The 189,280-nt window shown below is 55.0% G+C and carries 176 protein-coding genes, 3 tRNA genes, 1 other RNA gene, 2 pseudogenes and 1 other annotated feature; of the genes and pseudogenes, 72 read left to right on the top strand and 110 right to left on the bottom strand.

From position 1 onward, the window contains the following. Nucleotides 1-219 precede the first annotated feature (219 nt). On the top strand, nt 220-810 hold the full coding sequence (gene ribA / locus OOJ60_RS17360) for a GTP cyclohydrolase II (protein ID WP_060571293.1): 591 nt from the start codon (nt 220-222) through the stop codon (nt 808-810). Nucleotides 811-895: 85 nt separating this feature from the next. On the opposite strand, the gene acnA is transcribed toward ribA, so the two are convergent. From acnA to topA, 5 genes are all read right to left on the bottom strand, one after another. Then, nucleotides 896-3,571, bottom strand: coding sequence for an aconitate hydratase AcnA (gene acnA / locus OOJ60_RS17355; protein ID WP_205612085.1), 2,676 nt, complete (start codon nt 3,569-3,571; stop codon nt 896-898). Between the two features lie 225 nt (nt 3,572-3,796). Continuing rightward, nucleotides 3,797-3,892 carry a small membrane protein YmiC gene (gene ymiC, locus OOJ60_RS17350; RefSeq protein ID WP_131729056.1) on the bottom strand — a complete coding sequence of 32 codons (96 nt, stop codon included), beginning with the start codon at nt 3,890-3,892 and terminating at the stop codon, nt 3,797-3,799. A 306-nt stretch (nt 3,893-4,198) separates the two neighbouring features. Next, complete coding sequence (locus OOJ60_RS17345) at nt 4,199-4,339, bottom strand: YmiA family putative membrane protein (protein ID WP_217997760.1); 141 nt, start codon at nt 4,337-4,339, stop codon at nt 4,199-4,201. 324 nt (nt 4,340-4,663) lie between these two features. Beyond that, the gene (cysB, locus tag OOJ60_RS17340; protein WP_042283442.1) at nt 4,664-5,638 is read right to left on the bottom strand and encodes an HTH-type transcriptional regulator CysB; all 975 of its coding nucleotides are present in this window, start codon (nt 5,636-5,638) and stop codon (nt 4,664-4,666) included. Nucleotides 5,639-5,938: 300 nt separating this feature from the next. Beyond that, nucleotides 5,939-8,536 (bottom strand): type I DNA topoisomerase, encoded by a 2,598-nt coding sequence (topA, locus tag OOJ60_RS17335; RefSeq protein WP_181823096.1) that lies wholly within the window; start codon nt 8,534-8,536, stop codon nt 5,939-5,941. Nucleotides 8,537-8,931: 395 nt separating this feature from the next. On the opposite strand from topA, the gene OOJ60_RS17330 reads away from it, so the two are divergent. Continuing rightward, complete coding sequence (locus OOJ60_RS17330) at nt 8,932-9,183, top strand: YciN family protein (protein WP_042283446.1); 252 nt, start codon at nt 8,932-8,934, stop codon at nt 9,181-9,183. A gap of 76 nt (nt 9,184-9,259) precedes the next feature. On the opposite strand, the gene sohB is transcribed toward OOJ60_RS17330, so the two are convergent. After that, nucleotides 9,260-10,306, bottom strand: a complete 1,047-nt coding sequence (gene sohB, locus OOJ60_RS17325) for a protease SohB (protein ID WP_060571296.1) — start codon at nt 10,304-10,306, stop codon at nt 9,260-9,262. A 214-nt stretch (nt 10,307-10,520) separates the two neighbouring features. Here sohB and OOJ60_RS17320 point away from each other — a divergent pair, with 214 nt between their 5' ends. Beyond that, nucleotides 10,521-11,282, top strand: coding sequence for a YciK family oxidoreductase (locus tag OOJ60_RS17320; RefSeq protein WP_060571297.1), 762 nt, complete (start codon nt 10,521-10,523; stop codon nt 11,280-11,282). Further along, nucleotides 11,279-11,869: a cob(I)yrinic acid a,c-diamide adenosyltransferase gene (gene cobO / locus OOJ60_RS17315; RefSeq protein WP_060571298.1), complete on the top strand. Its 591-nt coding sequence runs from the start codon at nt 11,279-11,281 to the stop codon at nt 11,867-11,869. The genes OOJ60_RS17320 and cobO overlap by 4 nt, the downstream gene beginning before the upstream one ends. A gap of 51 nt (nt 11,870-11,920) precedes the next feature. On the opposite strand, the gene rluB is transcribed toward cobO, so the two are convergent. From rluB to rnm, 3 genes are all read right to left on the bottom strand, one after another. After that, nucleotides 11,921-12,796: a 23S rRNA pseudouridine(2605) synthase RluB gene (gene rluB / locus OOJ60_RS17310; protein ID WP_042283455.1), complete on the bottom strand. Its 876-nt coding sequence runs from the start codon at nt 12,794-12,796 to the stop codon at nt 11,921-11,923. A 100-nt stretch (nt 12,797-12,896) separates the two neighbouring features. After that, the gene (locus OOJ60_RS17305) at nt 12,897-13,517 is read right to left on the bottom strand and encodes an L-threonylcarbamoyladenylate synthase (protein ID WP_042283457.1); all 621 of its coding nucleotides are present in this window, start codon (nt 13,515-13,517) and stop codon (nt 12,897-12,899) included. After that, nucleotides 13,514-14,395, bottom strand: coding sequence for an RNase RNM (gene rnm, locus OOJ60_RS17300; protein ID WP_042283459.1), 882 nt, complete (start codon nt 14,393-14,395; stop codon nt 13,514-13,516). Before rnm ends, OOJ60_RS17305 begins: the two co-directional genes overlap by 4 nt. A 138-nt stretch (nt 14,396-14,533) precedes the next feature. Between rnm and trpL the strand changes: the two genes are divergently transcribed. The 10 genes from trpL to OOJ60_RS17255 all read left to right on the top strand — a co-directional run bounded on the left by trpL (nt 14,534) and on the right by OOJ60_RS17255 (nt 24,002). After that, nucleotides 14,534-14,578 carry a trp operon leader peptide gene (gene trpL, locus OOJ60_RS24870; protein WP_120714939.1) on the top strand — a complete coding sequence of 15 codons (45 nt, stop codon included), beginning with the start codon at nt 14,534-14,536 and terminating at the stop codon, nt 14,576-14,578. Then, nucleotides 14,555-14,649: a sequence feature (Trp leader region), on the top strand. Its footprint overlaps the gene before it by 24 nt. Before the next feature lie 23 nt (nt 14,650-14,672). Further along, nucleotides 14,673-16,235, top strand: coding sequence for an anthranilate synthase component I (gene trpE / locus OOJ60_RS17295; protein ID WP_205612087.1), 1,563 nt, complete (start codon nt 14,673-14,675; stop codon nt 16,233-16,235). Continuing rightward, on the top strand, nt 16,235-17,830 hold the full coding sequence (gene trpD, locus OOJ60_RS17290) for a bifunctional anthranilate synthase glutamate amidotransferase component TrpG/anthranilate phosphoribosyltransferase TrpD (protein WP_060571302.1): 1,596 nt from the start codon (nt 16,235-16,237) through the stop codon (nt 17,828-17,830). The genes trpE and trpD overlap by 1 nt, the downstream gene beginning before the upstream one ends. A gap of 3 nt (nt 17,831-17,833) precedes the next feature. Beyond that, nucleotides 17,834-19,192 (top strand): bifunctional indole-3-glycerol-phosphate synthase TrpC/phosphoribosylanthranilate isomerase TrpF, encoded by a 1,359-nt coding sequence (trpCF, locus tag OOJ60_RS17285; protein WP_060571453.1) that lies wholly within the window; start codon nt 17,834-17,836, stop codon nt 19,190-19,192. Nucleotides 19,193-19,202: 10 nt separating this feature from the next. Further along, on the top strand, nt 19,203-20,396 hold the full coding sequence (trpB, locus tag OOJ60_RS17280) for a tryptophan synthase subunit beta (RefSeq protein ID WP_199957676.1): 1,194 nt from the start codon (nt 19,203-19,205) through the stop codon (nt 20,394-20,396). Next, a complete protein-coding gene (gene trpA, locus OOJ60_RS17275; protein WP_205612088.1) occupies nt 20,396-21,202 on the top strand; it encodes a tryptophan synthase subunit alpha in 807 nt (268 codons plus the stop codon). Before trpB ends, trpA begins: the two co-directional genes overlap by 1 nt. Nucleotides 21,203-21,770: 568 nt before the next feature. Beyond that, nucleotides 21,771-21,953 (top strand): general stress protein, encoded by a 183-nt coding sequence (locus OOJ60_RS17270; RefSeq protein ID WP_205612089.1) that lies wholly within the window; start codon nt 21,771-21,773, stop codon nt 21,951-21,953. A gap of 83 nt (nt 21,954-22,036) precedes the next feature. Beyond that, entirely contained in the window at nt 22,037-22,537 is a 501-nt protein-coding gene (locus OOJ60_RS17265) for a YciE/YciF ferroxidase family protein (RefSeq protein ID WP_042283474.1), read from the top strand. A 60-nt stretch (nt 22,538-22,597) separates the two neighbouring features. Next, nucleotides 22,598-23,104 (top strand): ferritin-like domain-containing protein, encoded by a 507-nt coding sequence (locus OOJ60_RS17260; protein WP_205612090.1) that lies wholly within the window; start codon nt 22,598-22,600, stop codon nt 23,102-23,104. Between the two features lie 19 nt (nt 23,105-23,123). After that, the gene (locus tag OOJ60_RS17255; protein WP_042283479.1) at nt 23,124-24,002 is read left to right on the top strand and encodes a manganese catalase family protein; all 879 of its coding nucleotides are present in this window, start codon (nt 23,124-23,126) and stop codon (nt 24,000-24,002) included. A 72-nt stretch (nt 24,003-24,074) separates the two neighbouring features. Here the strand turns inward: OOJ60_RS17255 and ompW are convergent, their stop codons facing one another. Continuing rightward, nucleotides 24,075-24,713 carry an outer membrane protein OmpW gene (gene ompW, locus OOJ60_RS17250; protein ID WP_181823091.1) on the bottom strand — a complete coding sequence of 213 codons (639 nt, stop codon included), beginning with the start codon at nt 24,711-24,713 and terminating at the stop codon, nt 24,075-24,077. A 234-nt stretch (nt 24,714-24,947) separates the two neighbouring features. Between ompW and OOJ60_RS17245 the strand changes: the two are divergent. The 5 genes and pseudogenes from OOJ60_RS17245 to yciA all read left to right on the top strand — a co-directional run. Then, nucleotides 24,948-25,025 (top strand): annotated as a pseudogene (locus tag OOJ60_RS17245) (YkgJ family cysteine cluster protein); the annotation flags it as partial. A gap of 28 nt (nt 25,026-25,053) precedes the next feature. Further along, on the top strand, nt 25,054-25,797 hold the full coding sequence (locus OOJ60_RS17240; protein WP_042283485.1) for a YciC family protein: 744 nt from the start codon (nt 25,054-25,056) through the stop codon (nt 25,795-25,797). Nucleotides 25,798-25,852: 55 nt separating this feature from the next. Continuing rightward, nucleotides 25,853-26,392, top strand: a complete 540-nt coding sequence (locus tag OOJ60_RS17235; RefSeq protein WP_042283489.1) for a septation protein A — start codon at nt 25,853-25,855, stop codon at nt 26,390-26,392. Between the two features lie 200 nt (nt 26,393-26,592). After that, nucleotides 26,593-28,779, top strand: a complete 2,187-nt coding sequence (locus tag OOJ60_RS17230; RefSeq protein ID WP_205612091.1) for a TonB-dependent siderophore receptor — start codon at nt 26,593-26,595, stop codon at nt 28,777-28,779. Between the two features lie 100 nt (nt 28,780-28,879). After that, nucleotides 28,880-29,281, top strand: coding sequence for an acyl-CoA thioester hydrolase YciA (yciA, locus tag OOJ60_RS17225; protein WP_042283498.1), 402 nt, complete (start codon nt 28,880-28,882; stop codon nt 29,279-29,281). Between the two features lie 70 nt (nt 29,282-29,351). Here yciA and tonB read toward each other — a convergent pair whose 3' ends face one another. Then, nucleotides 29,352-30,080 carry a TonB system transport protein TonB gene (gene tonB, locus OOJ60_RS17220; protein ID WP_205612156.1) on the bottom strand — a complete coding sequence of 243 codons (729 nt, stop codon included), beginning with the start codon at nt 30,078-30,080 and terminating at the stop codon, nt 29,352-29,354. Between the two features lie 251 nt (nt 30,081-30,331). Between tonB and OOJ60_RS17215 the strand changes: the two genes are divergently transcribed. Further along, entirely contained in the window at nt 30,332-30,628 is a 297-nt protein-coding gene (locus tag OOJ60_RS17215; RefSeq protein WP_042283503.1) for a YciI family protein, read from the top strand. 40 nt (nt 30,629-30,668) lie between these two features. On the opposite strand, the gene OOJ60_RS17210 is transcribed toward OOJ60_RS17215, so the two are convergent. After that, on the bottom strand, nt 30,669-30,842 hold the full coding sequence (locus OOJ60_RS17210; RefSeq protein WP_131729057.1) for a YciY family protein: 174 nt from the start codon (nt 30,840-30,842) through the stop codon (nt 30,669-30,671). 141 nt (nt 30,843-30,983) lie between these two features. On the opposite strand from OOJ60_RS17210, the gene cls reads away from it, so the two are divergent. Next, the gene (gene cls, locus OOJ60_RS17205) at nt 30,984-32,444 is read left to right on the top strand and encodes a cardiolipin synthase (protein WP_042283506.1); all 1,461 of its coding nucleotides are present in this window, start codon (nt 30,984-30,986) and stop codon (nt 32,442-32,444) included. A gap of 34 nt (nt 32,445-32,478) precedes the next feature. Continuing rightward, a complete protein-coding gene (locus OOJ60_RS17200) occupies nt 32,479-32,808 on the top strand; it encodes an HI1450 family dsDNA-mimic protein (RefSeq protein ID WP_042283511.1) in 330 nt (109 codons plus the stop codon). A 45-nt stretch (nt 32,809-32,853) separates the two neighbouring features. Here the strand turns inward: OOJ60_RS17200 and OOJ60_RS17195 are convergent, their stop codons facing one another. From OOJ60_RS17195 to OOJ60_RS17165, 7 genes are all read right to left on the bottom strand, one after another. Next, complete coding sequence (locus tag OOJ60_RS17195) at nt 32,854-33,690, bottom strand: ion transporter (protein WP_205612092.1); 837 nt, start codon at nt 33,688-33,690, stop codon at nt 32,854-32,856. A 49-nt stretch (nt 33,691-33,739) separates the two neighbouring features. After that, entirely contained in the window at nt 33,740-34,744 is a 1,005-nt protein-coding gene (gene oppF, locus OOJ60_RS17190; protein ID WP_042283516.1) for a murein tripeptide/oligopeptide ABC transporter ATP-binding protein OppF, read from the bottom strand. Beyond that, nucleotides 34,741-35,754 carry an ABC transporter ATP-binding protein gene (locus OOJ60_RS17185; protein ID WP_060571307.1) on the bottom strand — a complete coding sequence of 338 codons (1,014 nt, stop codon included), beginning with the start codon at nt 35,752-35,754 and terminating at the stop codon, nt 34,741-34,743. The genes oppF and OOJ60_RS17185 overlap by 4 nt, the downstream gene beginning before the upstream one ends. A gap of 11 nt (nt 35,755-35,765) precedes the next feature. After that, complete coding sequence (gene oppC / locus OOJ60_RS17180; protein ID WP_060571308.1) at nt 35,766-36,674, bottom strand: oligopeptide ABC transporter permease OppC; 909 nt, start codon at nt 36,672-36,674, stop codon at nt 35,766-35,768. A gap of 14 nt (nt 36,675-36,688) precedes the next feature. Continuing rightward, a complete protein-coding gene (gene oppB / locus OOJ60_RS17175; RefSeq protein WP_042283529.1) occupies nt 36,689-37,609 on the bottom strand; it encodes an oligopeptide ABC transporter permease OppB in 921 nt (306 codons plus the stop codon). 119 nt (nt 37,610-37,728) lie between these two features. Then, nucleotides 37,729-39,357, bottom strand: coding sequence for an oligopeptide ABC transporter substrate-binding protein OppA (oppA, locus tag OOJ60_RS17170; protein WP_200033375.1), 1,629 nt, complete (start codon nt 39,355-39,357; stop codon nt 37,729-37,731). A gap of 750 nt (nt 39,358-40,107) precedes the next feature. Further along, complete coding sequence (locus tag OOJ60_RS17165) at nt 40,108-40,755, bottom strand: YchE family NAAT transporter (protein ID WP_042283539.1); 648 nt, start codon at nt 40,753-40,755, stop codon at nt 40,108-40,110. A gap of 476 nt (nt 40,756-41,231) precedes the next feature. Between OOJ60_RS17165 and adhE the strand changes: the two genes are divergently transcribed. Then, nucleotides 41,232-43,907 (top strand): bifunctional acetaldehyde-CoA/alcohol dehydrogenase, encoded by a 2,676-nt coding sequence (adhE, locus tag OOJ60_RS17160; protein ID WP_042283542.1) that lies wholly within the window; start codon nt 41,232-41,234, stop codon nt 43,905-43,907. A 129-nt stretch (nt 43,908-44,036) separates the two neighbouring features. On the opposite strand, the gene tdk is transcribed toward adhE, so the two are convergent. After that, nucleotides 44,037-44,654: a thymidine kinase gene (gene tdk / locus OOJ60_RS17155; protein ID WP_205612093.1), complete on the bottom strand. Its 618-nt coding sequence runs from the start codon at nt 44,652-44,654 to the stop codon at nt 44,037-44,039. Nucleotides 44,655-45,252: 598 nt separating this feature from the next. Here tdk and hns point away from each other — a divergent pair. Continuing rightward, entirely contained in the window at nt 45,253-45,666 is a 414-nt protein-coding gene (gene hns, locus OOJ60_RS17150; protein WP_012906011.1) for a histone-like nucleoid-structuring protein H-NS, read from the top strand. 136 nt (nt 45,667-45,802) lie between these two features. Here hns and galU read toward each other — a convergent pair whose 3' ends face one another. From galU to rssA, 3 genes are all read right to left on the bottom strand, one after another. After that, complete coding sequence (gene galU / locus OOJ60_RS17145) at nt 45,803-46,711, bottom strand: UTP--glucose-1-phosphate uridylyltransferase GalU (RefSeq protein ID WP_042283556.1); 909 nt, start codon at nt 46,709-46,711, stop codon at nt 45,803-45,805. A gap of 201 nt (nt 46,712-46,912) precedes the next feature. Continuing rightward, on the bottom strand, nt 46,913-47,926 hold the full coding sequence (rssB, locus tag OOJ60_RS17140) for a two-component system response regulator RssB (RefSeq protein ID WP_042283560.1): 1,014 nt from the start codon (nt 47,924-47,926) through the stop codon (nt 46,913-46,915). 92 nt (nt 47,927-48,018) lie between these two features. Then, nucleotides 48,019-48,927, bottom strand: coding sequence for a patatin-like phospholipase RssA (rssA, locus tag OOJ60_RS17135; protein WP_042283565.1), 909 nt, complete (start codon nt 48,925-48,927; stop codon nt 48,019-48,021). A gap of 111 nt (nt 48,928-49,038) precedes the next feature. On the opposite strand from rssA, the gene OOJ60_RS17130 reads away from it, so the two are divergent. From OOJ60_RS17130 to OOJ60_RS17110, 5 genes are all read left to right on the top strand, one after another. Continuing rightward, nucleotides 49,039-49,497, top strand: coding sequence for a YchJ family protein (locus OOJ60_RS17130; protein WP_060571310.1), 459 nt, complete (start codon nt 49,039-49,041; stop codon nt 49,495-49,497). Between the two features lie 51 nt (nt 49,498-49,548). Then, nucleotides 49,549-50,391, top strand: coding sequence for a formyltetrahydrofolate deformylase (gene purU, locus OOJ60_RS17125; RefSeq protein WP_042283572.1), 843 nt, complete (start codon nt 49,549-49,551; stop codon nt 50,389-50,391). A 157-nt stretch (nt 50,392-50,548) separates the two neighbouring features. Beyond that, nucleotides 50,549-50,633 (top strand) — tRNA-Tyr (locus tag OOJ60_RS17120). 35 nt (nt 50,634-50,668) lie between these two features. Then, a tRNA-Tyr gene (locus OOJ60_RS17115) sits at nt 50,669-50,753 on the top strand. Between the two features lie 45 nt (nt 50,754-50,798). Then, a non-coding RNA gene (locus OOJ60_RS17110) (RtT sRNA) lies at nt 50,799-50,923 on the top strand. A 48-nt stretch (nt 50,924-50,971) separates the two neighbouring features. Here OOJ60_RS17110 and narI read toward each other — a convergent pair. From narI to OOJ60_RS17085, 5 genes are all read right to left on the bottom strand, one after another. Next, complete coding sequence (gene narI, locus OOJ60_RS17105; protein WP_042283575.1) at nt 50,972-51,649, bottom strand: respiratory nitrate reductase subunit gamma; 678 nt, start codon at nt 51,647-51,649, stop codon at nt 50,972-50,974. After that, entirely contained in the window at nt 51,649-52,359 is a 711-nt protein-coding gene (narJ, locus tag OOJ60_RS17100; RefSeq protein WP_042283577.1) for a nitrate reductase molybdenum cofactor assembly chaperone, read from the bottom strand. Before narJ ends, narI begins: the two co-directional genes overlap by 1 nt. Next, the gene (gene narH / locus OOJ60_RS17095) at nt 52,356-53,891 is read right to left on the bottom strand and encodes a nitrate reductase subunit beta (RefSeq protein ID WP_042283579.1); all 1,536 of its coding nucleotides are present in this window, start codon (nt 53,889-53,891) and stop codon (nt 52,356-52,358) included. The genes narJ and narH overlap by 4 nt, the downstream gene beginning before the upstream one ends. Further along, nucleotides 53,888-57,631 carry a nitrate reductase subunit alpha gene (locus OOJ60_RS17090; protein WP_042283581.1) on the bottom strand — a complete coding sequence of 1,248 codons (3,744 nt, stop codon included), beginning with the start codon at nt 57,629-57,631 and terminating at the stop codon, nt 53,888-53,890. Before OOJ60_RS17090 ends, narH begins: the two co-directional genes overlap by 4 nt. A 391-nt stretch (nt 57,632-58,022) precedes the next feature. Next, nucleotides 58,023-59,414, bottom strand: a complete 1,392-nt coding sequence (locus tag OOJ60_RS17085; protein WP_042283584.1) for a NarK family nitrate/nitrite MFS transporter — start codon at nt 59,412-59,414, stop codon at nt 58,023-58,025. A gap of 352 nt (nt 59,415-59,766) precedes the next feature. Here OOJ60_RS17085 and narX point away from each other — a divergent pair, with 352 nt between their 5' ends. Beyond that, nucleotides 59,767-61,563: a nitrate/nitrite two-component system sensor histidine kinase NarX gene (gene narX / locus OOJ60_RS17080; RefSeq protein ID WP_205612094.1), complete on the top strand. Its 1,797-nt coding sequence runs from the start codon at nt 59,767-59,769 to the stop codon at nt 61,561-61,563. After that, nucleotides 61,556-62,206, top strand: a complete 651-nt coding sequence (gene narL, locus OOJ60_RS17075) for a two-component system response regulator NarL (RefSeq protein ID WP_012906023.1) — start codon at nt 61,556-61,558, stop codon at nt 62,204-62,206. The genes narX and narL overlap by 8 nt, the downstream gene beginning before the upstream one ends. On the opposite strand, the gene OOJ60_RS17070 is transcribed toward narL, so the two are convergent. The 7 genes from OOJ60_RS17070 to nasR form a co-directional block, all read right to left on the bottom strand. After that, a complete protein-coding gene (locus tag OOJ60_RS17070) occupies nt 62,207-63,613 on the bottom strand; it encodes a YchO/YchP family invasin (protein WP_199957888.1) in 1,407 nt (468 codons plus the stop codon). It abuts the gene before it with no gap. A 101-nt stretch (nt 63,614-63,714) separates the two neighbouring features. Further along, a complete protein-coding gene (locus tag OOJ60_RS17065; protein ID WP_205612095.1) occupies nt 63,715-66,297 on the bottom strand; it encodes a nitrate reductase in 2,583 nt (860 codons plus the stop codon). Continuing rightward, nucleotides 66,294-70,286, bottom strand: a complete 3,993-nt coding sequence (nirB, locus tag OOJ60_RS17060; RefSeq protein WP_205612096.1) for a nitrite reductase large subunit NirB — start codon at nt 70,284-70,286, stop codon at nt 66,294-66,296. Before nirB ends, OOJ60_RS17065 begins: the two co-directional genes overlap by 4 nt. A gap of 10 nt (nt 70,287-70,296) precedes the next feature. Further along, nucleotides 70,297-71,085 carry an ABC transporter ATP-binding protein gene (locus tag OOJ60_RS17055; protein WP_042283593.1) on the bottom strand — a complete coding sequence of 263 codons (789 nt, stop codon included), beginning with the start codon at nt 71,083-71,085 and terminating at the stop codon, nt 70,297-70,299. 9 nt (nt 71,086-71,094) lie between these two features. After that, nucleotides 71,095-71,970, bottom strand: coding sequence for a nitrate ABC transporter permease (ntrB, locus tag OOJ60_RS17050; RefSeq protein ID WP_060571315.1), 876 nt, complete (start codon nt 71,968-71,970; stop codon nt 71,095-71,097). Nucleotide 71,971: 1 nt separating this feature from the next. Continuing rightward, entirely contained in the window at nt 71,972-73,234 is a 1,263-nt protein-coding gene (locus tag OOJ60_RS17045; RefSeq protein WP_205612097.1) for a CmpA/NrtA family ABC transporter substrate-binding protein, read from the bottom strand. 230 nt (nt 73,235-73,464) lie between these two features. Continuing rightward, nucleotides 73,465-74,649: a nitrate regulatory protein NasR gene (nasR, locus tag OOJ60_RS17040; RefSeq protein WP_407057098.1), complete on the bottom strand. Its 1,185-nt coding sequence runs from the start codon at nt 74,647-74,649 to the stop codon at nt 73,465-73,467. Between the two features lie 76 nt (nt 74,650-74,725). On the opposite strand from nasR, the gene OOJ60_RS17035 reads away from it, so the two are divergent. Continuing rightward, nucleotides 74,726-75,079, top strand: a complete 354-nt coding sequence (locus tag OOJ60_RS17035) for a DsrE/DsrF/TusD sulfur relay family protein (protein WP_060571317.1) — start codon at nt 74,726-74,728, stop codon at nt 75,077-75,079. Nucleotides 75,080-75,339: 260 nt separating this feature from the next. Beyond that, on the top strand, nt 75,340-75,585 hold the full coding sequence (locus OOJ60_RS17030) for a DUF1883 domain-containing protein (RefSeq protein ID WP_205612099.1): 246 nt from the start codon (nt 75,340-75,342) through the stop codon (nt 75,583-75,585). 50 nt (nt 75,586-75,635) lie between these two features. Here OOJ60_RS17030 and OOJ60_RS17025 read toward each other — a convergent pair whose 3' ends face one another. After that, the gene (locus OOJ60_RS17025) at nt 75,636-76,331 is read right to left on the bottom strand and encodes a gamma-glutamylcyclotransferase (RefSeq protein ID WP_042283609.1); all 696 of its coding nucleotides are present in this window, start codon (nt 76,329-76,331) and stop codon (nt 75,636-75,638) included. A gap of 195 nt (nt 76,332-76,526) precedes the next feature. Then, entirely contained in the window at nt 76,527-76,757 is a 231-nt protein-coding gene (gene chaB / locus OOJ60_RS17020; protein WP_060571318.1) for a putative cation transport regulator ChaB, read from the bottom strand. 276 nt (nt 76,758-77,033) lie between these two features. Between chaB and chaA the strand changes: the two genes are divergently transcribed. Beyond that, the gene (gene chaA, locus OOJ60_RS17015; RefSeq protein ID WP_042283615.1) at nt 77,034-78,134 is read left to right on the top strand and encodes a sodium-potassium/proton antiporter ChaA; all 1,101 of its coding nucleotides are present in this window, start codon (nt 77,034-77,036) and stop codon (nt 78,132-78,134) included. A gap of 191 nt (nt 78,135-78,325) precedes the next feature. Next, nucleotides 78,326-80,242 carry a tyrosine-protein phosphatase gene (locus tag OOJ60_RS17010; RefSeq protein WP_205612100.1) on the top strand — a complete coding sequence of 639 codons (1,917 nt, stop codon included), beginning with the start codon at nt 78,326-78,328 and terminating at the stop codon, nt 80,240-80,242. 78 nt (nt 80,243-80,320) lie between these two features. On the opposite strand, the gene kdsA is transcribed toward OOJ60_RS17010, so the two are convergent. Genes kdsA through hemA form a run of 6 tightly spaced genes read right to left on the bottom strand, consistent with a single transcriptional unit; the run spans nt 80,321 to nt 85,625 of the window. After that, nucleotides 80,321-81,175, bottom strand: a complete 855-nt coding sequence (gene kdsA / locus OOJ60_RS17005; protein ID WP_060571320.1) for a 3-deoxy-8-phosphooctulonate synthase — start codon at nt 81,173-81,175, stop codon at nt 80,321-80,323. 36 nt (nt 81,176-81,211) lie between these two features. Then, nucleotides 81,212-82,021, bottom strand: coding sequence for an invasion regulator SirB1 (gene sirB1 / locus OOJ60_RS17000; RefSeq protein WP_042283626.1), 810 nt, complete (start codon nt 82,019-82,021; stop codon nt 81,212-81,214). A gap of 3 nt (nt 82,022-82,024) precedes the next feature. Continuing rightward, nucleotides 82,025-82,417: an invasion regulator SirB2 gene (gene sirB2, locus OOJ60_RS16995; protein WP_042283628.1), complete on the bottom strand. Its 393-nt coding sequence runs from the start codon at nt 82,415-82,417 to the stop codon at nt 82,025-82,027. Then, nucleotides 82,414-83,247, bottom strand: coding sequence for a peptide chain release factor N(5)-glutamine methyltransferase (gene prmC, locus OOJ60_RS16990; RefSeq protein WP_205612101.1), 834 nt, complete (start codon nt 83,245-83,247; stop codon nt 82,414-82,416). Before prmC ends, sirB2 begins: the two co-directional genes overlap by 4 nt. Further along, nucleotides 83,247-84,329, bottom strand: a complete 1,083-nt coding sequence (gene prfA, locus OOJ60_RS16985) for a peptide chain release factor 1 (RefSeq protein ID WP_042283633.1) — start codon at nt 84,327-84,329, stop codon at nt 83,247-83,249. The genes prmC and prfA overlap by 1 nt, the downstream gene beginning before the upstream one ends. Before the next feature lie 39 nt (nt 84,330-84,368). Then, on the bottom strand, nt 84,369-85,625 hold the full coding sequence (gene hemA, locus OOJ60_RS16980) for a glutamyl-tRNA reductase (protein WP_042283635.1): 1,257 nt from the start codon (nt 85,623-85,625) through the stop codon (nt 84,369-84,371). A gap of 201 nt (nt 85,626-85,826) precedes the next feature. On the opposite strand from hemA, the gene lolB reads away from it, so the two are divergent. From lolB to dauA, 4 genes are all read left to right on the top strand, one after another. Continuing rightward, nucleotides 85,827-86,450 carry a lipoprotein insertase outer membrane protein LolB gene (gene lolB / locus OOJ60_RS16975; RefSeq protein WP_199957882.1) on the top strand — a complete coding sequence of 208 codons (624 nt, stop codon included), beginning with the start codon at nt 85,827-85,829 and terminating at the stop codon, nt 86,448-86,450. Beyond that, nucleotides 86,447-87,298, top strand: coding sequence for a 4-(cytidine 5'-diphospho)-2-C-methyl-D-erythritol kinase (gene ispE, locus OOJ60_RS16970; RefSeq protein ID WP_042283642.1), 852 nt, complete (start codon nt 86,447-86,449; stop codon nt 87,296-87,298). Before lolB ends, ispE begins: the two co-directional genes overlap by 4 nt. A gap of 266 nt (nt 87,299-87,564) precedes the next feature. Beyond that, a complete protein-coding gene (gene prs, locus OOJ60_RS16965) occupies nt 87,565-88,512 on the top strand; it encodes a ribose-phosphate diphosphokinase (protein ID WP_001518537.1) in 948 nt (315 codons plus the stop codon). A 211-nt stretch (nt 88,513-88,723) separates the two neighbouring features. After that, entirely contained in the window at nt 88,724-90,406 is a 1,683-nt protein-coding gene (gene dauA, locus OOJ60_RS16960) for a C4-dicarboxylic acid transporter DauA (protein WP_181823067.1), read from the top strand. A 99-nt stretch (nt 90,407-90,505) separates the two neighbouring features. Here dauA and ychH read toward each other — a convergent pair whose 3' ends face one another. Further along, the gene (gene ychH / locus OOJ60_RS16955; protein WP_012906045.1) at nt 90,506-90,784 is read right to left on the bottom strand and encodes a stress-induced protein YchH; all 279 of its coding nucleotides are present in this window, start codon (nt 90,782-90,784) and stop codon (nt 90,506-90,508) included. A gap of 274 nt (nt 90,785-91,058) precedes the next feature. On the opposite strand from ychH, the gene pth reads away from it, so the two are divergent. Both pth and ychF read left to right on the top strand, forming a co-directional pair. After that, complete coding sequence (gene pth / locus OOJ60_RS16950; protein ID WP_042283649.1) at nt 91,059-91,643, top strand: aminoacyl-tRNA hydrolase; 585 nt, start codon at nt 91,059-91,061, stop codon at nt 91,641-91,643. Between the two features lie 116 nt (nt 91,644-91,759). Next, nucleotides 91,760-92,851, top strand: coding sequence for a redox-regulated ATPase YchF (gene ychF, locus OOJ60_RS16945; protein ID WP_042283652.1), 1,092 nt, complete (start codon nt 91,760-91,762; stop codon nt 92,849-92,851). 272 nt (nt 92,852-93,123) lie between these two features. Here the strand turns inward: ychF and OOJ60_RS16940 are convergent, their stop codons facing one another. The 3 genes from OOJ60_RS16940 to OOJ60_RS16930 form a co-directional block, all read right to left on the bottom strand. After that, nucleotides 93,124-93,681 carry a nucleotidyltransferase family protein gene (locus tag OOJ60_RS16940; RefSeq protein WP_072014935.1) on the bottom strand — a complete coding sequence of 186 codons (558 nt, stop codon included), beginning with the start codon at nt 93,679-93,681 and terminating at the stop codon, nt 93,124-93,126. A 138-nt stretch (nt 93,682-93,819) separates the two neighbouring features. Further along, nucleotides 93,820-94,161 (bottom strand): DHCW motif cupin fold protein, encoded by a 342-nt coding sequence (locus tag OOJ60_RS16935; RefSeq protein WP_205612102.1) that lies wholly within the window; start codon nt 94,159-94,161, stop codon nt 93,820-93,822. A gap of 60 nt (nt 94,162-94,221) precedes the next feature. Then, nucleotides 94,222-94,377, bottom strand: coding sequence for a hypothetical protein (locus OOJ60_RS16930; protein WP_407057095.1), 156 nt, complete (start codon nt 94,375-94,377; stop codon nt 94,222-94,224). A 181-nt stretch (nt 94,378-94,558) separates the two neighbouring features. Here OOJ60_RS16930 and OOJ60_RS16925 point away from each other — a divergent pair, with 181 nt between their 5' ends. Then, a complete protein-coding gene (locus OOJ60_RS16925) occupies nt 94,559-95,350 on the top strand; it encodes a PhzF family phenazine biosynthesis protein (RefSeq protein WP_205612103.1) in 792 nt (263 codons plus the stop codon). Between the two features lie 43 nt (nt 95,351-95,393). Here the strand turns inward: OOJ60_RS16925 and cobB are convergent, their stop codons facing one another. From cobB to lolC, 5 genes are read right to left on the bottom strand one after another with little or no spacing between them, the layout of a single operon-like run. Beyond that, a complete protein-coding gene (gene cobB / locus OOJ60_RS16920; RefSeq protein ID WP_205612104.1) occupies nt 95,394-96,215 on the bottom strand; it encodes a Sir2 family NAD+-dependent deacetylase in 822 nt (273 codons plus the stop codon). 15 nt (nt 96,216-96,230) lie between these two features. Next, nucleotides 96,231-97,142 carry an N-acetylglucosamine kinase gene (nagK, locus tag OOJ60_RS16915; RefSeq protein WP_042283665.1) on the bottom strand — a complete coding sequence of 304 codons (912 nt, stop codon included), beginning with the start codon at nt 97,140-97,142 and terminating at the stop codon, nt 96,231-96,233. 29 nt (nt 97,143-97,171) lie between these two features. Beyond that, complete coding sequence (lolE, locus tag OOJ60_RS16910; RefSeq protein ID WP_199957820.1) at nt 97,172-98,416, bottom strand: lipoprotein-releasing ABC transporter permease subunit LolE; 1,245 nt, start codon at nt 98,414-98,416, stop codon at nt 97,172-97,174. Then, nucleotides 98,416-99,117, bottom strand: coding sequence for a lipoprotein-releasing ABC transporter ATP-binding protein LolD (gene lolD / locus OOJ60_RS16905; protein WP_205612105.1), 702 nt, complete (start codon nt 99,115-99,117; stop codon nt 98,416-98,418). The genes lolE and lolD overlap by 1 nt, the downstream gene beginning before the upstream one ends. Then, nucleotides 99,110-100,309 (bottom strand): lipoprotein-releasing ABC transporter permease subunit LolC, encoded by a 1,200-nt coding sequence (gene lolC / locus OOJ60_RS16900; RefSeq protein ID WP_042283671.1) that lies wholly within the window; start codon nt 100,307-100,309, stop codon nt 99,110-99,112. Before lolC ends, lolD begins: the two co-directional genes overlap by 8 nt. Before the next feature lie 298 nt (nt 100,310-100,607). On the opposite strand from lolC, the gene mfd reads away from it, so the two are divergent. Next, nucleotides 100,608-104,054 (top strand): transcription-repair coupling factor, encoded by a 3,447-nt coding sequence (gene mfd / locus OOJ60_RS16895; RefSeq protein WP_205612106.1) that lies wholly within the window; start codon nt 100,608-100,610, stop codon nt 104,052-104,054. 159 nt (nt 104,055-104,213) lie between these two features. Further along, nucleotides 104,214-105,179, top strand: coding sequence for a L,D-transpeptidase LdtC (gene ldtC / locus OOJ60_RS16890; protein ID WP_072197186.1), 966 nt, complete (start codon nt 104,214-104,216; stop codon nt 105,177-105,179). 92 nt (nt 105,180-105,271) lie between these two features. On the opposite strand, the gene bhsA is transcribed toward ldtC, so the two are convergent. Beyond that, entirely contained in the window at nt 105,272-105,529 is a 258-nt protein-coding gene (bhsA, locus tag OOJ60_RS16885) for a multiple stress resistance protein BhsA (RefSeq protein WP_042283675.1), read from the bottom strand. Nucleotides 105,530-105,770: 241 nt separating this feature from the next. Between bhsA and comR the strand changes: the two genes are divergently transcribed. Together comR and OOJ60_RS16875 are read left to right on the top strand one after the other, a co-directional pair. Next, nucleotides 105,771-106,406: a TetR family copper-responsive transcriptional repressor ComR gene (gene comR / locus OOJ60_RS16880; RefSeq protein ID WP_060571336.1), complete on the top strand. Its 636-nt coding sequence runs from the start codon at nt 105,771-105,773 to the stop codon at nt 106,404-106,406. 231 nt (nt 106,407-106,637) lie between these two features. Further along, nucleotides 106,638-108,827 (top strand): TonB-dependent siderophore receptor, encoded by a 2,190-nt coding sequence (locus OOJ60_RS16875; RefSeq protein ID WP_205612107.1) that lies wholly within the window; start codon nt 106,638-106,640, stop codon nt 108,825-108,827. Between the two features lie 57 nt (nt 108,828-108,884). Here OOJ60_RS16875 and OOJ60_RS16870 read toward each other — a convergent pair whose 3' ends face one another. From OOJ60_RS16870 to hinT, 8 genes are all read right to left on the bottom strand, one after another. After that, a complete protein-coding gene (locus OOJ60_RS16870; protein WP_060571338.1) occupies nt 108,885-109,424 on the bottom strand; it encodes a glycine zipper 2TM domain-containing protein in 540 nt (179 codons plus the stop codon). Nucleotides 109,425-109,625: 201 nt separating this feature from the next. Next, nucleotides 109,626-110,930 carry an NADH-quinone dehydrogenase gene (gene ndh, locus OOJ60_RS16865; protein WP_205612108.1) on the bottom strand — a complete coding sequence of 435 codons (1,305 nt, stop codon included), beginning with the start codon at nt 110,928-110,930 and terminating at the stop codon, nt 109,626-109,628. A gap of 247 nt (nt 110,931-111,177) precedes the next feature. Next, entirely contained in the window at nt 111,178-111,720 is a 543-nt protein-coding gene (gene ycfP / locus OOJ60_RS16860) for an alpha/beta hydrolase YcfP (RefSeq protein WP_042283688.1), read from the bottom strand. A 21-nt stretch (nt 111,721-111,741) separates the two neighbouring features. Further along, the gene (nagZ, locus tag OOJ60_RS16855) at nt 111,742-112,767 is read right to left on the bottom strand and encodes a beta-N-acetylhexosaminidase (protein WP_042283690.1); all 1,026 of its coding nucleotides are present in this window, start codon (nt 112,765-112,767) and stop codon (nt 111,742-111,744) included. A 10-nt stretch (nt 112,768-112,777) separates the two neighbouring features. After that, nucleotides 112,778-113,602, bottom strand: coding sequence for a thiamine kinase (thiK, locus tag OOJ60_RS16850; protein WP_205612109.1), 825 nt, complete (start codon nt 113,600-113,602; stop codon nt 112,778-112,780). Then, nucleotides 113,583-114,227 (bottom strand): penicillin-binding protein activator LpoB, encoded by a 645-nt coding sequence (gene lpoB, locus OOJ60_RS16845; protein ID WP_181823057.1) that lies wholly within the window; start codon nt 114,225-114,227, stop codon nt 113,583-113,585. The genes thiK and lpoB overlap by 20 nt, the downstream gene beginning before the upstream one ends. 10 nt (nt 114,228-114,237) lie before the next feature. Further along, the gene (locus tag OOJ60_RS16840) at nt 114,238-114,612 is read right to left on the bottom strand and encodes a YcfL family protein (protein ID WP_042283698.1); all 375 of its coding nucleotides are present in this window, start codon (nt 114,610-114,612) and stop codon (nt 114,238-114,240) included. A 2-nt stretch (nt 114,613-114,614) separates the two neighbouring features. Then, nucleotides 114,615-114,974, bottom strand: a complete 360-nt coding sequence (hinT, locus tag OOJ60_RS16835; RefSeq protein WP_042283701.1) for a purine nucleoside phosphoramidase — start codon at nt 114,972-114,974, stop codon at nt 114,615-114,617. 348 nt (nt 114,975-115,322) lie between these two features. Here hinT and fhuE point away from each other — a divergent pair, with 348 nt between their 5' ends. Continuing rightward, nucleotides 115,323-117,518: a ferric-rhodotorulic acid/ferric-coprogen receptor FhuE gene (gene fhuE, locus OOJ60_RS16830; protein WP_205612110.1), complete on the top strand. Its 2,196-nt coding sequence runs from the start codon at nt 115,323-115,325 to the stop codon at nt 117,516-117,518. A 98-nt stretch (nt 117,519-117,616) separates the two neighbouring features. Here fhuE and ptsG read toward each other — a convergent pair whose 3' ends face one another. The 14 genes from ptsG to yceD all read right to left on the bottom strand — a co-directional run bounded on the left by ptsG (nt 117,617) and on the right by yceD (nt 130,093). Next, the gene (gene ptsG, locus OOJ60_RS16825) at nt 117,617-119,050 is read right to left on the bottom strand and encodes a PTS glucose transporter subunit IIBC (protein ID WP_042283707.1); all 1,434 of its coding nucleotides are present in this window, start codon (nt 119,048-119,050) and stop codon (nt 117,617-117,619) included. 293 nt (nt 119,051-119,343) lie between these two features. Beyond that, nucleotides 119,344-120,141 (bottom strand): metal-dependent hydrolase, encoded by a 798-nt coding sequence (locus OOJ60_RS16820; RefSeq protein WP_060571342.1) that lies wholly within the window; start codon nt 120,139-120,141, stop codon nt 119,344-119,346. 10 nt (nt 120,142-120,151) lie between these two features. Beyond that, nucleotides 120,152-121,156, bottom strand: coding sequence for a DNA polymerase III subunit delta' (holB, locus tag OOJ60_RS16815; RefSeq protein ID WP_199957813.1), 1,005 nt, complete (start codon nt 121,154-121,156; stop codon nt 120,152-120,154). Beyond that, entirely contained in the window at nt 121,153-121,794 is a 642-nt protein-coding gene (gene tmk, locus OOJ60_RS16810; protein ID WP_042283713.1) for a dTMP kinase, read from the bottom strand. The genes holB and tmk overlap by 4 nt, the downstream gene beginning before the upstream one ends. After that, nucleotides 121,784-122,806, bottom strand: a complete 1,023-nt coding sequence (gene yceG / locus OOJ60_RS16805; RefSeq protein WP_205612111.1) for a cell division protein YceG — start codon at nt 122,804-122,806, stop codon at nt 121,784-121,786. The genes tmk and yceG overlap by 11 nt, the downstream gene beginning before the upstream one ends. Before the next feature lie 2 nt (nt 122,807-122,808). After that, nucleotides 122,809-123,618 carry an aminodeoxychorismate lyase gene (gene pabC / locus OOJ60_RS16800; protein ID WP_200033411.1) on the bottom strand — a complete coding sequence of 270 codons (810 nt, stop codon included), beginning with the start codon at nt 123,616-123,618 and terminating at the stop codon, nt 122,809-122,811. Nucleotides 123,619-123,734: 116 nt separating this feature from the next. After that, nucleotides 123,735-124,976, bottom strand: coding sequence for a beta-ketoacyl-ACP synthase II (gene fabF, locus OOJ60_RS16795; protein WP_042283721.1), 1,242 nt, complete (start codon nt 124,974-124,976; stop codon nt 123,735-123,737). A gap of 85 nt (nt 124,977-125,061) precedes the next feature. Beyond that, nucleotides 125,062-125,298: an acyl carrier protein gene (acpP, locus tag OOJ60_RS16790; protein WP_000103754.1), complete on the bottom strand. Its 237-nt coding sequence runs from the start codon at nt 125,296-125,298 to the stop codon at nt 125,062-125,064. A gap of 200 nt (nt 125,299-125,498) precedes the next feature. Further along, nucleotides 125,499-126,233 carry a 3-oxoacyl-ACP reductase FabG gene (gene fabG, locus OOJ60_RS16785; RefSeq protein ID WP_042283724.1) on the bottom strand — a complete coding sequence of 245 codons (735 nt, stop codon included), beginning with the start codon at nt 126,231-126,233 and terminating at the stop codon, nt 125,499-125,501. Nucleotides 126,234-126,245: 12 nt separating this feature from the next. Further along, complete coding sequence (gene fabD, locus OOJ60_RS16780; protein ID WP_042283726.1) at nt 126,246-127,175, bottom strand: ACP S-malonyltransferase; 930 nt, start codon at nt 127,173-127,175, stop codon at nt 126,246-126,248. 15 nt (nt 127,176-127,190) lie between these two features. After that, entirely contained in the window at nt 127,191-128,144 is a 954-nt protein-coding gene (fabH, locus tag OOJ60_RS16775) for a beta-ketoacyl-ACP synthase III (RefSeq protein WP_042283728.1), read from the bottom strand. A 77-nt stretch (nt 128,145-128,221) separates the two neighbouring features. Continuing rightward, complete coding sequence (plsX, locus tag OOJ60_RS16770; RefSeq protein ID WP_072014948.1) at nt 128,222-129,298, bottom strand: phosphate acyltransferase PlsX; 1,077 nt, start codon at nt 129,296-129,298, stop codon at nt 128,222-128,224. An 83-nt stretch (nt 129,299-129,381) separates the two neighbouring features. Beyond that, entirely contained in the window at nt 129,382-129,555 is a 174-nt protein-coding gene (rpmF, locus tag OOJ60_RS16765) for a 50S ribosomal protein L32 (RefSeq protein WP_000290727.1), read from the bottom strand. A gap of 16 nt (nt 129,556-129,571) precedes the next feature. Then, entirely contained in the window at nt 129,572-130,093 is a 522-nt protein-coding gene (gene yceD, locus OOJ60_RS16760; protein WP_042283732.1) for a 23S rRNA accumulation protein YceD, read from the bottom strand. A gap of 197 nt (nt 130,094-130,290) precedes the next feature. On the opposite strand from yceD, the gene OOJ60_RS16755 reads away from it, so the two are divergent. Further along, a complete protein-coding gene (locus OOJ60_RS16755) occupies nt 130,291-130,875 on the top strand; it encodes a Maf family protein (RefSeq protein WP_205612112.1) in 585 nt (194 codons plus the stop codon). 97 nt (nt 130,876-130,972) lie between these two features. On the opposite strand, the gene rluC is transcribed toward OOJ60_RS16755, so the two are convergent. Next, nucleotides 130,973-131,920 (bottom strand): 23S rRNA pseudouridine(955/2504/2580) synthase RluC, encoded by a 948-nt coding sequence (rluC, locus tag OOJ60_RS16750; RefSeq protein ID WP_205612113.1) that lies wholly within the window; start codon nt 131,918-131,920, stop codon nt 130,973-130,975. A gap of 572 nt (nt 131,921-132,492) precedes the next feature. On the opposite strand from rluC, the gene rne reads away from it, so the two are divergent. Further along, the gene (rne, locus tag OOJ60_RS16745; protein WP_205612114.1) at nt 132,493-135,741 is read left to right on the top strand and encodes a ribonuclease E; all 3,249 of its coding nucleotides are present in this window, start codon (nt 132,493-132,495) and stop codon (nt 135,739-135,741) included. A 42-nt stretch (nt 135,742-135,783) separates the two neighbouring features. On the opposite strand, the gene OOJ60_RS16740 is transcribed toward rne, so the two are convergent. After that, nucleotides 135,784-136,719, bottom strand: coding sequence for a LysR family transcriptional regulator (locus OOJ60_RS16740; protein WP_205612115.1), 936 nt, complete (start codon nt 136,717-136,719; stop codon nt 135,784-135,786). Between the two features lie 110 nt (nt 136,720-136,829). On the opposite strand from OOJ60_RS16740, the gene OOJ60_RS16735 reads away from it, so the two are divergent. Then, nucleotides 136,830-138,023 carry an MFS transporter gene (locus OOJ60_RS16735; RefSeq protein WP_205612116.1) on the top strand — a complete coding sequence of 398 codons (1,194 nt, stop codon included), beginning with the start codon at nt 136,830-136,832 and terminating at the stop codon, nt 138,021-138,023. Nucleotides 138,024-138,100: 77 nt separating this feature from the next. On the opposite strand, the gene flgL is transcribed toward OOJ60_RS16735, so the two are convergent. From flgL to flgB, 11 genes are all read right to left on the bottom strand, one after another. Further along, a complete protein-coding gene (flgL, locus tag OOJ60_RS16730) occupies nt 138,101-139,054 on the bottom strand; it encodes a flagellar hook-associated protein FlgL (RefSeq protein WP_042283746.1) in 954 nt (317 codons plus the stop codon). A 14-nt stretch (nt 139,055-139,068) separates the two neighbouring features. Beyond that, nucleotides 139,069-140,709, bottom strand: coding sequence for a flagellar hook-associated protein FlgK (gene flgK, locus OOJ60_RS16725; protein ID WP_042283749.1), 1,641 nt, complete (start codon nt 140,707-140,709; stop codon nt 139,069-139,071). 65 nt (nt 140,710-140,774) lie between these two features. Continuing rightward, the gene (flgJ, locus tag OOJ60_RS16720; protein ID WP_181823048.1) at nt 140,775-141,725 is read right to left on the bottom strand and encodes a flagellar assembly peptidoglycan hydrolase FlgJ; all 951 of its coding nucleotides are present in this window, start codon (nt 141,723-141,725) and stop codon (nt 140,775-140,777) included. Beyond that, nucleotides 141,725-142,822, bottom strand: coding sequence for a flagellar basal body P-ring protein FlgI (locus OOJ60_RS16715; RefSeq protein ID WP_042283752.1), 1,098 nt, complete (start codon nt 142,820-142,822; stop codon nt 141,725-141,727). The genes flgJ and OOJ60_RS16715 overlap by 1 nt, the downstream gene beginning before the upstream one ends. A 12-nt stretch (nt 142,823-142,834) precedes the next feature. Continuing rightward, nucleotides 142,835-143,533 (bottom strand): flagellar basal body L-ring protein FlgH, encoded by a 699-nt coding sequence (flgH, locus tag OOJ60_RS16710; RefSeq protein ID WP_042283754.1) that lies wholly within the window; start codon nt 143,531-143,533, stop codon nt 142,835-142,837. A gap of 57 nt (nt 143,534-143,590) precedes the next feature. Then, entirely contained in the window at nt 143,591-144,373 is a 783-nt protein-coding gene (flgG, locus tag OOJ60_RS16705; protein WP_042283756.1) for a flagellar basal-body rod protein FlgG, read from the bottom strand. 13 nt (nt 144,374-144,386) lie between these two features. Next, on the bottom strand, nt 144,387-145,142 hold the full coding sequence (locus tag OOJ60_RS16700) for a flagellar basal body rod protein FlgF (protein ID WP_042283758.1): 756 nt from the start codon (nt 145,140-145,142) through the stop codon (nt 144,387-144,389). Between the two features lie 20 nt (nt 145,143-145,162). Then, a complete protein-coding gene (flgE, locus tag OOJ60_RS16695; protein WP_205612117.1) occupies nt 145,163-146,437 on the bottom strand; it encodes a flagellar hook protein FlgE in 1,275 nt (424 codons plus the stop codon). A gap of 25 nt (nt 146,438-146,462) precedes the next feature. Beyond that, on the bottom strand, nt 146,463-147,161 hold the full coding sequence (gene flgD / locus OOJ60_RS16690; protein WP_060571351.1) for a flagellar hook assembly protein FlgD: 699 nt from the start codon (nt 147,159-147,161) through the stop codon (nt 146,463-146,465). An 11-nt stretch (nt 147,162-147,172) separates the two neighbouring features. Next, the gene (gene flgC, locus OOJ60_RS16685) at nt 147,173-147,577 is read right to left on the bottom strand and encodes a flagellar basal body rod protein FlgC (RefSeq protein WP_042283764.1); all 405 of its coding nucleotides are present in this window, start codon (nt 147,575-147,577) and stop codon (nt 147,173-147,175) included. Between the two features lie 3 nt (nt 147,578-147,580). After that, the gene (gene flgB / locus OOJ60_RS16680) at nt 147,581-147,997 is read right to left on the bottom strand and encodes a flagellar basal body rod protein FlgB (protein WP_042283766.1); all 417 of its coding nucleotides are present in this window, start codon (nt 147,995-147,997) and stop codon (nt 147,581-147,583) included. Nucleotides 147,998-148,153: 156 nt separating this feature from the next. On the opposite strand from flgB, the gene flgA reads away from it, so the two are divergent. The 3 genes from flgA (at nt 148,154) to flgN (ending at nt 149,626) form a co-directional block, all read left to right on the top strand. Then, nucleotides 148,154-148,813, top strand: coding sequence for a flagellar basal body P-ring formation chaperone FlgA (gene flgA / locus OOJ60_RS16675; protein ID WP_205612118.1), 660 nt, complete (start codon nt 148,154-148,156; stop codon nt 148,811-148,813). A 92-nt stretch (nt 148,814-148,905) separates the two neighbouring features. Beyond that, a complete protein-coding gene (flgM, locus tag OOJ60_RS16670; protein WP_042283772.1) occupies nt 148,906-149,199 on the top strand; it encodes a flagellar biosynthesis anti-sigma factor FlgM in 294 nt (97 codons plus the stop codon). Nucleotides 149,200-149,203: 4 nt separating this feature from the next. Further along, nucleotides 149,204-149,626, top strand: a complete 423-nt coding sequence (gene flgN, locus OOJ60_RS16665; protein ID WP_042283774.1) for a flagella biosynthesis chaperone FlgN — start codon at nt 149,204-149,206, stop codon at nt 149,624-149,626. A 94-nt stretch (nt 149,627-149,720) separates the two neighbouring features. Here flgN and murJ read toward each other — a convergent pair whose 3' ends face one another. The 4 genes from murJ to rimJ form a co-directional block, all read right to left on the bottom strand. Further along, nucleotides 149,721-151,256, bottom strand: coding sequence for a murein biosynthesis integral membrane protein MurJ (murJ, locus tag OOJ60_RS16660; protein ID WP_205612119.1), 1,536 nt, complete (start codon nt 151,254-151,256; stop codon nt 149,721-149,723). Nucleotides 151,257-151,365: 109 nt separating this feature from the next. Next, complete coding sequence (locus OOJ60_RS16655) at nt 151,366-152,289, bottom strand: Gfo/Idh/MocA family protein (RefSeq protein WP_205612120.1); 924 nt, start codon at nt 152,287-152,289, stop codon at nt 151,366-151,368. A 1-nt stretch (nt 152,290) separates the two neighbouring features. Beyond that, nucleotides 152,291-152,941 carry a YceH family protein gene (locus OOJ60_RS16650; protein ID WP_181823042.1) on the bottom strand — a complete coding sequence of 217 codons (651 nt, stop codon included), beginning with the start codon at nt 152,939-152,941 and terminating at the stop codon, nt 152,291-152,293. A 10-nt stretch (nt 152,942-152,951) separates the two neighbouring features. After that, nucleotides 152,952-153,536, bottom strand: a complete 585-nt coding sequence (rimJ, locus tag OOJ60_RS16645; protein ID WP_042283783.1) for a ribosomal protein S5-alanine N-acetyltransferase — start codon at nt 153,534-153,536, stop codon at nt 152,952-152,954. Between the two features lie 260 nt (nt 153,537-153,796). Here rimJ and mdtH point away from each other — a divergent pair, with 260 nt between their 5' ends. The 10 genes from mdtH to OOJ60_RS16595 all read left to right on the top strand — a co-directional run bounded on the left by mdtH (nt 153,797) and on the right by OOJ60_RS16595 (nt 161,251). Continuing rightward, the gene (gene mdtH / locus OOJ60_RS16640) at nt 153,797-155,005 is read left to right on the top strand and encodes a multidrug efflux MFS transporter MdtH (protein WP_042283786.1); all 1,209 of its coding nucleotides are present in this window, start codon (nt 153,797-153,799) and stop codon (nt 155,003-155,005) included. Between the two features lie 63 nt (nt 155,006-155,068). Then, on the top strand, nt 155,069-155,716 hold the full coding sequence (gene grxB, locus OOJ60_RS16635; protein WP_205612121.1) for a glutaredoxin 2: 648 nt from the start codon (nt 155,069-155,071) through the stop codon (nt 155,714-155,716). Between the two features lie 129 nt (nt 155,717-155,845). Continuing rightward, nucleotides 155,846-156,406: a lipoprotein gene (locus OOJ60_RS16630; RefSeq protein WP_042283790.1), complete on the top strand. Its 561-nt coding sequence runs from the start codon at nt 155,846-155,848 to the stop codon at nt 156,404-156,406. Nucleotides 156,407-156,508: 102 nt separating this feature from the next. Beyond that, on the top strand, nt 156,509-157,555 hold the full coding sequence (pyrC, locus tag OOJ60_RS16625; RefSeq protein WP_205612122.1) for a dihydroorotase: 1,047 nt from the start codon (nt 156,509-156,511) through the stop codon (nt 157,553-157,555). Nucleotides 157,556-157,630: 75 nt separating this feature from the next. Next, a complete protein-coding gene (gene dinI, locus OOJ60_RS16620) occupies nt 157,631-157,876 on the top strand; it encodes a DNA damage-inducible protein I (protein WP_042283794.1) in 246 nt (81 codons plus the stop codon). A 300-nt stretch (nt 157,877-158,176) separates the two neighbouring features. Beyond that, on the top strand, nt 158,177-158,431 hold the full coding sequence (gene bssS / locus OOJ60_RS16615; protein WP_042284725.1) for a biofilm formation regulator BssS: 255 nt from the start codon (nt 158,177-158,179) through the stop codon (nt 158,429-158,431). 130 nt (nt 158,432-158,561) lie between these two features. Beyond that, a complete protein-coding gene (solA, locus tag OOJ60_RS16610; protein ID WP_205612123.1) occupies nt 158,562-159,683 on the top strand; it encodes an N-methyl-L-tryptophan oxidase in 1,122 nt (373 codons plus the stop codon). A gap of 49 nt (nt 159,684-159,732) precedes the next feature. Beyond that, entirely contained in the window at nt 159,733-159,846 is a 114-nt protein-coding gene (locus OOJ60_RS16605; RefSeq protein ID WP_042284727.1) for a YceO family protein, read from the top strand. Nucleotides 159,847-160,106: 260 nt separating this feature from the next. Continuing rightward, nucleotides 160,107-160,679, top strand: a complete 573-nt coding sequence (locus OOJ60_RS16600) for a cytochrome b (protein ID WP_060571358.1) — start codon at nt 160,107-160,109, stop codon at nt 160,677-160,679. Beyond that, on the top strand, nt 160,676-161,251 hold the full coding sequence (locus OOJ60_RS16595) for a YceI family protein (protein WP_042283797.1): 576 nt from the start codon (nt 160,676-160,678) through the stop codon (nt 161,249-161,251). Before OOJ60_RS16600 ends, OOJ60_RS16595 begins: the two co-directional genes overlap by 4 nt. Nucleotides 161,252-161,348: 97 nt before the next feature. On the opposite strand, the gene trhO is transcribed toward OOJ60_RS16595, so the two are convergent. Next, nucleotides 161,349-162,401 carry an oxygen-dependent tRNA uridine(34) hydroxylase TrhO gene (gene trhO, locus OOJ60_RS16590; protein ID WP_060571360.1) on the bottom strand — a complete coding sequence of 351 codons (1,053 nt, stop codon included), beginning with the start codon at nt 162,399-162,401 and terminating at the stop codon, nt 161,349-161,351. A 225-nt stretch (nt 162,402-162,626) separates the two neighbouring features. Between trhO and OOJ60_RS16585 the strand changes: the two genes are divergently transcribed. The 3 genes from OOJ60_RS16585 to OOJ60_RS16575 all read left to right on the top strand — a co-directional run bounded on the left by OOJ60_RS16585 (nt 162,627) and on the right by OOJ60_RS16575 (nt 165,383). Beyond that, complete coding sequence (locus OOJ60_RS16585) at nt 162,627-163,547, top strand: Kdo(2)-lipid IV(A) acyltransferase (RefSeq protein ID WP_205612124.1); 921 nt, start codon at nt 162,627-162,629, stop codon at nt 163,545-163,547. A 158-nt stretch (nt 163,548-163,705) separates the two neighbouring features. Beyond that, a complete protein-coding gene (gene mdtG, locus OOJ60_RS16580) occupies nt 163,706-164,926 on the top strand; it encodes a multidrug efflux MFS transporter MdtG (RefSeq protein ID WP_042284729.1) in 1,221 nt (406 codons plus the stop codon). Nucleotides 164,927-165,008: 82 nt separating this feature from the next. After that, the gene (locus tag OOJ60_RS16575) at nt 165,009-165,383 is read left to right on the top strand and encodes a MysB family protein (RefSeq protein ID WP_205612157.1); all 375 of its coding nucleotides are present in this window, start codon (nt 165,009-165,011) and stop codon (nt 165,381-165,383) included. On the opposite strand, the gene OOJ60_RS16570 is transcribed toward OOJ60_RS16575, so the two are convergent. From OOJ60_RS16570 to mdoG, 3 genes are all read right to left on the bottom strand, one after another. After that, entirely contained in the window at nt 165,384-165,611 is a 228-nt protein-coding gene (locus tag OOJ60_RS16570; RefSeq protein ID WP_060571361.1) for a YceK/YidQ family lipoprotein, read from the bottom strand. It lies immediately after the preceding gene. Nucleotides 165,612-165,717: 106 nt separating this feature from the next. Continuing rightward, nucleotides 165,718-168,246: a glucans biosynthesis glucosyltransferase MdoH gene (gene mdoH, locus OOJ60_RS16565; protein WP_042283804.1), complete on the bottom strand. Its 2,529-nt coding sequence runs from the start codon at nt 168,244-168,246 to the stop codon at nt 165,718-165,720. Next, nucleotides 168,239-169,774 (bottom strand): glucans biosynthesis protein MdoG, encoded by a 1,536-nt coding sequence (mdoG, locus tag OOJ60_RS16560; protein ID WP_205612125.1) that lies wholly within the window; start codon nt 169,772-169,774, stop codon nt 168,239-168,241. The genes mdoH and mdoG overlap by 8 nt, the downstream gene beginning before the upstream one ends. A 278-nt stretch (nt 169,775-170,052) precedes the next feature. Between mdoG and mdoC the strand changes: the two genes are divergently transcribed. Further along, nucleotides 170,053-171,213 carry a glucans biosynthesis protein MdoC gene (mdoC, locus tag OOJ60_RS16555; RefSeq protein WP_205612126.1) on the top strand — a complete coding sequence of 387 codons (1,161 nt, stop codon included), beginning with the start codon at nt 170,053-170,055 and terminating at the stop codon, nt 171,211-171,213. A gap of 11 nt (nt 171,214-171,224) precedes the next feature. Here mdoC and OOJ60_RS16550 read toward each other — a convergent pair whose 3' ends face one another. The 6 genes from OOJ60_RS16550 to csgB form a co-directional block, all read right to left on the bottom strand. Beyond that, nucleotides 171,225-172,706 (bottom strand): phospholipase D family protein, encoded by a 1,482-nt coding sequence (locus tag OOJ60_RS16550; protein ID WP_082636899.1) that lies wholly within the window; start codon nt 172,704-172,706, stop codon nt 171,225-171,227. Continuing rightward, entirely contained in the window at nt 172,648-173,181 is a 534-nt protein-coding gene (ymdB, locus tag OOJ60_RS16545; protein WP_205612127.1) for an O-acetyl-ADP-ribose deacetylase, read from the bottom strand. Before ymdB ends, OOJ60_RS16550 begins: the two co-directional genes overlap by 59 nt. An 89-nt stretch (nt 173,182-173,270) precedes the next feature. Continuing rightward, nucleotides 173,271-173,615, bottom strand: coding sequence for a type 1 fimbrial protein (locus OOJ60_RS16540; protein WP_205612128.1), 345 nt, complete (start codon nt 173,613-173,615; stop codon nt 173,271-173,273). 131 nt (nt 173,616-173,746) lie between these two features. Beyond that, entirely contained in the window at nt 173,747-174,079 is a 333-nt protein-coding gene (csgC, locus tag OOJ60_RS16535) for a curli assembly chaperone CsgC (RefSeq protein WP_205612129.1), read from the bottom strand. A 58-nt stretch (nt 174,080-174,137) separates the two neighbouring features. Then, entirely contained in the window at nt 174,138-174,596 is a 459-nt protein-coding gene (csgA, locus tag OOJ60_RS16530; protein ID WP_042283817.1) for a curli major subunit CsgA, read from the bottom strand. A 40-nt stretch (nt 174,597-174,636) separates the two neighbouring features. Beyond that, the gene (gene csgB / locus OOJ60_RS16525) at nt 174,637-175,092 is read right to left on the bottom strand and encodes a curli minor subunit CsgB (protein ID WP_205612130.1); all 456 of its coding nucleotides are present in this window, start codon (nt 175,090-175,092) and stop codon (nt 174,637-174,639) included. 762 nt (nt 175,093-175,854) lie between these two features. Between csgB and csgD the strand changes: the two genes are divergently transcribed. Genes csgD through csgG form a run of 4 tightly spaced genes read left to right on the top strand, consistent with a single transcriptional unit; the run spans nt 175,855 to nt 178,199 of the window. Continuing rightward, nucleotides 175,855-176,505, top strand: a complete 651-nt coding sequence (csgD, locus tag OOJ60_RS16520) for a biofilm master transcriptional regulator CsgD (RefSeq protein WP_042283821.1) — start codon at nt 175,855-175,857, stop codon at nt 176,503-176,505. 3 nt (nt 176,506-176,508) lie between these two features. After that, nucleotides 176,509-176,898, top strand: coding sequence for a curli production assembly/transport protein CsgE (gene csgE, locus OOJ60_RS16515; protein ID WP_199957792.1), 390 nt, complete (start codon nt 176,509-176,511; stop codon nt 176,896-176,898). Between the two features lie 25 nt (nt 176,899-176,923). Beyond that, nucleotides 176,924-177,340 carry a curli production assembly/transport protein CsgF gene (csgF, locus tag OOJ60_RS16510; RefSeq protein ID WP_205612131.1) on the top strand — a complete coding sequence of 139 codons (417 nt, stop codon included), beginning with the start codon at nt 176,924-176,926 and terminating at the stop codon, nt 177,338-177,340. A gap of 25 nt (nt 177,341-177,365) precedes the next feature. Beyond that, nucleotides 177,366-178,199 (top strand): curli production assembly/transport protein CsgG, encoded by an 834-nt coding sequence (gene csgG, locus OOJ60_RS16505; protein WP_042283829.1) that lies wholly within the window; start codon nt 177,366-177,368, stop codon nt 178,197-178,199. 46 nt (nt 178,200-178,245) lie between these two features. Here the strand turns inward: csgG and OOJ60_RS16500 are convergent, their stop codons facing one another. The 4 genes from OOJ60_RS16500 to ghrA form a co-directional block, all read right to left on the bottom strand. Continuing rightward, on the bottom strand, nt 178,246-178,728 hold the full coding sequence (locus OOJ60_RS16500; protein ID WP_205612132.1) for a DUF1097 domain-containing protein: 483 nt from the start codon (nt 178,726-178,728) through the stop codon (nt 178,246-178,248). A 100-nt stretch (nt 178,729-178,828) separates the two neighbouring features. Beyond that, the gene (locus OOJ60_RS16495; protein ID WP_205612133.1) at nt 178,829-179,383 is read right to left on the bottom strand and encodes a TorD/DmsD family molecular chaperone; all 555 of its coding nucleotides are present in this window, start codon (nt 179,381-179,383) and stop codon (nt 178,829-178,831) included. 23 nt (nt 179,384-179,406) lie between these two features. After that, a complete protein-coding gene (locus OOJ60_RS16490; RefSeq protein ID WP_181823029.1) occupies nt 179,407-180,144 on the bottom strand; it encodes a phosphatase in 738 nt (245 codons plus the stop codon). 86 nt (nt 180,145-180,230) lie between these two features. After that, nucleotides 180,231-181,169 (bottom strand): glyoxylate/hydroxypyruvate reductase GhrA, encoded by a 939-nt coding sequence (gene ghrA, locus OOJ60_RS16485; protein WP_205612134.1) that lies wholly within the window; start codon nt 181,167-181,169, stop codon nt 180,231-180,233. 233 nt (nt 181,170-181,402) lie between these two features. On the opposite strand from ghrA, the gene OOJ60_RS16480 reads away from it, so the two are divergent. Next, nucleotides 181,403-181,490, top strand: a tRNA-Ser gene (locus tag OOJ60_RS16480). A gap of 630 nt (nt 181,491-182,120) precedes the next feature. Here OOJ60_RS16480 and OOJ60_RS16475 read toward each other — a convergent pair. The 4 genes and pseudogenes from OOJ60_RS16475 to OOJ60_RS16460 all read right to left on the bottom strand — a co-directional run. After that, nucleotides 182,121-182,461: pseudogene (locus OOJ60_RS16475) on the bottom strand (DUF6531 domain-containing protein); the annotation flags it as partial. Between the two features lie 231 nt (nt 182,462-182,692). Further along, nucleotides 182,693-183,703: a tetratricopeptide repeat protein gene (locus tag OOJ60_RS16470; RefSeq protein WP_205612135.1), complete on the bottom strand. Its 1,011-nt coding sequence runs from the start codon at nt 183,701-183,703 to the stop codon at nt 182,693-182,695. Beyond that, the gene (locus OOJ60_RS16465) at nt 183,687-188,114 is read right to left on the bottom strand and encodes an RHS repeat-associated core domain-containing protein (RefSeq protein WP_205612136.1); all 4,428 of its coding nucleotides are present in this window, start codon (nt 188,112-188,114) and stop codon (nt 183,687-183,689) included. The genes OOJ60_RS16470 and OOJ60_RS16465 overlap by 17 nt, the downstream gene beginning before the upstream one ends. A gap of 171 nt (nt 188,115-188,285) precedes the next feature. Continuing rightward, nucleotides 188,286-189,280 (bottom strand): type VI secretion system Vgr family protein (locus tag OOJ60_RS16460; RefSeq protein WP_205612137.1); only part of this gene is annotated, 995 nt, incomplete at its 5' end.

The following is a 189,280-nucleotide window of genomic DNA, read 5'->3' as shown; positions in this document are numbered from 1 at the left end:
AAATGGCGAAGAAACGGTCTAAATAGGCTGATTCAAGGCATTTACGGGAGAAAAAATCGGCTCAAACATGAAGAAATGAAATGACTGAGTCAGCCGAGAAGAATTTCCCCGCTTATTCGCACCTTCCTTAGGTGAACGCCGTCGCCTTATGGCAAAATAAACGCATAAGCCAACAGGCAACGGCACGCCATTACGTGCCAGCATTATCTGGAGAAACACATGCAGCTTAAACGAGTGGCAGAAGCCAAACTGCCAACCCCATGGGGCGATTTCCTGATGGTGGGTTTTGAAGAACTGGCAACCGGACACGATCACGTAGCGTTAGTATATGGTGATATTTCAGGCCAGACGCCGGTTCTGGCGCGTGTCCATTCAGAATGCCTGACAGGCGATGCTCTGTTCAGTCTGCGCTGCGACTGTGGTTTCCAGCTGGAAGCGGCGTTGGCGCATATTGCGGAAGAAGGCCGTGGGATCCTCCTTTATCACCGTCAGGAAGGACGTAATATTGGTTTGCTGAATAAAATTCGCGCCTATGCGCTGCAGGATCAGGGCTATGACACCGTAGAAGCCAACCACCAGTTGGGCTTTGCCGCCGACGAACGTGATTTCACCCTTTGTGCGGATATGTTCAAGCTGCTTGGCGTCGATGAGGTTCGTCTGCTCACCAATAACCCGAAGAAAGTGGAAATCCTCACCGAAGCGGGAATCAATATTGTGGAACGCGTACCGCTGATCGTGGGGCGTAACCCGAATAATGCCCATTATCTGGACACCAAAGCTGCCAAGATGGGACATTTGCTGGATAAATAACCCGATGCGTTGTCACTGCCTTGCGGGTAGCCGCTGGTGATGCACATTGAAAAAGCCTGCACGTCACATGCAGGCTTTTGATTTTTTACATCAGCATGTTACGAATAACATAATGCAAGATGCCGTCGTTCTGGTAGTAGGTTAACTCGGTGGCGGTATCGATACGGCAGCGACACGGTATGACTTCTTGTTTACCGTCCGGACGCGTGAGCGACACTGGCACCGTAGCGCCCGGTTTCAGGTTCTGCAGATCAGAGATGTCGATCGCCTCTTCCCCAGTCAGTCCCAGGGTCTTACGCGTGACGCCCTGCGGGAATTCCAGCGGCAGAATCCCCATCCCGATCAGGTTAGAACGGTGAATTCGCTCGAAGGACTCAGCGATCACCACGCGGATCCCCAGCAAACGCGGCCCCTTCGCCGCCCAGTCACGGCTGGATCCGGAACCATACTCTTTACCTGCAATCACCGCCAACGGCGTGTTCTCTTTTTGATACAGCATCGCCGCATCATAGATAGACATCACATTCGTTCCAGGCAGATGCCGCGTCATTCCGCCTTCCACCCCGGGCACCATTTCATTGCGGATACGAATATTGGCAAACGTGCCGCGCATCATCACTTCATGGTTTCCGCGTCGCGATCCGTAGGAGTTGAAGTCTTTCCGCTCAACCCCATGGCTTTGCAGATAACGACCTGCCGGGCTGTCCGCTTTAATGCTTCCCGCCGGGGAAATATGGTCAGTGGTCACGGAATCGCCGAGCATGGCCAGAATCCGTGCGCCGTGAATGTCGGTGACCGGCGCCGGTTCCGCCAGCATCTCGTCAAAGAAGGGCGAGAGCCGGATATAGGTAGAGTCATCCTGCCAGCCGTAGGTGTCAGAGCGTTCGACAGGGATCCCCTTCCACTCTTCCGTTCCTTCAAACACTTCCGCATACTCTTTACGGAACATTTCCGAGGACACCAGCTCCACCGCACGAGCGATTTCCTGCGCCGACGGCCAGATATCTTTCAGATACACCGGATCGCCTTTGCGATCGTGACCCAGCGGATCGGTAGCAAGATTGATATTCATATTGCCCGCCAATGCGTAAGCCACCACCAGCGGCGGCGAGGCCAGCCAGTTGGTCTTCACCAGCGGATGGATACGCCCTTCAAAGTTACGGTTGCCGGAAAGCACAGCGCCTACGGTTAAATCGCCTTGCTTGATGGCCGTTTCGATAGGCTCCGGCAGCGGCCCCGAGTTACCGATGCAGGTCGTACAGCCGTACCCCACCAGATTAAAACCCAGCTCGTCCAGATACGGCGTCAGTTTCGCCTTCGCCAGATAATCCGACACCACTTTCGACCCGGGCGCCAGCGACGCTTTTACCCACGGCTGGCGTTTCAACCCCAGCGTAACCGCTTTTTTCGCCAACAGGCCGGCGGCCATCAGCACGCTCGGGTTGGAGGTGTTAGTACAGGAAGTGATCGCTGAAATGACCACCGCGCCGTCCGGTAACTGATATTGCTGACCGTTCAGCACATATTCGACTGGCTTGCGGTCTTTTTGCGCGGTGTTCAGTTCCAGCTCGCTGCTGGCGGCAAACGCTTTTGGAACATCGCCGAGAGCGACACGATCCTGAGGCCGTTTCGGCCCGGCAAGGCTGGCTTCCACGTCGTTCATATCCAGCGACAGCGTGCTAGTGAATACCGGCTCGTCGCCAGGATTACGCCACATGCCCTGCGCCCTGGCGTATTTCTCTACCAGCTCAACCTGATCTTCCGTCCGACCGCTCAGACGCATGTAGTCAAGCGTGACGGCATCAATCGGGAAGAAGCCGCAGGTGGCGCCATATTCTGGAGACATGTTGGCGATGGTGGCGCGGTCCGCCAGCGGCAGGGAATCCAGACCGTCGCCGTAGAATTCGACAAATTTACCGACCACGCCGTGTTTACGCAGCATCTGCGTGACGGTTAACACCAGGTCGGTCGCCGTGATCCCTTCACGCAGTTTGCCGGTGAGCTTAAAGCCCACGACATCCGGGATCAGCATCGACACAGGCTGTCCGAGCATCGCGGCTTCGGCTTCGATACCCCCGACGCCCCAACCGAGCACGCCGAGACCGTTGATCATGGTGGTGTGGGAATCCGTACCGACCAGCGTATCCGGATAAGCGACCCATTCACCGTTTTGCAGCTCGCTCCAGACCGCTTTGCCGAGATACTCCAGGTTCACCTGATGGCAGATCCCCGTTCCCGGCGGCACCACGCTGAAGCGGCTAAACGCCTGTTGCCCCCACTTGAGGAACATATAGCGTTCATGGTTACGCTCCATTTCAAGGCGCACGTTTTCTTCAAATGCGTCATCGTCGCCGAAATGGTCAACGGTGACGGAGTGGTCAATCACCAGATCGACAGGCGACAGCGGATTCACTTTCGCGGTATCGCCGCCAAGGCGTTTAACCGCTTCGCGCATTGCCGCGAGATCCACGACGGCGGGCACGCCGGTGAAATCCTGCATCAGCACGCGAGCCGGACGATAAGCAATTTCGCGGTCAGCATGGGCATTTTTCAGCCAACCTGCCAGCGCCTGGATATCTTCTTCGGTAACAGAATCACCATCCTGCCAGCGCAGCAGGTTTTCCAGCAAAACTTTGAGCGACTTGGGCAGACGGGTGATATCGCCCAGTGATTTTGCAGCCAGCGGCAGACTGTAATAATGGTAGGTTTTGTCTTTGGCCTGCAACGTGTCCTTACTGGCTTCTCGTAGGGTTGACGACATAGCTCCTCCTTTATGACGGGGTTGCGATGCCCTGAATCTCCTCAGGGTGAATATTAAAGATAACACAAACAAGCTGTAACGTTTTGATAACAACCCAAATGGATAAAAGAGGAGAAACCTTGCAGAGAGGCGACGTTGCAGAAAACAAAAACCTCGCCGCAGCGAGGTTTATGGCCATGATCGAACAGGGATGCCAGATAGCGTTTAGCGTCTCTGGCGTTATCGTTAACGGGCAACGATCCAGATCAGTTCAGCCCAGAAGAGCAGCGATACAGAAAATGCGCCCATCCAGGACCAGTATTTCATGTTTGAAGTAAGCATAGGCTACACCAACTTTTATCTGACACGTTATGTTGAGTCATTCTCAACGTCTTATTGCTGTGGTGTAAAAGAAAAGGCATTGCGCCTGTTAATAGCGTGCTTAAAATTGCGCGCTAATTAAGAATGGTGTCGATTATTGTTTTCGTTTATCGTCTTCAGCAAAGGAATCAATAAATGCCTGCTGCTGTTGCGTGAGTTTCCAGTTTTCAGGGCTTGTCTTCACACGCACGCTTTTGCTTTTCCGGGTATTGTCACAAGGCTGACATGTCGGTAGCGATGTGTGTTGCTGTCCGCGAACCCTCATCTTTACCCCCAGGCGTTCCAGATCAGCAGGCCGACGACCAGCCAGAACAGCGCTGAGCCCAGAAAAACCGCAAGCCACGCTTTGCGTTTCAGTTCAGGGTCCCGACGTGGTTCCTGGTTTTCAGACGGCATTGCTAACCTCATACAATCGACATCACTTATCATTCTGGCACCAAACAATCGGTACAATTAATCATCAGATGAGACAAATCCTAATCAAACTTTAGTCAAAAATCCAGTGAATTTACGAATCGTTTGCCGTGAATAAATCAATCTTTTGATCAAAAATAAATAATTGAAATACGAAGTTTGCGGGGCGGGTAATAAGACACTACTTTATGAGGCATTAACCCTGGCAATACCAGGGTTAATAATTCCCGAAATTAAGAATAAAAGAAAAATGTGATTTAATTAAAACTTTCGCTGTTTCTTGCTGATAAAAAATCCCGAAACCAATATCCCGTTTGATTACTTCTCCGGCAGCTTTATATCTTTAAACATGGCTTCAATCTCTTCATTCGAACGTAATGCCACCGCGGTATCAACGACGTCACGCGTCAGGTGTGGCGCAAAGCGTTGAATGAAATCATACATGTAGCTGCGCAGGAAGGTGCTGCGACGGAAACCGATCTTTGTCGTGCTGTGGCTAAAGACATCATGCGCGTCGACGCGCACGAGATCCGGGTCGGAAACCGGATCTACCGCCATGCTGGCAATCACCCCAACGCCCAGCCCCAGACGAACGTAGGTTTTAATGACGTCGGCATCGGTGGCAGTAAAGACGATCCGTGGCGTCAGCCCCGCCCGGTTAAATGCGGTATCCAGCTCGGAGCGTCCGGTAAAGCCGAAGGTATAGGTGACAAGCGGATACTGCGCCAGCTCTTCAATCGAGACCGAAGCTTTATTCGCCAGCGGGTGTTCAGGCGTCACCACAATCGAACGGTTCCAGTGATAGCAAGGCAGCATCACCAGATCGTCATACAGATGGAGGGCTTCGGTAGCGATGGCGAAATCGGCATTACCTTTAGAGACGGCTTCCGCAATCTGAGTCGGCGATCCCTGATGCATATGCAGCGATACGCGTGGATAACGCTCGATAAACCCTTTTATCACCCCGGGTAGCGCGTAGCGTGCCTGGGTATGGGTGGTGGCGATATAGAGCGAGCCTTTATCCGGCCAGGTATGTTCACCGGCAACCGACTTGATGGCGTCAACCTTCGAGAGCACTTCACGTGCGATGCGGATAATTTCCTGCCCCGCTGGCGTCACTTGGGTCAGATGCTTGCCGCTACGGGCAAAAATCTGGATGCCCAGCTCGTCTTCCAGCATCCGCACCTGCTTACTGATACCCGGTTGTGAAGTATAAAGTCCTTCCGCAGTTGAAGAGACGTTCAGGTTGTGATTAACCACCTCAACAATGTAGCGAAGCTGCTGTAATTTCATGTTAAACCATCCAGATTAGCGCCATCAGGTCATCGTCTTTACGCAGCGACACGCACTGCTAATACGATTTAATAATAAAAAAGCCGTTAACTATAACCACTATATCATTTATAGCATTGGTGTATAGACAGGAAGAAAAATTAATAAGAAAGGAATAAAAAAACAGGGTCGCAAACACGACCCTGTTATAGATGGCTGTCCCGGAGGTTTATCCGTTGCGCAGCTGCGTAACAAACCTGTGGAACGTGACCCGCTTGCAAGCCCGGTAAACAGCAGCGCTACCGGGCAATTAACAGGGAATTACTTCTTCCCTTCAACCCATTTACCGTCAACGAAGAACGCAGACCAGCCGGTCGCCTTCCCGTCTTTTTCCGCCGCAACATACTGCTGCCTGGTTTTGCGGCTAAAGCGTACCAGCGTTTTGTTGCCTTCCGGATCCTGCTGCGGCGCGTCGGCCAGATAGCGCAGTTTTTCCGGCAGGCGATCGCGGAAACGGTACAACTCTTCCACCAGCGGCGCGCGCGTTTCGCGGGATTTCGGGAACGTATTGGCAGCAAGGAAAACCCCGGCCGCGCCGTCACGCAACACAAAATACGCATCCGACTTTTCACACGGTAGTTCAGGCAGCGGAACCGGATCTTCTTTCGGCGGCGCCACTTCACCATTACGCAGAATTTTACGCGTATTCTTACACTCATCGTTGGTGCAGGCCATGTACTTACCAAAACGCCCCATCTTCAGGTGCATTTCGGAACCACATTTCTCACACTCGACGATCGGGCCGTCATAGCCTTTGATGCGGAACTCGCCCTCTTCAATCTCATAGCCGTCGCAGGTCGGGTTGTTACCGCAGACGTGCAGCTTACGCTTCGGATCGATCAGGTAGCTGTCCATCGCCGTGCCGCACTTCTTACAGCGACGTTTGGCGCGTAACGCATTCGTTTCCGCGTCGTCGCCTTCCAGCACGTTCAGCACTTCGTTTTCCGGCACCAGGTTAATGGTCGTTTTGCAGCGCTCTTTCGGTGACAGCGCGTAACCGGAGCAGCCGAGGAACACGCCAGTACTGGCCGTACGGATCCCCATTTTGCGGCCACAGGTCGGGCAGTCGATGCTGGTCAACACCATCTGGTTCGGACGCATACCCCCTTCTTCCGGATCTTTCTCCGCTTTGTCTAACTGCTGAGTAAAATCACTGAAGAAGTGGTCCAGCACCGCTTTCCATTCCGCTTCATGGTTAGCCACCTGATCCAGGCTGTCTTCCATTTGCGCGGTAAAGTCGTAGTTCATCAGTTCGCGGAAGTTTTCTTCCAGACGATCGGTAACGATTTCACCCATTTTTTCCGCGTAGAAACGGCGGTTTTCAACGCGCACATAGCCGCGATCCTGAATGGTTGAAATGATTGACGCATACGTAGAAGGACGACCAATACCGCGTTTTTCCAGCTCTTTAACCAACGAGGCTTCGCTAAAGCGGGCCGGTGGCTTAGTAAAATGCTGTGCCGGAACCAGTTCAACCAGAGACAATTCGTCACCTTTGTTCACCGCTGGCAACGTACGGTCTTCATCACCTTTACGCAGCGCCGGCATCACTTTTGTCCAGCCGTCGAAGCGCAGGATACGTCCACGCGCTTTCAGGCGGAAGTCACCGGCGCCGACGGTCAGCGTGGTGGAATCATACTGGGCTGGCGTCATTTGACAGGCGACAAACTGACGCCAGATCAGCTGATACAGCTTCTGCGCGTCAGATTCCATATCCTTCAGCGTGTCGGCCAGAACCGACACATCGGAAGGACGAATCGCTTCATGCGCTTCCTGTGAGTTTTCTTTACTGGCGTACTGATTCGGTTTCTCAGGCAGATATTTGTTGCCAAAGTTGTCGCTGATATAACCGCGAACCATGTTCACCGCGTCCTGGCTCAGGTTGGTAGAGTCAGTACGCATGTAGGTGATGTAGCCTGCTTCATACAGGCGCTGGGCCATCATCATGGTTTTCTTCACCCCAAAGCCCAGACGGGTACTTGCCGCCTGTTGCAGGGTGGAGGTGATAAACGGCGCGCCGGGTTTACTGCTGGTCGGTTTGTCTTCACGTTCGAGAACGGTATAACGCGCTTTTTCCAGCAGGCTAACCGCGGCATGCGTCTGCTCACGGTTAACCGGGCGGAATGGTTTGTCGCTCTGGTGAGTCACCTGTAACGGTAGCGCATCGCCGGATGGCGTGTTGGTGTTGGCGTCGATCTCCCAGAACTCTTCCGGAACAAACGCTTTGATTTCGCGTTCACGCTCGACAACCAGACGCACTGCGACAGACTGTACGCGACCGGCAGAAAGACCGCGGGCGATCTTTTTCCACAACAGCGGGGACACCATATACCCCACCACGCGGTCCATAAAGCGACGCGCCTGCTGGGCATTAACACGATCGATGTTCAGTTCGCCGGGCTTCTCAAACGCCTGACGAATCGCATTTTTGGTAATTTCGTTAAACACCACGCGACTGTAGCGCGCGTCGTCGCCACCGATAACTTCCCGCAGGTGCCAGGCAATGGCTTCCCCTTCGCGGTCAAGGTCGGTTGCGAGATAGATGTGGTCGGCTTTTTCAGCCAGTTGTTTTAATTCAGAGACGACCTTCTCTTTACCAGGCAGCACTTCGTAATGCGCGTCCCAGTTGTGCCACGGGTCAACGCCCATGCGATTGACGAGCGCGCCACGTTCATCCTTTTTAGGCTTCTTAGCCGTTTTGGTGGAGGTAGAGTCGGCGCTCTTTTTAGCTGCTGAGCCACTGGTCGGCAAATCACGGATATGACCCACGCTGGACTTAACCACGTAGTCACTACCCAGATACTTGTTGATCGTTTTGGCTTTTGCCGGGGACTCAACGATGACAAGAGCTTTACCCATATTCACCTTTACCTAATTTGATTCTTCCAGGAATGCGTCGCACGTTGATTCACCTTCCACTGGCGAAGAGACACGGATATGGTCCCTGCGTCTGCGGATATCAACCCCTTGTACTGACTCTGTGCACTAAATAGTCAGGTGACTGAGTTAACAGGTTTTTTCGCACATAAGCGCTATAGCACGACGGAATTTCGGTCGAATGTCAAGCAAATCTGTTGCCAGATTGACGAAAGCGTCACACTGTACCTGATAAAATTCGTTACGCAACTTTATTAGCATGCAAAACCAAAACTCGCCAGTCAGCGAAGGTTGACAAGACCCTGGACTTTATCAGCGAATATTTGCCCATAAGCGGCGCCCGGCGTAGACTAATGTTCTTGTTTAAGGAGTAAAAAATGCATAAAGAGACGCAACCGATCGATCGCGAAACGCTGCTGAAAGAAGCCAATAAAATCATTCGTGAGCATGAGGACACGCTGGCGGGGATTGAAGCCACCGGCGTAACGCAGCGAAATGGCGTGTTAGTCTTCAGCGGGGAGTATTTTTTAGACGAACAAGGCTTACCGACGCCGAAAAGCACCGCCGTGTTTAATATGTTTAAACATCTGGCCCATGTGCTTTCTGAGAAATATCACCTGATTGATTAACCCTGGCGCAGTGCGGCCGGTTGGCGCTGCGCATATCGCCATTCAGGGCGAAACAGCGCCAGCCGGTACGGGATGTTTACATCAGGGGTTTTTGTCCGCGCTGCCACCAGCGCATCAGTAAGCGGTCAGCGCTTTCCGCCGCGCTGCCGGTGAAACGGTCCATTAGCTTTTTGCGTTGCAGATAGCGCACGTTCAGCACGTCGCGTCCTTCCATCAGGTTCAGGATCACGTCATCGCTGGTATTGATTTCATCAATAAGCCCCTTCTCCAGCGCCTGCTCACCGTACCAGTGCTCACCGGTGGCCACCTGTTCAATGTCCAGAGTCGGACGCATACGATGGACAAACGCCTTAAACAACTGGTGTGTTTCGTTTAAGTCTTCACGGAATTTCTGTCGCCCTTCTTCGGTGTTTTCTCCTAACAGCGTCAGGGTGCGCTTATACTGCCCCGCGGTGTGCAGTTCAATATCAATGTCTTTGCTTTTCAGAAAACGGTTAAAGTTAGGGATCTGCGCGACCACCCCAATAGATCCTATGATGGCAAACGGCGCAGAGACGATCCTGTCCGCCACGCAGGCCATCATATAGCCGCCGCTTGCTGCCACTTTGTCGACCGCGATCGTCAACGGGATGTTTTTATCGCGCAAACGCTGTAATTGCGACGCGGCCAGGCCGTAGCCGTGCACCACGCCGCCAGGGCTTTCCAGGCGCAAAACCACCTGATCCTGCGGTTTTACCACTGCCAGCACCGCCGTCACCTCTTCACGCAAGGCGTTAACTTCGTGAGCATCCATACTGCCTTTGAAATCAAGCACCCAAACGCGCGGCTTGTCGGTGTCCCGCGTTTCGCCTTGTTTTGCTCTCGCCTTTGCCGCTTTCGCTTCCTGCTTGCGCTTTTTCTTTTGCGCTTTATGCCACAGCTTTTGCTGATGACCGTCGAGCAGCGCCATCGCCAGGTCATCCTTCATCTCCTGATACTGCTCGCTGAGATTGGTCACCCGCAATTCGCCACGCTGACGTTTGCGCTGGGCAACGTTCACAATAATGGCGGCAATAGCGGCGACAGCAACAACAATGGTGATGATTTTGGCAAGAAATAGCCCATATTCAGACAACAATTCCACACGACCCACCTTGGTTAAATAACTTTGCTTCGGCTCAGTGTACAACAGGCGTCATGCGTCGTCTCGTTGGATGTCGCGAGGGAAAAAAGTATGACAAAGTGTTCATTTTAAGGCGTTATCGCCCCAGGCTGATTGAATTATGGCGGAGATTCAGGCATAAACCCGAAAAGTCAACGAGAAGCAGAGCGGCCACGCATGTCGCCGAGGAGTAGCCATGCATTATCAACCCAAACACGATCTTCTTCAGGGCCGCATTATTCTGGTCACCGGGGCCAGCGATGGCATTGGCCGTGAAGCCGCCCTGACCTACGCCCGTTTCGGCGCAAGCGTTATCCTGCTTGGCCGCAATGAGGAGAAATTACGCCACGTCGCAGGCCTGATTGCCACTGAAACGGGCAGCCAGCCGCAGTGGTTCACGCTCGATCTGTTAACCTGTACCGCCGCAGACTGTCACCAGCTTGCACAGCGCATTGCCGGACAGTATCCGCGACTGGATGGTGTGCTGCATAACGCGGGATTGTTGGGAGACATCTGTCCCATGAGCGAACAGGACCCACAGGTCTGGCAGCAGGTTATGCAGGTCAATGTCAACGCGACGTTTATGCTCACCCAGGCGTTGCTTCCTTTATTACTCAAGTCGGATTCCGGATCGCTGGTTTTCACCTCGTCCAGCGTGGGCCGCCAGGGACGAGCGAACTGGGGGGCCTATGCCACGTCCAAATTCGCCACCGAAGGGATGATGCAGGTGCTGGCTGATGAATATCAAAACCGTTCCCTGCGCGTTAACTGCATCAATCCTGGCGGTACCCGCACCGGCATGCGCGCCAGCGCTTTCCCGACGGAAGATCCGCAAAAACTCAAAACTCCCGCCGACATTATGCCGCTGTATTTATGGCTGATGGGCGACGACAGCCGTCGTAAAACCGGCATGACCTTCGACGCCCAACCGGGCCGTAAACCAGGAATCGCGCAATGAGTGAAGAACGCTATCAGCAGCGCCAGCAGCGGGTAAAAGACAAAGTTGACGCCCGCGTTGCCCAGGCGCAGGAAGAGCGCGGCATTATTATCGTGTTTACCGGTAATGGTAAGGGGAAAACCACCGCCGCGTTCGGTACGGCAACCCGCGCCGTCGGGCATGGTAAAAAGGTGGGCGTTGTACAGTTTATCAAAGGCACCTGGCCGAATGGCGAACGTAACCTGCTTGAACCTCATGGCGTCGAGTTTCAGGTGATGGCGACCGGGTTTACCTGGGAAACGCAAAACCGCGAATCAGATACCGCCGCCTGTCTGGCGGTATGGGAACACGGTAAGCGGATGCTGGCGGACCCTACGCTGGATATGGTGGTTCTCGACGAACTGACCTATATGGTGGCCTATGATTATCTACCACTGGATGAGGTGATTACGGCGCTGAATGACCGACCCCATCAGCAGACGGTGATCATTACCGGGCGCGGCTGTCACCGGGATATTCTCGAACTGGCCGATACCGTCAGCGAACTCCGTCCGGTGAAGCATGCCTTCGAAGCGGGCGTCAAAGCTCAGATGGGTATTGATTACTAGGTAAAGGAACCGGAAGGCGACGTAGACGCCCTCCGGCATAGCAACAGGCAATCAGCCGTTATTGTTCCGTCCACCTGAACGACGACCGCCGCTCATTTGGCTATGACGCTTCACCGCACGACGAATCTGATTGGCCTTCATGCGACGACGGTCTTTTTCTACCGCCACTTTTGAAGTGGTTTCCGGCGGCAGTTCTACCAGCTCACGCAGATAGTTTGTTTGCGCCAGATCCAGCTCGGTCCAGCCGCCACGCGGCAGACCTTTTGGCAGCGGAATATCGCCGTAGCGTACGCGGATAAGACGGCTTACCTGCACACCCACCGCTTCCCACAGGCGGCGCACTTCACGGTTGCGTCCTTCAGTCAGGGTGACGTTATACCACTGGTTAATGCCTTCGCCCCCGCTGAACTTGATGGTTTTGAACGCTGCCGGACCGTCTTCCAACTGAACGCCACGACTGAGATCGCGAATTTTCGCGTCATCGATCTGGCCAAAGACGCGGACCGCATATTCACGCTCGACTTCACGGCTCGGGTGCATCAAACGGTTCGCCAGTTCACCGTCGGTCGTAAACAGCAGCAAACCGCAGGTGTTCACGTCCAGTCGTCCTACCGCAATCCAGCGCGCGCCGCGCAGCTTGGGTAAACGGTCGAACACGGTCGGACGCCCTTCCGGATCGTTGCGGGTACAGAGTTCGCCTTCCGGCTTGTAGTAAGCCAGCACACGGCAGATTTGTTCCGCGGACTCTTTTACCGAAATCAGGTGCCCATCGATACGGATCTTCAAACCCGGGGTGACGTCAACGCGATCGCCAAGCGTCGCGATCTTGCCGTCAACACTCACGCGGCCTGCTTCGATAATGGATTCGATTTCACGGCGAGAGCCGTGGCCGGCGCGCGCCAGCACTTTTTGTAACTTTTCGCTCATAGAGCTTCCTTCAGGTGTCGCCTTCACAGGCGTCGAACAGGAGAATTAACGGCGCCGTTAAGCGCCATTTAAAGGCCGCGTAGTATACAGAGTTGCGACCTTATAAGAAAGGTTTAACGTCTCCAACCCCTTCACGCAACACCACGGGCGCATCGTCGGTTAAATCAATCACCGTGGTCGGCTGCTGTCCCAGATAACCGCCGTGAATAATCAGGTCCACCTGTTTTTCGAGGCGGTCTTTGATCTCTTCCGGATCGGACTCGGTAAATTCGCTGCCAGGCAGCATCAACGAGGTAGAGAGCATCGGCTCGCCGAGCGCCTCCAGCAGCTCAAGTGCGATGGGGTTCGACGGCACGCGCAAACCGATGGTTTTGCGTTTTTCCTGCAGCAGGCGCCGCGGCACCTCTTTCGTTCCTTTCAGAATAAAGGTGTAGTTCCCCGGCGTGTTGTTCTTGATCAGGCGAAACGCCACGTTATCGACAAACGAATAGGTCGACAATTCCGACAGGTCGCGACACATCAGGGTAAAGTTATGGCCGTCCGGCAGTTGGCGAATTCGGCAAATGCGTTCCATCGCCCCTTTGTCTTCAATTTTACAACCAAGCGCGTAGCCGGAATCGGTAGGATAAACAATCACCCCGCCTTTGCGGACAATTTCAACGGCCTGATTAATCAGGCGCTGCTGCGGGTTATCAGGATGAATATAAAAAAACTGACTCATACTTCCCTCACTGTGGTGTTCTGTGGCTGTTCCCACAACTGCCAGACGCCTTCCACGCCAGCCGGCAGCCAGAGCTTACGTCCCAGCTCTATCCACGGGCACGGCTGATGAAAATCAGACCCTTGCGATGCCCATAGCTGATGCTGACGGGCAAGGGTGGCCAGTTGCGTTCGCTCGTTGGGAGACTGTTGACACTGCGCAACCTCCATCGCGTCGCCGCGATGGTCAGCAAAATGCGCCACCAGTCTTTTCAGCCACTTGGCGCTAAGGTTATACCGCCCCGGATGAGCCAGCACCGCCTTACCGCCGGAATGATGAATGACATCAATAGCTTGTTCTATTGTACACCACTGCGGCGGAACGTATCCGGTTTTCCCTCGCGCAAGATACTTTTTGAAGACATCGGCCATGGTCGTCGCTTTGCCGCACTCCACGAGGAAGCGGGCAAAATGCCCCCGAGTCACCGCGCCACCGTCAGCAAGGCGCAGCGCCCCTTCCCATGCGCCGGGAATGTGGGCTTTCTCCAGACGCTCGGCAATGCGCTTTGCCCGCTGCTGACGGCGTTCGGTTTGTTCCGCCAGAAACGCGCACATCGCCGGGTGGGCGATGTCAATATTCAGGCCAACAATATGGATCTCATGATTCTCCCACAGCGTGGAGATCTCAACGCCGGGGATCAGGGTCAGCGGCAGGGCTGATCGTGAAATTTCTTCGCTTGCCGCCGGGATCGCGGCTGTGGTGTCATGGTCGGTAATCGCCAGCGTGCCAACGCGCATCTCGACAGCCCGGTGGACTAATTCTTCCGGCGTCAATCGTCCGTCGGACGCCGTGGTATGGCTGTGCAGATCGTAAATCACTGCGTAATTCGTGTCGCTCAAGGCGAACTCCCGTCTTCATATAAATGGACTTGCCTGCGCATCATAACGGTTTCAGCAAATTAATTGAAATCAGGTATTGACAATATGCCATCGAACTAGTTAACTAGTACGAAAGTTCACTTTGAAAAGGGTATCACAATGCAAGCATGCTTCATTCTTCACGGTTGGTGGCGCACTTCCTGACTTCGGGCAGTGTACTTGTGCATACTAACCGCACCCAGATACCCGGCCCGCCTGCAAGCGGGCTTTTTTTTGAGCAAAATTAATGAGAACAACAATGCAGACATCAAAACCTACACTTGAGCTGATTACCTGCGACGCCGCGTACCGCGAGAACCCCACGGCGTTGTTTCATCAGGTTTGCGGCAACCGGTCAGCGACGCTGCTGCTGGAATCCGCCGATATTGACAGCAAAAACGATTTAAAAAGCCTGCTACTGGTTGACAGCGCGCTACGCATCACCGCAATGGGTGACACTGTCACGTTACAGGCATTATCCGCGAACGGCGCTGCGTTGCTGAACCTGATAGATACCGCCCTGCCCGCAGGCGTGGAGAATGCCCCGCTGCCGGATGGCCGCCTGCTTCGCTTCCCTTCCGTCAGCCCCTTACTCGATGAAGACGCCAGGCTGTGCTCACTGTCGGTCTTTGACGCGTTTCGCATTCTGCAGACGCTGGTGACCGTTCCGGCAGAAGAACGCGAAGCCATGTTCTTCGGCGGCCTCTTTGCTTACGATCTGGTCGCGGGGTTTGAAGATTTACCGCAGCTTGAGGCAAATAACCGCTGCCCGGACTACTGCTTCTATCTGGCGGAAACACTGATGGTGATCGACCATCAGAAAAAGAGCACCCGCATTCAGGCCAGCCTGTTCACCAGCGATGACAACGAACGGCAGCGGCTTAACGCGCGTCTGGCGCATCTGAGCCAGCAGCTCAACGAACCCGCGCCGCCGTTACCTGTGGTCTCCGTGGCGCAAATGCGCTGCGAGTGTAATCAGAGCGATGAAGAATTTGGCGCCGTGGTGCGCACGATGCAAAAAGCCATTCGCGCTGGCGAAATTTTCCAGGTCGTGCCCTCCCGTCGTTTTTCGCTGCCCTGCCCGTCGCCGCTGGCAGCCTACTACGTGCTGAAGAAAAGCAACCCCAGCCCGTATATGTTCTTTATGCAGGACAATGATTTCACCCTGTTTGGCGCCTCACCTGAAAGCTCACTGAAATATGACGCTACCAGTCGTCAGATTGAAATTTACCCGATTGCCGGTACACGTCCGCGTGGCCGTCGCGCTGACGGTTCGCTGGACCGCGACCTCGACAGCCGTATTGAGCTTGAAATGCGCACCGATCATAAAGAGCTTTCCGAACACCTGATGCTGGTGGATCTGGCGCGTAATGACCTCGCTCGCATTTGTACGCCGGGCAGCCGCTATGTTGCCGACCTGACTAAAGTCGATCGCTATTCATACGTGATGCACCTGGTTTCCCGCGTCGTCGGCGAGCTACGCCGCGATCTCGACGTGCTGCATGCGTATCGCGCCTGTATGAACATGGGTACCCTGAGCGGCGCGCCGAAGGTACGGGCCATGCAGCTGATTGCCGACGCCGAGGGACAGAGACGCGGCAGCTACGGCGGCGCCGTAGGCTATTTTACCGCTCACGGCGATCTGGATACCTGCATCGTGATTCGTTCGGCCCTGGTTGAAGACGGGATCGCCACCGTGCAGGCGGGTGCCGGCATCGTGCTGGATTCGGTTCCGCAGTCTGAAGCCGATGAAACCCGTAATAAAGCGCGCGCGGTTCTGCGTGCCATCGCGACCGCGCATCACGCACAGGAGACGTTCTGATGGCTGATATTCTGCTGCTCGATAACATTGATTCATTTACCTATAACCTGGCAGATCAGCTGCGTACCAACGGCCATAACGTAGTGATTTACCGTAACCATATCCCGGCTCAGACCCTGATTGACCGCCTCGCCACCATGAAAAATCCGGTGCTGATGCTCTCTCCGGGGCCGGGCGCGCCGAGCGAAGCGGGCTGCATGCCAGAACTGCTGACGCGTCTGCGCGGTAAACTGCCGATCATTGGCATCTGCCTTGGGCATCAGGCGATTGTGGAAGCCTACGGCGGCTATGTCGGTCAGGCCGGTGAGATTCTTCACGGTAAAGCGTCGAGCATTGAGCACGACGGGCAGGCAATGTTTGCCGGTCTGAGCAACCCGCTGCCAGTGGCGCGCTACCATTCGCTGGTGGGCAGTAATGTCCCGGCGGGGCTGACCATTAACGCGCATTTTAACGGCATGGTGATGGCGGTCCGTCACGATGCTGACCGGGTCTGCGGTTTTCAGTTCCACCCGGAGTCGATCCTCACCACCCAGGGCGCGTTGCTGCTCGAACAAACGTTGGCCTGGGCGCAACAGAAGTTGGAGCCAACCAATACGCTGCAGCCTGTTCTGGAAAAACTGTATCAGGCGCAAACCCTGAGCCAGCAGGAAAGCCATCAGCTTTTCTCTGCGGTCGTCCGCGGTGAACTGAAACCAGAACAGCTGGCGGCGGCGCTGGTCAGTATGAAAATTCGCGGCGAACATCCGCTGGAGATTGCCGGCGCGGCCACAGCCCTGCTGGAAAACGCCGCCCCGTTCCCGCGCCCGAACTATCCGTTCGCGGATATCGTGGGGACCGGCGGCGACGGTAGCAACAGCATTAATATTTCTACGGCCAGCGCGTTTGTCGCGGCGGCATGTGGCCTGAAAGTCGCTAAACACGGCAACCGCAGCGTATCCAGTAAATCCGGGTCGTCGGATCTGCTGGCCGCTTTCGGCATCAACCTCGACATGAATGCCGACAAATCGCGTCAGGCGCTGGACGAGCTCGGCGTCTGCTTTCTGTTCGCGCCGAAATACCACACCGGTTTCCGCCATGCAATGCCGGTACGCCAGCAGTTGAAAACCCGTACGCTGTTTAACGTGCTCGGCCCGCTGATTAACCCGGCGCATCCGCCCCTGGCGCTGATCGGCGTCTACAGCGCGGAACTGGTGCTGCCGATCGCCGAAACGCTGCGCGTGTTGGGTTATCAGCGCGCGGCGGTGGTGCACAGCGGCGGCATGGACGAAGTGTCCCTGCATGCGCCGACGATTGTGGCGGAACTCCATGACGGCGAAATCAAAAGTTATCAGCTCACCGCGGAAGACTTCGGCCTGACGCCGTACCATCAGGAACAGCTGGCGGGGGGAACGCCGGAAGAAAACCGTGACATTCTGACACGCTTGCTACAAGGTAAAGGCGAAGCCGCGCACGAGGCTGCTGTCGCCGCAAATGTCGCGATGCTGATGCGACTGCATGGTGAAGAAGATCTGAAAGCTAATGCGCAAACTGTACTGAACGTTCTGCGCAGTGGTTCCGCTTATGACCGAGTCACCGCACTGGCGGCAAGAGGGTAAATGATGCAAACCGTTTTAGCGAAAATCGTCGCAGACAAGGCGATTTGGGTAGAAGCCCGCAAACAACAACAGCCGCTGGAGACATTCCAACAGGATGTCCAGCCGAGCACGCGTCATTTCTACGACGCGTTACAGGGGGCGCGCACAGCCTTTATTCTGGAATGTAAAAAGGCCTCTCCGTCGAAGGGCGTGATCCGCGACGATTTTGATCCGGCGCGCATTGCCGATGTGTACAAGCACTATGCGTCGGCGATTTCCGTCCTCACTGACGAGAAATATTTCCAGGGCAGCTTCGATTTCCTGCCGCTCGTCAGCCAGGTCGCGCCGCAGCCGATTCTGTGCAAAGACTTTATCATCGATCCGTACCAGATCTACCTTGCGCGCCACTATCAGGCCGACGCCTGCCTGCTGATGCTGTCGGTACTCGATGATGAACAGTATCGCCAGCTTGCCGCCGTCGCCCACAGCCTGAAAATGGGGGTGCTGACGGAAGTGAGCAACGAAGAAGAACTGGAGCGCGCTATTGCGCTCGGGGCGAAAGTGGTCGGCATTAATAACCGCGATCTGCGCGATCTGTCGATTGATTTAAACCGTACTCGCCAGCTTGCGCCGAAACTGGGTCACGGCGTGACGGTCATCAGCGAATCAGGTATCAACACCTACGGTCAGGTCCGCGAGCTCAGCCACTTTGCTAACGGTTTTCTGATTGGCTCTGCGTTAATGGCATATGACGATCTCAACGCCGCTGTGCGTCGCGTCCTGCTGGGGGAAAATAAAGTCTGCGGGCTGACGCGCCCGGAAGATGCGAAAACGGCTTATGAGTCGGGCGCGATCTACGGCGGGCTGATTTTCGTTCCTACCTCTCCCCGCTTCGTCACCGACGAACAGGCACAGCAGGTGAAAGCCGCCGCGCCGTTGCAGTATGTGGGCGTGTTCCGCAACGCTGAAATCGCCGACGTTTGCGACAAAGCGAGTCGACTGATGCTGGCTGCCGTCCAGTTGCATGGCGGCGAAGACCAGGCTTACGTTGATGCGCTACGCGCCGCGCTGCCTGCACAGGTGCAGATCTGGAAGGCGCTGAGCGTTGGCGAAACGCTCCCGGCGCGGGATTATCGGTCTGTCGACAAATACGTGCTGGATAACGGCCAGGGCGGCAGCGGCCAGCGTTTCGACTGGTCGCTATTGCAGGGACAGGCGCTGGATAACGTTCTGTTAGCAGGTGGGCTTGGCGCAGATAACTGCGTCGAGGCCGCGAAAGCCGGCTGCGCCGGTCTCGATTTCAATTCAGGTGTAGAGTCACAGCCGGGCATCAAAGATGCACGCCTTCTGGCATCGGTATTTTCGACACTGCGCGCATATTAAGGAAAAGGACATGACAACATTACTTAATCCCTATTTTGGTGAATTTGGCGGCATGTACGTGCCGCAGATACTGATGCCCGCGCTGCGCCAACTGGAAGAGGCGTTCGTCAGCGCGCAGAAAGACCCGGCGTTTCAGGCCCAGTTTACCGACCTGCTGAAAAACTATGCGGGTCGTCCCACCGCGCTGACGAAGTGCCAGAACATTACGGCGGGCACCCGCACCACGCTGTATCTGAAGCGCGAGGATTTGCTGCACGGCGGCGCGCATAAAACCAACCAGGTATTAGGCCAGGCGCTACTGGCAAAGCGAATGGGCAAAACCGAGATCATCGCGGAAACCGGCGCCGGACAGCATGGCGTTGCGTCGGCGCTGGCCAGCGCGTTGCTCGGCCTGAAATGCCGTATCTACATGGGCGCGAAGGACGTTGAGCGCCAGTCGCCCAACGTGTTTCGTATGCGTCTGATGGGTGCTGAGGTCATTCCCGTTCACAGCGGTTCCGCGACGCTGAAAGATGCCTGTAATGAGGCGCTGCGCGACTGGTCTGGCAGCTACGAATCCGCCCACTATATGCTCGGCACTGCGGCAGGCCCGCATCCTTTCCCGACCATTGTACGCGAATTCCAGCGCATGATCGGTGAAGAAACCAAAGCGCAAATCCTTGAAAAAGAAGGTCGTTTGCCGGACGCCGTTATAGCCTGCGTTGGTGGCGGATCCAACGCTATCGGGATGTTTGCTGACTTTATTAATGAAACCAGCGTCGGGTTGATTGGCGTTGAACCAGGCGGTCACGGGATAGAAACAGGCGAACATGGCGCCCCGCTTAAGCATGGCCGCGTCGGGATTTACTTCGGTATGAAAGCGCCAATGATGCAGACTGAAGAGGGTCAAATCGAAGAGTCTTACTCAATTTCCGCGGGTCTGGATTTCCCGTCGGTGGGGCCGCAGCACGCTTATCTGAACAGCACCGGGCGTGCCGATTATGTGTCGATTACCGACGACGAAGCGCTGGATGCGTTCAAAACGCTGTGCCGTCATGAAGGGATTATCCCGGCGCTGGAATCCTCCCACGCATTGGCCCATGCGCTGAAAATGATGCGTGAGAACCCGGAGAAAGAGCAACTGTTGGTGGTAAACCTCTCCGGACGCGGCGACAAAGACATCTTTACGGTACACGATATTCTGAAAGCGCGAGGGGAAATCTGATGGAACGCTACGAAACGCTGTTTGCACAACTGAACGATCGCAAGGAAGGCGCCTTTGTCCCCTTCGTGACTCTCGGCGACCCCGGCGTGGAACAGTCGCTCAGCATTATCGATACCCTGATAGAGGCTGGCGCTGACGCGCTGGAGCTGGGGATCCCTTTCTCCGATCCGTTAGCCGATGGCCCGACTATTCAGAGCGCAACCCTGCGCGCTTTTGCCGCAGGCGTTACGCCAGGCCAGTGTTTTGAGATGCTGGCGGCCATTCGCGCTAAGCATCCAACGATCCCGATTGGTCTGCTGATGTACGCGAATCTGGTATTCAGTAAGGGCATTGATGAATTTTATGCGCAGTGTGAAAAGGTCGGCGTGGATTCGGTACTGGTTGCCGATGTGCCGGTAGAAGAATCCGCCCCCTTCCGTCAGGCTGCGCTACGCCACAATGTCGCGCCAATTTTCATCTGCCCGCCCAATGCGGACGATGACCTGCTGCGCCAGATTGCCTCCTACGGTCGCGCCTACACTTACCTGGTGTCTCGCGCAGGGGTGACCGGGGCCGAGAACCGGGCGGCGCTGCCATTGCACCATCTGGTAGAAAAGCTGAAGGAATATCACGCTGCGCCTTCCCTGCAAGGTTTCGGTATCTCGGCGCCGGAACAAGTATCCGCCGCCATTGACGCCGGTGCGGCAGGTGCGATTTCGGGTTCAGCGATTGTAAAAATCATCGAGAAAAATATCGACACTCCTGAGCAGATGCTCTGCGAACTAAAAACCTTCGTCAGCGATATGAAAGCGGCCACCCGCCGTTAACACATCACAGGCCGCCAGATTCATGCTGGCGGCCTGCTCCGTTGCGTGACGTCAACGCACTCAAGCCATGAACAGGTTTCCATAACTTTTCCTTCAGTCTGCTGTAATAGCATGATTTTTTGGTTGTTTACGCCTCCCGTCTGCTGCCTGCAGCCGCGTTTATACGACCTGCACCCTCAAAAAATCTGCATCATTAGAAAATTTTCCTTCATGGATTTTGAACACCCACGGTTTGCCAGGATTAATCCTAAAGCCCTGAGCCCAGACAACGCTTAAACGTCAGTTAGCCGCAGTTAACGTAAGTTTATGTCAGCATTACGTTTATCATTAACATAACCACACATTATGGTAACGTACGTTATTAGTTGAAAGGTTAACGATATGTCGCTAAGCCACTCATTTTTAACGGGCTACTATTAAATAATTAATATCGCAGCAAAATTATTTTCACCGCAACCTGAACAGCCGCTTAAATTTGACTATCTGCTGATAGCGACTAATTTTAGAAGAGTGACGACAACGGTCACAAATTAACATTTATATATATTAACGAAACAGGAGAAATAACATGACCGAACATCGTGGTGGTTCAGGAAATTTCGCCGAAGATCGTGAAAAAGCATCAGAAGCAGGCCGCAAAGGCGGTCAGCATAGCGGCGGGAATTTTAAAAACGACCCGCAACGTGCTTCTGAAGCAGGTAAAAAAGGTGGCCAGAATAGCCACGGCGGAAATAAATCCGACAAATCATGATTTAATTGTTTCCACAACAACATGATTTCTCGAAGCATGCTGCGAGTCTTCGGGCTCGCAGTATTAATCTTAGGAGAATACCAATGAATATGAAGACTGTTGAAGACGTTTTTATCCATCTACTTTCAGACACCTACAGCGCAGAAAAACAATTGACTCGTGCTCTGTCGAAATTATCCAGAGCCGCCTCTAACGAAAAATTAATCCAGGCGTTTCAGGCTCACCTTGAAGAAACGCAGGGTCAGATTGAGCGTATCGATCAGGTCGTTGAATCTGAAGCCGGTATTAAAGTGAAGCGCATGAAGTGCGTGGCGATGGAAGGCCTGATTGAAGAAGCGAATGAGGTCATTGAAAGCACTGAGAAAAACGAAGTGCGTGACGCCGCCCTGATTGCTGCTGCGCAAAAAGTTGAACACTACGAAATTGCAAGCTACGGCACTCTGGTAACGCTTGCCGAACAACTGGGCTATACCAAAGCCGTCAAACTGCTTAAAGAAACGCTGGAAGAAGAAAAAGCCACTGATTTAAAACTTACCGATTTAGCAATTGGTAATGTGAATAAAAAAGCCGGAAATAAATCCTGATAAATTTATTTCCTGTTTTTAACCCACACTGCTTTTAATTATTTTCTGAGGACATAACCAATGAATGCGATTGAACATTATCATGACTGGCTTCGTGACGCCCATGCTATGGAAAAACAAGCCGAATCGATGCTCGAATCAATGGCGAGCCGCATCGATAATTACCCTGACTTGCGTGCAAGAATTGAACAACATATTAGCGAAACCAAGCATCAAATTACGGTTCTTGAAGGTATTCTCGACCGCAATAATATTTCCCGCTCGGTTATCAAAGATTCAATGAGTAAAATGGCCGCGCTTGGTCAGTCTATCGGCGGTATGTTCCCTTCCGACGAGATCGTGAAAGGGTCAATTAGCGGCTACGTTTTTGAGCAATTCGAAATTGCCTGCTATACCTCCCTGCTCGCAGCTGCGCAAAAAGCAGGCGATACCGCGTCTGTTCCTGCCATTGAATCCATCCTTAATGAGGAAAAACAAATGGCTGACTGGCTGATTAAACATATTCCTGACACAACAGAACAATTCCTGCTGCGCTCTGAAGCAGACGGCGTAGAAGCGAAAAAATAAATTATTATCAGGAGGCAGAATGTTTCGACACGTTAAACAACTTCAATATACGGTGCGAGTCAGTGAGCCTAATCCTGGTTTAGCAAATCTTTTGCTGGAGCAATTTGGCGGCCCTCAGGGCGAACTGGCTGCTGCATGTCGTTACTTTACCCAGGGGCTGGGTGATGATGATGCAGGACGCAAAGAGATGCTGATGGACATAGCGACCGAGGAACTGAGCCATCTGGAAATCATCGGTTCGCTGGTAGGCATGCTGAATAAAGGCGCAAAGGGCGCGCTGGCTGAAGGTACGGAAAACGAAGCCGAGCTGTATCGTTCCCTTACCGCTAACGGCAACGATAGCCACATTACTTCCCTGCTCTATGGCGGCGGCCCTGCCCTGACCAACTCCGCAGGCGTGCCGTGGACAGCGGCTTATATCGACACAATCGGCGAAGTGACCGCCGATCTGCGATCCAACATCGCCGCTGAAGCACGGGCAAAAATTATTTACGAGCGGCTGATTAACGTTACAGACGATCCCGGCGTTAAAGACGCGCTGGCGTTTCTGATGACCCGTGAAGCTGCGCACCAGTTGTCGTTTGAAAAGGCGCTGTACTCAATTCGCAATAACTTCCCGCCGGGTAAATTGCCGCCTGTGGAGCAGTACACCAACGTGTACTACAACATGTCTCAGGGCGACGATCCGCGCGGTAGCTGGAACAGTGACGAGAACTTTGAATATGTTGCCGAACCGATGCCAGCCGTTGACGGCGGTGACGGTCTGGCTACCGTCAAACTGACGAAACAGCAGCAAACGCTGTTAAAAGCGATGGCGGAAAGAACCAAGTCCGATCCGTCGGCTGACCCGCTCACCGGTGCAGAACTCGGTCAAGGCGAGCCGCAGGAAAAGCAGTAATAGCGTGAAGAAATAATTCCGTGTGTGTCATGTCCTTATTGACCCCGTAAATACGGGGTCTTTTTTATGGCATCAGAAACGATAACCGGCGGAGAACATAAATACCCACGGGTCGAGACGAATGTCATCATGCTGTTTGACACCGGCGAGCTTATAGTCTGCGGTAGTATCGATGTCCATATACCAGACGGACATGTTAATTAGCCAGTCACGGTTGATGAGATAATCCATCCCAACCTGCCCCGCCGCGCCCCAGGAATCTTTCAGGCTAAGATCGGAAACCCCGGTATTTTTCCCATTTTCATTGACGTCATTATCAAAGAAGGTTGTGTAGTTTACGCCTACCCCGACATAAGGACGCAGCTTGCTGCTGGAATCGCCAAAATACCATTGCGCCATCAGTGTTGGCGGTAGGTGGTGCACGGTCGCGATATCGCCGGTTGCTTTGGTTCCGACTTTATGGCGGAACGGCGTCGCGCCAAGCAGTTCAATACCAATGTTGTCGGTCGCCATATAGGTAAAGGTCAGGCCGAGTTGGGTATCGTTACTGACATTAAAACCGCCCAGATGGCCTAATGTACCGTCTGCGCCTTCTGTCGGGCGAACCGTCGCCGAGCCTGCCCGAATAAAAAACTCGCCAGCTTCATGCGCATAGACGCCGCCAGAGAGAAGTGTACTTACTGCCAACGCCGCCACTGTTAACTTTTTCATATCCGCTCCATCGTTATGGTTATAACTGCGTGACGAATATACCTACATTGGAGTAATAAGTGATCTAACCTGGATCACATTACGTCGTGTAATTTAACATTTATTGATCCAGATTAATTTAGAAGTAGCATTCAAAATCCTGGTTATTGTCATTCAGATCAAATTTGAAATATTTTCATAAAGTGAATATCTTTTGAGCAATCGTCAAAGCCAGCGCCTGTTTATTGCTTCCTGCTTTACAAAGATATGCTTTTCCATACAACCGTTGATGCTGCCACTGCGCCTTTATCCAGGGTACAATTGCCCGCTTAATAACACCTGCAAAACTCAAGGAGAGTGCATGTCTATCACGGCGAAGTCCGTATACCGTGACACCGGGAATTTTTTCCGTAATCAATTTTTAACCATCCTGCTGATCTCGCTGCTGTGCGCGTTTATCACGGTGGTATTAGGGCATGCCTTCTCACCCAGCGATGCGCAAATCGCGCAGTTGAGTGAAGGGGATCATCTGGCCGGGAGCGCTGGCTTGTTCGAGCTGGTGCAAAATATGACGCCAGAGCAGCAGCAGATCCTCCTGCGTGCGTCGGCGGCGTCCACGTTCTCCGGCCTTATCGGTAATGCCGTCCTCGCCGGTGGCGTGTTGTTAATGATCCAGCTCATTTCCGCAGGCCACCGCGTGAGCGCGCTGCGTGCTATTGGCGCCAGCGCGCCGGTGCTGCCAAAACTGTTCATTCTTATTTTGCTGACCACGCTGCTGGTGCAACTGGGGATTATGCTGATTGTGGTGCCCGGCATTCTGCTGGCCATCGTATTGGCTCTGGCCCCGGTGATGCTGGTGCAGGATAAGATGGGCATATTTGAGGCCATGCGTAACAGCATGCGTCTGGCGTGGGCGAACATGCGACTGGTGGCTCCGGCCGTCATCGGTTGGCTGTTGGCAAAAACGCTGCTGTTGCTGTTCGCATCGAGCTTTGCCGCCTTTGACCCGAACGTTGGCGCGGTGATCGCAAATACGTTGAGCAATTTGATCTCTGCCGTATTGCTCATCTACCTGTTCCGTTTGTATATGTTGATTCGCCAATAACCCCTTACGCGTCGCAGGCCTTTTCGCCCGACGCTTTTGATTACGGAAATGAACAATGAAGCAGTTTCTCGATTTTTTACCGCTGGTGGTCTTCTTTGTTTTTTACAAAGTCTATGACATCTATGCCGCCACCTCCGCGCTGATTGTGGCAACGGCCATCGTGCTTATCTACAGTTGGGTTCGCTACCGCAAGGTAGAGAAAATGGCGCTGATTACTTTTGTTCTGGTCGCCGTGTTTGGTGGGCTGACGATCTTCTTCCATAACGATGAGTTTATTAAGTGGAAAGTCACGGTCATTTATGGCCTGTTTGCCAGCGCGTTGCTTATCAGCCAGTGGGTAATGAAAAAACCGCTGATTCAGCGCATGTTGGGTAAAGAACTGACGCTGCCGCAAGCAGTGTGGTCGAAGCTCAACCTCGCGTGGGCGGTGTTCTTTATTCTGTGCGGCCTCGCGAATATTTATATCGCGTTCTGGCTACCGCAAAATATCTGGGTGAACTTTAAAGTGTTTGGCCTGACCGCGCTGACGCTGATTTTTACCCTGCTCAGCGGCGTCTATATTTATCGACATATGCCGCAGGAAGACAAATCCTGAACCGCTTTTGATGCCAGGCCTGAAAGCCTGGCTTTTTTTCTCCCCTCCCGGTATCACCTGTTCTGCACTTTTCCTTTGTTATCGATCCATAAATTGGGTGAATCATGAAGATATTGTGGAGATTGCCTTCCCGATATTGTAATGAGAATGCTTATCATTGATATTCCGTATCGCATTTTTAACAATAGGGATGTCCGTTGATGATTTCGATAATAAAAAGCTCTCCGCGCCCTCTGGCGCTCTTGATTGCCGCAGCATTGAGTGGAAATGCGTTCGCTGCAGACGACGCGATGAATGACGGTGAAACCATGGTCGTTCAGGCCACCGCCGAAGAAGCCCTTAAGCAGCAGCCAGGGGTGTCTGTCATTACCGCCAAAGACATTGAAAAACACCCTCCCGTTAACGATCTCTCCGATATTATTCGCACTATGCCGGGGGTTAACCTGACGGGTAACAGCGCCAGCGGTAGCCGGGGCAATAACCGTCAGATAGACATTCGCGGTATGGGTCCGGAAAACACCCTTATTTTGATTGACGGCGTACCGGTAACGTCCAGAAACTCGGTACGCTATAGCTGGCGCGGCGAGCGGGACACCCGGGGTGATACCAACTGGGTGCCTGCGGAAATGGTTGAGCGCATTGAGGTTCTGCGCGGCCCGGCGGCGGCACGCTACGGCTCTGGCGCCGCTGGCGGCGTGGTGAATATCATCACCAAACAGCCAACAAACGACTGGCACGGCTCGCTTTCTCTCTATACCAACCAGCCCGAAAACAATAAAGAAGGCGCGACCAAGCGCGCAAACTTCAACCTGAGTGGGCCGCTCATTGACGATGTACTGACGATGCGCCTGTACGGAAACATTAACAAAACCGACGCCGACGCCGCGGACATCAATACCCAACAAAACGGCTCCTATGCCGCCGGACGTGAAGGGGTACGCAACAAAGATATTAATGCCCTGCTCTCCTGGAAACTGACGCCGCAGCAGATTGTCGATTTTGACTACAGCTACAGCCGCCAGGGGAATATTTACGCAGGCGACACCCAGTACAGTAACAGCAACGTCAGCCCTAATGGTCTGGTCAACACGCTATACGGTGAAGAAACTAACCGGATGTACCGTCAGTCATGGGGCTTAACCCATAACGGGATCTGGGACTGGGGACAGTCAAAATTCGGCGTCTATTATGAAAAAACCAATAATACGCGGATGCAGGAAGGCTCGACCGGGAAAGTGGAGGGAATGATCAATAATACCGATTACTCCACCAGCCGCCTGGAGTCGTATCGTTCTTCTGGCGAACTGAACATTCCGGTCTTCTGGCTGGTCGATCAAACCCTGACCCTTGGGGCCGAATGGAGCCGCGATGAACTAAACGATCCGGCATCGATGCAGGCGACCAGCGCATCCGGCGTGCAGATTGGCAATGTCTCCGGCGACGCTTCTGACCGTAGCACGAAAAACAGCGCCACCCTGACCGGTATTTATCTTGAAGATAACATCCAGGCGCGCCCAGGAACGGACATCATCCCGGGGATCCGCTTTGACTATCACAACGACTTCGGCAGTAACTGGAGCCCCAGCCTGAACATGTCCCAGGAGCTTGGCGACATGTTTAAGCTAAAAGCCGGGATTGCGCGGGTCTTCAAAGCGCCAAACCTGTATCAGTCCAGCGAAGGCTATCTGCTGTCCACACGCGGCAACGGCTGCCCGAATAATATCGCCACGGGCAGTTGCTACCTGCTGGGCAACCCGGACCTGGATCCGGAAATCAGTATCAATAAAGAGATCGGTCTTGAATTTAACTATGACGGCTGGGATGCGGGCATAACCTGGTTCCGTAACGACTACAAAAATAAGATTGTTTCGGGAACGGACATCATCGGCTACGCCTCTAACGGCAACAACATTCTGCAGTGGGAAAACGGCGGCAAAGCAATAGTCGAAGGTCTGGAAGGTAACGTGGTGATCCCGCTGCTGCCGGACACCCTGAGCTGGCGCACCAATGCGACCTACATGATCAAATCGGAAAATAAGGACACCGGTAACCCACTGTCGGTTATTCCTAAGTACACGATCAATACCATGCTGGACTGGCAGGTTAACGATAAATTCTCGACAAACCTCCAGTGGACGCAGTATGGCCGTCAGAAACCGCGTGAGTACGCCGAAACGCGTAACGAGACCGGCGCAATGTCGGATAAACAAATCGGCGCCTACGCGATTGTCGGCATTGGCGCGAATTATCAGATGACAAAGAATCTGCGACTTAATGCGGGCATCAGTAACCTGTTCGATAAGCAGATTTATCGTGAAAACGACGGCGCGTCGACCTACAACGAACCAGGCCGGGCATATTACGCTGGCGTCACCATGTCATTTTAATCTCTCCAACGCCCGCCTCGCGGGCGTTTCCCCTCTGTTATCCATGCGAAAATCATAGTAGCATCGCGGCTGGAATTTTTTCTCTCTACTCGGTTTTACCATGACAACAACAACTAACGTCCCTCAGGGCGAACTGGTTTTACGCACACTGGCCATGCCCGCTGACACAAACGCCAATGGCGATATTTTTGGCGGCTGGCTGATGTCACAAATGGATATTGGCGGCGCGATTCAGGCGAAAGAGATTGCTCATGGCCGCGTGGTAACCGTCCGCGTGGAAGGAATGAGCTTTCTGCGCCCGGTAGCCGTGGGCGATGTCGTGTGCTGTTACGCGCGCTGCGTGAAGCGCGGAACCACCTCGGTGAGTATTAATATTGAAGTCTGGGTGAAGAAAGTGGCGTCAGAGCCCATTGGCCAGCGCTACAAAGCAACCGAAGCGCTGTTTATCTATGTTGCGGTTGATCCGGACGGAAAGCCGCGCCCGCTGCCGGTGCAGGACTGATATCGGAAACCTGCCTCAACAGTGCCGGAGGACGGTGTACTGTCCTCCGGCTGCGGATTTATACGATTCATTACTCGATCTGTGTGGTGCCGTTCAGACGGAAGACAATATTGACCACCAGCCCAGAACCGGGTTTACCCGCTTCGTAGCGCCATCTGCGCATCGCATTCTTCACTTCACGCTCGAACATATTGGCAGGTTGGGCAGAAAGAATTTGCACATTGTCCACCCGGCCGTCTGCAGTCACATCAAATTTCACCTTCACCCGCCCTTCAATACGTAACGCCTGCGCGCGCGCCGGATACTGCGGCTGATTACGGCGCAGGGCGCGCGGTCCTGACGGCACGGCGACAGCAGGTTTGCTGGTTGCCGCCGCGCTACGGGTCGTCGGACGCGCAGACGCGTTAGTGTCAAACGGTGATGCCGGACGCGGCTCCGCGGGCTTAACGTCCCGTTTCGGCTGCTCCTCGACCTTTTTCACCGGCTTCGGTTTGGGTTTCGGCTTTGGCTTGGGTTTCGGTTTTTCGATCACCACCGGCGCTTCTTTTGGCGGTTCGGGGGTAATTTCAGGTTCCGGCTCGGGTTCAGGCTCAACGACCGGTTGCGGCGGCGGCTGAACCGCCTGAGGCGGTTCCAGGTCTGCCGGAGAGACCATCGTTACGGAGATAGGCTGCGCAGGCGCGGGCAGTTCAATAACCTGATGTACCGAGGTATATAAGAGTCCCGCAACCAGCGCGCCATGAATGGCAACAGAGAGCAGCGTCGGCCAGGGGAAGCGACGAGGTAAATCAAGGGTCATTGAAGTCATAATCGTTTCAGTTGAAAAACCAGACCTCAATTTTAAATGCAAATAGCAATCATATTCAATAAGGCATCACGGTCGGCGGCATTTAAAAACCAAATTCTGGCGAAAAAAATCCTTGCTAACGCTGTGGCCTTAACAAAGCTGACATCTTTGCGTTGCAGTCAGGTGACCTTTCCAATAACGTATTTACACACTCGATCTGCCTGTTTGCGTCCCATGACGTTTCTGATTAAGGAGCCTTATACGTGCTTTATGTTATCTATGCTCAGGATCACGCCGATTCGCTGGAAAAACGCCTTTCCGTCCGCCCTGCTCATCTGGCGCGTCTGCAGTTGCTTCGCGATGAAGGTCGTTTGTTGACCGCAGGTCCAATGCCCGCGGTCGACAGCAACGATCCGGGTGCGGCGGGTTTTACCGGCTCAACGGTCATTGCAGAATTTGATTCACTGGAAGACGCGCAAAAGTGGGCGGAAGCCGATCCGTATGTGGCCGCCGGGGTGTATGCCCAGGTGTCGGTTAAGCCCTATAAGAAAACGTTTTAAACCGCAGTTCTTTGGGCACCGCAGGCGGTGCCCGTGTTGCTCAGACGCTGTGGATCGCAAACAGCAGCGCGTTACGCTGATGGTTGAGGATACACTTTCTGATTGAGTGGATCCGCATATTGCGACGTGACTGCCCTTCAAGCCAACGCGCTTTTCGGCGACTGGCCTGACGCAGCATACGCCAGCGTCCCACTTCCGTTCTACTCCGCTTCATGTGCCTTACTCTTACAGTGCAAGAGTCTGCATTATACGCCTCGTCGCCAGGCAGGCTAGCGCTTTTCCCGCGTTTTTATTTGCCAGATTAATCCTGACGCGTAAACTCTTAACAATGCGCTTTCAAAAGGATTTTTAAACTATGACAACCTTCTACACGGTGGTGAGTTGGCTGGTCATTCTGGGCTACTGGGTGCTCATTGCCGGTGTAACATTACGTATATTAATGAAACGACGCGCGGTGCCTTCCGCCATGGCCTGGCTGCTGATCATTTATATACTGCCGCTGGTCGGGATCATCGCTTATCTTTCCGTTGGAGAACTTCACTTAGGCAAACGTCGTGCTGAACGCGCGCGGGCAATGTGGCCTTCCACGGCCAAATGGTTAAACGATCTCAAATCCTGCAAACACATTTTCGCCGAAGAAAACAGCAGCGTGGCGTCCTCGCTGTTTAAACTTTGCGAACGTCGCCAGGGCATTGCCGGCGTCAAGGGCAACCAGCTCCAGTTGCTGACCGACACCGACGATGTGATGCAGGCGCTGATCCGGGACATCCAGCTGGCGCGGCATAACATCGAGATGGTGTTTTATATCTGGCAGCCGGGCGGCATGGCCGATCAGGTTGCGGAGTCGCTGATGGCGGCCGCGCGCCGCGGCATTCACTGCCGTCTGATGCTCGACTCCGCTGGCAGCGTGGCGTTCTTCCGCAGCCCATGGGCGGCGATGATGCGTAACGCCGGGATAGAAGTGGTTGAAGCGCTCAAGGTGAACCTGCTTCGTGTCTTCCTGCGGCGCATGGACCTGCGTCAGCACCGTAAAATGGTGATGATTGACAACTACATTGCCTATACCGGCAGCATGAATATGGTGGATCCGCGCTACTTCAAACAAGACGCCGGCGTCGGCCAGTGGGTAGACTTAATGGCGCGCATGGAAGGTCCGGTTGCGACTGCGATGGGCATCGTCTACTCCTGCGACTGGGAGATCGAAACCGGCAAGCGCATTTTGCCCCCGCCGCCGGACGTCAATATTATGCCTTTCGAGCAGGCCAGCGGTCACACGATCCACACCATTGCATCCGGCCCCGGCTTCCCGGAGGATTTGATTCATCAGGCGCTGCTGACCGCCGCGTATTCCGCGCGTGAATATTTGATCATGACGACGCCCTACTTCGTGCCCAGCGACGATTTGCTGCACGCCATCTGTACCGCCGCCCAGCGCGGCGTGGACGTCAGCATAATTCTTCCCCGCAAGAACGATTCCCTGCTGGTTGGCTGGGCCAGCCGTGCGTTCTTTAGCGAACTGCTGGCGGCAGGCGTCAAAATCTATCAGTTCGAAGGCGGCCTGTTACATACCAAAAGCGTCCTGGTGGACGGTGAGCTGAGTCTTGTCGGTACGGTCAATCTGGATATGCGCAGCCTGTGGCTGAATTTCGAAATCACGCTGGTGATCGATGATGCCGGATTCGGCGGCGATCTCGCCGCGGTGCAGGACGACTATATCTCCCGCTCGCGGTTGCTGGATGCCCGTTTGTGGGTAAAACGCCCACTCTGGCAGCGGATTGCCGAGCGACTGTTTTACTTCTTCAGTCCATTGCTGTAAAACGTGCCCAATAGTGGGTAAACAGGTAGTCATTATGGATATGGATCTGAACAATCGCCTGACTGAAGATGAAACGCTTGAGCAGGCTTACGATATTTTTCTCGAACTGGCGGCCGATAACCTCGACCCGGCAGACATTATTCTGTTCAATTTACAGTTCGAAGAACGCGGTGGAGCGGAATTGTTTGATCCGTCTGAAGACTGGCAGGAACACGTCGATTACGACCTGAATCCTGATTTCTTTGCCGAGGTAGTGATTGGGCTTGCCGACAGTGAAGACGGCGAGATTAACGATATTTTTGCCCGCGTTCTCCTGTGTCGCGAAAAAGACCATAAGCTCTGCCATATTCTCTGGCGCGAATAACCCTCCGTCATGCCGGAAAGTCGCCCGCTTTCCGGCGTTCTTCCCTTACCCCGGTAATTTACTGCCACAGTGGTTGCAATACCGCGCGCTGTTTTCGTGCTTGCTTTGCTGGCAGTGCGGACACTTGCGCGGCTGATTATCCTTTTGAAACGCGGTACCCATATGGGTAGTAATTAAGCCGGTTGGGATAGCAATCACCGAATAGCCAATCAGGATCAACAGCGAGGCAACAATCCGCCCAAGCGGCGTATGTGGCGTGATATCGCCATATCCGACGGTGGTGACCGTCACTATCGCCCAGTAGACAGAAGCGTTCAGCGTAGTAAAACCGTATTTCGGCCCCTCGATGAGATACATCAGCGTGCCGAAAATAATCATGACGATGGCGATAAAAGAATAAAACAGAATCAACTGATGCCGCGCGCTGACAATTGCCTGCCAGAATACGCGCAAAGAAGGCATAAAGCGCAGCAGCTTTAAGATACGCAATACGCGGATCGCCCGCATGGCGCGCCAGGCAAAGACATAATTCAGGCTGATCTCCGGCCATAGCCACATAACGTAGAGCGGCAGTATGGTGGCTAAATCAATTATTCCCCAAAAACTGAACACATATTTTGCCGGGTTCGGCCAACTGATCAGACGCAGCAAATATTCGACGGTGAAAATGAGCGTGACGAACAGTTCCAGCCAGACAAAAAGATGCCATTCGTCATAGGTCAGGTGATACTGGGTTCCCAGTCCCGATTCGACAAAAATAATGACCACGCTGATCAGCGCAAACAGCGCGCACAGACCTTCAAAGCGCCGCCCCGAGCGGGTATTCAGATCAAATAAGGTGTGGTAAAGACGACGCCGAATCGACGATAAAGAAAGTGACACGGTAACCTCACAATAAAAAACAGGGCTGACGTGATATCAGCCCTGGCAATTATAACGGGTCTACTTTCAGGCAGGAAACAGCATGTCGGAAACTGCCTTCCAGCACCGGGCGTGTTTTTGCGCACTCCGGCCCGGCGATCGGGCAACGGGTGCGAAATACACAGCCGGAAGGCGGGTTAATTGGCGAAGGCAATTCCCCTTCCAGCAGTTGGATGGTCTTGTTTTTTTCCCGATCGGGATCGGGGATTGGCACGGCAGACATCAACGCTTTAGTATAGGGGTGCAGCGGGTTGTGATACACCTCATCGTAGGTCCCCAGCTCTACCGCATGCCCCAGATACATCACCAGTACGCGGTCGGAGATATGCTTCACCACCGCCAGGTCATGGGCGATAAATATCAGCGACAACCCCATTTCACGCTGCAATTGTTGCAGCAGATTCACCACCTGCGCCTGAATGGAGACGTCGAGTGCCGAAACCGGCTCGTCGCAGATAATGAGCTTCGGCTCCAGGATCAGCGCACGCGCAATACCGATACGCTGGCACTGACCGCCGGAAAACTCGTGCGGGTAACGGTTGATGAGATTTGGCAACAACCCCACTTTCATCATCATCGCCTTGACCCGTTCGCGTACGTCCTGCCGCGGTAGCGCCGGATGATAGGTGCGCAGCGGTTCAGCGATAATTTCTCCGATGGTCATGCGTGGGTTCAGCGACGCCAGTGGATCCTGAAAAATCATCTGGATATCGCTGCGCACGTTGCGCCACTCTTCCGCTTTCATACCCAGCAGATCTTTTCCCAGCCAGGCCACTTTTCCGTCGGTCGCTTTCACGAGACCAATAATCGCCCTTGCGAAGGTCGATTTTCCACAGCCTGACTCCCCCACGACGCCCAGCGTTTCGCCTTCGTACAGCCGCAGCGTCACGCCATCCACCGCCTTCAGCGTTTTTGACGGCTGCCAGAACCACTGCTTGCCGTCTTTAATCGCGAAATGAACCTTCAGATCGGCAATTTCGAGGAGGACTTTACGTTTTTCATCTACAGCATTCATACCAGTTCCTCCACCGGTTTAAAGCAGGCGCGCAGGCGACCCGGGCTGAACTCGTCGAGCGGCGGCGCGCTGCTGCATATCTCCATCGCGTAGGGACAGCGCGGCTGAAACGGGCAGCCTTTCGGCAAACGCAACAGGTTTGGCGGGTTGCCGGGAATCGTTAACATCTCTTCGCCTTCGCCATCCAGACGCGGCACCGCGTTAAGCAAGCCGATGGAATAGGGGTGAACGGGACGGTAAAAGACGTCGCGCGCTGCGCCGTACTCCATAGTGCGCCCCGCATACATCACCAGCACTTTGTCGCAAATACCCGCCACAACGCCAAGATCGTGGGTAATCATAATGATTGCCGTATTGAACTCCCGCTTCAGATCATTGAGCAGGGTCATGATTTGCGCCTGCACGGTCACGTCCAGCGCGGTGGTCGGTTCATCGGCAATCAGCAGTTTTGGTCGACACAGCAACGCCATCGCGATCATGACGCGCTGGCGCATGCCGCCGGAAAACTCATGGGGAAACATTCTCATGCGCTTGCGGGCTTCCGGCATTTTGACGGCATCCAGCATTCGCACCGACTCTTCAAATGCCTCAGCTTTGCGCATTCCTTTATGCAGCATCAGCACTTCCATTAGCTGCTCCCCAACGCGCATATAAGGGTTCAGCGAGGTCATTGGGTCCTGGAAGATCATCGAAATTTGCTCGGCGCGCAGTCTGTTCAGTTCCCGTTCGGGTAGATTAAGGATCTCACTGCCATTGAACTTTGCCGATCCGCCAATCCGGCCATTGGGGGCCAGCAGTCCCATCAGCGCAAACGCGGTCTGCGATTTGCCTGAGCCGGACTCGCCGACAATTCCTAAGGTTTCCCCGGCACGCAGGGTAAAGTTCAGATCGTTTACGGCAGTGACGTCACCGTCCGGCGTACTGAAGGTCACGCGGAGATCCTGTACGTCCAGCAGTGCGTTAGCCCGTTGCTCCGCGAGCGGCGCGGTTGCTGTTTCAATTACGCTCATGGCTGCGCTCCTTAACGGTCTTTCGGGTCGAGGGCATCACGCAAGCCATCGCCAATAAAGTTAAAACAAAACAACGTCACCACCAGGAATCCTGCCGGAAACAGCAGCAACCACGGCGAAACTTCCATTGAGTTCGCGCCGTCGCTTAATAACGCGCCCCAACTGCTCAGCGGCTCCTGGGTTCCCAATCCCAGGAAACTGAGGAAAGATTCAAACAGGATCATGCTTGGCACCAGCAACGACGCGTAGACCACCACCACCCCAAGCACGTTGGGCACAATGTGGCGGATAACGATATTCGTCGTGGAAACGCCGCCCACCTGAGCGGCCTCGATAAACTCTTTACGCTTCAGGCTCAGCGTCTGACCGCGCACGATACGCGCCATGTCCAGCCAGGAGACCATGCCGATAGCCACAAAAATCAGCAGGATATTTTGTCCAAAGAAGGTGACCAGCAGGATCACGAAGAACATAAACGGGAAGGAGTTGAGGATTTCCAGCAGGCGCATCATCACCGAATCCACTTTGCCGCCGAGATAGCCGGAAAGCGAGCCGTATAGCGTCCCCACAATCACCGCCACCAGCGCAGCGGCGATCCCCACCATCAGAGAAATACGTCCGCCAATCGCCACGCGCACTAGCAGGTCGCGACCGGACGAGTCAGTGCCGAAATAGTGTCCGGACTCAACGTCCGGCGCGCTCGACATCATTCCCCAGTCGGTATCAAAATAGGTGAACGATGACAGCATTGGCGCCAGCGTGACGAACAAGGCAATAATGACCAGAACAACCAGACTGGCAACCGCCGCACGGTTATGCATAAAGCGTCGGCGGGCATCCTGCCACAGGCTGCGCCCTTCGACCTCCAGCTTTTCACTGAAATTCTCCAGCGCCTCGCTGTTTTTCTTACTTAACATCATCGCGAGCTCCAGTCTCAGTAACGGATTTTCGGGTCGATCACGGCATACAGCACATCGACAATCGCATTGAATACGATGGTTAACGTCCCTACCAGAATCGTCAGGCTTAGCACCAGCGAATAGTCACGGTTCAGCGCGCCATTCACAAAAAGCTGGCCGATGCCAGGCAGGCCATAGATAGTTTCAATGACCATTGAGCCGGTGATGATGCCGACAAAGGCCGGTCCCATGTATGAAAGCACCGGTAACAGCGCCGGTTTCAGCGCATGGCGAAAAATGATGCGTCGCATCGGCAGCCCTTTCGCCCGTGCGGTGCGAATGAAGTTGGAGTGTAAAACTTCAATCATCGAACCGCGGGTAATACGGGCGATGCTGGCGATATAGGCCAGCGATAAGGCGACCATTGGCAGGATCATAAATTTCAGCGCCCCGCCATTCCAGCCGCCGCCCGGCAGCCAGTGCAGCGTGATGGCAAATATCATCACCAGAAGCGGCGCGACCACAAAGCTCGGGATGACGACGCCGGTCATTGCCACCCCCATCACCATGTAATCCCAGCGCGTATTTTGCTTAAGCGCCGCGATAACGCCCGCGCTAACGCCGAGGATCACCGCTAACAGGAAAGCCGCCGCGCCCAGTTTCGCCGAAACCGGGAAACTCGACGCCACCAGATCGTTAACGGTGTAATCTTTGTATTTAAATGAAGGACCAAAATCCCCATGCGCCAGTTGTTTCAGATAGCTGAAATATTGGGTCATGATGGGGTCGTTGAGATGATATTTCGCTTCGATATTCGCCAGCACCTCTGCCGGCAATGCGCGCTCGCCGGTGAAAGGACTCCCCGGCGCCAGACGCATCATAAAGAACGAAATGGTAATAAGAATAAATAGCGTCGGAATCGCTTCCAGACAGCGGCGTAAGATAAATTTCAACATTGCCCGTACCTTCTGGCGTGTGCCTTTATACCTCGCCATGCTGAACGTGTGCAGCGAGGTAGTAATAGTCGACGATAAAAGACACAGTGGGGCACGCTATTCTGCCCCACCCTTTGCCATTAATGCTTGATAATATACAAGTCTTTAACGTGAATATTATCCATCGGGTCTTTACCGGTGTAACCCCCTACCCACGGTTTAACCAGGCGAGCGTTGACATAATAGAACACCGGCACTATTGCAGAGTCTTTGTCCAACTGCTGCTCGGCTTGAGCATAGAGTTCAGCACGCTGCGCGTCATCTTGTGCATTCAGCGTATCGGCAATGATCTTGTCAAAGGCCGGGCTCTTATAATGCGTGGTGTTGTTCGAACTGTCAGACAGCACCATATTCAGGAAAGAGGTCGGCTCGTTGTAATCCGCACACCAGGCGGCGCGGGAAACGTCATAATTCCCCTGATGACGCGTATCCAGGAAGGTTTTCCACTCCTGGTTTTCCAGTTTCACGTTGACGCCTAAATTTTTCTTCCAGATAGACGCGGCGGCAATGGCCAGTTTCTTATGGAGATCGGAGGTGTTGTACAGCAAGTTAAAGGTCAGCGGTTTATCGGCGGTATAACCGGCTTCAGCCAGCAGTTTTTTCGCTTCTTCGTTACGTTTTTCCTGCGTCCAGCCAAACCATTCCGGCTCCACCAGTTTCGCCCCGTCGGTATACGGCGGCGTAAAGCTGTAGGCTGGCAAGTCCCCCTGGTTTTTCACTTTGTTGACGATGATATCGCGATCCAGCGCCAGCTTGAGCGCGGTACGCACGCGCACATCCGTAAACGGTGCTTTCTGGTTATTGATTTCGTAATAGTAGGTGCACAAATACGGGTCAACGTGTACTTCGTTCGGGATCTCTTTCTTCAGCTTCTGAAACAGTTCAATCGGCATGTTGTTGTAGGTCATGTCGATTTCACCGCTACGGTAGCGGTTAACATCAGTAACTTCTGAGGAGATCGGCAGGTAGGTGACCTGATTAATAACGGTTTTGGCGTTATCCCAGTATTGGGGGTTACGCTCAAGGACGATACGCTCGTTAACCACCCAGTCCTTCAGTTTGTAAGCGCCGTTACTGACTATATTCGCTGGCTGCGTCCACTTATCACCGAATTTTTCAACCACCGCCTTCGGTACCGGAGAAACGGACGAGTGCACCAGCAGCTTATAGAAATATGGCACCGGCTCGCTCAGCGTCACTTCAAAAGTATGATCGTCGAGGGCTTTAACGCCCAGATCGGTCACCGGTTTTTTACCGGCGACGATATCGTCAATATTCACGATATGTCCGTACTGCAGATAACTGGCATAAGGCGAAGCGGTGTTGGGATCGGCCAGACGCTGCCAGCTATAAACGAAATCCTGAGCGGTCACTGGGGAGCCGTCGGACCATTTTGCATCTTTACGCAGATGGAACGTCCAGACTTTAAAGTCTTTATTGTCCCACTTTTCCGCCACGCCGGGAGAGGGTTTGCCCTCTACGTCGCTTATTATCAACCCTTCGAACAGGTCGCGGCTGATGTTGGATTCCGGTACCCCTTCGATTTTATGCGGATCGAGAGACTGAACTTCCGAGCCATTATTGCGCACCAGCGTTTGCTTTTCCGCCAGCTGCACGCCTGCGGGGACGACCGCAGCCATTGCCGCATTACCGGCGAGGAGCGCAGAGAGAACCCCTGCGGCCACTAAACTTTTTTTCGTGTTGGTCATTGTGTTTGTACTCCCTCATTATAATTACTGGTTTTATTACCAGCCTGTTAATCCCGCTAAGGATCCCTGATCAGCCCCGGAGACTTTCTGCTGTCAGGTGCTTTACTGCCTGCTATCACCGACTTTATTTATTCTGGCGATTCGAACGACCGCCTTACGTCGATTCTTTTTGCGCGCTTCCCCTGTCAGAAACGCGCGCCGTATTCGGGCAAAAAGCGTGTTGATATTAATTCTCATCAACGCACATTCTGCTGAGAAATAGAGTGTCGGAAAGTAACAAATGCGTTTCTCGTCCGCCAATACAATTTACAGATTTGTTAAGCAATTCTCTTTTGTAGAAAAAAAACCGCCCCAACAGAACGTATCAAAACCGCGAATTAACGCATAACTTACTGTTAAATAACATGTAATCTATAATTAACTGATTTTGACATCCTGCGCTTTCACCCATGAACTCAAATGCACAAAAAATTAACAATTGTTTATTATTTAGCACATTCATCTGAGAGGTCATTGAAATAACTAATAACATTTCAATAATCCTTCATCAAGTCCCGGATTGTGATGTGAAAAAATTTACACCTTGTGCACCAGCCTTTTGTAGAGAATCTCTGCTAAATCAATGCAATAAATAAATGGTATCTATACCGCAGACGAACGACTGCAGTACAAGCGCAACGGAAAGTGAAAATAATGACGGGAGAAAAACGGAGCCATTAATGCTCCGCCTATTCTTTCATTTGAAAGGTATTAACTTAACAGACCGGGGAATATCGCCTTAATACCGGTAACGATAAATTCGATGCCCAACGCCATGAGCAGCAGACCCATAATACGCGTAATCACGTTAATTCCGGTTTGCCCGAGGACGCGCACCAGCCACGGCGCCATGCGAAACAATCCCCAGCAGCAAAGCGCGAAGAGCGCAATGGCAATAAAGAAGCCAAACAAATACATCAGGCTATGGTAGCGGGTTCCCCAGACGATAGTGGAACTGATTGCCCCCGGCCCCGCCATCAAGGGCAGCGCCAGCGGCACTACGCCCACGCTTTCCCGAATCGCCGTTTCTGATTTTTCCTGTTTGTTCTGTTTGTCTTCCCCCAGCTTACCGCTGATCATCGACATGGCGATGGTCACGACCAGAATGCCGCCAGCAATACGGAATGAGTCGATAGAAATGCCAAAGACCTGGAGAATGCCATCGCCAAGGAACAAAGAGGTCCACAAAATGATGGCAACGGACAGGTTCGCCGTCAGGTTGGTCTTATTACGTGCCGCCGCCGTCTGGTAGCTGGTCATGCTGATAAAAACGGGGATAATCCCGACTGGGTTCACTAACGCAAATAACCCTATGAAAAATTTAAAATAAACAGGAAAATCAAACAGCGTTTGAGTCACGGTTAGCTCCGCAGCGTTAGCCGTATAAAGTTAATCAAAGAGTAAAGGGTAAAAACCGTGCTGAAGATACGCCTTTTCACAGCACTTTTCACCTGCTTCACGCAAAATTGCTCCCTTTCCTGAGTGTTATTAATATGTATTAATTATGCTAACTTAAAGACCATTCACCTATACAATTAATCAACACTTAACGTTTAGCGCTAAAATGCCCTGCTGAAAGGTGTCAGCTTTGCGAAATTTTGATCTGGATCACGTAATCGCTACTCAGAAGTGAGTAACCTTGCTTACGCCACCTGGAAGTAACGCGTTAGAGTTAGATGACGCTGACGTATAAGCTCTTTTAGTAAATCAGAGCGAACTGGACGTTAAGTAACCATTTGATTTTTCGGTTGTTATACAAACTTATGCCCTCTGTCTATACTCACGTATCGCGCAGATGATTTACTAAAAAAGTTTAACATTATCAGGAGAGCATTATGGCTGTTACTAATGTCGCTGAACTTAACGCACTCGTCGAGCGCGTCAAAAAAGCCCAGCGTGAATATGCCAGTTTCACTCAAGAACAGGTCGACAAAATCTTCCGCGCCGCCGCTCTGGCAGCCGCAGATGCCCGTATCCCCCTCGCCAAAATGGCCGTAGCCGAATCCGGCATGGGTATCGTTGAAGATAAAGTGATCAAAAACCACTTTGCTTCCGAATACATCTACAATGCCTATAAAGATGAAAAGACCTGCGGTGTGCTGTCTGAAGACGACACTTTCGGGACGATTACCATCGCTGAACCGATCGGTATCATCTGCGGTATCGTACCGACCACTAACCCAACCTCCACAGCTATCTTCAAATCGCTGATCAGCCTGAAGACCCGTAACGCCATCATCTTCTCTCCGCACCCGCGTGCCAAAGACGCCACCAACAAAGCGGCGGATATCGTTCTTCAGGCGGCCATCGCTGCCGGTGCGCCAAAAGATCTGATCGGCTGGATCGACCAGCCTTCGGTTGAGCTGTCCAACGCCCTGATGCACCACCCGGACATCAACCTGATCCTCGCGACCGGCGGTCCGGGTATGGTGAAAGCGGCCTACAGCTCCGGTAAACCGGCCATCGGCGTGGGCGCGGGTAACACGCCTGTTGTTATCGACGAAACCGCCGACATCAAACGTGCCGTTGCGTCCGTGCTGATGTCCAAAACCTTTGATAACGGCGTTATCTGTGCGTCTGAGCAGTCTGTCGTTGTTGTTGATTCTGTTTATGATGCGGTTCGCGAACGCTTCGCCAGCCACGGCGGCTACCTGCTGCAGGGCAAAGAGCTGAAAGCCGTTCAGGACGTTATCCTGAAAAATGGCGCGCTGAACGCCGCTATCGTGGGTCAGCCAGCGTATAAAATCGCTGAACTGGCAGGCTTCTCCGTACCGGCAACCACCAAAATCCTGATTGGCGAAGTCAAAGTGGTTGACGAAAGCGAGCCGTTCGCACACGAAAAACTGTCCCCGACCCTGGCAATGTACCGCGCGAAAGATTTCGAAGATGCGGTGGACAAAGCCGAGAAGCTGGTGGCAATGGGCGGTATCGGTCATACCTCCTGCCTGTACACCGACCAGGACAACCAGCCGGAACGCGTCGCTTACTTCGGTCAGATGATGAAAACCGCCCGTATCCTGATCAACACCCCGGCTTCTCAGGGCGGTATCGGCGACCTGTACAACTTTAAACTCGCACCGTCCCTGACGCTGGGTTGTGGTTCATGGGGTGGTAACTCCATCTCTGAAAACGTTGGTCCAAAACACCTGATCAACAAGAAAACCGTTGCTAAGCGAGCTGAAAACATGTTGTGGCACAAACTTCCGAAATCTATCTACTTCCGCCGTGGCTCCCTGCCGATCGCGCTGGATGAAGTGATTACCGATGGCCACAAACGTGCGCTCATCGTGACCGACCGCTTCCTGTTCAACAACGGCTATGCAGACCAGATCACTTCTGTGCTGAAAGCGGCTGGCGTTGAAACCGAAGTGTTCTTTGAAGTGGAAGCTGACCCAACCCTGAGCGTTGTACGTAAAGGCGCTGAACTGGCCAACTCCTTCAAACCAGACGTGATCATCGCGCTGGGCGGCGGCTCCCCGATGGATGCGGCGAAAATCATGTGGGTGATGTACGAACATCCGGAAACCCACTTCGAAGAACTGGCGCTGCGCTTTATGGATATCCGTAAACGTATCTATAAGTTCCCGAAAATGGGTGTGAAAGCGAAAATGATCGCTGTCACCACCACGTCCGGTACCGGTTCAGAAGTGACGCCGTTTGCGGTGGTAACCGACGACGCGACCGGTCAGAAATATCCGCTGGCAGACTACGCGCTGACGCCGGATATGGCGATTGTCGACGCTAACCTGGTGATGGATATGCCGAAGTCACTGTGTGCGTTCGGTGGTCTGGATGCGGTGACTCACGCCCTGGAAGCCTACGTTTCCGTGCTGGCGTCTGAGTTCTCTGACGGTCAGGCGCTGCAGGCGCTGAAACTGCTGAAAGAAAACCTGCCGGCGTCTTACAACGAAGGTTCGAAAAACCCGGTTGCCCGTGAACGCGTACACAGCGCCGCGACCATTGCCGGTATCGCGTTTGCTAACGCCTTCCTCGGCGTGTGCCACTCCATGGCGCACAAACTGGGCTCCCAGTTCCACATTCCACACGGTCTGGCGAACGCCCTGTTGATCAGCAACGTTATCCGTTATAACGCCAACGACAACCCGACCAAGCAGACGGCATTCAGCCAGTACGACCGTCCGCAGGCGCGTCGTCGTTATGCTGAAATCGCTGACCATCTGGGTCTGAGCGCACCGGGCGACCGTACAGCGGCGAAGATCGAGAAACTGTTGGCCTGGCTGGAAAGCCTAAAAGCTGAACTGGGTATTCCGAAGTCTATCCGCGAAGCCGGCGTTCAGGAAGCAGACTTCCTGGCTCACGTTGACAAGCTGTCTGAAGATGCCTTCGACGACCAGTGCACCGGCGCTAACCCGCGTTACCCGCTGATCTCCGAGCTGAAACAGATCCTGCTGGATACCTACTACGGTCGTGAGTTCAGCGAAGGCGTAACCGCAAAAGCTGAAGCCGTTGTGGCTCCAAAAGCTGACAAAAAAGCGAAGAAATCCGCCTAATTGCGGTTCTGCGAAAGCATACTAAAAGCGGCCTCTGATGAGGCCGCTTTTTTATGGCTGCTCCACTACTGCACACGCTATGCTCACAAGAATGCCGTCAGGGCTCCTCAGTCACCCTCTGCGGGTAGCTTAACGGTGGCAGTGACGTTCCTGTATCGCCGTCAGAGAGCCTTCTTCCAGCGCCTCTTTATAATGTTTACGGCAAACGGAGACATAGCGCTCATTGCCGCCAATCACCACCTGCTCCCCTTCATTATACGGTCTGCCTGCCTGGTCAAGGCGTAATACCCTACTCGCCTTACGACCACAGAAGCAGATCGTTTTTAATTCAACCAGCTTATCTGACCATGCAAGCAGATACTGACTGCCCGTAAACAGTTCACCGCGAAAATCGGTGCGCAAGCCGTAACACAGCACCGGAATGTCGAGTTGGTCAACAACTTCCGATAATTCATAAACCTGCTGGCGAGTTAAAAACTGACATTCATCAACCAGCACACAGTGTATCGGCTCGCGCGCATTATCAGCGGCAATCTCTGCATACAAAGATGACTGTTGATTAAACAATTTGGCAGGAGATGACAACCCTATACGCGAACTGACTTTTCCTGCGCCAAAACGGTCGTCTATTTCCGCGGTATATACGACGGTGCGCATCCCACGTTCCTGATAATTGTAGGAAGATTGCAGTAAGGCAGTCGACTTACCTGCATTCATTGCTGAATAGTAGAAATATAGCTGCGCCATCGGCCACAGACCCTCACCAGAGTGAATAAAGACGGGGCCGAGTGTACCATAATTTCCCGTTGTTCAGCGTCGGATAGCACGTTAACGGGTGGCGGAATGCACACTTCCGCCTTCCGCTCGTTCACGTTGCGACGGCGACCGTAAGGAAAATACGAATTAACAATTGAACAAACATCAGGCGACAAATCCCATTGTTGCGATATTGCAGACGCGATATACATCAATAGCGCTTATCAACGCCAGCTAAATGGAAACCCTGTACTTATTGTTACTGTTCTACATAACTCTTGCAAAGTAATAGCGTATAGCCCCGTGGGAAACTAATACAAAAGGTTGAAATCACTGAAATGCGTAACTATTTCGCCACATAAAATGTGAGCTGAATCCGTCCGCCGTCGGGTAAAAAAGGAGTAACCGCTCTGCCAATAAGCTCTTTTTTGTGCGTTCCTTCAAGAAAATTTTAAGTTCGGATATTAATTGGGGGCAAAAAATAAAGCGCAATTTTGAATTCCTTACATTCCTGGCTATTGCACATCTGAATTTAACGCTCTATTATTAGCTCAACAAACCACCCCAATATAAGTTTGAGATTACTAAAATGAGCGAAGCACTTAAAATTCTGAACAACATCCGTACTCTTCGTGCGCAGGCAAGAGAATGCACCCTGGAAACGCTGGAAGAAATGCTGGAAAAATTAGAAGTTGTTGTTAACGAGCGTCGTGAAGAAGAAAGCGCGGCAGCGGCTGAAGTTGAAGAACGCACTCGTAAACTGCAGCAATACCGCGAAATGCTGATTGCTGATGGCATTGACCCGAATGAACTGCTGAATAGCATGGCTGCGGTTAAATCCGGCACTAAAGCTAAACGTGCAGCACGTCCGGCTAAATATAGCTACGTTGACGAAAACGGCGAAACCAAAACCTGGACTGGCCAGGGCCGTACTCCGGCAGTGATCAAAAAAGCAATGGAAGAGCAAGGTAAACAGCTGGAAGACTTCCTGATCAAGGAATAATCGGTATTTACTTGCCTGAAATCCCGCGTCTCGCGGGATTTTTTTTGCCTGTAATTTCCCAAAATCCCCAGACGCGGCGCATAAAAAACGGCGCTGGAGTGCCGCGCCGCTTAATCACGTTAATTATAACGTCCGGTTACCGCTTAATACCCACTTCGTCTTCAAGCCAGGCCTTAAATTCGCTACCCAGAGAATTATGGCGGATACCATATTCCACAAACGCCTGCATGTAGCCTAATTTATTGCCACAGTCATGGCTCTTGCCTTTCATATGGTAAGCTTCAACGGTTTCTTTTTCGATCAGCATGTCGATTGCATCGGTCAGCTGAATCTCGTCACCGGCTCCCGGAGGCGTTTTCGCGAGCAGTGGCCAGATATCTGCGCTCAGGACATAACGGCCCACAATCGCCAGATTAGACGGCGCGACGTCCGCTTTCGGCTTCTCTACCACGCCAACCATCGGAACGCTCTCGCCCGGGGTTAATTCAACGCCTTTGCAGTCTACGACACCATAAGCGGTTACGTCATCGACCGGTTCCACCATAATCTGGCTATTACCGGTTTCGTCAAAACGGCGAATCATTTCGGCCAGGTTATCCTGAGAAAGATCGGATTCGTACTCATCCAGAATAACGTCCGGCAGAATAACCGCGACAGGCTCGTTACCCACGACGGGATGCGCGCACAATACGGCATGGCCTAACCCTTTTGCCAGCCCCTGACGTACCTGCATAATCGTGACGTGCGGTGGGCAAATAGACTGTACCTCTTCGAGCAGCTGACGCTTAACACGTTTTTCCAGCATCGCTTCCAGTTCAAAACTGGTATCAAAATGGTTTTCGATCGAATTTTTCGAAGAGTGAGTCACCAGCACAATTTCAGTGATGCCCGCAGCAATACATTCGTTAACGACATACTGAATTAATGGCTTATCAACCAGCGGCAACATCTCTTTCGGGATCGCTTTTGTCGCCGGTAACATCCTGGTTCCTAATCCCGCTACCGGGATAACGGCTTTTTTGACTTTCGAGTTAATGGCAGCCATTTAAATTCTCCTGGACTGTTCATGTATTGAACGTGTTCATCAATCTGTACCGCATCGAGTATATCAGCACTGACAGAAGCCTCAGGTCCGAAAAGGATGCGCATGCGTATAATTAAGACAAATACGTATAAAACTGGCGCCGATAGTAACATCGGCAGAGAAAGGCAGGGTAAAGCAATTTGCTTGCGCCTGCCCGATTGTTCATTCCGCAGACAACATAAGACGCAACCTGCCGCCTGCTCCCCAAATTTGACATTGCCACGACTCGCAGCGCTGGCTAATTTGGTTGAGATAAGTATTTCCTAACGTCCCAAGCGGAACGCCATTACTGATTTGTACATTATGTGAGCCGGTATTTAATGTTGCATTCAACCCGGCAGAAACCAGTATCAGATTTTTAATCCCGCTATGGTAATACCCCACCAGCAGCGGAAATTGACCGGGTAAATTGGCCTGGCGGAGCAGATGGTTCACCTGTTTTAGCACTGCGCCCAATTCAGGCAGGCGTTGATTCTGATGCCCGAGCTGCTCCTGCAACAGACCATTAAATAACGCCCGCAGGAGTAATGCCGCCAGTACGCCATTATCCCCTGCGCGTGTTACGTCCAGACAATAAAAAGCCAAATCGTTGTCCGACAGCGGCGCGATATCCAGAACCAGCCCCGGTTTATCCGCTGAGACTAACTGCCGGTAATTCACGCGGCAGCGAGAAATAACCTGCTGCACCGGCGGCTGCAGCTCCTGCAGTAATTTTCTGGCGGCAGTCGGATCGCCAACCATAGCATCCCAGTCGCGGAACAGCCTTTCTTCTTCTTCCACCCGCGAATTGAACATATTGGGATAAAGACAGGCGAAGACGGTTTCGCGAAGACGATTGAGATCCTTTACCGGCTTTAGCAATACGTCATCGACCCCCAACCGTAGCGCCTTAGCAATATCGGCCATATTTTCCGTCGCGGAGATAACCAGTATCGGCGTCTGGTCCCCACGGTTACGTAATTGCTCGACAAGTTTGAGTCCGTTCATTCTCGGCATCGCAAGATCGCATATCATGAGATCGGGCGTGAATTCATCAAAACGCTCCAGTGCCTCAACCCCATCACTCGCCAGTGCCGTTGTCGCTCCCAATGAGGAAAACCACGAATCCAGAAGCGAGCGAAATACCGGCTCATCCTCAACGATAAGAATCTGTTTCCCGACCAATGGCTGCGTCATGTTCTCTCCCCTGACTGGCTTTGATCAATAGTGGCATGGTATTGCCACACCTGCCTGTCAGAATTTGCTTAAGTGTAGATAAAAAAGATGCGTCAAACTTCAGCACGCACCAGAGGTAATAGTTCGTCCATCTTTTTTTCCACCGCAAGCCGCCCTGCTTCAATGGCGGCATGGGCACGATGAAAATCCAGTGTGGATATTTGTGGACAGAACGGTTGTATTAATATGTCAGGCGGATCGCCCGCCATGCGGTTACGCTTAAGACGATTTTCCAGAATCTGGATAGACGTCGTCATGATTTCCATCGCGGTTGGCGCGGACACTACACGTCGTGCCGTCATACTGCCCAAACGTTCTTTTAAGCGCGCACGCCAGGACAGGCCTTCAACGTCAGTCTCAGCGCCGTCGCCGTTGACATTCGGTGAGAGGAGATCTTGTTGCATCAGGTGCGCATCGTGCTGCAGATCAACGGCAATCACGATATCGGCGCCCATGGCGCGGGTCAGTGAAACAGGAACGGGATTTACCACACCGCCGTCCACCAGCCAGTACCCCTTATGTGCGACAGGAGACATCAGACCAGGAATACTGCAGGAGGCCCGTACCGCAAGATGCAGATCGCCTTCGGTAAACCACAGTTCGCGACCGGTACTGAGGTTAGTGGCGACTGTGGCGAAACGCCGCGAGCACTGTTCGATAGTCTCCACAGGCATGATATTACGATAGTGATTGAACACGCGCTCGCCGCGCAGCAGTCCTCCCCGTCGCCACGAGAGATCCATCAGGCGAAGGACATCCCAGTAGCTGAACGAGCAAACCCACTTTTCCAGCGCAGGTAATTTATCACTGGCATACGCCGCGCCGACTAACGAACCGATGGAACAGCCGGCGACGATGTCAATATCAATGCCCATGTGCCTGAGCGCTTTGATGACACCAATATGTGACCAGCCCCGCGCCGCACCAGACCCCAGCGCCAGACCTATTTTCATCTTTCTCATGTGACCTACAAACTTCCCCTGGCTTTCGAGCGTAGCAACATCTCCATCGCTCAGTTAACATAGCGCCACCTGGACTTTTTATCCGCTGTTTTTTTATCAGGGAGACTATTCGTGTCACAGCTTTGTCCCTGCGGTAGCGCTGTCGAGTATAGCCTATGTTGCCACCAATATGTGTCTGGCGAGCAAGTTGCGCCCGATCCGTCACATCTCATGCGTTCTCGCTACTGCGCTTTTGTGATGAAAGACGCAGATTATTTAATCAAAACCTGGCATCCGGACTGCAATGCCGCGGCGTTCCGCGATGAGATAAGCGCCGGGTTCGCCAGTACCGAATGGCTCGGCTTAACCGTGTTTGAACAGAGCGGCGCCGAAAGCGATGAACTCGGCTACGTCAGCTTTGTCGCCCGTTTTCGTGAAAACGGCAAAGCGGGCGTCATCCTTGAACGTTCTCGTTTTTTAAAAGAAAACGGTCGGTGGTACTATATAGACGGCACACGCCCACAAATTGGACGAAATGACGCCTGCCCCTGCGGATCAGGTAAAAAATTCAAAAAATGCTGCGGTCAGTAACGCCCGACAGCATTCCTTATGCAAACATTCTCAACAGGATTACCGCTGCAAATGCATTCATTACAACGCAAAGTGCTTCGTACTATTTGCCCGGATCAAAAGGGCCTTATCGCGCGTATTACTAATATTTGCTACAAGCACGAACTGAACATTGTGCAGAACAATGAGTTCGTAGACCACCGCACCGGACGTTTTTTTATGCGTACCGAACTGGAAGGCATTTTTAACGACGCCACGCTGTTGGCCGATCTCGACAGCGCATTGCCTGAAGGCTCCATTCGCGAGTTGAATCCCGCAGGACGTCGTCGTGTGGTGATTCTGGTCACGAAAGAAGCGCATTGTCTGGGCGATCTGCTAATGAAAGCCAATTATGGCGGACTGGATGTTGAAATTGCCGCTGTGATAGGCAACCACGAGACCCTGCGTTCTTTAGTGGAGCGTTTTGAGATTCCTTTCGAGCTGGTCAGCCATGAGGGCCTGACTCGTGAAGAGCATGATAAGCAGATGGCGGACGCCATTGACGCGCACCAGCCGGACTACGTCGTGCTGGCAAAATACATGCGGGTACTGACGCCAGCGTTCGTCGCGCGTTTCCCGAACAAGATCATCAATATTCATCACTCGTTCCTGCCTGCCTTTATCGGCGCGCGTCCGTACCACCAGGCCTACGAGCGCGGCGTAAAAATCATTGGCGCGACAGCGCACTATGTCAACGACAATCTGGATGAAGGCCCTATTATCATGCAGGACGTAATCCACGTGGATCATACCTATACCGCGGAGGATATGATGCGCGCGGGTCGTGACGTAGAGAAGAACGTGCTGAGCCGCGCGTTATATCAGGTGCTGGCCCAGCGCGTCTTTGTGTACGGTAACCGAACGATCATTCTTTAATCGGCAGCGAAATGAATTGGTTACCTTTGCGTCTTTACGGGCAAAAATCAGGCAACCAGTTCATTTTTGTCACCGGAATGCTTTACAGTGGCGCGTCATTTGATATGATGCGCCCCGCTTCCCAAAAGGAAGCAGGCCAGTAAACGCTTTACCCCGTGGTGGGGTTCCCGAGCGGCCAAAGGGAGCAGACTGTAAATCTGCCGTCACAGACTTCGAAGGTTCGAATCCTTCCCCCACCACCATTTCCGAGCTGTACCTCAAACGATGAATTACCCCTGGTGGGGTTCCCGAGCGGCCAAAGGGAGCAGACTGTAAATCTGCCGTCACAGACTTCGAAGGTTCGAATCCTTCCCCCACCACCATCACTTCCAAATATCCCAATACTACCCTAAAGCACAATGCCTTATGTTCTTCCATTGCGGGGAAGGATGAGAAGCGTCGACTAAGGTTCGATTCGAGCGTAGCGAGAAAGCGTTGCCGCAGGCAACGACCCGAAGGGCGAGGCGCAGCCGCCATCCGACGCTTTCACTGAAAACAAAAAACCCTGCCGGAGCAGGGTTCAGTACGAGAAATTAGCACATCAGCGACGTGCACGCACAATCTGGTATTTGCGCGTCAGGTACTCTACCGGCGCGCTCCAGATATGCACGAGACGGGAGAACGGGAACAGCAGGAATAGCGTCATCCCGAGTACCAGGTGCAGACGGAAAATAAACGCCACGCCGTCAAGATGCGCCGAGGCGCCACCGTGGAAGGTCACGACAGACTGCGCCCAGCCGACCAGCTTCATCATCTCGCTACCGTCCATATGCTGAGCGGAGAACGGTATCGTCAGCAGCCCCAGCGCGCACTGAATCACCAGCAGCGACAGGATCAGAATATCTGCACCAGTGGTCGTTGCCCGTACGCGTGGACTGAACAGACGGCGTTTCAGCAGCAGTACGCCGCCGACCAGGGTCATCAGGCCCGCCGCCCCGCCACCGATCATCGCCATCTTTTGCTTTACGTCGACGGGCAGGAAGGATTCATACATCCAGTGAGGCGTTAACATACCGAGAAAGTGACCGGCAAAGATCCCCAAAATGCCGAAATGGAACAGGTTAGACGCCAGGTTCATCCCCTTGCGATCCAGCATCTGGCTGGATGCGGCACGCCAGGTGTACTGACCATAGTCATAGCGTAGCCAACTGCCAATCAGAAAGACCGACCCGGCGATGTACGGGTAGATATCAAAGAAGAACATATTCAGGAAGTGCATTATTGCTGTCCTCCGGTGGTGATATTCAGGTATTGCGGCGCGACGGCGCCAGCAAAACGACGTTGGTGAGCAGCGATTTCCGACTCGCCGCAGCCCTGATCGGCAAAGAATTTCACCTGCTCTTCTTCCCAGACCGCATCAAGCGCCTGCGGCGTATCGTCGCGCACTTCATCCGCAATTTTTTCGGCGACTTTGTCGCTGTCGATGGTGGTCTTCGCCAGCTTCAGCAGCAGGTCGAACAGCACCGCATAGCGGCTTTCACGCTGTTGCAAGCGCGCGCTCAGCAACGCCAGAATCGGCGCGATATCCTGCAAACCGCCCAGCGCCTCGTTTTTCGGCAACTGCGCCAGGTATTCGAGATACAGCGGCAGATGATCCGGCAATTCGCGGCTGTCGAGTTGCAACCCGTGCTGCTCATACTGCGCCATCAGGTCAACCATCGCCTGACCACGATCGCGTGACTCGCCGTGCACATGTTCAAACAGCAGCAGCGACGTGGCGCGCCCGCGGTCAAACAGTTCGCTGTACCTGGCCTGCACATCCAGCATGTCCTGTGCGGTTAAATCACGCAGGAAAACGCTGAGCTGATGCGCATCCTCTTTATCGAGGTTTTCCGATGACGCGAGTGCTTCGTAAAGCTCCTGCTGATGCTGCCACAGGGCAGCATCAGGGTACTCGAGCAGACGCGAAACAATGACGAGTTCAATCATTGGTGCGACTCCGTTTTGCTGGTCACATCGATGGCATCAATGCGGCGACTGTTGAACAGGTTGAACTTGCTGTCAGAACCGTGGCAGCCGTCGCCGAAGGTAAAGCCACAGCCGCTTTTCTCCGGGAACGCATCACGCGCCAGTTCACGGTGGCTGCTCGGCACCACAAAACGATCTTCGTAGTTAGCGATCGCCAGATAACGATACATCTCCTGAGCCTGCGCTTCACTTAAGCCCACTTCTTCCAGCGCGCGGGTATCCGCTTTGCCGTCTACGGTTTCCGCACGTTTGTAATGACGCATCGCCAGCATACGTTTCAGCGCCAGCAGCACCGGCTGGGTATCCCCTGCCGTCAGCAGATTCGCCAGGTACTGAACCGGAATACGCAGGCTCTCCACGTCCGGCAGAATACCGTTGCTGCCCAGTTCGCCCGCATCCGCGGCAGACTGAATCGGCGACAGCGGCGGCACATACCAGACCATCGGCAGCGTACGGTATTCCGGATGCAGCGGCAGCGCCAGCTTCCAGTCCATCGCCATTTTGTACACCGGCGACTGCTGCGCCGCGTCAATCACGCTCTGCGGCACGCCGTCTTTCAGCGCCTGTTCGATCACTGCCGGATCGTTCGGATCGAGGAACACATCAAGCTGACGCTGATACAGGTCCTTCTCGTTTTCGGTGCTGGCGGCATTCTCAATCGCATCGGCGTCGTACAACAGCACGCCGAGGTAGCGGATACGACCGACACAGGTTTCAGAGCACACAGTCGGCTGACCGGCTTCGATACGCGGGTAACAGAAGATGCACTTCTCTGACTTGCCGCTCTTCCAGTTGAAGTAGATTTTTTTGTACGGGCAGCCGGTGATGCACATACGCCAGCCGCGGCACTTGTCCTGGTCGATCAGCACGATGCCGTCTTCTTCACGCTTATAAATGGCGCCGCTCGGACAAGTCGCCACACATGCCGGGTTCAGGCAGTGTTCGCACAGACGCGGCAGGTACATCATGAAGGTGTTTTCGAACTGGCCGTACATCGCCTTCTGCATGTTTTCGAAGTTCTGGTCTTTGGCGCGTTTTTCAAACTCGCCGCCCAGAATCTCCTCCCAGTTCGGGCCGCTGGTGATCTTGTCCATCCGCTGGCCGGTGATCAGCGAGCGCGGACGGGCGATCGGCTGGTGTTTACTTTCCGGCGCGTTGTGCAGATTCTGATAGTCGTAGTCAAACGGCTCATAGTAATCATCAATGCCCGGCAGATGCGGGTTGGCGAAAATTTTACCGAGCAGCATCGCACGGTTACCCATGCGCGGCTGCAGTTTGCCGTTGATTTTACGGATCCAGCCGCCCTTCCATTTCTCCTGGTTTTCCCAGTCGTTCGGGAAGCCGACGCCCGGTTTGCTTTCCACATTGTTGAACCAGGCGTATTCCATGCCTTCACGACTGGTCCAGACGTTTTTACAGGTGACCGAGCAGGTATGACAGCCGATGCATTTATCCAGATTCAGCACCATGCCGACTTGTGAACGAATTTTCATTTTACGCTCTCCTGTACCTGGTCATTGCCTTCGCCATCCAACCAGTTAATGTTTTTCATCTTACGTACCACCACAAATTCATCGCGGTTAGAGCCGACGGTGCCGTAGTAGTTAAAACCGTAGGCCAGTTGCGCATAACCCCCGATCATATGGGTTGGTTTCGGCGTAATACGGGTAACCGAGTTGTGGATCCCGCCGCGCTGCTGCGTGATTTCCGAGCCCGGCAGGTTCACGATACGTTCCTGCGCGTGGTACATCATGGTCATCCCCGCAGGCACGCGCTGGCTGACGACTGCGCGCGCGGTCAGCGCACCGTTGCTGTTAAACACTTCGATCCAGTCGTTATCTTCAATCCCCAGATCTTTCGCATCTATTTCGCTCATCCAGACAATCGGACCGCCGCGTGAAAGCGTCAGCATCAGCAGGTTGTCACTGTAGGTGGAGTGGATACCCCACTTCTGGTGCGGCGTCAGGAAGTTGAGCGCTTTTTCCGGATTACCGTTGGATTTCTCGCCCATAACCGCTTTCACCGAACGGGTGTCGATTGGCGGACGGTAAACCAGCAGGCTTTCGCCAAAATCACGCATCCACTGGTGATCCTGATACAGCGACTGGCGACCAGACAGGGTTCGCCACGGAATCAGCTCGTGAACGTTGGTGTAACCGGCGTTATAGGACACATGCTCATCTTCCAGGCCAGACCAGGTCGGGCTGGAGATGATCTTACGCGGCTGCGCCTGAATATCGCGGAAGCGAATTTTCTCTTCCTCTTTATTTGTCGCCAGATGCGTATGGTCACGACCGGTAAACTCGCTGAGCGCCGCCCAGGCTTTGACCGCCACCTGACCGTTGGTTTCCGGCGCCAGCGTCAGGATCATCTCTGCCGCATCAATCGCCGTGTTGAGCATCGGCTGGCCTTTCGCCGGCCCCTCTGCCTTGGTGTAATTGAGTTTGCGCAGCAGATCCATTTCACTTTGGGTATTCCACGCGATGCCTTTACCGCCGTTACCGATTTTCTCCATCAGCGGGCCGATAGAGGTGAAACGCTCATAGGTTGCCGGATAGTCGCGCTCCACGGTCATGATGTGCGGCGCGGTGACGCCCGGAATCAGGTCGCATTCGCCTTTTTTCCAGTCCTTCACGTCCAGCGGCTGCGCCAGCTCGGCGGCTGAGTCATGCTGGATCGGCAGCGTGACGACGTCTGTTTCCTGGCCGAGATGGCCGACGCACACCTCAGAGAATTTTTTCGCGATGCCTTTATAGATTTCCCAGTCGCTTTTCGATTCCCAGGCCGGGTCGACGGCGGCGGAAAGCGGATGAATAAACGGATGCATATCCGAGGTATTCATGTCGTCTTTTTCGTACCAGGTCGCGGTCGGCAACACGATGTCGGAGTACAGACAGGTGCTCGACAGACGGAAATCCAGCGTCACCACCAGATCCAGCTTGCCGTCGAGGCCATTGTCCCGCCATTCGACTTCTTCCGGCTTCACGCCGCCCTGCTGTCCCAGATCTTTCCCCTGAATCCCGTTTTCAGTACCGAGCAGATACTTGAGCATGTACTCATGGCCCTTACCGGAGGACCCCAGCAGGTTGGAGCGCCAGATAAACAGGTTACGCGGATGGTTTTTACCGTTTTCCGGCTGTTCGGCCGCAAAGCGAATTGAGCCGTCTTTAAGCGATTTAACGGTGTAATCGACCGGCGTCATACCTGCTTTTTTGGCTTCTTCTGCGATGGTCAGCGGGTTGGTGCCCAACTGCGGCGCCGACGGCAGCCACCCCATACGCTCAGCGCGCACGTTGAAGTCGATCAGATGCCCGCTATAGCGGGATTTGTCCGCCAACGGCGACAGCAATTCCTGCGCGGTGACCGTCTCGTAGCGCCACTGGCTGGAGTGATTGTAGAAATAAGAGGTGCTGTTCATATGGCGCGCAGGACGCTGCCAGTCGAGCGCAAAGGCCAGCGGCTGCCAGCCGGTCTGCGGACGCAGTTTTTCCTGGCCGACATAGTGCGCCCAACCGCCGCCGCTTTGGCCGATACAACCGCAGAACACCAGCATGTTGATCAAACCGCGATAGTTCATATCGAGGTGATACCAGTGGTTCAGCCCGGCGCCAACAATGATCATTGAACGACCGTGGGTTTTATCGGCGTTATCGGCAAATTCACGGGCGATACGCACGATGTGCGCGCGTGGGACACCGGTGATTTGCTCAGCCCACGCCGGAGTGTACGCTTTAATGTCGTCGTAGCTGGTCGCGCAGTTGGCGTCGTTCAGGCCACGCTCCAGACCATAGTTGGCCATCGTCAGGTCGTACACGGTGGTGACCAGCGCAGAGGTGCCGTCCGCCAGTTGCAGACGTTTGGCCGGCAGTTTGTGCAACAGAACGTTTTCCAGTTCAACTTTGTTGAAATGTTCTGTGCCTTCCCCGCCAAAGTACGGGAAGCCAACTTCGGCGATCTCGTCCTGGCTGCCCAGCAGACTCAGTTGCAATTCTGTCTCAGCGCCGGTCGTCCCATCGCGCTGCTCGAGGTTCCATTTGCCTTTTTCGCCCCAGCGGAAACCAATTGAGCCGTTCGGCGCCACCATGTCGCCGTTGCTGTTCATGGCGACAGTTTTCCACTGCGGATTGTTTTCCTGGCCCAGCGCATCGACGAGGTCGGCGGCGCGCAGCATACGGCCTGCGGCGTAATAACCGTCGCGCTCTTCCAGCATCACCAGCATCGGCATGTCGGTGTAGCGACGCACATAGTCAGTAAAATACTGGCTCGGGTTGTCGAGATGGAATTCGCGCAGCATAACGTGGCCCATTGCCAGCGCCATCGCCGCATCGGTACCCTGCTTCGGCGCCAGCCACAGGTCGCACAGCTTGGCGATCTCGGCATAGTCCGGCGTGACCGCAACGGTCTTGGTGCCTTTGTAGCGCACTTCTGTAAAGAAGTGAGCATCCGGAGTACGGGTCTGCGGAACGTTGGATCCCCAGGCGATGATGTAGCTGGAGTTATACCAGTCGGCGGATTCCGGCACGTCGGTCTGCTCGCCCCAGGTCTGCGGAGACGCCGGAGGCAGGTCGCAATACCAGTCGTAGAAGCTCAGGCAAGTGCCGCCTATCAAAGAGAGATAACGCGCGCCAGAGGCATAAGAGACCATCGACATCGCCGGGATCGGCGAGAAACCCGCAACGCGGTCCGGGCCGTAGGTTTTAACGGTATAGACGTTCGAGGCAGCAATCAGTTCATTCACTTCCTGCCAGGAAGAACGCACGAAGCCACCGCGACCGCGCGCCTGCTTGAAGCTTTTTGCTTTGTCGGCGTCTTCAATGATGGATGCCCAGGCATCAACCGGATCGCTGTGCAGTTTTTTCGCCTCACGCCACATCTTCATCAGACGTTTGCGCATCAGCGGATATTTCAGTCGGTTAGCACTGTAGAGATACCAGGAGTAGCTCGCCCCACGCGGGCAGCCTCGCGGCTCGTGGTTCGGCATGTCGGGACGGGTACGCGGGTAATCGGTTTGCTGGGTTTCCCAGGTCACCAGACCGTTCTTGACGTAGATTTTCCAGCTGCATGAGCCGGTGCAGTTCACCCCGTGCGTCGAACGCACGATTTTATCGTGCTGCCAGCGGCTTCTGTATCCATCTTCCCAGTCCCGGTTAGTTTCGAGAAGCTGGCCGTGCCCATCGGCAAAGGTTTCGCCCTTCTGCTTGAAGTAGCGAAACCGATCCAGGAATTTACTCATCGGTTCTCTCCTGTGGGAGCCTGACGGCTCTCTGATAAATCGACATTGCTTAATTGCTGCTGACGGTAACGCGCTGAAAGGACGTGGGAATTGATAACGATCAAGGCAGACCGGGAACAAAACGACGGGTAAATTTGGTTATACCCCTTTGGGGGGATTTAACAAAAATATATAACCTTATGTTTTTAATGAAAATATTTTCAGCCAATACTACGCTAAATGTTAAATTTTACCGGGGTGGGTATTAAGGGGTATGCCCCCTGCATGACCCCTTTACGCCGATGTAACCGACAGGCTAAGCGTCTAAAAATACATCTGTATGTTGTAACTAATTGCAGGATAAAAAAAGCGCGGTCTAACACCGCGCAAAGGATAATCAATAACGACTTTTTTATTTATTGGAATGGCGCCCATATACCAGCCAGGTGATAACCACGCAGGCGATATAGAAGAACAGGAACACTTTCATTGCACCAACCGGCGAACCGGTTAACGCCAGCGATGTGCCGAACGCTTTCGGGATAAAGAAACCGCCAATCGCGCCAATGGCCGAGATAAAGCCCAGCGCTGCCGCCGTGTCGGTAGCCGCTTCTCGCATCGCTTTCTCTTCCGAACCGCCTTCCGCTTTTACGCGGTCCATCGTCAGCTTACGGAAAATCACCGAGATCATCTGAAACGTTGAACCGCTCCCCAGCCCGGCAGTCATGAACAAGGCGAGGAACACCACAAAGAAGGCGATAAAGCTGCCGCCGGTACCGTTTGTGGGCAGCGTCAGGAACAACAGACCGCTGAATATCGCCATCAGCACGAAGTTCACCAGCGTGACGCGGGTACCGCCGAGACGGTCGGAAATAGCCCCGCCCGCCGAGCGCGCCAGCGCGCCAATAAACGGCCCAAAGAAGGCGTAATGCAGAATCTGTACATCAGGGAACTGAGTTTTCGACAGCATCGCAAACCCGGCAGAAAAGCCAATGAACGAGCCAAACGTCGCCAGATACAGCAGGCTCATGATCCACAAGTGGCCGCGTTTCAGGACCGGTAGCTGCTCTTTCAGAGACGCTTTGGAAGTCGCCAGTTCATTCATACCAAACCATGCGGCCAGGGTGAAAATGGCCAGGAACGGCACCCAAATCCACGCGGCGTTCGCCAGGTACAGCTGCGAACCGTCGGGTTGTTCAACACCGTGACTGCCGAAGAGGGCGAAAATGGACAGCGAAACCACCAGCGGCGCAACCAGTTGCATGACGCTCACGCCCATGTTGCCGAGACCACCGTTCAGACCCAGCGCGCCACCTTGCTTCTGTTTTGGAAAGAAAAAGCTGATGTTCGCCATACTGGAGGCAAAGTTAGCCCCGGCAAAACCGCACAGCAGAGAGATCAGAATAAAAGTGCTGAACGGCGTGGAGGTATCCTGTACCGCAAATCCTAACCATACGCATGGCACAATCAAAATCCCGGTGCTGAAGGCGGTCCAGCGGCGACCGCCAAATACCGGCACCATGAAAGAGTACGGCACACGCAGCAGCGCGCCGGAAACTGACGGCAGCGCAGTCAGCATAAACAGCTGATCGGTGGTGAAGTTAAATCCTACCTTCGGCAAATTGACCGCCACAGCACTGAACAACATCCATACGCAAAACGCCAGCAGCAGACAAGGGACGGAAATCCACAGGTTGCGACTGGCGATGCGATGACCCCGTTGCGCCCAGAATGCCGGATCTTCCGGACGCCATTCTGTAATTACTGCTCCAGATGCCCTTTCAGGGACGGATGAATGACTCATAGACACCTCTGATACTCGATTTAATGTCTGCCACCTTAGGGTTTACGGGATTTGGTAAGTTGATATAAATCAAAGGAAAAGCCGTCATTCTGCGGCCCAAAAAATGATGATCACCCTAAGTGAGTAGCGCGTATCGGTAAAAAATATGTGGTTTTTCACCATACTGAGTCACCCTACTCCCTCCTTCGCAAAACCCCTGCCACTCGCGGCAATTAAGAGGTAACTCGTTTTAGGTATGGGTATACTCCAGGTGATAGCCGAGAATAACGCCACTGCCCGCCCTCAACCGCAGTATCGTCATTCATTGGGGTCACGACTCCCCGCAGCCAGTGACCTGAAGGAAGAAGGTTTTATGCTTAAACGTTGTCTCTCTCCGCTCACGCTGGTCAACCAGGTAGCGCTTATCGTCATGCTCTCCACGGCTCTTGGGATGGCGGGAATGGCTGTTTCCGGCTGGCTGGTACAGGGCGTTCAGGGCAGCGCCCACGCCATCAATAAAGCCGGTTCGCTGCGCATGCAGAGCTATCGCCTGCTCGCCGCGGTGCCGCTACAGGGTAACGATCAGAAATTGCTGGACGAGATGGAACAGACGGCATTTAGCCCGGAGCTCACCCGCGCCGCGCAGCGCGACGGCCAGCAGGCACAGCTTAAGGCCTTACAGGCGTACTGGCGCAGCGAGCTGTTGCCCGGTCTGCAACAGGCCAACAGCCGCGAGGCGGTCGCCGCTGACGTCGGACGCTTCGTTACCGGTCTGGATAATCTGGTTTCGGCGTTTGACCATACCACGGAAATGCGTATCGAACGCGTGGTGATGGTACATCGGATGATGGCGATTTTTATGGCGTTGCTGCTGGTCTTTACCATCATCTGGTTACGCGCGCGCTTGCTTCAACCCTGGAAACAGCTGCTGTCGATGGCCCGCGCCGTCAGCCATCGCGACTTTACCCAGCGCGCACGCATCAGCGGACGTAACGAGATGGCAATGCTCGGCGATGCGCTGAACAACATGTCTGACGAACTGGCGGAAAGCTATTCAGTTCTCGAGCAGCGGGTAAAAGAGAAAACCGCCGGGCTGGAGCAAAAGAATCAAATCCTTTCGTTCCTCTGGCAGGCAAACCGCCGTCTGCACTCGCAGGCGCCGCTGTGCGAGCGGCTCTCGCCGGTGCTGAACGGACTGCAAAACTTGACGCTGCTCCACGACATTGAGCTGCGGGTTTATGACCAGGAAGATGAAGATAATCATCAGGAATTTACCTGTCAGTCTGACAGTAGCTGCGACGACAAGGGCTGCCATTTATGTCCGCCCGGAACATTGCCGGAGAGTGACGGCGGCATGACCCTGAAATGGCGTCTGACCGACACCCACACCCAGTACGGCATTCTGCTGGCAACCCTGCCGCCGGGCGGACACCTGAGCCACGATCAGCAGCAACTGGTCGACACGTTAGTCGAACAGCTTACCGCTACGCTGGCGTTGGATCGTCATCAGGAACGCCAGCAGCAGTTGATTGTCATGGAAGAGCGTGCAACCATTGCGCGCGAACTGCATGATTCCATTGCCCAATCGCTGTCCTGTATGAAGATGCAGGTCAGTTGTTTGCAAATGCAGGGTGACACGTTACCGGAAAGCAGCCGCGAGTTGCTGAGCCAGATCCGCAATGAACTGAACGCTTCGTGGGCGCAATTGCGCGAACTGTTAACCACTTTCCGGCTACAGCTGACCGAGCCTGGACTGCGTCCTGCGCTGGAAGCCAGTTGCCAGGAATACAGTGCCCGCTTTGGCTTTACGGTAAAACTGGATTACCAGTTGCCGCCCCGCCTGGTGCCGTCGCATCAGGCTATTCACCTGCTGCAAATTGCCCGCGAAGCGTTAAGCAACGCGCTCAAACATTCGCAGGCCGATGAAGTGGTCGTCACTGCGGCGCTAAAAGGTAAGCAGGTGAAATTAACCGTCCAGGACAACGGCTGCGGCGTGCCTGAAAACGCCGAACGCAGCAATCACTATGGCATGATCATTATGCGTGACCGGGCCCAGAGCCTGCGCGGTGATTGCCGGGTGCGCCGTCGCGAGACGGGAGGCACTGAAGTCGCTGTCACCTTTATTCCCGAAAAATACTTCACTGAAGTGCAAGGAGATACCCATGAATAATCCGGAACAGGCAACCATCCTGCTCATCGACGATCATCCGATGCTGCGGACCGGCGTCAAACAGCTTGTCAGCATGGCCGCGGACATTACCGTGGTCGGCGAGGCCAGCAATGGCGAACAGGGTATTGAACTGGCGGAATCGCTTGACCCGGATCTGATCCTGCTGGACCTGAATATGCCTGGCATGAACGGTCTGGAAACCCTCGACAAGCTACGGGAAAAGGCGTTGTCCGGCCGTATCGTGGTGTTCAGCGTCTCAAACCATGAAGAAGACGTGGTCACCGCGCTCAAACGCGGCGCGGATGGCTACCTGCTAAAAGATATGGAGCCGGAAGATCTGTTGAAGTCCTTACAGCAGGCCGCCGCCGGCGAAATGGTGTTGAGCGAAGCGTTAACGCCAGTGCTGGCCGCCAGCCTGCGCGCCAACCGCGCCACTTCTGACCGCGACGTGACCCAGCTTACCCCGCGCGAGCGCGATATCCTGAAGCTCATCGCCCAGGGTCTGCCAAATAAAATGATCGCCCGCCGTCTGGACATCACCGAAAGCACGGTAAAAGTACACGTCAAACATATGCTGAAAAAAATGAAGCTGAAATCGCGTGTAGAAGCCGCGGTATGGGTGCATCAGGAACGCATCTTCTGATTACTCCTCCGGGAGCAGTCGCCAGCGCGGATCGTCATCCGGCATCGCCATAAACGGCTCCGTCAGCGCAAGCGTGATCTCATTGGAGGAGACACGCTGACCTTTTTCGTCTTCCACCACCACCGACAGCCGCCAGCGGTTGGTCGCCCCTTCACTGCTGTCCCATGCTGGCATAATGATCGTCCAGCCATCAATGCTGTCAGGATCAGGCCCGGAGGTCAGGCTCAGCGCCTGGGTATCGCCCTGCCAGGTCAGGTGGCGCACTCCGTGCAGACTGCGCACCTGGAGTTTCAGCGCTACCGTTTCTCCGGCATGCAGATCCCACGGCGGCGTCGCCAGAAACACGCTCAACGTTTTGCGCTGGCGATATTCCATGGTAGGCAGGTTGTTACGCTGTGGATTGTCATAGCGACTACCGCGCAGTGATTGACTGGCCGCCACTTCGCTGGCTGACAATTGCTTTTTCAGCGGTACGCCGAAGCGATAGTTGAGGTTCAGGCCAAGATTGTTCTGGCTGACGCCGCTCTCGCCCTGCTTGTGCTGGGCGGTCACCGTGACCAGCGGCACCGGGGTGTAATTGAGCCCCAGACTCACCGCCACCGGATTATGGTAGCCCGTCCCGGAGTCAAACAGATCGACGCTGTCGCCAAAATATTGTTCCACACTGACCCGGGTATTGAGGTGCTGGTAGAACGGCATACGCATTTCCGCGCTGAGGTCATAACCGCGCGCCATCCGCTGTTCCAGCGTATCCGTGTGCGTCTGCCAGGAGGCGAACGGCTGGTAATAATTCGCGGACAGACGTAAATATTCCCCCCACGCTTCCGCTCCCAGCCCTGCGCGCTGCAGGTTCTCATCGAGAAGATTGTCGTAAAAGGTGTTATAGCCCAGCAACCAGCCGTCGCGCGCCCAACGCTGTCCGATACCGACATTGCTTACCAGCCCATCGTCCTGTTGCGTCAGGCCCAGTTGACTCCAGGTGAGGTAGCGGGTGTTATCCTGCCAGGGGATAAACCAGCTACCGCGGCTACCGTTGAAATTGCCTTCGTTGTCGACCTGCACATTGACGCTGGCGTTGCCCCACGGCGACAGCCAGGTTTCCAGTTGCTGGTTCACCTGCTCGCTGAGGGCGTCGCGCACCTGTTCGAAGGCGAACTGTTTCGCCTGCTCGCCCGCATCCAGGCCGTTATCGGTCATACTTGCTTCGCCAAAGGCTTTCATCATTTCCGCGAAATGCTTTTCCCCCTCGTTTGACGTTGGGGTCATTCCCAGGTCGGGCAAACCATCCTGATTATTATCGAACGGATTCTCGGCCTGATGGATAAACGTAGATTGCGCGCAGGCGTGACCGCCCGCCAGCAGCAGGAACAGGGAGAACAGCGTGGGATGAGAAACAAAACGGCTCAAATCAGCGGCGGCTTCTTACGTCTATCGATCAATAAAACACGGTAAAAGCCTATCCGATTTTTCGCCGTTTTGCAGGCTTTCTCACACTTTCAGGATAATCCTTACGCTTTGCAGGGAAGCATCCGCGCCAGAATCGCTTTTAGCTCCGGTACGCAGGAGCCGCAGTGCGTACCACAGCGCAGGCTTAACCCCAACGCCGCCACCGAGTCGCAACCCTGACCTATGGCCTGAGCAATGGTTTTCTCCCCGACGCTAAAGCAACTGCAGACGATCGCCCCCGGATCGGCTTGCTCGCTGTCAGCGTTTCCGCTCAGCAGCGCATGGCGCGCCCTGGCGGTTTCCGGCGGCTGGCGAAAAGCGGAGACGATCAGCGCCTCATCAAGCGCAGGCAGTACCGTTCCTGACCAGAACCCGGACATCAGCCTTCCCTGATGCCAGGCGAGCAGATGCTGCCCGTACGGCGTCGTGGCCCGCTGTATCAGCCAGCCCTGCTCAGTGTAGTGATTTTCCAGCCAGTCGGTAACGGGACGATCGGCAGCCAGCGTATAGCGCAGCCCGCATCGCGTGGCTTTTCGCCAGCGGTGAACATAAGGCGGTAGCGTCAGCGGATCGCGGCAGAACAACTCCCCCTGCCAGCGCGGTTGCCACGGGGTGATACGCACCGCCGTCTGTTTGCTTTCCGGCTGACCGGAATGCGGGTCACACACCGGCGCGACCAGCGCGTTCACCCTCCCCTGACGGGCAAACTGATTGTTCCAGTGCATAGGTGCAAAAGCGCTCCCCTCGCGCTGACCGGGGTGTATCATCACCCTTGCGACCATCACGCCGCGCGGCGAATGGATCCGGCACAGAGCGCCGTCAACAAGCTGAAGTCGCGCGCCATCCTGCGGCGACAGCTCGACGGTCGGTTCGCTGATATGCTGCATCAGGCGTGGGACATTTCCGGTGCGGGTCAGCGTATGCCATTGGTCACGAATGCGCCCGGTATTGAGCACCAGCGGATACAGCGGATCGCCGCAGGTATTCATGCCCTGCGGCGCAACCGGCACCATCCGCAGACGCCGCCATGCCGGCGGCGCGTCTTGCGTGCGGCTTACCGGCCAGCGTACAGGCGTCAGATCCTGCCACTGTTCACGGCTGAGTGCCGCCAGCGCGCCGATATCAAATGCCCGCTCACCGTTATTTTCGAACCCGGAAAGCGCCGCATGTTCGCGAAAGACCTGCCACGCGTCCTGCCAGGCAAATGCGCTGGCGAATCCCAGTCGTTTCGCCATTTGCGCCACAATCCACCAGTCGGCGCGCGCTTCGCCGGGCGCGGGTAAAAACGCCCGCTGGCGCGAGATCCGCCGTTCGGAGTTGGTTACTGTGCCGTCTTTTTCCCCCCACGCCAGCGCCGGAAAACGGATATGCGCATAACGGCTGGTATCCGTCTTTTCCATTACCTCGGAGACAATCACCAGTGGGCACGCCGCCAGCGCCTGACATACCGCATGGCTGTCCGGTAGCGACACCGCAGGATTGGTGCCCATGATCCACACCGCTTTGACCTCGCCGCTGGCGATAGCCGCAAACAAATCGACCGCCATCAGCCCCGGCGTTTGCGCCAGGCGTTCCGTCCCCCAGAAACGGGCGACGCGCGACACGTCAGCGGGTTCAAAATCCATGTGAGCGGCAAGCTGGGTCGCCAGTCCGCCGACCTCGCGACCGCCCATCGCGTTTGGCTGTCCGGTCAGCGAAAAGGGGCCGCAGCCTGCGCGGTTGACCTTTCCGCTGGCGAGGTGAACGTTGATAATAGCATTACACTTGTTGCTGCCGCTGGCCGACTGGTTAATGCCCATGGAGTAAAGCGTGATGGCGGTCCGGGCGCTGAGAAACCAGTCATAGAAGGTGGCGACGGTCTGCCGTTCCAGCTCGCAATATTCCGCCACCCGCGCCAGCGGCCATTCGTCAGCCAGCGCCAGCGCCGCCTGGCCATCGACAAAGTCGCTGTTCGCCAGCCCACTTTGCTGAAGCGCGTGGAGCAGACCGACAAACAGCCCGCCGTCGCTGCCCGGCGCGAGAGGAAGATGAAGGTCGGCGATGTCACAGGTGGGCGTACGGCGCGGATCGATCACCACCACCCGCATCGACGGGTTGTCGGCCTTTGCCTGCGCCAGGCGCTGGTAGAGTACCGGATGCGTCCAGGCGGCGTTTGAGCCGACCAGGATCACCAGTTCGCTCTGCTCGACGTCCTCGTAACTGCACGGCACCACGTCTGCGCCAAAGGCGCGTTTGTAGGCGGTTACCGCCGACGACATGCAAAGTCGGGAGTTGGTGTCGATATTGGCGGCGCCGATAAAACCTTTCATCAGCTTGTTCGCCGCGTAATAGTCTTCGGTAAGCAACTGACCTGAGGCATAGAACGCGACCGTCTTCGGACCGTAACGGTCAATAATCGCCTGCAGCCGATGGCCTGCGGTATCCAGCGCCTGCTGCCAGTCGGTGACTTCACCGTCCACGGTCGGGTGCAGTAAACGTTCCGCCAGCCCGGTGGTTTCGCCGAGTGCTGCGCCTTTCACGCACAGCCGCCCATAGTTTGCCGGATGCGACGGATCGCCTCTTACGGTGACGCCCTTTTCGCTTACCTCGGCAATTACCCCGCAGCCGACGCCGCAGTAGGGACAGGTGGTTCGGGTTTCGCTCATGATGCCTCCGCGCGCAGCAGCAGCGCCTGATTGCCGACCCACACCGTCCCGCCTTCCACTTTCACCGGCCACGCGCGTACCATCGGTTCGCCGCTGTCGCACTGACGGCCATCGCGCAGGCGAATACGCTGTTTATACAGTGGTGAAATGACGATCGGTTCGCCGCCGGCGTCGCCCAGAATGCCGCGGGAAAGCACGTTGGCGTCGCTGCCCGGCTCGCGATCGTCCAGCGCGAACACCGTTTCGCCAAAGCGGAACAGCGCAATCTGCCGCTCACCCAGTCGCGCGCCGACGCCCAGGCGTTCCGGGATCGCCTCAACGGCGCACACCGCCTGCCAGGGTCGCTGGTTTTCCTCCTGCGGCTGGCTGATGAGGGTTGACCGGAACAACGCCAACTGCTGCGGGTCGTTCAACGTGGTTTGCCACTCACACTGGTAGCTTTCCACCACGCGCGCCATCTCCTGCTCCAGCTCGTCGGCAATGCCGAGGCTATCGTTGAGGATCACCTCGCGCAGGTAAGCAATGCCGCCTTCGAGATTATCCATCCAGGTACTGGTACGCTGTAAGCGGTCGGCCGTGCGAATGTAGAACATCAGAAAGCGATCGATGGTGCGTAGCAGCGTGTCGCTGTCCATATCGCTGGCAAACAGATCGGCGTGACGCGGTTTCATGCCGCCATTGCCGCACAGGTACAGGTTCCAGCCCTTATCGGTAGCAATAACCCCGACATCTTTGCCCTGTGCTTCGGCGCATTCACGGGTACAGCCGGACACCGCCATTTTGATTTTATGCGGCGCGCGCAGCCCTTTATAGCGATGCTCCAGCCTCACCGCCAGTCCGGTGGAGTCCTGTACGCCGTAGCGACACCAGGTCGAGCCAACACAGGATTTCACCGTCCGCAGCGACTTGCCGTAGGCGTGCCCGGTTTCGAACCCGGCGGCAATCAGGTCGCGCCAGATATCCGGCAGTTGCTCCAGTCGCGCGCCAAAGAGATCGATGCGCTGACCGCCCGTAATTTTGCTGTACAGCCGATAGCGTTTGGCGATCTCGCCCATCGCGATCAACCCCTCAGCCGTCACTTCTCCCGCCGCCATTCTTGGCACGACCGAATAGGTGCCGTCTTTCTGAATATTGGCGAAAAAACGATCGTTGGTATCCTGTAGCGGCCTGTGCGCAGGCTTCAGCAGATAGTCGTTCCAGCACGAGGCCAGCACCGAACCGACCAGCGGCTTACAAATTTCGCAGCCGTGGCCCTGTCCGTAGCGACTAATCAATTGCTCAAAGGTATGGATCCGGTTAACCCGCACCAGGTGATAAATTTCCTGACGCGAATACGAAAAGTGTTCGCAGATATCCTTTTTGACCTCCACGCCCTGAGCGGCAAGCTGATGTTCCATCACCTGTTTAACCAGCGCGCTACAGCCGCCGCAGCCAGTCGCCGCCTTGGTGCACTGCCTGAGCGCGCCGATATCGGTTGCGCCCGCGCTGACCGCCTGGCAGATATCCGCTTTGCTGACGTTATGACAGGAGCAAACCTGCGCGCTGTCCGGAAGCGCCGCCACGCCGAAGGTAGCAGGCGCGCCAGCGGAAAGCGCAGGTAAAATCAGCGACTCCGGCCGGGCGGGAAGCGCAATCCCGTTCAGCATCATCGGCAACAGCGTGGCGTAGTCGGCCACGTCCCCCACCAGCACACCGCCGAGCAACGTTTTGCCGTCGGCGCTAACGACGATTTTTTTATAGATTTGCTCAGGACCGTCGGTCCACTGGTAGCTTTTTGCGCCTGGCGTGCGGGCCTGCGCGTCGCCAAACGAGGCGACATCCACGCCCAGAAGTTTCAGTTTGGTGCTCATGTCCGCGCCGCTAAAACACGCCGACTCCTGCGCCAGTCCGGCGGCAACCACTCGCGCCATCTGATACCCCGGCGCAACAAGTCCATAAATCCGCCCTTCCCAGAGCGCGCATTCACCAATGGCGTAAATGGCGTCATCAGAGGTCAAACACCGGCTGTCTATGCGGATCCCCCCGCGTTCACCGACGGCTAATCCGGCGTCGCGCGCCAGCGCATCCTGCGGGCGGATCCCGGCAGAAAAGACCACCATATCGGTTTTCAGACGCTCGCCATCGGCAAAATGCAGGATCAGACCGTCCGCCGTGGTCACAATCCCGGTGGTCGCTTTCGCGGTGTGCACGCCTACGCCCAGCGCGTCGATTTTCTCGCGCAACATCGCCGCGCCAGCGTCATCCAGCTGTACCGCCATCAGGTTTGGCGCAAATTCAACAACGTGCGTTTCCAGCCCAAGCTGGCGCAGCGCGTTTGCCGCTTCCAGCCCCAACAACCCGCCGCCGATCACAACCCCACGACGCGCCGCTTTGGCCTTCGCCGCAATGGCGTCAAGATCGTCCAGCGTGCGGTAAACAAAGCAGCCAGGCGAATCATTGCCCATGACCGGCGGCACGAACGGATACGATCCGGTAGCCAGCACCAGCTTATCCCAGTGGGTTTCATGACCGCTGGCGGTACGAATTATCCGCCTCTCCCTGTCGATAGCGACGACGCGCTGCGACAGTCGTAACTCAATGCCGTAGCGGATAAAAAAGCCCTCCTCCACCAGCGACAGCGACTGCGCGCTACGTCCGGCAAAGTATTCCGACAAATGTACCCGGTCATAGGCGGCGTGGCGCTCTTCACCGAATACCACAATCTGATACTGCTCATGCAGATTGCGGCTTACGCACTGCTCAAGGAAATGGTGGCCTACCATTCCGTGTCCCACAACGGCCAGCGTCGGTTTTGTCATCGTCTTTAGTCCTGCAACCGTCGGTTGCGTGTCAAAGTGGTCGAATAACCAGTCAGGATGCGCCGTCGCGCGCTGCGCCAGCAGTTCGGTAAACGGCGCGGCGCTGCGGCAATCGCCCATCAGTAACGCGCCGGCAAGTTTGCCGCCACGAATAAGCAGACGCCGATAATGTCCGCTGAGTGGATCAAGGCTGGAATACACCTCGTCGCCGGGAAGGGTTTCCACCGCGCCTGCGCTGAACAGGTCAATGCCGGTCACTTTCAGGCGGGTTCCCGACTCCTGCCAGCGAAAACCGTCCTGCGGCGCGCCACAAAGACGGGCCGCCAGCACCGCCGCCTGCGCCAGACATGGCGCGACCAGCCCCCATGTCTGACCGTTGATTTCACAGCACTCGCCCATGGCGCTGACATTCGCTATGTTGGTACGTAACTGCGCATCAACAACAATGCCGCGCTGGCACGCAATGCCGCTTTCCTGCGCCAGACGAATATTGGGCTTCACGCCGGTGGCGATAATCACCCGATTTGCCGCCAATACCCGCCCGTCCTGTAGCGTCACGGTCTGCTCTGCAATACGCGCGATGCCGGATGAAAGGAAACAGTGGATCCCGCGGGTGGTGAGCTGCGCTTCCAGTAGCGCACTGGCCTGATGGTCAAGCTGTTGTTCCATAAGACGATCTGCCCGGTGCACCAGCGTGACGTTGTCACACGAATAGCGTAACGCCGCGGCGGCTTCTACCCCGAGCACCCCGCCGCCCAGTACTATCGCGGGGCCACCTGCCTGACGGATCTTTTCTACATCCTGGACGGTGCGGAACGCCATGACATGCGCCTGGTCAGCCCCCTCAACCGGCGGGATAAAAGGGTCGGAACCGGTGGCAAAAACCAGCTCATCCCAGCCCAGGCTGCGCCGGGTGGTGGTAAGCGTTCTGGCGTGGACATCGACGGCGATCACCGCCTCCCCGTTCAGTACCGTAATACCGTGGTCGCGATACCATTGCGGCGCGTGCAGCACCGTTTCAGCAAAGGGCTTTTCGCCACCGAGCACCGGCGTCAGCAGGATGCGGTTGTAAGCAGGCTGCGGCTCATCGCCAATCAGAGTAATGCGATACGGACGCCGTTCGTCGGCAACGAGTATTTCCACCAGTCGGGTGGCCGCCATACCGTTGCCGATAATCACCAGTCGCGTCATCTGCTCCTCCTTACGCCGCCTTCGGCTGTTTTTCGTAGAGGAAATGGAGCACCCGCTGACGCAGGTTGTGATAACGGCTGTCGTCCGCCAACTGCACGCGATGGCGCGGGCGCGGCAGATTCACCGCTAAAATCTCGCCTACCGTCGCCGCCGGACCGTTGGTCATCATCAGCACACGGTCAGACAGCAGTACCGCCTCGTCGACGTCATGGGTAATCAGCACGATAGTGGTGTTGAGCGACTGCTGGATGTGCATCACCGTGTCCTGCAAATGCGCGCGGGTCAGTGCGTCAAGCGCGCCGAACGGCTCATCCATAAGCAGCACTTTCGGCTTCATCGCCAGCGCCCTTGCGATCCCCACGCGCTGCTTCATGCCGCCGGAAATTTCGCCGGGGTGTTTGCGCATGGCGTGGCCCATCTGCACGCGGGCCAGATTGTGTTCGATCCAGTCGCGCCGCTCGGCTTTGCTCATGGTGCGACGAAAAACCTGATCCACCGCCAGCGCCACGTTGTCGAAACAGGTCAGCCACGGCAGCAGTGAATGATTCTGAAACACCACCGCCCGCTCCGGCCCCGGTCCGGCAATTTCGCGGTTATCGCAAATCAACCCGCCTTCACTGGGCAATGTGATGCCGGCAATAAGGTTCAGCAGCGTGGATTTACCGCAGCCGGAGTGGCCGATCAAACTGACGGTTTCCCCTTCGTGAATGTCAAAGGAGACATTTTGCAGCGCCAGAAACTCGCCGCTGGCGGTTGAAAAGCGTTGGCTGACCGCCTGTATCTGTATTAACGGTTTCATGTTTGCCTCCTATTTATCCTGCCAGCTAAAACGCCGCGCCATCAGCATCAGTCCCTGCTCCAGCAGCAGGCCAACCACGCCGATAATCACGATAGCGATGAGAATGTTTTCCACATTGAGGTTGTTCCACTCGTTCCAGATCCAGAAGCCGATACCCAGCCCCCCGGTCAGCATTTCGGCGGCGACAATCACCAGCCAGGCGATGCCGATAGACAGTCGAACGCCGGTCAGAACGGCAGGCACAACGGCGGGGAACAGAATGCGGCGCATGATCGTCCACTCGGAAAGCTGTAGCACCCGGGCGACATTGAGATAGTCAGCGGGAATGCGCCGCACGCCTTCTGCGGTGTTGATGACCATCGGCCAGATCGAGCAGATAAAAATGGTCCAGCTTGAGGCGGGTTCCGCTTTCTGAAACAACAACAAGCCAATAGGCAGCCAGGCCAGCGGACTGACCGGGCGCAGCAGCGCGATCAGCGGCGAAAACATGTTTGAGAAGAAGGTGAAGCGGCCAATCAGAAAGCCCAGCGGGATCCCGACCAGCGCGGCAAGGCCAAAGCCCGTCGCCACCCGCTGTAACGACGCCAGCACGTTCCAGCCAATCCCCATGTCGTTGGGTCCGCCATTGTAGAAAGGGTCGGCGAATAGCGTCAGCGCCGAGTCAAGGGTGCTGAGCGGCGTGGGAAAGCCTTTACTGTTGATGGCCGCCAGTTGCCAGCAGAACAGCAGAAGGCCGATTCCCAGCCCCGCCGGCACCGTTCGCTGCACCCCATGGCGCAACCAGCCGGAAAGCGGAGACGCGCGCCTGCGGACCTGTACCGGCGGCAGGACGACCACGTCGGCCACGACGGGTTCAGCCACTTTCTTTTGTGTGTTGTTCTGCATATCAGACTCCCATACGGTTAAGCGAGAAACGGGTGGCATAGGTTTCCGGCTCGCGCCCGTCCCAGACGGAACCGTCCAGCAGCGTGCTGCTGCGCAACAGGCCAGAAGGCGCGGTTATGCCGCCGCCAATGGCGGTGGCGGCGTCACGCCAGATGTCGGTACGGTTGACCCGCGCGGCAATGGCGGCGTAGTCGGGCGCGTCCTTCAGCAATCCCCAGCGACGGAATTGGGTCAGAAACCACATGCCGTCGGAGTGCCAGGGAAAGCTCACATCACCCTCCCGGAAGAAACGCATCGGATGCGGATCCTGCCAGCGACGCCCTGCGCCGTTGTCGTATTCCCCCAGCATGCGCCCGGTCAGATACTGTTCTTTGGTATTCAGCCACGCCCGACGAGAGAGGATCTGCGCCGTTTCGCGCTTATTCCTTTCCGACGCGTCAATCCAGCGCGAAGCCTCCAGCACCGCGCTGACCAGCGCCCGCGCGGTATGTGGGTTCTGTTGCACCCATGCGCGGCGCGTGCCGAGCACTTTTTCCGGATGATCGGGCCAGATCGCCTGCGAGGTAGCGGCGGTAAACCCGATCCGATCGTTAATCGCCCGTGCGTTCCACGGTTCGCCGACGCAAAAACCGCTCATGTTTCCGATGCGCATGTTCATCACCATTTGCGGCGGTGGAACAACCACAGTCCGGACATCGGTAAACGGATTAATCTCTGCGCTGGCAAGCCAGTAGTACAGCCACATGGCGTGGGTGCCTGTCGGGAAGGTATGCGCGAAGGTAAACGTACCGGGCGCCTGCGCGGCGATCCTCTTTTTCAGCGCCGCCGCATCGGTGACGCCCTGCGCCTGTAATTCCGCAGAAAGCGTGATCGCCTGACCGTTCTGATTCAGCGTCATCAGGTTCGCCATCGGTTGCGCTTTGCCGGCTATTCCCAGTTCAAGCCCGTACAGCAGGCCATACAGCACGTGGGCGGCGTCCAGTTCGCCGGAAACCAACTTGTCGCGCACAGCTGCCCAGCTGGCTTCTTTGGTGGGTACGAGGGTAATACCGTACTTTTTATCAAAGCCCTTCAGGGCGGCGATAATCACCGGCGCGCAGTCAGTCAGCGGAATAAATCCCACTCTCACTGTCGCCTGCTCGGGCTTGTCCGACCCTGCCGCCCAGACCGCTGACATCGCCCCCGGCAGCAGGCAGGTTGCGCCCAGCACAGCGCTGGCCTGAAGCAGTCGCCTGCGCGTTAACGAAACCGTGTTGTTCTCCATATCCGCTCCCCATGGCAAAAAAAAAGCGCCCGGCAATGCCAACGCATTGCAGGACGCCTTTATCCTCAAAACGAACAGACCGCCGTTGGTCCGTCGCTAAAATGTCTGTAATACGATTTGCAATTCAGATGCCAACTTTGCAGAGGCCTGTCTGGCGGACAAACGGTGTAGTGTGTCGCCGCGCTGCACCGCAAACAGGCAACGTTTGCCCATTCACCGTGCAGCGTGTCTTAGCGCGCGCTTTGCATCAGCGATTTCACGGTGAGCACTGCGCGGGCGATATCCACCATTCGCTGGTTTTTATCCATCGCCATTTTGCGCAGCGTTTGCCAGGCCTGTTCTTCGCTGAGCTGCTGGTGATTCATTAACACGCTTTTCGCTTTATCAATCACCTTGCGCTCTTCCAGCGAATCCTGTAGCGAAGCCAACTGCCCACTGAGCTGCTCCAGCTGTCGCGCCTGCTGGCGCACCACCAGCAGTAACTGTTTATCGCGCCGCAGCGAGAAGGTATCCGCGGCGGCGTCGTTGAGCCAGCGTTCCAGCGGCAGTGCGCACTCTTGCTGGTTCAGTCGACGCTCTACCGCGTTCATCAACTCAGCAATCAGCATTTCTTCGATAGCGCGCAACTGCTCGAGGCGCTGAGTCTGAAGGGTAAACCAGCGTAACGCGCTTGTGCCGTTGTCGGCGTCAGGCTGGCGGGTACAGGCATGGCGTCGCAGTTGTTCGACCGCCCCTTCCGCCTCGCCATACTGGTGGAATTGATGCACCACCGCCGGGGACGCCAGTGAAAGAAAGGTATCAAAGCAGAGCTGCTGACCATCGATGCGATCAACCAGCTCCTGACGCATCTGCGGGCTAAATTCACCGTGGGTGAAGCCTATCGCCCCCAGCGCCCGCTCCTGGCCAACCAGCTCTTTTCCCTGCATAAAGCTGTACAGGGCGACTAAACCTCCGGCGACGTGCGGATGATCGATACTGTCGTTAAGCTCCGGCACGATACTCAGTAAATGGCGTAACAGTCGGCTGTACTGTTCCATCGCCTGTAGCGCGGGCTGATTGCGTCCGCTGACGCTATCGCGCAGCGCCGGTAATTGCTCAAGACACCATACCGCGCTGGCAATGCGATGACACAGCGCGCTGTTGGCTGTCGGCAAATAGTCCTGCAACAGGTGCTGCAACCGCCGGTGCTCCTCATCCACCAGCGCCCGGCTGGCACGGATTTCTGCCACATACAGCGTGCCCTGCGAGCATAACCAAATGTTGGAAGCCCCGCGTTCGCACTGTAGCATATGCACCAGATGGCTGATGCGCGAGACCAGATTTCCGGACTGCGCCAGTTGCCGAAGCTGCGTGTTTTCAAGCTGGCGCGCGTAGCGGAACCATTGCGTCGCCCCTGGCGTTTCCACGTTTGTCATCATGTCAGCTCTCCCGGAAAACAGATTTATTCAGGAGTAAGCAATATCCATGCCCCTTCAGACAACAGGAGTTAAAATGCAAAAGATAGCGATCGTCGCCAACGGTGCGGCCTACGGAAGTGAGTCCCTGTTTAACAGCCTGCGTCTCGCCATTGCGTTACGTGAACAGTCGCCCGAACTCGACCTCCGACTGTTTTTGATGTCAGATGCCGTCACGGCAGGACTGCGCGGCCAGAAACCGGCGGAAGGGTATAATATTCAGCAGATGATTGAGATCCTCACCGCCCAGAACGTACCGGTGAAGCTGTGCAAAACCTGTGCCGACGGGCGCGGGATCACCGATCTGCCGCTGATCGACGGCGTGGAAGTCGGCACGCTGGTGGAGCTGGCGCAGTGGACGCTGGCTGCCGATAAAGTACTCACCTTCTGACGGTTGCGCAGCCCGGCTTGCTGTAACGACCGGGAATTGCCGAATTTAATCTTCCCGTGGCGCATTTCCCGCAAAAGTAAGTGCGCCCGATCACGCTTTTTCGCCCGATTTTGTCATTTTTGTTTAATCGTTATGCCATTTTTTGATCAAAATCAGCATTCCCCGACTCACTCTTTGGTGTTATGCACTGAGTGAAATGTGAACAACATCACGCAATACTTCCGCGAGGAAGTAGGTTGTTTTCAATAACGGGGTGAAAAATGGCATTAGTGAAAGCAAGTCTGAAGTTATTTGGTGGGGATACCGTAGTGGTGCGCTGCTCGGAGCGTTGCCACATCCACCTGATGAGCGAGAAAAAACACGTAAAAGACACGCAGACCGACATTTTAAGCGTGCAGAATCGTGATAACGCGTGGTTGACCGTCCCTTACACCGGCGTCTGGAATGTGCTAATCGACAGTCACAGCCAGTCGCTGGAACATTCCATCAGCTATATCGCAGCCTGATAATTATAAGCCCGGCCGCGCTGACGCTGACCGGGCAAAATAACCTGGCGCTACGCGAAGCCGGGACGCATTACCCCTTCGGGCAGCGTTTCCTCTAACAGCCCCCGCACGTTCGCCACCAGATCGTTCAGACAATCATCCTGCATGCCTAGCTTCTTCAGCTCTAGTTCCAGCGAAAACAGATACTGCGCATTGGTGCCAAGCGGACCGCTGGCTTTGGCGATCAGCGGCGCAACCACCTGCGCGCGCGTGTCCGACTCATACAACGGATGACGCGGATCCATAATAAACACCAGCGCGTTCACCGTGCGACCATCGTCCAGCGCCAGCTGACACCAGGTTGGCAGGTAACAGCCGGTGATCATTTCGCGCTTCCATAGCAGAGTCAATTCTTGTTCAAGCGAGATATCCGACAGGCGATAGGCCACGCCAGTGGTGCGTCCGCCCTCTTTCAGTGCAAGCATCCGCCCAGGCTGGCAGGCAGTCCCGCGTCCGGCGGTCAGCTTCAGGCAAAAGGCCCGGTGCCAGCCCACCAGCGTACCGGTACACGACTCATCGAACTCCAACGCCGGGTTCCACATCAATGATCCATACCCGAAGATCCACACCGGTCCGTCGTCCGGTCGGCAGGCCAGCGTCGCCGCAAGGGACGCCGCACGTTGCTCTGCCGACCATAAGAGTGATTCTTCAATAGCGCCAAATGCCGTTTTGCAATCGGCATTCATCAAGAAATCACGCGTTAACACCTTACACCTCCGCCACTGCCTACTTCCCTGCGACAACTTTTGACGCCTTCCGGGCCTTTTAACTGCTCATTTTGAAACCAACAGCAGGACAATATGCAATTCGCGGGCCGCTTGCAAGGCGGCGACAGGGTCAGGCAGCACGATTCGCGAAGCGACTGAACACGGTCATTTTGTTAAACCTTACATTTGAAGCGCTTATGATTTTTTATGCCATTTATCATCATCGCCCTTTTCATAATCATTTTTGACCGCCGCCCACGCAACCTTGTGCGCTGTCTCTTCGCGGCTGGCGTCATCCCGCCGATCCGCCTTGTCTTTGTACTGATCCCAGGCGCTGTTAAAAGCCTCTTTATAAATATCCTGAGCATGAGCGGGTAACACATTCTGTACGCTTTCCGGCAAATCTTTTTTCGATTTATACGGCATGGTTGCCTCCTCTTTCGGCTAAACCTTAAGTGTGGTCAACGCCCCTTTATTTCGCCACCCAGGTGGATGTTTTGCTAAAACACTTTATCTAACTCACTGTTATTGAATTATTCTATAAACAAAAGCGCTTCTTTTTATCGTTTCACAATTAAAACGCAGAGTTGGGGTAAAATTTCGTAAAAATGCCCCTACAACCTTACGTTTTCTGTTATTTTTTATCATCTTTATTACATTTATAACGACAGTTTGCCTGCATCACTTTAATGGAGAGTATGAATGACACATGCACAGGAGGCGGTGAAAACCCGCCACAAGGAGACATCGCTTATTTTCCCGGTTCTGGCGCTGGTAGTGCTGTTCCTGTGGGGGAGCAGCCAGTCACTACCAGCGGTGATCGGTATTAATATTCTTGCCCTGATTGGGATTTTGAGTAGTGCGTTTAGCGTGGTTCGTCACGCCGATGTATTAGCCCACCGCCTCGGTGAGCCTTACGGCTCGCTTATCTTAAGCCTGTCGGTAGTTATTCTTGAAGTCAGCCTGATATCGGCATTAATGGCCACCGGCGACGCTGCGCCAACGCTGATGCGCGATACGCTTTATTCCATCATTATGATCGTCACCGGCGGCCTGGTCGGTTTTTCTCTGCTGCTCGGCGGACGTAAATTCGCCACGCAGTATATGAATCTCTATGGCATCAAGCAGTATCTGATTGCACTGTTTCCGCTGGCCATTATTGTGCTGGTCTTTCCCATGACGTTGCCCGGCGCCAACTTCTCCACCAGTCAGGCGCTGCTCGTGGCCCTGATTTCCGCGGCGATGTACGGCGTGTTCCTGCTGATTCAGACCAAGACGCACCAGAGCCTGTTTGTCTATGAGCATGAAGACGAAGGCGATGACGACGATCCGCACCATGGTAAACCCTCCGCACACAGCAACATATGGCATGCGGCGTGGCTGATTGTACATCTGGTTGCCGTGATCGCCGTGACCAAAATGAACGCGAATCCGCTGGAAACCTTGCTGACGGAAATGAATGCCCCGGTGGCGTTTACCGGCTTCCTCGTGGCGCTTCTGATCCTCTCCCCGGAAGGGCTTGGCGCGCTGAAAGCGGTGCTGAATAATCAGGTACAGCGGGCGATGAACCTGTTCTTCGGCTCGGTGCTGGCGACCATTTCACTGACGGTACCCGTCGTGACGCTGATTGCGTGGGCAACAGGTAACGAGCTGCTGTTCGGCTTAGGCGCTCCGGAAATGGTGGTGATGGTGGCCTCTTTGCTGCTGTGCCAAATTTCGTTCTCAACGGGAAGGACGAATGTGCTGAACGGCGCGGCGCACCTGGCGCTGTTTGCCGCCTATCTGATGACGATTTTCGCCTGACGGCCCAGCGACGGCCAGGCCGATGTTTCGCGACATCGCCTGGCCTGAGGGTTAACGACTGCTGTATCACCCATTAACCGACTGTAATCATTAATCTATTTTCGCAGTTAAATTGCCGAACCGTCACAAATTGTTCACGCATGCTCCCTATACTCCGCGCCTGTTAACGTTAACAGACAAGGAGTTTGGTCATGAAAGCATCCCTGAGCCCGCTTACAGCACTTGTTCTTTTCACCTGCGTCAACGCGCAGGCTGCAGATCTTTTACTCAATACCCCACGTCTAAGCGGTATCGACAACTTCCGCGATATCGCCGGGCTAACCACCGCCTATACCACCGCCCATAACGGCGTAATGCGCGCGGGTGTATTCTATCGCTCAAACGCCCTGACGCCGACAGGAAACGATTTGGCGGCATTGGAGGATCTGCAGGTCACCACGGTCGTTGATTTGCGCTCCCCGGCAGAAATCACCGCTCAGGCCGACACACTGCCGGCGGGCAGCCGTTATGTCGCCGTCGATTTAATCGGTAATAACGGCGCCTTCGTCATCGATCTCAACAATATGAACGTCAGCGACATCGACGAAATGATGCAGGACGGCGAGCGCAGCTTCGTTACCAGCGACTACGCCCGTCAGGGACTGGGCAAGGTTTTCCGCGAGCTTGCCGCCGCAGATGACGCCGCCCTGTTCCACTGCACCGCGGGCAAAGATCGTACCGGCTGGGTCAGCGCCGTGCTGCAAACCATCGCGGGCGTCAGCGACAGGGATATCATGGCAAACTATCTGGCGACCAACGACTACACCGCCGAGCGTATCAGTGCGACGCTTGCCACGATGCCGACATCCATGCGCGATACTTACGGCGCGCTGATGGGCGTTCGCGCCAGCTGGCTGCAGGCCGGGCTGGATAGCGTTATCGCCAGCTACGGGTCGATGGACAACTATCTGAAAAAGGGCCTCGGCCTCGATCAGGCGACGATCTATGTACTGCGCGGCAAAATGGTGCGCTATCGGACGCTGCCCGGCGAATCCGGCTTCAGCGGCAACTCTGCGCAGGGGGCGTCGCTGCTGAACGCCCTGCAGGACTCCCCGCTGTCGGGACGTGACACGGCATATAACTACTATCTGCAAAGCGCTATCGATCAAGGCTCCCTCGGCGGGGTTGAAAAACAGATTGGCGGACAGGTTTTCGCCGACGCCAGCAGCTATCTGCTTCGCCAGCCGTCACGCCTGTACGATGCGCTCGCCCCGGTGATTTCCGCCCGCGGCCTTCAGGACGAAGAGTCTCAGGTCTGGTTGCAGGGGCTGGCGACCTATCTGGGAACGGATGCGAGCAGTGAAGCCAGCTCCAGCAGCGAACACAGCTGGGGAACGCTGGTCGGCGTCACTCATCGCTTCAACGCGCGCAGCGCAGCAAACGCCTCGATTGGCTATGGCGACGGCAGTATCTCTTCGGCAGGCGGCAAGGTGAAAACCCATACGCCGACGCTGGGACTCGGCGCACGCTACGCGCTCTCCTCGCTGGACAGCGGCCCCTGGGTCGGTCTGCAGGGCAGCGCCGGGTATATCGACTACCAGAGCGACCGCCGTCTCGGCGGCGGGCTGGGCGCCGCATCGGGCGATACCCACGGCCAGTTCTACAGCGGACGAGCCTCTCTCGGCTGGTTCAGTACCGTTTCAACGCTGACTCTCGACCCGGCCATCGGCGTGCAGGTGACGCATTTAACCCTCGACGGCTTTCGTGAACGCGGCAGTGAAGCGGCGCTTGACGTGGATGGGGTGAACCAGACGCAAACCAGCCTGACGGCTGACTTAGGGATCGGGATATTGCCGCAGCAGGTGGGAAACTGGACGCTGAAACCGGGCATTGCGCTGGGCTATGAGCGGATGCTGAATGATAAATCGACGAGCAGTCATGCCACGCTCTATGGGCTGGGCGTCGATCAAGCCTCGGCCTTCGGCAGCAAAGCGCTTTATAAAGCGGGCCTGCAGCTGAGCGCGACCTTTAACACTATCACCGTCGGCACTCGGGTGGATTATCTCACCGCCGATACGCACAGCGATGATGGCGTCGCGGGCCAGCTCAACGTGGCGATAGCCTTCTGACGGCGCCCGTACTGAATACCGCAATGCCGTTCACGTCAGCGGAACGGCATTGCGCTTGCGGTTTTCTCTCAGCGAAACTCAGCTCTCGGTATCCAGTTCGTCGAAACTTTTCACCAGCGAGTCAATCGCCTTCATCTGCACCAGGAACTGTTCCAGCTTCGCCAGCGGAAGCGCGGACGGACCGTCACATTTAGCGTTGTCCGGATCCGGATGCGCTTCAATAAACAGGCCGGCCAGACCCACGGCCATACCGGCACGCGCCAGTTCGGTCACCTGACCGCGACGACCGCCGCTTGCCGCGCCAAACGGATCGCGGCACTGCAGCGCGTGCGTCACGTCAAAAATCACCGGGCTGTTACCGGACACTTTTTTCATCACGCTGAAGCCCAGCATATCCACGACCAGGTTGTCATAGCCGAAGTTAGCGCCGCGATCGCAAAGAATAACGTTATCGTTACCGCCTTCGTGGAACTTATCCACGATATTTCCCATCTGGCCCGGGCTAACAAACTGCGGTTTTTTCACGTTAATCACCGCGCCGGTTTTCGCCATCGCTTCCACCAGATCGGTCTGACGGGCGAGGAACGCCGGCAGCTGAATGACATCCACCACATCAGCAACAGGCTGCGCCTGGCTCGCTTCGTGAACATCGGTGATCACTTTTACGCCAAAGGTCTGTTTCAGTTCCTGGAAAATTTTCATCCCTTCTTCCAGGCCAGGACCACGGTAAGAGTGGATAGAGGAACGGTTGGCTTTATCAAAAGAGGCTTTGAACACGTAAGGGATACCCAGCTTCTGGGTCACGGTTACGTAGTGCTCACAAATGCGCATCGCCAGATCGCGGGATTCCAGCACGTTCATGCCGCCAAACAGCACGAACGGCAGATCGTTCGCTACCTTGATGTCGCCAATGTTAACCACTTTTTGTTTCATAGGATCGCCTTAATGGTGAGTAAGAGTGTCGATAAATTAATGCAGAACAATTTGCTTGTGCGAGATGTTATTAATCTGCGCACGAATCATTTCGCTGATCGGGTCTTCCGGACACTGTTCAACGAAATAGCTTAAATCGGTCAACGCCACGTGTTCACATTCCAGTTGCGCATAGATTAATCCCCGGTCGCGTATTTCATACGGATCTTCCGGATTAAATTGCAGCAACGCTTCACTGGTCCGCAGCGCCAGTTCCATCTGCTGTTCTTCCATCAGAGAGGATTTCAGCGTGTCGAGCAGTTTGCGAATAACTTCCGCGTTATCGGCTTCGTCCAGATCTTCGTTAAACAGTTCCGCGACCGGACTGATATTGCCTTTCAGCCAGACTTCCAGCGTATGCTCATTCAGCGTTTCGCCGTTGAAGGGATTAATCAGCCACATTTCCCCTTCCAGCGACTCAATGCGCAAAATAAGCTGCGTCGGGAAAATGACCGGCACCAGCGGTAATGACAGGCGGTTGGCGACCCACAGTAAGATCGCGCCCAGCGACACCGCGCTGCCCTGACGGTTTTTCAGAACCTGGTCAAGCCATAATGCATCGGACAAACGGTAGACGCCGCGGCTGTCAGTAAAGCCCCATTCGCCGTAAAAAAGTGCCAGCAATTTTTCCAGTTGCTCATCCTGAGACAGGAGCTGGCTAATTTCTTCTTGCGCCAGGCTGACCAGACGTTCCAGCTCGTCGTAGACAGTTTGTGAGGGAAAATCCAGGCGGATGGCTTCCGACGCCAGAATCATTCCGTCGCACAGTGGCGCTTTATTAAATTCGAAATCAGCTAACGATCTCATGACTTACCCCAGTAACGATATTTTTGTGGTGGCGAGTTTAACGATGATGTACAGCGCCACCAACGCCAGCGGAAACGCGATCCACCGCGTCTGCCGACTGCGCGCCCGACGGTAATCAAGCGCGATAAAACCCAAAACGATGTAAATGATAACGCCAAACAGCTTCTCAGTCAGCCATGAGCCCTGTTCGGTGAATGGCAGGATGTGCGTTTTAGCGATTAAGCCGATACCGCTGAGTAACAGGAACGTATCAACAACGGGCGGTACAACTCGCGTCCAGCGGGCATCAGCCTGCGGAGAATGGCTTTCCCGCCACCAGAAACGCAGCACAAACAGGCTGACTGAGAGGGCGATGCTCAGCAAGTGGAGGGTAAGCAAAAGCGTAAAACTGCTCACGGCCGCCAGCGTCCCAGCGTCACCCGCTCGTTATCGCCGTAGTCCCGGCAGGTCTCCACGTCGTGATAGCCCGCGCGGACAAAAGCGTCGCGCACGGCTGTCCCCTGCTGCCAGCCGTGTTCCAGCAGCAACATGCCCTCCGGCATCAGAACGGCGCGCGCACGTTCGATGATGTGCTTGATGTCCGCCATCCCGTGATCGCCCGCGACCAGCGCCGTCAGCGGCTCAAAGCGAACGTCGCCCTGCGAAAGATGCGGATCCTGCTCATCGATGTACGGCGGGTTGCTGACTATCATCTCAAACTGGTTCCCGGCTAAGGCGCTGAACCAGTCGCTTTGCAGGATTCTGACGTTTGTGATGGCGTGTCGGGTGGCATTTCGCTGCGCTAGTGCAACGGCCTCCGGCATCCGGTCCACCGCCGTGACGTCGCAGTCAGGGCGCTCGGAAGCCAGCGCCAGCGCAATCGCCCCGGTACCGGTGCCCAGATCCAGGATCCGGCATGACGCAGCAGGCAGACGCGCCAGAGCCTGTTCAACCAGACATTCGGTATCCGGGCGCGGGATCAGGGTCGCTGGCGAGACAAACAGCGGCAGCGACCAGAATTCCCGTTCGCCGATCAGATGGGCGATCGGTTCGCCACGGCGACGGCGCGCCAGCAGCGCAGCCAGTTGCTGGCGCTGGGCGTCGGTTAATTCCGTTTCGCCAAACGCCAGAATCCAGGTGCGCCCCTTGCCGGTGACATATTCAAGCAGGATCTCGGCGTCACGACGTGGCGAATCGCTTTCCTGTAGCTGGCTTATGGCCTCACGCAACCAGTGTTGAAAATTCATTATTCCTGCTCGGATAGCGCCGCCAGTTGGTCAGCCTGGTATTCCTGCACGATGGGCTCGATCAGCATATCCAGCTTGCCTTCCATCGCTTCGTCCAGGCGATACAGCGTCAGGTTGATACGGTGGTCGGTGACCCGCCCCTGTGGAAAATTGTAGGTACGGTTACGGTCGCTGCGATCGCCGCTGCCTAACAGGTTTCGGCGGGTGGAGGCCTCTTCCTGCTGGCGCTTCGCCACTTCCGCCGCGCGAATACGCGCGCCGAGCACAGAGAGCGCTTTCGCTTTGTTTTTGTGCTGCGAACGTTCGTCCTGGCACTCCACCACAATGCCGGTCGGCAGGTGAGTAATACGGATCGCCGAGTCGGTGGTGTTAACGTGCTGACCACCCGCCCCCGAGGAGCGGAAGGTATCAATGCGCAGATCGGCCGGGTTAATATCCGGTAGTTCTGCTTCCGGCAGTTCCGGCATCACCGCGACGGTGCAGGCGGAGGTATGGATACGTCCTTGTGACTCCGTTGCCGGTACGCGCTGGACGCGATGACCGCCGGACTCAAACTTCAGTCGCCCATAGACCCCGTCGCCGCTGATTTTGGCGATGATCTCTTTATAACCGCCGTGTTCGCCTTCGCTCATGCTCATGATCTCTACCCGCCAGCGACGGGTTTCGGCGTAGCGGCTGTACATGCGGAACAGATCGCCGGCAAACAGCGCCGCTTCGTCGCCGCCGGTGCCGGCGCGCACTTCGAGGAACGCGTTGCGCTCGTCGTCCGGATCTTTGGGCAGCAGCAAAAGCTGGAGCTGCTGTTCCAGTTGTTCACTTTTGTCTTTTGCTTCGCGCAGTTCTTCCTGCGCCATTTCACGCATTTCAGGATCGTCGAGCATCATCTGTGCCGTTTCGATATCTTCCTGAACCTGTTGCCAGTCCGTAAAACAGCGAGAAACATCGCTTAATTGTGCATACTCACGCGACAGCGCGCGAAAACGTTCCTGGTCTGCGATGGTTCCCGCATCACCCAGCAACGCCTGAACTTCCTCATGGCGTTCATGCAGGGCTTCCAGTTTGGCAACGATAGAAGGCTTCATAGGCGTAAATGCACCTTGTAAAAAAAGAGGGGTGTGCTGCTACTCCAGCCCGAGGCTGTCGCGCAGAATATTCAGGCGTTCGTCGTCCCCGTCACGGGCAGCCTGCTGTAGAGATTTGGTTGGGGCGTGGATCAAGCGGTTGGTCAGCTTCCAGGCCAGATCCTGCATAATCGCCTGGGCATCGCCGCCCTGCTCCAGCGCAGCCAGCGCTTTGGCGGTCAGCTCGTCGCGCACCTGTTCAGACTGGCTGCGGTATTCGCGAATGGTCTCGCTGGCGCCTTGCGCGCGCAGCCAGGCCATAAATTCGCTGGTTTCCTGCGCCACGATGGTTTCGGCTTCCACGGCCGCGGCTTTACGCTGCGCCAGGTTATGCGAAATGATGCTTTGCAGATCGTCAACGCTGTAGAGATAGGCATTTGCCAGCTTGCCGACTTCCGGCTCGACATCGCGCGGGACAGCGATATCCACCAGCAGCATCGGCTGGTTGCGGCGGCTTTTCAGCGCGCGCTCCACCATCCCTTTGCCAATGATCGGCAGCGGGCTGGCGGTGGAACTGATAATAATGTCCGCCTCCTGCAAACGCGCGTCGATGTCGCTCAGCGCGATGACCTCGGCGCCGACTTCATCGGCCAGCACCTGCGCCCGTTCGCGAGTACGGTTAGCGATGATCATCTTCTGCACCTTGTGTTCGCGCAGATGACGCGCCACCAGCTCGATGGTTTCTCCTGCGCCGACCAGCAGCACGGTGACAGTAGACAGTGATTCGAAGATCTGGCGCGCCAACGTACAGGCGGCGAAGGCGACGGATACCGCGCTGGCGCCGATGTCGGTTTCAGTACGCACGCGTTTCGCGACGGAGAAGGATTTCTGGAACATGCGTTCCAGCGCGCTGGCGTTGAGGTGGCCTTTCTGCGAATCGGCAAAGGCTTTTTTCACCTGGCCGAGGATTTGCGGTTCGCCGAGTACCAGCGAGTCGAGCCCGCTGGCGACGCGCATCAGATGGCTAACGGCGGCGTTATCCTGATGCCAGTAGAGGCTGCTGCGCAGATCGTCTTCGTTAAGGTTATGGTAGTCGCATAACCAACGAATCAGCGCCTCCTGCAAATTGTCCTGCTCTTCAACGCTGAGATACAGCTCTGTACGGTTACAGGTCGACAGCACTACCCCACCCTGCACCATAGGCTGCGCGAGCAGGCTGTCCAGCGCCTGATCGAGCGTGTCCGGCGAAAACGTTACACGTTCTCGCAGCGATACAGGTGCCGTTTTATGGTTAATGCCGAGCGCTAAAAGGGTCATGTCTGCGGGAGTAGTACCAGCGTTGATATGGTTAGTCTGCTCGCATCATACAGGATGCGCGTAATCAATAAAAGAGAGCGCCCCCTTTTGGAGTAATCGCTTAACGCTTAAATTAAGATAACGTGAACGTAGACGATATACCCGCGCGGCGCTAGCATTAAGGGTTATTATTGCAACGTATCACAAGGATTCGTCATCACTATGACCCTGCCTGACTTTCGCCTGATCCGCCTGCTTCCGCTGGCAAGCCTGGTACTCACCGCCTGTACGATCAACGCGCCAAAAGGACCGGGCAAAAGTCCCGATTCCCCGCAGTGGCGACAGCACCAGCAGGCTGTGCTTCAGTTAAATCAGTATCAGACCCGCGGGGCGTTTGCCTTTATTTCTGACGATCAGAAGGTCTATGCCCGCTTCTTCTGGCAGCAAACCGGCCAGGACCGCTATCGCCTGCTGCTGACGAACCCGCTGGGCAGCACTGAGCTGGAGCTGAACGCGCAGCCAGGTCACGTTCAACTGGTGGATAACAAGGGCCAGCGCTATACCGCCGAAGACGGCGAAGAGATGATCGGCAAGCTGACCGGGATGCCGATTCCGCTGAACAGCCTGCGCCAGTGGATTCTGGGCCTGCCGGGTGACGCTACCGACTATAAACTTGACGATCAGTATCGCCTGCGCGAAGTGAATTACCGTCAGGATGGCAAAAACTGGAAGGTCGTTTACAGCGCCTATGACAGCAAAACGCAACCGGCCATGCCTGCCAATATGGAACTTTCGGATGGCGACCTGCGCATCAAGTTGAAAATGGATAACTGGATTGTGAAATGATGACCCACTGGCCATCCCCGGCAAAACTGAATCTGTTTTTATACATTACCGGCCAGCGCGCGGACGGTTATCACACGCTGCAAACCCTGTTTCAGTTCCTCGATTACGGCGACACGATCGACATTACGCCGCGCAGCGATGGCGAGATTCGTCTGCTGACGCCGGTAGACGGCGTGGCGCATGAGGATAACCTGATCGTTCGCGCCGCGCGTTTGCTGATGAAAACAGCCGCGCAACATGGTCGTCTGCCGACCGGCAGCGGCGCGGATATTCGCATCGACAAGCGTCTGCCGATGGGCGGCGGACTCGGCGGCGGTTCCTCTAACGCTGCGACGATCCTTGTGGCGCTTAACCACCTCTGGCAATGCGGCCTGTCGGTGGATGAACTGGCGGAACTGGGGATCCAGCTTGGCGCGGACGTCCCGGTATTTGTTCGTGGCCATGCCGCCTTCGCCGAAGGCGTGGGAGAAATCCTCACGCCGGTTAATCCGCCCGAAAAATGGTATCTGGTGGCGCATCCGGGCGTCAGTATTCCGACTCCGGCGATCTTCAACGATCCGGATTTGCCCCGTAACACGCCAAAAAGGTCAATAGAAACGTTATTAAATTGTGAATTCAGCAATGATTGCGAGGTTATCGCAAGAAAACGTTTTCGCGAGGTTGATGCCGCGCTTTCCTGGCTGTTAGAATACGCGCCGTCGCGCCTGACTGGTACAGGGGCCTGTGTCTTTGCTGAATTCGATACAGAGTCTCGTGCTCGCCAGGTGCTTGAGCAAGCCCCGGAATGGCTCGAAGGCTTTGTGGCGAAAGGCGTCAACCTCTCCCCTTTGCATCGGGCGTTACTCTAAATCATCCACGTTTCAGGAAGATGGCGAGATGACGAATCACCAGCCGCGTACTTCAGTATGTGACGGGTGTGAAGCATTAGAGCCAACATACATGAGAGAGGAATGATGGCGAGTAAGCCGGGCAAGCTGAGTTTCGGTGACAACGTCACCCTGTTCCAGACGTTGCATCGCGCTCTTTAATACACCGCATGGAGAGAATCCTGCCTGGCCCGCACAGTTTTTGGCAGATTCTTTCCACCAATGGACGCATGCCTGAGGTTCTTCTCGTGCCTGATATGAAGCTTTTTGCTGGTAACGCCACCCCGGAACTAGCACAACGTATTGCCAACCGCCTGTACACTTCTCTCGGCGACGCCGCTGTAGGTCGCTTTAGCGACGGCGAAGTCAGCGTACAAATCAACGAAAATGTACGCGGTGGTGATATTTTCATCATCCAGTCCACTTGTGCCCCCACTAACGACAACCTGATGGAATTGGTCGTTATGGTTGATGCCCTGCGCCGTGCTTCCGCAGGCCGCATCACCGCCGTTATCCCTTACTTTGGCTATGCGCGCCAGGACCGTCGCGTCCGTTCCGCGCGTGTGCCAATCACGGCTAAAGTTGTCGCGGACTTCCTGTCCAGCGTCGGCGTGGACCGCGTCCTGACCGTTGACCTGCATGCTGAACAGATCCAGGGCTTCTTCGACGTACCGGTTGATAACGTATTCGGTAGCCCAATTCTGTTAGAAGATATGCTGCAACTGAATCTGGATAACCCGATTGTGGTTTCTCCGGATATCGGTGGCGTCGTGCGTGCCCGCGCTATCGCTAAGCTGCTGAATGACACCGACATGGCGATCATCGACAAACGTCGTCCGCGTGCAAACGTTTCTCAGGTGATGCATATCATCGGTGACGTTGCGGGCCGTGACTGCGTGCTGGTTGACGATATGATCGACACCGGCGGTACGCTGTGCAAAGCCGCAGAAGCCCTGAAAGAGCGTGGCGCAAAACGCGTATTCGCTTACGCAACGCATCCGATCTTCTCTGGCAATGCAGCTAACAACCTGCGTAATTCCGTGATTGATGAAGTCGTCGTCTGCGATACCATTCCGCTGACCGATGAAATCAAAGCGCTGCCGAACGTACGTACGTTGACCCTGTCGGGTATGCTGGCCGAAGCGATTCGTCGTATCAGCAATGAAGAATCCATCTCTGCCATGTTCGAACATTAATCGAACCCGGCGCAAAAACCCGCTGCGGCGGGTTTTTTTGATGATGAATCAGCCCGGTAAGCGGCAACGTTTTTGGGCGATGCACACGGCCTGCCATTTCAGAACTTCCGCTACGGCGGTTTTTTTATCTTTAACCACTATTTGTATGACTTATGCCTCCTTCACCTGCCATTTAGTTGACAGATGATGCGCTCATGGATGAAACATTATTGTGAACAGAATCTTTTCCTCACATGTGATGCCTTTCCGCGCCCTCATCGACGCTTGTTGGAAAGAAAAATATACCGCTTCACGGTTTACCCGTGATCTCATCGCCGGGATAACGGTCGGGATTATTGCGATTCCGCTCGCAATGGCGCTGGCTATAGGCAGCGGCGTCGCTCCCCAATACGGTCTCTACACCGCGGCGGTTGCAGGTATTGTCATTGCCTTAACCGGCGGCTCGCGCTTTAGCGTCTCTGGCCCTACCGCCGCCTTTGTGGTGATCCTCTACCCGGTGTCGCAACAGTTTGGGCTGGCAGGCCTGCTGGTCGCGACCCTGATGTCCGGCATATTTCTGATCCTCTTTGGACTGGCCCGCTTTGGCCGCCTGATCGAATACATTCCGGTTTCCGTGACGTTAGGCTTTACGTCAGGGATTGGTATCACCATTGGTACCATGCAAATCAAGGACTTTCTGGGTCTGCAGATGGCGCACGTTCCCGAGCATTATCTGCAGAAAGTGGGCGCGCTGTTTATGGCGCTGCCAACGATCAACCTCGGCGACGCCGCCATTGGCATCGTGACGCTGGGCACTCTGATTTTCTGGCCACGGCTGGGTATTCGTCTGCCCGGTCACCTTCCGGCTCTGCTGCTGGGCTGCGCGGTGATGGGGATAGTTAACCTGTTCGGCGGTCATGTCGCGACCATCGGTTCGCAGTTTCATTACATCCTCGCCGACGGTTCGCAGGGCAACGGGATCCCACAGTTGTTACCTCAGCTGGTGCTGCCATGGAACCTGCCGGATTCCGATTTTACGTTAAGCTGGGACTCGCTGCGCGCCCTGCTGCCTGCGGCTTTTTCAATGGCGATGCTCGGGGCTATCGAGTCGCTGCTGTGCGCCGTGGTGCTTGACGGAATGACCGGCACCAAGCACAAAGCCAATAGCGAATTGATCGGACAAGGACTTGGCAACATTGTCGCGCCGTTCTTTGGCGGGATCACCGCCACCGCCGCGATTGCCCGTTCCGCCGCAAACGTACGCGCTGGCGCGACGTCGCCGATCTCCGCCGTCATTCACGCGATTCTGGTGATCCTCGCGCTGCTGGTGCTGGCGCCGCTGCTCTCCTGGTTGCCGCTGTCGGCGATGGCCGCGCTGCTACTGATGGTGGCGTGGAATATGAGCGAAGCGCATAAAGTGGTGGACCTGCTGCGCCACGCGCCGAAAGACGACATTATCGTGATGCTGATGTGTATGTCGCTGACGGTACTGTTTGATATGGTGATCGCCATCAGCGTGGGCATTGTGCTGGCATCCCTGCTGTTTATGCGGCGTATCGCGCGTATGACGCGCCTGGCGGCGGTTAACGTGGACGTGCCGGAGGATGTATTGGTGCTGCGCGTAATTGGCCCGCTGTTTTTTGCCGCCGCTGAAGGGCTGTTTACCGATCTGGAATCACGAATTGAAGGCAAGCGCGTTGTCGTACTGAAGTGGGATGCAGTGCCTGTGCTGGATGCGGGCGGACTGGATGCGTTCCAGCGCTTTGTCAAAAGGCTGCCGGAGGGATGCGAACTGCGGGTGAGCAATCTTGAATTTCAGCCGCTGCGCACCATGGCGCGCGCCGGCATCCAGCCGATTCCGGGACGCCTGGCGTTTTTCCCGAATCGCGACGCCGCCCTGGCGGATTTGACATAAATAAGCAAAAGCCCGGTGGCGTTCACGCTTACCGGGCCTCCCTTTCTTGCCAACTGTCAGACCGGAGACGACATTTGGTTCGCTATCCGGCAATCAGCGTTAACTATGACGGCGATTGTCGTTACGGCGGCAACGTTTATCGTAGTGGCGTACCCACCAGTAGCGGTCACAAACTTGTTCATGCCCGCCAACACGTGCCCCTGCAAGCCAGAGAATGGCGCCGACGAAAATACTCAGCACTGCACCATGTGCGAAAAATTGTGGCAGGTTAAATTGCGGCAGTTGGTTTAAAATTGAATAACCAACGCCAACAACCATCACCACTAACCCCAACCCCATTAGCACATTACCGAGTAACGAAGCGTTTTTGCGTTTCATATGTCACCTCCGGAACTTTTGGGTTGTTTCAGGGAATACCCCTAATCCTTATGTGTAAAGTATAGACAACACGCACCATTCTGAGTGCGGGAGCGATCACAAATACAACGTCACATTCAACAAAACTTTACAAATAAGCCCCTGAAGCCCTTGACTTTCTAATAGTCGACAGCGGCAACTATTCATTTCCCTCTTCTCTGACGCTGTTTTTTGTCAAGCGGGGCTGCAGACAGTACACTACGCGCCAGTGATTGACCTATGCAGGATAGAAAACGTGACGATTAAACTGATTGTCGGCCTGGCAAACCCCGGCGCGGAGTATGCAGCAACACGACACAATGCGGGCGCATGGTACGTCGATTTACTGGCTGAGCGGCTGCGAGCGCCGTTACGCGAAGAGCCGAAGTTCTTTGGCTATACGTCCCGGGTAACCGTTGAGGGTGAAGATGTTCGCCTGCTGGTGCCTACCACGTTTATGAACCTGAGCGGGAAAGCGGTCAGCGCGATGGCCAGTTTCTATCGCATTAATCCTGATGAGATTTTAGTGGCGCATGATGAGCTGGATCTGCCGCCAGGGGTTGCCAAATTTAAGCTGGGTGGTGGGCATGGCGGTCATAACGGCCTGAAGGACATTATCAGCAAACTTGGCAATAACCCTAACTTTCATCGCTTACGCATCGGAATTGGCCATCCGGGCGATAAAAATAAAGTTGTAGGCTTTGTGTTAGGAAAGCCACCGGTCTCTGAACAGAAGCTGATTGACGACGCGATTGACGAAGCGGCTCGCTGTACGGAGATTTGGTTTAAAGACGGTCTGACCAAAGCGACAAGCCGCTTGCATACCTTTAAGGCACAATAAACCGGGATGTGCGGCATTTTTGCCGTACGCTGTGTATAATAGGCAAAGTTGTTTTCATTTCTACAATCTGTTTTCTGTAACAGGTTGATTATCAAGTTATTAAGGTGATTTAAATCATGGGATTCAAATGCGGTATCGTTGGTTTACCCAACGTCGGGAAATCCACCCTGTTCAACGCGCTGACCAAAGCCGGTATTGAAGCGGCCAACTTCCCGTTCTGTACGATCGAACCGAATACCGGCGTCGTACCGATGCCTGACCCGCGTCTGGATCAACTGGCTGAGATCGTTAAACCGCAACGTATTCTGCCGACGACCATGGAGTTCGTGGATATCGCGGGTCTGGTGAAAGGCGCGTCCAAAGGTGAAGGTCTGGGTAACCAGTTCCTGACCAACATTCGTGAGACCGAAGCGATCGGCCACGTCGTGCGCTGCTTCGAGAACGACAACATCATTCACGTTGCAGGCAAAGTTAACCCGGCGGAAGATATCGACGTTATCAATACCGAGCTGGCGCTGGCGGACCTCGATACCTGTGAACGTGCGATTCACCGTGTGCAGAAAAAAGCGAAAGGCGGTGATAAAGACGCTAAAGCTGAACTGGCGGCGCTGGAAAAATGTCTGCCGCACCTGGCCGAAGCGGGGATGCTGCGCTCTCTGGATCTGACCGACGAAGATAAAGCGGCAATCCGCTACCTGAGCTTCCTGACTCTGAAACCTACCATGTACATCGCCAACGTCAACGAGGACGGTTTCGAGAACAACCCATATCTGGATCAGGTTCGTGAAATCGCAGCGAAAGAAGGCTCTGTGGTTGTTCCGGTTTGTGCTGCTGTTGAAGCCGATATCGCTGAGCTGGACGATGAAGAACGTGACGAGTTCATGCAGGAACTGGGGCTGGAAGAACCGGGTCTGAACCGCGTGATTCGCGCGGGCTATCGCCTGCTTAACCTGCAGACCTATTTCACCGCTGGCGTGAAAGAAGTCCGTGCCTGGACTATCCCTGTCGGCGCAACAGCCCCGCAGGCGGCAGGAAAAATCCATACTGACTTCGAAAAAGGGTTTATTCGCGCGCAGACTATTGCGTTTGATGATTTCATTACCTATAAGGGCGAACAGGGCGCGAAAGAAGCCGGTAAGATGCGCGCCGAAGGTAAAGATTACATCGTTAAAGACGGTGATGTGATGAACTTCTTGTTCAACGTCTAACGGCATTGATGCATCAGGAAGCGCTAATTCCTGTTCATTCACACTCTGCAAAATCCACGCCTTAGCGTGGATTTTTTTGGATGATTGCCCTGACAAAACACAACGTGAGGGATGGCAGTTTCATTAAGTTCGGTAACAATATCAGTGGCGTACTTACATCCGATTGTCGCTTATTGCTGACCTTCTGCTCAGTTAGCTTGTCCGCATTGTGCCAGAAACGGTCTATCAATCTAAGATCGAACCGCAGGAGCCGGGATATTAGTATATTGTGTTTATGTGGGAACAATGAGCTGTAATCTTGGATAACGTTCCAGCCATCGCTTTGTCGTGACCCGTTGTTTAAAAGAGTCCAATTTATCAATTTCAAATGCAGGAGTCGGCCGTAAACGCAATTCAAATAAGTCAGAAAGTCCATAAGGCGCACAAATATCAAGACCTTTCTTCCCCAATCTGACGGCTACAGCAGTTGCCGTTTCAGGCCAATGCAGTAGAGCATTTCGTGTTGATGTATAGGGATGATCACCGTTACGTTTATGCATTCTGGCTTGATTCTTCACCGACCAATCTAACGAAGGCACTTGTTGCCTAAGCCTGTCTTCAAGGTAACGATCATGTTCTGGGCTACAGTGCTCTGAGTCAAACCAGACTATATCCACATCACCAGAAACAGGACTTGGGCCATACTCATGTAATTGATCCCAAACTGCATCTCGCACAAACCCAGCCCCAATCCAGCCATCATTGAGTTCAAGTGCCCGAACAGCATCAAGAACCTTCATTCTGACAGGGTCAGTTGACAATATTTTCTGCAGTGACTTTTGGTATTCCATTTTTACCTCTACTGGAAATAGTAGCCCATTGGTTTAAATACCTTCATCTTCCCCTCCATGTCCGCTCCTCGTTCAGTGCAGATCTTAAAACCTTTCCGGCAAGAAGCAGTCTTTATGGCAACCAGGTTTGCTGGCACGTTAATCAACAATAAACAGCGTTGCGCCTGTCGTTGTGCTGGATTGATGCCGCTCAGCGTTATCGCCAACCTGATAACTCATTCCGGCCTTCAGGACAAATTCTCGTCCATCTTCCAGCACGGTTTTTAACTCGCCTTCAATACAGAAAAGGATATGCCCTTTTTGACACCAATGGTCCGCAAGGTAGCCAGGCGTATACTCAACCATACGTACACGGATTTGATTGGGTTTGTTACCAAAGTATTGTGTACGCCAGTAAGCGATGCCCGTTTCTCCAGGGTACACTGTTCTTTCAACTTCGTTCCAGTTCGTGGTGCCAAAAGCAAACGCATCCATCTTCATTGTGTTGGTCCCCGTGGGAATACAAATTATCTGTCAACGGAATAAAGCGACATACACACATTACACGCCATGCTGACGCTTCGCTTCATTTTTCACATGTATGATCATTTCGCTGGCCCCGTGTTCCATCCAGTCAACACCCTTGCCTTCCTGCGCCCCGGCAATGGCGATATGCGACATGGCCATCTCAGGAGCAGCGCCATGCCAGTGTTTCACGCACCAGCCCCCACTCCCAGAAGTCAGAATGTTATCGGTATGTATGCAAGGGCAAAGCAACTGAAACAATACCTACCTTAAATTGCAGGCCGCGCTTCGGTCTCGGGAAAGAGAATGAAACTGCGCATTGCCGTGTCATGATAAGGTGTGAGTTTTCCGGATATGCCGTGAGGTTGACGCTATGCAACAAATTGATTTCTACATGATAGATGCCTTTGCTACCACCACCTTTGGCGGTAATGCCGCGGCGGTCTGCCCGCTTACCGAATGGCTGTCCGATGAGACACTTTTAAAAATGGCGAAGCAGCATAATCAATCGGAGACCGCTTTCTTTGTGGTCTCCGACATGGGTTTTACGCTGCGCTGGTTTACCACACAGGGGGAAATCAATCTGTGTGGACATGCCACCCTTGCGGCGGCGCACGTCATCTTCGAACATCTGAATTATCCTTATGCGACCATTCATTTCGATACCCGATTTGTCGGGCCGCTGACCGTCACCCGCAGCGGCGAGTGGTTGACGCTGGATTTTCCGGCCTGGCAGACGGACCCCGTCACGCCACCGCCTTTATTGCTCGAGGCATTAGGCATTACGCAGTACACAGAAGTGCGCGCCGCACGAGATTATCTGGTTGTCCTGGAGCATCAACGCGAGGTGGAAGCGCTGTGCCCGGATATCAGCGCCATGCTGCCTCTTGGGAAAATGGTGTGCGTCACCGCGCCCGGTGCCGGGGAATACGACTTTGTGAGCCGTTTCTTCTGCCCCGGTGAAGCGGTTGCAGAAGATCCGGTCACCGGTTCAGCGCACACCATGCTCATCCCTTACTGGGCTGAAAAATTGCATAAAACGCAGATGCTCGCGTATCAGGGGAGTGAACGCGGCGGCGAACTACGCTGCCAGCTAAAGGGGGATCGGGTTTACATCGGTGGGCAGGCAACCACTTATCTGACGGGCAAGGTGCTGTTGCGCTAAAACGGAGAAATGCTGCCCGGCATTCTCTCCGGGCAGTAACGCGTCACAGTCCTTTCAGTAACTTCTCGACGAACTCAGGCACCACCTGGCTTGCGGGGCCGTAATACTTCTCATCGAATTCGCTGCCGACCTGACTGGGCTCAAGGTTCAGCTCAACCGTGTGCGCGCCGTGCAGTTTCGCTTCGTGGACAAAACCGGCCGCCGGATAAACGTGCCCGGAAGTGCCAATGGCGATAAAGACATCCGCCATGGCCAGCGCCATATAGATCTCATCCATGCCAATCGGCATTTCACCAAACCAGACGACATGCGGGCGCAGCGGCGCCGGAAACTGGCAGCAATGGCATTTATCGTCCGGCGTAACGTCACCGGTCCACGGCAGAATCTGCCCGCTCTGCGAACAATGCACCTTCAACAGCTCGCCGTGCATATGAATAATATTATGATTACCCGCCCGTTCATGCAGGTTATCGATATTTTGCGTTACCAGCATAAAACGATCGCCCAGCGCCTCTTCCAGCTTCGCCAGTGCGAGATGCGCCGGATTCGGCTGAATTTCAGGCTGTTGCAGCTGTCGACGACGCGCATTATAGAATGACTGCACCAGCTCCGGATTACGGGCGAAGCCTTCCGGCGTCGCTACGTCTTCGACGCGATGTTCTTCCCATAAACCGTCCGCCGCGCGGAAGGTGCGAATTCCGGACTCCGCAGAAATGCCAGCCCCTGTAAGCACTAATACTCTCGGTTTTTCCATCACTTCCGGCACCACTCTGTCTCTGAAAAAGATCCGCTGACGCAGACGTTCGCGTAGATGGCGTTTGTTTTTACGAAATCGACTTAACCGATGACCCCGACGCGACAGCATAGCAACCTCTATTGATTAATCGGTAAGATGTAAGAAGGCAGCACCGCGCATTCCGCCCGCGTCGCCGTGACGCGCACGTTCAATACGCGGTACGCGTGCGACAGGCAATAAGTGGCGCGGCAGTCTGTCTGCCAGCTGCGTGGTGACGGCGGTAAAATTCGACAGGCCGCCGCCAATAACCACCAGATCCGGATCGACAATCGTCAGGATATTTCCCAGACAAACGGCCAGTAAGTCCAGATAACGTTCAACATGCGCCCGCGCCTGTTCGTCGCCCTGCTCCCACAGCGCAATGATTTCAGGCGCCTCCAGCGGTTGATGATAATAATGCTGATACAGCCAGGCAAATCCCCGCCCGGAAAGATAATTTTCAATGCAGCCCAGTTGACCGCAGCCGCAGCGACGCAACGGAAAGTCGAACCCCATCAGCGTGAGGGCATCAACCGGCAGACGCATATGCCCAAATTCGCCGGTAATATAACTGCGGCCGGTGATCGGTTTTCCGTTAAGGATCAAACCACCGCCTACGCCGGTGCCGAGGATCAACCCCATCACCAACGGATATTGGGTGAATTCATCGTCCCAGGCTTCAGAAAGCGCAAAGCAGTTCGCATCGTTATCAAGGCGAACATCACGGTCAAGACGCGCGCTAAGGTCGGCACGCAAGGGTTTGCCACTGGCGGCGGGAACGTTCGCGGCATACAGGGTGCCATCTTCAGTTTCCGGCATGCCCGGAATACCAATACCGACCGATCCTTTGACGCCAAAGCGCTGGTCAGCTTCCGCCACCAGCTGACATACGGCGTCTAAAAAGGCCGCGTAACCGTCGCGTGGCGTAGGTATCCGTTTTTCCCACTGGAGTTTGCGCTGATTGTCAAACACGCCTAACGCAATTTTTGTACCGCCAATATCAAACCCGTAATACATTGCCGCTCCTTGTCTTTTTTCTTTTGGCGTTACTGGCCGCTGAGCACTCTTGCCGGGTCAATATTGCTGGCGCGCCGCGCCGGATACCAGCTTGCTAACAGGCTCAGCAACAATGCCGTGACCAGCACGTAAATCACATCCAGCCAGTGCAACTCCGATGGCAGGAAGTCAATAAAATAGATATCGCCGGAGAGGAACTGATGGCCGATCAGTTTCTCAATGCCGTTGATAATTGGGGTCAGCTGAAGCGAAACCACCACGCCAATCACCACGCCAATCAGGCTACCAAACAGTCCCGCCAGCAGGCCGTACCAGACAAAAATGGCGCGAATAAGACCATCTTTCGCCCCCAGCGTTCTTAATACCGCAATATCGCCGCTCTTGTCTTTAACCGCCATCACTAATGTTGAAACAATGTTAAAACAAGCCACGCCGATCACCAGCACCATCGCCAGATACATAATCGCGCGGATCATCTGGATATCGCGGTACATATAGCCGTAAGTGCCAATCCAGCTCTTGATGTAAACGTAGCTGTTGGTGACTTCGCCCGCGGCGCGAACCAATTTGTTCGCGTTAAAGACGTCGTTAACCTTCAGCGCAATACCGGAAACCGTGTCAGGCATGTCGAGATACTGCTGGGCATCCGCCATCGGGATCATTGCAAAGCTGTGATCCAACTGACCGCTCAGTTGCAGGATGCCGGCAACGTGCAGGCGGACGCGTTTTGGCTGCATCAGTTTATGATCGGCACTGGCGTTGGGGATCATGATCGACACCCAATCCCCCTGCTTCACTTTCAGCGCATCGGCGACGCCTTTGCCAATGATGATCTGTTGCTCTCCGGCCTTAAAGCCGGTCCAGGCGTTATTCAGCACAAAGGACGGTAGCGCGCTCAGCCGCTGCTCCTGCTGCGGATCGACGCCTTTGACCTGGATGGCGCGCAGATTGGCTCCGCTTTCCACCAGACCGGTAAAGTTGATATAAGGGGCCGCCGCCGTGATGCCCGGCACCTTCTGAACTTTTTCCAGCGCGTCGCGCCAGTTGTTCCATGGCTGATTGACGGCCTCGATTTCACCGTGCGGCACCACCGCCAGAATGCGGTTATTCAGCTCACGCTCGAAGCCGTTCATCGCGCTTAAGCCAACGATAAGCACAGCCACGCCCAGCGCAATGCCGATGGTGGAGATCACCGAAATCAATGACACCATACCGCCACGCCGACGTCCCCGGCTAAAGCGCAAACCAATCAATAACGATAAAGGCGACGCCATTACTCCGCCCCCATCAGGCTCAGTTCCGCGGTCAGGCGTCCGTCACGCATTTCCAGCTGGCGACTCATGCGCTTTGCCAGGTGCAGATCGTGCGTGACCACCAGAAACGCGGTGCCCTGCGAACGATTCAGTTCCCCGAGCAACTCGAAAATGCTGTCCGCATTGCGCGCATCGAGGTTACCGGTCGGTTCATCCGCCAGCACCAGACGCGGGTTATTCACCAACGCGCGCGCGATAGCCACGCGCTGACGCTCACCGCCGGAAAGTTCAGACGGACGATGGTTCGCACGATGATCCAGCCCTACCGCTTTCAGCATCTCACGCGCCCGCTGGTCGATCTCCGTCGGCTTTTTCTTGCCGATCAGCAGCGGCATCGCTACGTTTTCCAGCGCGGTGAAGTCCGGCAGCAGGTGGTGAAACTGATAAATGAAGCCAAGTTTTTGGTTTCGCAGTTCCGCTTTCGCCGCCGGGGAAAGTGTGCTCATCGGCTGACCGCTGAAAATCACATCGCCAGAGGTCGGCGTATCCAGTCCGCCCAGCAGATGCAGCAGCGTACTTTTGCCGGAGCCGGAGCTACCGACAATCGCCATCATCTCTCCTTCGCCCACGCTGAAGCTGACATCGTGCAGCACGTCGGTCTGCACGGCGCCTTCCTGATAGCGTTTGCACAATTTGTCGCATTGCAACAGGATCTTATTCATAACGTAAAGCCTCAGCGGGTTGAGTGGCGGCAGCGCGCCAGGAAGGATAAAGCGTAGAAAGCAGCGCGATGGCCATGGCCACCAGCGCAATCACAATCACCTGTAGCGGCTCGATCGCCACCGGCAGCGAAGCGCCATCCAGCAGCACACCGATAACCGGCATCAGGTTGTTTAACTGACTGGCAAGCAACGCGCCAAGCGCCGCCCCCAACACTGCGCCGATAATCCCGGCGCTGGCTCCCTGCACCATAAAGACCATCATGATCTGGCGCGGCGTCAGCCCTTGCGTTTGCAGAATCGCCACTTCGCCCTGCTTCTCCATCACCATCAAACCCAGCGAGGTAATAATATTGAACGCCGCCACCGCCACGATCAGGCTAAGCAGCAGTCCCATCATGTTCTTTTCCATCCTTACGGCCTGGAACAGTTCGCCCTTGCGCTCGCGCCAGTCCTGCCATTTCGTGCCTTCCGGCAGCGTCTGCTGACTGAGAGAGTCCACCTTCAGCGGCTCGTTCAGCCATAAACGCCAGCCGGTAATGTTTCCCGCCGGATAGCGCATCAAACGCGACGCATCCTGAATGTTGGTCAGCATCTGATAGCCGTCGACTTCACTGTTCGCCGCAAACGTGCCAATGACGGTAAACAGACGCTGGCTCGGCAAACGCCCCATCGGCGTGAACTGGCTGGCTGAGGGCACCATCACGCGGATTTGGTCGCCGCGATTAACGCCAAGCTGCCCCGCAAGCTGTTCCCCGAGGATGACATTATACTTACCCGGCTGGAGATCGGTTTGTCTGACATTGACCAGATACGGCGTCAGCGGATCGTTTTGCGCCGGATCGATACCCAGCATAACGCCCACCGCCACGCTGCGCGCGCTTTGCAGAACCACATCGCCGGTGGTCAGCGGCGCGACACGGCTCACGCCGTTGAGCTTGACGGCGTTTTCCGGTAACTGGCCGGGATTCAGCGAGCCTTGCTCAGCGGAAAGAATGGCCTGCGGCATCAGGCCCAGGATGTTATTTTGCAGTTCACGTTCAAAGCCGTTCATCACTGACAAAACCGTGACCAACGCCATCACCCCAAGGGTAATGCCGATGGTGGAAAGCCAGGAGACGAAGCGACCGAAGCGGTCTGCTGCACGCCCACGCATGTAGCGCAGGCCGATGAATAGAGCGACAGGTTGGTACATGAAATCCGTCTGGTTGCGATTAGCAAAGTCACGAGTATATAAGCGAAAGCGGAATGGGTAAACGTCTGAACCGTAAGTGTTCGTCAGCGTACCCGCGAGAGGGGATGAGAAATCGATATGCTAAATATATTCTTTGCCCGGCGCGCTTACCGTTCTGATCTTTCTCCTGAATCATCCAAATGAAGAATATTACGCATGACGATACCGAGGGCGATTCAATTTGCTAAAGAGAAACGATCGCGGATAATAAAGAGCATTGCTTATCAGACGTATACCTAAAAGAGATTCTGACAACCGAATGCCTGAACAACAACGTTACACGCTGCCCGTCAAAGCGGGCGATCAGCGCCTGCTGGGCGAACTGACCGGGGCTGCTTGCGCCACGCTGGTGGCGGACATTGCTGAACGCCATCCCGGCCCCGTCGTACTCATCGCCCCGGATATGCAAAACGCCCTGCGCCTGCATGATGAAATCCGCCAGTTTACCGACCAGATGGTGATGAACCTCGCGGACTGGGAAACGCTTCCTTACGACAGCTTCTCGCCGCATCAGGAAATCATCTCATCACGCCTTTCAACCCTGTATCAGTTGCCTTCTATGCAACGCGGCGTGTTGATTGTGCCGGTGAATACGCTGATGCAGCGCGTCTGCCCGCACAGTTACTTGCACGGCCATGCGCTGGTAATGAAAAAAGGTCAGCGATTATCGCGCGACGCCCTGCGCGCGCAGCTCGACAGCGCAGGCTATCGGCACGTTGATCAGGTCATGGAACACGGCGAATACGCGACGCGCGGCGCGCTGCTGGATCTCTTCCCGATGGGTAGCGATCAACCCTACCGTCTGGATTTCTTTGACGACGAAATTGACAGCCTTCGCCTGTTTGATGCGGATACCCAGCGCACGCTGGAAGAAGTGGATGCCATCAACCTGCTGCCAGCGCATGAGTTTCCGACGGATAAAACCGCCATCGAGCTGTTCCGCAGCCAGTGGCGCGATACATTTGAAGTGAAACGCGACGCTGAACATATTTATCAGCAGGTCAGTAAAGGCACGCTGCCTGCGGGGATTGAATACTGGCAACCGCTGTTTTTCAGCGAACCGCTGCCCCCACTGTTCAGTTACTTCCCGGCCAACACCTTACTTGTCAATACCGGCGATCTGGAAGCCAGCGCCGAACGCTTCCAGGCCGACACGCTGGCGCGTTTCGAGAACCGGGGCGTTGACCCGATGCGCCCGCTCCTGCCGCCAGAATCGCTCTGGCTGCGCGTTGACGCGCTGTTCTCGGAACTGAAGCGCTGGCCGCGCATTCAGCTCAAAACGGAGCACCTGCCGGACAAAGCGGCCAATACCAATCTGGGCTTCCAGCAATTGCCCGATCTGGCGGTACAGGCGCAGCAAAAAGCGCCGCTTGACGCTTTGCGCAAATTCCTCGAGTCGTTCACGGGTCCGGTTGTATTTTCCGTGGAGAGCGAAGGCCGCCGCGAGGCGCTCGGCGAACTGCTCGCGCGAATTAAGCTCGCGCCGAAGCGCATTCTGCGTCTTGATGAAGCAAGTGGTAACGGGCGCTATCTGATGATCGGCGCCGCGGAACGCGGGTTTGTCGATACCCAGCGCAACCTGGCGATGATTTGCGAAAGCGACCTGCTCGGCGAGCGCGTGGCGCGTCGCCGCCAGGATTCACGCCGCACCATTAATCCGGACACGTTGATCCGTAACCTGGCCGAACTGCATCCGGGTCAGCCGGTGGTTCATCTGGAACACGGCGTTGGTCGTTATGCCGGAATGACGACCCTGGAAGCGGGCGGCATCAAGGGTGAATATCTGATGCTCACCTACGCCAACGACGCCAAACTGTATGTGCCGGTCTCCTCGTTGCATCTCATCAGCCGCTATGCAGGCGGAGCCGAGGAAAACGCGCCGCTGCATAAGCTTGGCGGCGACGCCTGGTCCCGCGCGCGGCAAAAAGCAGCGGAAAAAGTCCGCGACGTGGCGGCGGAACTGTTGGATATTTATGCCCAACGTGCGGCGAAAGAAGGCTTTGCCTTTAAGCACGACCGCGAGCAGTACCAGCTATTTTGCGACAGCTTCCCGTTCGAGACCACGCCCGACCAGGCCCAGGCCATTAACGCTGTACTCAGCGACATGTGTCAGCCGCTGGCAATGGACCGTCTGGTCTGCGGCGACGTGGGCTTCGGCAAAACCGAAGTGGCAATGCGCGCGGCGTTTCTCGCCGTTGAAAACCATAAGCAGGTGGCCGTTCTGGTGCCGACCACCCTGCTCGCCCAGCAGCACTTCGACAACTTCCGCGACCGCTTTGCCAACTGGCCGGTGCGTATCGAAATGCTGTCCCGCTTCCGTAGCGCCAAAGAACAGGCGCAGATCCTCGAACAGGCGGCTGAAGGGAAAATCGATATCCTGATCGGCACGCACAAGCTGTTACAAAGCGATGTCAAACTGAAAGATCTGGGCTTATTGATTGTCGACGAAGAGCACCGTTTCGGCGTGCGTCATAAAGAGCGTATCAAAGCGATGCGCGCCGATGTCGATATTCTGACCCTGACCGCCACGCCCATCCCGCGCACGCTCAATATGGCGATGAGCGGAATGCGCGATCTGTCGATCATTGCCACCCCACCGGCGCGACGGCTGGCGGTGAAAACCTTCGTCCGTGAATACGATAACCTGGTCGTGCGCGAGGCGATCCTGCGTGAAATCCTGCGCGGCGGCCAGGTCTATTACCTGTATAATGACGTCGAAAACATTCAGAAAGCCGCCGACCGTCTGGCGGAACTGGTGCCGGAAGCGCGCATCGCGATTGGTCATGGGCAGATGCGCGAGCGCGAACTGGAACGGGTAATGAACGACTTCCACCATCAGCGCTTTAACGTGCTGGTGTGTACCACGATTATCGAGACCGGGATCGACATCCCGACCGCCAACACCATTATCATCGAACGCGCGGATCACTTTGGACTGGCGCAGTTGCATCAGTTGCGCGGACGCGTGGGCCGATCGCATCATCAGGCGTACGCCTGGCTGTTGACGCCGCATCCGAAAGCGATGACCACCGACGCGCAAAAGCGTCTGGAGGCGATTGCGTCACTGGAAGATTTGGGTGCGGGCTTTGCGCTGGCGACACACGATCTGGAAATTCGCGGCGCGGGCGAACTGCTTGGCGAAGACCAGAGCGGGCAGATGGAAACCATTGGCTTCTCGCTGTATATGGAACTGCTGGAAAACGCCGTCGATGCGCTAAAAGCCGGACGGGAACCGTCGCTGGAAGATCTTACCAGCCAGCAGACAGAAGTCGAACTGCGAATGCCGTCGCTGCTACCGGATGATTATATCCCCGACGTCAATACGCGCCTGTCGTTCTACAAGCGAATCGCCAGCGCCAAAAGCGAAAACGAGCTGGAAGAGATCAAAGTGGAGCTTATCGATCGCTTTGGTCTTCTGCCGGATCCCGCGCGTAATCTGCTGGATATCGCCCGTTTGCGTCAGCAGGCGCAAAAGCTGGGGATCCGCAAACTCGAAGGTAACGAGAAAGGCGGCACCATTGAATTCGCCGAGAAAAATCACGTGAACCCGGGCTGGCTTATCGGTCTGCTGCAAAAGCAGCCTCAGCACTTCCGCCTCGACGGTCCGACCCGCCTGAAGTTTATGCAGGATTTGACGGAGCGGAAAACGCGTATGGACTGGGTGCGTCAGTTTATGGCGCAACTGGAAGAAAACGCGGTCGCGTAATAACCCGTTGCCGGATAAGGCGAAACAGCCGTCCGGCATGATCTCCCCCGCCTCGCAGATCTTTACAACTCTTTGCACTTCCCTTGCATTTCAGGACATGCCAACCCGCCATAATGATCGTTGGCGTCTTTTATTCCAATAACCCTTTGATTTATGATGATAATGAAAACTCTGCGACTTTCCCGCTGGCTGGCTTTTGTCACCTTTGCCGCCGGCATGGCGCTTGCGCTACCTGCGCAGGCGAATACCTGGCCACTTCCGCCGCCCGGCAGCAAACTGGTGGGCGAAAATAAATATCACGTTGTCGAAAACAACGGCGGTTCCCTGGAGGCCATTGCGAAGAAATACAACGTTGGATTCCTGGCGCTGTTACAGGCAAATCCCGGCGTTGACCCCTACGTGCCGCGCGCTGGCAGCGTGTTGACCATTCCGCTGCAAACCCTCCTGCCGGATGCGCCGCGCGAAGGTATCGTCATTAACCTTGCTGAACTGCGCCTTTATTATTATCCACCGGGTAAAAACGTGGTCACGGTTTACCCTATCGGCATTGGTCAACTGGGGGGCGATACGCTTACGCCCACCATGGTAACCACCGTTTCCGACAAGCGTGCGAATCCGACCTGGACGCCGACGGCCAATATTCGCGCCCGCTATAAAGCACAGGGGATCGATTTGCCTGCGGTTGTCCCTGCCGGGCCGGATAACCCGATGGGTCACCACGCGATTCGTTTAGCCGCCTACGGCGGCGTGTATCTGCTGCACGGCACCAACGCCGATTTCGGCATCGGAATGCGGGTCAGTTCCGGCTGCATTCGCCTGCGTGATGGCGATATTGAAACGCTGTTTAAGCAGGTTACCCCGGGAACCAAAGTCAACATTATTAATACGCCGATCAAAGCCTCAGTCGAGCCAGGCGGCGTACGTCTGGTTGAGGTACATCAGCCGCTGTCAAAAAATATTGATGATGACCCGCAGGTTTTGCCTATCGTCCTGAACAGCACATTGCAGGCATTTAAAGATGCCGCGCAAACCGATGCGCCATTGATGCAGCACGTAATGGATGTCCGCTCCGGCATGCCGGTCGACGTCACTCGACATCACGACGTTAAACAGCAATCCCTGTAAGCCTGAACGAAAAAGCCCCGCTGAACCGTGGTTCAGCGGGGCTTTTTTGTGCAGTGGCAAATCTTAATCAGGCATTAATGAGGGGTTAATGCTTATTTATAAATTACCGCGGTACCGTGCAGCGTGTTCGGGCCAGTAACCGAGGTAATGCGGAAAGATTTCGCCCCCATTTCATCTGCTTTTTGCGCCAGTTGTTCTTCCAGAGAACCCAGGTTAGTACCTGCGCTGGCAGAGATGGTCCCAACTTTTTGCTGGCCGTCAGGCGTAGATTGCACTTCAACGGCAGCGAAGCTGGCGAATGAAAGAGAGCTGAGTACAGCAGCAGCGATGAGGGCTTTGACGTTTTTCATAATAGTAACCTTTTGCAGATGAACGGGGTCGTAAGCATTTACTTAACGATCGATAGGTAAATGATAGATGTGATCCAGGTCACACGTCAACTATTTTTTATAACGGTCGTTATATAAATTAAAAAGCACTTATCTTTCATGACAATGCAACGTAATTATTTTTCACAGGAATGCGCTGGAGACTGGACGGTTTTATTTTTATAATGGTTATTCATTAAACCCAGACAGGTACACCGGCATCATGACAACTGACTCGACAGGTTGTGTAAAAAAAAGCCGTGGCCGACCAAAAGTGTTCGACAGGGAAGCCGCGCTTGATAAGGCCATGACACTCTTCTGGCAGCACGGTTATGAGGCGACGTCGCTCTCTGATCTTGTTGAAGCGACAGGGGCGAAAGCCCCCACGCTGTACGCAGAATTCACCAATAAAGAAGGACTGTTTCGCGCGGTGCTCGACAGGTACATCGCCCGTTTCGCCGCAAAGCATGAAGCGCAGCTATTTTGCGAAGAAAAAAGCGTGGAGGCCGCGCTGGAAGATTACTTCACCGCCGTGGCGACCTGTTTTACCAGTAAAGACACCCCGGCGGGTTGTTTTATGATCAACACTTCCGCGACGCTTGCTGCCGCGTCACGGGATATTGCGCATACGGTGAAATCACGCCACGCCATGCAGGAGCAAACGTTGACCCGTTTCCTGCAACAGCGCCAGATGCGCGCAGAGATCCCGGCGCAGTGCAACGTACAGCACCTTGCCGAATACCTGAACTGCATCTTACAGGGGATGTCGATCAGCGCCCGCGAAGGCGCGTCGTTTGACACACTGATGCAGATCACCCGTACCACTCTTCGCCTGTGGCCCGAGCTGTTGAAAGCCTGATTGATCCTGCTGGCCGGGGAATGCGTTTCCCGGTCCTTCTCTCACCTTTCCCCTACAAAAAGTAATGTTTTCACCGGGTTAGACTCAAATTTCTTAAAATATTATTTGATAATAGAAACCATTATCAGCAATATTCGCATTTGACTTTCTATCTGTTTCACAATGTAACAGCCGGAGCCTGCCCGGCAAGAAGAACACCACTTTTACAGATATTTTCAGAAGGGAATGCGAATGAATAAGCGTCTTTGGGTGCTCAACCCAGTCCTGCTTGCGTTAACTCTGCCTGCAACGGCAGCGAAGCAAACAGAAGAAGAAAACCTCATCGTCAGCGCTAACCGGAGTCAAAAAACGGTGGCGGAAATGGCGCAGACCACCTGGGTGATCGAGGGTCAGGAAATTGAACAACAGGTTCAGGGCGGCAAAGAGTTTAAAGATGTGCTGGCGCAGTTGATCCCCGGTATTGATGTCAGCAGCCAGGGACGAACCAACTATGGTATGAATATGCGCGGGCGCGCGCTGGTCGTGCTGATTGATGGCGTACGCCTTAACTCTTCGCGTACCGACAGCCGACAGCTGGACGCCATCGATCCGTTCAACATTGCCCACATTGAAGTGATTTCCGGCGCGACGTCGCTCTATGGCGGCGGCAGTACTGGCGGCCTGATCAACATCGTGACCAAAAAAGGCCAGCCGGAACGCGAAGTGGAACTAGAACTGGGTGCTAAATCGGGCTTCAATAACAGTAACGATCGTGACGAGCGCGTTGCCGCCGCGGTCAGCGGGGGGACGGATCGCGCCTCTGGCCGTCTCTCTGTCGCCTGGCAGCGCTTCGGCGGCTGGTACGATGGCAACGGCGATGCGCTAATGCTCGACAATACGCAAACCGGCTTGCAGCACTCCGATCGTCTGGATGTGATGGGTACGGGCACAATTGAGATTGACGACAACCGTCAGCTACAGCTGGTGACCCAATATTATAAAAGCCAGGGCGATGACGACTACGGCCTGTATCTGGGCGAAAATATGTCTGCCGTCACTGGTGACGGTAAAGCCAGCACCCGTAGCGGACTCAGCGCCGATCGCATCCCCGGAACAGAGCGTCATCTGATTAGCCTGCAATATTCAGACGCCGACTTCTTCGGTCAAAATCTGGTCAGCCAAATTTATTACCGTGATGAATCGCTGAAATTTTATCCCTTCCCGTCGCTGACCAGGGGCCAGGTCACCAGCTTTTCTGCCTCGCAGCAGGACACCGATCAGTACGGCGCCAAAATTACCCTCAACAGTCAGTTGATGGATAACTGGGAACTGACCTGGGGTATCGATGCGGATCACGAGACCTTCGACGCTAATCAGAAATTTTTCGACCTCGCATGGTCGCTTCCCTCCGGCGGCATGGACAACCGTACGGCCTATACCACCGGACGTTACCCCGGCTACAGCATCACTAATTTCGCGCCGTTCCTGCAAAGCAGTTATGACATCAACGATATTTTCACCCTGAGCGGCGGCATCCGCTATCAATGGACTGAAAACCGGGTTGATGATTTCATCGGCTACGCGCAGCAGCAGGGGATCGCCAATGGGCTGGCGAGTTCTGCCGATGCGATACCGGGCGGCAAAACCGATTACGATAACGTCCTGTTCAACGCCGGTCTGCTTGCGCATCTGACCGAACGCCAGCAGGCGTGGTTCAACTTTTCCCAGGGCGTCGAATTGCCGGATCCGGGGAAATACTATGGTAACGGCACCTATCAGTTGGTAGGCGATCATTACCAGCTTCAGCGCAGCGTAAACGTCGCTGACTCGCGTCTGGAAGGGATCAAAGTCAACTCCTATGAACTGGGATGGCGCTATACCGGCGAGAGTCTGCGCACGCAACTGGCGGCCTATTACTCTACCTCCGACAAATCCATTGTGATTAACCGCAGCGATATGACCATTCGCGTGGAACCTGACGACCGCCGGATTTACGGCGTGGAAGGCGCTGTGGACTATTTCATTCCTGACAGCGACTGGAGCCTCGGCGCAAACTTCAACGTACTGAAGTCTGAAGTGAAGCAAAACGGGAAATGGGAAAAATGGGATGTGACGCTGGCCTCGCCGTCAAAAGCCACCGCCTGGGTGGGTTGGGCGCCAGAGCCGTGGTCATTGCGGGTGCAAACCCAACAGTCTTTCGATCTGACGGATGCCAGCGGTAATAAACTGGATGGATACAATACCGTTGACGTTATCAGCAGTTATCAGCTCCCGCTGGGTAAACTGACCTTAAGCATCGAAAACCTGCTGGACGAAGACTACACCACCCTCTGGGGACAGCGCGCGCCGCTGCTGTACAGCCCAACCTACGGCAGCCCATCGCAGTATGAATACAAGGGCCGCGGGCGGACCTTTGGCCTGAACTACGCGTTAACTTTCTGATAAAAAAAGCCCCTCAGCCTGAGCGAATGAGGGGCTAATCAGCAGAGTACAGCTTTTTTATGCTTTGTTATTCAGAATCAACTGGCCGTTGTTATCCAGCGGAATTTGTGTACCCGGATCTTTATCCATCCGGATTTTGCCCTGCTGATCGCCGATCTTGTAGGTCACGTCGTAGCCGAGCATTTTTTCCGATTTGTCATAGACGGTTTTGCAACGCTGCTGCGTAGAGGTGTAGGTGTCGTTTTCCTGCATTGATCCCTGGATCTGGTTACCCGCGTAACCACCGCCCAGCGCCCCGACAACAGTGGCGACATCTTTACCACGGCCCCCGCCAAACTGATGACCAATCACTCCGCCAGCCACTGCGCCAAGAACAGAACCGGCGATGCGGTTTTCATCCTGGACAGGTCTGCGGTGGGTCACCGTGACGTTACGGCACTCCTGACGTGGGGTCTTAATGGTTTCTTTGATAGGTGTTGCAGAAACCACTTGCGCATACTGCGGGCCGCGATCAAAGACGTTCAGACTGGCCACCGCCGCCACGCCCAGCGCAGCAGCTACGCCAATCCCTATACCCGCCAACATTGATTTATTCACGGGAAATCCTCCTTCTTTGCTATTGGTAACAATATTGCAACTAAAGCAAGCAGAAGCCCATCAGATTGCGGATGAAAATATCGTGGGTTGACCTTAAAACAGCATGATTCAGAGAACTCTGAGGAGAGCGACAGGAATATTCAGTGTGCAGAACGGCGCAGACGCCCAGCGCCGCCATTGGCGACGCTGGGAGGAAGGTAATTAATGCAGCTTCAGACGCGGACGGATAACGCGGTTAATACTGCCCACCAGCATCATCAACCCGGTTTTGAAGTAACCGTGCAGTGCAATCTGGTGCATCCGGTACAAAGAGATGTACACGAAGCGGGCAATGCGCCCCTCGATCATCATCGAACCTTTGGTCAGGTTCCCCATCAGACTGCCAACGGTAGAAAAGTTAGACAACGAAACCAGCGAGCCATGGTCTTTATACTGGTATGCCTTCAGCGGTTTACCGTTCATTTGCGCCAGAATGTTATTCATCGCGCAGGTCGCCATCTGATGCGCAGCCTGGGCGCGCGGTGGAACAAATCCGCCTTCCGGACGCGCGCAGGAAGCACAGTCGCCAATCGCATACACGTTAGGATCGCGGGTGGTTTGCAGCGTGGGCTCCACCACCAGTTGATTAATACGGTTGGTTTCGAGACCGCCGATCTCCTTCATAAAGTCCGGCGCTTTAATCCCTGCCGCCCAGACCATCAGGTCGGCTTCAATGTATTCGCCGTCTTTCGTGTGTAAACCGCCCGCGTCGGCGCTGGTCACCATTGTCTGGGTCAGTACGCGGACGCCCAGTTTGCTCAGTTCATTATGCGCCGCGCCAGAAATGCGTGGCGGCAGCGCAGGCAGGATGCGCTCGCCCGCTTCCACCAGCGTGACGTTCAGCGCTTCGTTGGTCAGCCCTTTGTAGCCATAGCTGTGCAATTGTTTCACTGCGTTATGCAGTTCAGCCGAAAGCTCAACGCCGGTTGCCCCACCGCCGACAATGGCGATATTCACCTTGCCGTTCGCGCCCAGGTTCGCGGAGTATTTCAGGAACTGGTTGAGCATTTCCTGATGGAAACGGCGCGCCTGATGCGGGTTATCGAGGAAGATGCAGTGCTCTTTCACGCCCGGCGTGTTGAAATCGTTAGAAGTACTGCCCAGCGCCATCACCAGCGTGTCGTAAGCGATTTTGCGCTCCGGCACCAACAGCTCGCCTTTCTCGTCGCGCAGTTCAGCAATAGTAATTGTTTTGGCCTCGCGATCGATATCCATTACCGACCCCAACTGGAACTGGAAGCCGTGATTCCGCGCGTGCGCCAGGTAGCTCAGCGCATCCACGCCTTCATCAAGAGACCCCGTCGCCACTTCGTGCAGCAGGGGTTTCCACAGATGGCTATGGTTTCTGTCAACCAGCGTAATCTTCGCTTTTTTCTTGCGGCCCAGTTTGTGCCCCAGTTGCGTAGCCATTTCCAGCCCGCCAGCACCCCCACCGACAATCACGATCTTTTTCAATGGTGTAGTCAACGCGACCCCCTTAAATGATTAACCAATTGTTAATTAAAAGTTATTAACATAGCCTTTAATTAACAACAGGTTACGACAATGAAAATGTTCTTCGAGAGTGAGAATAACACATGCGGTGCATTGGTCATACCAAAATTGATGTGCATCAAGTTTTGATGCTGAAAAGATAGACACCTTCTGCCATTTCGCCAAAAAAAAACCAGCCCGAAGGCTGGCGGTCAGGACGCGCATACGCAGTGGTTGACGGTCAACCCAGCGTTTTGAACGCTTTGATTCGCTGCAGATGGGGTGAAATATTCTTGAACTTATGCGTCTGTTCTTCATCCCATACAATTTCGTAAAAATGGTGCAGTTCTTCAGAAGAGCGCTGACTGTCAAGCGCTTCGTCATGACGGGAAAGAATCACCAGGCAGCGGTCGCGGTTCTTTTCACGGAAGTTCGTCACGCATTTGGTGGCGATATCGGCGTATTCTTCCGGGCGGTCGATTTTGCCTTCCATGTTCTCATACGGGAACAGGTTCGGATTAAACACCACCTGACGGATGTCGCACAGAAAGCCGATGCGCTCGGCCCAGTAGCCTCCCAGACCCACACCGCAAATCAGCGGACGATCGTCAACGTTAAGCTGCAACATTTTGTCCACTTCCTTCAGCAGATGTTGCATGTCATGTTTCGGATGCCGCGTGCTGTAGCTGATCAGCCTGACGTCCGGGTCGATAAACTGCAACTGCAACACTTTTTCGTGGTTACCCGGGCTGTTAGAGTCAAAACCGTGTAAATAGATAATCATCGCACCCTCACCAAACTTGCGTTAATGACCTGCTTTTTCTTCCTGCCAGCGTTCGTGTAACTGGTTGAGCTGCGCGCTGACCTGTTTCCAGCGTGCCGAGTCCATCAGTTCCTGACGAGAAAATGAACCTTTATGATACAAACGTGTAACACGTTCTGCTTTGATCGGCGACAGATTATCCAGCACGCTGACCGCACCTTTACGATTATTGCAGACCAGGATCATATCGCAACCTGCATCCAGCGACGCCTGGCCGCGCTCGGCATAGCTGCCCATGATCGCCGCCCCTTCCATCGAAAGATCGTCGGAGAAAATCACCCCGTCAAAACCCAGCTCCTGACGCAGGACCGTTTTCAGCCAGTGCGACGAGCCGCTTGCCGGACGCGGATCAACCTCGCTGTAAATCACATGCGCAGGCATAATCGCATCAAGTTTGTTGTCGGTAATCAGCGAACGGAACACGGACATATCTTTAGCGCGAATTTCCGCTTCCGGGCGCGGATCGGTCGGCGTCTCTTTATGCGAATCGGCGGTCACCGCGCCGTGACCCGGAAAATGTTTACCGGTGGTTTTCATGCCCGCGGCATGCATCCCGTCGATAAAGCGCGTCGCCATCGCCAGCGCTTTTGCCGGATCGGCATGATAGGATCGCTCGCCAATCGCGGCGCTGATATGCCCGACATCAAGTACCGGCGCAAAACTGATGTCGATATCCATTGCTATCATTTCGCTGGCCATCAGCCAGCCTGCGTCTTCCGCCAGTTTGCCGCCCTCTTCCATCCCGTGTAGCGCGGCAAAAGACTGAGCGGCAGGCAGTCGGGTAAAGCCTTCGCGAAAGCGCTGTACGCGGCCGCCTTCCTGGTCCACCGCCACCACCAGATGATTGCGCGACGCCGCGCGGATCTGGCGCACCAGTTCGCGCAGCTGCGCCGGATCGTGATAATTACGCGTGAAGAGGATCAAACCACCGACCAGCGGATGGGCCAAAATTTCCCGTTCTTCCGCATCCAGTTCAAACCCTTCGACATCCAACATAACTGGACCCACACTGCTCTCCTTAATCCTTCGTTAAAAGCTGCCGCCAGGTTGCGTCGGCCAGCCCGATAAAGTGTTGTTCGCCGGTCTGTCGCCAGCGGTATTCATACCATCCAGCCTTCAGCATCTGTACCCACGGATCCCAGCGTCGGACCTGCTGCCACAGGCTTTCCGGCGACATATTGCCGCGCACCGCATAGTCGTTCACCAGTTGCCGGCGCCGGGCCACATCGTCCACCCACACCGCCGCCAGCTCAAGCGCGATATCGCCGTCCCCGGCGTACTCCCAGTCGATTAACTTTAGCCCCGACTCAGTGTGTACGATGTTTCCGGCGTGGACATCCATGTGCAGTGGCGCCAGACGCAGCGGTTGTGGCTCCCCTTGCTGACGCAAACGTTTTAACCGCCTCAGCCAGCGCGGCGTTCTGCGTGACGGATCGCTGCCTCGCCAGTACTGTTCAAGCAGCGGCAGAAGGTGAATACGCCAACCGAAGCGCGGCTGCTGATGCAGATAATACAGCAAGCCCGCGAGATCGTCGGTATCCGGCAATTGCGATCTTACCTCGCCGCGCAGATAGTCCACCGCCATCCAGCCGGGAATATACAGACGCGGCTTCGGCGCAAGACGTTCAGGTAGGCGATTAAGCGCACGGTACTGGCGCAAAAATGGGTATCCGCGCGCATCGGGATCGTGATGGCGGCGAAGCACCAGACGCGTTTCGGCGCGGGCCAGGATAACGCTCCCGCCGCTGAGACCGGTCTGACCGTCAGCAACGGGGCGATAATGCGGAAAGAAGCGCGACAAGACCTCGTCGCGCGACAGCGCGTTATTGTTGCTGAACGGCACCTTTACCTGACCAGATTATCTCGCCAGTTTGTACCAGCATTAATTGCATTTGCAGCGATGGCGCATTGACGTTGCCGGCGGCGCTGGAATACAGCACATAGTGCGCGCCAACGTTGCGGGCAATACCAATGGCTTTACTACGCGTTCCCAGGCTGTCCTGCGGAGAAAGGCCTAACTGCTGTTTCGCCATCGACAACTGCTGGGCGGAGACCAGCGTAAATTTGCCGTTGTTAGCCAGCGCGTTGCGCAGGGTTTCCGTGGCGTCGCTCGCGTTCAACGACCCGTTTGTCCGGTTGTTGACGCTGTCCACCAGCAGTACGCTGCCCGAGGTTACGCCATCGGCCTGCAGCATTTTAGCCACCATCGGCTGCATGGCGCCATTCCAGTCGTAGTGACGAACGCGGGGCGCAGGCGCCGCCGTCTGATCTTCATGCTCAATTGGACCAGGCTGACCCGGTATTTCCGGCACAGAAGGTACGACAGGCGCAGGCTGCTGAGGCTGCGCGGGCTGCTCCGGCACCGGTTTGACTTCTTCCACTGGCGCAGGCTCACGCTGCGCCACACAGCCGGAAAGCACTATCGCCAGCCCGACTAACAGTGCATAGCGACTCAATTTACTCTTCAAGATTCACCCCTTACAAAAAAAGATAAAGTCTGACTTTGTGCGCCCCCAGATAATTGGCGCTGCCATAGAGCGTGACCGACGAACGCGCCGGAACTGTCACGCTGCGTGGCGCTTCCAGAGGATGCATTTCTAATCCTCTGGCGTCATACCAGTAAAAACGATAATGAACGGTAACGGGCTCTTGCCTTTCGTTGTACAGCACTGAGGACGCGGAAGGCTGAAGATCAGAGGTCCTCAACGACGGCGGCTGCGCCGTGATCCCCGCAGCCAGCAGCGTTGATTCCATCACCAGAGACTGCTCGTCGCTGACCGGTATTTCAGGATGCGAACGACACCCCGCCAGCAGCAGCAGTCCCAGCGAAAGCGCAAGGCATCCTTTTTTCATCATTACAGCCCTTTATGCGCAAGCATAGGCCCCAGCGCGCGGCCCCCCAGCAGGTGCATGTGGATGTGATACACCTCCTGGCCGCCGTGACGGTTAGTATTCATAATCAGGCGATAGCCATCTTCTGCGATGCCTTCCTGCGCAGCAATTTTCGCCGCTACGGTGATCATCCGTCCCAGCGCCTGTTCATGCTCGGCAGTGACATCATTGACCGTCGGGATCAGAATATTGGGGATAATCAGGATGTGGGTGGGCGCCTGCGGTGAGATATCCCGGAATGCGGTAACCAGTTCATCCTGGTAAACAATGTCTGACGGGATTTCACGACGAATAATTTTGCTGAATATAGTTTCTTCTGCCACGACGTTTTCCTTTTCTTAAAATTGCCATGCGTGATGCCATGCTACGCTGAGCCACACTGCCAGTATAGAGTATGATCGACTTAAAGCCGCTCTTTCAACCTTAAGCCACGATTTCTTAAGCAAAAAACGCGCATTGCCGTACAGGTTCTCTGCTTTCCCCTCCCCGCGACGTCTAAAAGTTCTGAAACAAGATTTCAGAAAGCCTGTAACCTCTGTTTACACAGTGAATATGAATGCGTATATTTCGCATTTGCATTTTCATGCGCAATGATAAGCCAGACAATAAAAAAAGGTTCATCGCCGCCCCGCGCAGCCTGAATCACTATCTTCACTATTAAGGGTTTTCTCATGTCTTTCATCACTCACCGTAGGGACGAACAGCGCCAACCTGCCGCAACCCCATCGTTGCTGGCAGCCTGTATCGCAGTGGCAATGATGCCCTCCGCAAGTTTTGCAGCTTCCGTTACCGAAGATACCGTCATTGTGGACGGTTCCGCCCCGGACATTTCTGATGCCAGCGATGAACACGATTACAGCGTAAAAACCACCAACGCCGCCACGAAAATGGCAATGACGCAGCGCGATATTCCGCAATCGGTAAGCATCGTCAGCCAGCAGCGTATGGAAGACCAACAACTGCACACTCTCGGCGACGTGATGGATAACACGCTGGGAATTAGCCGAAGCCAGGCGGATTCAGACCGCAGCAGCTATTATTCACGCGGGTTTGAGATCGACAATTATATGGTCGACGGTATTCCTACGTACTTTGAATCGCGCTGGAATCTCGGTGACGCGTTGTCCGACACCGCGCTTTTTGAACGCGTGGAAGTGGTGCGCGGCGCCAACGGTCTGATGACAGGAACCGGCAACCCGTCGGCCTCCATCAATATGATCCGCAAGCATGCCACCCGTCGGGAGTTTACGGGAGATGTTTCTGCGGAATACGGCAGCTGGAATAAACAGCGTTACGTGATGGATCTGCAAAGTCCGCTTACGGATGACGGAAATGTTCGCGCGCGCGTCGTGGCCGGTTATCAAAATAATGACTCATGGCTGGATCGCTACACTAGCGAAAAAACCTTCTTCTCCGGTATTCTCGACGCGGATTTGGGCGAGAGCACCAGCCTGGCGGCAGGTTATGAATATCAAAAAATCGATGTGAACAGCCCGACATGGGGCGGCCTGCCGCGCTGGAACACCGACGGCAGCAAAAACAGCTATGATCGCGCCCGTAGCACAGCGCCGGACTGGGCTTACAACGATAAAGAGATCAACAAGGTTTTCGTCACACTCAAGCAGCGCTTTGCCGATACCTGGCAGGCAACAATGAATGCCACTCACTCTGAAGTGAAATTCGACAGTAAGACAATGTATATCGATGCGTTAGTCAATAAAGCCGACGGTACGCTTGTTGGCCCTTACGCCAGCTATGGCCCCGGTTTTGACTACGTAGGCGGTACCGGCTGGAACAGCGGTAAGCGTAAGGTCGACGCGGTGGATCTGTTTGCCGACGGCGGCTACGACCTGTTTGGTCGTCAGCATAACCTGATGTTCGGTGGTAGCTACAGTAAGCAAAATAACCGCTATTTCAGCTCGTGGGCGAATGTTTTCCCGGACGAAATTGGCAATTTCGCTGACTTCGACGGTCATTTCCCACAAACACAATGGACGCCGCTGTCGCTGGCCCAGGATGACACCACGCATATGAAGTCGTTGTATGCCGCGACCCGTGTTTCTCTGGCTGACCCGCTGCATCTGATCCTCGGCGCGCGCTACACTAACTGGCGTATCGACACCCTGACCTACAGCATGGAGAAAAACCATACCACGCCGTATGCCGGTCTGGTTTATGACATTAACGATAACTGGTCTACCTATGCCAGCTATACATCGATCTTCCAGCCGCAGAACAAGCGCGACAGCTCGGGTAAATACCTTTCCCCCATCACCGGAAATAACTATGAGGTGGGCCTGAAATCTGACTGGATGAATAGCCGTCTGACCACCACCCTGTCTCTGTTCCGCATCGAGCAGGACAACCTTGCTCAGTCCACCGGTTCACCTATCGCCGGGAGCAACGGAGAGACCGCATATAAAGCCGCGAACGGCACCGTCAGCAAAGGGGTCGAATTTGAGATCAACGGCGCGATCACCGATAACTGGCAGATGACCTTTGGCGCAACGCGCTACCTCGCTGACGATAACGAAGGTAATGCGGTGAATCCATATCTGCCGCGCACGTCGGTCAAACTGTTCACCCGTTATCGCCTGCCGGCGATGCCAGAACTGACCGTTGGCGGCGGCGTTAACTGGCAGAACCGCGTCTACAGCGATACCGTCACGCCATACGGCACTTTCCGCGCGGAACAGGGCAGCTATGCGCTGGTGGATCTTTTCACCCGCTACCAGGTGACCAAAAACTTTTCGTTGCAGGGTAACGTGAACAATCTGTTTGATAAAACCTACGACACCAACATCGAAGGGTCTATCGTGTACGGCGAACCGCGTAACGTGAGCATCACCGCCACGTATCAGTTCTGATGTAGCTTCCGGACCCTGTTCGGCTTTTTATACGCACCGATCAGGATGTAAAAAAGGCAGCCATGCGGCTGCCTTAGTTCTCCCCAACGTCTTACTGCTTAGCTGTTACGGATATATTCATCCATTTCCGTTTTCAGGTTATCGGATTTTGTACCGAAAATCGCCTGAACGCCAGAACCCGCAACAACCACGCCTGCCGCACCCAGTTTCTTCAGGCCAGCCTGATCCACTTTCGCAACGTCAGCCACGCTGACACGCAGACGGGTAATACACGCGTCCAGGTTGGTGATGTTTTCTTTACCACCAAATGCCGCCACCAGTGCCGGAGCCATTTCGCTGGTCGCGCCCGCTTTCGCGTCGTCAGTGCTGTCTTCACGACCCGGCGTTTTCAGGTCCAGCGCCTTGATCAGAACGCGGAAGACGGTGTAGTAAACGATCGCATAACCTGCGCCGACAATCGGGAACAGCCACAGTTTGCTGCTGTTACCGGACAGGACGATAAAATCGATCAGACCGTGCGAGAAGGAAGTACCGTCACGCATACCCAGCAGGATACAGATTGGGAACGCCAGACCAGCCAGGATCGCATGGATAATGTACAGGATCGGCGCAACGAACATGAAGGAGAACTCGATCGGCTCGGTGATACCGGTCAGGAACGAGGTCAGCGCTGCGGAGATCATGATACCGCCCACTTTCGCGCGGTTTTCCGGTTTAGCCGAATGCCAGATGGCGATAGCCGCCGCCGGCAGACCATACATTTTGAACAGGAAGCCGCCGGACAGTTTGCCCGCCGTCGGGTCGCCCGCCATATAGCGAGGAATGTCGCCGTGGAAGACCTGACCTGCCGCGTTGGTGTATTCGCCGATCTGCATCTGGAAAGGAACGTTCCAGATATGGTGCAGACCAAACGGCACCAGGCAACGCTCAATGAAGCCGTAGATACCGAACGCCACAACCGGGTTCTGGTAAGCCGCCCACTGCGAGAACGTCTGGATAGCCGTACCGATAGGCGGCCAGATAAAGGAGAGGATCACGCCGGTAAAGATTGCCGCCAGGCCGGAGATGATCGGCACAAAGCGCTTACCAGCAAAGAAGCCAAGATACTCAGGCAGCTTGATGCGGTAGAAACGGTTGAACATGTACGCCGCAATCGCACCGGAGATAATCCCCCCGAGAACACCGGTATCCGCAAGGTGTTTTGCTGCGATCTCTTCAGCCGGTAAATGCAGAACCAGCGGCGCAACCACGGCCATGGTTTTCACCATGATGCCATAGGCAACCACCGCCGCCAGAGCGGACACGCCGTCGTTGTTGGTAAAACCAAGCGCGACACCGATAGCGAAAATAAGCGGCATGTTTGCAAAAACAGAACCGCCTGCTTCTGCCATGACATGCGAGACAACGGCTGGCAGCCAGCTGAAGTTTGCGGAACCGACGCCCAGCAGGATACCTGCGATAGGCAATACGGATACCGGCAGCATCAGCGATTTACCGACCTTTTGCAGGTTAGCAAATGCATTCTTAAACATAATTAGGAGTGCTCCTGAGTATTGGTGTTTTTCTACGTTTTCACGCATTAGCAAGGGGGGAGAGCCTCGCCGTGGACAGGGCATCTAAGCGCCCTTTATTTATTACACAGAGTAAAATAAATCAGCTTATTTTTGTTTGACGACCATCACGTTTCAACTCCGCCCGGTGCCATAAGTTGCACATTTTGACAAAAATCGTTTCATAATGTGTCAAGCTGTTCATTCACCGCCCAGTTTGTGGCGGTGAACTTTACTCGCTTTGCTGATTAATTACGAGCTTTAAAAAAACTCGCTTAAGAGGCGGATTGCAGGCGGGACGCGTCGATATGGAACAGGCGGGCAAAGTTATCGGTGGTGATTTGCGCCAGTTCTTCAACGGCAACACCCTTCAATACGGCCATGTATTCCGCAACATCACGTACCATTGCCGGCTGGTTCTCTTTGCCACGGTGCGGAACCGGAGCGAGATAAGGAGAATCCGTCTCCACCAACAGGCGATCCAACGGCACGTAGCGTGCGGCATCGCGTAACTGCTCGGCGTTACGGAAGGTCACAATACCGGAAAAGGAGATATAAAAGCCTAAATCCAGTAATTTACCCGCCGTTTCTCTGTCTTCAGTAAAACAGTGTAGTACGCCACCGCAATCCGTCACCTTTTCATTACGCAGAATCGCCAGCGTGTCGGCGCGGGCGTCACGAGTGTGCACAATCACCGGTTTGTTCAGCTCACGGCCAATCTGAATATGATGAATAAATGACGCCTGCTGACGAACCTTCGTTTCTGGGGTGTAATAATAGTCCAGCCCGGTTTCCCCCATCGCCACAACGCCCTCTTCTGCCGCCAGTCGCCGCAGTTCTTCCACTTCGAACGGCTCATCCTGGTTAAGCGGATGTACGCCGCAGGAGAACACCACGTTATCGCGCTCACCCACCAGCTCGCGCATCGCGCGGTAGCCTGGCAGCGTGGTCGCTACCGCCAGACAGAACTTCACATCGCGTGCGGCGGCTTTCGTCAGCACATCGTCCACGTCCTTATGCAGAGATTGATAATCCAGGCCATCAAGATGGCAGTGCGAGTCGACTAAAAACATAATGTCTCTCTTAAAGATGGGAAACTGGCAACACGGCGCCAGGTTGCAGGTAATGCTCAATTTGTAAAAGGAGATCGGTTAAGACCAGTTCACGGTTTATTGCCGTCACACTGAGCAACTGTTCACGGCAATGGCAGACGGCGCTCAGGATCGCCTGGATCCGGTTTGTAGACAATTGCCCGGCAAGCATTGCCACCAGCTCTCCGGCATCCGCATTGGTTAACCATGTCGCCCCATGCTGGCGCTTCAGCGCATCCATCAGCAGGGTCGCCAGCCAGTGTAGTCTCGCGGGCGCATGCTCATGATTCAACACCGGCAGCAGGCTGTACCAGTCACCGCCGGGCACGCTGCCTGAAAGCGACTGGCACAGCGCTTCGCGTTGCGCCCAACCGTCGGATTGCAGTAACGCCAGCGCCGCGCCCGGCGAGCCTGCGCTCAGGCGCAGCGCGGTCAACAGTGACGTTTGTGACACCGTCACTTCTCGCGCGAGCCACGTGATCGCATAGTTTTCCGCAGGTGGCGCAAGGTGATGCAAACGACAGCGGCTGCGCAACGTCGCCAGAAGACGCGCAGGTTCCCGCGTAGCGAGAAAGAACCACGTTTGCTCAGGCGGTTCCTCCAGGGTTTTAAGCAAGGCGTTCGCCGCGGCATCGGTCAACAGCGCCGCGTCGGGGATCCACACCACTTTCGCCCCGCCAAGACGCGCCCGCTCGTAGAGTTTCTCCCCCACTTCGCGAACCGCGTCGATGCCCAGCACGTTTTTCCCTTTTTCCGGAAACAGGGAATAATAGTCCGGATGCGTGCCCGCCTGCATCAGCTGGCAGCCGCGGCAGTGGCCGCAGCTTTTATGACCGTCCGGCTGCTGACAGAGCAGAAATCGGCTGAGCGCGTAGATCAGGGCATCATCGCCCATTCCCGGCAGTGCCTGGATCAGTAGCGCATGGTGACCCCGTCCTTCCTGATAGCTTGCTACCAGTTTTTCAAAGTCCGGTCGTAACCATGGATACCATTTCATGCGCCCTGCTCCTTCACCCACCCGGTCACAGTGGTACGAATAGCATTCATTACAACGTCCAGCGGCTGCGTCGCATCAATCGTGCGAATGCTTGCATCCTGGGCCGCCAACTCCAGATAGCGGGCGCGGGTGCGATTAAAGAAGTCAAAAGACTCCTGCTCAATACGGTCCAGCTCGCCGCGCGCGCGCGCGCGTTTCAGCCCAACCTCAGGCGTAACATCCAGATAAAGCGTCAAATCCGGCCGGAAATCGCCGAGTACCGCGTCACGCAGTGTAGCAAGCATCTGCTGATCGATACCGCGTCCGCCGCCCTGGTACGCCTGGGTGGAAAGATCGTGACGGTCGCCAATCACCCACGTCCCTTTTGCCAGCGCGGGTTTAATGACCGTTTCCACAAGCTGGACGCGCGCTGCATAAAACATCAGCACTTCGGCTTTGTCGGTGATGATCTCATCGCCGACAGATTTGATGTCCAGCACCAGACTGCGCAGTTTTTCCGCCAGTTGCGTGCCGCCCGGCTCGCGGGTAAAAACCATGTCGCGGATGCCGAGCTGTTCGAGCGTCTCAACCACGATATTTCTCGCGGTCGTTTTACCGGCGCCTTCCAGCCCCTCGATGACGATATACTTACTGCGCATTTTTTTCCTTAAGCACTTTCAGGTAGTCCTGCACAGACCGGTTATGGCTGGCAAGATTGGTATTAAACGTATGGCCCCCTTTGCCGTCGGCGACAAAATAGAGATACGGCGTTTTGGCCGGATGCGCCGCCGCCTTCAGCGAGGCTTCGCCCGGCATGGCGATCGGTCCCGGCGGCAGCCCGGTGATGGTATAGGTGTTATAGGCCGTCGGGGTTTCCAAATCTGCACGTGAGATCTTGCCATTATAGCGCTCACCCATCCCGTAAATCACCGTAGGATCGGTCTGAAGTCGCATTCCGACGCGCAGTCGGTTGATAAATACCGACGCAACCTGATCGCGTTCGCTGGCAACCGCCGTCTCTTTTTCGATGATCGAGGCCATGGTGACCAGTTGATTCTGATCTTTATACGGTAAACCCTCCGCGCGGCCTTCCCAAACCTCATTAACCACTTTTACCATTTTTTGACGCGCGCGCTTAAGCAAGGCCACATCGGTTGTGTTGGCGGTGTACATCCAGGTATCAGGCCAGAACCAGCCTTCGAGACCGTCGGTTTCTTTCAGTTTAAGCGCCTTCGCCACGCTCGCGTAGCTATCGTCGGTCAGGGTATGCTTGACGTAAGGCGCATCGCGCAGCTGTTTGAGATAGTCGCTTAGCCGCATCCCTTCCACAAAGCGCAGCGGAAATTGTGCCTCTTTTCCGCTTTCCAGCAGTTGCAGCATCTCCCGCACGGTCATTCCTGGCGTTAAGCGATACGTGCCCGCTTTAAATTGCGAAAGCGCCGGTTCAACGCGCAGCAGCCACTGAAATACCCGGGGGCGGTTCACAACCCGGTCGGCATACAGTTGCTCACCGAGCGCCAGACGACCCGTTCCCGGTTTGAGGGTAAAAATGGTTTCTTCTTTAATCAGGATCTTGCTGTCCGCCAGTTGGCGAACCTTCCACAAGCCCACTCCCCCAGCAATGCCTAATACCACACCCAATAAGAGGACAGCGTATAACAATTTTTTCATGACTAATTCGGATACTCACACAGTGGGGCCAGGAATTCATAGAGCGCGCGTGAAGAGAACGGCACAGCGTCAAAAGCGCCCACAGGAATAACCGGCATCAGCGCGTTACAAACCACGATTTCGTCAGCGCGGCGGACATCTTCTTCACGGGCACTGGTTTCGACAACCCGAAAAGACGATTGTGCCAGCTGCTGCAAACAGAATTGTCGCATTATGCCGTTGACACCTGCCAGATCGAGACGCGGTGTATAGACCACATTGTCTTTTCGCCAGAACACATTAGCCGCACAGCATTCCGTAACCCAACCTTCGCTGTCAAGAACCAGCGCCTCATCCGCCTCCGTCTGCTCAAGATGAGAACGAATCAGGACCTGTTCAAGACGGTTAAGATGTTTGATCCCGGCAAGCAGCGGGTTGCGACCAAGACGAACCGGGCTGAGGGTTAGCGTGATTCCTCGATTTCGCCAGTCATCGAAATGCGTCGGATACGGCGAAACGGACAGAATTCGGGTAGGCTGCGAGCAGTTTGCCGCGCTGTAGCCTCGACCGCCGCTGCCGCGGCTGATGATCACCTTCAGCACGCCACGTGAATGCCCCATGGCAAGCGTGTTCATTTCACGCTCAAGCTCGTCCCAGAACTCAAAGGCGATCAGCAGTTTATTACAGGCATCCTGCAAACGCCGGAGATGCGCAGCCAGATGGCAAAGCTGACCGTCTAAAATACGTACGGTAGTAAAGCAGCCATCGCCAAACTGTATTGCGCGATCGCTTGCAGCAAGCGATTCCTGTTCACGACCATTTATCAAGAACATAGTGGCTCCTCATCGGTGGCCCGTTAGTGTGGCAGGATGACGAGTGCAGGACAAGGGAAGAAAACGCAATAAAAAAGGCCCGACGAGCGGACCTTTAAGCAACAACGGACAGGCGGTTAGATCTTTTTGAAGATCAAAGAACCGTTCGTACCGCCAAAACCGAAGGAGTTACACAGCGCATACTCCATTCCACTGACCTGACGCGCTTCGTGCGGAACGAAGTCCAGATCGCAACCCTCATCCGGATTATCCAGGTTAATGGTTGGCGGAACAGCCTGATCGCGCAGCGCCAGGATGGAGTAGATGGATTCTACCGCGCCTGCCGCACCCAACAAGTGACCGGTCATGGATTTGGTAGAGCTGACCATCACGCGGCTTGCCGCTTCGCCAAAGACAGACTTAACCGCCTGCGCTTCAGCTTTATCGCCTGCCGGGGTAGAGGTCCCGTGCGCGTTGACATAGCCAATCTGGCCCGGTTCAATCGCCGCATCACGCAGTGCGTTGACCATCGCCAGCGCCGCGCCTGCGCCATTTTCCGGCGGCGACGTCATATGGTATGCATCGCTGCTCATCCCGAAGCCAACGACCTCAGCATAAATTTTCGCGCCGCGTTTTTTCGCATGTTCATACTCTTCGAGTACAACCATCCCGGCACCGTCGCCGAGCACAAAACCGTCACGCTCTTTATCCCACGGGCGGCTTGCCGCTTGCGGGTTGTCGTTACGTGTGGACAACGCACGCGCTGCGCCAAAGCCCCCCACGCCCAGCGGCGTACTGGCTTTTTCAGCACCGCCCGCAACCATCGCGTCCGCGTCGCCGTAAGCAATGATACGTGCGGCATGACCGATGTTGTGTACGCCTGAGGTACAGGCGGTTGCGATAGAAATGCTTGGCCCACGCAGGCCATACATGATGGTCAGGTGGCCTGCCACCATGTTAACAATCGTCGACGGAACGAAGAATGGGCTGATTTTACGCGGTCCACCGTTCACCAGAGAACTGTGGTTTTCCTCAATCAGACCGAGACCACCGATACCGGAACCAATAGCGGCGCCAATACGGGTTGCGTTCTCTTCCGTTACTTCAAGGCCAGAATCCTGCATGGCCTGGACGCCAGCGACAATTCCATATTGAATGAAGGCATCCATCTTGCGCTGTTCTTTACGCGAGATGATGTCATCACAGTTAAAATCCTTTACTAAGCCAGCAAATTTCGTTGCATAGGCGCTAGTATCGAAATGGTCGATCAGGCTGATGCCACTCTGACCGGCAAGGAGAGCTTTCCAGGTAGACTCTACGGTATTGCCGACAGGAGACAACATGCCCAGTCCGGTCACAACTACACGACGCTTAGACACGGTTGTCCTCCAGGGAGGGAAAAAAATTCTAGTGGGACAAAAAGATAAAACTCAGGCGGTCGAATGACCGCCTGGAGATGTTCACTTACGCCTGGTGGCCGTTGATGTAATCAATGGCAGCCTGAACGGTGGTGATTTTCTCAGCTTCTTCGTCCGGAATCTCAGTATCAAACTCTTCTTCCAGAGCCATTACCAGCTCAACGGTGTCAAGAGAATCTGCGCCCAGGTCTTCAACGAAAGAAGCATTGTTGGTAACTTCTTCCTGCTTAACGCCCAGCTGTTCGCCGATAATTTTCTTAACGCGTTCTTCGATAGTGCTCATACTCTTAAATTTCCTATCAAAACTCGCTTTCGCGATGGTTTTCGTAGTGTATAAAATGTTGAAAAATTTGCAACTAAATCCCGGCAGGTCTTACCACGATTTTACGCTATTTTGCGGCTTTTCACCCAAATAACGCAAATATTTTTCTACGCATTTTCCTTCAGACTGCTCCAGCCTGGCCGAATTTGCGTAGCTCGTGGTCAAACCATATACATTCCGCCATTGACGTGCAGGGTTTCACCAGTGATGTAACCCGCCTCGTCAGAAGCTAAAAATGCAACCGCGCTGGCAATTTCTTTTGGATCGCCTAAACGACCCGCAGGTACTGCCGCCAGCGTACCCGCACGCTGCTCATCGGTCAGCGCACGCGTCATGTCCGTTTCAATAAAGCCCGGAGCAACAACGTTTACAGTAATGCCGCGTGACGCAACTTCGCGCGCCAGCGATTTACTGAAGCCAATCAGACCTGCTTTCGCCGCAGCGTAATTGGTCTGACCCGCATTTCCCATGGTACCAACCACAGAACCGACAGTGATAATACGTCCATGACGCTTTTTCATCATAGCGCGCATTACCGCTTTTGACAGGCGGAAAACAGATGAAAGATTGGTTTCGAGAATATCGTTCCACTCATCATCTTTCATTCGCATCAGCAGATTGTCGCGAGTGATACCGGCATTATTGACCAGGATATCGACTTCACCAAATTCTGCGCGAATTTTTTCCAGAACGGATTCGATAGATGCAGGATCGGTCACGTTCAACATCAGACCTTTGCCTTTCGCACCTAAGTAATCGCTAATGGCCTGAGCGCCATTTTCGCTGGTCGCTGTACCGATAACGGTCGCGCCACGGGCAACGAGCGTCTCTGCAATAGCGCGGCCAATACCGCGACTTGCACCGGTAACCAGCGCGATTTTTCCTTCAAAACTCATGGTTTTCCTCTTTTATTGCTCAAGCGCCGCAGATACCGCCGCCGGTTCATTCAGCGCCGAGGCGGTCAGGGTATCGACAATGCGTTTCGTCAGACCGGTGAGGACTTTACCCGGACCGACTTCGTAAAGGTGTTCCACGCCCTGCGCGGCCATAAACTCAACGCTACGGGTCCACTGAACCGGGCTGTACAGCTGGCGAACCAGCGCATCACGAATCGCGTCAGCCTCGGTTTCACATTTCACATCCACGTTGTTCACTACCGGCACTGTCGGCGCGCTGAAGGTGATTTTCGCTAATTCAACGGCCAGTTTTTCCGCAGCGGGTTTCATCAACGCGCAGTGCGACGGTACGCTTACCGGCAGCGGCAACGCACGTTTCGCGCCGGCAGCTTTACACGCGGCGCCCGCGCGCTCTACCGCCTCTTTGTGCCCGGCGATAACCACCTGTCCCGGCGAGTTAAAATTCACTGGCGAAACCACCTGGCCTTCCGCCGCGTCTTCGCAGGCTTTAGCGATAGAAGCATCATCCAGACCGATAATAGCAGACATGCCGCCTGTGCCTTCCGGTACCGCTTCCTGCATGAATTTACCACGCAGTTCCACGAGACGCACCGCATCAGCAAAATTGATGACGCCCGCGCACACCAGCGCAGAGTATTCACCCAGGCTATGACCCGCCATCAGCGCAGGCGCTTTACCGCCCTGCTGCTGCCAGACGCGGTACAGTGCGACAGACGCCGCTAACAGCGCAGGCTGGGTCTGCCAGGTTTTGTTCAATTCTTCCGCTGGCCCCTGTTGAGTCAGCGCCCACAGGTCGTAGCCCAGCGCCGCTGAAGCTTCAGCAAACGTTTCTTCTATAACCGGATAGCTTGCCGCCATATCGGCCAGCATCCCAACGGTCTGCGAACCCTGTCCAGGGAACACAAATGCGAATTGCGTCATGTTTAAATCCTTATACTAGAAACGAACCAGCGCGGAGCCCCAGGTGAAACCACCGCCGAAGGCTTCAAGCAGAACCAGTTGCCCGGCTTTGATACGCCCGTCGCGCACGGCTTCATCCAGCGCGCACGGTACGGAAGCCGCAGACGTGTTGCCGTGACGGTCCAGCGTGACCACAACGTTGTCCATCGACATACCCAGTTTCTTCGCCGTCGCGCTGATAATACGCAGGTTAGCCTGGTGAGGAACCAGCCAGTCGAGCTGCGAACGGTCCAGGTTGTTGGCCGCCAGCGTCTCGTCAACGATATGCGCCAGCTCGGTTACCGCCACTTTGAACACTTCGTTACCCGCCATCGTCAGGTGAATCGGGTTGTCCGGATTCACACGATCGGCATTCGGCAGCGTCAGTAATTCACCGTAGCTGCCATCCGCATGTAAATGGGTGGAGATAATGCCCGGCTCTTCGGATGCGCCGAGCACAACCGCGCCTGCGCCATCGCCAAAAATAATAATAGTGCCGCGATCGGTCGGATCGCAGGTACGAGCCAGCACGTCGGACCCGACGACCAGCGCATAGTCAACGGCGCCGGATTTCACGTACATATCGGCCACGCTGAGCGCGTAGGTGAAGCCCGCACAGGCCGCCGCGACGTCAAACGCCGGGCATCCTTTAATGCCCAGCATGCTCTGGATCTGGCATGCCGCGCTGGGGAAAGCATGAGTTGCTGAGGTGGTCGCCACCACTATCAAGCCAATCTGATCTTTATCAATGCCCGCCATTTCCAGCGCCCGCTGCGCTGCGGTGTATCCCATCGTTGAGACGGTTTCATCCGGGGCGGCAATATGGCGCTCACGGATACCTGTGCGAGTGACAATCCACTCGTCAGAGGTATCGACCATTTTTTCCAGATCGGCGTTAGTCCGCACGTGTTCAGGCAGATAGCTGCCAGTACCAATAATCTTCGTATACATGTACGCTCAGTCACTTTTTGGTTATATACCGCGGATCAACAACGACGAAGAGGCCGGGCGCGTTAGCCACATCGCTGTCAGTGTGGCTGCGATGTGTCGCCATGACCCACGTCCCGCCGTTCGAATCCAGTCGGGTATACAGATTCCAGGCGAGCGGCAATTCGCTGAGGAACTTGTCGCTGCACCGCCTGCACTGCCTGTTCAATCGCGACTGTGAAGGCTCGCTGATTGGCCGCACCATGACTCTTAATCACCGTGCCGCGCAATCCTAACAGACAGGCGCCATTATACTGGTCGGGGTTGAGGTGACTGAATCGCCTCGTCAGGCTTTTTTGTAACCAACGTTTTACTATCAGCAGCCACCACGACCGTTTTTTACCCTCACCCTGAGATTTCAGCAGTGAAAGGAACATTCTGACAACCCCTTCCATCGTCTTTAATGTGACATTGCCTGTAAAACCGTCACATACCAGCACATCCGTTTTTCCCGTCAATAATTCATTGGCCTCGAGATAGCCGATGTAATTGATGGAGGAGATCGTTTTTAGCACAGCCGAAGCGTCCCGAATACTGTCGAGACCCTTAGTTTCTTCTTCGCCGATGTTGAGCAAGGCCACGCGAGGGTTATCAATGCCAACCACTTCTTCCGCGAGCACCGAGCCCATAATCGCAAACTGCACCAGCATCGTGCTGTCGCAATCGACGTTAGCCCCTAAATCCAGGACCACCGTCTTCCCTTTTTGCTGATGCGGCAACACCGTGACCAGCGCGGGACGCTCAATGCCGTCCAGCGGCTTGAGCAATAATTTTGCCAGCCCCATCAGCGCCCCAGTATTACCGGCGCTCACACAGGCCTGCGCTCGCCCTTCTTTCACGAGTTCCAGCGCCACCCGCATGGAACTACCGCGACTGGCGCGGATAGCCTGCGAAGGCCGGGCATCACTGGCGATAACTGACTGCGCAGGGATAATCTGCAGACGCGAACGTTGTTCAAAGTCAGCTTTAGCAAGTAATGGCGTGATTGTATCGGGATCCCCGACTAAAAGAAGTGTGAGTTGTGAATTAGAATTCAGTGCCTGCAATGCTGCAGGCACTGTCACGGAAGGGCCGAAATCTCCCCCCATGACATCTAACGCCAGGGTTAGACGTGTCAAGGTATCTTCGCCGCCTGGTTTGGTCATTCCCCGCCTGAACGGGGAAATTCCTCACTAAGCTTCATCACGCGAATAACGCGTGATTACTTAGCGATGACCTTGCGACCGCGGTAGTAACCGTCGGCGGTGATGTGGTGACGCAGGTGTTTTTCACCAGAGGTTTTGTCTACAGACAGGCTGGTGACTGCGGTCAGCGCGTCATGGGAACGACGCATGCCACGTTTGGAACGGGTTGGTTTATTCTGTTGTACGGCCATGGACCTTACTCCTCAATTACTTACGCTTTAAGCTGGCTAATACGGCAAATGGGTTTGGTTTTTGCGCTTCATCAGGCAGTTCCCCAAAGACCATGTCCGCCTCGGACACTTCACAGTGTTCAGAATCATGCACCGGAACTACCGGCAAGGAGAGGATGATTTCATCTTCAACCATTGCAAGCAGATCGATTTCACCGAATTCGTTAACCTCAATCGGCTCATACGCTTCCGGGAGTGCTTCAGCCTGTTCGTCAGAACGAACCGGACTAAAACAATACGTTGTGTGAACCTGATGGGTAAACGGCTTACCGCAACGCTGACATTCGAGCGTGACCGAAACCGCAGCGTCGCCGGTAATTACGGCGAGACGTTGGTTGTCGATAGCGAACGACATCGAGCATTCCACATCACTGTCCACACTGACCACAGAATCGGCGACGCGCTCTACCAGATCGGAAGTATAGATACCTTCATAATCGAGGCGTTTTTGAGCCGTACGAACCGGATCCAGAGTCAGGGGTAATTTTACCTTTTGCATAGGGCGCGCATATTAACTTTGTAACGTCATATAGTCAAAGAAAAAGGCAGCCTGCGGTTGCCTTTTGCCAATAATTCGCACACATTGCGGTTAACAGACTTATTTTCGCTCAGCAGACGCCCTGCTTGCGCGTCTGAATGACGAAAGACATAGTTTAAAATGGGTCTCATCAATACGCTATATCTGGTAGAAAAAATATGCCTAATCTTATTCTCGCTTCCACATCGCCCTGGCGTCGCGCCCTGCTGGAAAAACTGGCGATCCCCTTTGAATGCGCCGCGCCGGACGTTGACGAAACGCCGATGCCTGGCGAGAGTCCCCGTCACCTGGTCAGTCGTCTGGCGAAAGAAAAGGCGCAGTCGCTGGCCCACCGCTTCCCTGCTCACCTGATTATTGGCTCCGATCAGGTATGCGTGCTGGATGGCGAAATCGCCGGCAAGCCGTTAACAGAAGAAAAAGCCTGCCAGCAGTTGGTGAAAGCCAGCGGCAACATCATCACCTTCTATACGGGGCTGGCGCTGTATAATTCCGCGACCGGCCATTTACAGACGGAAGTGGAACCGTTTGACGTCCATTTTCGTCATCTGAGCGAAGCAGAGATAGAAGACTACGTGCGCAAAGAGCGTCCGCTGCATTGTGCCGGGAGTTTTAAAAGCGAAGGACTGGGCATTGCGCTGTTTGAGCGCTTAGAGGGTCGGGACCCCAATACGCTGATTGGCTTACCGCTGATCGCCCTGTGCCAGATGTTGCGTCGGGAAGAGATGAACCCGCTGAAAGCTTAACGCAGTGAAGCGCCTGATGGCGCTTCACTTTCAGACCCGCGGAAAGGCGCGGGAGGCAAGCGTCGTCTGATAAAACACGTCAGCGACGCGATCAGAATCATTTACGCAATGTCTGGAGACATCTTTTTAACTGCTCATCCATCGGCGCCTCAATGCGCAGTATCTCCCCCGTTCCCGGATGGGTAAACTTCAGCGCGGCAGCATGCAGGAAGAGGCGCGAAAGTCCGGTTCCCGCCAGTTGCTTGTCAAATTCGCGGTCGCCGTAGCGATCGTCAAACGCAATCGGATGCCCGGCATATTGAGTATGCACGCGGATCTGGTGCGTACGGCCGGTAACCGGGCTACAGCGCACCAGCGTGGCAAACGCATAACGCTCTTCAACTTTAAAGCGGGTTTCTGAAGGCTTACCTTCCTGACTCACACGGACGATACGCTCGCCGCTTTGCAGGATGTTCTTTAATAGCGGCGCCTGCACGTTTTTCATGTGCGATTGCCACTGGCCGCGAACCAGCGCCAGATAGTCTTTCTGCATCCCTTTCTCACGCAGTTGCTCATGCAGCGAACGTAGCGCCGAGCGCTTTTTCGCCACCAGCAGCACACCAGAGGTGTCGCGGTCGAGGCGGTGCACCAGTTCAAGGAACCGCGCCTCCGGACGCAGAGCGCGCAATCCTTCAATCACGCCGAAGCTCAGGCCGCTGCCGCCATGCACCGCCGTGCCCGAGGGCTTATTGAGCACCAGGATATGGTCATCTTCGTACAGGATGACATCGGCCAGCGCCGCCACCTTTTGCAGGTGTGGCGACACGGCGTCGTCTTCCCGCTCGGCCACGCGAACAGGCGGAATACGCACTTCATCGCCCGCTTCGAGTTTATATTCGGGTTTGATGCGTTTTTTATTCACCCGCACTTCGCCTTTGCGCAAAATGCGATAAATCATACTTTTCGGCACGCCTTTTAACTGCGTACGCAAAAAGTTATCGATGCGTTGCCCTGCTTCGTCAGCGGAAATAGCAACAATTTTTACGGATGGAGTCTCTGTTTTCATGGGGGCCGATTCTAAATAGCGGCAAGGATTCGCGCCACTCATTTTTCTATGCTTATATTTATCTTTATCTGCCGCCGCACAGCGTATTCATCACAGATTTGATGGTTATTAAACCAATCACCGCGGATAAGTGAAAAAACTGTGAGTAAGTGGGAGATAAATGGTAAAAGTCATCTTGCTATAACAAGGTTAGCAGTGGAATAATGTCACCGTTTCCGTGTCAAAACTTGTTAGAACAAGCAATTTTACGGAATGACCCATTTTGCCCGAACGATCATCCACGCAGCAATGGCGTAAGACGTATTGATCTTTCAGGCAGTTAGCGGGCTGCGGGTTGCAGTCCTTACCGGTAGATCGGATCTTCTCTGGAGAGTAACACCCAGGCAGTTCCCCTGATAACTGCGCTGTGTTTCCGTATGAAATACAGGCAACCGACACTCTGCGCCTCTTTGAGCTGACGATAACCGTGAGGTTGGCGACGCGAATAGACACGAGGCCATCGGTTCACACCCGGAAAGGCGATACTCTGCCCGCAGCTTAGTCGTCAATGTAAGAATAATGAGTAAGTTACGATGAAAAGAATGTTAATCAACGCAACTCAGCAGGAAGAGTTGCGTGTTGCCCTTGTAGATGGGCAGCGTCTGTACGATCTGGATATTGAAAGTCCTGGACACGAGCAGAAAAAAGCGAACATCTATAAAGGCAAAATTACCCGTATTGAACCGAGTCTGGAAGCGGCTTTTGTTGATTACGGCGCTGAACGTCACGGTTTCCTCCCGTTAAAAGAAATTGCCCGCGAATATTTCCCCGCCAGTTACAACGCGCATGGTCGTCCCAACATTAAAGATGTGTTGCGCGAAGGTCAGGAAGTCATTGTTCAGATTGATAAAGAAGAACGCGGAAACAAAGGCGCTGCGCTGACCACCTTTATCAGCCTGGCGGGAAGTTATCTGGTGCTGATGCCAAACAACCCGCGCGCGGGCGGCATCTCTCGTCGTATTGAAGGCGACGATCGCACCGAACTGAAAGAAGCGCTGGCAAGCCTTGAGCTGCCCGACGGCATGGGACTTATTGTGCGCACCGCAGGCGTCGGCAAGTCTGCCGACGCGTTGCAGTGGGACTTAAGCTTCCGTCTGAAGCACTGGGAAGCCATCCAGAAAGCAGCGGAAAGCCGCCCGGCGCCATTCCTGATCCATCAGGAAAGCAACGTGATTGTTCGCGCGTTTCGCGACTACCTGCGTCAGGATATCGGTGAAATTCTCATCGATAACCCGAAAGTGCTTGAACTGGCGCGCCAGCATATCGCCGCGTTGGGTCGTCCGGACTTCAGCAGCAAAATTAAACTGTACACCGGTGAAATACCGCTGTTCAGCCATTACCAGATCGAGTCGCAAATTGAGTCCGCGTTCCAGCGTGAAGTACGCTTGCCGTCCGGCGGTTCCATTGTAATCGACAGCACCGAAGCGTTAACCGCTATCGACATCAACTCCGCTCGCGCTACCCGCGGCGGCGATATCGAAGAAACCGCGTTTAACACCAACCTTGAAGCGGCCGATGAAATCGCTCGCCAGTTGCGTCTGCGCGATCTTGGCGGCTTGATTGTTATCGACTTCATCGACATGACGCCGGTTCGCCACCAACGCGCGGTGGAAAACCGTCTGCGTGAAGCGGTGCGTCAGGACCGGGCCCGCATTCAGATCAGCCATATTTCGCGCTTTGGCCTGCTGGAAATGTCCCGTCAGCGCCTGAGTCCGTCACTGGGCGAATCCAGCCATCACGTTTGTCCGCGCTGTAGCGGTACCGGCACCGTTCGTGACAACGAGTCGCTGTCGCTGTCCATTCTGCGCCTGATCGAAGAAGAAGCGCTGAAAGAGAACACTCAGGAAGTTCATGCGATTGTTCCAGTGCCGATTGCGTCCTACCTGCTTAACGAAAAACGTACTGCCGTTAACGCAATTGAAACGCGTCAGAACGGTGTGCGCTGTGTGATCGTCCCTAACGATCAGATGGAAACGCCGCATTACTCCGTACTGCGCGTACGTAAAGGCGAAGAGACACCAACCCTGAGCTACATGCTGCCAAAACTGCATGAAGAAGCGATGGCGTTGCCGTCTGAAGAAGAATACGCCGAGCGTAAACGTCCGGAACAACCTGCCCTTGCGACTTTTGCAATGCCGGATGTTCCGCCTGCGCCAGCGCCGGCGGCTGCCGAACCGGTGGTCAAAACTGCCGCGCCGAAAGCCGCAGCCGCACCGGCTACGCCTGCAGAACCGGGTCTGCTCAGCCGCTTCTTTGGCGCGCTGAAGTCGCTGTTCAGCGGCAGTGAAGAAGCGAAGCCTGCAGAGCAACCCGCGCCAAAAGCGGCAGAAAAACCGGAACGCCAGCAGGATCGTCGTAAACGTCAGAACAACCGCCGCGACCGTAACGATCGCAGCGAGCGCCGTGACAACCGCGATAATCGCAGCGAACGCGGCGACCGTTCAGAAAACGGTGAAAGCCGTGACGAGAACCGCCGTAATCGTCGTCAGGCCCAGCAGAATACCGAACGCGATAGCCGTCAGCACTCCAGTGACGTGACGGAAAAAGCGAAGGCAGCCGATGAGCCGCAACAGCCGCAGCGTCGCGAACGTAATCGTCGCCGTAGCGAAGAAAAACGCCAGGCCCAGCAGGAAGTGAAAGCGCTGAATCTGGACGAGCAGCAGACTCAGGATACCGAGCAGGAAGAACGTGTTCGTCAGGCGCAGCCGCGCCGTAAACAACGCCAGCTGAGTCAAAAAGTGCGTTACACCGACAATGCGACGGAAGCGGATGCGGTAAGTACGGCAGCAAACGAAGATACCGTTGCCTCGCCGGTCGTGGCAGAGACCGCGCCTGCGCAGAGCACCGAGCTGGCAAAAGTCCCGCTGCCTGTCGTTGCCGAGGTTGCTCAGGAGCAGGAAGATAATGGCGACGCGCGTGATAACGCCGGTATGCCGCGTCGCTCCCGTCGTTCTCCACGTCACCTGCGTGTAAGCGGTCAACGCCGTCGTCGCTACCGTGACGAACGCTATCCGCTTCAGTCACCCATGCCGTTGACCGTTGCCTGCGCATCGCCGGAGATGGCGTCCGGTAAAGTGTGGATCCGCTACCCGGTGGCCCGTCCTCAGGATATCGAGCAGCAAGAGCAGGAACTCGAGCAGGTTCAGGCGCAGCCAGCGGTAACTGAAGCGCAGGCCGTAGCCGCTGCCGTTGAGCCGGTTCAGGCCATGGCGGAGACGATTGCCGACGCGCCTGTTCAGCCGCAGGATACCGTGGAAACGACGCATCCGGAGGTGATTGCCGCCCCGGTTGACGAACAGCCGCAAATCATTGCCGACGCCGATGCGCCCGTTGCTGAAAACGTCGCCGCCGAAGCAGAGCCGGTCGCCGAAACGCAGGAGACTGCGCCGGTCGCAGAACAACCCGCCGATGTCGTGGTCGTTGAGCCTGAAGCCGTGGCGGAACCGGTTGCCGTTGAGCCTGAAGTCATTGCCGAACCGGTTAACGAACAGGACGTTGAAGCACAGGACGAAGTGGAAGTGGTCGTTTCCCCTGCGCCTGTTGCCGTCCAGGTTGAAGCGGCAAAAGAGGAAAAACCTGCCGTTGTCGCCGCGCCGGTTGAGCACAGCCACGCTACCGCACCGATGACCCGCGCGCCTGCGCCGGAGTACGTGCCGGAAGCACCGCGTCACAGCGACTGGCAGCGTCCTGCCTTCGCCTTTGAAGGTAAAGGCGCCGCTGGCGGCCACAGCGCGACGCATCACGCCTCTGCGGGTCCGACCCGCCCTCAGCCTGTCGAATAACAGGCGGACTGTCTGAGAAAGCCGACCTCCGGGTCGGCTTTTTTATTCCCCCTGCGGTTGGCGCATTCCCGCCAATTCTGGCATCACCTCTTTTATTAATTCCAGGAAACGGCGCAGTCGGGAAGGATAATAACGCGCCCACGGATAGACCAGATGTACCGGTAACGGCGCAGCCTGCCAGTCGGCAACCAGTTCAACCAGACGCCCGCTGGCGATATCTTCTTCCACTGTCCAGCTGGAGACAATCGCAACGCCCAGCCCTGCCAGCGCCGCATTGCGTGCGACGTAAATACTGTCAGTACTCAGCCGTGGCGTAATCGGGAAGCTCACCGGTTGGCGACTAATCTGATGGCTCAGCGAGACGTTATGTTGATAGAAAGTGTTGAGCGCGATCCAGGGCAGCGCAGACAACTGATGCGGTTCGCTGACAGGATCAAATTCCGCCAGTAACTCTGGCGTCGCCACCACGCTACGCGGCACTTCCGCCAGCAGCACCGACACCGTGGCCGGATCAACCTCTGCCCCCACCCGAATAGCGCAATCAATGTTGTCGCTCAGGAAGTCGACCGTTTTATCGTTGAGCATCCACTCCACTGACAGATTCGGGTAACGGGACAAAAAATGGAGTAACGGCGTCAGGAGCTGCTGCTGGCCGAAAGCATGCGGCGCGCGTACCCGCAGCGTACCTACGGGTTCGTCTTTCGCCGCGTTAAGCCCGTCCTCAAGCGCCAGCCAGGCATCAATAATGTGTTTCGCGTGCTGATAACCGCGCTCGCCGTCGTCTGTCAGCTTCATTGCATGAGTGGTACGTAACAACAGTTTGACGCCCAGCATGGCTTCAAGCGACTGTAAACGACGGCTGATAGTGGCCTGGGTAGTATTTAACTGTCTTGCCGCTGCCGAGAGCGATCCGGCTTCGACAATACGCACAAACGTCCGCATCAGCTCCACCCTGTCTATACGTTCATTTTTTAGCATGTGCTTTTTACCTATACGTTAAACGTATAACTGTTTTACCATTTCGCCTGCTACCCGACCACGGTGTATGAGAGAAAAATAGCCTCACACCCGTCATTGAGGACAGCAGTATGAACACACCTTCCCGTTGGCTTATTTTAGTACTGGCGCTGGGCGCCGGATTTAGCGTTGCCGCCATTTATTATTCCCAGCCGCTGTTGCCGTTAATGGGGGAAGATCCTGGCATGAGCATCACCGGCATGGGGTTGGTTCCCACCCTGACGCAAGCCGGTTACGCGTCAGGCATTCTGTTTTTATTGCCGCTGGGCGACCGTTTTGACCGCCGGATGTTGATTCTGATAAAGAGCGTCGTCCTTGCCCTGCTGCTACTGATCTGTAGCGTGAGCGAATCCGCCTCTTCCCTGCTGCTGGTCAGCCTCCTCATTGGCATGGCGGCCACCATGGCGCAGGATATTGTTCCGGCGGCGGCGATCCTGGCGCCGGAAGGGAAACAGGGAAAGACCGTAGGCACAGTGATGACCGGCCTGTTGCTGGGGATCCTGCTGTCACGTACCGTCAGCGGCCTGGTGGGCGAAGCGTTTGGCTGGCGTGAGATGTATCAGCTTGCCGCTGTCAGCATCGCGCTGGCAGGTCTGCTGCTATGGAAAGCGCTGCCGCCGTTTGCCGCCCACTCCACCCTGCACTATCCGGCGCTGTTAGGCACCATGGCGCAGCTATGGCGGCGTTACCCAACCCTGCGCCGGGCGGCGCTGGCGCAGGGTGCGCTTTCTGTCGCCTTTAGCGCCTTCTGGTCAACGCTTGCCGTGATGCTGGCGGAACACTACCGGATGGGCAGCGCTGCGGCGGGCGCGTTCGGCATCGCCGGCGCGGCAGGCGCGCTGGCGGCCCCGCTGGCAGGTCATCTGGCGGATAAAATGGGCGTGGAGAAAGTTGCGCAACTCGGCGCGCTGTTGGTGACACTCTCTTTCGCCGTAATGTATGCCTTACCGTTCCTGTCCGCGCCGGGTCAATGGGTTCTGATCGCGCTTTGCGCCGTCGGGTTCGATCTGGGGCTGCAGTCAAGCCTGGTGGCGCATCAGAATCTGGTGTACAGCCTTGAGCCTCAGGCCCGGGGTCGCCTCAACGCCCTGCTGTTCACGGTCGTGTTTATCGGTATGGCGCTGGGGTCGGTGGTCGGCAGTCAGGTTTACGCGCGGGCAAACTGGCCAGGTGTCGTGACGCTGGCAACGCTATGCGGTGCCGTTGCGCTGGCTATCCGCATGACGGCAAAACGCCAACCTGCACAGCCGCAGACAGAACGCTAAAAAAATGCCCGCCCCGGGGTGTACTGGAGCGGGCAGACAAAACATACCCAGTTTCTTGATATGTTTCAAAACGTGCGTTAACGGTTGAGCTGAAACAGCGACATTCCCTGCATGTCTGTAAAGGCTTTATACGAGGCCTGCAGCGCCGCCTGTTGCATAACGTACGAGGAGATCGCCTCGTTCCAGTCAACGTCGACCAGATTACTCATCTGCTGCTTTTGTCCCAGCGCGCGGTCGCTGCCTAACGTGTCGAGAGAACTGAGTTCGCTCAGTTGCGTACCCAGCTCCGCCCGTACGCTCAGCACATTGTTCAGTGAATTTTTCAGCCCGCGGTTGGTTTTATCAATCACCGCCTGAGCTTGCTCTTTCAACGCTTCATCGTCGCCTACCGCGGTATTGAGCGAGTCGATGGCTGAGTCCAGCATTCTGAACAGGTTCGTTTCGGATGGTTTACCGTCAGGCTCCGGTACCGCGTTGCTGGTAATGGAATTGAAGATGTCGCTGCCAATATGACCAATGACCATCGAGCGTGCCGAGTCCACCTGCTGCTTAATGCTTTCGGTGCCGCCGTTATAGGTCCCGTCCGCCTGCGCGAACGGAGGCGTTTCGGTTTTATAGCCAGCAAAAATATAGCGACCATTGCCGTCGGTGCTGTTCGCCAGGTTCATCAGCTGATCGCGGATCCCCTGCAGATCGGTCGCCAGCGAGGCACGGTCGTCGTCGCTTAAGGTGCCGTTTCCCGCGCTGACAATTTTCTCCTGTGCCGTCTGAATCGCCGTTGTCACCTGATTCAGCACGTTTTCTTCCAGCGAGACCTTCTGCGTGGCAAAAGTACGGGCCAGCGCGAACTGGCTGTTTTGCGCCTGCGCCTGTGAAAGCACCACGGCCTGGGATGCCGCAATAGGATCATCTGAAGGATTAATAACCCGCTTCCCCGACGACATCTGCTCACCGTATTTCATCCATTCGGCCTGAGCATTGGTGATACCACGCATGTTCTGCTGGTACATCATTTGGGTACTGATACGCATGAGTTCCTTCTCCCTTAGCGGATGTTCAACAGAGCATCAAACAATGAGTTCGCCGTTTGCAGCACCTGGGCATTGGCAAGATAGTACTGCTGAAAGCGCTGCAGGTTGCCATACTCTTCGTCAAGGTTGACCCCGGAGATCGATTGCTGTTGTCGGGTCAACTGCGTAACCACATCGTTCTGAGTGGTGCTGCTGGTTTTCAGCGTCGCAGTTTTACTGCCAACATCGCTCACCAGGGTGGCATAAGCGTCGTTAAACGATTTTGACCCGCCCACGGTGGTGCCGTCGTTTTGCAGATCTAACAGCGCCTGGCCGTTACGGTTATCGCTCGCCCCTGACGTGGCGTCTTGCGCCATGGCGATTTGCGATTCATTGGTCACCTTAACGCTCATATTCATTATGGCGTCGCCGACTGGCTTCAGCGTGAAACTGTCGTTAGCATTCGCCCCGGTTCCCACCGTCACTTCCAGACCGTCAAAGGTCAGTTTTCCATTGGTGGCGGTCGCTTCAAAGCGGGTATTATCGGCCAGGCGAGTGATTTGCCATTTTGCCCCGTCGTAGACCATTTTATAGTCGGTTGCCTGTACCGCTGAGGCATCGGTCACCGCAGCGCTCACGGCTGCGCTACCGGTATTCTTGTCGTTTTTCAGTACTGCCGGGCTACCGATGGTAAAGAAATCCGTATTGGTATTGCCATTGGCGTCATAACCCTTGCGGTGCTGCTGGTTAAATGCGTCCGCAAACGCCAGCGCCAACTGTCCCAGCGTGTTACGCGTCTTGTCGAGTTCTTCGGTACGGAAGCTGAGCAGTCCCCCCAGCGAACCTGTTGAAATCAGTTTTTCCGGAATTTCAATATTCCCGGCCTGCTCGTCAACATACGCCACGGTAATACGCGACGGATCGGCATGGGACGGAACCGCCGCCAGTTGACGCGCATTACTGCCCTGTACCAGCGAATAGCCGTTCGCCATTGTGATGTTATAGGTGCCGCCGTCCTGCACGCTGACTTCCACGCCAACCAGTTTATTCAGTTCGCTGACCAACTGGTCGCGCTGGTCCAGCAGATCGTTCGGCGATGCCCCGCCGCCCACGCCGGTCAGACGCGAAATCTGGTCGTTCAGACTGGCGATTTGCTTGCTGTAGTTATTGATCTGATCGACGCTGGAGGTAATCGAAATATTGATCTGTTTGTCCTGGTCGCGCAGGTACTGGTCGGTGGTCTTAAACTGATTCACCAGACCGTTCGCCTTGCCAATCAGCGTCTGGCGCGCCGCCGGATCTTCGGCGTTGCTCACCAGCGTTTGCAGACTGGTGAAAAAGTCCTGCATTGAGGTCGAAATGGAGCTGGTTTTGCTCGCCAGCAGGTTATCGATTTTCGACATCTGCTCATAACGGGTCGTCAGGCCACTGCTCTGGTTCTGCGCGGCGCGCAACTGATTAGTAATAAACGCATCGTATTCGCGCTGTACGCCGGACACATACACGCCGTTACCTACCCAGCCGCCAGCGCCCAGCGTGCTGTTGGCCTGCGCCATAATCGTGGTTTGTCGGGTATATCCCGCCACGTTATAACTGGAAATATTATTACTGGCAGTATTCAGCGCCGCCTGGGCTGCATTCAACCCGCTCATGGCGTTATTAATCAAGCTGGACATGGAGGTTCCTTTTAATCCTTCAGTTACAAACCATTATCGGCAGCAGGTCGCGGGACTTGAGCCATTTAGAAGAGATTGTCGAGATTTGCGCTGTAGGCGTTGCTTACCTTCTCGCTCATCGACTTCAGCTGTTGGATCATGGTGGTCAGTTTACGCGCGTAGTGGGGGTCGGTCGCATAACCGGCTTTCTGCAGCGCCTGAGCGCCCTGCTCGGCCGTGGCGGCCGTCGTAACGGCGGCATAGCGCGGATTGCGGGTAAGCAGACCGACATAATCCGACAGCGCCTCCAGATACGAACTGTAAACGCGAAACTTCGCCTTCACCTTTTTCGCTTCGCCATTCTCGTATTCGGTGGTGGTGATTTCTGTCACCGGCCCTTTCCAGCTGGCGGACGCCTTCACGCCAAACAGGTTGAAGCTCGGCTCGCCGTTCTCGCGGCGAATTTGCCGCTGCCCCCAGCCAGACTCCAGCGCCGCCTGCGCCAGAATCAGATGATGCGGCACGCCGCTTTGCTCGCTGGCCAGTCGCGCCGGCAGCGAAAGCTGCGCCAGAAAATCTTTGCTGTCGCCGGAGAGCGGTTCGTCGCTGCTGACCGGCGCTTTCGGCATTGCCTTGCTTACCAGTTGGGTCAAGGCCTGATGTTGATAGCGGGTCACCGTTTCCAGCGGGAATTTCATCGGTACCTGCGGCACCTCTTCCACCGGTTGCGCCTGCCCCTGGGTCATCTGTTTAACCATCATTTCCGCCAGACCCAGCCCTTTACCGGCGGTCATCTGTTGGGCGATCTGCTGGTCGTACATGCTGGTATACAAACGCGTCTGATCGCTGCTGAACAGGCCATCCTTCGGCAGCGCTTCACGCATGCTTTTCAGCATCATTTGTACAAACATCCCCTCCACCTGACGCGCCACCGGACGCATGTTCGCCGCCGGGTCCTGGCCCGCTTTGGCCTTCAGATCGTTCAGGGACTGCGCGTCCCAGGCGGCGCTGGCCAGCAGTTTGCTGTCGCTAATCATCAGATAATTTCCAGTTTGGCGCGCAGGCAGCCCGCGCTCTGCATCGACTGGAGGATCGACATCAGATCCATTGGCGTCGCGCCCAGCGCGTTGAGCGCCCGCACCACGTTGTTCAGGTTGGCGCTGGACCGCACGCTTTGCAGGGAGCCGCCGCTCTGGCGCAGGTCGATCTGCGTTTGTGGCGTCACCACCGTTTGCCCGCCGCCGAACGGTGTATCCGGCTGGCTGACGTTCGCCTGACGGTTAACCGTTACAGAGAGATTCCCCTGAGCCACGGCGCAGCTGTCGAGGGTCACTTCACGATTCATCACCACCGAGCCGGTACGTGAATTGATCACCACCTTCGCATCCTGCGGGGTGACGTTGACCTCCATGTTCTGAATATCGGCGAGGAAGCGGACCTGCGAACTGCCGCCGCTCGGCACCCGCACCTGAATGGTTCGTGCATCCAGCGCGGTGGCGCTGCCAAAGCCACGGGCGCGGTTGATGGTGTCCGCGATCTGCTGGGCCATGGTGAAATCTTCATTATTAAGCTGCAGATTCAGGGTATTACCCGCCCCAAACTGGCTGGGCAGCTCGCGCTCGATAATCGCCCCGTTGGTGATGCGCCCGCCGTTAAGCTGGTTCACCTGCACGCTGCTGCCACCCGCAGAGGCGCCCGCGCCGCCGACCAGAATGTTCCCTTGCGCCAGCGCATACACCTGGCTGTCGACCCCTTTTAAGGGGGTCATCAGCAGCGTGCCGCCCCGCAGACTTTTGGCGTTACCCAGTGAAGACACCACCACGTCGATGGTTTGCCCCTGACGACCAAACGCCGGGAAGGTGGCGGTCACCATAACTGCCGCCACGTTTTTCAGTTGCATATTGGTGCCGGTTGGCACCGTGATGCCGAGCTGGGAAAGCATGTTGTTCAGCGTTTGGGTGGTGAACGGCGTCTGGGTGGTCTGGTCGCCGGTACCGTCCAGCCCTACCACCAGCCCGTAGCCAATGAGCGAGTTTTCACGTACGCCCTGTACGCTGGTGAGATCGCGAATACGATCGGCATGGGCCAGCGTGGCGGCGAGAACCAGGACCAGTCCAACTACAGATTTAAACATGGAAGACCTCGCTTACATCGGGGACAGGTTAAGGAAGAAACGCTGGAGCCAGCCCATATTTTGCGCTTCGTTGATATAGCCGTTTCCGACATATTCGATACGGGCATCCGCCACCTGGGTTGACGGAACGGAGTTACTGCCGCTAATGGTGCGTGGATTAACCACGCCGGAGAAGCGGATGAATTCAGTCCCCTGATTGATGGCGATCTGTTTTTCACCCACGACATGTAAATTACCGTTGACCAGCACCTGATCGACGGTCACGGTCAGCGTGCCGCTGAAGGTATTGCTGGCGTTTGCCCCTCCTTTACCGTTAAAGGTGTTACCGCCGGACGCTTCTACGTCGGCACGGGCATTGCCAAACAGTCCTTGCAGATAACGCGGCACGGTATCAAAACCAAAGTTGGTTTTGCCGTCGCGGCTGGCGTTCGCCGACGAGCTTTTACTGGCGCTGACGTTTTCCTGCAATACGATGGTCAGCGTGTCGCCAATATTACGCGGGCGACGGTCTTCAAACAGTGGCTGATAGCCATAGTTGATGGGCTGCGCGGACTGAAAAATCGAACCATTCGCCACCGGCGTCGGTCCCGGAACAGGCTGGGCCGAGGTCGCGCCCTGTACCAGCGGCGTGGAAGGGATCCAGGCGCATCCTGACAGCGAAACCACCAGCAGGGCCATGATCGGGTAAGCGTGCGCAGCGTTTTTTTGCATTGCCTTTATCTTCTGAAACCGGGAGCCGGTGACGCTTTCGCCTCACCGGGCATCACCTTAGAGTTGCGTCAGTTTTTGCAGCATCTGATCGGTCGTTGAGACCGCTTTGCTGTTGATTTCGTAAGCGCGCTGAACCTGGATCATGTTGACCAGTTCTTCCGCGACGTTAACGTTTGAGGTTTCGACATAGCCCTGATACAGCAAGCCCGCGCCGTTCAGCCCCGGCGTGCTCTCATTCGGCGCGCCGGAAGACTGGGTTTCGGTGTACAGGTTTTCGCCGATACTCTCCAGGCCGGTGTCATTCATAAAGGTGGTCAGGTTGAGTTGCCCCACCTGCACCGGGGCTGCCTGTCCCTGCTGGGTCACGCTGACAACGCCGTCGCGGCCAATAGTAATGCTCAGCGCGTTTGCCGGAATGGTGATCGCAGGTTGAACCTGGAAGCCGCCCGCCGTCACCAGTTGACCATTCTGGTCAACCTGGAACGAACCGTCGCGGGTGTACGCCGACGTGCCGTCCGGCAGCATTACCTGAAAGAAGCCCTGACCTTTAATCGCCACATCTTTACTGTTGTTAGTCTGCGACAGGTTGCCCTGGCTGTGCAGGCGTTCGGTCGCGACAGGTCGTACGCCGGTACCGATTTGCAGACCCGAAGGCAGGGTAGTCTGCTCGGAAGACTGTGCGCCAGGCTGGCGAATCGTCTGGTAGAGCAGATCTTCAAATACCGCGCGCTGGCGTTTAAAACCATTCGTGCTGACGTTTGCCAGGTTGTTGGCAATCACATCCATATTGGTTTGCTGCGCGTCCAGGCCGGTTTTGGCGATCCATAATGAACTGATCATAAAATGTCCTGTATTAACTCATCGACAGCAGTTGGTTAGCGCGCCCGGCGTTGTCATCCACGCTGGTGATAACCTTCATCTGCATTTCAAAACGTCTGGCGTTGGCGATCATGTCGCTCATCGCGGCCACCGCATTGACGTTACTGCCTTCCAGTACCCCTGACATGACGCGGATCGTCGGGTCAGCCTGCAATACCGGACCACGGGCGGCCTGAGTCGCGGCGGTCAGACGGAACATTCCGTCGTCGCCGCGCTGTACTTCATTCCCTTCAGCCTTTACCAGCTTCAGACGTCCTACCGGGGCCACCGTGTTCGCCGGATCGCCCGGATTCAGCGCCGAGATAGTGCCGTCGGCGGCAATGGTTATCTCCGACCCTTCAGGCACCGCTATCGGCCCGGCTTCGCCAATTACCGGATGCCCCTGAATAGTCAACTGACCGGTGGGGCCCACCTGAATATTGCCGTTGCGGGTATACCCTTCGCCGCCGTCGGCGGTTTGCACCGCCAGCCAGCCGTCCTGCTGCAGCGCCACGTCCAGCGGACGCGAGGTGTAGTCCATCTGGCCCGGCGTCATGTTTGCCCCCGGCGTGGAGGCCGTTACCAGCGTCCGGGTGGGCAGCGACAGCCCTTCAACCGGAACCGCTCGCAGTGCGGTAAGCTGGGCGCGGAAGCCCGGCGTCGAGGCATTTGCCAGGTTGCTGGCCGTTACCGCCTGCTGATTCAGGGTCTGGCTCGCTGCCCCCATTGCGGTATAGATTGCGTGATCCATTAAGCTATCCCGTCAGGCGCTTAGCGCAGGTTAACCAGCGTATTGAGGATCTGATCCTGGGTTTTGATGGTCTGCGCGTTCGACTGATAGTTACGTTGCGCGACGATCATGTTCACCAGTTCTTTACTGAGATCCACGTTCGAGGACTCCAGCGCACCGTTGGTCAGTTTGCCGAAGTTACCCGTGCCCGCCGTACCCAGCAGCTCAACGCCGGATGCCTGGGTCGCCGCCCAAACGTTATCGCCCTGTGACGACAGCCCTTCGTTGTTGGCGAAGTTCGCGAGCACGATCTGCCCCAGCACCTGCTTTTGCTCGTTGGAGTAGTTGCCCACCACGGTACCGTCGTCGTTAATCTGGTAGCTGACCAGGTCCCCCGGCTTGTAGCCGTTCTGGGTGGTGGCAATGACGTTGTTCGCACCGGTGTTCTGCTGCATGGAGTTCTGCAGGCTTAAGGTGAATTCCGCCGGTTCCGCGCCGTTTACCGTGCCGGAGGTGATCCGGAAGGTTGGCGTGGCATTCGGCGTGCCGCTCAGCACCCAGTCCTGGGCCGGTACGCCAGCGTTTGGGGTATATTCTTCTACGTTATCCAGTGCGCCGTTCTCGTCGAACTTCATCTGGGCGGCTTTCACCAACGGCGAGTTGGCTACGCTGGAATCCTGAGTCCAGACGTCCCAGGTGTTATCGCCGGTTTTCACGTAAAACACGTTGATGTCGTGCTGGTTGCCCTGGCTGTCGAACACGGTCAGCGGCGCGCGCTTGTTATAGCTGTCAGCATCGGTCGGTGAAAACGGCTTGTTAGCGGGCACTTTATCTGACGAGTTGAGGTTAATCTGCATCGCCGCGGTATCGGTACTTTTCGCGCCCATCAGCGTGTTCGGGATAGTAATCGGCCCCGGGTTCGCCCCTTGCTGAATGGTCGGCGGCGTGCCGGCTGCCGGGTAACCTGTCAGTTGCATCCCCTGCATATTCACCAGATTACGGTTTTCGTCCAGTTTGAACTGGCCGTTGCGGCTGTAGAAAACGGCGCCGTTGCTGTCCACCAGACGGAAAAAACCGTTCTGGCTGATGGCGACATCAAGGCCGCGTCCGGTATTGGTGGTGGTGCCGTCGGTAAAGTCCTGGGTGATACCCGCCACTTTTACCCCCAGCCCGACTTTGGAACCGGCGAACATATCCGCAAACGAGGCGGTACCCGATTTAAAACCGTACGTGGCGGAGTTAGCGATATTGTTACCAATGACATCGAGGTTGGTGGCTGCGGCATTCAGACCGCTAACCGCTTGTGAAAAGGCCATGTTGACTCCTGATAAGTGAGAAGGCTTAAATGATCTGCCGTACTTCGTCGAGGGTGGTGGTTCCGTAAGTGCCGAGATCGAGCGTATTGCCGCCGTTACTGCGGATCACCCCTTGCACCAGCGCAAACTGCAACGGCTGCGCCACCAGTTGCGTCGCGCCGTTGCTGGCGTTGATCGCCACGTTATACGAACCGTTTGGCGCCGTGGTGCCGTCGGTCAGTGTGCCGTCCCAGGTAAAGGTATGAACGCCCGCTTTCAGCGCGCCGATCTCAATAGTGCGCACCACTTTGCCGTCTTTATCGGTGATCGTGGCGGTGACTTTATCGGCGGGCTGCTGTAGCTCAACGCCAAACGGCGTGGTCGTGGTGGTCGCGCCCTCTTCCGTTCCCTTGCCCGCCAGAATCGTGGTGCCGGGGATCATCACCCCGTGACCAATCAGCGCGCTGGCCTGCAGCGACTGGCTGTTATCAATTTGGCCCGAAATAGCGCCCAGCGTGGTGTTAAGCTTTTCGATACCGCTGACGGTACTGATCTGCGCAAGCTGAGTGGTCAGCTCGTTGTTCTGCATCGGATTGGTGGGATCCTGGTTTTTCAGTTGCGCCACCAGCAGCGTCAGAAAGCTGCTTTGCAGATCGGAAGCGTTGCTGCCGGTCAGCGAGCTGCCGCTACCGGTACTCTTCACACCGGTGTTAGTCGGATCGTTAACGTTTACCGCGATAGACATTGCCGTCTCCTTTACTGGCCAAGTGTCAGCGTTTTAAGCATCATGCTTTTAACGGTGTTGAGAACTTCTACGTTTGCCTGATAGCTGCGGGAGGCGGACATGGTGTTGACCATTTCGCCCACCACATCCACGTTCGGCATTTTCACGTAGCCATTGGCGTCCGCCAGAGGATTACCCGGCTCATAGACCAGCTTGTCCGGCGCCTGGCTTTCAATCACGTTGGACACCTTCACGCCGCCCGTCGGCGCACCGGGTGCCGCATCCACCTGAAAAACCACCTGCTTCGCGCGATACGGCTGACCATCCGGTCCCGTCACGCTGTCGGCGTTCGCCAGATTACTGGCCGCCACGTTGAGGCGCTGGGATTGCGCCGTTAAGGCCGAACCGGCGATATCAAAAATATTCAGCAGCGCCACGGATTAGTTCCCTCCCTGTAGCACGTTCATCATGCCTTTAATCTGTCCGCTCAATGCGGTCAGGCTCATCTGGTATTTCAGGCTGTTATCTGCAAACTGCGTGCGCTCGCGGTCCATATCAACGGTATTGCCATCCAGCGACGGCTGGTCGGGAACGCGGTAAAGCAATTCCGTAGACGGTGACGAGAAGGTCTGGGCGGGAATGTGCTGCGCAGAGGTCAATGCCAGGGAAATACCGCTGGTTTCCGGCCTTCCCCGTACCATGACTTTTTTTAACTCACTCGCAAAATCCATATCGCGCGCCTGGTAACCCGGCGTGTCCGCGTTCGCGATGTTGGCAGCCAGTACCTCCTGCCGCTGCGCGCGCAGATTCAGCGCTTCCTGTTGAAAACGTAAAGCGGCATCGAGCTTATCGAGCATATCTCCCCCGCGGATGACAAAATTCAGCCGACAGCTTAAATCCCATTACGCGCGCGTTATCGCCGGAATAAACGCAAAATGCGTCGCTATTTATTGCGTTGATGGTTGCGTCACACGGGTAGAATCCTGTCATTGCTGAAACAGCGGGAGATGACAATGCAAACGTTAAAGCGTGGAATAGCCCTGGCGGCGCTGTTGTTCAGTCCCCTGACGCTGGCGCAGGATTTAAACGCCCAGTTGACTGACTGGTTTACCCGGCGGCTGGCCGGGTTTAGCGATGAGGTGGTTGTGACACTTCGTACCGCGCCGAATCTGTTGCCACGTTGTGAATCCCCCGCCTTTAGCGTAACCGGCAGCGCGAAGCTATGGGGAAACGTTAACGTGCTCACGCGCTGCGCCAACGAAAAGCGTTATTTGCAAGTCAATGTGCAGGCGACGGGAAACTATGTGGTCGCCGCGGGGCCCGTTGCGCGTGGCGGCAAGCTCGGACCTGCCAGCGTCACGTTAAAGCGTGGACGGCTGGATCAGTTGCCTCCGCGCACCGTGCTGGATATCAATCAGATTCAGGACGCGGTCAGCCTGCGCGATCTCGCGCCTGGACAACCGATTCAGCTTACGATGCTGCGCCAGGCCTGGCGAATCAAGGCCGGTCAGCGCGTGCTGGTGGTTGCCAGCGGCGAGGGATTTAGCGTTAATGCCGAAGGGCAGGCGCTGAACAACGCAGCGGTAGCCCAGAATGCGCGAGTGAGGATGTTATCGGGTCAGGTCGTCAGCGGTACCGTTGGTCCTGATGGGAATATTCTTATTAACCTGTAATCAGTTAAAGATTTTGTGGCGGCTGCCGATAGTGAAGAAACATTTGATGATAGCTGGCCGCGACAGCGTAGCCCCTCGATGAGGATGATAAAATGAGCATTGACCGTACCTCACCATTGAAACCCGTTAGCACCGTGCAACCGCGTGAAACCAGCGATACGCCGGTACAAAAGACCCGTCAGGAAAAAACCTCGACGGCAAACAGCACCAGCGTGACGTTAAGCGATGCTCAGGCCAAACTGATGCAGCCCGGCGCCAGCGATATCAACATGGAGCGCGTTGAAGCGTTAAAAACGGCGATTCGCAACGGCGAGCTGAAAATGGACACTGGCAATATTGCCGACGCGCTGATCCGCGAGGCGCAGAGCTATCTCCAGAGTAAATAAACGTATGACTCGTCTGGCAGAAATACTTGACCACATGACGGCAGTACTCAATGACCTGAAAAGGGTAATGGATGCCGAACAACAACAGCTTTCCGTCGGCCATATTAACGGTAGCCAGCTGCAGCGGATTACAGAAGAAAAAAGTTCTCTGCTGGCGACCCTTGACTACCTTGAACAGCAGCGACGCATTGAGCAGAATGCCGGGCATGGCGGCGATGACGATGTCAGCGCGCGCTGGCAGGCGATTACCGAAAAAACACAGCATCTGCGCGACCTGAACCAGCATAACGGCTGGCTGCTGGAGGATCAGATAGTTCGCAACCGACAGGCGCTCGACGTGCTGAAACCGTATCAGGAACCGACGCTTTACGGCGCGAACGGTCAAACTGCCTCAGCCCACCGCGGTGGGAAAAAATTCTCTATTTAGCGTTGCCCGATGTCGCCCGGCGTTTCAGGCATTCGCAATGACGATCGACACAGGCCGGAAAAGGCGGAACGCCGCCCTCCGGCAATGACCACCATTACGCCGTCCGGCGCGCAAACTCTTTCACTTCAAAGCCCAGCACCGCCAGCGCGGCAAAGTAAGCGGCAGCGCCAGCCACCACCACCGCCATCAGGCGTAGCAGACGCCACGGCATCGTACCCTGGGACCATTCCGGCATGATGTGCAGCATTCCCACCAGCACAGCGGACATCACCAGCACCGCAATGACCAGACGCGAGAAAAAGCCCAGCCAGCCCGGCTGCGGCGTAAAAATGTCCTGCTTGCGTAACTGCCAGTACAGCAGGGAAGCATTGAGGCAGGCGGCAAGACCGATCGAAAGAGACAGCCCCGCGTGCTTCAGCGGGCCAATAAACGCCAGGTTCATCAACTGGGTCATGATCAACGTCACAATCGCGATTTTAACCGGCGTTTTGATGTCCTGACGAGAGTAGAAGCCCGGCGCCAGCACTTTTACCACGATTAATCCCATCAGCCCCACCGAATAGGCTATCAACGCTTTTTGCGTCATCAGCGCGTCAAAGGCGGTAAATTTACCGTACTGAAACAGCGAGACGGTCAGCGGCCCGGAGAGGATCCCCAGGGCCACCGCGCTTGGCAGCGCCAGCAGAAAGCACAGACGCAGCCCCCAGTCCATCAGGCGGCAATACTCGTCATGATTGCCGCTGGCAAAACTTTTCGACAGCGACGGCAGCAGGATGGTCCCCAGCGCCACGCCCAGTACGCCGGACGGAAACTCCATAAGGCGATCCGCGTAGTACATCCACGATACCGATCCCGACGTCAGAAACGAGGCGAAAATGGTGTTGATAATCAGAGAGATTTGGCTGACCGACACCCCCAGGATCGCCGGCCCCATTTGTTTGACTACCCGCATCGCCCCCGCATCGCGGAAATTAATGCGCGGCAGTACCAGCATGCCGATTTTCTTCAGGTGAGGCAGTTGGTACACCAGTTGCAGCACCCCGCCTGCAGTCACCGCCCACGCCAGCGCCAGTACCGGTGGGTTAAAATAAGGCGCCGCGAACAGTGCGAAGCCGATCATGCTGATGTTCAGAAAGGTCGGCGCAAACGCCGGGATCGAGAAGCGGTTCCAGGTATTGAGGATCGCCCCCACCAGCGAGGCCAGTGAAATCAGCAAAATATAGGGAAAGGTGATCTGCAGCAGTTTGGTGGTCAGCGCGAATTTATCGGCAGTATCGGCAAAGCCAGGCGCGGTCACCATGATCACCCACGGCGCGGCCAGCATCCCGAGGATTGTCACCACCGCCAGTGCCAGCGTCAGCAGTCCCGACACATACGAGACAAATACCCGGGTCGCATCTTCGCCCTGCTTACTTTTGTATTCCGCCAGAATCGGCACAAAAGCCTGAGAAAATGCGCCTTCGGCAAAAATGCGGCGTAACAGATTAGGTAATTTGAATGCCACAAAAAAGGCGTCGGTCGCCATACCTGCGCCAAAGATTCTGGCGACAATCGCATCACGCGCAAAGCCAAGCACGCGCGAAAACATGGTCATTGAGCTGACGGCCGCCAGCGATTTCAATAAGTTCATTTCTTGTTATTCCACACCCTACGGCAAAACGCCTGCAGTGCAGGCGTTGGAAGAGGCGCTTAGTCTACCGTGATTATGCTGAATTACTACCGGCAGTTGTGACAGATGATTATTCGCTCATCGCCTCGCGCCAGAGCTTTTCCACTACCCGCTGGGCCAGGATCGCCTGCTCGCCAGCGGTTTCCGGAACCGTCTGATTCTGCACGCATTCGATAAAATGACGCGCGCAACCGGCGAAACCGCGCTGTTCAAGGGTGCTCTGCCAGCCGGGAATAGGTTTATGCACCACCCCCTGCCCGCGCTCCTCGCGCCATTCGCGCATATCGGTAACATCAATCAGGCCGCCGTCGGTCACCGCCTGCACCCATTCCCGCTGGCTTCCCGCCCGACGGTGCATACTGGTGGTGATGTGGAGGCGGCTGGTGGCGAAATGGTGTTCCGCATACAGCATTTCGCCTGCGTCGTTGGTTTGCAGACTCCCGCTGCTGAGCGCGGCAGTCCCGCCCGCCAGCCACAGCGCGGTGTCGACAACGTGCAGATAATCATCGAGCAGGGTGAACCGCAGGTCGTGTGGTCCCACGCTGTCGGTACGGTGTTTATCCATGCGCAGCGAAGCGGCGTTGCCGAGCTCCGCTTTCAGTTCGCGGTACAGCGGTGCAAAGCGGCGGTTAAAGCCAACCATCAACGTGAGCTTTTTCTCCGCCGCCAGCGCCACCAGCCGTTCAGCATCACGCAGGTTCTCAGCCAGCGGCTTGTCGACACAGACATGCACCCCCGCATTCAGCAATTCACTGACGACCGCATAATGGCTTGCGGTGCTTGAGTGGACGAAAACCGCGTCGCAGTCGCTTGCCAGGCTGGTCAGCGAGCCCGCGTAAGGGATGCGCCAGCTTGCACAGATTTTCTCTGCTTTTTCGCGCGATGGCGACCACGCAGCCTGGAGCGTCCAGTCTGCGGATGCGCCTAAAACCGGCAACCAGGCTTTTTGCGCGATACCGCCCAATCCAACCACCCCGATGCGTAATTTTTTCACGTTACTCCCCCAGGTGCGCCAACAGTGACTCGAGTCGTTGCCTGAGCTCCGCAACCTCACTTTCCAGCGCCTCTACCCGCGCCAGCAGATCGCCTGACGCCGCGGAGACGCCCGCGTCGCTTGCCAATGCCAGTTCATCCACTTCGCCGCAAAACAAATGCATGAAACGGCTTTCGCGCTTACCCGGTTCACGCGCCAGACGAACAACGTAAGGGCCATCCTCGCGCGTCGCCAGTTGTTCCAGCGTGGCGTCAACTTCAGCCATGTCGCTAAACTCATACATCCGCGAGGCGCGGCTACGCAATTCCCCTGGCGTTTGCGCCCCGCGCAGCAGCAACGTCGTGACCAGCGCCACTTCCGCCGGGCTCAGCTTCAGGTTACCGAATTCGGAATTACAGAAGCGCTGTTCATATTTGGTGACGCGATTGCCAAAACCGCTCACCGTGCGCAGGAAGTGACGTTTAACCAGATTATCAAGCTGTTCCTGCACCTCGTGTTCCGACAGGTTCATCACCGGTTCGCGGTTGGTCTTCTGGTTACAGGCGGTGACCACGCCGTTCACGGAAAGCGGATACTGTTCTGGTGTCGTGACCTGTTTTTCCAGCAGGCAACCAATCACGCGGGCTTCCGTGGCGGTTAATTCGTATTTCATTATTTTCTCCTCACCGTCCGGGGGTCCATTCCGTTGTCGTTAACGCCGTCAGCACGTGGTCGCGCCACTGCCCGTCAATCAACAGATAATCTTTGGCGTAACCCTCTTTCTCAAAGCCGAGTCGCGCCAGTAAATCACCGCTGCGTTTATTGTGCGGCATGTAGTTTGCCATAATGCGATGAATATGTTGCGTGCGCTGCATATAGCGAATAGCGGCGCTAAGCGCTTCAAACATCAGCCCTTGTCCCTGCCATTTTTGCGCAATCGAATAGCCCAGATAACAGGCATGAAATGAACCGCGGACCACGTTTGAAAAGTTTGCCACGCCGATGATCTCTTTTTCTTCCGGGTCAAGCAGCGCAAAGTAAAAGGCAGAGCCCTGCTTATGAAATTCGCTAATCATACTCAGCCGTGCCTGCCATCCGGAAGGATAGCAGTGGCTTTCATCGCGAATCGGTTCCCAGGGCTTTAAAAAATGACGATTTTCCGCGTAATAGTCCGCCAGACGCCAGGCATCACGCTCATGCACTAAACGCACGACCAGACGGTCAGTGGTTAAGCGCACTTTTGGCACGTTACTGCGATAGCCAAACATAGATATTTCAACTCCTTCCCGAATCGTCATGACACCCTGATTCACTTACTATACCTGTGCAAAACCGCCCTGTGAAAAGCACGATTTGCCATTATTTGAATTATTCCTGCATTTTGATAAAAACTCTCTATCAAGACGGACTTTTGATAAAAAAATATTGTCCCGGTCAGGGGTGGGCAAAAAGAGAGCAAAGCCGCAGAATAGAATCCTCTTCGCTCTGTCTACTCGGAATATTGAGAGTATTTTCCCGGGAGGGGAAAATGTCGCGCACCTCGCAGGCCAGGAACCTGGGTAAATATTTCCTGCTCATCGATAACATGCTGGTCGTGTTAGGCTTTTTCGTCGTGTTCCCGCTGATCTCCATTCGCTTTGTTGACCAAATGGGCTGGGCCGCCGTCATGGTCGGGATTGCCCTGGGTCTGCGTCAGTTCATTCAGCAGGGACTGGGCATTTTTGGCGGCGCGATTGCCGACCGTTTTGGCGCCAAGCCCATGATCGTCACCGGTATGCTGATGCGCGCCGCCGGGTTCGCCACTATGGGAATCGCCCATGAACCCTGGCTGCTGTGGTTTTCCTGCTTTCTCTCCGGTCTCGGCGGGACACTTTTCGATCCGCCCCGCTCTGCGTTGGTGGTTAAACTGATCCGCCCGCAGCAACGCGGTCGTTTTTTTTCACTGCTGATGATGCAGGACAGCGCAGGCGCGGTAATTGGCGCGCTGTTAGGCAGTTGGCTGTTACAGTATGATTTTCGTCTGGTGTGCGCGGTAGGCGCGGTGCTGTTTGTTTTATGCGCGGGCTTTAATGCCTGGCTGCTGCCCGCGTGGAAGCTGTCGACTGTGCGTATTCCGGTGCGTGAAGGGATGCGCCGCGTACTTAATGACAAGCGCTTTGTCACCTATGTGCTCACACTGGCGGGCTATTATATGCTGGCGGTTCAGGTCATGCTCATGCTGCCGATAATGGTCAATGACATTGCCGGTTCACCGGCAGCGGTAAAATGGATGTACGCCATTGAAGCCTGCCTGTCGCTGACGTTGCTCTACCCCATCGCCCGCTGGAGCGAAAAACGTTTTCGTCTTGAGCACCGGTTGATGGCCGGGCTGCTGCTGATGTCACTCAGCATGCTGCCTGTCGGCCTGGTCAGCGATTTACAGCAGTTGTTCACCCTGATTTGCACCTTTTACATTGGTTCGATAATCGCTGAACCGGCGCGGGAAACGCTGAGCGCGTCGCTGGCGGATGCCCGGGCGCGCGGCAGTTACATGGGCTTTAGCCGTCTTGGTTTAGCCATTGGCGGCGCGATAGGCTATATCGGCGGCGGCTGGCTGTTTGATATGGGAAAATTGCTCCAGCAGCCAGAGCTGCCGTGGATGATGCTCGGCATTATTGGCGGTATCACCTTCCTCGCGTTAGGCTGGCAGTTCAGCCATAAACGCACACCGCGAGGTATGCTCGAACCGGGCGCCTGATTTGATACCTGCTCGCGTCTCCTCCATACTGACAAAGAACCGACAGTAAAATGGAGGAGAAACGTGAAGCTTTATATTTACGATCACTGCCCTTTCTGCGTCAAAGCCCGCATGATTTTCGGCCTCAAAAACATTCCCGTCGAACTGAACGTCCTGGCCAACGATGACGATGCCACGCCGACCCGTATGGTTGGTCAGAAAATGGTGCCGATTCTGCAAAAAGACGACAGCCGCTATATGGCGGAAAGCATGGACATTGTGCATTACGTCGACAACATTGATGGCAAGCCGCTGCTGACCGGCAAGAAGGTTCCGGCTATTGACGAATGGCTGCGTAAAGTGAACAGCTACGCTAACCATCTGCTCCTGCCGCGCTTTGCTAAATCAGCCTTTGACGAATTTTCCACGCCATCAGCCCGTCAGTACTTTACGCAAAAGAAAGAGGCAATGATCGGCAGTTTTGCCGACCATCTGGCTCACTCTGCGGGGCTGACGAAAAAAATCAGCGACGACCTCCGGGCGCTGGATAAGCTGATCGTTCAGCCCAACGCCGTCAACGGCGAACTGTCCGAAGACGATATTCAGCTTTTTCCCCTGCTGCGCAACCTGACGCTGGTGGCAGGCATGAACTGGCCGACGCGTGTGGCGGACTATCGCGACAATATGGCAAAACAGACACAGGTCAATCTGTTATCATCCATGGCGATATAACCTTCGCTGGCGGCGGCATCGTTTCGCATGTCGCCGCTATTTTCAGTTTTTTCTACTGGCGCGGTTTGTGCCGGTAACACATGCTGCTCAGGTCAGGATTTTGACAATGGCAACATGTCGAGGAACCTCATGAAGACGATTTTTTTTGCCGCTGCGCTGATGGTTGGCGGCCTGCTGGTCGGCTGTAACCAGCTCACGCAGTACACGGTAAGCGAACAGGAAATTAATCAGGCACTTGAAAAACATAACAATTTTTCTAAAGATATTGGCTTACCTGGCGTCGCCGACGCCCATATCGTGCTGAATAATCTGGCGAGCCAGATCGGTCGCGAAGAACCGAATAAAGTTACCCTCACCGGCGATGCGAACCTGGACATGAATTCGCTGTTTGGCAGTCAGAAAGCGACCATCAAGTTGAAACTGAAAGCGCTACCGGTATTCAACAAGGATAAAGGCGCCATCTTCCTGCAGGAGATGGAAGTGGTGGATGCTACCGTCACGCCGGAGAAAATGCAGAGCGTCATGCAAACGTTGATGCCCTATCTGAATCAGTCGCTGCGCAACTATTTTAATCAGCAGCCGGCTTACGTACTGCGTGAAGACGCCAGCAAAGGCGAGGCGATGGCGAAGAAATATGCCAAAGGCATTGAGGTGAAACCGGGCGAAATCATTATCCCGTTCACGGACTAAATGACAAGGGCGCTCCGGCGCCTTTTTTTACGTGCAAACGAAAACGTTTCCGCTTATCCTTTGTGTCCGGCAAAAATGACATTCCCCAGCCGGAGCATATTGATGACAGCACCCTCCCAGGTTTTAAAAATCCGCCGCCCAGACGACTGGCACCTTCACCTTCGCGATGGCGACATGTTGAAAACGGTCGTGCCGTACACCAGTGAAATTTATGCTCGCGCCATTGTGATGCCGAATCTCGCGCCGCCGGTCACCACGGTGGATGCGGCTATCGCCTACCGTCAGCGCATTCTTGATGCGGTGCCTGCCGGGCATTCATTTACCCCGCTGATGACCTGCTATTTAACGGACACACTGGATCCGGATGAGCTGGAACGCGGCTTCCGCGAAGGGGTGTTCACCGCGGCAAAACTGTATCCGGCGAATGCCACCACCAACTCCAGCCACGGGGTGACCTCCGTCGACGCCATTATGCCGGTGCTGGAACGGATGGAAAAACTCGGTATGCCGCTGCTGGTCCACGGTGAAGTCACCCACGCGGATATTGATATTTTCGACCGCGAAGCGCGTTTTATCGAGACCGTCATGGAACCGCTGCGGCAGCGGCTGCCCGCGCTGAAGGTAGTCTTTGAACATATCACCACCAAAGATGCCGCCGACTATGTCCGCGAGGGCAACGAACTGCTGGCGGCGACAATTACCCCCCAACATCTGATGTTCAACCGCAATCATATGCTGGTGGGTGGGATTCGCCCTCACCTGTACTGCCTGCCCATCCTGAAACGTAACGTTCATCAGCAGGCGCTGCGTGAACTGGTTGCCAGCGGCTTTGCGCGCGCATTCCTTGGAACCGACTCCGCTCCCCACGCACGGCACCGCAAAGAGTCGAGCTGCGGCTGCGCAGGCTGCTTTAACGCGCCGACGGCGCTGGCGAGCTATGCCACTGTCTTTGAAGAGATGAACGCGTTAGCGCATTTTGAGGCATTTTGTTCACTGAACGGACCGCGCTTTTACGGGCTGCCGGTTAACGACACTTTTGTTGAACTGGTACGCGAAGATCGGCAGGTGCCGGAAAGCATCCATGTTGCGGATGACACGCTGGTGCCGTTCCTCGGAGGTGAAACAGTACGTTGGTCCGTTAAAGCATAAAAAAATCAGCGCCGCCTGTTGTCAGTGAGTTATTTTAACTGTATAAATAACCAGTATATTCAACAGGGGGCCATTATGCGTATTGAAGTCACTATTGCAAAAACTTCTCCGTTGCCAGCAGGCGCTATCGACGCGCTGGCTGGCGAACTCTCCCGCCGTATCACCCATCATTTTCCCGATAACGACGGAAACGTCACCGTGCGTTATGCCGCCGCGAATAATTTGTCCGTGATTGGCGCGACAAAAGAAGATAAACAGCGTATCAGCGAAATCCTCCAGGAAACCTGGGAGAGCGCGGACGACTGGTTTATTACCGACTAAAAAAGCTGTGCTGTTGTGTGTTTGCCGGGTCGCCCCGGCTTTTTTTACCACGCCATCTTTCCTGAACCGATAAACGGTTATAATTTCACCTATACTCAAAATAATTGGACAACTTACTTAAAATTAATGAACAAGAAGGTGATTAATTCCCCACAATATTCCTAAAAAGGAGAAATTTATCCTTTTCCCCCTTTAAATTTACCGTGAATACCCTTATTTATTGATATACTGAAGTTGCTTCAGATAAAAACGCATTGAACCTCGAAAACCGTTGTCTTGTAACACGAATTAGGGGGCATGATGGAAAAGAATAATGAAGTCATTCAGACTCATCCGCTTGTGGGATGGGACATCAGCACCGTGGATAGCTATGATGCGCTGATGCTGCGTTTGCACTACCAGACCCCAAATCGCCCTGAAACGGACGGAACGGAAATAGGCCAAACGCTCTGGTTAACCACCGATGTTGCCAGACAATTCATTTCGATCTTAGAAGCGGGTATCGCCAAAATAGAATCTGGCGATTACCAGGAAAATGAGTACCGTCGTCATTAACGAGACGGTGATGACCACTCACAAAAGGCACCTTCATGGTGCCTTTGCCGTTTCTGGTTTGTATCACATGGGTTGTATAACGGCGTTCACTTAATTACCCTGCCCCTATCGCGACAGCAGAGAGAACCCCATGAATTACGATTTAATCATCATTGGCAGCGGCTCCGTCGGTGCGGCCGCCGGTTATTATGCCACTCGCGCCGGGCTAAACGTGCTGATGACGGATGCCCATATGCCGCCGCATCAGCAAGGCAGCCACCACGGCGACACGCGACTGATCCGACACGCTTACGGCGAAGGCGAGAAGTACGTGCCGCTGGTGCTGCGCGCCCAGGCGCTTTGGGATGCGCTTTCCACCCATAGCGACGAGCCGATCTTTGTTCGTTCCGGCGTCATTAATCTTGGCCCGGTCGATTCCCCATTTCTTGCAAACGTCGCCCACAGTGCGAAACAGTGGCAGCTTAACGTCGAGCATATGGACGCTGCCGCTGTCATGGCGCGCTGGCCCGAAATCCGCGTTCCGGATGACTATATTGGTCTGTTTGAAGCAGACTCCGGATTTGTCCGTAGCGAGCTGGCTATCGCCACCTGGATACGCCTGGCGAAAGAAGCTGGCTGCGCACAGCTGTTCAACTGCCCGGTCACGGCAATCCGTCATGACGAAGACGGCGGCGTCACGGTTGAAACAGCCGACGGCGAGTACCGCGCGAAAAAAGCGCTGGTCAGCACTGGCACCTGGGTGCGCTCGCTGCTCCCCGAACTGCCGATCCAACCGGTGCGCAAAGTCTTCGCCTGGTACCAGGCTGACGGACGCTACAGCGGTAAAAACAACTTTCCGGCGTTTACCGGGGAACTGCCGAACGGCGACCAGTATTACGGTTTCCCGGCAGAAAACGACGCGCTGAAGATCGGCAAGCACAACGGTGGTCAGCGTATCCAGTCAGAAGATGAGCGTACACCGTTTGCCAGCGTCGCCAGCGATGGCGCAGAGGCGTTTCCGTTTCTGCGTAACGTGCTGCCCGGCATTGGTTGTTGTCTGCATGGCGCCGCCTGTACTTATGACAACTCGCCGGATGAAGACTTCATCATCGACACCCTGCCTGGTCACGACAACACGCTGATTGTCACCGGACTTAGCGGACATGGTTTTAAATTTGCCCCGGTCCTCGGTGAGATCGCCGCCAATTTCGCGCAGGACAAACCATCCGGTTTTGACCTTACGCCATTCCGGCTGTCTCGCTTTACGGCATAATTCCCCCATGGCCTCGCCCTGAGGCCATTTTTATGTGGTGAACAACATTATGCGTCGTCTGATTCATTACCTTGCTAACAATATTCGCGAACATCTGGTGCTCTACGTTATTTTGTGGTCGCTACTGCTCGTTCTGGATATTATTTATATCCTGTTCTTCTAAGCGCGATGCTTGACAATTTTTGACAAAAGCTGAAGTAAAGCGGATTCTCATTGGGATTTTTTGAACGATATCCTTTCTCTCCTGACGCAGCTCTGCGGTTATAAAAAAGCTTTCTGCGCGAATTCCTTGATTGTTTCATAAAAGTTAAATCAAAATTATTGATTAAATTTAAAATAACGCCAGGGTTGTTATTTTTTAGTTGCAATAATGTCTATTCCACGCCATTTTCATTCAATCCCGAAATATTAAATGGTGTGTTTATGCAGTTATCAAATACTCCTCAACGTTATGGTTATCTCTCCGTTGCGCTGCACTGGCTCACCGCCGTGGTGGTCTACGGGATGTTTGGCCTTGGATTGTGGATGGTGTCGCTCAGTTATTACGATAGCTGGTATCACCAGGGGCCGGAACTGCACAAAAGTATCGGCATTTTGCTGATGTTCGGTCTGCTGGTGCGCGTCGTGTGGCGTGTTATCTCGCCGCCGCCTGCCGCGCTGAAAAGCTACTCTACTCTCACCCGTATTGGCGCAACGCTGGGTCATATCACGCTGTATCTGCTGCTGTTTGCCATTGTCATCAGCGGTTATTTGATCTCAACCGCTGACGGCAAGCCGATCAGCGTATTCGGCTGGTTTGAGATTCCGGCGACCTTCGCCGACGCAGGCGTCCAGGCTGACCTCGCCGGTAGCGTACATCTCTGGCTGGCCTGGACGGTTGTCATTCTTTCCGTTCTGCATGGCCTGATGGCCTTCAAACACCACTTTATCGATAAAGACGACACCCTGAAACGCATGTTGGGGAAATCGTCATCTGACTATGGAGCTCAAAAATGAAAAAAAGCCTGCTGGGTTTAACCCTCGCCTCTTTGCTGTTTACTACCGGTTCCGCCGTGGCGGCCGACTATAAGATTGACAAAGAAGGACAACATGCCTTTGTTAATTTCCGTATTCAGCATTTAGGCTACAGCTGGTTGTACGGGACGTTTAAAGACTTTGACGGCACCTTTACCTTCGATGAGAAAGATCCTACTGCGGATAAAGTCAATGTCACCATTAACACCAATAGCGTTGATACCAACCACGCCGAGCGTGATAAGCACCTGCGCAGCGCTGATTTCCTGAACGTGGCGAAGTTCCCGCAGGCCACCTTTACCTCCACCAGCGTGAAGAAAGACGGCGATGAACTGGATATCACCGGTAATCTGACCTTAAACGGCGTTACCAAACCCGTCACCCTGGAAGCGAAGCTGATCGGTCAGGGGGATGACCCGTGGGGGGGAAAACGCGCAGGCTTTGAAGCGGAAGGCAAAATTAAGCTGAAAGACTTCAATATTACTAAGGACTTGGGTCCGGCATCACAGGAGGTAGATTTGATTATCTCCGTGGAAGGCGTGCAGCAAAAATAAACCTGGCGAGAAGCCCGATGGGGTTACGCTTGTCGGGCCTGAAAAATGGCAATCCAGGGTTGGCCGGATGAGGCGTTTCATCGCCATCCGGCCAGAGTTATTCGGCAGGGTCTGGAATACCGAGAGCGGTATTCAAACGGCCACGAGACTTATTGAAAATCTTATTGCCATTTTCGCGCCCCGCGCGGCGGCGGCGTTGTTCGTCTTCCGGCAATGCGCTCTCTTCACAGCACAGCTCGCTGCAGCACCCCTTAAACTTCTCTGCGCAATCCGGGCACTGAATGAACAACAGATGACAACCGTCGTTTTTGCAGTTGGTGTGGCTGTCGCACGGCGCACCGCACTGGTGACAGTGCGCAATCACCTCATCGGAAATACGCTCACCCATACGCTCGTCAAACACGAAGTTTTTACCGATAAAGCGCACCGGTAACCCCTGTTCGCGGGCTTTACGCGCATATTCGATAATACCGCCTTCAATGTGCCACACCTTATTAAAGCCATTATGCTTCATCCAGGCGCTGGCCTTTTCACAGCGAATACCACCGGTGCAGTACATCACAATCTTTTTATCTTTGTGCCCCTGCATCATCTCAACCGCTTTTGGCAACTGCTCGCGGAACGTGTCAGCCGGAATTTCCAGTGCGTTCTCAAAGTGGCCCACTTCGTACTCATAGTGATTACGCATGTCGATAAACACAGCGTCCGGATCGTCAAGCATGGCGTTCACCTCGGCGGCCTTGAGGTAGTCTCCAACGTTGCTGGCGTCAAAGTCCGGATCCTCAATGCCATCAGCCACAATGCGGTCACGCACTTTCATGCGCAGGACCCAAAAGGATTTGCCGTCATCATCCAGTGCGATGTTCAGACGCAGCCCCTCCAGCGCGGGATCGAAGGCGTACAACTGCTGGCGGAAGCGCTCAACCTGACTTTGCGGCACGCTGATCTGGGCATTGATCCCCTCGTGCGCCAGATAGACGCGACCAAAAACGTTCAACGACGTTAAGGTTTGATACAGCGCATCACGGGTGGCCTGGGGGTTTTCAATGGTAAAATATTTATAGAATGAGATCGTCGTGCGGGGTTCAGTTTCCGCCAGCATCCTGGCTCTGAGCACATCATTGGAAATGCGGTTGTGTAACACTGGCATGGTGTACGGTTCCTGCAATAGGTGGAAAACAAAATCGGGCGGCATCATATAGCAATCGCTGCCAATTTACATCCACACATTTTGCGCTACATTTCATGCTTCACGCTAAAAAATTCACAACATTTGTTCTTTTTGTCACCACTCTCCGGACGCAAATTTTTGCTGGACGCGAAAAAGTGCGACAATACAGATAATTGCCCGTTTTACGTTCACTACAGGAATGAGATGACGAATTTACCTAAGTTCTCCGCAGCATTACTGCATCCACGGTACTGGTTAACCTGGCTCGGTATTGGCGCACTTTGGTTGGTCGTGCAGTTGCCCTACCCGCTGATCTATCGTACAGGACACGCGATGGGACGTCTGGCGCTTCGCCTGATGAAGCGCCGTGCGAAAATTGCGTATCGCAATCTTGAGCTCTGCTTTCCGCAGATGAACGAGCAGGAACGCCACGAGATGGTGGTCAAAAACTTTGAATCAGTCGGCATGGGTGTGATGGAAACCGGCATGGCGTGGTTCTGGCCCGATCGCCGCGTATCTCGCTGGACGGAAGTGATCGGTATGGAACATATTCGCGACGTTCAGGCGCAGCAACGTGGCATTCTGCTGGTGGGGCTGCACTTTCTGACGCTTGAACTGGGCGCGCGGCAGTTTGGTCTACAGGAGCCGGGGATTGGCGTTTACCGACCAAACGATAATCCGCTGATTGACTGGCTGCAAACCTGGGGCAGGATGCGCTCCAATAAATCTATGCTCGATCGCAAAGATCTGAAAGGCATGATCAAAGCGCTGAAGAAAGGAGAAGTGGTCTGGTACGCCCCGGACCACGACTACGGCCCGCGCGCCAGCGTATTTGTGCCGCTGTTCGCCGTCGACCAGGCCGCCACCACTTCGGGCACCTGGATGCTTTCGCGCATGTCCAACGCCTGCCTGGTGCCGTTTGTGCCGCGACGGAAACCTGACGGTAAAGGGTATCAGCTTATCATGCTGCCGCCGGAATGCTCGCCGCCGCTGGATGATGCGGAAACCACCGCCGCCTGGATGAACAAAATTGTGGAAAAGTGCATCATGATGGCGCCTGAACAATATATGTGGCTGCATCGCCGCTTTAAAACGCGCCCTGAAGGTGTTCCTTCCCGTTATTGAGTGTTCTTTTCGCAGCCCGCTATGGGCTGCCTTTCCCCCTCTTTTAGCTTTAAAAGCGCCTCACATTGCAGGGTTCACGGGTCCGGAGCATACTTAAGTCACGTTAGAATAAATTGTTTTTTCATCCTGCGCTGCCGCGCAACAAACTGCGGATCGCTATGTCACCCTCTGATACACCAATAAACTGGAAACGCAATCTCACCGTCGCCTGGCTCGGCTGCTTCCTGACCGGCGCCGCCTTCAGCCTGGTGATGCCCTTTCTGCCGCTCTACGTCGAACAGCTCGGCGTAACGGGCCATAGTGCGCTGAATATGTGGTCCGGCCTGGTGTTCAGCATCACCTTTTTGTTTTCCGCCATCGCCTCGCCGTTCTGGGGAGGACTCGCCGATCGCAAGGGCAGAAAGATGATGCTGCTGCGTTCTGCACTGGGCATGGCGATCGTCATGCTGCTGATGGGCATGGCGCAAAATATCTGGCAGTTTTTGGCACTGCGCGCCCTTCTGGGTCTGCTTGGCGGGTTTATTCCTAACGCCAACGCGCTGATCGCCACCCAGGTGCCGCGCAACAAAAGCGGTTGGGCGCTGGGCACGCTGTCAACCGGCGGCGTCAGCGGCGCGCTGCTCGGCCCGCTGGCAGGCGGTCTCCTTGCCGATCAGTATGGCCTGCGTCCGGTGTTTTTTATCACCGCCAGCGTCCTGCTGGTCTGCTTTCTGCTGACGCTGTTTTTTATTCGTGAAAACTTCACGCCCGTCAGCAGGAAAGAGATGCTTCACGTTCGTGAGGTTGTCGCCTCGCTGAAAAATCCCAGACTGGTGCTCAGCCTGTTCGTCACCACGCTGATTATTCAGGTCGCGACCGGCTCTATTGCGCCAATACTGACGCTATACGTACGCGAACTGGCGGGCAACGTCAGCAATATCGCGTTTATCAGCGGGATGATCGCCTCGGTGCCAGGCGTTGCGGCTCTGCTCAGCGCTCCGCGCCTGGGTAAACTGGGCGACCGTATCGGTCCGGAAAAAATCCTGATCGTCGCGTTAATTATCTCCGTTTTGCTGCTGATCCCAATGTCTTTCGTACAGACGCCGTGGCAGTTAGCGATCCTGCGCTTTTTACTCGGCGCCGCAGACGGCGCGCTGTTACCCGCAGTACAAACGTTGCTTGTCTATAATTCGACCAATCAAATCGCCGGGCGCATCTTCAGCTACAATCAGTCATTTCGTGATATCGGTAATGTGACCGGGCCATTAATGGGCGCGGCGATCTCCGCCAGCTACGGTTTTCGCGCTGTCTTTCTGGTCACGGCGGGCGTGGTGCTGTTTAATGCCGTTTATTCCTGGTACAGTTTGCGCCGTCGCGCCGTGTCGCGCGTGACTGGATGATTTTTCAGGATTCATCCTTGCAAAATCCCAGAATCAGCTATTCTTTCCCTGAATACTTCATCGCATTAAAGGGAGAAACATGATGACTATGTACGCAACGCTGGAAGAAGCCATTGACGCCGCCCGTGAAGAGTTTCTGGCTGACAATCCAGGCCTGGAACAAGATGACGCCAGTATCCAACAGTTCAACGTGCAAAAATATGTGCTTCAGGATGGCGACATCATGTGGCAGGTTGAATTTTTTGCCGACGAAGGCGAAGAAGGAGAATGTCTGCCATTGCTCAGCGGTGAAGCCGCGCAAAGTGTTTTTGACGGCGATTATGATGAGATTGAAATCCGTCAGGAATGGCTGGAAGAAAATACGCTTCACGAATGGGATGAGGGTGAGTTTCAGCTTGAGCCGCCGCTGGATACCGAAGAAGGTCAGGCTGCGGCCGATGAGTGGGACGCGCGTTAATTAGTCATAGGGACCGTGATGCATGTCGAGCGGGAGCAGCAGGGTGTCAAACACCAGCGAGAACGGCAGATCGAGTATGGTAAGGTAGCGCCAGGCTGAATCCCGCACGTCCCATTGAACACCCGGATAGTACTGGTTACCGTGCCCCTGTCCGGGGATGGTCCGGCTGATGACGCTACCGCATCCAGACAACAGCATCACCATCATAGCCACCGCAATGACGCGCATAATCTCCCTCCCCACCCTTATTCTTCGTGGAAAAAAATACCGGCGCAAGCCGGTATTTAACACTGCATGATGCCGGATACGCGAAGCAGCATCCGGCAACAGCGCATTACGGTTTACGTAGCGCCTGCGGGTTAAGCGTAATCCCCTGATAATAATTTACCCAGGAGGAATATCGCTCAGGTGAATTCCACACCCGATAATGCAGGCGCGCCATTGTCACGGGATCGCTCAACAGCACCAGACGGCGGTCGCGGTTGAGTTTTTCCGGCGTTTCGTTCAGCGCCTGCTCAACGTGGCGGTCACGGGCGATCTCCAGCACCTGGCTGGCGCGGTGACGCGCGGTCGCCATAGCGGTGGCGAGGGCGTTAAACGACGGGTTAAACACCGCATGCATAAAGCCATCATCCAGCGAACGGTTACGGTTCATCACCAGGTACTTATCGGTATCGACCAGCACCTGCGGCGGTGAATACTCCTCGGGGATCAGGAACAGCTTCCAGCGTTTGGTGCGCAGACCCACCGTCGAACGGCTGGATATCACCGACACGAACGGCGACAGGATCAGCGAGAACACAATCGGCGCCAGCCAGAACAGGAAGCGCAGATCCAACCACGCCATGCCCACCGCCCAGACCAGACCGAGCAGCAGTTGCGAACCGTGGCGCATAAACGCCTCGCCCCACGGGGTAGAGTCATCATCACGCTGCGGCGAGTTCCAGACCACTTCCCATCCCAGGAAGGCGCTGACCACAAACACGGTATGGAACAGCATACGCACCGGCGCCAGCAGCACCGAAAACAGCACCTCAAGCAGCAGCGACAGCGTGACCCGAATAAACCCACCGTATTCTTTGGTGCCTTTGCACCAGATAAGCAGAATACTCAGCAGCTTCGGTAAGAACAGCAGCACCATCGTGGAGGCAAACAGCGCAATCGCCAGTTCCGGACGCCACTGCGGCCACACCGGGAACAGCTGACGCGGTTGCAGGAAGTATTGCGGTTCCGTCAACGCGTGCACCACCTGAAGGGCCGTTGACAGCGCCAGGAACATAAACCACAGCGGCGCCGACAGATACGACATCACCCCGGTCAGGAACACGGCGCGATGCACCGGGTGCATCCCTTTTACCAGGAACAGACGGAAGTTCATCAGGTTGCCGTGACACCAGCGGCGGTCACGTTTCAGTTCGTCAAGCAGGTTCGGCGGCAGCTCTTCATACGAACCGGGTAAATCGTAGGCGATCCACACGCCCCAGCCTGCACGACGCATCAGCGCCGCTTCCACGAAGTCGTGAGACAGAATGGAGCCCGCAAACGACCCTTCGCCCGGCAGCGGCGCCAGCGCGCAATGCTCGATAAACGGCTTCACGCGAATAATGGCATTGTGGCCCCAGTAGTGCGATTCCCCCAGTTGCCAGAAGTGCAGACCGGCGGTAAACAGCGGTCCGTAGACGCGCGTCGCAAACTGCTGGCAGCGGGCGTACAGGGTATCCATTCCGGAGGCTTTCGGCGATGACTGGATGATCCCGGCGTTCGGGTTCGCTTCCATCAGACGCACCAGCCCGCTGAGACACTCCCCGGTCATGACCGAGTCAGCATCCAGCACCACCATGTAGCTGTACTGGCTTCCCCAGCGACGGCAGAAGTCGTCAATGTTACCGCTTTTACGCTTCACACGACGACGACGGCGACGATAGAAGATCTGCCCTTCGCCCTGCACTTCGGCAATCAGCTCCATCCACGCCTTTTGCTCTGCCACGCAGATATCGGGGTTGTAGCTGTCGCTCAGAATGTAAACGTCGAAATGCGCCGCGTTGCCGGTCGCCTTTACCGACTCCCACGTCGCCCGCAGACCGGCAAAGACGCGGTCCACGTCTTCGTTACAGATCGGCATAATCAGCGCGGTACGGTGTTCAGGGTTCAGCGGCTCATCGCCAACTGTGGACGCGGAAATACTGTACTTATCGCGGCCAATTAACAGTTGCAGGAACCCCATCAGCGCGGTCCAGAAACCCGCGGATACCCAACAGAACAGCACCGCAAACAGGATCAGGATCCCGGTTTGCAGCACATACGGCAGCAGCTGCATAAAGGAAACCCACAGGTCCTGCCCGACCATATCCATCGGATTGATCAGCGCCCAGCCCTGATAAGGAAGAATGGTCTTCATATACCAGGTGGCGACGACGGTCTGCGCCAGGGTCAGCAGTAGCAAAATGTAGCGACGAATCGTACCGACGGTACGCCATTTCTGCTCGCTTTCCTGCTCCTCTTTGGTCAGACGAGAAAGGTAGCGCGGCGTGACGTCACGGCCACGCAGACGATCCCAGAAGCGTCCAACCGGGTTAGTGCGCCACGGGTCGGGAAACATAGACGAACGTTTGGCTTTCGGCATGGCCTGGAGCTGATCGCGTCCTTCATCGTCTTTGATCAGTTGCCCTTCCGGCAGCGAATTCGGCCAGGCCTGCTCCAGGCGCGCTTTCACAGACCCCTGCGGTGAATCGTCTTCTCGCGAGTAACGGCGATGCTCGGCATCCAGCGCTTCATGCACTGCGCGGATGTCAGTGTTCGGCAGCGCCGCTTTCTCGATGTCCGAGAGCGGCATTGCATCAATGTACTCAGTTGTCTTATTCATTGGCAGGTAACTGGTAGCTCCAGGTTTCACTCAGCGTCTGGTCGGCGTTGACCAACGCCGCACGCATTTCCGTGGTTTTCTTCGCGTCTTTCACTTTTACGCGCAGCGTCAGACGCCACCCCTTGGTGACCGGGTTATAACGCACGGTAGTTTCTACGATCTCGCCGTTGTCGCCGATGCTGGTTTGCGCGGTAACCGGGGTATCCTGCGGCAGCTTTTTCATGTCGGTGCCGGCAAAATCCACGATAAACGCGATGGTGCCGTCAGGCTGGCGAATGAGATTCGACTGTTTGACGTCGCCGGTAGAACGGCGCGTCTGCTGCACCCACGCGTTATCCGGCGCATGAAGTTTGTCTTCATCGCGGCTGAACGTCAGGGTGTATTTGAAGTTCATCTCTTTGCCCGCTTCAGGCAGTTGATCCGGAGTCCAGTACGCCACGATGTTATCGTTGGTTTCATCGTTGGTCGGAATTTCAACCAGCTCAATTTTCCCTTTGCCCCATTCGCCTTTCGGCGTAATCCAGGCGCTCGGACGCAGATCGTAGCGGTCGTCGAGATCTTCAAAACGGGAGAACTGGCGACCGCGCTGCAGCAGGCCAAAGCCCTGCGGGTTCTCCATCGCGAAGCTGCTCACCGCCAGATGTTTAGGGTTGTTCAGCGGACGCCAGATCCATTCGCCGTTGCCCGCGTGGATCGACAATCCGTTAGAATCATGCAGCTCCGGGCGGTAGTTGGTGGTCGGCGACGGCTGGTTCGGCCCAAACAGGAACATACTGGTTAACGGCGCAACGCCCAGTTTGCCGACTTTGTCGCGCAGATATACTTTTGACTGGACGTCGACCACGGTGTCGCGCCCAGGAATGATGACAAAACGATAGGCGCCGGTCGCACGCGGGGAGTCCAGCAGCGCGTAAATGGTCAGGCGTTTGTCCGTCGGTTTTGGACGTTCGATCCAGAACTCACGGAAACGGGGAAATTCTTCGCCTGAAGGCAGCGCGGTATCAATCGCCAGCCCACGGGCAGACAGGCCATAAACCTGTCCGGCGCCCAGTACGCGGAAATAGCTCGCGCCAAGCATGCTGACGATTTCATCGTTTTTGTCTTTGCTGTTGATCGGGTACAGCACTTTAAAACCGGCGAATCCGAGATCCTTTACCGTGTCTTTGTCATGCTGTACGTTGCCAAAATTGAAGTAATCCGGGCTGTATTTGATTCTTTTAACCGTCGTCGCGGTCACTTCGTTGATTTTGACAGGGGTGTCGAAGTACATACCCTGGTGGTAGAACTCGAGCTTGAATGGGGTCTTGATATTGCTCCAGTAGGCTTTATCGCGATTAAACTGGATCTGCTGATAGTCCGCGTATTTCATATCGCGGAAAACGGAGGGCAAGTTGCTTTTTGGCGCCTCATAGCCTTTACCGGCTAAGGATTGCGCTTGTTTTGCGACGTCATCGATGGTGAAAGCCCAACCAGACGTGGTGGACAACGCGAACATGACGGCTGCACCCAACCAACGCATTTTCATCATTTGTGGTTTATGTTTCATAATAAGTAAGCACTTCCCCCTTTGTGTGCTTATATCGATCCGATCTATTTTAATGGATAATCAGGCATTAGGACAACTGAATCCCTGTATTGTTCAGCACGCTGGCTCATGCTTTAAGCATCCGTCTGAGCCTTTTTCACTTTGCGTGCTTATCCTGGAGACAGGCTGCTGTCCTTCGTGTAGGGTTGCCCCCGAATGTAACTATTATTCGTCTTAGGGATAAGGCGATTAGTCTGAGAATCTGAGAATACGAAACCTCTATGAATTCCGTACCCGCGCAGCGTGAATATTTTCTTGACTCCATCCGCGCCTGGCTGATGTTGTTGGGTATCCCTTTCCATATCTCGTTAATCTATTCCAGCCACACCTGGCACGTGAACAGCGCCGACTCGTCATGGTGGCTCACCGTGTTTAACGATTTTATCCATGCATTCCGTATGCAGGTTTTTTTCGTTATTTCAGGGTATTTTTCATACATGTTATTTTTGCGTTACCCGCTTAAACGCTGGTGGAAAGTGCGCGTTGAGCGGGTCGGCATTCCCATGCTGACCGCTATTCCGTTGCTGACGCTGCCGCAATTTATTATGTTGCAATATGTGAAAGGGAAAGCGGAAAACTGGCACTCGCTCTCTTTGTATGACAAATATAATACGCTGGCCTGGGAGTTAATTTCCCACCTGTGGTTTTTACTGGTTCTGATAATATTAACAACCGTAAGCCTGTGGCTATTTAGTCTGCTGCGCAATAAATGGACAGCGGCGAATAAAAGTCGCCTCACCACCCTTTCGATGTCAAAACTGACGCTGATCTTTTTATTCACCGGGGTCGGTTATGCGGCAATCAGACGAACGATTTTTAGTGTTTATCCGTCGATTCTCAGTGATGGCATGTTCAATTTCGTCGTCATGCAAACGCTATTTTATGTGCCTTTCTTTCTCCTCGGCGCGCTGACGTTTATTTCGCCGGAACTCAAAGCGCTGTTCACCAGGCCGTCTCGGGGCTGCACGCTGGGCGCAGCCTTCGCCTTCGCGGCCTATCTGTTGAACCAGCGCTACGGCAGCGGCGACGCCTGGATGTACGAAACGGAGTACGTGATCACCATGGTGATGGGACTGTGGATGGTTAACGTGGTGTTTTCATTAGGGCATCGCTTACTCAATTTTCAATCCGCCCGTGTGACTTACTTTGTTAATGCTTCGTTGTTTATCTATCTGGTGCATCATCCGTTGACCCTGTTCTTTGGCGCGTATATTACCCCGCATATCACCTCCAATCTGCTCGGGTTCCTTTGCGGTCTGGTATTTGTGATAGGTATTGCGCTGGCGCTCTACGAAATTCATTTACGCATACCGCTGCTGAAGTTCCTTTTTTCGGGTAAGCCTGCGGTAAAACAGAGTAAAAACGCCAGCGTGGCGAATTAAAACCCGCCCGGTTACAGCAGCCATTCGACAGGCAAAATGGTCGCCAGTCGCACCAGAACCCGCTTCCAGAACCCGGTTGCGGGTTCTTTTTTTAGCACGACTTCCCGGTCGTTCTGGTGGTCGACCCAGTTAATGCGCCCCCAGCGATCGAGGCGCAACTGCCAGGCGGCGTTGCGCTGGCTTTCAGTAAAGCGCTTATGAATCAGGGTCGCCAGCGACTCGCTTTCGATAACAAATCCCATCTCGGTATTCAGCAGCGTCGAGCGCGGGTCAAAATTGAGAGAGCCGATGAACACGTTGCGCCCGTCAATACTGAAGGTTTTAGCGTGCAGGCTGGAGCCGGAATTACCGGTCAACCCCCGATCGTGCACCACCGTTTCGTGCTCCCGGGTAGGCTTGAGTTCGTACAATTCGACGCCATAGCGCAACAGTTTTTTCCGCCAGCGGGCGTAACCGGCATGGACCACGGCAACATCATTGGCCGCCAGCGAGTTCGTCAGAATCGCTATCCTGACGCCTTTTCTCACCAGTTGCAGCAGTTGAGCGACACCCGCCCGGGTCGGCACAAAATAGGCGGATATAATGTCAATCCGCTCCTCGGGCGATCCCATCACGTCGAATAATCGCTGCGGCAACAGCGAGTGACGCTGCGCTTTTCCCTCTCCTTTTGCCGGATCATCGCTAAGCAGCCGGGTTTTCGCCCAAATCAGGGGGAGAGAGGCGTGTTCAAGCTGCGACATAAACTGGCTGGTTTCCAGCTTATGCAGATAACGGCGCGTGATCTCATCGTTATACCAGGATTCCGGAAGCTCTATCCGTTCAGTGATCTCTTGCTCGGAAAGCGAAAGCACAGACTTGAGCGTCGAAACCGATCCGCAGCGCCAGTAGCGCTCGAAATCATCGGCAACATCCTGCACCACCGGGCCAATAGCCATTACGTCGAGATCGGAAAACAGCGGTTCCTGCCCGGCGCCAAAATAGGCATCGCCAACGTTACGCCCGCCGACCAGCGTCACAACGCCATCCACGGTGAAGCTTTTATTATGCATCCGGCGGTTAAGTCTGGCGAAATCGGTCAGATAGCCCAGCGCCCGCAGCATGCGAAAGGAGAAAGGATTAAACAGGCGGACTTCAATATTCGGATGGCCGTCAAGCAGTTGCAGCGTATCGTCAAGGCCAGGCGTGTTGTTATCGTCCAGCAGCAGGCGGACGTGAACCCCGCGTCTCGCCGCCGCCAGCAGGACTGCGAACAGGAGTCGCCCTGACATATCATTTTCCCAGATGTAATACTGGATATCGAGCGTGCGCTCCGCCATTTCGGCCAGCCGATAACGGGCCGCAAACGCATCAAGGCTGTCGTCCAGCGCCAGGATGCCGCACTTCCCCGGATGACGCTCACATACAGGGATAATGGCATGCGCGAGCCGGGTCAACTCATTCGTCGCCTTGTTGGGTGAGTAAACGCTGGTAAAGTCGGGTAGTTTCTTCGTCATAACAGACAAAGTATATCTGCTCCGGTGAAGCGCGACGGGTGATGAAGTCTGAAACTGTGTTCACCGCAATTTCTGCCGCCGCCGCCCGCGGATAGCCATAGACGCCAGTGCTGATGGCCGGAAAGGCAATCGACTGATACCCATTCGCCAGCGCCAGATTCAGACTGTTGAAGTAAGCGTCATGCAGCAGTTGCGCTTCATTATGCTCACCGCCGCGCCAGACCGGGCCGACCGTATGTATCACCGCCTTCGCCGATAGACGTCCTGCAGCGGTAATGACCGCGTGTCCGGTTGGACAATCGCCCTGCTGTTGCCGGACCTTCATGCAGGCCTCCAGCAGTTCCGGACCGGCTGCACGGTGAATGGCTCCATCAACCCCGCCGCCGCCCATCAGCGACGCGTTAGCGGCGTTAACGATCACATCAACAGCGACGGTGGTGATATCGCCGTGAATAACATGAATACGCGATTCCATAGGTTCTCCTTGCAGAACGTTCTTTTTCAAGTGTACAGCAGGCTACCCAGTGAAATCGCCTTTTTCGTGCAGAGATTCCGTTGTCATTGTTAACGGTAATTGATGTTCATCACCGCGAGCGTTTTGTTTTTATCAATGTACTGCATGCTGACAGACGCGATCTGTTTAAAATGGTGAGGGGCGTTGATCAATTCCTGTGGTGAATAGTACTGAGTGTGGATTTGCCCTCCTCGATTGCAGGACAGCGCAAAGCGGTGTTGAACGCGATCCACCTCGCATGGCGGCTCGACAATCTGACCGGTAAAACGTATGACGCCCCCCTGGTGGTCTGCATCAGCTATCGCGACGGCGGAAAAGAGAGAAAAGAGACTAAGAGTTAAAACGGTTTTTAGTACAGTGACAGAAAGCTGCATCGTAATTTCCTCAATGATCATTCATCCTTGAGGGTTATGTTTTCCCTTACTGCTGCGATTGCCGGGTACGGGAGTAACGCCATCTGCGTTACTCTATTCATAGTCCAGCAAACTCACCTCCGCCACTCAAAAATGTACAAATAATCAGCAATTTATGACGATGTCGCAGAGGGCGGCCATTGTTGTGATAAATGCAGTGACTGTCCGTCAGAAACAGTAACAACTATTTTAACGGTGTCCTGTGGTGAAATAGTTAAGCTCAGTTTCGTCAAATCAATGGCTTGATTAGCTGGTAAAGAAAGCGTCTTTTTTTGCGTTGACTGGCTTCGCCCGGCGAGGCCTTCCCGAAGGGTCAAAATTTGTATCTGGCAGAGACAGGGTTGCATCAATGTGACCTGCGGAATAATGGTGTACACCTCGCCTTGCTGATGGGTGGAAAAGGTGATCTGGCTGGACAAGGCGGCCAGAAGAAGAACCGTTTGCATAGAGACCTCGCAAAAAAACAGGGCTTACGCCCTGTTTATTGTTCAGCGACTGGCTGAATCAGTATTGGTTGGCCGTCGCGTTGTTGCCAAAGCCAGCCTGTGACACCAGCACGCTGGAATCAGACGCCGTCTGGTTCACCAGCGCAGCGTTCTGCCCACCATACTGGCTGACAGTAATATCCGAGTTTTTGGCGTTCCACTGATCGATGGTCGCGTTGTTACGGAATCCACTCTGGGTCAGATCGATGGTGCTGTTGTCAGCCCCCTGGCCGACGTCGGCGCCGTTAGCAACGCCATTTTGATGAATGGTGGTATCCGATTTACGCGCATCGCTTTGCAGAGCAAGCGCAGCGTTATTCACCCCGGACTGATAGATGCTCAGGGTCGATTCCGGGCCAGAGCTGTTACCGTTGCCGCCGCCGTGATTACCGCCGCCACCCCATTGTGGAACGGAACCCGCCAGCGCACTGCCAGAAACGACGATTGCTGCAAATGCTGCCACTTGTACAAGTTTCATGGTAAACCCCCATCGGATTGATTTAATTGTCGCTCAGGTATTAGCGTTGAGTCACGCGAATAGCCATATGCGACTGTCTCTGCACAACAACTGCTGATTTCTGCGTACCGTATTGCGTAATATTCGCTTTATTACCCGAGCCTTTCTGGATAATCATCGCGCTATTGCCGTATTGATTTTGCGAAATACTGGCATCATTGCCCTGTCCCGTCTGATCGATATAAGCAATGTTATACACTCCGGACTGTTCCACCTTTGCGCGGTTATTTCCGCCTTCTTGCGAAATAACCGATAAAAGTTTAGATCCCTGCTGGCGTATCTTTGCATTGTTCTCCGTACCGACCTGACCAATTATGGCAGCCTGATTAAATGAAGATTTGCTTAATTCATTCACCGCAAAGTTATATTCCGAACCAGCTAAGTCATAACTGGTCGCGGTGGCAATCCCAGGCGCGCCCAGCATTGTTAATATCGCAAATAAGACTGTCTTCTTCATGTTATCACCCTGGACCTGGCGTTATATCAATTCAATAATACCCGCAGGGATTATTGTTAACGCCAGACCTAATTTGTTAACGCCGCGTTACGATGAAGAGTATGTCCGGGGAAACATTTTAAATAACTCACCCACCAGTTGTATTTTGTTATCCTCGCTCACACCAAAGTATGAATTCGCATTGCGTCAGGTGTTTTGCTCCGTAGATTATTTTTTGCTTCATTTCGGCACCCTGAATGGTGCCGGCATTCATCGCTCTGGTGATCCCATTACTGGCGTTGTAAACCGTTAGGCACAGAAAAAGCTGAACAAGTCGTTACAGGCCCGCCGTTTTTCTGTGGTTTACGTTGATCGGCAAGCGCGATCGTCAAATTGGAATTGACGCAGAAAGAAACAATCCGTCATATCCGAGTTCATATCATTAAAAAACAACGGATTAAGCTAATTTGTATGATTTTTTAAATGTGTGCAATTATTTTCCCCTGTACAACTTTCCTCTCAATTCTGAACGTATAATTCAGCAGTAGATCATAAATTAATATATAATTTTACATCTTGTTACACGTTTAACACTTGCTTTAAGATTTGTAATAGCTAGATTGAAATCCAGCAGTCATTCATTGGTATTACTATTTTGTCCCATTCGGGCTGATTCTACTCTTTTTCTACACACAGCAGTGCAACATCTGTCAGTACTTCTGGTGCCTTCAATTTTTATCAGGCAGCTGTCAGATGTGCGACTAATAAAAGTGGGGTTTCATCATGTTTAATGAAGTCCATAGTATTCATAGTCCTACATTATTGTTAATAACCAAACCGTCCCTGCAGGCAACAGCTTTATTGCAACATTTAAAGCAGTCGCTGGCGATAAACGGGAAACTGCATAATATACAGCGTTCTCTGGAAGATATTTCGTCTAACGGTATTGTGTTAGTGGATATGATGGAAGCGGATAAGAAGCTTATTCACTATTGGCAGGATAATTTAAGCAGGAAAAACAACGCGATAAAAACGCTCTTATTAAACACGCCTGACGAATATCCTTTCCGGGATATCGAAAGCTGGCCGCATATTAACGGTGTGTTTTACGTCTCCGACGATCAAGAACGCGTGGTGCATGGTCTGCAGTGTATTCTGCGGGGCGAATGCTATTTTTCGCAGAAACTGGCCAGTTACCTCATTACCCATTCCGGTCATTACCGCTATAACGGTACCGAGTCAACGCTGCTAACGCATCGTGAAAAAGAGATCCTCAACAAGCTACGAATTGGCGCTTCTAATATCGAAATCGCCCGCTCATTGTTCATCAGTGAAAACACGGTGAAAACGCATCTTTATAATCTTTTCAAAAAGATAGCTGTTAAAAACCGGACTCAGGCGGTGTCGTGGGCAAACGATAACCTCAGGCGCTAGCCCATGAAACGCGCAATAACCTGGCTGATTATCGCACACCTTTTGCTTGCTAACGCGAACCTACAGGCTGTTGAAGTGGAAGTGCCCGGCCTGATCACGGACCATACCGTTTCGTCTGTCGGACACGATTTTTATCGCGCATTCAGCGAAAAATGGGAAAGCGAGTATACAGGCAATTTAACCATTAACGAGCGTCCCAGCGCGCGCTGGGGAAGCTGGATCACCATAACGGTTAATCAGGATGTTATTTTTCAGACTTTTTTGTTTCCAACGAAAAGAGATTTTGAAAAAACGGTGGTCTTTGCCCTTGCGCAAACGGAAGAAGCGTTAAACCGTCGGCAAATAGATAAAACGCTATTGAGCACCAGCGATTTAACACACGATGAATTCTAAATAACTTTCTTGTCCGGAGGCTGTCATGTCTGTCAAACATGCAGTAGTTGCACTCATGCTTTTTTCACCCTTAAGTTGGGCCGGAAATATGACATTTCAATTCCGCAATCCCAATTTTGGTGGAAACCCTAATAACGGTTCTTTTTTACTGAACAGCGCACAGGCGCAGAATTCATACAAAGACCCAAGTTATGATGATGATTTCGGAATAGAAACGCCGTCCGCGCTGGATAATTTCACGCAGGCAATTCAGTCGCAAATTTTAGGTGGCTTACTTACCAATATCAATACCGGTAAGCCCGGAAGAATGGTGACCAACGATTTTATTGTGGATATCGCCAACCGGGATGGGCAATTGCAGCTAAACGTCACGGACCGAAAAACAGGCAAAACCTCGACCATCGAAGTGTCAGGTTTACAGTCGCAATCCACCGACTTCTAGGCATTAGCCGCGTAAGGAATTCATCATGCAGCGCTTAATAATTTTGATCGCCGTGACATTGCTCAGCGGGTGTTTAACCGCGCCGCCCAAAGAAGCGGCGAAGCCGACATTAATGCCCCGTGCGCAGAGCTATAAGGACTTAACGCATTTACCTGCGCCTACCGGCAAAATTTACGTCTCGGTCTATAACATTCAGGATGAAACCGGTCAGTTTAAACCCTACCCGGCCAGTAACTTTTCCACCGCGGTCCCCCAGAGCGCCACTGCAATGCTGGTAACGGCCTTAAAAGATTCCCGCTGGTTTATCCCGCTTGAGCGCCAGGGGCTGCAGAATCTGCTTAACGAACGCAAGATCATTCGCGCCGCACAGGAAAACGGTACCGTCGCGATCAATAACCGGATCCCGCTTCAGTCGTTAACCGCCGCGAATATTATGGTTGAAGGTTCGATTATCGGCTATGAGAGTAACGTGAAGTCGGGCGGCGCGGGGGCGCGCTATTTTGGTATTGGCGCCGATACGCAGTATCAGTTGGATCAGATTGCCGTGAATCTGCGGGTGGTTAACGTCAGCACCGGCGAGATCCTCTCCTCTGTTAATACCAGCAAGACGATTTTGTCTTATGAAGTCCAGGCGGGCGTATTCCGCTTCATTGACTATCAGCGGTTGCTGGAGGGCGAAATCGGCTATACCTCCAATGAACCGGTGATGCTGTGTCTTATGTCAGCTATAGAGACCGGCGTCATTTTCCTGATAAACGATGGCATCGACCGTGGGCTTTGGGATTTGCAGAACAAAGCGGAGAGGCAGAATGATATTCTGGTGAAATATCGACATATGTCGGTACCGCCAGAGTCATGATGAACATTTCATTGTTGGATGACAGCGCAGCGCCATCAGGCGCTGCTCATTTACTGATGACCGTTTGCACATTCTGCCTTTCGCGGCGCGAAGCCAGCCACAATCCACTGTTTTTCATCGCGAAGCCAAACAGCAGCCCCGCCGCCAGCGAGGGCAATACCAGCCGCCAGTCGCCCTGTCCGGCAAACGTGGCGCAAGCGCCAATAAAGGTTCCCGGCACAAACGACAACAGCACCTGCCTCGCCTGGATGCACATCAGAAACGCCACGACGCCAGTCATGACGTAGCCAACGATCTCAAGATGCGGCGTCAGTGCGCTGCCGTGAATGATGACCAACGCCCACACCACCCCGCTTAACAGCGTTGAGGCCGAGATAACGAGGCCTTTCAGTCCGCCCTGCGGGCAGGCAAAATAGGCTGTACAGCCCAAAAAACCGGCCCAGCTCAGTAAACCAAGAGAAACGGCCACCCATCCCCAAATCCCGGAGAGGATGCCCGTCGTAATTGCAATACAGAGAAGTATGTTCATGCCGCGCATCATAGCAGAAAACGACATGATGAATGAGATCGCGCACACAAATCATGCAACAAGATTCGTACGTTACAAAACCAAAGTGATTTAGATCACATTACTCGCCAGACTCTTCCTCTAATTCATCCCACATCGCACCGATAGCGTCACGGGTAAGGGGCGCCATTGTCCGCCAAAACGGGGTAACCGCATGGGCTTCCACTTTCCCCAGAAAAGTGCCGCACCACGGCAGGATGTAATCAGCGAACAAGGTTTCCAGCGCTTCGCTTTCATCTTCCGCTGATTGATCTTCCAGCCATGAGGCCGCCAGCAGCAGAGTTCCAATATGATCGGCGGGCGTATCGGCAAGCGGCATCCCGCGCGCAGACAAAAATGCGCGCACTTCCGCTTCCGTTGCCCCTTCCACCCATGCGCTACGGTATGGCGGCACCGAACACTCCGAGCCGACAAACAGCGCGTTATAATCCGCCGCCAGCTGCGACATGTCGCAACTCTTCTGCAAACGGCTTAACAGTTCGTCCTGCTCAAGCGGCCAGTTAGCCGACAGCTTGCCCTCGCGAATAAGGGTAAAAAGCGGAACCAGCAACGGATCCTGGGGTTGGCGGTAATACAACGATCCCAGCACGCGGCACAGGATAGAAAACTCGTTCATCAAAATCGTCCAGTCAGTGGTAATTAAAGGTCTGCAAACTCTGGAATGGGCGCCATTCCGCGGGTCTCAAGGAAATTCAGCAACCGTCTCGGCGTCACGTTTAAAATGCGTTCTTCAGGGAAGCCCACATCATCCAGGATCTTACGGCACTCACCGAAGTCGCCCATGGTAAAAGCGGTATGGGAATCGGACCCCAGCGCAACCCAACCTCCGGCATCGCGTACCGCAGCAGCCACGGCGCGACAGTTGGCTTCGCTGCCCTTCCGGGAGTGCAGGAAGGAGGAGTTGTTAATTTCCAGCGCCACCTGATACTTTGCCGCGGCTTCGGCGATGGCGGTGATATCGACCGGATATTTTGGGTTACCCGGGTGACTAATGATATGCACCACACCGCTGGCCATGGTGTTGATCATTGCCTGGGTATGCGTGGCTTCATCATGTGGCGCAAACACCGGCTCATGAAACCCGGCGATGATCAGATCCAGTGAAGTGAGCATGGGGCCGGTGCAGTCAATTTCACCGTCGACATTCTTGATATTCGCTTCAATGCCTCGCAGGATCCCTACCCCATCCACCAGCCGCGGCCAGATACGCATGTTGATAAAATGCCAGTGGTGCGGCGCATCCGCCATATCCGGGCCATGATCGGTGATCGCAAACAGCTTCAGCCCCTGGCGTTTCGCCTGCGCGATATAATCACTGAGGGTACTGTAGGCATGGGTGCTGGCAACGGTATGCATATGCAGGTCAACGGGATACATGTCTCTCTCCTGTAGTCATTTTTCGACAAGGATAGCAGGAATCGCCCACGTTTATTAGCGTTAACCCGGCGCAAGCCGGGCTGGCGTTAATAACCTCGCGTGCGATCGACCTGTCCGCTGACCGTTTCGCCATTTTCGAGTTGCTGAATAGTGCGCGAGATATACGCGACGGCTTCCGCCGGACGTGTCACTGCAGCCACATGCGGCGTCATTGCCACCCGGGGATGCGCCCATAGCGGGCTGTCGGCAGGGAGCGGTTCACGACTGAACACATCGAGCATGGCGCCTTTCAATTTTTCGCGGTTCAGCGCGTCTAACAAATCGTCTTCATTGACATGCACGCCCCGCGCGAGGTTAAGTACATAAGCGCCGTCCTGCAATTGATCCAGCAGTTCGCCATTAATAATGCCGACCGTTTCTGCGGTATTGGGCAACAGGTTGATTAACACACGCGTCTGGCTGAGAAACGCGCCAAGCTCTTCTGTTCCGGCAAAGCTCTCCACGCCTGGCCAGGATTTGCGGCTGCGGCTCCAGCAGCGTAGCGGAAATCCCCAGACCTGCAGGCTTTCGGCGACTTTCGCCCCCAGCACGCCCGCCCCCATGATGCCGACGGTAAATTCCTCACGGCTGTATTCCGGTAGCGGTTGCCACTGGCGCTGATTTTTAAGCGCCTGGTAATCGTCAAAACGTCGGAACCAGTGCAGCACCTGACTGACCGCATATTCCTGCATTTGCAGGCCCATTCCGGTATCTTCCAGGCGAAATAGCGGGATTGCCGTGTCAAGCATGTTGGGATGGGCTTTGAGTTTGCTGAGTATCGAGTCCACTCCCGCACCGAGTGCAAATACCGCCTTCAGTCTGCGACCTTCAAGCATTTCGACAGGCGGATGCCAGACCAGGGCGTAGTCCGCCGGATCGTTATCGCCCGGTTTCCACGCCCTCACTTTTGCGTTTGGGATAGCGTTTTCCAGTGCGGTGATCCACCAGGGGGTATCAAACGTAGGGTGATAAAAAATGATATCCATACTGACTCCTGCGGGTTGTTGTGCGGCATCGGGCGCACTTATTATCATCGTTTTCAAAAGGATGTTCAGCATAGCAAATTCCCGGACGCTGGCAAAAAAAGCAGTTTCCGCTCAATTAAGCTGCATGTTGGTGGAAGTTTGTGTAAACGCACGGTTTTTGCGAAAAGTTGATTGACGCAGGCGCGGTATTTCCCTAAATTAGCGCCCGTTCCGGTAACGCGGAGCGACAATTTGGTGAGGTGTCCGAGTGGCTGAAGGAGCACGCCTGGAAAGTGTGTATACGGCAACGTATCGGGGGTTCGAATCCCCCCCTCACCGCCATATTTGAGAAAGAGCCCGTACGAAAGTATGGGCTTTTTTTTTCGCATATTGCACATTCCGGGGGGATGAGAACCCCCGACCGGGGTCGACAACGGGCGCAGCCCGTTGGACAGACCGGACGCGCAGCGAACGGGCTGCCCGCAGGGCGAGCGAAGCGAGTCAATCCCCCCTCACCGCCATATTTGAGAAAGAGCCCGTACGAAAGTATGGGCTTTTTTTTTCGCATATTGCACATTCCGGGGGGATGAGAACCCCCGACCGGGGTCGACAACGGGCGCAGCCCGTTGGACAGACCGGACGCGCAGCGAACGGGCTGCCCGCAGGGCGAGCGAAGCGAGTCAATCCCCCCTCACCGCCATATTTGAGAAAGAGCCCATACGAAAGTATGGGCTTTTTTTTCGCATATTGCACATTCCGGGGGGATGAGAACCCCCGACCGGGGTCGACAACGGGCGCAGGGCATACAATCATGAGAGAACGCACTCATCATTAAATGACATGACTCCGGCGGAATTTTTCCGAAGTATCCAAAAAGATGAAGATCTCTGATTTAGCATTGTACTGATTTTGGACCAGGGTCAATCTGGCCGGGATCTCAAAAAATGCATGGAACTAAAACGGGTCTATTTACAGTTCACGCCCACAAATCTGTAAGCGCATGTCAGCAGCCATCTTCCAGCCGGGGCCGAAGATACCCGACGGTGCGGGCGTTTTTGTCAGGTAGCTGCTGTAAGCGCGGGTGAGGACAAAGGGCAGGGGACCGGGCAGCGCAAAATCCGTCTCACCCGGCAGCACCTTCGCCCCCAGCAGCGGGTTCACCGGATGACCGTCCACCTCTTCTATCGGGCTGTTAGGACATACCGAACACACCACGCCCGTCGGTGCGCCTATCAGAAATCCCGCCGATCCCTACACTATTTCCCGCCCTTCATGGTCATGTCATCCTGACGCGCCGCTGGTTTTCCACCCATTTTTATATCTCTTTTTTTGTTTTTTTATCGATCAGTTATTCAACCTGTCGCCGTTAATAATTTTGTCACGGTTAAATTTCACATTATATTTTGCTAATTACTTTATATTTAACCATCATCATTTAAAGTAAGTAGCAAAGTAAAAACTCATTTATATTTTACAGCTCATCTCATTACAAATTCAGTAACAATTAGTTAGAAACAACGCTACAGTACAAACCAATTTAATTGCTATTGCATCTGTTTAGTTTTGTATTTTGCAATATACTCTCTTGATAAAATACTAGCCTCAACAAATTCGCTTGATGTAAATTTATTTGCAATTTCATCTTTTAGAGCACCACTTTCTTTAAGCCCATTATGATATGAAACAGAATACCAGGCATACGCTTGCTTATTATCACGGGGAAGTTCCTTCTCTCCCTTCGCGTAAATATAAGCAAGGTTAAATTGTGCGACAGCATATCCTTGAATAGATGATTGCTTCAATAATTCAACTGCTTTTAACTTATTCACAGGGAGCCCACCTAATCCTGCATAATAGAGAAATGCCAAATCCGCTTGTGCTTTTGGGAAATTTTGTCCTGCTGACTTACCATACCAAAAAGCAGCATCATCGTAATCTTTATTTTTATAAAAAATCTTCCCTAAATAATATTGAGCAACTTTTTCGCCCTTTGCTGCCGCTACGCGATACCATTTTTCAGCCTGTGCTTTATTATTGGTTTCATCATATAACAAAGCTAAATCAGTTTGAGCAGAAGTGACTCCGGAATTCGCGGCTTTTGTGAACCAAAAAAATGCTTTTTTATAATCCTGAGCCACACCGTTTCCTTTACTATATAACACACCTAAATTACCCTGAGCTTCCGCCATGCCTTTTAGCGATGCTTTTTGATACAATTCAAAAGCTTTTTCATAGTTTTGCTCTACACCCACCCCTCTGGCATATAACATGCCAAGATTATATTCAGCTTCAGGCACCCCCTGGTTAGCAGCCAGTCTGTACCAATATGCTGCATCTTTATAACTCAGAGAAATCCCTGTCCCCGTCCTGTAACGCTCAGCAAGCTTAAATTGTGCAACAGCCTCTCCGTTATCAGCCCGTTTTTTTATGCAGGAAATATTATTCTGGTCTGTTGTTTTTTTTTGCATCCCATATGTATCATTAGAATAAAACACCCACAAAAAAAATACCGATAAGACACATAGAAATATTTTCCCGTTATTTTTCATCATCATCTTCTAACCATTTAACAAACCCACTGGAAAAAATATCACCAACATAATCTCCGTATGAATTATCGGGAGTATAAGGAAGTTTCCCCGCAGCCCCCCCAACGATCTCCTCTGCCCCCGTACTGGCAGCGGCATTCACACCAGCCTGTATATCCGTTCCCTTGCTTAAAAATGATGCTCCCATTTTCATCGCGGTTTTCTCCAAAAAGCCTTTTCCTGCACCAAAAATCCCCCCAAAACTACATAGCGCCAACTCGGATATATCCGGGGTCTTACCATCATCCATATAGTCTGTCGTAGCAACCGCTGCACATGAACTCAAGCCTCCAATTGCCATCTCTCCCAATGAAAGAGAGCCATCCGCTAATGCAGCTAAACTGGATGCGGGTCCGGTAAGTATTGTTCCAGCAATAACAGGTGTACCTATACCTAATAATTCTACATACTGAGCCCCTGGGTTCCAACCTCCTACCCCACGGGTATGGGCATCCACCGCAGTCACCACCTCTTCAGATGATGCACCATGATCTTCCAGATATCTTGCCAGTCCATCAGCAGCCGCTTCATCACCGTTAAATTCAGAAAATATATCGCCTTCGTCTTCCAACCCTAATGGATCGATCCGCTGTACTGGATTTAACGGATACTTATACAGGTTCCATCCCCCCCGCAACCCAATCGGGTCCTGCGTGATATACCGCCCCTGCCCCGGATTGTAGTACCGGTGTCGGTTATAATGCAGCCCGGATTCCTCATCATACTGCTGACCCGGCAGTCTCAGTAACTGCTCAAGCAGTTGCGGATTCTCCTCCTTCTGCCGGTTTCCCCATACATCATATTCCGCACGCCACGCCGTCTTCCCTTCCCCATCCACCAGTGCCACCGGCAGACCACGGTGATCACAGTGGTAAAGATGTATCTTCCTTTCCGGCTCATGCCGTGGCTCCATCTGCCCCGCCATCTGCTCCGCCGTCAGCCCGCACTGCGACAGCCACGCCCGGCTCTCACCGCTCACTCTCCCCGCCCGCAGCTCTGCCTCCAGGCTGTCCAGCCGCCTCACCAACGCTGCCGGGAACACCACGCTCGCCCCGTCCTCACGCCCTTCCGCCTGGAGCTTCTCCGCCAGGCTCCTCCGGCTCCGGACCGTTGTCAGTGCCGCTGTCGCCGTCTCCACCCTGATGAGCGGCATGAACCCGCCTCCCTCATACACCGTCTGGATGCGGCTCCGTTCCGTCTCTGACGTCACCAGTCTGTCCCCGCTCCACCCGTACCACGTCACTTCCGGGTTTTCCGGCAGCGCCGTGTAGTCGTGGTAACGTCCGGTCGCATAGCGTTCGCGCTGCCACACCTTTTTGCTCACCCGCCGCCCGGTCACATCATACACGTACCGGCTCTCCGTGATGCTCCGCCCGCTGTAGCCCTCCGTGCACCGGTAGCTCACCAGACGGTGCTGACGATCATAACTGTAATGGTGCGTCCGCTCATCTCCGCTGAGCACCATCCCCGCCGGAACGCGCTCGCCCTTCTCCACCAAGTTGCCGTACCGATCGTAACGGTACACGTACCGCCCGTCCTCCGTCACCCGGTTGTCCGCAAAAACACCCAGCAGTCCGTTCGCCTCCCGGCGTTCCGCCCCCGCTTCCACCCGGTTTCCCGCCCCGTCGGTCTCATACGGGATGTCCACCCTTATCTCCCGGGTCGTCAGACCCGCTACCGACAGCCTTCCCGCACCGTCATAACCGTAACGCCAGCTTTCACCCGCACCGTCGATCCCCGTCAGGAACCCCGATTCGTCATGCCGGTATTCCCGGTTCAGCGCCATCTCCGGCAAGTGCCGGTACGCCACCTCCCCACCCGCCGTGTAGCCCGTATCCATCCGCCACGCACCGAACAATCGCTCCGTCTCACGGTGCAGCCTGTCACGCGTGTACTCCACCAGAGGCTGGTTTCCCAGCTTCAGCCCCGCCAGGTGCCCGCTCCCGTACGTCAGCCACTCCGCCACTGGCAGGCCGTCATACTCCTCCCGTACCGCCTGCCCCTGGTCATTATAACCGTGCCGCACGCTGTGCGCCCACAGCAGTTCTTCCGTCTCCGGGTTATGGATCATCTGCCGCTCGCCGGTGAGACGGCCTTTATTATCGTAACCGTAATGCACCGTCACACGCAGCCCTTCACTGATGTGGCTCAGCGCCGTCAGCCACCCGCGTTCGTCATACTGCCACCGTTCCGCTTCCTGACCGTTGACGGTGCGCTGCATTAACCGATCTGATGCGTCGTAACGCCAGTGCGTGACAAGGTCTTCGTCCTCACTGCGCTCCAACCGCCCGCTCCGATCATAATCATACCGCTGCGTCCTGCCGTCGAAGCCCCGCTGCTCCGTCACTCGGTTCAGCGCATCATAGACAAAGCGCATCTCCGCGCCGTTCTCGTTCTCCAGCCGCACCACTCGCCCCGCCGCATCATATCCGGCACGCCGCGTCCGTCCCCCTTCCGTGAGACTGATGAGCCGCCCACGCACGTCATATTCCGCAACGCGCCGCTGACCGTTCGGACGGGTTACCGCCGTCAGGTCGCCTGCATCGTTATAGTCGTACTTCGTCTCCCGACCCAGTCTGTCCTTCACTAACGACAGCCTGCCCCGGCGGTCGTAACGCCGGTAAACACTTAGGCCTTCCTCATAATGCACCGCCGTCTGCTGCCCATAGCGGTTATACTCATACCGCGTCTCATAACCCGAGCAGTCCGTTCGCGACACCACCTCACCGTTACGCCCCCGCCTTATCCGGCGGCTACCTGTGCTGTCCTTTATCACCGACGGCTGGGTGTCATGGGCGCCGCCATACGCATACTCTGTTGCTTTCCCTTCACGCGACACCGTTTTCACCAAACGGCCCTGCCGGTCATATTCCCGCGTGCTGCTCCGTCCGTCCGGATAGACGGTGGTTATCAGTTGCTGCTGGTCGTTATAACCGTACTTCGTCTTCCTCCCGTCCGGCCCCGTCACCGCCGTCAGCTTCCCTGTCGCCACGTCCGGACTGTATATCGTCTTCCTCCCCGCCGCGTCCGTCCTCCATTCCAGTCGCCCTGAACCGTCATACCCGCTGCGGATAACGCTCCCGTCCGCCTGCTCCTTCATCACCACCCGTTTCAGGCCACCCTCGCCCTCCGTGTGCAGCACCTCACGCCGCCCCAGGCTGTCCGTTACCATTATTTTGTTTTTCTCATACGCGAACGCATAACCCAGCCCTTCCGGGTTGACCTGCTCCGTCACCCGCCCCGCTTCATCGTACCGGTAGCGGCTAGCCGGTCTTCCCGCGTAACGGTGTGCAATCATCCTCCCCGGATGTCCGGCGTCATATTCAAAGCGCCTCACCTCCGCGCCGCTGCGGTCATACATCGCCTCCAGCTCACCGCGCGCCGTGTAACCGTAAAGCACCAGCGGCTGCGACGGCAGGTCATCCGGATATGCCGGGTCTTCCACCAGCCACACTGCCGACAGCCTGACGCCGCTGTCCTCCCCATATGCCGTTGCAGGCAGCGTCTCCGGCCAAGAGGAAGGTGAGTGGAGAGAAGATAAGGAAGATGAAAGTGGCTGAGAAAATGCAGGAGATAATGGAGAAGAAGACGCTGACGCCGCCTGCGCCGCGCGCTGTGCCTGCGTGGTCAGCACCAGCCGGTAGCATCGTCCGGTGCCGTCCGTCACCCCCGTCACCGCACCGCCGTACGTTCCGTCACGGTGGTACACCAGACGGCGGCCGTAACCGTCCACCACCCCCGTCAGCACTCTGTACGGTGGCAGCGGCGCAGGCAGCACCTCATCCGCACCTGGCACCCGCTCAGGCCATCCCAGCACCCACCACGGTCCCTGCGGGCTGTTCGTTGTCAGATAGATATGCGGACACAGCCGCACCGCCTCCGGCAGCGTGCCCCACACGGCCGACAGTGGATGGCTGTTGTGCTGCGACTCCGCCCCGCCCCGCGCCATCCAGAATGACTCGCTGCGGCTGTACTGTATCTCCCCCGGTGCCATAGGCTCAAAATGCACGCTCCGGCCACCATTGTCGTTCAGTATCAGCCCGTCGCTGCGTATCTGTAACCGCAGGTCTGACGGCAGCTTCCAGCCCGGTCCGCACAGCCCCACCGGCGCTGGCGTCCGGGTCCGGTAACTGCTGTAGGCGCGGGAAAGCACGAACGGCAGCGGGCCGGGCAGCGCGATATCGGTCTCTCCCGGTAGCACCTTCGCACCCAGCAGCGGGTTCACCGGGTTACCGTACTTTGGGCTGGCCTCCCCTGTCGGGCACACCGAGCACGCCACACCCGTCGGAGCACCTATCAGTACCCCCGCCGAACCCTGGACTATCGGACCGCCTACCATGGTCATGTCGCCCTGACGTGCTGCCTGTTTTCCGCCCATCTTTATTCCTTCCTTTAATATGTATTCAACTGTACCCGCCATCTCACTGGCGGATCAGTTTTCAGGGGATATTCCCTCAGATATTCCACACAAAATTAATCACACAGTATCGGGAGAGCACGAAAACCAGCATCGGTGGTTTTTGCTGTCACCCGGAATTCGTCATGTTATTCAGTACATGATCAGATCCGATGGATCGGGGCTATCCTGTTGTTCAGATGCTTCAGGCGGATTTTTACTTACTCCACAGTTCCAACTGATCAGCTTTGAATCCCCGTTTATGCTGTCCACGCCCTGCAACTCAAGATGTTTACCATTCAGAAAAATTCCTCCATCACTCGTCAGTACCAGACGGGCCTCACCACACACCAGCTCCAGATGCTCGCCAGCGGAATACACAGCGGTTTTACCAGTGCTTTCGGTTTTGCTGTTCCCCACGTTAACGCTGACGTTACGCCCGACATTAACGTTGTATTTCATTCCCACATTAAGTGATTTGAATATCCCAACCTCAGAAGACTGCATCAACGCCACCGAAGTATTCATGATGCCGCCTACGGTGGTCTGATATGCCAGTCCCACATTCAGGGCACGGACAATCCCCACCGTTTCCACCTGATTTGCCCCCACCTTGATCACCTGGTTACTGCCCACGGTCTCCACCTGGTTGACGCCAACGTTCTGGATCTGGTTATTGGTAACGGTGATCGCCTGGTTGTTGCCGATGGTCTCTGCATGGTTATTCATCACATCGGTGGTACGGTTGTTCAGCACCTCGGTATTCATATTCTTCTGCGCATGGATATAGACCTGCTCTTTCCCTGTCGCATCATCGAATTTCAGTTCATTAAATCCGCTGCCCTTGTACGTCTTCGACCGTATCGTCATCTGCGTCTTCGTCCCCGGCAGCCCGCCCGGCGGCGGGTTATCCGCATGGTACGTCCGCCCCATGATTATCGGCTGGTCCGGGTCCCCGTTCAGGAAGTCCACTATCACCTCCTGCCCCACCCGCGGTATCGCCAGGTTGCCGAACCCCGGTCCCGCCCACGCCTGCGCCACCCGTATCCAGCACGAGCTGTCCTGGTTCGCCGGGTTATACCGGTCCCAGTTAAACTTCACCCGCACCCGGCCATGTTCGTCGCAGAAGATTTCCTCCCCCTCCGGAC

The sequence above is a fragment of the Citrobacter sp. R4 genome (assembly GCF_026719175.1).
Lineage (GTDB): Bacteria > Pseudomonadota > Gammaproteobacteria > Enterobacterales > Enterobacteriaceae > Citrobacter_A > Citrobacter_A sedlakii.
This window is presented reverse-complemented; position numbering and strand designations above follow the sequence as displayed.

Coding starts and splice junctions, on each gene's coding strand:
- ribA (WP_060571293.1), top strand. CDS start 220: ATGCAGCTTAAACGAGTGGCAGAAGCCAAACTGCCAACCCCATGGGGC.
- acnA (WP_205612085.1), bottom strand. CDS start 3,571: ATGTCGTCAACCCTACGAGAAGCCAGTAAGGACACGTTGCAGGCCAAA.
- ymiC (WP_131729056.1), bottom strand. CDS start 3,892: ATGCTTACTTCAAACATGAAATACTGGTCCTGGATGGGCGCATTTTCT.
- OOJ60_RS17345 (WP_217997760.1), bottom strand. CDS start 4,339: ATGAGGTTAGCAATGCCGTCTGAAAACCAGGAACCACGTCGGGACCCT.
- cysB (WP_042283442.1), bottom strand. CDS start 5,638: ATGAAATTACAGCAGCTTCGCTACATTGTTGAGGTGGTTAATCACAAC.
- topA (WP_181823096.1), bottom strand. CDS start 8,536: ATGGGTAAAGCTCTTGTCATCGTTGAGTCCCCGGCAAAAGCCAAAACG.
- OOJ60_RS17330 (WP_042283446.1), top strand. CDS start 8,932: ATGCATAAAGAGACGCAACCGATCGATCGCGAAACGCTGCTGAAAGAA.
- OOJ60_RS17320 (WP_060571297.1), top strand. CDS start 10,521: ATGCATTATCAACCCAAACACGATCTTCTTCAGGGCCGCATTATTCTG.
- cobO (WP_060571298.1), top strand. CDS start 11,279: ATGAGTGAAGAACGCTATCAGCAGCGCCAGCAGCGGGTAAAAGACAAA.
- rluB (WP_042283455.1), bottom strand. CDS start 12,796: ATGAGCGAAAAGTTACAAAAAGTGCTGGCGCGCGCCGGCCACGGCTCT.
- OOJ60_RS17305 (WP_042283457.1), bottom strand. CDS start 13,517: ATGAGTCAGTTTTTTTATATTCATCCTGATAACCCGCAGCAGCGCCTG.
- trpE (WP_205612087.1), top strand. CDS start 14,673: ATGCAGACATCAAAACCTACACTTGAGCTGATTACCTGCGACGCCGCG.
- trpD (WP_060571302.1), top strand. CDS start 16,235: ATGGCTGATATTCTGCTGCTCGATAACATTGATTCATTTACCTATAAC.
- trpCF (WP_060571453.1), top strand. CDS start 17,834: ATGCAAACCGTTTTAGCGAAAATCGTCGCAGACAAGGCGATTTGGGTA.
- trpB (WP_199957676.1), top strand. CDS start 19,203: ATGACAACATTACTTAATCCCTATTTTGGTGAATTTGGCGGCATGTAC.
- trpA (WP_205612088.1), top strand. CDS start 20,396: ATGGAACGCTACGAAACGCTGTTTGCACAACTGAACGATCGCAAGGAA.
- OOJ60_RS17270 (WP_205612089.1), top strand. CDS start 21,771: ATGACCGAACATCGTGGTGGTTCAGGAAATTTCGCCGAAGATCGTGAA.
- OOJ60_RS17265 (WP_042283474.1), top strand. CDS start 22,037: ATGAATATGAAGACTGTTGAAGACGTTTTTATCCATCTACTTTCAGAC.
- OOJ60_RS17260 (WP_205612090.1), top strand. CDS start 22,598: ATGAATGCGATTGAACATTATCATGACTGGCTTCGTGACGCCCATGCT.
- OOJ60_RS17255 (WP_042283479.1), top strand. CDS start 23,124: ATGTTTCGACACGTTAAACAACTTCAATATACGGTGCGAGTCAGTGAG.
- ompW (WP_181823091.1), bottom strand. CDS start 24,713: ATGAAAAAGTTAACAGTGGCGGCGTTGGCAGTAAGTACACTTCTCTCT.
- OOJ60_RS17240 (WP_042283485.1), top strand. CDS start 25,054: ATGTCTATCACGGCGAAGTCCGTATACCGTGACACCGGGAATTTTTTC.
- OOJ60_RS17235 (WP_042283489.1), top strand. CDS start 25,853: ATGAAGCAGTTTCTCGATTTTTTACCGCTGGTGGTCTTCTTTGTTTTT.
- OOJ60_RS17230 (WP_205612091.1), top strand. CDS start 26,593: ATGATTTCGATAATAAAAAGCTCTCCGCGCCCTCTGGCGCTCTTGATT.
- yciA (WP_042283498.1), top strand. CDS start 28,880: ATGACAACAACAACTAACGTCCCTCAGGGCGAACTGGTTTTACGCACA.
- tonB (WP_205612156.1), bottom strand. CDS start 30,080: ATGACCCTTGATTTACCTCGTCGCTTCCCCTGGCCGACGCTGCTCTCT.
- OOJ60_RS17210 (WP_131729057.1), bottom strand. CDS start 30,842: ATGAAGCGGAGTAGAACGGAAGTGGGACGCTGGCGTATGCTGCGTCAG.
- cls (WP_042283506.1), top strand. CDS start 30,984: ATGACAACCTTCTACACGGTGGTGAGTTGGCTGGTCATTCTGGGCTAC.
- OOJ60_RS17200 (WP_042283511.1), top strand. CDS start 32,479: ATGGATATGGATCTGAACAATCGCCTGACTGAAGATGAAACGCTTGAG.
- oppF (WP_042283516.1), bottom strand. CDS start 34,744: ATGAATGCTGTAGATGAAAAACGTAAAGTCCTCCTCGAAATTGCCGAT.
- OOJ60_RS17185 (WP_060571307.1), bottom strand. CDS start 35,754: ATGAGCGTAATTGAAACAGCAACCGCGCCGCTCGCGGAGCAACGGGCT.
- oppC (WP_060571308.1), bottom strand. CDS start 36,674: ATGATGTTAAGTAAGAAAAACAGCGAGGCGCTGGAGAATTTCAGTGAA.
- oppB (WP_042283529.1), bottom strand. CDS start 37,609: ATGTTGAAATTTATCTTACGCCGCTGTCTGGAAGCGATTCCGACGCTA.
- oppA (WP_200033375.1), bottom strand. CDS start 39,357: ATGACCAACACGAAAAAAAGTTTAGTGGCCGCAGGGGTTCTCTCTGCG.
- adhE (WP_042283542.1), top strand. CDS start 41,232: ATGGCTGTTACTAATGTCGCTGAACTTAACGCACTCGTCGAGCGCGTC.
- tdk (WP_205612093.1), bottom strand. CDS start 44,654: ATGGCGCAGCTATATTTCTACTATTCAGCAATGAATGCAGGTAAGTCG.
- hns (WP_012906011.1), top strand. CDS start 45,253: ATGAGCGAAGCACTTAAAATTCTGAACAACATCCGTACTCTTCGTGCG.
- galU (WP_042283556.1), bottom strand. CDS start 46,711: ATGGCTGCCATTAACTCGAAAGTCAAAAAAGCCGTTATCCCGGTAGCG.
- rssB (WP_042283560.1), bottom strand. CDS start 47,926: ATGACGCAGCCATTGGTCGGGAAACAGATTCTTATCGTTGAGGATGAG.
- rssA (WP_042283565.1), bottom strand. CDS start 48,927: ATGAGAAAGATGAAAATAGGTCTGGCGCTGGGGTCTGGTGCGGCGCGG.
- purU (WP_042283572.1), top strand. CDS start 49,549: ATGCATTCATTACAACGCAAAGTGCTTCGTACTATTTGCCCGGATCAA.
- narI (WP_042283575.1), bottom strand. CDS start 51,649: ATGCACTTCCTGAATATGTTCTTCTTTGATATCTACCCGTACATCGCC.
- narJ (WP_042283577.1), bottom strand. CDS start 52,359: ATGATTGAACTCGTCATTGTTTCGCGTCTGCTCGAGTACCCTGATGCT.
- narH (WP_042283579.1), bottom strand. CDS start 53,891: ATGAAAATTCGTTCACAAGTCGGCATGGTGCTGAATCTGGATAAATGC.
- OOJ60_RS17090 (WP_042283581.1), bottom strand. CDS start 57,631: ATGAGTAAATTCCTGGATCGGTTTCGCTACTTCAAGCAGAAGGGCGAA.
- OOJ60_RS17085 (WP_042283584.1), bottom strand. CDS start 59,414: ATGAGTCATTCATCCGTCCCTGAAAGGGCATCTGGAGCAGTAATTACA.
- narX (WP_205612094.1), top strand. CDS start 59,767: ATGCTTAAACGTTGTCTCTCTCCGCTCACGCTGGTCAACCAGGTAGCG.
- narL (WP_012906023.1), top strand. CDS start 61,556: ATGAATAATCCGGAACAGGCAACCATCCTGCTCATCGACGATCATCCG.
- OOJ60_RS17065 (WP_205612095.1), bottom strand. CDS start 66,297: ATGAGCGAAACCCGAACCACCTGTCCCTACTGCGGCGTCGGCTGCGGG.
- nirB (WP_205612096.1), bottom strand. CDS start 70,286: ATGACGCGACTGGTGATTATCGGCAACGGTATGGCGGCCACCCGACTG.
- OOJ60_RS17055 (WP_042283593.1), bottom strand. CDS start 71,085: ATGAAACCGTTAATACAGATACAGGCGGTCAGCCAACGCTTTTCAACC.
- ntrB (WP_060571315.1), bottom strand. CDS start 71,970: ATGCAGAACAACACACAAAAGAAAGTGGCTGAACCCGTCGTGGCCGAC.
- OOJ60_RS17045 (WP_205612097.1), bottom strand. CDS start 73,234: ATGGAGAACAACACGGTTTCGTTAACGCGCAGGCGACTGCTTCAGGCC.
- nasR (WP_407057098.1), bottom strand. CDS start 74,649: ATGACAAACGTGGAAACGCCAGGGGCGACGCAATGGTTCCGCTACGCG.
- OOJ60_RS17035 (WP_060571317.1), top strand. CDS start 74,726: ATGCAAAAGATAGCGATCGTCGCCAACGGTGCGGCCTACGGAAGTGAG.
- OOJ60_RS17030 (WP_205612099.1), top strand. CDS start 75,340: ATGGCATTAGTGAAAGCAAGTCTGAAGTTATTTGGTGGGGATACCGTA.
- chaB (WP_060571318.1), bottom strand. CDS start 76,757: ATGCCGTATAAATCGAAAAAAGATTTGCCGGAAAGCGTACAGAATGTG.
- chaA (WP_042283615.1), top strand. CDS start 77,034: ATGACACATGCACAGGAGGCGGTGAAAACCCGCCACAAGGAGACATCG.
- OOJ60_RS17010 (WP_205612100.1), top strand. CDS start 78,326: ATGAAAGCATCCCTGAGCCCGCTTACAGCACTTGTTCTTTTCACCTGC.
- kdsA (WP_060571320.1), bottom strand. CDS start 81,175: ATGAAACAAAAAGTGGTTAACATTGGCGACATCAAGGTAGCGAACGAT.
- sirB1 (WP_042283626.1), bottom strand. CDS start 82,021: ATGAGATCGTTAGCTGATTTCGAATTTAATAAAGCGCCACTGTGCGAC.
- prmC (WP_205612101.1), bottom strand. CDS start 83,247: ATGAATTTTCAACACTGGTTGCGTGAGGCCATAAGCCAGCTACAGGAA.
- prfA (WP_042283633.1), bottom strand. CDS start 84,329: ATGAAGCCTTCTATCGTTGCCAAACTGGAAGCCCTGCATGAACGCCAT.
- hemA (WP_042283635.1), bottom strand. CDS start 85,625: ATGACCCTTTTAGCGCTCGGCATTAACCATAAAACGGCACCTGTATCG.
- lolB (WP_199957882.1), top strand. CDS start 85,827: ATGACCCTGCCTGACTTTCGCCTGATCCGCCTGCTTCCGCTGGCAAGC.
- ispE (WP_042283642.1), top strand. CDS start 86,447: ATGATGACCCACTGGCCATCCCCGGCAAAACTGAATCTGTTTTTATAC.
- ychH (WP_012906045.1), bottom strand. CDS start 90,784: ATGAAACGCAAAAACGCTTCGTTACTCGGTAATGTGCTAATGGGGTTG.
- ychF (WP_042283652.1), top strand. CDS start 91,760: ATGGGATTCAAATGCGGTATCGTTGGTTTACCCAACGTCGGGAAATCC.
- OOJ60_RS16940 (WP_072014935.1), bottom strand. CDS start 93,681: ATGGAATACCAAAAGTCACTGCAGAAAATATTGTCAACTGACCCTGTC.
- OOJ60_RS16935 (WP_205612102.1), bottom strand. CDS start 94,161: ATGAAGATGGATGCGTTTGCTTTTGGCACCACGAACTGGAACGAAGTT.
- OOJ60_RS16925 (WP_205612103.1), top strand. CDS start 94,559: ATGCAACAAATTGATTTCTACATGATAGATGCCTTTGCTACCACCACC.
- cobB (WP_205612104.1), bottom strand. CDS start 96,215: ATGCTGTCGCGTCGGGGTCATCGGTTAAGTCGATTTCGTAAAAACAAA.
- nagK (WP_042283665.1), bottom strand. CDS start 97,142: ATGTATTACGGGTTTGATATTGGCGGTACAAAAATTGCGTTAGGCGTG.
- lolE (WP_199957820.1), bottom strand. CDS start 98,416: ATGGCGTCGCCTTTATCGTTATTGATTGGTTTGCGCTTTAGCCGGGGA.
- lolD (WP_205612105.1), bottom strand. CDS start 99,117: ATGAATAAGATCCTGTTGCAATGCGACAAATTGTGCAAACGCTATCAG.
- lolC (WP_042283671.1), bottom strand. CDS start 100,309: ATGTACCAACCTGTCGCTCTATTCATCGGCCTGCGCTACATGCGTGGG.
- mfd (WP_205612106.1), top strand. CDS start 100,608: ATGCCTGAACAACAACGTTACACGCTGCCCGTCAAAGCGGGCGATCAG.
- bhsA (WP_042283675.1), bottom strand. CDS start 105,529: ATGAAAAACGTCAAAGCCCTCATCGCTGCTGCTGTACTCAGCTCTCTT.
- comR (WP_060571336.1), top strand. CDS start 105,771: ATGACAACTGACTCGACAGGTTGTGTAAAAAAAAGCCGTGGCCGACCA.
- OOJ60_RS16875 (WP_205612107.1), top strand. CDS start 106,638: ATGAATAAGCGTCTTTGGGTGCTCAACCCAGTCCTGCTTGCGTTAACT.
- ycfP (WP_042283688.1), bottom strand. CDS start 111,720: ATGATTATCTATTTACACGGTTTTGACTCTAACAGCCCGGGTAACCAC.
- OOJ60_RS16840 (WP_042283698.1), bottom strand. CDS start 114,612: ATGAAAAAAGGATGCCTTGCGCTTTCGCTGGGACTGCTGCTGCTGGCG.
- fhuE (WP_205612110.1), top strand. CDS start 115,323: ATGTCTTTCATCACTCACCGTAGGGACGAACAGCGCCAACCTGCCGCA.
- ptsG (WP_042283707.1), bottom strand. CDS start 119,050: ATGTTTAAGAATGCATTTGCTAACCTGCAAAAGGTCGGTAAATCGCTG.
- OOJ60_RS16820 (WP_060571342.1), bottom strand. CDS start 120,141: ATGTTTTTAGTCGACTCGCACTGCCATCTTGATGGCCTGGATTATCAA.
- holB (WP_199957813.1), bottom strand. CDS start 121,156: ATGAAATGGTATCCATGGTTACGACCGGACTTTGAAAAACTGGTAGCA.
- tmk (WP_042283713.1), bottom strand. CDS start 121,794: ATGCGCAGTAAGTATATCGTCATCGAGGGGCTGGAAGGCGCCGGTAAA.
- yceG (WP_205612111.1), bottom strand. CDS start 122,806: ATGAAAAAATTGTTATACGCTGTCCTCTTATTGGGTGTGGTATTAGGC.
- pabC (WP_200033411.1), bottom strand. CDS start 123,618: ATGTTCTTGATAAATGGTCGTGAACAGGAATCGCTTGCTGCAAGCGAT.
- acpP (WP_000103754.1), bottom strand. CDS start 125,298: ATGAGCACTATCGAAGAACGCGTTAAGAAAATTATCGGCGAACAGCTG.
- fabG (WP_042283724.1), bottom strand. CDS start 126,233: ATGAGTTTTGAAGGAAAAATCGCGCTGGTTACCGGTGCAAGTCGCGGT.
- fabD (WP_042283726.1), bottom strand. CDS start 127,175: ATGACGCAATTCGCATTTGTGTTCCCTGGACAGGGTTCGCAGACCGTT.
- fabH (WP_042283728.1), bottom strand. CDS start 128,144: ATGTATACGAAGATTATTGGTACTGGCAGCTATCTGCCTGAACACGTG.
- rpmF (WP_000290727.1), bottom strand. CDS start 129,555: ATGGCCGTACAACAGAATAAACCAACCCGTTCCAAACGTGGCATGCGT.
- yceD (WP_042283732.1), bottom strand. CDS start 130,093: ATGCAAAAGGTAAAATTACCCCTGACTCTGGATCCGGTTCGTACGGCT.
- OOJ60_RS16755 (WP_205612112.1), top strand. CDS start 130,291: ATGCCTAATCTTATTCTCGCTTCCACATCGCCCTGGCGTCGCGCCCTG.
- rluC (WP_205612113.1), bottom strand. CDS start 131,920: ATGAAAACAGAGACTCCATCCGTAAAAATTGTTGCTATTTCCGCTGAC.
- rne (WP_205612114.1), top strand. CDS start 132,493: ATGAAAAGAATGTTAATCAACGCAACTCAGCAGGAAGAGTTGCGTGTT.
- OOJ60_RS16740 (WP_205612115.1), bottom strand. CDS start 136,719: ATGCTAAAAAATGAACGTATAGACAGGGTGGAGCTGATGCGGACGTTT.
- OOJ60_RS16735 (WP_205612116.1), top strand. CDS start 136,830: ATGAACACACCTTCCCGTTGGCTTATTTTAGTACTGGCGCTGGGCGCC.
- flgL (WP_042283746.1), bottom strand. CDS start 139,054: ATGCGTATCAGTACCCAAATGATGTACCAGCAGAACATGCGTGGTATC.
- flgK (WP_042283749.1), bottom strand. CDS start 140,709: ATGTCCAGCTTGATTAATAACGCCATGAGCGGGTTGAATGCAGCCCAG.
- flgJ (WP_181823048.1), bottom strand. CDS start 141,725: ATGATTAGCGACAGCAAACTGCTGGCCAGCGCCGCCTGGGACGCGCAG.
- OOJ60_RS16715 (WP_042283752.1), bottom strand. CDS start 142,822: ATGTTTAAATCTGTAGTTGGACTGGTCCTGGTTCTCGCCGCCACGCTG.
- flgH (WP_042283754.1), bottom strand. CDS start 143,533: ATGCAAAAAAACGCTGCGCACGCTTACCCGATCATGGCCCTGCTGGTG.
- flgG (WP_042283756.1), bottom strand. CDS start 144,373: ATGATCAGTTCATTATGGATCGCCAAAACCGGCCTGGACGCGCAGCAA.
- OOJ60_RS16700 (WP_042283758.1), bottom strand. CDS start 145,142: ATGGATCACGCAATCTATACCGCAATGGGGGCAGCGAGCCAGACCCTG.
- flgE (WP_205612117.1), bottom strand. CDS start 146,437: ATGGCCTTTTCACAAGCGGTTAGCGGTCTGAATGCCGCAGCCACCAAC.
- flgD (WP_060571351.1), bottom strand. CDS start 147,161: ATGTCTATCGCGGTAAACGTTAACGATCCGACTAACACCGGTGTGAAG.
- flgB (WP_042283766.1), bottom strand. CDS start 147,997: ATGCTCGATAAGCTCGATGCCGCTTTACGTTTTCAACAGGAAGCGCTG.
- flgA (WP_205612118.1), top strand. CDS start 148,154: ATGCAAACGTTAAAGCGTGGAATAGCCCTGGCGGCGCTGTTGTTCAGT.
- flgM (WP_042283772.1), top strand. CDS start 148,906: ATGAGCATTGACCGTACCTCACCATTGAAACCCGTTAGCACCGTGCAA.
- flgN (WP_042283774.1), top strand. CDS start 149,204: ATGACTCGTCTGGCAGAAATACTTGACCACATGACGGCAGTACTCAAT.
- murJ (WP_205612119.1), bottom strand. CDS start 151,256: ATGAACTTATTGAAATCGCTGGCGGCCGTCAGCTCAATGACCATGTTT.
- OOJ60_RS16650 (WP_181823042.1), bottom strand. CDS start 152,941: ATGAAATACGAATTAACCGCCACGGAAGCCCGCGTGATTGGTTGCCTG.
- rimJ (WP_042283783.1), bottom strand. CDS start 153,536: ATGTTTGGCTATCGCAGTAACGTGCCAAAAGTGCGCTTAACCACTGAC.
- mdtH (WP_042283786.1), top strand. CDS start 153,797: ATGTCGCGCACCTCGCAGGCCAGGAACCTGGGTAAATATTTCCTGCTC.
- OOJ60_RS16630 (WP_042283790.1), top strand. CDS start 155,846: ATGAAGACGATTTTTTTTGCCGCTGCGCTGATGGTTGGCGGCCTGCTG.
- pyrC (WP_205612122.1), top strand. CDS start 156,509: ATGACAGCACCCTCCCAGGTTTTAAAAATCCGCCGCCCAGACGACTGG.
- dinI (WP_042283794.1), top strand. CDS start 157,631: ATGCGTATTGAAGTCACTATTGCAAAAACTTCTCCGTTGCCAGCAGGC.
- bssS (WP_042284725.1), top strand. CDS start 158,177: ATGGAAAAGAATAATGAAGTCATTCAGACTCATCCGCTTGTGGGATGG.
- solA (WP_205612123.1), top strand. CDS start 158,562: ATGAATTACGATTTAATCATCATTGGCAGCGGCTCCGTCGGTGCGGCC.
- OOJ60_RS16605 (WP_042284727.1), top strand. CDS start 159,733: ATGCGTCGTCTGATTCATTACCTTGCTAACAATATTCGCGAACATCTG.
- OOJ60_RS16600 (WP_060571358.1), top strand. CDS start 160,107: ATGCAGTTATCAAATACTCCTCAACGTTATGGTTATCTCTCCGTTGCG.
- OOJ60_RS16595 (WP_042283797.1), top strand. CDS start 160,676: ATGAAAAAAAGCCTGCTGGGTTTAACCCTCGCCTCTTTGCTGTTTACT.
- trhO (WP_060571360.1), bottom strand. CDS start 162,401: ATGCCAGTGTTACACAACCGCATTTCCAATGATGTGCTCAGAGCCAGG.
- OOJ60_RS16585 (WP_205612124.1), top strand. CDS start 162,627: ATGACGAATTTACCTAAGTTCTCCGCAGCATTACTGCATCCACGGTAC.
- mdtG (WP_042284729.1), top strand. CDS start 163,706: ATGTCACCCTCTGATACACCAATAAACTGGAAACGCAATCTCACCGTC.
- OOJ60_RS16575 (WP_205612157.1), top strand. CDS start 165,009: ATGACTATGTACGCAACGCTGGAAGAAGCCATTGACGCCGCCCGTGAA.
- OOJ60_RS16570 (WP_060571361.1), bottom strand. CDS start 165,611: ATGCGCGTCATTGCGGTGGCTATGATGGTGATGCTGTTGTCTGGATGC.
- mdoH (WP_042283804.1), bottom strand. CDS start 168,246: ATGAATAAGACAACTGAGTACATTGATGCAATGCCGCTCTCGGACATC.
- mdoG (WP_205612125.1), bottom strand. CDS start 169,774: ATGATGAAAATGCGTTGGTTGGGTGCAGCCGTCATGTTCGCGTTGTCC.
- mdoC (WP_205612126.1), top strand. CDS start 170,053: ATGAATTCCGTACCCGCGCAGCGTGAATATTTTCTTGACTCCATCCGC.
- OOJ60_RS16550 (WP_082636899.1), bottom strand. CDS start 172,706: ATGACGAAGAAACTACCCGACTTTACCAGCGTTTACTCACCCAACAAG.
- ymdB (WP_205612127.1), bottom strand. CDS start 173,181: ATGGAATCGCGTATTCATGTTATTCACGGCGATATCACCACCGTCGCT.
- OOJ60_RS16540 (WP_205612128.1), bottom strand. CDS start 173,615: ATGATCATTGAGGAAATTACGATGCAGCTTTCTGTCACTGTACTAAAA.
- csgC (WP_205612129.1), bottom strand. CDS start 174,079: ATGCAAACGGTTCTTCTTCTGGCCGCCTTGTCCAGCCAGATCACCTTT.
- csgA (WP_042283817.1), bottom strand. CDS start 174,596: ATGAAACTTGTACAAGTGGCAGCATTTGCAGCAATCGTCGTTTCTGGC.
- csgB (WP_205612130.1), bottom strand. CDS start 175,092: ATGAAGAAGACAGTCTTATTTGCGATATTAACAATGCTGGGCGCGCCT.
- csgD (WP_042283821.1), top strand. CDS start 175,855: ATGTTTAATGAAGTCCATAGTATTCATAGTCCTACATTATTGTTAATA.
- csgE (WP_199957792.1), top strand. CDS start 176,509: ATGAAACGCGCAATAACCTGGCTGATTATCGCACACCTTTTGCTTGCT.
- csgF (WP_205612131.1), top strand. CDS start 176,924: ATGTCTGTCAAACATGCAGTAGTTGCACTCATGCTTTTTTCACCCTTA.
- csgG (WP_042283829.1), top strand. CDS start 177,366: ATGCAGCGCTTAATAATTTTGATCGCCGTGACATTGCTCAGCGGGTGT.
- OOJ60_RS16500 (WP_205612132.1), bottom strand. CDS start 178,728: ATGAACATACTTCTCTGTATTGCAATTACGACGGGCATCCTCTCCGGG.
- OOJ60_RS16495 (WP_205612133.1), bottom strand. CDS start 179,383: ATGAACGAGTTTTCTATCCTGTGCCGCGTGCTGGGATCGTTGTATTAC.
- OOJ60_RS16490 (WP_181823029.1), bottom strand. CDS start 180,144: ATGTATCCCGTTGACCTGCATATGCATACCGTTGCCAGCACCCATGCC.
- ghrA (WP_205612134.1), bottom strand. CDS start 181,169: ATGGATATCATTTTTTATCACCCTACGTTTGATACCCCCTGGTGGATC.
- OOJ60_RS16470 (WP_205612135.1), bottom strand. CDS start 183,703: ATGATGATGAAAAATAACGGGAAAATATTTCTATGTGTCTTATCGGTA.
- OOJ60_RS16465 (WP_205612136.1), bottom strand. CDS start 188,114: ATGGGCGGAAAACAGGCAGCACGTCAGGGCGACATGACCATGGTAGGC.